184 protein-coding genes, 2 tRNA genes, 1 other RNA gene and 13 pseudogenes (1 of these 200 running past the window's edge) are annotated in these 219,190 nt (G+C 42.9%); 101 read left to right on the top strand and 99 right to left on the bottom strand.

Translation table 11 applies throughout. The annotated features are described in order from the left end of the window. A pseudogene (locus DP114_RS17950) lies at positions 1-305 on the top strand (CHAT domain-containing protein); the annotation flags it as partial. Between the two features lie 1,041 nt (positions 306-1,346). On the opposite strand, the gene DP114_RS17945 reads toward DP114_RS17950, so the two are convergent. The 4 genes from DP114_RS17945 to DP114_RS17930 form a co-directional block, all read right to left on the bottom strand. Further along, positions 1,347-2,270, bottom strand: a complete 924-nt coding sequence (locus tag DP114_RS17945) for an FTR1 family iron permease (protein ID WP_171976730.1) — start codon at positions 2,268-2,270, stop codon at positions 1,347-1,349. Between the two features lie 146 nt (positions 2,271-2,416). Beyond that, on the bottom strand, positions 2,417-2,659 hold the full coding sequence (locus tag DP114_RS17940) for a hypothetical protein (RefSeq protein WP_172195239.1): 243 nt from the start codon (positions 2,657-2,659) through the stop codon (positions 2,417-2,419). A 515-nt stretch (positions 2,660-3,174) separates the two neighbouring features. Then, a complete protein-coding gene (locus DP114_RS17935; RefSeq protein ID WP_171976729.1) occupies positions 3,175-4,044 on the bottom strand; it encodes a CAP domain-containing protein in 870 nt (289 codons plus the stop codon). 297 nt (positions 4,045-4,341) lie between these two features. After that, positions 4,342-5,277, bottom strand: coding sequence for a CBS domain-containing protein (locus tag DP114_RS17930; RefSeq protein ID WP_169268701.1), 936 nt, complete (start codon positions 5,275-5,277; stop codon positions 4,342-4,344). A gap of 306 nt (positions 5,278-5,583) precedes the next feature. On the opposite strand from DP114_RS17930, the gene DP114_RS17925 reads away from it, so the two are divergent. The 4 genes and pseudogenes from DP114_RS17925 to DP114_RS35080 form a co-directional block, all read left to right on the top strand. Beyond that, positions 5,584-5,763, top strand: coding sequence for a hypothetical protein (locus DP114_RS17925; RefSeq protein WP_169268702.1), 180 nt, complete (start codon positions 5,584-5,586; stop codon positions 5,761-5,763). Between the two features lie 180 nt (positions 5,764-5,943). Beyond that, a complete protein-coding gene (locus DP114_RS17920) occupies positions 5,944-6,933 on the top strand; it encodes an aspartate carbamoyltransferase catalytic subunit (protein ID WP_169268703.1) in 990 nt (329 codons plus the stop codon). 96 nt (positions 6,934-7,029) lie between these two features. Continuing rightward, a pseudogene (locus tag DP114_RS35790) lies at positions 7,030-7,278 on the top strand (ArsR/SmtB family transcription factor); the annotation flags it as partial. A gap of 147 nt (positions 7,279-7,425) precedes the next feature. Then, positions 7,426-7,887: pseudogene (locus tag DP114_RS35080) on the top strand (Clp protease N-terminal domain-containing protein); the annotation flags it as partial. 18 nt (positions 7,888-7,905) lie between these two features. Here the strand turns inward: DP114_RS35080 and DP114_RS17910 are convergent. Then, positions 7,906-8,157, bottom strand: coding sequence for a hypothetical protein (locus DP114_RS17910; protein WP_169268705.1), 252 nt, complete (start codon positions 8,155-8,157; stop codon positions 7,906-7,908). Between the two features lie 754 nt (positions 8,158-8,911). Between DP114_RS17910 and DP114_RS17905 the strand changes: the two genes are divergently transcribed. The 6 genes and pseudogenes from DP114_RS17905 (at position 8,912) to DP114_RS17880 (ending at position 16,380) form a co-directional block, all read left to right on the top strand. Continuing rightward, the gene (locus tag DP114_RS17905; protein ID WP_171976728.1) at positions 8,912-9,358 is read left to right on the top strand and encodes a DoxX family protein; all 447 of its coding nucleotides are present in this window, start codon (positions 8,912-8,914) and stop codon (positions 9,356-9,358) included. An 85-nt stretch (positions 9,359-9,443) separates the two neighbouring features. Continuing rightward, positions 9,444-9,578 (top strand): annotated as a pseudogene (locus DP114_RS17900) (ureidoglycolate lyase); the annotation flags it as partial. 538 nt (positions 9,579-10,116) lie between these two features. Beyond that, positions 10,117-11,697: a reverse transcriptase domain-containing protein gene (locus tag DP114_RS17895; protein WP_171976727.1), complete on the top strand. Its 1,581-nt coding sequence runs from the start codon at positions 10,117-10,119 to the stop codon at positions 11,695-11,697. A gap of 114 nt (positions 11,698-11,811) precedes the next feature. Next, a complete protein-coding gene (locus DP114_RS17890; RefSeq protein WP_246163353.1) occupies positions 11,812-12,150 on the top strand; it encodes an ureidoglycolate lyase in 339 nt (112 codons plus the stop codon). A 299-nt stretch (positions 12,151-12,449) separates the two neighbouring features. Beyond that, positions 12,450-15,170 (top strand): TonB-dependent siderophore receptor, encoded by a 2,721-nt coding sequence (locus DP114_RS17885; protein ID WP_171976726.1) that lies wholly within the window; start codon positions 12,450-12,452, stop codon positions 15,168-15,170. A gap of 46 nt (positions 15,171-15,216) precedes the next feature. Beyond that, positions 15,217-16,380 (top strand): PepSY-associated TM helix domain-containing protein, encoded by a 1,164-nt coding sequence (locus DP114_RS17880; RefSeq protein ID WP_171976725.1) that lies wholly within the window; start codon positions 15,217-15,219, stop codon positions 16,378-16,380. 582 nt (positions 16,381-16,962) lie between these two features. On the opposite strand, the gene DP114_RS17875 is transcribed toward DP114_RS17880, so the two are convergent. After that, entirely contained in the window at positions 16,963-17,184 is a 222-nt protein-coding gene (locus tag DP114_RS17875; protein ID WP_171976724.1) for a hypothetical protein, read from the bottom strand. 252 nt (positions 17,185-17,436) lie between these two features. Here DP114_RS17875 and DP114_RS17870 point away from each other — a divergent pair, with 252 nt between their 5' ends. Next, a complete protein-coding gene (locus tag DP114_RS17870; protein ID WP_246162572.1) occupies positions 17,437-18,765 on the top strand; it encodes a tyrosinase family protein in 1,329 nt (442 codons plus the stop codon). Here DP114_RS17870 and cobJ read toward each other — a convergent pair. Beyond that, a complete protein-coding gene (gene cobJ / locus DP114_RS17865; RefSeq protein ID WP_171976722.1) occupies positions 18,760-20,577 on the bottom strand; it encodes a precorrin-3B C(17)-methyltransferase in 1,818 nt (605 codons plus the stop codon). The two genes, DP114_RS17870 and cobJ, sit on opposite strands and share 6 nt — an antisense overlap. Before the next feature lie 332 nt (positions 20,578-20,909). After that, positions 20,910-21,968 carry a photosystem II D2 protein (photosystem q(a) protein) gene (psbD, locus tag DP114_RS17860; RefSeq protein ID WP_169264508.1) on the bottom strand — a complete coding sequence of 353 codons (1,059 nt, stop codon included), beginning with the start codon at positions 21,966-21,968 and terminating at the stop codon, positions 20,910-20,912. Positions 21,969-22,250: 282 nt separating this feature from the next. On the opposite strand from psbD, the gene DP114_RS17855 reads away from it, so the two are divergent. From DP114_RS17855 to DP114_RS17840, 4 genes are all read left to right on the top strand, one after another. Beyond that, positions 22,251-22,523 (top strand): hypothetical protein, encoded by a 273-nt coding sequence (locus tag DP114_RS17855; protein ID WP_169267159.1) that lies wholly within the window; start codon positions 22,251-22,253, stop codon positions 22,521-22,523. 17 nt (positions 22,524-22,540) lie between these two features. Next, positions 22,541-23,224 (top strand): ABC transporter ATP-binding protein, encoded by a 684-nt coding sequence (locus tag DP114_RS17850; RefSeq protein WP_171976721.1) that lies wholly within the window; start codon positions 22,541-22,543, stop codon positions 23,222-23,224. A 188-nt stretch (positions 23,225-23,412) separates the two neighbouring features. Beyond that, positions 23,413-23,961: an NYN domain-containing protein gene (locus DP114_RS17845; protein WP_169267157.1), complete on the top strand. Its 549-nt coding sequence runs from the start codon at positions 23,413-23,415 to the stop codon at positions 23,959-23,961. 381 nt (positions 23,962-24,342) lie between these two features. Continuing rightward, a tRNA-Asn gene (locus tag DP114_RS17840) sits at positions 24,343-24,414 on the top strand. Between the two features lie 487 nt (positions 24,415-24,901). Here DP114_RS17840 and DP114_RS17835 read toward each other — a convergent pair. Continuing rightward, positions 24,902-25,399, bottom strand: coding sequence for a MarR family transcriptional regulator (locus DP114_RS17835; protein WP_171976720.1), 498 nt, complete (start codon positions 25,397-25,399; stop codon positions 24,902-24,904). 229 nt (positions 25,400-25,628) lie between these two features. On the opposite strand from DP114_RS17835, the gene DP114_RS17830 reads away from it, so the two are divergent. Both DP114_RS17830 and DP114_RS17825 read left to right on the top strand, forming a co-directional pair. Continuing rightward, a complete protein-coding gene (locus tag DP114_RS17830) occupies positions 25,629-26,069 on the top strand; it encodes a VOC family protein (RefSeq protein WP_171976719.1) in 441 nt (146 codons plus the stop codon). A 185-nt stretch (positions 26,070-26,254) separates the two neighbouring features. Further along, positions 26,255-27,073 carry an alpha/beta fold hydrolase gene (locus DP114_RS17825; protein WP_171976718.1) on the top strand — a complete coding sequence of 273 codons (819 nt, stop codon included), beginning with the start codon at positions 26,255-26,257 and terminating at the stop codon, positions 27,071-27,073. 115 nt (positions 27,074-27,188) lie between these two features. Here DP114_RS17825 and glpK read toward each other — a convergent pair whose 3' ends face one another. The 5 genes from glpK to DP114_RS17800 all read right to left on the bottom strand — a co-directional run bounded on the left by glpK (position 27,189) and on the right by DP114_RS17800 (position 32,400). Beyond that, positions 27,189-28,688: a glycerol kinase GlpK gene (gene glpK / locus DP114_RS17820; RefSeq protein ID WP_171978228.1), complete on the bottom strand. Its 1,500-nt coding sequence runs from the start codon at positions 28,686-28,688 to the stop codon at positions 27,189-27,191. Positions 28,689-28,944: 256 nt separating this feature from the next. After that, entirely contained in the window at positions 28,945-29,310 is a 366-nt protein-coding gene (locus DP114_RS17815; RefSeq protein ID WP_171976717.1) for a hypothetical protein, read from the bottom strand. Positions 29,311-30,464: 1,154 nt separating this feature from the next. Next, positions 30,465-30,998 carry a D-glycero-beta-D-manno-heptose 1-phosphate adenylyltransferase gene (gene rfaE2 / locus DP114_RS17810; protein ID WP_169267151.1) on the bottom strand — a complete coding sequence of 178 codons (534 nt, stop codon included), beginning with the start codon at positions 30,996-30,998 and terminating at the stop codon, positions 30,465-30,467. A gap of 143 nt (positions 30,999-31,141) precedes the next feature. Then, a complete protein-coding gene (locus DP114_RS17805) occupies positions 31,142-31,981 on the bottom strand; it encodes a M56 family metallopeptidase (RefSeq protein ID WP_169267150.1) in 840 nt (279 codons plus the stop codon). Continuing rightward, positions 31,981-32,400, bottom strand: a complete 420-nt coding sequence (locus tag DP114_RS17800) for a BlaI/MecI/CopY family transcriptional regulator (RefSeq protein ID WP_169267149.1) — start codon at positions 32,398-32,400, stop codon at positions 31,981-31,983. Before DP114_RS17800 ends, DP114_RS17805 begins: the two co-directional genes overlap by 1 nt. A 333-nt stretch (positions 32,401-32,733) precedes the next feature. Between DP114_RS17800 and DP114_RS17795 the strand changes: the two genes are divergently transcribed. After that, entirely contained in the window at positions 32,734-33,471 is a 738-nt protein-coding gene (locus DP114_RS17795; protein WP_171976716.1) for a 2-phosphosulfolactate phosphatase family protein, read from the top strand. A gap of 142 nt (positions 33,472-33,613) precedes the next feature. Here the strand turns inward: DP114_RS17795 and DP114_RS17790 are convergent, their stop codons facing one another. The 6 genes from DP114_RS17790 to DP114_RS17765 form a co-directional block, all read right to left on the bottom strand. After that, positions 33,614-34,921 carry a phthiocerol/phthiodiolone dimycocerosyl transferase family protein gene (locus tag DP114_RS17790; RefSeq protein ID WP_169267147.1) on the bottom strand — a complete coding sequence of 436 codons (1,308 nt, stop codon included), beginning with the start codon at positions 34,919-34,921 and terminating at the stop codon, positions 33,614-33,616. Positions 34,922-35,067: 146 nt separating this feature from the next. Further along, entirely contained in the window at positions 35,068-36,336 is a 1,269-nt protein-coding gene (locus DP114_RS17785; protein ID WP_169267146.1) for a cytochrome P450, read from the bottom strand. Positions 36,337-36,378: 42 nt separating this feature from the next. After that, positions 36,379-37,647: a cytochrome P450 gene (locus tag DP114_RS17780; protein ID WP_169267145.1), complete on the bottom strand. Its 1,269-nt coding sequence runs from the start codon at positions 37,645-37,647 to the stop codon at positions 36,379-36,381. Between the two features lie 30 nt (positions 37,648-37,677). Further along, on the bottom strand, positions 37,678-39,825 hold the full coding sequence (locus DP114_RS17775; RefSeq protein ID WP_169267144.1) for an AMP-binding protein: 2,148 nt from the start codon (positions 39,823-39,825) through the stop codon (positions 37,678-37,680). 22 nt (positions 39,826-39,847) lie between these two features. Further along, positions 39,848-42,886, bottom strand: a complete 3,039-nt coding sequence (locus tag DP114_RS17770; protein ID WP_169267143.1) for a type I polyketide synthase — start codon at positions 42,884-42,886, stop codon at positions 39,848-39,850. A 178-nt stretch (positions 42,887-43,064) separates the two neighbouring features. Further along, complete coding sequence (locus tag DP114_RS17765; RefSeq protein ID WP_171976715.1) at positions 43,065-44,294, bottom strand: BaiN/RdsA family NAD(P)/FAD-dependent oxidoreductase; 1,230 nt, start codon at positions 44,292-44,294, stop codon at positions 43,065-43,067. A 206-nt stretch (positions 44,295-44,500) separates the two neighbouring features. Between DP114_RS17765 and DP114_RS17760 the strand changes: the two genes are divergently transcribed. Then, positions 44,501-45,325: an LssY C-terminal domain-containing protein gene (locus DP114_RS17760; RefSeq protein WP_171976714.1), complete on the top strand. Its 825-nt coding sequence runs from the start codon at positions 44,501-44,503 to the stop codon at positions 45,323-45,325. 353 nt (positions 45,326-45,678) lie between these two features. Here the strand turns inward: DP114_RS17760 and DP114_RS17755 are convergent, their stop codons facing one another. Then, a complete protein-coding gene (locus DP114_RS17755) occupies positions 45,679-46,815 on the bottom strand; it encodes a cytochrome P450 (RefSeq protein ID WP_171976713.1) in 1,137 nt (378 codons plus the stop codon). A 455-nt stretch (positions 46,816-47,270) separates the two neighbouring features. Here DP114_RS17755 and DP114_RS17750 point away from each other — a divergent pair, with 455 nt between their 5' ends. The 4 genes from DP114_RS17750 (at position 47,271) to DP114_RS17735 (ending at position 52,794) form a co-directional block, all read left to right on the top strand. Next, on the top strand, positions 47,271-47,423 hold the full coding sequence (locus tag DP114_RS17750; protein ID WP_171976712.1) for a lmo0937 family membrane protein: 153 nt from the start codon (positions 47,271-47,273) through the stop codon (positions 47,421-47,423). A 121-nt stretch (positions 47,424-47,544) separates the two neighbouring features. Beyond that, positions 47,545-50,844 (top strand): DEAD/DEAH box helicase, encoded by a 3,300-nt coding sequence (locus tag DP114_RS17745; RefSeq protein ID WP_171976711.1) that lies wholly within the window; start codon positions 47,545-47,547, stop codon positions 50,842-50,844. 3 nt (positions 50,845-50,847) lie between these two features. Continuing rightward, entirely contained in the window at positions 50,848-51,687 is an 840-nt protein-coding gene (locus DP114_RS17740) for an SWIM zinc finger family protein (RefSeq protein ID WP_169268546.1), read from the top strand. 390 nt (positions 51,688-52,077) lie between these two features. Beyond that, on the top strand, positions 52,078-52,794 hold the full coding sequence (locus tag DP114_RS17735) for an FkbM family methyltransferase (protein WP_171976710.1): 717 nt from the start codon (positions 52,078-52,080) through the stop codon (positions 52,792-52,794). Positions 52,795-52,964: 170 nt separating this feature from the next. On the opposite strand, the gene DP114_RS17730 is transcribed toward DP114_RS17735, so the two are convergent. Then, on the bottom strand, positions 52,965-53,444 hold the full coding sequence (locus DP114_RS17730) for a GNAT family N-acetyltransferase (RefSeq protein ID WP_169268550.1): 480 nt from the start codon (positions 53,442-53,444) through the stop codon (positions 52,965-52,967). 479 nt (positions 53,445-53,923) lie between these two features. Here DP114_RS17730 and DP114_RS17725 point away from each other — a divergent pair, with 479 nt between their 5' ends. After that, positions 53,924-54,772, top strand: coding sequence for a GNAT family N-acetyltransferase (locus DP114_RS17725; protein ID WP_171976709.1), 849 nt, complete (start codon positions 53,924-53,926; stop codon positions 54,770-54,772). A gap of 212 nt (positions 54,773-54,984) precedes the next feature. Here DP114_RS17725 and DP114_RS35075 read toward each other — a convergent pair whose 3' ends face one another. From DP114_RS35075 to DP114_RS17710, 6 genes are all read right to left on the bottom strand, one after another. Continuing rightward, positions 54,985-55,491 (bottom strand): WD40 repeat domain-containing protein, encoded by a 507-nt coding sequence (locus tag DP114_RS35075; RefSeq protein WP_246162571.1) that lies wholly within the window; start codon positions 55,489-55,491, stop codon positions 54,985-54,987. Continuing rightward, positions 55,424-55,729 carry a WD40 repeat domain-containing protein gene (locus tag DP114_RS35070; RefSeq protein WP_246163351.1) on the bottom strand — a complete coding sequence of 102 codons (306 nt, stop codon included), beginning with the start codon at positions 55,727-55,729 and terminating at the stop codon, positions 55,424-55,426. The genes DP114_RS35075 and DP114_RS35070 overlap by 68 nt, the downstream gene beginning before the upstream one ends. A gap of 14 nt (positions 55,730-55,743) precedes the next feature. Beyond that, positions 55,744-55,818: a hypothetical protein gene (locus DP114_RS35065; protein WP_246163349.1), complete on the bottom strand. Its 75-nt coding sequence runs from the start codon at positions 55,816-55,818 to the stop codon at positions 55,744-55,746. Beyond that, a complete protein-coding gene (locus tag DP114_RS17720) occupies positions 55,785-59,096 on the bottom strand; it encodes an nSTAND1 domain-containing NTPase (RefSeq protein ID WP_246162570.1) in 3,312 nt (1,103 codons plus the stop codon). The genes DP114_RS35065 and DP114_RS17720 overlap by 34 nt, the downstream gene beginning before the upstream one ends. Before the next feature lie 263 nt (positions 59,097-59,359). Then, the gene (locus DP114_RS17715; protein WP_246162569.1) at positions 59,360-62,434 is read right to left on the bottom strand and encodes an nSTAND1 domain-containing NTPase; all 3,075 of its coding nucleotides are present in this window, start codon (positions 62,432-62,434) and stop codon (positions 59,360-59,362) included. Between the two features lie 182 nt (positions 62,435-62,616). Further along, on the bottom strand, positions 62,617-64,821 hold the full coding sequence (locus DP114_RS17710; RefSeq protein WP_171976706.1) for a caspase family protein: 2,205 nt from the start codon (positions 64,819-64,821) through the stop codon (positions 62,617-62,619). Between the two features lie 412 nt (positions 64,822-65,233). Between DP114_RS17710 and DP114_RS17705 the strand changes: the two genes are divergently transcribed. Then, positions 65,234-65,959, top strand: coding sequence for a DUF429 domain-containing protein (locus tag DP114_RS17705; protein WP_169267772.1), 726 nt, complete (start codon positions 65,234-65,236; stop codon positions 65,957-65,959). A 39-nt stretch (positions 65,960-65,998) separates the two neighbouring features. Here the strand turns inward: DP114_RS17705 and glgP are convergent, their stop codons facing one another. Next, positions 65,999-68,575 carry an alpha-glucan family phosphorylase gene (glgP, locus tag DP114_RS17700; RefSeq protein WP_171976705.1) on the bottom strand — a complete coding sequence of 859 codons (2,577 nt, stop codon included), beginning with the start codon at positions 68,573-68,575 and terminating at the stop codon, positions 65,999-66,001. A gap of 383 nt (positions 68,576-68,958) precedes the next feature. Here glgP and DP114_RS17695 point away from each other — a divergent pair, with 383 nt between their 5' ends. The 5 genes and pseudogenes from DP114_RS17695 (at position 68,959) to DP114_RS17675 (ending at position 78,264) form a co-directional block, all read left to right on the top strand. Beyond that, entirely contained in the window at positions 68,959-69,273 is a 315-nt protein-coding gene (locus DP114_RS17695) for a hypothetical protein (RefSeq protein WP_169267774.1), read from the top strand. Positions 69,274-69,450: 177 nt separating this feature from the next. Next, complete coding sequence (locus DP114_RS17690) at positions 69,451-69,651, top strand: hypothetical protein (protein WP_169267775.1); 201 nt, start codon at positions 69,451-69,453, stop codon at positions 69,649-69,651. 205 nt (positions 69,652-69,856) lie between these two features. After that, positions 69,857-70,060 (top strand): annotated as a pseudogene (locus DP114_RS17685) (hypothetical protein); the annotation flags it as partial. After that, positions 70,061-71,146 carry an RNA-guided endonuclease InsQ/TnpB family protein gene (locus tag DP114_RS17680; protein ID WP_171976704.1) on the top strand — a complete coding sequence of 362 codons (1,086 nt, stop codon included), beginning with the start codon at positions 70,061-70,063 and terminating at the stop codon, positions 71,144-71,146. It begins immediately after the preceding pseudogene. A 560-nt stretch (positions 71,147-71,706) separates the two neighbouring features. Beyond that, positions 71,707-78,264, top strand: coding sequence for an AAA family ATPase (locus DP114_RS17675; RefSeq protein ID WP_171976703.1), 6,558 nt, complete (start codon positions 71,707-71,709; stop codon positions 78,262-78,264). 325 nt (positions 78,265-78,589) lie between these two features. On the opposite strand, the gene DP114_RS17670 is transcribed toward DP114_RS17675, so the two are convergent. Further along, entirely contained in the window at positions 78,590-79,021 is a 432-nt protein-coding gene (locus DP114_RS17670) for a peptidoglycan-binding domain-containing protein (protein ID WP_169267778.1), read from the bottom strand. 846 nt (positions 79,022-79,867) lie between these two features. Here DP114_RS17670 and DP114_RS17665 point away from each other — a divergent pair. Then, positions 79,868-79,963, top strand: a complete 96-nt coding sequence (locus tag DP114_RS17665) for an N-acetylmuramoyl-L-alanine amidase (protein ID WP_246162568.1) — start codon at positions 79,868-79,870, stop codon at positions 79,961-79,963. A 39-nt stretch (positions 79,964-80,002) separates the two neighbouring features. Here DP114_RS17665 and DP114_RS17660 read toward each other — a convergent pair whose 3' ends face one another. After that, on the bottom strand, positions 80,003-81,157 hold the full coding sequence (locus DP114_RS17660) for a response regulator (protein WP_169267779.1): 1,155 nt from the start codon (positions 81,155-81,157) through the stop codon (positions 80,003-80,005). Positions 81,158-81,833: 676 nt separating this feature from the next. Between DP114_RS17660 and DP114_RS17655 the strand changes: the two genes are divergently transcribed. Continuing rightward, complete coding sequence (locus DP114_RS17655; RefSeq protein ID WP_169268819.1) at positions 81,834-83,321, top strand: serine/threonine-protein kinase; 1,488 nt, start codon at positions 81,834-81,836, stop codon at positions 83,319-83,321. An 877-nt stretch (positions 83,322-84,198) separates the two neighbouring features. On the opposite strand, the gene DP114_RS35060 is transcribed toward DP114_RS17655, so the two are convergent. Continuing rightward, complete coding sequence (locus DP114_RS35060; RefSeq protein WP_246162567.1) at positions 84,199-84,657, bottom strand: hypothetical protein; 459 nt, start codon at positions 84,655-84,657, stop codon at positions 84,199-84,201. Between the two features lie 62 nt (positions 84,658-84,719). Next, complete coding sequence (locus DP114_RS17645; RefSeq protein ID WP_171976702.1) at positions 84,720-86,090, bottom strand: hypothetical protein; 1,371 nt, start codon at positions 86,088-86,090, stop codon at positions 84,720-84,722. Between the two features lie 270 nt (positions 86,091-86,360). On the opposite strand from DP114_RS17645, the gene DP114_RS34430 reads away from it, so the two are divergent. Continuing rightward, on the top strand, positions 86,361-86,513 hold the full coding sequence (locus DP114_RS34430; RefSeq protein WP_211178785.1) for a hypothetical protein: 153 nt from the start codon (positions 86,361-86,363) through the stop codon (positions 86,511-86,513). Continuing rightward, positions 86,507-86,944, top strand: coding sequence for a hypothetical protein (locus DP114_RS17640; protein ID WP_216669917.1), 438 nt, complete (start codon positions 86,507-86,509; stop codon positions 86,942-86,944). Before DP114_RS34430 ends, DP114_RS17640 begins: the two co-directional genes overlap by 7 nt. A gap of 43 nt (positions 86,945-86,987) precedes the next feature. On the opposite strand, the gene DP114_RS17635 is transcribed toward DP114_RS17640, so the two are convergent. The 4 genes from DP114_RS17635 to fabG all read right to left on the bottom strand — a co-directional run bounded on the left by DP114_RS17635 (position 86,988) and on the right by fabG (position 90,624). Continuing rightward, on the bottom strand, positions 86,988-87,188 hold the full coding sequence (locus tag DP114_RS17635) for a hypothetical protein (RefSeq protein ID WP_172195237.1): 201 nt from the start codon (positions 87,186-87,188) through the stop codon (positions 86,988-86,990). Between the two features lie 153 nt (positions 87,189-87,341). Further along, positions 87,342-88,754 carry an O-antigen ligase family protein gene (locus DP114_RS17630; RefSeq protein WP_171976701.1) on the bottom strand — a complete coding sequence of 471 codons (1,413 nt, stop codon included), beginning with the start codon at positions 88,752-88,754 and terminating at the stop codon, positions 87,342-87,344. Then, a complete protein-coding gene (locus DP114_RS17625; protein WP_169264277.1) occupies positions 88,736-89,578 on the bottom strand; it encodes a YaaW family protein in 843 nt (280 codons plus the stop codon). The genes DP114_RS17630 and DP114_RS17625 overlap by 19 nt, the downstream gene beginning before the upstream one ends. A 281-nt stretch (positions 89,579-89,859) precedes the next feature. Next, a complete protein-coding gene (fabG, locus tag DP114_RS17620) occupies positions 89,860-90,624 on the bottom strand; it encodes a 3-oxoacyl-[acyl-carrier-protein] reductase (RefSeq protein ID WP_171976700.1) in 765 nt (254 codons plus the stop codon). A 151-nt stretch (positions 90,625-90,775) separates the two neighbouring features. On the opposite strand from fabG, the gene trxA reads away from it, so the two are divergent. Next, a complete protein-coding gene (gene trxA, locus DP114_RS17615) occupies positions 90,776-91,093 on the top strand; it encodes a thioredoxin (RefSeq protein WP_169264275.1) in 318 nt (105 codons plus the stop codon). Positions 91,094-91,334: 241 nt separating this feature from the next. Here trxA and DP114_RS17610 read toward each other — a convergent pair whose 3' ends face one another. Continuing rightward, the gene (locus DP114_RS17610; RefSeq protein WP_169264274.1) at positions 91,335-92,258 is read right to left on the bottom strand and encodes a DNA polymerase III subunit delta'; all 924 of its coding nucleotides are present in this window, start codon (positions 92,256-92,258) and stop codon (positions 91,335-91,337) included. Between the two features lie 260 nt (positions 92,259-92,518). Between DP114_RS17610 and DP114_RS17605 the strand changes: the two genes are divergently transcribed. Then, the gene (locus DP114_RS17605) at positions 92,519-92,782 is read left to right on the top strand and encodes a hypothetical protein (protein ID WP_169264273.1); all 264 of its coding nucleotides are present in this window, start codon (positions 92,519-92,521) and stop codon (positions 92,780-92,782) included. Between the two features lie 361 nt (positions 92,783-93,143). Here the strand turns inward: DP114_RS17605 and DP114_RS17600 are convergent, their stop codons facing one another. The 4 genes from DP114_RS17600 to DP114_RS17585 form a co-directional block, all read right to left on the bottom strand. Continuing rightward, a complete protein-coding gene (locus tag DP114_RS17600) occupies positions 93,144-93,860 on the bottom strand; it encodes a hypothetical protein (protein WP_171976699.1) in 717 nt (238 codons plus the stop codon). 682 nt (positions 93,861-94,542) lie between these two features. Further along, positions 94,543-95,118, bottom strand: coding sequence for a TIGR04376 family protein (locus DP114_RS17595; RefSeq protein ID WP_169268718.1), 576 nt, complete (start codon positions 95,116-95,118; stop codon positions 94,543-94,545). 46 nt (positions 95,119-95,164) lie between these two features. Next, the gene (locus DP114_RS17590) at positions 95,165-96,565 is read right to left on the bottom strand and encodes a sensor histidine kinase (protein ID WP_169268719.1); all 1,401 of its coding nucleotides are present in this window, start codon (positions 96,563-96,565) and stop codon (positions 95,165-95,167) included. A gap of 63 nt (positions 96,566-96,628) precedes the next feature. Then, the gene (locus DP114_RS17585; RefSeq protein ID WP_171978227.1) at positions 96,629-97,507 is read right to left on the bottom strand and encodes a D-alanyl-D-alanine carboxypeptidase family protein; all 879 of its coding nucleotides are present in this window, start codon (positions 97,505-97,507) and stop codon (positions 96,629-96,631) included. A gap of 274 nt (positions 97,508-97,781) precedes the next feature. Between DP114_RS17585 and mnmG the strand changes: the two genes are divergently transcribed. Together mnmG and DP114_RS17575 are read left to right on the top strand one after the other, a co-directional pair. After that, positions 97,782-99,701, top strand: a complete 1,920-nt coding sequence (gene mnmG, locus DP114_RS17580) for a tRNA uridine-5-carboxymethylaminomethyl(34) synthesis enzyme MnmG (protein ID WP_171976698.1) — start codon at positions 97,782-97,784, stop codon at positions 99,699-99,701. A gap of 373 nt (positions 99,702-100,074) precedes the next feature. Then, a complete protein-coding gene (locus tag DP114_RS17575) occupies positions 100,075-100,587 on the top strand; it encodes a hypothetical protein (protein WP_169267451.1) in 513 nt (170 codons plus the stop codon). Between the two features lie 194 nt (positions 100,588-100,781). On the opposite strand, the gene DP114_RS17570 is transcribed toward DP114_RS17575, so the two are convergent. Together DP114_RS17570 and DP114_RS17565 are read right to left on the bottom strand one after the other, a co-directional pair. Then, positions 100,782-102,983 carry a PAS domain-containing sensor histidine kinase gene (locus DP114_RS17570; RefSeq protein WP_171978226.1) on the bottom strand — a complete coding sequence of 734 codons (2,202 nt, stop codon included), beginning with the start codon at positions 102,981-102,983 and terminating at the stop codon, positions 100,782-100,784. A gap of 95 nt (positions 102,984-103,078) precedes the next feature. Then, positions 103,079-106,099 (bottom strand): sensor histidine kinase, encoded by a 3,021-nt coding sequence (locus DP114_RS17565; RefSeq protein WP_171976697.1) that lies wholly within the window; start codon positions 106,097-106,099, stop codon positions 103,079-103,081. Positions 106,100-106,505: 406 nt separating this feature from the next. On the opposite strand from DP114_RS17565, the gene DP114_RS17560 reads away from it, so the two are divergent. The 3 genes from DP114_RS17560 (at position 106,506) to DP114_RS17550 (ending at position 108,515) form a co-directional block, all read left to right on the top strand. Next, positions 106,506-107,660, top strand: a complete 1,155-nt coding sequence (locus DP114_RS17560) for an alanine--glyoxylate aminotransferase family protein (RefSeq protein ID WP_171978225.1) — start codon at positions 106,506-106,508, stop codon at positions 107,658-107,660. A 182-nt stretch (positions 107,661-107,842) separates the two neighbouring features. Further along, positions 107,843-108,097 carry a CopG family transcriptional regulator gene (locus DP114_RS17555; protein WP_169267453.1) on the top strand — a complete coding sequence of 85 codons (255 nt, stop codon included), beginning with the start codon at positions 107,843-107,845 and terminating at the stop codon, positions 108,095-108,097. Then, entirely contained in the window at positions 108,081-108,515 is a 435-nt protein-coding gene (locus DP114_RS17550) for a type II toxin-antitoxin system VapC family toxin (protein WP_169267454.1), read from the top strand. The genes DP114_RS17555 and DP114_RS17550 overlap by 17 nt, the downstream gene beginning before the upstream one ends. Here DP114_RS17550 and DP114_RS36345 read toward each other — a convergent pair. The 3 genes and pseudogenes from DP114_RS36345 to DP114_RS17540 form a co-directional block, all read right to left on the bottom strand. Continuing rightward, positions 108,491-108,682: pseudogene (locus DP114_RS36345) on the bottom strand (NACHT C-terminal helical domain 2-containing protein); the annotation flags it as partial. The gene DP114_RS17550 and the pseudogene DP114_RS36345 sit on opposite strands and share 25 nt — an antisense overlap. Positions 108,683-108,760: 78 nt before the next feature. Next, positions 108,761-109,612: an NACHT domain-containing protein gene (locus DP114_RS17545; RefSeq protein ID WP_169267455.1), complete on the bottom strand. Its 852-nt coding sequence runs from the start codon at positions 109,610-109,612 to the stop codon at positions 108,761-108,763. A gap of 286 nt (positions 109,613-109,898) precedes the next feature. Further along, on the bottom strand, positions 109,899-110,669 hold the full coding sequence (locus DP114_RS17540) for an iron-containing redox enzyme family protein (protein WP_171976696.1): 771 nt from the start codon (positions 110,667-110,669) through the stop codon (positions 109,899-109,901). A gap of 121 nt (positions 110,670-110,790) precedes the next feature. Here DP114_RS17540 and DP114_RS17535 point away from each other — a divergent pair, with 121 nt between their 5' ends. Beyond that, positions 110,791-111,759, top strand: a complete 969-nt coding sequence (locus DP114_RS17535) for a LysR family transcriptional regulator (RefSeq protein WP_169267457.1) — start codon at positions 110,791-110,793, stop codon at positions 111,757-111,759. A 235-nt stretch (positions 111,760-111,994) separates the two neighbouring features. Here DP114_RS17535 and DP114_RS17530 read toward each other — a convergent pair whose 3' ends face one another. The 3 genes from DP114_RS17530 to DP114_RS17520 all read right to left on the bottom strand — a co-directional run bounded on the left by DP114_RS17530 (position 111,995) and on the right by DP114_RS17520 (position 113,729). Further along, the gene (locus tag DP114_RS17530) at positions 111,995-112,174 is read right to left on the bottom strand and encodes a hypothetical protein (RefSeq protein ID WP_169267458.1); all 180 of its coding nucleotides are present in this window, start codon (positions 112,172-112,174) and stop codon (positions 111,995-111,997) included. A 69-nt stretch (positions 112,175-112,243) separates the two neighbouring features. Next, the gene (locus DP114_RS17525; protein WP_171976695.1) at positions 112,244-113,140 is read right to left on the bottom strand and encodes a phosphodiester glycosidase family protein; all 897 of its coding nucleotides are present in this window, start codon (positions 113,138-113,140) and stop codon (positions 112,244-112,246) included. Positions 113,141-113,387: 247 nt separating this feature from the next. Beyond that, entirely contained in the window at positions 113,388-113,729 is a 342-nt protein-coding gene (locus tag DP114_RS17520; RefSeq protein ID WP_169267460.1) for a hypothetical protein, read from the bottom strand. A 317-nt stretch (positions 113,730-114,046) separates the two neighbouring features. Here DP114_RS17520 and DP114_RS17515 point away from each other — a divergent pair, with 317 nt between their 5' ends. The 3 genes from DP114_RS17515 (at position 114,047) to DP114_RS17505 (ending at position 117,564) form a co-directional block, all read left to right on the top strand. Next, on the top strand, positions 114,047-115,630 hold the full coding sequence (locus tag DP114_RS17515) for a phytoene desaturase family protein (protein WP_171976694.1): 1,584 nt from the start codon (positions 114,047-114,049) through the stop codon (positions 115,628-115,630). Between the two features lie 37 nt (positions 115,631-115,667). Further along, a complete protein-coding gene (locus DP114_RS17510) occupies positions 115,668-116,447 on the top strand; it encodes an MBL fold metallo-hydrolase (protein ID WP_171976693.1) in 780 nt (259 codons plus the stop codon). A 595-nt stretch (positions 116,448-117,042) separates the two neighbouring features. Next, the gene (locus DP114_RS17505) at positions 117,043-117,564 is read left to right on the top strand and encodes a hypothetical protein (RefSeq protein WP_171976692.1); all 522 of its coding nucleotides are present in this window, start codon (positions 117,043-117,045) and stop codon (positions 117,562-117,564) included. 313 nt (positions 117,565-117,877) lie between these two features. On the opposite strand, the gene DP114_RS17500 is transcribed toward DP114_RS17505, so the two are convergent. Continuing rightward, complete coding sequence (locus DP114_RS17500) at positions 117,878-118,060, bottom strand: hypothetical protein (protein WP_169267463.1); 183 nt, start codon at positions 118,058-118,060, stop codon at positions 117,878-117,880. Positions 118,061-118,231: 171 nt separating this feature from the next. Here DP114_RS17500 and tmk point away from each other — a divergent pair, with 171 nt between their 5' ends. The 7 genes from tmk to DP114_RS17465 all read left to right on the top strand — a co-directional run bounded on the left by tmk (position 118,232) and on the right by DP114_RS17465 (position 123,857). Beyond that, entirely contained in the window at positions 118,232-118,897 is a 666-nt protein-coding gene (gene tmk / locus DP114_RS17495) for a dTMP kinase (RefSeq protein ID WP_171976691.1), read from the top strand. A 386-nt stretch (positions 118,898-119,283) separates the two neighbouring features. Beyond that, on the top strand, positions 119,284-120,483 hold the full coding sequence (locus DP114_RS17490) for a n-acyl-d-glucosamine 2-epimerase (protein ID WP_171976690.1): 1,200 nt from the start codon (positions 119,284-119,286) through the stop codon (positions 120,481-120,483). Between the two features lie 44 nt (positions 120,484-120,527). Continuing rightward, the gene (locus DP114_RS17485; protein ID WP_171976689.1) at positions 120,528-121,127 is read left to right on the top strand and encodes a Uma2 family endonuclease; all 600 of its coding nucleotides are present in this window, start codon (positions 120,528-120,530) and stop codon (positions 121,125-121,127) included. Between the two features lie 129 nt (positions 121,128-121,256). After that, positions 121,257-122,777 (top strand): hypothetical protein, encoded by a 1,521-nt coding sequence (locus tag DP114_RS17480; protein WP_169267467.1) that lies wholly within the window; start codon positions 121,257-121,259, stop codon positions 122,775-122,777. 99 nt (positions 122,778-122,876) lie between these two features. After that, a complete protein-coding gene (locus DP114_RS17475; protein ID WP_169267468.1) occupies positions 122,877-123,212 on the top strand; it encodes a XisI protein in 336 nt (111 codons plus the stop codon). A 155-nt stretch (positions 123,213-123,367) separates the two neighbouring features. Further along, positions 123,368-123,643 (top strand): BrnT family toxin, encoded by a 276-nt coding sequence (locus DP114_RS17470; RefSeq protein ID WP_169267469.1) that lies wholly within the window; start codon positions 123,368-123,370, stop codon positions 123,641-123,643. After that, entirely contained in the window at positions 123,627-123,857 is a 231-nt protein-coding gene (locus DP114_RS17465; RefSeq protein WP_169267470.1) for a hypothetical protein, read from the top strand. The genes DP114_RS17470 and DP114_RS17465 overlap by 17 nt, the downstream gene beginning before the upstream one ends. A gap of 94 nt (positions 123,858-123,951) precedes the next feature. On the opposite strand, the gene DP114_RS17460 is transcribed toward DP114_RS17465, so the two are convergent. Together DP114_RS17460 and DP114_RS17455 are read right to left on the bottom strand one after the other, a co-directional pair. Next, positions 123,952-124,287 (bottom strand): XisI protein, encoded by a 336-nt coding sequence (locus DP114_RS17460; protein ID WP_169267471.1) that lies wholly within the window; start codon positions 124,285-124,287, stop codon positions 123,952-123,954. Continuing rightward, positions 124,275-124,694 carry an element excision factor XisH family protein gene (locus DP114_RS17455; RefSeq protein WP_169267472.1) on the bottom strand — a complete coding sequence of 140 codons (420 nt, stop codon included), beginning with the start codon at positions 124,692-124,694 and terminating at the stop codon, positions 124,275-124,277. Before DP114_RS17455 ends, DP114_RS17460 begins: the two co-directional genes overlap by 13 nt. A 506-nt stretch (positions 124,695-125,200) precedes the next feature. On the opposite strand from DP114_RS17455, the gene DP114_RS17450 reads away from it, so the two are divergent. The 6 genes and pseudogenes from DP114_RS17450 to DP114_RS17425 all read left to right on the top strand — a co-directional run bounded on the left by DP114_RS17450 (position 125,201) and on the right by DP114_RS17425 (position 130,690). Further along, complete coding sequence (locus tag DP114_RS17450) at positions 125,201-126,373, top strand: phosphotransferase enzyme family protein (protein ID WP_171976688.1); 1,173 nt, start codon at positions 125,201-125,203, stop codon at positions 126,371-126,373. A gap of 146 nt (positions 126,374-126,519) precedes the next feature. Further along, positions 126,520-126,711, top strand: a pseudogene (locus DP114_RS17445) (DOMON-like domain-containing protein); the annotation flags it as partial. A gap of 522 nt (positions 126,712-127,233) precedes the next feature. Further along, positions 127,234-128,751: a reverse transcriptase domain-containing protein gene (locus DP114_RS17440; protein ID WP_169264032.1), complete on the top strand. Its 1,518-nt coding sequence runs from the start codon at positions 127,234-127,236 to the stop codon at positions 128,749-128,751. An 82-nt stretch (positions 128,752-128,833) separates the two neighbouring features. After that, positions 128,834-129,160, top strand: a pseudogene (locus tag DP114_RS35055) (DOMON domain-containing protein); the annotation flags it as partial. A gap of 149 nt (positions 129,161-129,309) precedes the next feature. Further along, positions 129,310-129,645, top strand: coding sequence for a cytochrome c6 PetJ (gene petJ / locus DP114_RS17430; RefSeq protein WP_171976687.1), 336 nt, complete (start codon positions 129,310-129,312; stop codon positions 129,643-129,645). Between the two features lie 106 nt (positions 129,646-129,751). Beyond that, on the top strand, positions 129,752-130,690 hold the full coding sequence (locus DP114_RS17425; protein ID WP_370469287.1) for a tetratricopeptide repeat protein: 939 nt from the start codon (positions 129,752-129,754) through the stop codon (positions 130,688-130,690). 70 nt (positions 130,691-130,760) lie between these two features. Here DP114_RS17425 and DP114_RS17420 read toward each other — a convergent pair whose 3' ends face one another. The 4 genes from DP114_RS17420 to DP114_RS17405 form a co-directional block, all read right to left on the bottom strand. Continuing rightward, positions 130,761-132,461, bottom strand: a complete 1,701-nt coding sequence (locus DP114_RS17420; protein ID WP_171976685.1) for a tetratricopeptide repeat protein — start codon at positions 132,459-132,461, stop codon at positions 130,761-130,763. Positions 132,462-133,925: 1,464 nt separating this feature from the next. Next, positions 133,926-134,621 (bottom strand): class I SAM-dependent methyltransferase, encoded by a 696-nt coding sequence (locus DP114_RS17415; RefSeq protein WP_169264028.1) that lies wholly within the window; start codon positions 134,619-134,621, stop codon positions 133,926-133,928. Positions 134,622-134,788: 167 nt separating this feature from the next. Then, a complete protein-coding gene (locus tag DP114_RS17410; protein WP_169264027.1) occupies positions 134,789-135,904 on the bottom strand; it encodes an iron-containing redox enzyme family protein in 1,116 nt (371 codons plus the stop codon). A gap of 275 nt (positions 135,905-136,179) precedes the next feature. Beyond that, a complete protein-coding gene (locus DP114_RS17405) occupies positions 136,180-138,045 on the bottom strand; it encodes a peptidoglycan D,D-transpeptidase FtsI family protein (RefSeq protein WP_171976684.1) in 1,866 nt (621 codons plus the stop codon). A gap of 47 nt (positions 138,046-138,092) precedes the next feature. On the opposite strand from DP114_RS17405, the gene DP114_RS17400 reads away from it, so the two are divergent. Beyond that, positions 138,093-138,230, top strand: coding sequence for a hypothetical protein (locus tag DP114_RS17400; protein ID WP_171976683.1), 138 nt, complete (start codon positions 138,093-138,095; stop codon positions 138,228-138,230). Here DP114_RS17400 and DP114_RS17395 read toward each other — a convergent pair whose 3' ends face one another. Continuing rightward, positions 138,231-138,932, bottom strand: a complete 702-nt coding sequence (locus tag DP114_RS17395) for a hypothetical protein (RefSeq protein ID WP_169264024.1) — start codon at positions 138,930-138,932, stop codon at positions 138,231-138,233. A 425-nt stretch (positions 138,933-139,357) separates the two neighbouring features. Between DP114_RS17395 and DP114_RS17390 the strand changes: the two genes are divergently transcribed. From DP114_RS17390 to DP114_RS17375, 4 genes are all read left to right on the top strand, one after another. Next, on the top strand, positions 139,358-139,657 hold the full coding sequence (locus tag DP114_RS17390; protein WP_246162566.1) for a hypothetical protein: 300 nt from the start codon (positions 139,358-139,360) through the stop codon (positions 139,655-139,657). A gap of 337 nt (positions 139,658-139,994) precedes the next feature. Further along, the gene (locus DP114_RS17385) at positions 139,995-140,312 is read left to right on the top strand and encodes a hypothetical protein (RefSeq protein ID WP_169264023.1); all 318 of its coding nucleotides are present in this window, start codon (positions 139,995-139,997) and stop codon (positions 140,310-140,312) included. 357 nt (positions 140,313-140,669) lie between these two features. Continuing rightward, entirely contained in the window at positions 140,670-142,955 is a 2,286-nt protein-coding gene (gene glgB / locus DP114_RS17380) for a 1,4-alpha-glucan branching enzyme (protein ID WP_169264022.1), read from the top strand. Between the two features lie 206 nt (positions 142,956-143,161). Further along, the gene (locus tag DP114_RS17375; RefSeq protein ID WP_171976682.1) at positions 143,162-143,908 is read left to right on the top strand and encodes a thioesterase II family protein; all 747 of its coding nucleotides are present in this window, start codon (positions 143,162-143,164) and stop codon (positions 143,906-143,908) included. A 7-nt stretch (positions 143,909-143,915) separates the two neighbouring features. Here the strand turns inward: DP114_RS17375 and DP114_RS17370 are convergent, their stop codons facing one another. Then, positions 143,916-144,560 carry a sigma-70 family RNA polymerase sigma factor gene (locus tag DP114_RS17370; RefSeq protein WP_171976681.1) on the bottom strand — a complete coding sequence of 215 codons (645 nt, stop codon included), beginning with the start codon at positions 144,558-144,560 and terminating at the stop codon, positions 143,916-143,918. 122 nt (positions 144,561-144,682) lie between these two features. Between DP114_RS17370 and DP114_RS17365 the strand changes: the two genes are divergently transcribed. Both DP114_RS17365 and DP114_RS17360 read left to right on the top strand, forming a co-directional pair. Next, positions 144,683-145,417 carry an HAD family hydrolase gene (locus tag DP114_RS17365; RefSeq protein ID WP_171976680.1) on the top strand — a complete coding sequence of 245 codons (735 nt, stop codon included), beginning with the start codon at positions 144,683-144,685 and terminating at the stop codon, positions 145,415-145,417. A gap of 173 nt (positions 145,418-145,590) precedes the next feature. Further along, entirely contained in the window at positions 145,591-145,776 is a 186-nt protein-coding gene (locus DP114_RS17360) for a hypothetical protein (RefSeq protein WP_169264018.1), read from the top strand. A gap of 150 nt (positions 145,777-145,926) precedes the next feature. On the opposite strand, the gene DP114_RS17355 is transcribed toward DP114_RS17360, so the two are convergent. From DP114_RS17355 to DP114_RS17340, 4 genes and pseudogenes are all read right to left on the bottom strand, one after another. Further along, complete coding sequence (locus DP114_RS17355; RefSeq protein ID WP_172195235.1) at positions 145,927-147,873, bottom strand: AAA family ATPase; 1,947 nt, start codon at positions 147,871-147,873, stop codon at positions 145,927-145,929. 120 nt (positions 147,874-147,993) lie between these two features. Beyond that, positions 147,994-148,563: pseudogene (locus DP114_RS17350) on the bottom strand (nSTAND1 domain-containing NTPase); the annotation flags it as partial. A 41-nt stretch (positions 148,564-148,604) separates the two neighbouring features. Continuing rightward, on the bottom strand, positions 148,605-148,790 hold the full coding sequence (locus DP114_RS17345) for a hypothetical protein (protein WP_169264015.1): 186 nt from the start codon (positions 148,788-148,790) through the stop codon (positions 148,605-148,607). A gap of 9 nt (positions 148,791-148,799) precedes the next feature. After that, complete coding sequence (locus tag DP114_RS17340; RefSeq protein ID WP_169264014.1) at positions 148,800-149,000, bottom strand: hypothetical protein; 201 nt, start codon at positions 148,998-149,000, stop codon at positions 148,800-148,802. 217 nt (positions 149,001-149,217) lie between these two features. Here DP114_RS17340 and DP114_RS17335 point away from each other — a divergent pair, with 217 nt between their 5' ends. After that, complete coding sequence (locus DP114_RS17335; RefSeq protein WP_169264013.1) at positions 149,218-151,005, top strand: ABC transporter substrate-binding protein; 1,788 nt, start codon at positions 149,218-149,220, stop codon at positions 151,003-151,005. A gap of 11 nt (positions 151,006-151,016) precedes the next feature. Here DP114_RS17335 and DP114_RS17330 read toward each other — a convergent pair whose 3' ends face one another. Next, complete coding sequence (locus tag DP114_RS17330; RefSeq protein ID WP_171976677.1) at positions 151,017-153,773, bottom strand: zinc-dependent metalloprotease; 2,757 nt, start codon at positions 153,771-153,773, stop codon at positions 151,017-151,019. Positions 153,774-154,527: 754 nt separating this feature from the next. Here DP114_RS17330 and DP114_RS17325 point away from each other — a divergent pair. Next, entirely contained in the window at positions 154,528-155,367 is an 840-nt protein-coding gene (locus DP114_RS17325) for a sulfurtransferase (protein ID WP_171976676.1), read from the top strand. A gap of 89 nt (positions 155,368-155,456) precedes the next feature. Here the strand turns inward: DP114_RS17325 and DP114_RS17320 are convergent, their stop codons facing one another. From DP114_RS17320 to DP114_RS17305, 4 genes and pseudogenes are all read right to left on the bottom strand, one after another. Beyond that, the gene (locus DP114_RS17320) at positions 155,457-157,187 is read right to left on the bottom strand and encodes a hypothetical protein (RefSeq protein WP_171976675.1); all 1,731 of its coding nucleotides are present in this window, start codon (positions 157,185-157,187) and stop codon (positions 155,457-155,459) included. Positions 157,188-157,206: 19 nt separating this feature from the next. After that, positions 157,207-158,229, bottom strand: a complete 1,023-nt coding sequence (locus DP114_RS17315) for a hypothetical protein (protein WP_169268658.1) — start codon at positions 158,227-158,229, stop codon at positions 157,207-157,209. A 404-nt stretch (positions 158,230-158,633) separates the two neighbouring features. Further along, a pseudogene (locus DP114_RS36340) lies at positions 158,634-159,038 on the bottom strand (PIN domain-containing protein). After that, on the bottom strand, positions 159,035-159,289 hold the full coding sequence (locus DP114_RS17305; RefSeq protein ID WP_169268659.1) for a hypothetical protein: 255 nt from the start codon (positions 159,287-159,289) through the stop codon (positions 159,035-159,037). Before DP114_RS17305 ends, DP114_RS36340 begins: the two are co-directional and overlap by 4 nt. Positions 159,290-159,414: 125 nt before the next feature. Between DP114_RS17305 and DP114_RS17300 the strand changes: the two genes are divergently transcribed. Together DP114_RS17300 and DP114_RS36050 are read left to right on the top strand one after the other, a co-directional pair. Beyond that, positions 159,415-160,469 (top strand): IS630 family transposase gene (locus DP114_RS17300; protein ID WP_169268660.1). Its coding sequence is split into 2 segments (ribosomal slippage): positions 159,415-159,807 and positions 159,810-160,469, totalling 1,053 coding nucleotides; the frame shifts between segments, so codons are not numbered across the junction. 74 nt (positions 160,470-160,543) lie between these two features. After that, positions 160,544-160,702 (top strand): hypothetical protein, encoded by a 159-nt coding sequence (locus tag DP114_RS36050; protein ID WP_318284115.1) that lies wholly within the window; start codon positions 160,544-160,546, stop codon positions 160,700-160,702. A 232-nt stretch (positions 160,703-160,934) separates the two neighbouring features. Here DP114_RS36050 and DP114_RS17290 read toward each other — a convergent pair whose 3' ends face one another. The 3 genes from DP114_RS17290 to DP114_RS17280 all read right to left on the bottom strand — a co-directional run bounded on the left by DP114_RS17290 (position 160,935) and on the right by DP114_RS17280 (position 163,141). Further along, positions 160,935-161,435 (bottom strand): WD40 repeat domain-containing protein, encoded by a 501-nt coding sequence (locus DP114_RS17290; RefSeq protein ID WP_246162565.1) that lies wholly within the window; start codon positions 161,433-161,435, stop codon positions 160,935-160,937. A gap of 108 nt (positions 161,436-161,543) precedes the next feature. Next, positions 161,544-161,708, bottom strand: a complete 165-nt coding sequence (locus DP114_RS17285; protein WP_171975127.1) for a hypothetical protein — start codon at positions 161,706-161,708, stop codon at positions 161,544-161,546. Between the two features lie 239 nt (positions 161,709-161,947). Then, the gene (locus DP114_RS17280; RefSeq protein WP_169268833.1) at positions 161,948-163,141 is read right to left on the bottom strand and encodes an FtsW/RodA/SpoVE family cell cycle protein; all 1,194 of its coding nucleotides are present in this window, start codon (positions 163,139-163,141) and stop codon (positions 161,948-161,950) included. Between the two features lie 428 nt (positions 163,142-163,569). On the opposite strand from DP114_RS17280, the gene DP114_RS17275 reads away from it, so the two are divergent. Next, positions 163,570-164,088: a hypothetical protein gene (locus tag DP114_RS17275; RefSeq protein ID WP_171976674.1), complete on the top strand. Its 519-nt coding sequence runs from the start codon at positions 163,570-163,572 to the stop codon at positions 164,086-164,088. Between the two features lie 246 nt (positions 164,089-164,334). On the opposite strand, the gene DP114_RS17270 is transcribed toward DP114_RS17275, so the two are convergent. From DP114_RS17270 to apcA, 3 genes are all read right to left on the bottom strand, one after another. After that, on the bottom strand, positions 164,335-164,541 hold the full coding sequence (locus DP114_RS17270; RefSeq protein ID WP_169268831.1) for a phycobilisome linker polypeptide: 207 nt from the start codon (positions 164,539-164,541) through the stop codon (positions 164,335-164,337). A 232-nt stretch (positions 164,542-164,773) separates the two neighbouring features. Then, positions 164,774-165,262 (bottom strand): allophycocyanin subunit beta, encoded by a 489-nt coding sequence (gene apcB, locus DP114_RS17265; RefSeq protein WP_169268830.1) that lies wholly within the window; start codon positions 165,260-165,262, stop codon positions 164,774-164,776. Positions 165,263-165,328: 66 nt separating this feature from the next. Beyond that, positions 165,329-165,814, bottom strand: coding sequence for an allophycocyanin subunit alpha (apcA, locus tag DP114_RS17260; protein WP_171976673.1), 486 nt, complete (start codon positions 165,812-165,814; stop codon positions 165,329-165,331). Between the two features lie 530 nt (positions 165,815-166,344). Between apcA and DP114_RS17255 the strand changes: the two genes are divergently transcribed. Further along, a complete protein-coding gene (locus tag DP114_RS17255; protein WP_172195233.1) occupies positions 166,345-166,602 on the top strand; it encodes a hypothetical protein in 258 nt (85 codons plus the stop codon). Positions 166,603-166,618: 16 nt separating this feature from the next. On the opposite strand, the gene DP114_RS17250 is transcribed toward DP114_RS17255, so the two are convergent. Then, the gene (locus DP114_RS17250) at positions 166,619-169,918 is read right to left on the bottom strand and encodes a phycobilisome rod-core linker polypeptide (RefSeq protein ID WP_169268904.1); all 3,300 of its coding nucleotides are present in this window, start codon (positions 169,916-169,918) and stop codon (positions 166,619-166,621) included. 564 nt (positions 169,919-170,482) lie between these two features. Between DP114_RS17250 and DP114_RS17245 the strand changes: the two genes are divergently transcribed. The 15 genes and pseudogenes from DP114_RS17245 (at position 170,483) to cbiD (ending at position 184,505) form a co-directional block, all read left to right on the top strand. Continuing rightward, on the top strand, positions 170,483-173,110 hold the full coding sequence (locus DP114_RS17245) for a two-partner secretion domain-containing protein (RefSeq protein ID WP_171976672.1): 2,628 nt from the start codon (positions 170,483-170,485) through the stop codon (positions 173,108-173,110). A gap of 817 nt (positions 173,111-173,927) precedes the next feature. After that, positions 173,928-174,194 carry an AbrB/MazE/SpoVT family DNA-binding domain-containing protein gene (locus DP114_RS17240; RefSeq protein ID WP_169267643.1) on the top strand — a complete coding sequence of 89 codons (267 nt, stop codon included), beginning with the start codon at positions 173,928-173,930 and terminating at the stop codon, positions 174,192-174,194. After that, entirely contained in the window at positions 174,191-174,571 is a 381-nt protein-coding gene (locus tag DP114_RS17235; protein WP_169267644.1) for a type II toxin-antitoxin system VapC family toxin, read from the top strand. Before DP114_RS17240 ends, DP114_RS17235 begins: the two co-directional genes overlap by 4 nt. Before the next feature lie 34 nt (positions 174,572-174,605). After that, positions 174,606-175,271 (top strand): annotated as a pseudogene (locus tag DP114_RS17230) (SAM-dependent methyltransferase); the annotation flags it as partial. A gap of 337 nt (positions 175,272-175,608) precedes the next feature. Then, on the top strand, positions 175,609-176,061 hold the full coding sequence (locus DP114_RS17225) for an ATP synthase subunit I (RefSeq protein ID WP_169267662.1): 453 nt from the start codon (positions 175,609-175,611) through the stop codon (positions 176,059-176,061). A 122-nt stretch (positions 176,062-176,183) separates the two neighbouring features. After that, positions 176,184-176,942, top strand: coding sequence for a F0F1 ATP synthase subunit A (gene atpB, locus DP114_RS17220; RefSeq protein WP_169267645.1), 759 nt, complete (start codon positions 176,184-176,186; stop codon positions 176,940-176,942). 248 nt (positions 176,943-177,190) lie between these two features. Continuing rightward, complete coding sequence (gene atpE / locus DP114_RS17215) at positions 177,191-177,436, top strand: ATP synthase F0 subunit C (RefSeq protein WP_015112744.1); 246 nt, start codon at positions 177,191-177,193, stop codon at positions 177,434-177,436. A 161-nt stretch (positions 177,437-177,597) separates the two neighbouring features. Beyond that, positions 177,598-178,029: a F0F1 ATP synthase subunit B' gene (locus DP114_RS17210; protein WP_169267646.1), complete on the top strand. Its 432-nt coding sequence runs from the start codon at positions 177,598-177,600 to the stop codon at positions 178,027-178,029. 153 nt (positions 178,030-178,182) lie between these two features. Further along, complete coding sequence (locus tag DP114_RS17205; RefSeq protein ID WP_169267647.1) at positions 178,183-178,731, top strand: F0F1 ATP synthase subunit B; 549 nt, start codon at positions 178,183-178,185, stop codon at positions 178,729-178,731. A 2-nt stretch (positions 178,732-178,733) separates the two neighbouring features. Then, positions 178,734-179,288: an ATP synthase F1 subunit delta gene (gene atpH / locus DP114_RS17200; RefSeq protein ID WP_169267648.1), complete on the top strand. Its 555-nt coding sequence runs from the start codon at positions 178,734-178,736 to the stop codon at positions 179,286-179,288. A 102-nt stretch (positions 179,289-179,390) separates the two neighbouring features. Continuing rightward, positions 179,391-180,911, top strand: coding sequence for a F0F1 ATP synthase subunit alpha (gene atpA / locus DP114_RS17195; protein ID WP_171976671.1), 1,521 nt, complete (start codon positions 179,391-179,393; stop codon positions 180,909-180,911). Between the two features lie 97 nt (positions 180,912-181,008). Beyond that, positions 181,009-181,956, top strand: coding sequence for a F0F1 ATP synthase subunit gamma (locus tag DP114_RS17190; protein ID WP_171976670.1), 948 nt, complete (start codon positions 181,009-181,011; stop codon positions 181,954-181,956). Positions 181,957-182,060: 104 nt separating this feature from the next. Continuing rightward, entirely contained in the window at positions 182,061-182,825 is a 765-nt protein-coding gene (locus DP114_RS17185) for a class I SAM-dependent methyltransferase (protein ID WP_171976669.1), read from the top strand. 95 nt (positions 182,826-182,920) lie between these two features. After that, positions 182,921-183,309, top strand: a transfer-messenger RNA (tmRNA) gene (gene ssrA, locus DP114_RS17180). A 113-nt stretch (positions 183,310-183,422) separates the two neighbouring features. Further along, a complete protein-coding gene (gene cbiD, locus DP114_RS17175) occupies positions 183,423-184,505 on the top strand; it encodes a cobalt-precorrin-5B (C(1))-methyltransferase CbiD (protein WP_171976668.1) in 1,083 nt (360 codons plus the stop codon). Positions 184,506-184,549: 44 nt separating this feature from the next. On the opposite strand, the gene DP114_RS17170 is transcribed toward cbiD, so the two are convergent. Next, positions 184,550-184,966: a GIY-YIG nuclease family protein gene (locus tag DP114_RS17170; protein ID WP_169267652.1), complete on the bottom strand. Its 417-nt coding sequence runs from the start codon at positions 184,964-184,966 to the stop codon at positions 184,550-184,552. 93 nt (positions 184,967-185,059) lie between these two features. Here DP114_RS17170 and DP114_RS17165 point away from each other — a divergent pair, with 93 nt between their 5' ends. Further along, positions 185,060-185,209, top strand: a complete 150-nt coding sequence (locus DP114_RS17165) for a hypothetical protein (RefSeq protein WP_169267653.1) — start codon at positions 185,060-185,062, stop codon at positions 185,207-185,209. Positions 185,210-185,459: 250 nt separating this feature from the next. On the opposite strand, the gene DP114_RS17160 is transcribed toward DP114_RS17165, so the two are convergent. From DP114_RS17160 to DP114_RS17145, 4 genes and pseudogenes are all read right to left on the bottom strand, one after another. Beyond that, the gene (locus DP114_RS17160) at positions 185,460-185,714 is read right to left on the bottom strand and encodes a hypothetical protein (RefSeq protein WP_246162564.1); all 255 of its coding nucleotides are present in this window, start codon (positions 185,712-185,714) and stop codon (positions 185,460-185,462) included. Positions 185,715-185,790: 76 nt separating this feature from the next. After that, positions 185,791-186,186, bottom strand: a pseudogene (locus DP114_RS17155) (DUF2808 domain-containing protein); the annotation flags it as partial. Positions 186,187-186,261: 75 nt separating this feature from the next. Continuing rightward, a complete protein-coding gene (locus DP114_RS17150) occupies positions 186,262-187,827 on the bottom strand; it encodes a group II intron reverse transcriptase/maturase (RefSeq protein WP_169267654.1) in 1,566 nt (521 codons plus the stop codon). Between the two features lie 523 nt (positions 187,828-188,350). Next, positions 188,351-188,536: a hypothetical protein gene (locus DP114_RS17145; protein ID WP_171975126.1), complete on the bottom strand. Its 186-nt coding sequence runs from the start codon at positions 188,534-188,536 to the stop codon at positions 188,351-188,353. Positions 188,537-188,769: 233 nt separating this feature from the next. Between DP114_RS17145 and DP114_RS17140 the strand changes: the two genes are divergently transcribed. The 3 genes from DP114_RS17140 to DP114_RS17130 all read left to right on the top strand — a co-directional run bounded on the left by DP114_RS17140 (position 188,770) and on the right by DP114_RS17130 (position 191,208). Next, positions 188,770-189,645: a helix-turn-helix domain-containing protein gene (locus tag DP114_RS17140; RefSeq protein ID WP_169267655.1), complete on the top strand. Its 876-nt coding sequence runs from the start codon at positions 188,770-188,772 to the stop codon at positions 189,643-189,645. A gap of 125 nt (positions 189,646-189,770) precedes the next feature. Further along, positions 189,771-190,436, top strand: a complete 666-nt coding sequence (locus tag DP114_RS17135) for a hypothetical protein (protein ID WP_171976667.1) — start codon at positions 189,771-189,773, stop codon at positions 190,434-190,436. 286 nt (positions 190,437-190,722) lie between these two features. After that, positions 190,723-191,208 (top strand): DUF4149 domain-containing protein, encoded by a 486-nt coding sequence (locus DP114_RS17130; RefSeq protein WP_169267657.1) that lies wholly within the window; start codon positions 190,723-190,725, stop codon positions 191,206-191,208. Between the two features lie 31 nt (positions 191,209-191,239). On the opposite strand, the gene DP114_RS17125 is transcribed toward DP114_RS17130, so the two are convergent. The 3 genes from DP114_RS17125 to DP114_RS17115 form a co-directional block, all read right to left on the bottom strand. Then, positions 191,240-191,518: a TMEM165/GDT1 family protein gene (locus DP114_RS17125; RefSeq protein WP_169267658.1), complete on the bottom strand. Its 279-nt coding sequence runs from the start codon at positions 191,516-191,518 to the stop codon at positions 191,240-191,242. 59 nt (positions 191,519-191,577) lie between these two features. Further along, the gene (locus DP114_RS17120; protein WP_169267659.1) at positions 191,578-192,006 is read right to left on the bottom strand and encodes a TMEM165/GDT1 family protein; all 429 of its coding nucleotides are present in this window, start codon (positions 192,004-192,006) and stop codon (positions 191,578-191,580) included. A 362-nt stretch (positions 192,007-192,368) separates the two neighbouring features. Beyond that, positions 192,369-192,719 carry a YkgJ family cysteine cluster protein gene (locus DP114_RS17115; RefSeq protein ID WP_169268313.1) on the bottom strand — a complete coding sequence of 117 codons (351 nt, stop codon included), beginning with the start codon at positions 192,717-192,719 and terminating at the stop codon, positions 192,369-192,371. Positions 192,720-192,866: 147 nt separating this feature from the next. On the opposite strand from DP114_RS17115, the gene psb30 reads away from it, so the two are divergent. Then, complete coding sequence (psb30, locus tag DP114_RS17110) at positions 192,867-193,007, top strand: photosystem II reaction center protein Ycf12/Psb30 (protein WP_211178731.1); 141 nt, start codon at positions 192,867-192,869, stop codon at positions 193,005-193,007. A gap of 188 nt (positions 193,008-193,195) precedes the next feature. Here the strand turns inward: psb30 and DP114_RS17105 are convergent, their stop codons facing one another. From DP114_RS17105 to DP114_RS17090, 4 genes and pseudogenes are all read right to left on the bottom strand, one after another. Further along, positions 193,196-195,343 carry a single-stranded-DNA-specific exonuclease RecJ gene (locus DP114_RS17105; RefSeq protein ID WP_171978222.1) on the bottom strand — a complete coding sequence of 716 codons (2,148 nt, stop codon included), beginning with the start codon at positions 195,341-195,343 and terminating at the stop codon, positions 193,196-193,198. A 400-nt stretch (positions 195,344-195,743) separates the two neighbouring features. Further along, the gene (locus tag DP114_RS17100) at positions 195,744-196,553 is read right to left on the bottom strand and encodes an SDR family NAD(P)-dependent oxidoreductase (RefSeq protein WP_169268314.1); all 810 of its coding nucleotides are present in this window, start codon (positions 196,551-196,553) and stop codon (positions 195,744-195,746) included. Between the two features lie 288 nt (positions 196,554-196,841). Next, positions 196,842-197,573: an alpha/beta fold hydrolase gene (locus DP114_RS17095; RefSeq protein ID WP_171976666.1), complete on the bottom strand. Its 732-nt coding sequence runs from the start codon at positions 197,571-197,573 to the stop codon at positions 196,842-196,844. Positions 197,574-197,668: 95 nt separating this feature from the next. Beyond that, positions 197,669-197,872, bottom strand: a pseudogene (locus tag DP114_RS17090) (chlorophyll a/b binding light-harvesting protein); the annotation flags it as partial. A 249-nt stretch (positions 197,873-198,121) separates the two neighbouring features. Here DP114_RS17090 and DP114_RS34420 point away from each other — a divergent pair. Next, complete coding sequence (locus DP114_RS34420; RefSeq protein WP_216669915.1) at positions 198,122-198,322, top strand: hypothetical protein; 201 nt, start codon at positions 198,122-198,124, stop codon at positions 198,320-198,322. Positions 198,323-198,497: 175 nt separating this feature from the next. Here DP114_RS34420 and DP114_RS17080 read toward each other — a convergent pair whose 3' ends face one another. Beyond that, positions 198,498-200,333, bottom strand: a complete 1,836-nt coding sequence (locus tag DP114_RS17080; RefSeq protein WP_169268316.1) for an APC family permease — start codon at positions 200,331-200,333, stop codon at positions 198,498-198,500. A 170-nt stretch (positions 200,334-200,503) separates the two neighbouring features. Next, entirely contained in the window at positions 200,504-201,757 is a 1,254-nt protein-coding gene (gene sbcD / locus DP114_RS17075; protein ID WP_169268317.1) for an exonuclease subunit SbcD, read from the bottom strand. A gap of 245 nt (positions 201,758-202,002) precedes the next feature. Between sbcD and DP114_RS17070 the strand changes: the two genes are divergently transcribed. Next, positions 202,003-202,788, top strand: a complete 786-nt coding sequence (locus DP114_RS17070) for a hypothetical protein (protein ID WP_246162563.1) — start codon at positions 202,003-202,005, stop codon at positions 202,786-202,788. A 352-nt stretch (positions 202,789-203,140) separates the two neighbouring features. Here the strand turns inward: DP114_RS17070 and cysH are convergent, their stop codons facing one another. Next, positions 203,141-203,866: a phosphoadenosine phosphosulfate reductase gene (gene cysH / locus DP114_RS17065; protein ID WP_169268318.1), complete on the bottom strand. Its 726-nt coding sequence runs from the start codon at positions 203,864-203,866 to the stop codon at positions 203,141-203,143. A 651-nt stretch (positions 203,867-204,517) separates the two neighbouring features. Between cysH and DP114_RS17060 the strand changes: the two genes are divergently transcribed. The 3 genes from DP114_RS17060 (at position 204,518) to DP114_RS17050 (ending at position 206,740) form a co-directional block, all read left to right on the top strand. Beyond that, positions 204,518-205,642: an A/G-specific adenine glycosylase gene (locus tag DP114_RS17060; protein ID WP_171976665.1), complete on the top strand. Its 1,125-nt coding sequence runs from the start codon at positions 204,518-204,520 to the stop codon at positions 205,640-205,642. Positions 205,643-206,248: 606 nt separating this feature from the next. Beyond that, positions 206,249-206,614: a DUF1818 family protein gene (locus tag DP114_RS17055; protein ID WP_171976664.1), complete on the top strand. Its 366-nt coding sequence runs from the start codon at positions 206,249-206,251 to the stop codon at positions 206,612-206,614. A gap of 52 nt (positions 206,615-206,666) precedes the next feature. Then, positions 206,667-206,740: transfer RNA gene (locus DP114_RS17050), tRNA-Pro, on the top strand. 231 nt (positions 206,741-206,971) lie between these two features. Here the strand turns inward: DP114_RS17050 and DP114_RS17045 are convergent. Then, positions 206,972-207,835: a formylglycine-generating enzyme family protein gene (locus DP114_RS17045; protein ID WP_169268541.1), complete on the bottom strand. Its 864-nt coding sequence runs from the start codon at positions 207,833-207,835 to the stop codon at positions 206,972-206,974. 100 nt (positions 207,836-207,935) lie between these two features. Here DP114_RS17045 and DP114_RS17040 point away from each other — a divergent pair, with 100 nt between their 5' ends. After that, positions 207,936-208,640, top strand: a complete 705-nt coding sequence (locus DP114_RS17040) for a Uma2 family endonuclease (RefSeq protein WP_169268544.1) — start codon at positions 207,936-207,938, stop codon at positions 208,638-208,640. 71 nt (positions 208,641-208,711) lie between these two features. On the opposite strand, the gene DP114_RS17035 is transcribed toward DP114_RS17040, so the two are convergent. The 6 genes from DP114_RS17035 to DP114_RS35050 all read right to left on the bottom strand — a co-directional run bounded on the left by DP114_RS17035 (position 208,712) and on the right by DP114_RS35050 (position 214,844). Then, positions 208,712-210,451 carry a formylglycine-generating enzyme family protein gene (locus DP114_RS17035; RefSeq protein ID WP_169268540.1) on the bottom strand — a complete coding sequence of 580 codons (1,740 nt, stop codon included), beginning with the start codon at positions 210,449-210,451 and terminating at the stop codon, positions 208,712-208,714. Between the two features lie 98 nt (positions 210,452-210,549). Further along, entirely contained in the window at positions 210,550-211,644 is a 1,095-nt protein-coding gene (locus tag DP114_RS17030; protein ID WP_169268539.1) for a VWA domain-containing protein, read from the bottom strand. Continuing rightward, positions 211,641-212,618, bottom strand: a complete 978-nt coding sequence (locus tag DP114_RS17025) for an AAA family ATPase (protein ID WP_169268538.1) — start codon at positions 212,616-212,618, stop codon at positions 211,641-211,643. The genes DP114_RS17030 and DP114_RS17025 overlap by 4 nt, the downstream gene beginning before the upstream one ends. Then, entirely contained in the window at positions 212,615-213,601 is a 987-nt protein-coding gene (locus DP114_RS17020; RefSeq protein WP_169268537.1) for a hypothetical protein, read from the bottom strand. Before DP114_RS17020 ends, DP114_RS17025 begins: the two co-directional genes overlap by 4 nt. A 48-nt stretch (positions 213,602-213,649) precedes the next feature. Then, the gene (locus DP114_RS17015) at positions 213,650-214,324 is read right to left on the bottom strand and encodes a TIR domain-containing protein (protein WP_211178750.1); all 675 of its coding nucleotides are present in this window, start codon (positions 214,322-214,324) and stop codon (positions 213,650-213,652) included. A gap of 364 nt (positions 214,325-214,688) precedes the next feature. Then, positions 214,689-214,844 carry a trypco2 family protein gene (locus DP114_RS35050; protein WP_256379401.1) on the bottom strand — a complete coding sequence of 52 codons (156 nt, stop codon included), beginning with the start codon at positions 214,842-214,844 and terminating at the stop codon, positions 214,689-214,691. Positions 214,845-214,863: 19 nt separating this feature from the next. On the opposite strand from DP114_RS35050, the gene DP114_RS17010 reads away from it, so the two are divergent. After that, complete coding sequence (locus DP114_RS17010; RefSeq protein WP_169268536.1) at positions 214,864-215,280, top strand: XisH family protein; 417 nt, start codon at positions 214,864-214,866, stop codon at positions 215,278-215,280. Then, entirely contained in the window at positions 215,268-215,603 is a 336-nt protein-coding gene (locus DP114_RS17005; protein ID WP_169268535.1) for a XisI protein, read from the top strand. Before DP114_RS17010 ends, DP114_RS17005 begins: the two co-directional genes overlap by 13 nt. 339 nt (positions 215,604-215,942) lie before the next feature. Here DP114_RS17005 and DP114_RS17000 read toward each other — a convergent pair whose 3' ends face one another. Further along, positions 215,943-217,289, bottom strand: a complete 1,347-nt coding sequence (locus DP114_RS17000) for a cytochrome P450 (protein ID WP_171976663.1) — start codon at positions 217,287-217,289, stop codon at positions 215,943-215,945. Between the two features lie 243 nt (positions 217,290-217,532). Beyond that, positions 217,533-218,909 carry a cytochrome P450 gene (locus DP114_RS16995; RefSeq protein ID WP_169268816.1) on the bottom strand — a complete coding sequence of 459 codons (1,377 nt, stop codon included), beginning with the start codon at positions 218,907-218,909 and terminating at the stop codon, positions 217,533-217,535. A gap of 199 nt (positions 218,910-219,108) precedes the next feature. On the opposite strand from DP114_RS16995, the gene DP114_RS16990 reads away from it, so the two are divergent. Next, on the top strand, positions 219,109-219,190 hold the 5' end (the start) of the coding sequence (locus tag DP114_RS16990) for a phosphoketolase family protein (protein WP_171976662.1). Its footprint extends 2,132 nt past the window's final position; only the first 82 of its 2,214 coding nucleotides appear in the window; the start codon lies at positions 219,109-219,111; its stop codon lies off the right edge, out of view.

Genomic DNA, 219,190 nt, shown 5'->3' with positions numbered 1-219,190 from the left:
TAGTAGATACCATTGCACTGGCTGAACTGTTCAAGTTGTTTGCGAGTGACATTGAGTGTGTTGTCCTCAACGCTTGTTACTCGGAAGTCCAAGCGAGTGCGATCGCCACTCACATCCCCTATGTCATTGGTATGAACAAAGCGATTGAGGATAAAGCCGCCATTAAATTTGCAACAGGCTTTTACAATGCGCTATGTGCAGGGGAATCTGTTGAATTTGCTTATAAGTTGGGATGTAACGTTATTCAATTAGATGGGATTGCTGAACATTTAACTCCTGTGTTGAAAAAGGGTGTAGGAGTGTAATATCAGGTTCGGATGAATACTTATAAAAAACGAAGAACCTCACCCCAGTTTTAACGTAGCTAAAATCTTTCCCTCTCCTTTATAAGGAGAGGGATGCCCGACAGGGCAGGGTGAGGTTTTAACGGTGTACACACCGACTCGCTCAAAACCTCACCCTCGCTTGAATCGGCGCTAAAATCTTTCCCTCTCCTTTATAAGGAGAGGGATGCCCGACAGGGCAGGGTGAGGTTTTAACGGTGTACACACCGACTCGCTCAAAACCTCACCCTCGCTTGAATCGGCGCTAAAATCTTTCCCTCTCCTTTATAAGGAGAGGGATGCCCGACAGGGCAGGGTGAGGTTTTAACGGTGTACACACCGACTCGCTCAAAACCTCACCCTCGCTTGAATCGGCGCTAAAATCTTTCCCTCTCCTTTATAAGGAGAGGGATGCCCGACAGGGCAGGGTGAGGTTTTAACGGTGTACACACCGACTCGCTCAAAACCTCACCCTCGCTTGAATCGGCGCTAAAATCTTTCCCTCTCCTTTATAAGGAGAGGGATGCCCGACAGGGCAGGGTGAGGTTTTAACGGTGTACACACCGACTCGCTCAAAACCTCACCCTCGCTTGAATCGGCGCTAAAATCTTTCCCTCTCCTTTATAAGGAGAGGGATGCCCGACAGGGCAGGGTGAGGTTTTAACGGTGTACACACCGACTCGCTCAAAACCTCACCCTCGCTTGAATCGGCGCTAAAATCTTTCCCTCTCCTTTATAAGGAGAGGGATGCCCGACAGGGCAGGGTGAGGTTTTAACGGTGTACACACCGACTCGCTCAAAACCTCACCCTCGCTTGAATCGGCGCTAAAATCTTTCCCTCTCCTTTATAAGGAGAGGGATGCCCGACAGGGCAGGGTGAGGTTTTAACGGTGTACACACCGACTCGCTCAAAACCTCACCCTCGCTTGAATCGGCGCTAAAATCTTTCCCTCTCCTTTATAAGGAGAGGGATGCCCGATAGGGCAGGGTGAGGTTTTCCCACGGACATGATATAAATAAGTCCTAATTGAGTTTGGTTGCTGGTTTTAATTGTGTGGGTTGGCTAAGACTGCGGAAATAGAGGCTACCCACAACCACCCAAAACAGAAGATATCCTACAGCCTGAACGAAATAGAGTTTTTGCGTATAGCCAAATAAAGTTTTCAGAAGGATTCCAGGAAACTGTCGATCAGGTAAAATACCTGAGAGATCCCAAACTTGGGGACCTAAAAGACAAGAAGTATTTCCTTGTCCGCAAGCATCAGCAATTGAGGAATTGATTTGGGTATAGGCAATCGCCGCCCCATCAAGATGGCGGAGTGCAGAAATCACTAATCCAGAGACAATCAGCAGCAGGAACACGCCCATCACCTGGAAAAATTTGCTCAAATTGATGCGGATACTCCACTTAAACAGTAGCATCCCGATGAGAACTGCCATACTTAGTCCTCCTATTGCCCCAAGTACGGGTGTCCAACCTTCTTGAAACTTAGCGACGATAAACAAAGCCGTTTCTAAACCTTCCCGAAATACGGCAATAAAAATTAAGCTGAAAATCGCCGAAGCTGCACGATTGTCTTCACCTAAAGCAGTTTTAACTGAGCCTTCGATTTCTGCTTTGAGAAATCGTGCTTGTCGTGTCATCCAGATTAACATCCAACTGAGCATGGCGATCGCAATTACGCCCAGTCCCACCTCGAAAAGTTGCTTGAAGACAGGTGCATACAGCAAATCAGATGTCTGCAATCCTTGGATTCCCAGATTTAGTAGTAAACCGACAACAAAACTAGCTAAAGTGCCGCTGATAACACCTAAGTATACCCAACGATGCAACCTTTGTTGTTCAGCTTGCTGTAAACAGGCAAAGACGATTCCGACAACTAAAGCAGCTTCGACACCTTCTCTTAAGGTAATGAAAAATGTTGGTAATGCAGCACTCCAATTCATAGTAATTCGTAATTAGTAATTCGTAATTAAGCAACCCAGATGAAATCTGACTTTCTAAATTTACATCTGTAGTCTCATATCTTGCACCAGCTTTTGGATCCGCCAAGAAATAAATTTCTTGGCTTAAAATTCAAGTAAGCTTTAGCTTACTGAATATACATTCCAGTCCGTTTTAACCGACTTTGACTATGCAGCCCTGTAGACGCCCTTGGCGGTGAGCCAGTCCGGTGGACGGGTTCCCCGGCATAAAGGAGCCAGCGCCGGGGTGAGGCAGCGCGGTCTTGGGGAGGCAGTGCGTTGCGGGGGTTCCCCCCGTTGTAGCACCTGCCGTGGTTTCCCCCATGAGCGACTGCCGAAAGGGTTTCCCGACTTGATGCGTCTGGCGTCAACTGGCGAACCCGGAGGGCTTCGGTGCAGGGTACTTTAGTTCAAGGCGTACTCAGGGGAAGGTGCAAGATCTGAGTAGTATGATTTTAGTTTTACATGATTTCTGTGGCAGATGCTTCTACCATTTGTTGTAGACTTTTTACCTTTGCTTTTAGCACAGTGATGCTTTAATTTCTTGGAGTTATGCCTCTGTCTTTTTTAAGTGTTAGTAGCAATTTGGCTTTTTTTGCTTTCAGTGCTTACAGCCTCAGTTGGCGTTGATTCTTCTTTGCTAACGTGATCCTTGGACTCAACAGACTTACTGTTTGTGATCTTTTTCCTTTTTGGCTTCAGTCTTTGTCCGATAATAGAATGAACCCCTTCCGTAAATAATCATGATAGAACCCCTCACCTTAAACGTACCTCCAGCTGTAGGTTTAACCGATGAGCAATTTTATCAACTTTGCATTGCTAACGAATTATTTACACTCCTACACTCACCCTCCAATACAGTGTAGGAGTGTAACTTACACAATCTCTAGGAGAAAGTGTTTTGTCCTTGTGCAATTAAAGTGTTCAAATTCCTATCCCCAGTTGGGATATTGTTATCTATTTGAGAGCCTGGTAATATCTCAAAGATTCTACTATTTTCCATTGTAGGTATTCCTTGACTAAATTGAAGATTGCCAATCCAATCAAAGTTTTCAACCTGACCAAGCTTAAAAGTATCATGTCCAGGAGTGTAGTCGGGCGTATTGTTGCTGAAACCACCCAAGAGTAGCGAGTCATTCACTTGGTTGTTTATGACTTTGCCGCTACTAGATCCTGTATCAGTCTTAGAAGCAGCTTCAACTATAGGTTCAGCAACAGGGGTGGATGCTGGAACAGAAGCTAGAACAGAGTTGGAAGGAAAAACACTGTCCAATGTAGCTGTAGGCATGGAGGCAGATTGCGGGGTAGGGGTTGAGGTAGATGCGATCGTTGAGTTAGATGTAGAGCCTGGTATGTAGCTCATGGGATTTGTATCACCACTACCAAAGTCCTGAACCCAATAGTTGTTATAAAAACCAGTGCCAATCTCAGTATATTCGGGCTTGAGGATATTAGCTCGGTGTCCAGGACTGTTCATCCAATCTTGAACAACCTGTTGAGGTGTTCTTTGCCCTGCGGCTATGTTCTCTGCCATCATTTGAGCTGAATACCCAACAACCTTCGCTCGATCCCACGGTTGAGAGCCATCTGGTGCTGTATGACTCAAAACACCACGTTCTGACATCTGTTGAGCATATTTGTCAGCAGTATAGTTGAGTTCAGCATTCGCTTTCAGAGGTGGAAGATTATTCTTAGCTCGTTCTTGGTTAGTTAGTTCAAAAACTTGCTGCTCGAATGTCGCGTTGTTTGATTCCATCAATACTGTCCTCGCAAAGATTTGTTCACATGCTCAGCAGATGAAAATTCTGCTGTCAGTTTTGGTAGAAGCAAACCTGAAGAGGGCTAATTAAAAAATATATCAGCTGAAACGATTTTTGTGTACAAAAAATTATATTGGCGAAGAGGTATCTCCACAAAAGCACACCAAGTGCTCAAACTAGAGTTTGAAAATCTCAAACAACGCCTGAAAGGAAACGTCTATTGCGGTGAGGGAAGAAGAAAAAGAAGAAAAACGAGTACTAGCGCGTCAAAAAGCCAAGGAAAAGCATAGACGCTACTTAAGTGTCTGCTGCAAAGTTTCGATCACTCCATACATTTGTACGGGATCAAGGACTCGCAGTAAGCTACTTTGAGTCACAATCCCTAATTTTGTTCCTCGGTCCCAAGATACCACCAATCTTCGCGTCTGTTGCTGTTGCATTTCCACAAGAGCAGCCCATAAAGAATCCTCAGGATTGAGCACAAATAGCTGTTTACTCATCACAGTTTGCGCTAGAACTTCAGATAGGTTCACTTCCATTGCCTGAAATTCTAGAATATCCTCCTCAGTGACAATTCCGATGGGAATGTGAACAAATTGTCCCAAATCTAACGGTGGTTGATCCTCGGTTATGACGACGCAGCTAATCTGAAACTCTGCCATCACCTGAGCTAAAGTTAATACCGAAGCACTTCTAGAAGCACAAATGACTTGGGTTGTCATCACATCTGCCACACGCATGAACTTTAGGAGATGAACAGGACGTAAAATCCTACGAATACTCTCGTGGGAAATAACACCAATAAGTTCGCCCTTTTGTCCTACTATAGGCAGATGGCGAATACGATACCGCCGAAATAAAAATAAAGCCGCAAAAACATCCTGAAAAGTCGCTTGCTCCAGTGTAATCACTGGTTGTGTCATCACCTGCGCTATTGTCACGTTTCTAAAGTCAACTTCATCTGCGGTTAGCCGTACAATATCCCGTTCTGTAAAAATACCCAATATTTTTGTTTGTTGTATAATAAGTACACAGCTAGAGTTTGTTGGATGTACGGTTAATCCATTTAACGGTGAATTAAGACCAGATAACGAGCAACTGTGAATTCGCTTTTGGTTCATTAAAGCAATGACATCTATCAGCAATGTTTCTGGTGTGACAGTCAGTGGTTTATAGTCTATCGCTGCCTCTATTACTGGTTCACTTAGCCGTAGATCATCAAGTAGCATGGCTCATTTGTCTGGAGAACACTCTTTCATAATGTACCCAGAAGACTGCACAGAGTTCCTGACCTGTTTCGTCTGTTGTAAGTTTTGTCACTATTCGTTACATTAGCTTATGACTGAAAATCTAGGAGTTATTTAAGCAAACAGGTATCTATTTTAAGAAATGTCAGGTGGTATCATTCCTGGTGCATACGTCAATCAATTTTGGATTTAGGATTTTAGATTTTGGATTAACTCCACCGGCTTCGGCTGCGCTCAGCCCAAGCTAAAAGTGCTCTGCTTGGAGGGGAGCGAAACGAAGCCTAGATTTTGAAATTTACGATTTTGGATGAATTCCGTCCTTCTAGGACGGGGCTTGTACCCTTCGGCAAAGCTCAGGGCAAGCCGAAAATCAACGCCAAGTACCTCTGTCGGGAAACAAGGACTATGGCACAAAGTGCCACGCTGCGCGAACAGTATTGGCTCCTCAATTTAAAATCTAAAATTTAAAATCTAAAATTTTTTCGGTCAATCCAAAAACTCTAAAAATGCGATATAATAAGCGCCACTGAAACAATATGAGTATAAAGTAAACTCGCAAGTAGCCTCCAAAGGCCCTATCAGTGTGCATCGAAACTTACCCTGGAGTGCGCTGTAGACGTGTCTTTAAGCCAAATATCCTCGCTATTTATGTCTAATAACACCTGGAGTCGTCACCATATTCTTTCCCTTGCTGACTTCACCACTGATGAGTACGATACCGTTTTGCAAACGGCTGCTAGTTTTCAAGAGGTTCTATCTCGACGGACGAAGAAAGTCCCAACTTTGCAGGGACAAGTTGTGGCGAATTTATTTTTTGAAGCATCCACTCGCACTCGCAGTAGTTTTGAACTTGCTGCTAAGCGCCTATCGGCAGATACACTGAATTTTGCCTCAGGAAGTTCTTCAATGACAAAAGGAGAAACTATTCTTGACACGGCAAAAACTTATTTGGCAATGGGAACTGATATAATGGTGATTCGCCATCGAGAGGCGGGAGTTCCTCATGCGATCGCCCAAGAGATGGATCGACTCGGTGTAAAAGTCAGCGTCCTCAATGCTGGTGATGGTCAACACGAACATCCTTCCCAAGGTCTGTTGGACTTATTTACTATTTGTAGTCTCCTTGATCCAGATCTACCCCGAGTGGAGCTTTTGAAAGAAAAAAAGATTGCTATTGTTGGGGATATTCTCCATTCGCGGGTAGCACGCTCAAATATTTGGAGTCTGACAGCAAGTGGTGCTGACGTGCATTTAGCAGCACCACCCACCCTCTTACCAAAATTATTTGCAGATTATTGTGAAAATACACCAGGTAAAGTGTTTCTCCACTGGGAGTTAGAACCAGCTTTGCAAGATGCAGATTTTGTGATGACTTTGCGCTTGCAAAAAGAACGAATGAGTGCTCATTTATTGCCTTCTTTGCGAGAATATCACCAGATGTTTGGTATGACACACTCAAGGCTACAACTGTGCCAGCCTAATGTAAAAGTTTTGCACCCTGGTCCAGTGAACCGTGGTGTCGAAATTAGCTCAGAGTTAATGGATGATCCAGAATTTAGCCTCATTCAAGCTCAAGTGAGCAGTGGTGTTGCTGTTCGTATGGCGCTGCTGTATTTGATTGGGAGTGGTAGAGCATAGGAGTAAGGAACAAAGAAACAATTGCTAACTCATGACTCACAAGTCATGACTAAATATTAGTGTTGACATATTACTTATTTCGGTTATTCTAGAAATATGGAAAATCAAGAAACGGCTCGATATGCAGATATGTTTGCTGCACTCGGATCGGAGCCACGACTTGAAATTATGCGGCTGCTGTTTGCTGCTTATCCAGAAGGGATGACAGTGGGTGAGATTCAGGAAAAGCTCAAAATCCCGAACTCAACCCTGTCGCATCATTTGGAAAAGCTGCGGAACGAAGAGTTAGTAAAAAGCCGCAAAGATAAGCAATTTCTGTGGTACTCAGCGAATGCTAAGACGATGGAGGATTTGCTTGCTTTTTTAACGACGGATAGAAGTAGACGCGAAGGGGATCGCGTCTCCAACGAACACACCCTTGAACCCGCTAACAAGACACCTATTGAGGAGGGGTTTATGTTTGAAAAATTTTTCGAGTCTATTTTTCACAAACTGTCAGGGTCTTTTTCTGACAGATTTCATCTCAAAGGTTTTGAAAGGTTCACCCAAAAAGCAATTAACGCGATTAATTTGGCTCAGGGTGAATCGCGCCGTTTGGGACATAATTTTGTTGGGACAGAACAAATCTTACTGGGACTTCTTGGTGAAGGGAGTGGTATAGGCTGGCAGTTTCTTAATTCTGTGGGGGTGAATTTGGAAAATGCACAGATTGAAGTCGAAAAAATTATCGGCAGAGGAAAAGGTGATACAGCTATAGATATTCCCTTCACTCCCAGAGCCAAACAGGTCTTGGAACTAGCGGTAGAGGATGCCCGATATCTTAATGTTAACTACGTTGGTACTGAGCATTTGCTATTAGGCATTCTCCATGAAGGAGGGGGAGTCGCAATTCGGGTATTGCAAAGTCTTGGGGTAGATTTGATTTCTTTAGAACAGCGACTGCGAAGGACTTTGACCTAACATAAGAGGTTTTCAGCCAGCTATACTCATAACCCATTGCCCATTTATCTTTGCCGAACGCGCAAAAGCGAGGTCACGGATGAGTGGGACTCTGGAACGAATATAAGCACTCACAGTACTGATTTCTTCGTCGTTAAGTAGTTTTCTATTTTCAAGCAGTCTAATTAAGTGCTTGACTAGTTGCGCATCACTGAAGTTTAGAAGAGTACTGGTCTGGGTTTCTTCAATCACAGACCATAGATGACGTAACGTTGAAGAGTCCATCGGATAAACCTCCTTTGTAAAGACTCGTTCTTAGTCAAACACATTAGTGTTATCAAGAATCTAAAAACAATCTTAAAACTAAAATCTAAAGAAAATCTTAAATTTTACATAAATTAAGCTGTGTTCTAGAGCGCAACTCCAATCTTGGCGCTTGTGAACATTGAATTTTTCTGTGTTGTGGTCAGGTAGTGCTCAGCTAGGGTTATCCGACAGTCGCGCAACTGCCTTACCCGAAGCGTGAAGCTAGCCTGTGAGTTTTCTTACAAGCACTAAGTTAACGAAAGTTGACAGTACTGCCAACTCTAGTCATTAATGACGTAGCTGTGTGTATTCGTGAAAACTGTCTTCACATAGGTTTTGCTGCCATGTCAAATAATGTAACAATACCTTGACTAATTGTAAAGTTCAGAAAATTATGAGAATCTTCTTTTTAGTAGAGTGATTTGACAAACTCTAGTCCAACTGGGCACTGTCTTCTGAACTGTTACGAAAACCAACGGGTAATTTATGAGAAAATGTTACATGACTTTACAAAAATGCCATAATGAAAGCCGCGTCCATTTCCAAGGAATGATCACAAGTAGGAATAACTGTATCCGCAAGGAAGGTGGGAACGGTTCGATCTTCTAAAGTATTGGTTCATTGTCCCCTTGTTTGTCCCTTGATTTTTCTACTCCCTAATTCCCACCCATGACTGACGACGGAGTGATATATGCTAAACAAACTGAAGGTATGAACGCAACCACGCAAACAGATGAAGAAAAATAATCTTAAAGAACTTCTTCGTGTCATTCTTGCTATATCTATGATTGTAGTTGGGGTAACGCACTTTACCTCTGGGGATCAATATGTCAGAATTGTGCCGCCGCAACTACCCTATCCTCTAGAAATTGTTTATCTTAGTGGCTTTTATGAAATATTGGGTGGTATCGGGTTATTAGTTCCGCCTGTCAGTCAAGCGACTGCTTGGGGACTTATTGCTCTTTTTATTGCTGTTTATCCGGCAAATATCAACATGGCGGTTAATCACATTCCCATTGACAATATACCCAATTCACCTTGGTTGCAAGCGATAAGACTTCCTTTTCAGGCTGTTTTCATTGCATGGGCTTGGTGGTATACACAACCTTCAGATTTTGACAAACAAGCTTCTATCATTCCTAAGTCACTCATTCCTGAGAAACTGCTGAGATTGGAATAAGCCACTTTCACAAACCTTTCCCTTGCCCTTTCTTAACCGGAGAGGGAACAGAGTTAAAATAGTGGCAGATGCAAAAGAATGCAATATGACGATATCAAAGACGGTGCAACAATTGCGGGCTCAATGGGTAACGCCGGAAAATTTTCGTCGATATGGACAAGTGATTTTTCCCAGTGAACATGGCAAACTCTTTGATGCAGAAGATACTCAATTAGTACTTGTGCGATTCGTTACATGCTGAATCACGGTATTCAGCCCGTAAATAAGCATGTCAACCAGAAATGGTTGAACTTCGGACAAGATGAAGGTGAAAACCCTTCCCCTCAAACTCAGAGGTGACTCCTTATCTGCCCACACCGAGCGGACTCGGAATTCCGCAGAGTGAAGCTGGGAACAGGGCGCAACCAGACGGTTGTTATGAATCGACACTGGCGCTAACAGGGAGTGCGCAAGATGAAATAGAACCTAGAAAAACGACCCAGATTGGAGCAAGGCATAACATAAAAACCTTGACTTCGTTAGAGCAAAAATCCCGCCGATGATAAGTACGCAAGCGGCAAGAGTAAGGGGTTCTAACGGTTGGATTGGTTACATCTGACGGCACATATATCTTGACTGAGGAACGAATAAAAACGAGCTAAGAGTCCTGGGAGGTCGAACCCAAGGTAGGTATGACGAGATACGGAACTCTCTTAGCACGGGTAGGATTCAGCGTAATTGCTGAAAGGTGTTCAGAAAATAACCAAAAGGAGTAGAGTATGGTTAGGCACAGTCATGAGATTAGTGAATCATGGAAGAATCTGCCCTGGAAGAAATTTCGGAAAGATTTATTCCGCCTACAAGTTAGGTTATTTAAAGCAGTTAAAGCAGGAGACAAGCGAAAAACGCGGTCACTCCAAAAACTGATTCTGAAATCTCAAGCTGCAAGGTTCCTGGCTATTCGTCAAGTAACTCAGCTAAATGCCGGAAAAAAGACTGCGGGTATTGATGGCAAAGCGTCCCTCAATTTTGAAGAACGTTTTGCACTTGAGGAAAAACTCAAGACTAATTACATCAATTGGCATCATAACAAATTACGCGAAATTCCGATTCCAAAAAAGGACGGAAAAACTCGAATTCTCAAAGTCCCAACTATTGCAGACAGAGCTTGGCAATGCCTAGCAAAATATGCACTAGAACCAGCACACGAAGCAACATTCCACGCGAGAAGTTACGGATTCAGACCAGGCAGAAGTGCACACGATGCACAAAAACAACTGGCAAACAATCTAAACTCATCCTCAAATGGAATCAATAAACGAGTCATAGAACTTGATATTGAGAAATGTTTCGACAGGATAAGCCATACGACTATCATGGAAAACCTGATAGCACCAAAAGGGTTGAAAATCGGTATCTTCCGATGCCTAAAGGCAGGAATACACCCCGAATTTCCCGAACAAGGAACTCCCCAAGGTGGTGTAGTAAGTCCCTTATTAGCCAATATTGCGCTAAACGGAATCGAAAGTATCCATAGATATCATGAAATAGCAGGTAGAAGGATAACTCCAAATACCCCTACAAAATATATCATCGAACCATCAGTCAGATACGCTGACGATATGGTAATAATACTTAGACCCGAAGACAACGCAAGAGAAATACTTGAAAGAATAAATCAATTCCTTGCAGACAGAGGAATGAATATCAGTGAAAACAAGACTAAGATAACCGCCTCGACAGATGGGTTTGATTTTCTAGGCTGGAAATTCAAAGTACAGAAGAACGGAAAATTTAGAAGCATCCCTTCAGCGGACAATTTTAAAGCATTTCGTAAGAAAGTCAAAAACATCGTCAACTGCCCTAACTATGGTTCTAAGGAAAAAGCCGAAAAGCTCGCTCCTTTAGTTAGAGGATGGAGAAATTACCACCGCTTCTGCAAAATGAATGGGTCACGAAATTCATTGTGGCACATCAACAACAGAACATTCACGGTATTTAATAAGGAAACCAAGAATGACCGCTACTCAAGCAAAGAGCTTGTAGACAAGGCATTCCCAGCGGTTCCTTACTCCGAAAACAGTCATGTCATGGTCATAGGAAATAAATCACCATTTGACGGAGACATACCATACTGGAGCAAGCGCAACAGCAAGCTCTACGATGGGCACACCTCTAAAGCCCTGAAACGGCAGAATCATTCATGTGGAATATGTGGAATGAAGATGATATCTTCAGATACAGTCCATCTACATCACGTAGACGGAAATCATCAGAATTGGAAACCCAAGAACTGCATAGCAGTCCATCGAGAATGCCACCAATACCACCACATGAGCAAAAGGGAACAACAACCCTAAGAACATCTGGGAGCCGTATGCACGGAAACGGGCACGTACGGTTCTGTAGGAGAGGTGCTCCGGATAATACCGGACATCGACTCTAACGACAGAGGTACTCCCCGCTTTTACATTATGAGGCTGCACCTCAGAGGGCGCAGATTTCACACCATCACTCGCCATGTGCAATGTACTCAGTGTTTAGGTTCGTTGGAAGGGAAGGACTGGTTGATTGCAGTTGGTCCTCCTAACAATAATATTGATCAACCATCTCTAGAAGACATCGCAGCTTTTCGCATTCCAGGAAATTGCTTCATCAAGTTAGAGGTAGGAACTTGGCACGCTGGACCTTATTTTGAGCATGAGGTTGTGGATTTTTACAATTTGGAATTGAGTGACACGAATGTTGTAGACCATTTCACTCACAATTTTCTTAACAGTCATAGTTTGGAGTTTGAGTTTGAGATTTTGTGAGTGATAGCAATCTGGAGCACATTTGTATTCAGAACCCCGACTTCTCAGCAGAAGTCGGGGTTCTTATTTTTTCACCAATCATTGAAGCGTGGCTTTAGATGAAGGGCGATGTTCCCCAGAAGTGTTAGCACTTAGCTGCACAGAAAACATTACGAAACTATGACAAAGATTTGCAATTGCTCAGCTACCTCCTGTAGAGTTTTCTCAAGTAAGTCTGTTAGCTATACCAATAAATTCCAATTAGCTCCACAGTTATCTACTTCAAAGCCAGGTGACACTACCGATTGTGAGGGGCAAAGATGAAAATCAAGCAAAAGCTGAAAGCTCTGCTATTGACAAATTCTATTTGGATGTTAGTAATAACTCCTGCTTGGAGTCAGACGGTTAAAGCTCAACGAGTGCAGTCTAGTAGTTCTGAGCAACGATTACCTGTGCTGTCCAAGGCAGGGCTGGTTAAACCCATAACGGAAATTCGGCGAGTCAATGAGATAGAGCATCCAGTCAGGAGTGCCAGAATGCTGGTGCAGTCACCAGCACAAGAAACAGCGCCTTCAAGTGAAGTTGTGCAAGTTACAGGAGTCAAGGCAAATCCTACCAAAAAAGGTGTCGAGGTGATTTTACAAACCTCGAAAGGGCAGGCGTTGCAACTGGATAATCGTAGTGTTGGTAATAATTTTATTGTTGATATTCCCAATGCTCAATTGCGTATGCCGTCGGGTGAGGCATTTATATTCCGCTCCCAAAAACCAATTGCGGGTATTGCCCAGATAACAGTAGTAAATAAAGATGCCAATACGATCCGGCTAACCGTTCAGGGTAAGTCGGGTGTACCAATTGTTGAGTTGTATGAAAGTCCGAATGAGGGTCTGATTTTCTCTGTTGCTAGTGCAACAGGAGCCACCCAACAGGGGCAACAACCTCAAACACAACAACCACCTGCTAGTCAGCCTGAAAGTGAAACACAACCACAGAGACCATCAGCTTCTGGTGATGAGCCGATTGAGTTGGTGGTGACGGGACAGCAAGATAGGTATCGCGCACCAGATGCGACAACTGCAACGAAAACCGATACGCCCATCCGGGATATTCCAGCTTCAATTCAAGTCGTTCCCCGACAGGTGCTAGAAGACCAAAAAGCGATTAACCTGATTGATGCACTGCGTAATGTCAGTGGTGTTTCATTAGGAGCTACTGGTGGTTTAACTTCTTTTCCAAATCAATTTACAATTCGAGGCTTTTCAACTAATAACAATAACGGCAGCAATTATGTCAATGGCATTAGAATCAGAGGTCGCACATTCTCTGAAACAGCGAACATTGAGCAAGTTGAAGTTCTTAAAGGTCCAGCTTCGGTGCTTTACGGACAGGCTGAACCAGGTGGAATTATCAACACGACCACCAAGCAACCGCTGGCTGAGCCTTACTATGGTGCTGAATTGACGGTTGGTAGCTATGACTTTTATCGTCCTGCCATTGATATCTCAGGTCCATTGAATGCGGATAAAACTGCACGCTATCGTTTGAATGCTGCTTATCGAAAATCTGGTAGTTTTGTTGATTTTGTTGATGCTGAACGGATTGCGATCGCACCAGTATTCAGTTTTGACTTTGGCAAAAATACAACCCTAACCGTTGAGGGTGATTATCAGCGCAGTTCTATTCCAGACTACGACGGCTTACCTGCTGTCGGTACTGTTTTACGAAATCCCTTAGGACGTGTTCCTAAATCAAGGTTTCTCGACGATCCAAACCTCAGAAATCAGGTATACGAAGATACTTTAATTGGTTATCGATTCCAACATAAGTTTAGTGATAATTGGTCGGTTCGTAACGCATTCAATGCTGAACTCTTCAGTGTTGATGAGGATTTTGTTTCTCCAGCTCTTCAAGCAGACAACAGAACTGTAACACGTACTGCGTTCCGCGAACCAGGAACGTTTGATTCACAATACTACACCCTGCAAACCGATCTGATCGGCAAGCTTAGAACTGGTAGTATCAAACATGACCTTCTATTTGGTTTTGATTTGTTCTGGGGATCCACTGATCGTACGACATTTACTGGCACTCTACCAACGCTCAATTTGTTCAATCCAGTCTATGACAGAGCGATCGTCAATTTTTCTAGAAAGAGTAGTGACACTTTTGATCAACAAAATATATTTGGTCTCTATGTCCAAGATTTAATCTCATTAACAGACAACCTGAAAATTCTCTTGGGTGGACGGTTTGATTGGGTAGATCAATCGTTAAATAACCGATTGACTAACAGAACATTTGACCGAAACGACACAGCTTTTAGTCCTCGCGTGGGGATTGTTTATCAGCCGATTTCGCCAGTTTCCTTGTATGCCAGCTACAGTCGCTCGTTTTTGCCAGCGGGTTTATTTAGTGTCAATGCAGATGGGACAACGTTTAAGCCAACCGAGGGCGAACAATTTGAAGTGGGTGTAAAAACAGAGTTTCTAGACGGCAAACTGTCAGCAACAGTAGCAGCTTACCAAATCACCAAACAAAACGTTGTTGCACCAGATCCGACTCCTGGCAGATCAAACTTTAGCATCCAGGTGGGCGAACAACAAAGCCAGGGTATTGAGTTAGATATAGTCGGACAACCAATACCAGGATTAAATCTGATTGCCACCTACGCCTACACCGACGCAGAAATTACTAAAGATACTAGACCAGCTTTCAAGGGAAATCAACCTAACAACGTGCCACAACACGGTGCAAGTTTATGGGCTGCATATGAAATTCAGAGTGGAGGCTTGAAAGGTTTTGGATTCGGTGCAGGGTTGTTTTTCACAGGTGACAGAAAGGGAGACTTAGCAAATACTTTCACTTTGCCTAATTATGTGCGAACCGATGCGACGATTTTTTACCGTCGTCAAAATTGGCGAGTGGGGTTGAACTTTAAGAACCTTTTTGATGTGGATTATTTTGAAAGTGCCCGTGATAGAAATGCAGTCTTTTACGGCGAACCGTTTACGATTCTGGGGACACTTTCAGTGAATTTTTGATTTTGTCAGCCTTTGTAGTTCTTTTTGTCAAAAAGAAGCATCCACCATGAACTCTAAACAAATACGTGACTTTACATTTTACATACACCGCTACCTCGGCTTAATTGTCGGACTACTGTTAATCATCGTCGGCTTAACTGGCAGTTTACTAGTCTTTCAGCGGGAAATCGACCAATTCCTAGTAACTCAACAGTTTGGGCAAGTTATTCCTCAAGAACAACGCGTCCCCATCGAGTCCGTAGTCGAAACCGTCAAAACCGCCTACGCCTCGCAACCTGAACTGAAACTATCAAGCATCAACACACTTCCAGATGCACACCTCCCCTATCGTATCTGGCTGGAAGCTCCTGGTGATACACGAACGCAAGTATTTGTCAATCCTTACACAGGTGCAATTATGGGTTCCCGTCAGTGGGAGCGTACATTGATTGGGTTCACCTTCAAACTCCACTACGAACTCCTAGCAGGCAAAATCGGAGAAATCATCGTTGGGATAGCCGCGTTTTTGCTTTTTATTCTTAGCATTACAGGAATTATTTTATGGCCTGGTTGGCGCAAACTGATTCTTGGCTTCAAAATCAAGTGGAATGCACATCCCAAACGAACTAACTTTGATATTCACAAGGTGGCAGGCATCATTGCGGCTGTTTTCCTTACTATGATTGCTTTCACAGGCGTGTGCTGGAATTTTTGGGATTTTTCCCAACCCGTCATCCACGTTGCAACTTTCACTCCCATGCCACCCAAACCAGTTTCTCAACTTATAGAGGGCAAATCACCTTTGGCGCTGGGCGAAATTCTCAAAAAAGCTGATGTTGCTTTACCAAATGCTATTACTACCTATATCAGTTTGCCAAAAACACCAGAAGGAGTTTTTAGGGTGGGTAAAAAATACCCTCAAGAAACGTGGAAGTACGGTCGCTCTCAAGTTTATCTCGACCAGTATACAGGTAAAGTAATACAACTAAAAAATGGCTTGAAGGCATCACGAGCTGATCAAGTTTTAAACTCGTTTGCACCAATGCACTATGGGACTTATGGTGGTTTACCTACCCGCATTTTATATATATTTGTCGGACTTTCACCACTGATTCTATCTATCACTGGCTTCGTTATGTGGTGGTATCGGTACAAAGGGAAAAATCCCAGACAAAAGTCAATGAAGGTGATTGAGTCTTCAGTAAAAAGTTTGTCGGACTTGCACCGCTGATTTTATTTATCACTGGCTTTGTGATGTGGTGGTATCGGTACCGAGGAAAATCTCTTAGCTGGAATGATGTCAAACAGCCAGAGGTGGAACGTCGAGCTGAAAAAGGCTATTGGTAGAAAAATTAACAATTATTTTGGCGCTGCATATTTGCGGGATAAATTAGACTGGTAACAGCACAAATCCGTTGTAGAGGTAATGCACTAACAATCTAATTGATAACTTATATCAAGTTCGGTTAATTACTTACAATAAAAAAACCTCACCCCGCCCTATGCCTAACGGCACGCTACGCTATCGGGCACCCCTCTCCTTACTAAGGAGAGGGGATGGGGGTGAGGTTCTTGGTTTTTTATAAGTGTTCATCCGGACATGATATTAAACATTTCTTCGGATTTAGAGTAGCAAAGAGTTTTTCGTTCGCGTTGTTTTGTATATGATTCGAGAAGTTGGCGCTCAGCAATGCTAGTAGTCCTTAATCGTTAAAAGCCGTATTTTTGTTTTCTGTAAAACGCTTATTCAACGCAAGTACCATGAGGGATGAAAACACGGTTTTTATAAATTATGTCCTACTAGAACACCGATTCAGTATTCATAATTGTGACTAAAAAACCCGGTTTTTTCTTGTTGAGTTAACGAAACTTCGGTCTTCCCAGTAACAGAAACCGGGTTTTTGGGATTAGTGAATCGGTGTTCTAGCGCTCCCTGCTGCAGCATCATATGAACAGCAAATGAGTTTTGCTTACCACGACGATGCCCGTTCTTACGGATGTGATTAGATGCACTTGGCTGGACAGTAGAATTCATCCCTTTATTATGCAACGCCATTATTTTCATATAAAAAAGCGTCGTGCCTGGGGGTCAAACTAGGTTGGAACACAGCAATACTGCAAACAAATAACGACTTTTGCGCTGGTTGCGAAACAATAGAAAGATTTTCCTAAAGATTTTCTATTGTGAGTAATTATGTTTACTGTCAACTTATATAAATAGTAATCATTAATCTCAGTAAAATTCTCAAAAATTATTGAAATATTGGGAACATAATAAGCGTAGATGATGAAAATCCACAAAAGTATTAAAGCAGTCATTATTAGTTGTATTGTTGCTGTGTTGGTCGTTTTTGGAACTCCGGCATTCTCTCATAATGTTGAGCATCGTGACCATAAGCAAGTATTAAATCAGGTGCAGGGCGATAGTTCAGATACCAAGCTGACTGTAGCTTATCACAACAGTGCTATTGATGAAATCAACAGTGCTCATTCTGATCTTGCTCCTCCAAACGAAAAACTTCTTATTAGCAGAAACAAAGCTTATGCAATAAGAAAGAATGTTGTTGACCTTACCCAAGAAGAGAAACAAGCATTCGTTGATGCTGTGCGTGCATTAAAAAATACAGTTCCGGAAGGTAGCAGTATCAGTATTTACGACCAGTTTGTTGCAGTGCACGTGGAAGCAATGGGGCTAATGTCAAGCGAAGCACAAGGTCCAGCTGCTGGCCATGATGGTGCCCATGAAAGTTCTCTATTACTACCGTGGCATCGTGAGTTTATACACCGATTTGAAAAAGCTTTGCAATCAGTCAACCCCAATGTCACACTTCCCTATTGGGATTGGACAGACCCTAAAGCGTTGGAAGTTATCTTTCAAGATGAGTTTTTGGGAGCAAATGGTCAAGGAGTCACCCTCAGCATTCCAGGTTTAGGTGATGTCCAAGGGGGACCTGTTGCATCCGGTCCTTTTTCAGCAGCCAATGGATGGATTTTGAACCCAAACTTACATATCAAGCCATCTGGAGAAACATTAGGTGAGGTTCTCTTACGCTTTTTGCAAGCGCCGCCTGTAAATACTTACCCTATTCCTAAAGAAGACTTGGACCAAATTCTTGCTGTTGACGACTATGACAGACTCCGCCAAGGTCTAGAAGGATTTTACAAATCCGATAGCCAGGGACAACTCACAATTCGTGGAGTCTTTATGCATAACTATATGCATGGGTTAGTCGGTGGAGGTAGTTTTGACTTTACCACGGGTCAGCTTAATCCTTTAGGCACAATGGCTAGTATTATCAGTTCTCCCTACGATCCAGTATTTTGGCTAATTCATTCCAATCTGGATCGCCTTTGGGCCGAATGGCAGGCAAATGGACATGCAGGTCCCAATTATTATCCTGCCAGTGGTGGACATTATGGAGAAAATCTCAACGACAGATTGTGGCCTTGGGATGGAGGTGAGTCCACACCGGTAAATCAGGGGCCAGCAGATGTGTTATCCTTACTTCCTCATTTGTCCCCAGATGATATTGTCACACCTACAGACACTCTGAATTTTAGAAAGTATGGGTATAGCTACGACACCCTTAAAAGGGGCAATCATATCAACTCATAAAATCTTATCTTCATCGTAACGACGAGGAGTATAAACCCAGACGCTACCATCGCACCGCGTGATCGTCTGGGTTTTGCTTGACCCCACAAGAATGACTGTCCGCATATCAGCGAGTTCTGGTACTAAGTTTTCCAAAGTGCAAACCTGAACAGATTCTCCATTTCTACCAAGGTTGCGGGCAAGCACGACTGGAGTATCAGGATGTCTGTAACGCAGTAGTATATTTTTTGCCTCTGCCAGTTGCCAAGTGCGCTGCTTTGACACTGGATTGTAAAAGGCAATCACGAAATCTGCTTGTGCAGCGGCAGTGATTCGCTGTTCGATAATTGACCACGGCTTTAAGATATCAGACAAGGAGATGGTGCAGAAGTCATGACCTAGGGGGGCACCAATCTTGGCTGCTGCTGCTTGCATCGCGGAAATACCAGGTGCTACCTGAATTTCGATACCTTGCCATTCTGGCTTTGCCTCCTTCTCAAGCACTTCAAACACTGCTGCAGCCATAGCATAAATACCAGGATCACCAGAAGAGACTACCGCCACAAAACGTCCTTCTGCTGCTAAATCTAGCGCTACTCGTGCCCGTGCAATTTCTTCCCGGTTGTCAGACTCATGCCACCTTTTATCTTTGCCCAAAGAACCAACTAATTCCAAGTAAGTAGAATAACCAACTAAATCAGTGGCATTACGTAAAACATCCTTGACTTCTGGGGACATCCAATTGCTTCCTCCAGGACCTGTGCCAATGACTACCAATCGACCGCGTGGTCTACCTGTGGTGTTGATATTGATGGGTGAGGGTGAGAGGGCGATCGCTATCGCACAACTAAAGTCAGATGTTTGCCGTTGCATCACCAACTGCCCGGAGGAAGCGGTTAAAGCTAGAGCGATCGCCCGCAAGGGCTCGGCTCCCTGCTGGAGCCGAGCCACATCTACAGTATTATTTTGTGACATCACACCAACAATTTCGTCTGGAGTAAAGAAGCGAATTGGCACATTGAGGGCATCGGCAATTTCTTGTAAAACTGGATTGGCAGCATCAACAGTACTGGCGAAGACTCCTGCAACAGATGCTGAAGCTAACTCAGCATCAACCAGCATTTGCTGCACAAAAGCGATTTCCTCAGAACTTCCTCTTTCTCCTTTTGGTAAGCTGGGATTAACAAAGGTTACCCCAATCGCTACAGTAGCGGGATGATAAACAAGACGAGTTGATATAGAAACAACTTGCTTTTCAGTAATTTGTATAACTCTTGTTGCATCCTCAGCAATAGGTAACGCACTATTCTTCAACCAAGGTGCACTGCCCTCCAACCTCACCGAGTTTCCCGCTAGTAAGTCAGACATGAAGGATTTGGCGTCATCCGGGTTAGCTAAACGGTAGCCTAAAGGGGGATCTTCTAGCGCGATGCCAAAACGAATATCACCCGTGGTTGTAATAGCGGGTTTGACATTCAGTACAACAGCAATTTGGCGTGCCAGCGAATTGACACCATTGAGTCCACCCAAAAGTGGCACCACTGCACTACCATCTTCAGCAACTGCAAGAACTGGAGGTTCTTCTCGCTTATTGGCAAGTAGTGGCGCAAGGGTTCTGATCAGAATACCTGTCGCACAAATGCCAATGATTGGTGTTCCATGAGCAAATAATTCTCGCAGTGTCGTTCCAAATTCAGTAAAACTGACATCCACATCATAAGTGCGACCAGCCAACCCGTACAACTGTGCTCCTGGCAAGACGCTGATAATTTTTTTTGCCACGGGGATACTGTTGTTACCCAGAATTATCACAGCAGGCGGAATTTTTGTCATGGAAATACTTTCAAGAAACACAGGGAACAGCGAACAGGGAACAGGGAATAGGAAAGAAGGTGTTTGTTTTATTCATAACGGGTAGCGATACGCCTAGCAGCGTCTGCGCTTTGCGCAATCGCCGTCCGTGGGGTGCTCTTAAGAAGAACAAATAGGTCAGAACGCAAAACGGGCTACGCCCCGCTGCGCTAACAGAATACATCCTGATAAATAAATTGACAAGTTTGAGTGAAAGCTTCCTAGTTTTAGCCGAAAAAATCAAATCGTCCCCGCCACATGGCGGGGACGACTTAACTATCTAACGCTGATATCGCTGATATATTAGATGATTATTACAAAGCGTTACCGCGAGGAAGAACTTCCTCAGGGAAGACAAATTTTTCGTGAGGTTGATCGGCAGGAGCCATCCAAGCGCGGATACCCTCGTTGAGCAAAATGTTCTTGGTATAGAAAGTTTCAAACTCTGGGTCTTCTGCCGCGCGCAATTCTTGCGACACGAAGTCGTAAGCCCGCAGGTTGAGTGCTAAACCTACAATTCCAACTGCGCTCATCCACAAGCCTGTGACGGGCACAAACAGCATGAAGAAGTGCAACCAACGCTTGTTGGAGAAAGCAATTCCAAATATCTGTGACCAGAATCTGTTTGCTGTCACCATTGAGTAAGTTTCTTCAGATTGCGTAGGAGTGAACGCGGGGAACGTGTTTGACCCTTCACCGTCTTCAAACAAGGTGTTTTCTACTGTTGCACCGTGGATAGCACAAAGCAGCGCTCCACCTAGTACTCCAGCTACTCCCATCATGTGGAAGGGGTTAAGTGTCCAGTTATGGAATCCTTGCAAGAACAGCAGGAAGCGGAAGATTGCTGCCACACCGAAGCTGGGTGCAAAGAACCAACTTGATTGTCCCAAGGGGTACATCAAGAACACACTCACGAACACTGCGATTGGAGCAGAGAATGCGATCGCATTGTAAGGACGAATTCCCACCAACCGAGCGATCTCAAATTGCCGCAGCATGAAACCAATCAGCGCAAATGCTCCGTGCAGTGCTACGAATGGCCATAACCCTCCCAGTTGGAACCAACGGGTCAGGTCGCCTTGTGCTTCTGGTCCCCACAATAGTAATAACGAGTGTCCCATTGCGTCTGCTGGGGTCGATACTGCGACTGTCAGGAAGTTACATCCTTCTAAGTAGGATGATGCTATCCCGTGGGTGTACCAAGAGGTGACAAAAGTTGTACCGGTTAGCCAGCCGCCTAATGCTAGGAAGGCGCAGGGGAACAGTAGTATTCCTGACCAACCTACGAATACGAAACGGTCTCGCTTTAACCAGTCGTCGAGAACATCAAACCACCCCCGTTTTGACGGGGCGCGTCCTACTGCAATGGTCATTACAACGAATCTCCAAAATCTTATTATTGCGGGTTTCCTCTGCCGACTCCAGGATAGACATTTGACTGCCTGCCTAGAACAGAGAATTTATTGAGTTGTCAATTGCCGTTTACAATTATTTACCAACTCTAATCCAATTGTATATAAAGTTCTCAGATTTTTCTAGTGTGTTTTTCATTTCCTTAATCTAATTTTAATTTTTCCGGTTGGCGACCTCCTCAAACTCCCTCCACGCAAGCTAACGTTAAAATGAGTCCTGCACCTTAATTTCATTGAAGCGAAATGTTTAGTATCGACTTAACCGTAAAGAACACAGCTTTCCCCATATCCATAGAGCGTAAAACCTCTGAGGATGCTGAGGCAGTTTATCAGATGATTGTGGGTGCTATGCAAACTGGCAGCCCTGATATTGTGGAACTCAAAAGCGAAGGAAAGACAGAAAAGAAAATAGCTGTCCGTGCTAGTGAGATTTCTGGAGTTCAGCTGACTCAGAGAGAAGGCGGGGCTGCTGCTGGTGGTAGACCACCTGGTTTCTTCGCTATAGCAGCTGAGTAATTAACTCGTATACACACATGGTGGAACTGGGCATAGGAGTTAAGGATTTAAATTTTAGCTGGTTATCCGGAGAGAATGTGATTAAGTCTTGCTCTCTGGAAGTACCCAAGGGTGAATTTTGGATGCTCTTGGGTACAAATGGGAGTGGCAAATCCACCTTACTCAGACTCATAGCAGGGCTATTAACCCCTGAGTCTGGGGAAATTCAACTTTCACATCCTGTGGGCTTTGTCTTCCAAAATCCGGATCATCAACTCGTCATGCCAACAGTTGGTGCTGATGTGGCTTTTGGGCTAGTGGAAGAAAAACTCCCACCTGCTGCTGTGAGAACTCGCGTTCAGGAGGCGCTCGAAGCAGTGAATTTACTTTCACTGCAAAAACGTCCTATTTATGCTTTGAGTGGTGGACAAAAACAACGAGTGGCGATCGCTGGCGCTTTAGCCCGTCGCTGTGAAGTCCTATTGTTAGATGAACCCACCGCTTTACTTGATCCAGATAGCCAATTGGAACTCGTAGCTAGTGTCCGCCGCCTAGTCAAAAATCGTGGTATCACAGCTCTGTGGGTTACTCATCGCTTAGACGAGTTAAATTACTGTGACGGCGCTTTGCTACTAGAAAAAGGTTGTTTATTGGATCATGGAGAACCACAGCGCCTCAAACGACGGCTGATGGAATTGCACGACAAAACTCCTGAAACTTAAGGATACAAGGGTATAGGGGAAATCTCGTTTGCCTTGCAGGCCCTATGGGCATACTTTGCATCGATTTTTCTCTATACCCCCATATACATTTTTCGTTTTGTAACATAGTGTTACAACCCATGCTTCAATTACTATGAATCTTATGATGAATGAATTTTGTTAACTTTAGAAAATTGTGATCCAAAATCATGCTCTCTTCCTTACCCCGAGCCGTTTTGCTTGTGGACGGCTACAACATCATAGGCACTTGGTCTTGCTTGAAAATAACCCGTGACACTGCTGGATTAGAGGCAGCCCGTTACGAATTAATCGAAGCTTTGATTGGCTACAGTGCGTTTCAAGGTTATGAGACTCAAGTCGTATTCGACGCTCAATATCAAAACAGCTGTAGCAGCAGACAAATTATCACAGAGCTTCTATCGGTTCATTATACAGAGTTTGCGCAGACAGCAGACACTTACATCGAAAAAGTCTGTGCATCTTTACGCTCCTCACTAGCCCAATCTCTTATTTCTCGCATGATTGTTGCTACATCAGATCGAGCACAACAGTTGATGGTACAAGGGTACGGGGCTGAATGGATGTCAGCACAGCAACTGTGTTATCAGGTAGAAGCCACTGTTTGTCGTGTGCGGCAAAAATCTAAGGTACGAAAACATTCTAACACAAGGTTCTTAGCTAATTCTATCGACGCCAAGGCACGTCAACGTTTAGCTCAGATGCGTATGGGACTATAAAACATTCACGCGTCTCATTATTATATGCCCTTCCTTGCCCGCTGCGCGTTCGCTTTGCCTTTGCGCTTTGTCCTGATCTCCACAGGACACGCACAAAGCGAACGGAACTTACAAAGACAGCTTCCTTGTGGAGGAGATACGGCACCTGTTAAATGTGAACGCACCCTACAATTTAAGGTTTACTTTATAAATCATCTGTGAGTTTTGAGTTTTGAGAGCCAGTACCTGTGTTTTTAACTTTCTCCTGCTGGTTGAGAGGAACTGTGAACGGCAAAGGCTTGCAAATACTACTGTTTCGCGTCTACCAAAAAAAATCCAAAAAATTTTCCAAAAGTACTTGCCAAATCCTTATTTAACGACTATTATTATTATTCAGAGCGTTCCTCAGTAGCTCAGTGGTAGAGCGATCGACTGTTAATCGATTGGTCGCAGGTTCGAATCCCGCCTGGGGAGTTAAAAAAGATAAATAAAGTTCTAGCGAATTTCCTACATAAAACTGTCGTTTTTTGGCGTTGCTGAATCAGGGTATGAATTGTCATTCTGAGCGTAACGAAGTGAAGCGTTCGCGAAGCGTGCGCCTTTGGCGCTTAGAATCCTGGTAGATGCTAGCTTGCGGGAAGCCATTTCGTGTCTGCATTTCGCTGAGTCCCAAGGGGACACGCTGCGCGTTCGCCCTTGGCGTGCACTTTGCGCTTACGCTGCATTCAGCATGACAAAACTAGATTCATACTTAAAATCAGTAACGCCCGTTTTTTTGGCAATTAGTTGCAGTTAAACAAGCGGACTTATCACTTCTCCAGTTAGAAACAATTCTGCCTGAAATTCTTCTTTGAGAGCAGCTTAGAGCAAATATTATAATTGCAATTCTAGGTCGCTACAAATATGACATGCCATTTTAACAACAGAGAAAGCACGATTCCCCGTTGTCTGAAAACCAATTTTAGTCATCCTCTAGACTTGCCAGTAGCTTAAGTAGCAGCAAATAAAGTTGCTCCTGTTCCTGCTCATTTAAACCAGAAAGCAACTGGCGCTCATTCTCCACATGTTGCGGAATCAACTCATTGATGAGGTCATATCCCTTCTGAGTCAGACGCACTAACCAACACCGTCGATCATTTGTAGCATCATACCGCTCGACTAAACCCCGTGCTTCCAAACGATCAACGCGATTGGTGATGGAAGCTGGTGTGACTAGGACAAATTGAGCTAATTGAGAAAGGGTCATCCCCTCAGGTGGCGAAGAACGGCGCAGTGTTGCGAGGACTCCAAACGTTGCCGTATTCAAGTCATACCGGGCAAAGAGCTTTTCAGTCGCCTTTTCGAGTTCTAGGGCTGAACGAAGCACTGCCAGCACTCGCACCATCGGGCGTGGGTCGATTTCCGGTCGCGTCACTTGCCAGTCGAGCGCTACTTGTCTAATCCTATCTGCTTTGTTCATCTTTAACTTTGTGAGTTGCCTACGACTGAGTGACCAAGAACTGTTAAACCGCCCAAAAACAACACTCTAGCAACTTAAGACCATGAGTAGAGCGGCGAGTTCAACCATTAATATTTTAGCCCTAAATATTACTTTATGTGTATTTTAGACCATAAATAGTTTAACGTCTAAATATCTATTACTATAATTTAAGAGTCAATAGTAGCTATTCTTGAAGAGGCTATATTCCATGACCCAGAAGCAAACCGTCAATGGGATTGTTGAATCCGTGCTATATGTCGAAGACTTGCCACACTCAGTTGAGTTCTATAAAGACCTATTCGGATTTGAGAAAGAGATCATGGATGAAATGATCTGTGTGCTCCGGGTGCCCAACCGACAAGCCCTCATCCTGTTCCCCAAGAGCATCGCTCAAGAGCCTGGGAGGACAACATCTCCCGTCGGTACGGTAGAAGGGGTGATTCCTCCTCATGGTGGAAGTGGTCGCTTGCACGTGGCGTTCTCAATTGCAGCATCCGAGCTAGAGTTTTGGGAAGAACGACTGGCTTCCCGAGGTATCGCCATCGACAGCAAGGTTCATTGGAAACAGGGTGGCTGGAGCCTGTATTTCCGAGATCCGGATGAACACCTCCTTGAATTGATCACTCCAGGTCTGTGGACATTCTATTGATGCTGACAAAGCGCAAAACCCAACTAAGGAACGCGGGTGTTGCGTTGAACGAAGTGAAACTTAAGCTACAGTAATCCACTTCGCGCTCCAGCATCCGTTGCTACTCCCAGGCGGTTTAGAACGCGAATGCTACCCACGCCCCGTCCTCAAAAAATTTTGGCAATACAATGGTATTGGATGTATGTATGGATGAGCTAATTGGAGAATCAAAACTTGCTTTCGACGACATAGGAGCAGGCGAACCTGCCTTACTCTTGTTTCCAGGATGGTGCGCTGACCGGGGGATTTTGGCAGCACTTGCCGAAATCGAAAGCAAAAAGCGAAGAGTTATCAATGTTGATTTACTGGGACATAACGAATCACGACGCCCAGAGGGAGACTTTGGCAGTGAAGATATGATCCGTGAAACTATTAAGCTTGTAGATTCACTTAACATAAATGAATTCGTCACAGTCTCAGTCGCACACGCTGGATGGATAGCGATTGAACTAAGGCGTAGGTTGGTTAATCGCGTTCCAAAGATGGTCTTTCTGGAGTGGATCATTATTGAGCCGCCTGAGATATTCTTTGAGACCTTGGATAAGATACAAAAGCCCGATCAATGGCAAAGTGCGCGTGACGCACTATTCATCGGTTGGTCGGTAGGTGATCCTAACCTCGCCAAACCCTTCCATGAGTTTATGACAAATTACGATTTCGACATGTGGTCGCGCGCGGGTCGAGAAATAAGCAGGTCATACAGAGAATTTGGCAGTGCTTTGCGTTTTCTTGAGACGCTTGCTCCGGCTCCAACAGTGCTCAATATTTACTCACCAACGCAAATGAAGAGCCTTTATTCCCTACTGGATGACACCAAATATCTTGAAGCACAACAAGTTTTTGCAAACAAACACCACTGGTATCACATTTATAGATCGAGTTCGAGGAGCCATCTGCCTTCTGTCGAAGTTACGCAGGAAGTCGCAGACGCAATTGAATACTTTCTTTGTGGTTCTGCATCATAACTTTCGCCCGCGAATAGGAAGGAACCTGAAACCTACGTGTAGCAACCTGCAATAAAGGCGTTTAGGCTAGTTGCAATTAATCCTGGTTGAAGTGGATGATTGCAGATCGCTGCAATTAATCAGCCCAGTGCTTAGCGCGTTCAACTGCTTTTTGCCAAGTTGTAAAGTTTTCCAAAGCGTGATTTCTGCCCACACCAGGTAAAAACACGCGCTCAATTCGTCGTTGCTGCACGAGTAAGTGATCATTATCCCAAAATCCAGCAGCAAGACCTGCTGCAAACGCGATACCTTGGACTGTCATTTCGCGTATCGCTGGACGTTCAACTGGTATCCCTAACACATCTGCTTGGAACTGCATGAGGAAGTTATTCTCACAGGCACCACCGTCCACACTCAGTCGTTCGATGGGAATAGTGTTGGATCCTTGAATTGCCTGTACAACTTCCTGAACTTGGTAAGCCAATGCCTCCAGTACTGCACGTACCAAATGCTCGCGCTGTACCATTGCAGTAATTCCAAAAAAGGCTCCCCTAGCACTCATATCCCAATGAGGCGCACCCAGTCCACTAAATGCGGGCACAAAGTAAACTCCGCCGTTATCTGTGACTTGATTTGCGAGTGCTTCAGTCTCAGCGGCAGTTGTGATTAGAGTAATGCGATCGCGTAGCCATTTGATGCAAGCCCCACTCGTGAATATGCTACCTTCCAATGCATAGCCCACATCCAAAGTTCCGTTTGTGTTTGCTTGAGTCCATGCCAAAGTACTCAAAAGTTGATGTTGTGAACGCACGATTTGAGAACCAGTGTGAGCGACTAAAAAGCTCCCAGTACCATAAGTACATTTCATCAATCCGGGAGAATGACAGCCATGTCCAAACAAAGCAGCTTGTTGATCTCCCAAAATGGCAGTGATGGGAATTTCAACGCCTAACAAGCTAGCATCAGTCACTCCAAAAGTTCCCAAGCTAGGCTGAATTTGGGGCAGGATATGACGAGGTATCTTAAACAGAGTCAGCAGTGTTTCATCCCACTCACACCTTGCCAAATTCATCAGCATGGTACGGCTGGCGTTGCTGTGATCAGTGGCGTGAACTTTTCCACCCGTTAGGTTCCACAGCACCCAGGTATCAATCGTTCCAGCTAAAATATTTGTGAGGTCAACGCCTGGAAAATGCTCTAACAGCCATGACAGCTTTGTGGCTGAAAAATAGGCATCAACAATGAGTCCTGTGCGATCTGAAATCTCCTGCGCATATCCTTGCTCTTGTAACTGATGGCATAAAGGAGCAGTGCGGCGATCTTGCCAGACGATCGCCCTATGGAGAGGTTGACCAGTTGTTTTATCCCAAATTAAGCAAGTTTCCCGCTGTACTGTTAGTCCAACAGCGATAATTTCATCAGGAGCAATCTGGGCATTTTTAATCGCAGTTTGCATCACCCAGCAAGTTGCCTGCCAAATTTCTAATGGATCATGTTCCAACCATCCAGGCTGAGGATAGTACTGTGTTAGTTCCTGATATGCCTGACCAACAATCTTACCATCTGCGTTAAACAAAAAGGCACGGTTACCTGTTGTACCCAAATCCAATGCCAGGATGTAGCCCGATTTTTGCATATAAATTGAGAGATATTGTTGTGTTAATAACTTTAACTCACAAGCAATAACAAAGCTCCAAGGCATTATGCACATGGAGCTTTTGTATCAATTTTGTATCAATATTGAATGGCGCGATCGCCGGTATATGCCCAGAGGGGTTTCCTTCAAGAAACCCCTCTCCCCAAAATCTCCGATTTGGGGCAACCAAGCGAAGCTTGTTTGGGGCATAGGGCGCGCTATGCGATCACCTATCTTGCCTAACCGTTTTTACTTTTTACCTTGTTGGTGTTGTTGTGGGCGTAGGTGAACCTGTGGGTGTAGGCCCACCAGTATAAGGTGTCGTTGAACCAGGTGTAGGCGAGCTTGTAGGTGTTGCTGTGGTAGGTTTACTGGTTGTTCCTCTGGTACCTGGTTTATTAGTTGTTCCTGTGGTAGGTTTTTTGGCAGGAGTTTTTTTGCCTCCTGTGGTGCGAGGTTTAGCTGTACCTGTTGGTGTGGGGGTGGCTGTACCTGTCGGTGTAGGGGTGGTTGTAGTTGCGGGCATTTGTGCCTGGACTAATGATGGAAATGTAGCTACTGGTGCAGCAAGTGCCATACCAAAAACTAGGGAGGCTGCAATGGTTTTAAGAAGCTTACTCATCTTAACTAATCACTCCTCTTAACATTAAAGTAAGTACTTCTCCCTGATTTTATATCTGATGTTGTCATAAGAAACTAGTGTTATGATATCTTTTCAAGGTAATCTAGTTAACTGGTGGGTATTGAGATATTCACTCTTTTTTCTACTTTTTCACGCTCGACAAGTTGAGATAAAAACTACTTAAAACACATGCATTACGCAGTTTTATAAAATAAGGTAAAAATTCCTAAAAATCAGTATATGAAGAGTTATGTCACCTAAAATAAAAAATAGAAAACCTCCTATAAAGGAACTTTCAGACTCAATCACTACTCCAAGTAAACTATATTAGTAAAAAAGAAAAGTGATAAAAAATACATTTTTTGGAGCAAATTATCAAAGATTTCTCCAATTTATAGATATTTGTGAAGTCAAAATAAAACTCTACACAGTGACTTTTTTATATACTTTAGAGTTAAGTGTATTTTCATCTTTCACGTAAAATGGCGAACCACAGTTCATCCACCCAAGAGTTTTTGAACCACAAACTTTTGACAAAATCTCCTTGATAGGAATTTAAATTCAAAGATATCACGTAGTTCTTGGGACAAAAAATAAATAAAAGCCGTCCAGGAAGGACGGGGATTTCATACCGTTTCACTTTAAAGTTGATACATATGAGTAAGCAGGGGAAGTTGCGGAAGTTGCGGAAGTTGGGAGAGTGAAATATATCAGGATTTTGGTGAAAGAGCATCACCCACTTTTTTGGTAAGCTACTAACGTTATATGGGCGCAGCACCAGCCGAAATATTTAATTGCTTATCAATACTTTTACCAAAAAAAGAGGTAGTCTAACTTTTGCCAAAACAGCCATAGACTTGCCTATGCTTAATTATTAGGCAAAACCTAAAATCCTGACCCAGACATACAGGACAGTCAAAATTACTTCCACAAAAACCATACAGGATTTTATTGACTCAGTTTTTTGCCGGATGGGAAAAATAAATCTGTATTAAGTAGGTAGGTAAGAATAAACCGAACTATGTTAAGAAATGTGAAAACTCTGAAACTCTTACAATGACTAATGACTGCCTTAACTAGTTAACTTTATTTGTACCGACCTACTTATCTGAATTTTTTCTATATCAAGCCTCCTTAATTGGCGAAGGTATTGCTTATAAATCATTTTTACCTTGGGAAATCCGTTCAATGATTTTACTTGTTGAACGATTTTCTAAAAAGGGCAAGAATTCAATCGCTCCACCGTAGTTTTCTACTACGGGTGTTTCTGGTAAAGTTTCTTTCGTATAGTCGCCGCCTTTGACGTAGATATTGGGGCGCAGCTTGCTAATAAGGTAACTGGGGCTATCTTCTTCAAAAGGAATGAGATAATCAACACAAGCTAGTGCAGCCAGAACCTGCATCCTATCTTCTAACGGGTTTATGGGACGAGTTGATCCCTTGAGACGGCGAATGCTGTTGTCGGAGTTAACACCAATAATCAGAATGTCGCCTAATGCTTTGGCGCGTTGAAGATAGGAGACGTGTCCTGCGTGAAGTATATCAAAACAACCATTAGTGAAAACTATCTTACCTCCTGCGATGCGATGGGAGGAGACAAGGACAATGAGTTGGTCTAAATCACAAATATGTTTGTAAGAGGTAGGGAGTGGACAGGGAGAGAGAGAGTGAGGTAGGGAGGGAGTCATAATTTCTTTAGTCTAATGATTCGTTATTCTCAGATACTTTAGTGATATCTGGACTGATGTGGCAAGTCTGCGATGACACTTGAAACAAAAAAAATAGAGTGCGCACTTTGTGAACGCACTCTACTTGAGATCAAAAAAATGAACTACGTATGAAATATTACAGTAACCAGAGGCACAAACGCCAGCAGGTAACTATTCCAAGATTGTAATTGAACTTCTGGAACTGGTTCTGGCTGTGCTAACAGGGCTTCTATCCTCTGTTCTAAACGATCTACGTGACTAGAACCCAATGCAGCACAGCAAATTTCTGAGGATATAGGCGGGCTGCTAACCACCAACAAAAGTGATTCTGCAAGCAGTAAAGGATCTACCTGTGAAGCAGCGTGTGCATCAGCGCGTAGTTCGCGCAAGGCTAACAACTCTTGCCACAAAGCTTCTGTGTTTGGTAACCACGCGGTACAGGAACGTACCCAACCCAGCCAGAAAAACCAGAATGTATCCCGGTAATGGTAATGTCCTTGTTCGTGTGCTAAGACAGTTTCCAATTGTTCTGGTGAGAGAGTGTGCAGCAGTCCTTGGCTGAGGACAAGTTCGGGTTGCCAAAATCCAATTTGACCGGCAAACGGTACCCCTGTATCTAGAACTCTTACTTGTCTACCTGCAACATCAACCAGGGAACAGTTGCGAGCGGATTTCACAGACTGCCATCCTCCCCATGCTAGTTTTATGCATAAAATTGCACAAAAAGCAAGACTAATAAATGCTAGAACATAGCTCAACCAACCTGTCTGTAACCCGCTCATTTGACCTTGGGGTCCCATGCAAATGACGGCGATCGCCGTCATGAAAATGAGCAACGGTGGAAAGAAAAACAAAAATAGGGCATATTGCCATCGTTTATTCCAAGTTGCTTGGGGTTGTGTCCATTGGCATCTTATCCAATAAACAACGATTATTGCAGCCACAATCATTATTAGATGCATTATTGTTCCTCCCTGGCTTGGCGTGCGGCTTGAATGCGTTTGGCGATCGCCTGTATTTGCTCAGAAGCAGTTTCATCCAAACTATCTGCAAAAGCAGCAATAACATCGGGGTTTCCCACCGCCAAAAATCGCTGTAACTGTTCGTGCGCTCTAATAACGTCTGCTTGCTGCTTTGTCACCAATGGCTGCCAATAGTATGCTCGTGCTTTTTTTATACAGGCTAGCCACCCTTTATCGGTGAGGCGACGCAGTACGGTAGTCACAGATGTATAAGCGAGTTCTCGGTTGGGGTCAGTTAGAATTCGGTCGTGCACATCTTTAACTGTACCTGAACCGAGTTCCCAGATGATATTCAAAATCTCTGATTCTAACGGACCAACAGACAGTTGTTTCGGGCGATAATTGGGTAAAGGTGCCATATCGATTTGGGATTTGGGGTTTTGGATTGGAGATTGTCAATAGTTAGTTGTTCTCAAAAGCACCACTAACTACTACTAGTCACCATATCAGCAGGAATAGCCTCAGTTTGCTAGTAGAGGGCAATTTGAACGCCAAACACAGTTTTTGTAAATTTGTTGTTAATTTCAGATTACCGTTGATTTGCCAACAGATGAAGACTGGTGTGTTGATAACAGCAGTGAGAATCAACTTCATTACTCTGATTCTTGCATAAACTATCACTACGGTGGTTGACGCTTGTTACGGAGAAATATTATTTTCGGCAGTAGTATTCAATCAGGTGTACTCAAGGCGTGAAGCTATTCATTTTCCACACTCCGGAATTAACTCCAACAGATAAAGTGCCAGAATGCGCGATCGCAGTCGATGTACTGCGAGCTACGACAACAATGGCGACTGTTTTGGCAGCTGGAGGTGAAGCTGTCCAAGTGTTCAGTGATTTGGATCAACTTTTAGCAGTTAGCGAAAAATGGTCCAGTGAAAAACGCCTACGAGCAGGAGAACGTGGCGGGTCAAAAGTTCCTGGCTTTGATTTGGGTAATTCTCCTCTCGATTGTACCCCAGAAGTTGTACAAGGACGGCGCTTGTTCATCAGTACCACTAATGGCACCCGTGCTTTACAAAGAATACAGGATGCAAAAGCAGTACTTGCAGCTGCTTTTGTCAACCGTGCAGCAGTGGTGCAATATCTGTTGGAAAAGCAACCAGAAACAGTTTGGATAGTCGGTTCAGGTTGGGAAGGCAGTTTTTCTCTAGAAGATACGGCTTGTGCAGGTGCGATCGCTCACAGTGTTGTACAGCAGACCAAATTGTCACAAGATGAACTGGCGGGTAACGATGAAGTGATTAGCGCGATCGCTCTTTACTCTCAATGGCAAGACAACTTGTTGCAACTTCTTCATCTTGCAAGTCACGGCAAACGTCTGTTGCGCCTGAATTGTGATGAAGACCTGAAATATTGTTCTCAGACTGATATTTTAGATGTCTTGCCCATACAACAGGAACAAGGAGTTTTAGTTAGTAAAAAGTAAAATCAATAACCAAGCAATTCTTTTTGACTTCTACAATTTGTCCCCTTCTAGACAACAACCAGGGAAGGGGTTCAAAGCTTTTTTCATTCACGTCAAACACATCCGTTCATGGAACTACTGAGGCTGTTAAGGAACTCTTGCTTTAACCATTGGTATTACAAGCATCGACAATACAAGAAATTGCATCCTTGACTAAAGTTTCGATTTTTCCCTTACTAATTGAAGGCTCAGAAAACATGAAATTTAAAATCATTGTGCCTTTAAATGTTGTAATAGCAGCACCAAAAACACCACCAAAAACTGCCTGTGCAGGCACAAAACTAATCTCTTCAAGTTTAAATAAACCATAATCACTGGGAATGTCTATTCGACCAATATTGGTAACACTTACTGTCATGGGTGCTTTATTTGGGCGAGACAGAAGAGACTCGTAAATTTTCTTGGACATCAATACTATACTAAAGATATCCTCACTTTCTAAACTGACTTTTAATTGTTGTCTGACATTCCGTGCTAAATCCGAAAAAGATGTATTTGTGTATAGGTTATGTAATGTGGTGATAGCCGAAGTTAATATACCTAAGTTTTCCCGATTAACTTCTGGCTTGAAGCGTTTTCTTAAATCAACAACAGAGGAGCAACTAAAGCGCAATTTTTCTTGATTTTTACTTCTAATTTCTGTGGCTACTGCCAACATCATTGCTGCACATAAAGCACCTTGTACCGTTGTTCTTTGTTTTCTGCAAAATTCTATCAACTGTGTAGTAATTTCTTTATTAAGCTTTCTCTGAACCATGTTACAACGACGTAATTCTGGAGAAACATACTTCTCAAATTTTAGAGTTTCAGGACGATGCAAACCTAGTTTGAGCGTGAAGCGCAACAAAAAGAAAATGCTCTTTATTGCTGTAAATTTTACCTGCATTGATTTGGGCATCAATTCTTGAATATCAGGAAGTGGATGTAAGCTAGAAAGACTCTCTTCTATTTCGCCGTCTACTATTTTCTGGCAGTAAGTCAAAATTTCTGAATGCAATTGAACAGTTGATAATCCATCTGATATAGCATGGTGCAATATTGTCAGTAAATAATTTAGTTTTTCATCGGGAAACGTAATTAATACTGCGCGTATTAGACATTTATCACTTTCAATAGGTTGATTCAATTCTGACAAAACAACTTCTTCCCACTGCTCGCTAGACTGCTTAGAGACTACACGCAAAGGAATTTTTATTGCTCCACAGTCAAAGCATAGACTATCTAAGGCACCGACAATACGAGAATTAAGGCGCGGGTGACGAGTTTGAATTAAGTCAAGAGCTTGTCTAACTATTTCTTCTTTTAAGCCTCCCCTGACGCGGCTAATCGTTACTATATTAAAAGAACCTGCACAACGATTTAAAATTTCCATGCTTTGCTCGTTAGGAGCAAGTTTTCTGTTGCTTGTCATGAGTCGTTAACCGCAAAAAAACGGCGTCCTTTGGGTAGAATTACCATGTTACAGTCTGTTTAACTCTTCTTTGATCAGCAGCCAGTTTGATTCTAGGCTCTCTGTAAATTTGAAATTAGTAGTTTAGTAAAACATTTTTTATTTGATTATTGTACGTTCGTTGGCTTGAAGGTAATGGGGAGAGCCTTGAGGCTGCGAAAAGCAACTTTGTTTCGCCACTCAACTTTATCTTGTGATAACTGTAAATCAGGCAATTGTTGCACAAGAGCATTAATAGCAATTTCACCTTCAATCCGCGTCAATGCTGCACCCAAACAATAGTGGATACCATCAGCGAAAGCTAAGTGACTATTATTAACTCGTGTAATATCAAAGCGATCTGGATCAGGAAATTGTGCAGGATCGCGATTTGCAGCGCCTAAAACAACAAGAACTTTCTCACCAACTCGAATAGTAATACCATCTAAATCAATGTCTTCAGTTGCCACTCGTGTGGTGATTTGGATTGGGCTATCATAACGTAGAATTTCTTCCACAGCACTTTGGATAAGCATTGGTTGTGTCTTGATCTGTTGCATCTGCTGTGGGTGACGCAATAGGGCAAGCATACCGTTACCTATGAGATTCACTGTCGTTTCTTCACCAGTAAAGAACAATAACATACAGACAGAGATAATTTCTTCTTCACTTAGCTTGTTATCCTGTTCTTTAACTGTAATCAACGCACTCAGCAAATCCTGTTGCGGGCTTTTTTGGCGTTGTGGAATCAAGGTTTTAAAGTAATTTGTAAATTCCAGCGCAACTCTATTCATCTGCTCGTAGTCTTCCAGAGATCTGAGCGGATCTAAAATATTAGATAGTTCATCAGACCAATGATACAACTTCAACCAATCTTCAACAGGTACCCCCAGGATTGCGGCAATAACATTGCAAGGTAATGGGCAAGCAAAATCGGATACTATATCCATGTAGCCTTGATGGCGAATTTTGCTAATTAATTCATCAGTGATTTGTTGAATTTGGGGACGCAGAAATTTGACGCTTGTAGAAGAAAACGCTTTACTAATCAGCCCTCGCAACCTGGTATGCTCTGGCGGATCTAAAAATATTAACCATTTGCTAATGGCTTGTGCAAGTGTATTGAAATCCTTCTGCTTCAAATAATTGCCTTTGTGTTTAACATTGTTTGGCATTTTATCAACACAAAAGCGAGGATCACGCAAAACTGCTTTGGCATCAGCATAGCTAGTAACTACCCACATACCCTTAAAGCTCTGGTGTATTGGTTCAACAGAGCGCAGTTGGTGGTAGATGGGATAAGGATTCGCTTGAAACGCTGGGTGATAAGGATTAAATTTGACAGCTTTTGCAATCTCTGATTTTTGAGTCTTATTTGTATTGGCAATTGGCTCCATTTTACAAATCTCCTGTGATTATCCAAACTTGATAGAAATGACTTATTTTGTAAAACTTACAGGTAAAGCCTTTAAGCCACGTATGACTATACTCTTTTTCCACTCTAGCTTGTTTGAAGCTAACTTTATATCAGGGAATTGTTTAATTAGTGTATTAATAGCAATTTGCGCTTCCACGCGTGCTAATGCTGCTCCTAAACAATAATGAATACCATCAGCAAAAGCAACGTGTTGATTTTGTCCTCGATTAATATTTAACTCGTCGGGTTCTGGGAACTGGGCTGGATCTCGATTAGCAGCTCCCAAGCAAAGAACTATTTTTTCACCTGCTTTTATTGTTCGGTTACCGACTTCTAAATTATCAATAGCAATACGCGTTAACATTTGAATTGCACTATCATAGCGAATTATTTCTTCTACAGCATTTTGGATTTTTGTTGGTTCTGTTTTGAGTTGTTCTATTTGGTTAGGGTGTTGTAGCAATGCCAGTATTCCATTGCCTATTGTATTCCCTGTAGTTTCTTCACCTGCCCCGAATAACAATGTGCAAATTGCCAATATATCCTTTTGACTTAACCTGTCATTTTGCTCTTGAGCTGCAATCAAATTACTAATCAAGTCTTCTTGTGGATCTTTTTCTCGTTCGGCAATCAGAGTACGTAAATATTCCTGAATCTCTTCTGTAGCTTTATTCATCGCTTGATATTCTTCTAGTGACACCAGTGGATCTAAAATACGAGACAAAACATTAGTCCACTGATGAAGCTGCTGTTGAGCTTCTTTTGGTATTCCCAACAGCCTACTAATTACACTGACAGAAAGTGGACTGGCAAGATCGGCAACAATGTCCATACTCCCCTTGTGCCGAACTTTGTCAAGCAATTCATCCACAATTTCCTGAATCTGAGGACGCATACGCTCAACAACTACAGGAGAAAAGGCTTTACCTACCAATGCACGTAATTTAGTATGGTCTGGTGGGTTCATATAAAATAAAAATCGGCTGGTGGTATAAGCAAGAGTATTTAGATTCTTTTGCTTGTCTTTGAGATATTTGTTTCTTTCTTGTATTGATTTTGGTCTATCATCAGTCCGAACACAACCACTTTTTAAAACTGCTTTGACATCGGCATAGCGGGTAACGATCCAATCACCTCCAATAAAGTATCTATGTACCGGCTCTGACTCTCGGAGGCGATGATAAGTTGGATAAGGATTAGCGTTAAACTTAGGATCAAAAAGATTGAAGTTGAATGCTTTTGCTGACTCTAATTTTTCGGTCTTTGTAGTACTAATTGCTTCTTGGTTCATATTTATCAAATTTTCAATTTTTAGATTTTTTCAAACACTAGCTGGAGATTTGCTTGATGACAATGAATTATATTCCTCTGCTAAATACTGCGCTAGTATTTCGATGCTAGGGTATTCCCAGAAAAGAATAATTGCAAGTTCACAGCCAATCCATTGACCTAATTCACCTGTCATGCTGACTGCCACTGCTGAATCTAAACCATATGCAGTAAAAGGTTCTTGAATGTCTATTTCATCAGGAGGTATGTTCAGGTACAAGGCAAGATGAGAAATCAACCAGGTTTGGATTTCTTTTTCTGTCAAAGTTGGTTTGAATGATTTCTGCTCAGTCTCAGATTTATTAATATCTGAATTAACATCTGAAGAATGCACTTGTTCCCAAAGGTTGTCTACTTCTGCTTGAAGTTGTTGTAAGTCTGTTTCCGTAAGATTCGCAGTCCAATCTCCGACAACATCCAAACTTTTATCCAGAAATCCAACTCGACAAGCGTGACGCTGAACTTTACCACTAGAAGTTTTCGGGATGCTCGCCGTCTTTAGCAGCACGATCGCATAAACTTGTAACTGGTGCTGCTCTGACACTGCTTGACGAATAGACTTAACAACTTGATCTACATCCAACTGACGTAAGTAAGTACGTTCTATCTCTTGAGTAATAACTAGCTGCTCAACACCATCTATCTCCACAGAAAATGCTGCCCCGCAGTTTGCTCGCAGTGCTGGATGACTATTCTCAACTGTGAATTCAATATCCTGGGGATAATGATTTTGCCCTCGAATGATCATCATATCTTTGAGGCGACCTGTGACAAATAGTTCGCCATTGAGTAAAAATCCTAAATCTCCAGTGCGTAGAAATGGCCCTTCTTTTGTGTTTTGTAGTTGAGCATTGAAAGTTTGTTGCGTCTCTTCCGGTTTGTTCCAGTAGCCACCAGCCACACTCGGTCCTGCAACCCAAATCTCTCCTATTTGTCCATCCAGACAGCGAGTTAATGATTCTGGGTGAACAATGACAATTTTTTGGTCTAAGCTACTATGACCAACACCAACAATCGCTCTTGCATCTTCGTCCTTGCTTGTAGTAGTTACAATTAGATTCTGCTTAAAAGCTTTATCTTGCACAAAGCGAATCACTGGCGGCTCTTTTTTCAAACCTCCAGACACAATTAAGGTTGTTTCCGCCATTCCATAGCAGGGGTAAAAAGCACTTCTTTTAAAACCACAATCTGCAAATGTTGCTGAAAACTTCTCTATAGTTTCCGCCCGTACAGGTTCAGCACCATTGAAAGCAACCTCCCAACTGCTCAAATCAAGCTGTTGGCGTTGTTCGGGAGTAATCTTATCAACACACAAATCATAAGCAAAATTAGGCCCCCCACTGGTAGTTGCTTGATAGTCAGAAATAGCTTTTAGCCAGCGAAAAGGTTTTTGTAGGAAAGACTCTGGCGACATCAGCGTAACTGAACAACTTCCATATACAGGCTGCAGGACTCCACCAATTAACCCCATATCGTGGTAAGGAGGAAGCCAAATCACACCTCGACTGTCAGGTGTATGCTCAAAAGCTTGATAAATTAAAGCAGAATTATAGAGTAGATTGTCATGATTTACCATCACCCCTTTCGGGTTTCCTGTTGTACCAGATGTGTATTGGAGAAGTGCCAGTGAGTCGTTATTAATTTCAGGAAAATACCAATCATTTGCTAAATTCTCAGCTATATTATCAGTCGCTATACATTGCAAAGCTGCTAATTCTGATTCTTCTTTGAATCTTTCTCCCAATTGAGTCATGACAGATGAGGTGGTGAGTGCAAAAGTTGCTTGTGCGTCTTTTGCAATAGCTTGCAATCTTGTCATCCGCTGTTTGCCTCGCGGTGGATACACAGGCACAACAGTTACACCTGCATACAAACCCCCAAAAAAAGCAGCAATAAATTCCAGTCCAGGTGGATAGAGAAGCAGCACTCTTTCTCCAAAAGCTTCCATGCTTTGAAGCAATGCGCCAATGGCGCGTGCTTTTTGGTCTAATGTTTCATAAGTGAAGCTAAGTTTTTCTGTTTCTCCATCTACCAAAAAGGTATATGGGACATGGTTTGGTTGTTGTTGCGCCCTATAACGTAACAGGTTAACTAAAGTCGCTTCTTGTGGAGAATCTGCTGAAAATAAATCGTGATACATCGCTGTTTTGTACTTGAAATAGTTAAAAAGAGGAAGTCAATTGGGTCTGTAATTGATGAACTAAATCAATCAAATTGATGTCTTTAAACATCATCTCTCGTGGCAACTCTAAAGCGAGGTCTTTTCTGACGCTATTAACTAGTTGAGTTGACATCAAGGAGTCCAACCCCAAGGTATTGATTGATTGCTCAACATTTAGATGAGATGGAGCCAGTCCCAACACTTTGGTAATCTGTTTTGTTAAATATTCTTCAAGCAGTTGCTGCTGTTTTTCTGGGTATGCCGCAAGTTGCTCTCGCGTTAGGGAAATAGTCGATTCAGGGATGAGTGTATCTAAATCTGTGGGTTGACTGGTCAAAGAAGATTGATGTTTAGAGGTTGAGAATGCAGTTTCCTGATGATTGCTAACTAGATCGCTGTCTAGCCAATAGCTTTGTCGCTCAAAAGGATAAGTGGGTAGTTGTAAGTGATCGCGGCAATAGTCGCCATCAAACTCTGACCAATTAACAGGTATTCCTAAAACATAAAGTTCTACCAAACTGGACAACAATTGCTGCCAGTTGGATTGTCCCGGACGTAAACTTGGAAGCCAAACCCCAGTTTCTTCAGGCAGACAAAGGATGCCCATTGACAATAGATCGGCCTTTGGTCCAATCTCAACAAATACCGTGACTCCTTGCTGATACATAGTTTGCATCCCTGTTGAAAACCTCACGGGTTCTTGGAGCATATTCTTCCAATACTCCATGATGCTCATGGCATCACTAGACAGCTGCCCTGTGACACAGGAAATTATCGGGATTTGGGGAGCAGAGAAAGTGTAATCTGACTCATACTGAGTAACATTTGACTCTGGCTGTTCTATAAAAGGATAGTGAAAGGCGTAGGATCTATTCCACCAAAGCGTTGTGACTCCTTGTGCTTGCATCACAGCCATAACTGCATTGACTGCTTGTTGCTCGCCGGAAATTAAAACCACCGGACCGGCAAAGACACTAATAACAATTTGGTTAGCGTAGGGTTTAATTGCAGCTGCCACTCGCTCTTCGTCTGCAAACACGCATAGCATCCCCCCTTTTGGGAGGCGAGATTGGATATACTCCTCCCCGGAGATTAACAGCTTAATTGCATCTTCTAAACTAAAAATCCCGGCAACGCAGGCAGCAGCATAGTCTCCCAAGCTTGTTCCCATCACAACCGATGGTTCAATCCCCCAAGATTTCCATAACTCGTAAAGTGCTATTTGCAGCGTCAATAATGCCGTGCAGTAGCCAATCTCATCGGTACGAGCTTCCCCAACACTTGTGGGATAAAGAAAGTCGAGAAGGGACTTTCCGAGTAACGGCTGGGCGATCGCATTACAGCGATCAATAACTTGGCGAAAGATGGGCGCTTGTTCGTACAGTTGACGATCCAGTTCCAGTGTCTGGTTAATCATTCCAGTGAACAAAAATCCGATTTTTGGAACTTTCTTTGGCTTTACCAAACCACTCACTAACCCGACGGACTCCTGACATAATGCAAACGCCTCCAAACGCTCTGCAAATTTTCCTGTAGAGTCCCCAGTAACTGCGAGCCGATGGTTAAATGAGGTTCTGCCAGTATTGGCACTAAAACAAACATCGGCAATTGACACATCAGGATGATTAACTAAAAACTTGTGATAACGGTGGGCTAGCGATCGCAATGCTGTTTCAGTTTTGGCAGATAAAGTCAGCACATGCACAGGACGTTCAATTACGTCATCCTTTTGGCTTTTGACTTTTGATTTTTGACTTTTACTGGCTGCTCCTTCCATCACTATATGAGCGTTTGTACCGCCAAAGCCGAACGTACTCACGCCTGCAATGCAGGGGCGATCGCTTCCCCAAGGCTCCAAAGTTTGCTGCACTTGCAACGGCAGTTTATCTAACGCCACATTCGGATTTGGCTGCTGAAAATGCAAGTTTGGCGGAATCTGTCCATACTTGAGAGACAACGCCACTTTAATCAATCCGGCAATTCCACTGGCTGCTTCTAAATGTCCAATGTTGGTTTTGACGGAACCGATTCGACATTTATCTCCAACAGAGCGATTCGCACCTAAAACAGTTGCTAGGGCTTTGAGTTCGATCCCATCCCCTAACAAACTTCCACTACCTTGCGCTTCGATATATTGTACTAAACTTGGTGAAATCCCAGCATTTTGATAAGCCTGTCGTAGTAATGCTTGTTGTGCTTGGAGATTGGGAGCACCCAGTCCATGACTGCGTCCATCTTGGTTGACTGCACTACCCCGGATGACTGCATAGATGGGGTCAGAGTCTGCCAATGCTTGAGATAGCAACTTCAAAACCACAACACCAACTCCCTCACCACGAACGAAGCCATCGGCTTGAGCATCAAATGCTCTGCAACGTCCTGTAGGCGATATCAACCCTGCATTTGTTAGGCTTGCTGTCACTTCAGGGAATAGTGTGATGTTCACGCCTGCGGCTAAAGCTAAGCTAGATTCCTGACTACGCAGACTCTGACAAGCAAGATGAACTGCCATTAGAGAAGAGGAACAAGCGGTGTTAATTGACAAACTCGGCCCCATCAAGTTAAGCACGTAGGAAATACGGTTAGCAACAACACTGCTGAGATTGCCAGTAACTGCATAGGGATTTGTCGTGCGTGCTTGTGCCATCATTTCGTAGTAATCAGAGCCGGCAATACCAACAAAAACTCCCGTTGCGCTTCCTGCAAGTTTTTGAGGGATTAACCCGGCATCTTCCAACGCTTCCCAGGTGACTTCCAGTAACAGCCGTTGTTGAGGATCTATGCTGATAGCTTCTTGAGGGGCAATGCCAAAGAACTGCGGGTCAAATTGATCGATTTGCTCTAGAAAACCACCTTGTATAAGTTGCGACTGCGATGAAGTGGGGTCACGAATAAAGCAGGAATGTAGATGCTGGCGTTCGGAGAGAATGGGCGCGATAGCATCAACCTTGTTGCAGAGCAGCTGCCAGAAAGCTTCGGGATTAGTTGCACCCGGAAAACGGCATCCAATACCAATGATTGCAAGAGGTTCAATACACATTTTCAGTCAAGCTAAAAATCTCGATTATGTTGGTTTTAGACCTCTGTATAGTTAAAAATCTTTATCTTAAGTAATCTTACGACGTTACACACGTGATTTCTTCTATTCCTTTTGAAGGATTTTTATAAAAAATAAAATATTCAAAAGAGTAGATGATTTTTGCGTTTCTTTTTGCAGTTCAGTTAACTGCTCCCAACCCCGCTAAATATCCCGTTGTCCAAGCACTTTGAAAGTTAAAGCCGCCAGTGACACCATCAATATCTAAAATTTCACCAGCGAAGTAAAGCCCTGGAACTAATCGACTTTCCATTGTTTTAAAGTTGACTTCTTTAAGGTTGACACCGCCACAGGTGACAAATTCTTCCTTAAAAACTCCTTTGCCTTTTATTTGATATTCTCCTTGAGTCAGTTCTTGCACCAACTGGTTGAGTGTTTTGTTTGATAATTCTGCCCAACGGTCTTCTGGTGTGATACCTGCACGCGAGATAATGTATTGCCAGAGGCGGTGGGGTAAGTCTACGCCGCGATGTAGGGCGATCGCCCGTTTTGCCACTTCATTTTTGACTGCTAGTAATTTCTGTCGCACTTCTTCTGGCTGGAAATCGGGTACCCAATTAATATTTAAGGTGGCTTGATAGTTGTTTGAGTGCAGCACTCTCGCACCCCACGCAGAAAGTTTTAGTACAGCTGGACCACTAAAACCCCAATGGGTGATCAGCAATGGTCCTGTTTGTTCTAATTGGGGAAATCCTGGTATGCTTAAGCGCAACCGCACAGGGTTAACACTCACACCAGCCAACTTCAAAACAAATTCATCTTTGATATTGAAGGTAAATAAAGAGGGGACTGGTGGTTCAATTGTATGTCCAAACTTCTGTGCTATTTTGTAACCGACAGGATTGCTACCTGTGGCAAGGAGTAGGCGATCGCACTCCAAAATCTCTCCCGACTTTAGAGAAATTTCAAAGTTAGGAGTGCTGAGTTGTTTGACAGCAACAATCAGTGTTTCTGTACGTATGTTTACCCCAGCTGCTTTTGCTGTATTTATCAGACAGTTCACTATAGTTTCGGAAGTATTAGTGAGGGGAAACATTCTGCCATCAGGTTCGGTTTTGAGTGGTACTCCGTGGGTAGCAAACCAAGCGACTGTATCCTTAGCTTGAAAGCGCGTGAATGCACCTAGCAAAGCTTTCCCGCCTCTGGGATAATTTTGTACCAGTCCTGACGGATCAAAACAAGCTTGAGTGACGTTGCAGCGTCCGCCACCAGAAATGCGGACTTTTGCCAGGACTTCGCGACTGGCTTCGAGTATTGTCACTTGCGCGTTGGGATGTGCTTCGGCTGCTGCTATTGCACCAAAAAAACCAGCCGCGCCACCACCTACAACTATGATCCGTAGCGGTTTCACTTTTTGTTTTCTGTTCCTTATTTACTAGACATCATTTGACATCGGTCAACAATTCCTGCTTTAACCAAGGCAGTCGGCTGCTACTTGTTCACAGGCTTTAACCCTGAGCGCAGCCGAAGGGTTAAGTTCGGGGCGAACGGACCCTACTGCATTTATCATCATAGTAATGATAAACATCTTTGATCTAGAAAAACTAAAACAAGCCAATGCCCAGTAAGGTACAAACATCAGTACAGTCACATCACCGCAGGTTATGGATTTGGCTTATCGTTATTCCTGGGTTATATTTGCTGCTAGCTTATGTTGTCTTACCTGCACTATGGCGTCATTACGAACACAACTCAAAACTAGAGCATTCTCCTAAAACCACGCAAACAGCCGAAGGTATACCTGGCGACCCGCTCAATGTTGGATTGGTTGGTACAAAAGTTGAAGTGGTTCAGGCAATCCTGGCAGCAGGCTGGTATCCGGCAGATCCAATTACCTTTAAGTCCAGCGTTGGCATTGCCAAAAGTGTCTTACTGAAGCGTCCCTATCCTAATGCTCCTGTTAGCAATTTATACTTTTTGGGACGCAAGCAGGATCTTGCATTTGAGCTACCGGTAGGTAACAGCGCCAAGGAACGTCATCACGTTCGCTTGTGGCAGACTAACAATTTGAGCGCTGATGGCAGACCTCTGTGGCTTGGTAGTGCAACATTTGATATCAGTGTTGAACTCAGCCGCTTTACAGGACAAATTACCCATCATATTGACTCGAATATTGATGCAGAGCGAGACAACTTTATCCAAAGCCTTGAGAAAGCACATCTTTTTACTAACCTGTATCAAGTGACAGGAGTAGGAGCAACCTTGCTTGGTCGTAATGGCGGCGGCGACTGGTATAACACCGATGGAGAGTTAACAGTTGGCGTACTTTCACTCAATAACACCGTTCAATCAATAACCCCAACCCGGTTAACCAATCCGGCTCCCGTTGAGATCAAGAATCGAGCTTGGTTATGGTTGCGGCATTTATTGACTAATAAGTAGTAATTGACACTATTAAGTAAGTATTTCAATATTTTGGGACTTACACACTTGTATATGATATCGCAGTCCTAAATCCTGAGCCGCTGCGGGCACCCTGCGCGTTAGCCTCTGGCGTGCGCTTGCGCTTACATGAAAACAAGACTCCCGACTTCTCCAAAAAGTCGGGGATCTATATCTTCAATTTATGGGGTGTCCCCCGAAGGGAGGTGTCACCAACAAACGGTGCGACCCGACGCCACAAAATGTTGGTTTTGTTGGGTTTGGCAAAGCCTCATTAACCGAGCAGTATTGCAAACCGGGGGTCGGTCAAAGGAAAGGATCGCTCCACTTTCAGAGCAGGGCTGATTTGTTTTCTATAACAAAACACTCAAGCTTTCTAGTCCATGTACTCTGATGTTGGGAATTGGTTTAAGAGGCTCTTTTGAGTCAACGCGGAGGTTAGGAAATTCTGAGAGTAAAGCTTTAAGCCCAATCTTGGCTTCTAGTCGAGTTAAAGGTGCGCCCAAACAGAAATGAATGCCATTCCCAAAGGCAAAATGTTTATTCGGTTCTCGATCAATGATGAAGCGATCAGCATTCTCAAAGTGAAGTTCATCTCGATTGGCAGATGTTAGCCATGGGTGCACAAGTTGCCCAGGAGGAATTGTTTGATCTCCAATTTGGGTTTCTACTTGGGTGAATCGATTTAAAAAAGTAATCGGGGAATAATAACGCAGTACTTCCTCAATTGCACTCGGTAATAGAGACAAGTCGTGGAGTAGGCGTTGGTTTTCATCGGGATGCTCATGCAGACACCAAATCGTATTGGTAATCAAGTTAGTTGTAGTCTCATTCCCGGCGGTCAACAGTAGGATGCAAAAATCAACCACTTCCTGTCCAGTTAACTTTTCTCCCTCTTCATAAGCCGCAATTAAATCGCTGATCAAATCTTGGCCTGGATGGGATCGCCGCTCCTTGAGTAATTGGCGGAAATAGTCAGCCATATTTTTTATTGCTGTTGGATCGCTACCTAATACCCCGTCAGACCAGTGCTTGAAGTTTTCTCGGTCTTCAAGGGGTACACCGAGAATTTCTCCAATCACGATGATCGGCAGAGGTGAGGAGAAAGCTTGGATTAAATCGACCTGTTTGTGTTGCTTCATTTGATCCAGCAACTCGTGAGTCAGTTCGGTAATCCGAGGTGCTAGTGCTTCGACTCGATTGGGAGTAAACACCTTTTGTACGAGAGTGCGTAGTGACTGATGTTTAGGCGGATCGGTGTGGATTAAATCCTGAGTAAAATCTTCTCGACCAAGGGGTTTCGGGGATTTAGATGAAAAGGTTTTCCATTGGCTTGATACTCGTTCCACATCGTCATAGCGAAACACCATCCAAGCTTGCTGCTCTTTGTCATAGAAAACCGGCGCTTCCTGACGCATTTTAGCTAACCAGGGATAAGGATTGAGCAGGAATTGTGGATCGGTGGGTCGGAATTGTAAATCGCTAGTCATGACAAATCTCCTTGTGTCAAAAATTGCAAGTTGAACTGAGTCAGATGCAAGCACTATCTGACGTATCATCTACGAGAGAGAAATCTGTTGTGGAATTACCGAGTCAGAGGTAGAGCGATGTTTGCGACAAGACGTTCGCGTAGCGTCTCCGACAGGAGAAGCGTCTATCCACTGAATCTAGATTACATCAATATGGGTATAACAAAAATCTCTTGACGCAAACACCAAATTAGGAATACGTCCAAATCAAGCCTTTCAGTGCGCATAAGGCGTTTTTCCACGCCCTGGCGACTGGCGTATGCGCAAAGCGCACGTCTAGAGCGGCTCAAGCTGTCAGGCGAAAGCAAGCATACCCGAATCGATGAGTGTGTTTAAAAATTTGTATAGAAATTATTTTTTGTCAGTCAATTGGAATTACTCTGGTAGAAATCCTCTACAAATCGGAATCGAAAATTATGTTAGGCATACTTTGGGGTCTTGTCGTTCTACTGTTTGCTTTTTGGGTATTGGGTCTAGTACTTCACATTGCTGGAAATCTGATTCATATCGCGTTAGTTTTAGCTATTACTCTTGCAATCTATAATTTTTTAAAAGCCCGTGATGTCTAGGTATAGGGGCTTTGCAAACAAAATCTGAATTTTTTGGATAATTCTGTAAGACTTCATACCTACTTTTGGTAAAGTAATCTAGACCCTCTAAAAATTCTAGAATAACCAAAAGCGTGCACTCATGAAAGTTATTCATGGTACGTGGATACCCAACGCAGCGGCTGATTTTATACAACCTGGGTCTTTTTATCTGTGGGTAGAAACCCCTGAAGTCAAAAAACGTGGTCAGAAAAATCAACAAATTCACCCTGGACATCTAGCACAGGATGAATTGGTGACCTTTTTAGCTCAAGAATTAGGAATCAAAGAACCAGCAGCTACCTTAAACGAACGTATATCTGCTAAATATTTTGCTCTACCAACAACGAATAATCAGCCCATTCCCTCACCAGAATTAATCAAGTATCTAGAAATAGACCTTCCTGAAGAATACGAAGGGTTTCAATACTGGCAGGTAGACTGTTATGAGGCTGTAGTGTCAGTTAAAACTGGTTCTTATCGAGTCTCAAAAGCTATCAATGTTATCAAACTCCTCAACGAAATCCACTTTTTAGCATTATACAGTTCAGGCGAGATTCAACTTGGTTCAGATCTCCTATTTTGGTATCACTATACTCAAGCATTTAAGCAGTTTATTCTTAAAGACCAGTATATTCCAGCACTGAAATACCGTGAGTTAGAAACGACCGTTACTAAGACTAGTAAAAAAGGCAAGACAAAAACTCCGCAAACGCAACCATTTGAAATCTACACAAATTGGGAAATTATTTCTGAACAATACGAATCAAACCTGAAAAAATACGTTGAATATATGCCACTGATTTGTGTGGCCGGTTCGGTAACAGCAAGTGATCCAATAGAATTCTTTGATAAAGAAAATCTTTTACGTCACTTCAGTGAGTCTCTTGTTAACGATATAGTCACCCATACACCCTCAACAGCTGCTTTTGATAAACAAATTGCTGATTCTCTCGTCCACGATTGCTTACGTCCAAACAGTCACAACCCACAGACAACAGATGCTGCTTTAGAACAATATCAGCAATGGTTGACATGGAAAACTAAAATTACCCGTACCCAAAGCGACTCTGCGTTTCATCTCTGCTTTCAGTTGCATTCTCCTGCTTCAGACGCAATAGACAACTGGCAGATTCAATTCCTTGTAGCTAGCAAGCAAGATCCCTCTTTGAAACTAGCGCTGGCTGACTACTGGACAATGAGTCAAAAAACCAAAATAGGGGTACACAAGCAATTTGGTAAGGGTTTTGAAACAGATTTGCTACTGAATCTCGGCTACGCAGCGCGGATGTATCCTCAGCTATGGGAGGGATTGGAAACACAATATCCCACAGGATTGCAACTCACCCTAGAACAGGCTTTTGACTTCCTCAAAGAAAGTGCTTGGGTGCTGGAAGATGCTGGTTTCAAAATCATTGTACCGGCTTGGTATACTCCTGCAGGTCGCCGTCGGGCAAAAATTCGCCTCAAGGCGTCTGGTAGTAAACTATCCGCAACGAAAAGCCAGACAAAAAGCTATTTCAGCCTTGACTCGTTGGTGGAGTATCAATACGAATTGGCAATTGGTGACAAAGCCGTTACTCCGCAAGAATGGCAACAACTTATTAATTCTAAGGCTCCACTGGTACATTTTCGCGGTCAGTGGATGGAACTAGACCGAGATAAAATGCAGCAGTTCCTAGAATTTTGGCAGTCACACGCTGATGAAAAATCAGAAATGACGATGCTAGAGTTCCTGCAACGTAATGCTGAAGTGGGTGAAGAGTGGGAATTTGAATATGACCAATTTTTGTCTGAGACAATGGCAAAGTTGCAAGACAAAAGTCGGTTGGAACCCATTTCTGAACTGTCACAATTGCAAGGAAATCTCCGCGAGTACCAAAAGCGTGGCGTCTCATGGTTGCAATACTTGGAAAGATTAGGATTGAATGGCTGTCTGGCAGACGATATGGGCTTGGGCAAGTCGGTGCAGGTTATTGCTAGACTCGTGCAGGAGAGAGATGGGGAAGTAGAGGGAGTAGGGGGAGTAGGGGGAGTAGGGGAAGTGGGGGGAGAAATTCCTTCCTCATCCTCACGCCAATCGCCTCAACACGACGCTGGCTTCTCATCCCCGCTACTGCCTACACTATTAATTGCCCCGACTTCAGTTGTGGGAAACTGGCAGAAAGAAATTGCTAAGTTTGCACCTCATCTTAAAACAATGGTGCATCACGGTAGTAACCGTATTCAGCAGGAAGCAGATTTTAAAGCAGCGAGTTTACAGCATGATGTGGTGATTACCTCCTTTACTCTGGCTCGCAAAGATGAAAAGCTACTAAGTAGCATGAAGTGGCAGCGGGTAGTAGTGGATGAAGCGCAAAATATTAAAAACCCCAAAGCTGCACAAACTAAAGCAGTTTTAAAATTATCAGCAAAACACCGACTGGCATTAACAGGAACTCCTGTTGAAAATCGCTTGCTAGATTTGTGGTCAATTTTTAACTTTCTGAATCCTGGTTACTTGGGGAAAGAGGCACAGTTTCGTAAGTCTTTTGAGATTCCCATTCAAAAGGAGAATGACAAAATAAAATCAACTACCCTGAAGAAGTTAGTTGAACCATTGATTCTACGGCGTGTCAAAACTGACCAATCTATCATCAATGATCTACCAGATAAAGTAGAACAAAAACTCTACACGAATTTGACAAAGGAACAAGCCTCACTCTACGAAGTGGTTGTGAAAGATGTAGAGGAAAAACTGAAAACAGCAGATGGGATTCAACGCAAAGGATTAATTCTCTCTACATTGATGAAATTAAAGCAGATTTGCAACCATCCAGCACAATTTTTACAAGATGGAAGTGAGTTTCTACCGGAACGTTCTCATAAATTGAGTCGTTTAGCCGAGATGGTGGAAGAAGCTTTATCAGAAGGAGAAAGCCTCCTCATTTTTAGTCAATTTACTGAAATTTGCGAAAATGTAGAAAAATATCTCAAACAGACTTTGCACTGCAATACATACTATTTACACGGAGGTACTAGCCGCCAAAGACGAGAGAACATGATTGCAGAATTTCAAGAGCCAGAAACAGAATCATCTATTTTTATATTATCTCTCAAAGCTGGTGGCGTTGGTATTACTCTTACGAAAGCTAACCATGTTTTTCATTTTGATCGTTGGTGGAACCCAGCGGTTGAGAACCAAGCAACTGACCGCGCTTTTCGTATTGGTCAAAAGAAGAATGTTTTTGTCCATAAATTTGTTGCCATTGGTACTTTAGAAGAGAGAATTGACCAAATGATTGAAGATAAGAAAAAACTTTCTGCTGCTGTTGTTGGTAGTGATGAATCGTGGTTGACAGAATTGGACAATGATGCATTTCAAGAACTCATTGCACTCAATAGAAGCGCAATCTTGGAGTGATTTATGAATAAATTTAGCCGAACTTGGTGGGGCGATCGCTTCATCAACGCATTAGAAGCTTTTACCGATGACGCCAGACTACAACGCGGACGTTCCTATGCCCGTGGCGGTAAAGTGTTGAGCTTTGAAATAGAGCAAAATTATATCACGGCTATAGTCAAAGGGTCAGTTAATCCATACTTTGGTGTTTACAAAGAACCAACATACAATATTTCGATTGAAATTACTCCCATTGCCAAAACACGTTGGAATGAAATTCTCCAGCAACTTTCATCTAAAGCAAGTGTCGTTTCTCGACTGCTGCTTAACGAAGTTCCAGAAAATATAGAAGACTCTTTTTCAGAATTAGGAGTATATCTATTACCTCACAGTAGAAAGGACTTCAAAACTTCATGTTCTTGTCCAGATTATGCTAATCCCTGCAAGCATATTGCTGGAGTATACTATCTCGTTGCTTCCCAATTAGATCAGAATCCATTTTTGCTATTTGAACTGCGGGGATTATCAAAAGCAGAACTTCAAGCAAAACTAGCTGAGTCACCTTTAGGTAAAGCACTTTCTGAGGAACTCAATACTAAAGAAGTTAAGATAGAAGCCTCGACTTCTTTGTATACAAAGCTTTCTAAACAGCAGATTGACCAAAAACCAAGTGCGAGAGAATTTTGGTTAGGAACAAAGCGATTACCTCAAACAATAGAAGTTGCAACTCCCAGCGCTGTCTCTGCAATTTTGATTAAGAAACAGGGTGATTTCCCCGCTTTTTGGCAAAAGGATAATTCTTTTATTGAAGCAATGGAGGAATTATATCAACGAGTGAAAACGAAGAATCAAAATTTGATGTGAGGTGAACTGGATTGATTGATAAATTTATGACAAAATGAAATACATATCTGCGTTTATCTGCGTCGAGGGTGCGGTTTTTAACTCTTTAGATGTATTGCACTCAAATGCAAATCGTTATAAGGGAGCCATTCTTGTAAAGTTTTGTATTTATCTTCAACATTTCTGTATTTGTAATTGCTAGAATTTCGACGCTAACAATTGCACAAGATAATATAACTCTGTGTATATTGAAGCAATCCCTCAAAACCTCTGTTTCTATTACCTTTTGATTTGCGTTGCACGCATCAAAGGAAAGGTCAATATCTATTATTTTTGCATTTAGCAGAGGTTTGATCACTGTCTATTGTTGACTGTTGACAAATTTACCAGGTTGCTAAAGGAAGTCGCACAATGTTGAGAGACATAGCTTATTCTTTGATTTCGGCAGGCTATAAAATACCCAAATCTGTAGAAGAAAAAATAGGTCGATTTTCTTACCAAATTTACTTAGCGGCTCTTTTGAAGAAATTAAGAATTAATTGTGTTCTTGATGTGGGAGCTAATATCGGTTACTTTGCAGAAAACATCAGAAAACTAGGCTATAAAGGACAGATTCTTAGTTTTGAGCCACATCCAGAAATATTTCCCATTCTTCAAAAGAACTTTAAAGACGATACCCTTTGGAGAGGATATGATTTGGGACTTGGAAGTGAGGATGCTTTGGCTACCTTTAATTTGAACACCTATTCAGAACTGAGTTCATTTCTAGTGCCTAATGCTAGTATGCCAAAAACTGTTAATTCCTGTGAAGTCAAGATCAAGGCTCTAGACTCTCTTTTGGATGATATTCTCACTTTAGTGCCTGAGCCGCGTATCTTTCTAAAAATGGATACTCAAGGATATGACATTGAAGTTGTTAAGGGTGCAAGTAAGTGCATAGATAAAATTCTGTGTTTGCAATCTGAAATATCTGTACGGGCTAATTACATTAACATACCTTCATATTTGGATGCCTTAAGGTATTATGAATCCCTGGGTTTTGAGGTTGCTGATTTATTTGCTGCCTTTCGTAATCCTGAAGGTTATGTTACTGAATATGATTGTTTGATGGTGCGTTCTAAAACATAGGACGTTGCTGAAATTCATTAATCTGTTTGGATAGATCGCACAAAATAGAAATGAAATAACGTAGACGCGCAAGACTTGCAAAGCGAGGCTTCCAGAGGAAACGCACCTTAAAGGTGGCACAATTAAGATTGACTTGAAAATCATAAATGAGCCAATCTATTGTGCTACTATTACGCAATGTCTGAACTTGTTAAAAACTTCTCCATTACATAATTAGTGAAAGTTTCCCCCCGACGAGTCACTTGTTGTTCTTTGACAACTGAGAATCCCATATGCTGGAAAAATGGCTTTGCAGTAATACTCGCTTCAGTAAACAGCCGATCCAACCCTAATTCCAATGCTTTTGCCTCAATTGCCTGATAGATTTGACTCCCTACTCCGCGACGCTGATAGTTTTTATGGCAGTAAAAGCAATTAATATGACCATTGGGTTCTAGCTCCCCAAAACCAACAATTATTCCCTCTTCATCTGCAACGTAGGTAAATATTTTTAAACAAACTTCTGACCAATTTCTAAAGTCAATATCATCTGGTGCCCAAGCTTTAACTTGATTGTTTGAGTAATCGCGGATGTTGACTTCACGCACTGTTTCGTGGAATAGCTGTGCTATTTGCTCAGTGTCTTGTGTACGAAACAACCTTATTTCCATAACGTATTCTAAATATGACACCGTTTTAGTGGCTGTCCATTGACAAGATGACTTTCAACCAGTTCAGGCTTATAAAGCCTCTGTTGATATATTAAAGCAGTTTTCACCTAAATGAACCACATCGTTTGTAAGGGCGCAAGCGCGAGGTAGCAGAAGCCAGCATTTTGCCATGCGGGCTGAAGCTCGTGCTATTAACCGGATGAAATTTAAGCTTGATTTATTTGGTTATAATGAAGGTAGGTTGTACTCACATCCCTACCTATTGCCTACCATCCAATACAGTTCGGATAAGTACCTTTAGGCAGGGGAAGAAAAATCAGTTATTTTCTCCCCCCAGCAACTCTACTCCCCTTACCTAGCTCAACAAATAAATTCCTTAACTGAACCGTATTGCTAGTGGTGGCAGATGGAATTCACTCCATAATTCGAGATGCGACGATAATTTTAAAACCAGAAGAATATAATTTTCAACAGCAAAAATGACTATTACAGAAGATAATTTTCGAGTTCGTCCCATGACCAAAGATGATCTAAAAATTGCCTTAAGTTGGGTAGCTTCTGAGGGGTGGAATCCGGGTATTGATGATGTTGATAATTTTTATATTGCCGATCCTGGTGGGTTTTTAATTGGAGAATTAAACGGTAAACCTATTAGTTGTATTTCTGTCTTACGATATAGTGCTGAATTTAATTTTATTGGTTTTTATATTGTTAAACCCGAAGAACGAAAAAAGGGATTTGGTTTAAAAACATGGCAAGAAGCATTGAAGTTAATTTCTAATCAACCAGCAGGTTTAGATGCCATATTACAACAAGTTAATAAGTATCAAAAATTTGGTTTTAAACCGGTTTATTCTCATCTTGGTTATCAAGGGATAATTACCGGAAAAATCTCGTCAGATGTAAGAGATTTAAAAACTATTGATTTTGATCAACTTTGTCATTATGATCGACGATATTTTCCTAGTTATCGTCCTGATTTTCTTTCAACATGGATTAATCAACCTCATGGGCAAGGTTACGCTATTATCAACGATGCTGATTTGGTAGGTTATGGAGTGATTAGAAAAGCTATAGATAGCTTTAAAATTGCCCCTTTATTTGCGGAAAATGAAGATATAGCAGAAAAGTTATTATTAGCTTTAGCTACTTATAGTGAAGGAAGTACTATTTATGTAAACGTTCCTAATATCAATAAAGCCGCTATTCTCTTATTGGAAAATTATCAAATGAAGAATACATATGAATGTGTACGAATGTACAAAGGAGAGCAACCTAATATTAATTTGCACAATGTTTTTGCTATTACTGGTTTGGAATTAGGATAAATTTAACTAGTAAGTAGGTAAGCTTAAATAAAGCTATGTACCTCAAGAAATTTTAAGCGTAGGGGAGGCAAATTGGGGTGTGGATTTTCGAGGCGGTTTGCGGTGTAGATTTTCTTCCCGCAAAACTGCCGTCCTCCCCCAATATTGCTATTGGGTTACGGCTAACGCCTAACGCACAGGATATTTTTGTTTTTATATTGTGAGTATCGCACTCATTGCCCCATGCTAAAAAATGCCGAAAAGCCAGCTTCCTGCCGATTTGGTAGGTGATCGCACATATTGCCAATTTCAGCATCAGCATCATCGGGATTAGTTTTGAAATACTCACCCATGAACACGCACCCTTCCCTAAGTAAATTATCATAATCCAATCTCCACAGTCTCACCGTCTTGTCAAAACTTGCCGTTGCCAGGATTTTGCCATCCGGGCTGAAGCTCGTGCCAACAACCGCGTCTGTATGCCCACTCAGGGTTTTAATTTCTTTGAGCGTGGCGGTATCCCACAGTTTCACCGTGTTGTCATAACTAGCAGTTGCCAACATTTTGCCATCCGGGCTGAAGCTCGTGCCAACAACCGCGTCTGTATGCCCACTCAGGGTTTTAATTTCTTTGAGCGTGGCGGTATCCCACAGTTTCACCGTCTTATCACCACTAGCAGTTGCCAGGATTTTGCCATCCGGGCTGAAGCTCGTGCCCAGAAACCATGTTTGTATGCCCACTCAGGGTTTTAATGACTTGACCAGTAGTGGGATCCCACAGTTTCACCGTCTTGTCTAAACTAGCAGTTGCCAGCATTTTGCCATCCGGGCTGAAGCTCGTGCCAGAAACCATGTTTGTATGCCCACTCAGGGTTTTAATGACTTGACCAGTAGTGGGATCCCACAGTTTCACCGTCTTGTCTAAACTAGCAGTTGCCAGCATTTTGCCATCCGGGCTGAAGCTCGTGCCAGAAACCATGTTTGTATGCCCACTCAGGGTTTTAATGACTTGACCGTAGCGGGATCCCACAGTTTCACCGTGTTGTCACCACTGGCCGTTGCGAGCATTTTGCCATCCGGGCTGAAGCTCGTGCCCCAAACCAGTTTGTATGCCCACTCAGGGTTTTAATTTCTTTGAGCGTGGCGGTATCCCACAGTTTCACCGTCTTGTCACCACTAGCAGTTGCCAGGATTTTGCCATCCGGGCTGAAGCTCGTGCCATAAACCGAGTTTGTATGCCCACTCAGGGTTTTAATTTCTTTGAGCGTGGCGGTATCCCACAGTTTCACCGTCTTGTCACAACTAGCAGTTGCCAGGATTTTGCCATCCGGGCTGAAGCTCGTGCCAGAAACCATGTTTGTATGCCCACTCAGGGTTTTAATGACTTGACCAGTAGCGGGATTCCACAGTTTCACCGTCTTGTCACTACTTACAGTTGCCAGGATTTTGCCATCTGGGCTGAAGTTGACGCCATTAACCGTGTTTGTATGTCCTCCCAAATTGTTAGGTGCTGCGACATTGTCAACTGTATTCAGTAATGTCAGTTCTACTTGCGTGCGGGTATCAGCATCTACCAAGGGTGTATGTTGCATTTTCACAACAGCTTTTAAACTTGCTTTTAAAGCTTTTGCCCCATCAGAGTTTAGCAGCTCATCTGAAGTAATAGTAAGAGAAGTAATTTGACTGATTGCGGCATTCCACCAGCCCATGCCAGCAACGCCTGCTAAAATTAGAGCTACCGCAGAGAAGCTACCTAGTGTGATAATTGTTAGTTGCCTGCGGCGATCGCGTTCAAGCTTCTCCCGATCCCGTTGACTTGCGCTAGCCTGAATAAAGTCTCGCTCTTGCTGCGTCATTTCATTTGAGCGTTTTTGCAACCAATCTTCTGCTACAGTTAACGGCACACCCCGCAACAGCGCCCCAGAATCAAAGCCGCTGGTTTCCCATTGCCGCATTGTCGCCCGCAGTTGTTCTTGCCAACGGCGAAATTCACCGTCTACTTGTATCCAATGCTGTAAGCGTCCCCAACTTCTAATCAGCGCCTCATGCACGATTTCCACGGTTTCTTCATTGGAGGAGTTGCGGTTTGTTACCACCAATCGCGTTGACGCTAAGCGTGTCACTAAATCCCAGTTTTCTAAGTTTACCTGATCACGAGTTGCTATTCTGCGAGTAGCCTCTGCCCCTTCTCCTAAACATACTAACTGCATGAACAACCGCTGTGTCCTGATTTGGTCAGCTTCATCTACCTCAGCATAAACCGACTCTGCATGATTAGCCAAAGCCTCCTCTACGCCGCCAATTTCTTCGTAAGCCGAATGAGTCAGCAACCCATATTTCTGTTTTGACCATAGCTCAGTTAAGGCAAACTCTAACAACGGTAAGCTTCCTGATTGTTCTTTAACATCAGAAATGAGTTTATTTGTCAACTCTTTTTCCAGACCCACTTGCATTTGCGCTGCTGGTTCTTCAATTGCTTTACGCAATTCCTGACGGCTCATTGGTCCTAAGTTCTGGACTGCTCCCTGCAAGGCATCGCTCAATGGGCGATAAGATAGGGCATGTCCGAAAAAGTCGGCTCGCAAGGTTAAAACTAGAGTAAACTTGGGAGCGCGATCGCTTGCAGTTAGCAATGCATCCAACAAAAACTGACGTTCTGACTCTGGGCTAAGGGTGTAAAGTTCTTCAAACTGGTCAGCTATTAGTAGTAAGCGTACGCCACGCTGTACAATTTTTTCTATTACTTTAGATAACGCTTTTTTGTCTTGCCGCAGCGCAATTTCTAGTTCCATTTCTACTAAGCGCTGGTTATCGTCATTATCTTGTGGGATGGGCATGTTGCCCGTCCTGTTCTGGTTCTGTGGCGAAGCCACAGAACCAGCGCTGTGATGCGAAGCCTCGGTTGTTAGTGAATGCATTTGAGGTGCAATCGCCACTGCTAATGCTTCAATAGGATTGTTACCCGGACGAAACCAGACAATTTGCCACCGAACATTGTTTTCAAGCCGCAACTGGGGAATTAATCCAGCAAACACTACACTAGATTTACCACTTCCACTTGGACCTACCACAGCTACTAACGGCTTTCTTTTCACTGCACGGAGCAATTGTTGAGTAAACTGTTCCCGCCCTTTGAATAGGTGTGCATCTTCCTCGCGGAAGGCAAATAAACCTCGGTAGGGACAAGGGGGAATCCCACCTAACTTGAGCCAAGTCGGTGGTTCTACTGCTGGATTAATGCAAATTACAGGCAACCAAGAAGCACCAGGAAAATCATCTTCCAAACCTTGTAGCTTTCTACGTGCTTGTTGCACTGCTAAATAAAATGACAGCCGCTCAAGTGCAAAACCCTGCAGAAAATATTTAAAAAATTCCTGTGCGACAAGATTTGGCACCGGCTCGCGCATGACAATTACGCTAGGAATATGTAAGTTCTCCAAAGCCAACGCCAATCCCAGCCCATCACAAGAATTAAATATAGCTAATTGCAAACCTTTTTCAATGGCTGCTTTGAGAGCTTCCTCTAATTGTTCAATTGTTAAGCTGTTATTTGTCTTATTCTCATTGATATAAATTCTGCCTGTTTTACCCTCAGTTCGACTGTGTCCGGCAAAAAAGAGGATATCCCAGCCTCGCACGTCCCAAAGTTGTGTGTTTAATTCCTGACGTGTGGGATTGACTCTAAACACAACTTCTGCATCTTGTAAGCTGAGGAGAAATCTAGTTTCTGCTTCCAAGTCGATGCCCTTGCTATTGCCCAAAACAGCTAAAATTCTAACTTTGTCGCCGTTGCGTCGTTGTGATAATTGAGCTTGTTTATACTCGGATTGACAAAGAGCCATTTCTGCCCGAGGATAATCCCGATAAAAATCGTAGCGATGCCAGGGTAATCGCCGTAGCAAGTCATCATTGGTTTCCATCATCACCCGAATTTCTTCTAGTGGGTGTAGATGCGATCGCAGTTGGAGACTAATATTGAGATAGTCATCGGAGCTTAGCCACTGGTTGATGCCTAGTTGTAGGTTATGGCATAAATCATTAAAGCTCAGGACAGAGACGTTGGTGACACCATCTGCATCAATTTCGAGTTCATCATCGTCCTCGCCTTGAAAACGTAACTGTTGGCGATCGCACAGACTCTGATAATTTGACTGCCAATTTCTACACAGTTCAACCAAATGTGGTGCTGGAGGTAAGCTGCCAAGAAACTGCTCTGGCAATAGATTACCTTCTTTCCATAACTGAGCTGTTACTCTGGGAAATCCCTGATATAAATCACCGCTTCCCATATTTATAATAACCGTCTTGCTCATTTGATGATGCATTCTTCCATCACCATTGCTCATAGATTTCTCTGTGATGATTATGTAAACCAGACTTATTTGCTGCCCTTCCTTCTTTAATTAGCTGCAAGCAAAATCAACTTATGCACTAGTAGTCCACCAAAGTAAGTTTGATAGGTCAAACAGTTGGGTATAACCGCTCCATCTTTCTCCGTGCATCCGTGGTTTGAAAGCGCCAATTCACACTGGCTTGTTGAGAATTACGCTGTTTCTCCCAAGTGGCAATTTCTGACTCCAACAAGTTCTTAATTTTGGATAAAGTCGAGCTAACGACTGACTGCGCGGCACATACTGCCAATTTCACCAGCATCATCATCCTTGGGATTAGTTTTGAAATACTCACCCATGAACGCGCACCCTTCCCTGAGTAAATTATCATAATCCCATCTCCACAGTCTTACCGTGTTGTCACCACTTGCCGAAGCGAGCATTTTGCCATCCGGGCTGAAGCTCGTGCCATAAACCGAGTCTGTATGCCCACTCAGGGTTTTCATTTCTTTGAGCGTGGCGGTATCCCACAGTTTCACCGTGTTGTCACCACTGGCCGTTGCGAGCATTTTGCCATCCGGGCTGAAGCTCGTGCCATTAACCGAGTCTGTATGCCCACTCAGGGTTTTCATTTCTTTGAGCGTGGCGGTATCCCACAGTTTCACCGTGTTGTCACCACTTGCCGAAGCGAGCATTTTGCCATCCGGGCTGAAGCTCGTGCCATAAACCGAGTCTGTATGCCCACTCAGGGTTTTCATTTCTTTGAGCGTGGCGGTATCCCACAGTTTCACCGTGTTGTCACCACTTGCCGAAGCGAGCATTTTGCCATCCGGGCTGAAGCTCGTGCCATTAACCGAGTCTCTATGCCCACTGAGGGTTTTAATTACTTTGAGCGTGGCGGTATCCCACAGTTTCACCGTGTTGTCACCACTTGCCGAAGCGAGCATTTTGCCATCCGGGCTGAAGCTCGTGCCATAAACCGAGTCTGTATGCCCACTCAGGGTTTTCATTTCTTTGAGCGTGGCGGTATCCCACAGTTTCACCGTGTTGTCACCACTTGCCGAAGCGAGCATTTTGCCATCCGGGCTGAAGCTCGTGCCATAAACCGAGTCTGTATGCCCTCCTAAGGTGTTCGGTGCGGCAACATTGTCAACTGTATTCAGTAATGTCAGTTCTACCTGTGTGCGGGTATTAGCATCTACCAAGGGTGTATGTTGCATTTGCACAACAGCTTTTAAACTTGCTTTTAAGGCTTTTGTCCGATCTGAGTTCAACAGGACATCTGAAGTATTAGTAAGAGAATTAATTTGACTGATTGCCGCACTCCACCAGCCCACACCAGCGACGCCTGCTATAATTAGAGCTACCGCAGAAAAGCTACTGAGTGTGATAATTGTTAGTTGTCTTGTGCGATCGCGTTCTTGCTTCTCCCGAACTCGTTGACTTGCGCTAGCCTGAATAAAGTCTCGCTCTTCCTGCGTCATTTCATCTGAGCGTTTTTGCAACCAATCATCTGCTACAGTTAACGGCACACCTCGCAACAACGCCCCAGAATCATGATTGCTACTTTTGCACTCCAGCATTGCTACTTTTAACCGTTCTTGCCAAACGCGAAACTGACGATTAGCATTCATCCACTCGCGCAGAGTTATCCATTCCCGAATCAGCGCTTCATGGACAACTTCTACTGTATCTTCTCCTGAGTTGTCATCGCGTCCCGTAACAACTAAACGGGCTTGGTATCCTGCTAAATAACTTACCAATCCCCAATTCTCTTCCCCAACTTCTTTGCGTGTAGCCAGCCGTCGAGTATCTTCCGTTCCTTCCCCCGGACGCACTAATTGTACAAAAATTCGCTGTGCCTGCTTTTGCTCTGTTTGGCTAAGTTGACTATAAACCTGCTGGGCATGATTAGCTAATGCCTTTTTCACACCGCCAATTTCAGTATATGCTTGGTGAGTTAACAATCGGTTTTCCTGCTTTGACCATAATCGGGTAAGAGCAAATTCCAACAGTGGTAAATTGCCCGGTTCAAGTCCCACATCATCCAAGATTCGCTCTTGTAATTGTGCTTCAAATTGCACTTCTAGCTTTTGGGCTGGTAGGGCGATCGCTGCTTGTAGTTCCTGCCGACTCATGGAACTTACCAGCTGGGGTGTAAACTCCTGCAATGCATCCCGAAAAGGGCGGTAGGAGAGAACATAGCCGTAGAAGTCAGCTCGTAAAGTGAAAACCAGTGTGAGAATTTTCTGATGGATAGCTTCGAGTAACGTATCAGTAAAGCGTTCTTGTTCTTCCTTCTGGCAAAGGGTGTAGAGTTCTTCAAATTGATCGGCAAACAACAGAAAACGTTTATCTGAGTTACGTTCTCTAATGCTAGACACTACCTGCTGCAATGTCACTTTACCCTGCTGTATATCTGCTGCTAGTCCAGCCGCTGCTCGCAATTTTTCAGTTTCACTAATTTCTGGTGGTTCTAATTGACGCACGAATACAGAAGCAAGCTGATAAAATGGCTGATTACCAGGACGAAAGGATTCAATCACCCAATTTCCTTCACCTCGCAACTGTGGAATTAGTCCAGCAAACACCACCGAAGATTTGCCACTCCCACTAGGACCAATCACAGCTACCAACGACTGAGAGCGAGTTGCTTGCACTAAGCTATTTACAAATGTATCACGTCCAAAAAAGAATGCTGCATCTTCTTCCCCAAATGCAGACAATCCTTGATATGGGTTGGGAGGAATGACTTCTGTTTGAGGTGCTGTGGGGATAATTAACTGTTTTTTGCTCAGTACTGGAGTCTGCTGTTCCAAAAAACCAATCATTTGAGAACAACCAAGATCATAGGCAAACTGTACCTCTTCCCCGGCGGCGATCGCATCATAAAACGCCACAGCAAAACCAACAGCTGCTTTATCCCCTACTGTCGAATTCATGCCAATCACATAATTGACGTGTTGGCGAATTGCTTCTGCTTGCATTTGGGAGTAACAAGCGTTTAAAAGGACACATTCAACTCCTTTAGTGGCAAACAGCTTAAACATGCTCCCCAGTGCTTCGCCGGAGATTAATGCAGGCTGTCCTGTTTCATCTTGCAAAAGAATACCATCTTGCCCAGCACCGTGTCCGCAGAAGTGAACAATTTGCGGCTGATAATCTAACATGGCGCGGTAGAAGTCACGCTGACGTACCGCCCATTTTTGCTCTAACTTGAATTCTGCTCGTTTGTTAGCGCGTCGCAATCCTTCATCAATTTCTCGTACTTCTTGATCAAGTCGTAGCCTTGAGGTACTTGTCGGATTTGCTGCCAGAATTAAAATGGTTTTGACATGGGTGTAGTTGTTCATGGTATCTGGAAAAGGTTTTAGAGCTAGCCTATTGAGGACTTACGCACTGAAAACCCGAAACTTCCATCCCCCCTAACCCCCTTAAAAGCCCCCTTTTTAAGGGGGTTAGGGGATCTCTTCTGCCTAAGTTCTACTATTATTAAATAGCTAACAGCCAATAGAACAAATTAGCTGTTAGCTATTTAACAATTAACAATCTTCTTCACCACCAGTTTCACCTGTTCTGTTGTCCATTTGTCACTGGGATAAGCCGCAGCACTTATATTTCTATTTGGGGGTTGAACACTTGCAACTGCTGCTAATAATTCTTCAAGTGGGTTAGTTGCTCTAAATACCTGTGTTCCCCTACGAGGTTTGTCTAGTGCTGGTAGTTCAAGACACCGGAAATTCGTTGCACCAACTGTGGCAAAAACTTTGAGAACATCGGCACTTTCGTTATAACCTTCACAAAGGCTTGTCTGGATGCGAATCATTTTCTCCCTGCCCGGATCTAACGGTTCAAAGGCAGCAGCCCCTTTTGGGTGTAGCTGGGAAATACTCCAATCTGGTTGAATAGCCAGTACGGTAATGTTGAGAACTTTGGTTGATTCATTGCGGATACGCAGTATTGCAGATTCATCTACGTCAAAAGTTGGGACGTTACCTGGAGCATTTAATGGTAATAATTCACCTCTGGTTTCTCCTGGTAGGCAGATGTCAACTTTTAGTTTTCCTGCAAATGATGATATTGGGTCGTTGTTGTCTAGTTGTAAAGTCGCTTGATACTTGGAAAGATGCACTAAGCGGTTAACGACACTAGCTGCAGCATTGTGTTCGTCTACTTTGAGTGGAGGGCGCAAATTAATTAATTCTCCACCTGCATCCAGAATTTCATATTCCCCTTCAGCGTTGACAGATACCTGATAGGTGACAGGTTCATCACTCGGTTGATCACTAGATAAGAACTCTACCCAACCATTGCCTTCTACGTTTTCTTTAGCGGCTTTGACTGCTGTCAATGCTTCTTTATAATCTATTTCTTTTGGTAGTTGCTGATTTTCTAAAGGAGGCAACAGGCGTACCTTTCGGACAAGTTTGACACTAGGAGACAGTAGTATAGCAGAAGCACCATCTTCAATAATTCCTTGACTGAGAGTTTGCTGTGTTGAATTACCCGCTTTAGAAGGAGGAATATAAAGACGCAAGTTGTTACCTGCTTGTTCTTGACGCAGGATTTTGGTAACTTCCGCAATAGATTCTTCTGCACGCACTTTTACAACTTTAGCCAGTGCGACTCGTTTATCAGTTTGGGAAAAATCGGTTATGCCTAATTGATAGATGGCAAACTCCGCACCTTTACGCAAACCTTGTGCTTCGCCTGCTTGCAAGAGTACCTGATTAGAAGCCACATCAACTTTCTTGACAAGAATGGCAGATTGTGGTTTTGTAGATTTACCGCTGAAGAGCAGGCGATCGCCTTCTCCTTGCAGCATTGGTGTTTGTTGTTGAAACTGACTGTTTATCTTTGCGAGGATGCGATCGTGGAGTACCTTAAAGGTACAATCATTCCCCAACTTCTGTAGAGAGTCTAATAACCAATAAGTTAACGCACCATTGTTTTCTTTACCATTGAAAGCATATTCATAAGCAGACTCATTATCCCGACAAGCAGCCAATAAAACATATCCTTTAGGTTCAGGCAACCAACCACTAGCTGCAGTTACGTTGCGAGTGTTTTGTTGTCCGTGTGTTAATTGTTGCCAGTTTTGGATCAATTCTTCAGTTGATGCAACTAAGCTTTCTGTTGGTCGTGGCGTTGTGTCTATAATATTCTTATTTAAACCGCGAATATTAGCATCATTGACTCCTCCTCGTGTTGCTCCTCCAGAATGACAGCTATCCAGAACTAGTGTAACCACTAACCCTTTATCTACCATATTTTGTAAGAGTGTTGCCAACTCTAGATCACGAAGATAACGAGCTTCTGGATTGCCAATGTCTGTAGGGACAAGTGATTCATCTACCCCGTAGCTTCCTTTGAGATCAGGATAAATTGTTGTCGAACGTCCACCATGTCCGGAGTAGTGGATGTAGACTTGGTCTTGAGGTTCAGCTAAATCAGTGAGTTGCTTAAATTTAGCTACGATATTGTCATATGTAGGTAGCTGTTCGGATGGCTCTTGCGGTATGTTGGGACTGTCAGAGTTGGAAGCTGTAAGTTTAAGAATATGTGCTGGGGGTACTTGCAGTTTGTTTCTCAGGAAAGATTCGACATGATTAATATCGCGCACACAACCAGCAAGACTGTTGTAAGAAGCTCCTTGTGGTAGCATGTTCGGTAAATAGCAATCAACCCCAATCAATAAGGCGAAGAATTTGGAGCTAGATTTTGCACTTTGTTGAATCATATAAGGCTGCACCTTCTAACAACTTCCAGAATAATTCCCAAACAAGAGCAGTCAATGGAACTGTTCCATACTTCTTATAGGTGTCAGCAAGGCTGACTTATACAGAAATCGAGGTTCTTGGTTTTTTATAAGTGTTGATCCGGACATGATATTACTCCCTTCCCGGTCTAAGATTACCTATAATAATTTACTCCTCTCTCTGTGTCACGCCAGGTGCTTCAAGTCGGGAAACCCGCCCAACGCACTGGCTCCTCTGCGCCTCTGCGGTTCAAAAATAGGTATTTTTCTGGTGGGAAGGGAGTAAACCCGCGCAGGCGGGTTTTGTCTGTATAGCCGCGACTTCCAGTCGCCTAGGGTAGTATGAATGAATACTTTACAAACATCCTCTTAAGAGAAAACAATTAATCCAACAATGAAATTTCTCGGAATTGACCTAGGCTGGAAATCCCAACCCAGCGGTTTATGCTACTTACAATTCATAGACGGAAAACTGCAAATACAAGATTTAGACCGCAAAGAATCTATTGCAGACATATTAACTTGGATTGATACTTGCGTTACACCAGAAGAACCCGCCATCATCGGTGTAGATGCACCCACCCTCATTCCCAACGCTACTGGAAGTCGCTTACCCGACAAACTCACTCACAAACACTTTGGCAAGTATCACGCTGGATGCTATCCAGCAAATCTGGGCCTACCCTTTGCAGAAAGAACAGTAAAATTTGGCTTAGAATTAGAAGCCCGTGGTTTTGCCCACGCACCAACTATCGAACCACAAAAACCAGGCAGATATCAAATAGAAGTCTTTCCTCATCCAGCCATAGTTAATTTATTTGGCTTAGAACGAATTCTTAAATATAAAAAAGGACGCTTGAGCGATCGCCGCCTCGAACTCATCAAACTCCACCATTACATCACAGAAATCTTACCCTCTCTCCAACCTCCTCTGTGTCTTGATGGTTCGTTTCTTTCCGAAATTCCCACCACAGGCGCAGCCCTCAAACAAGTCGAAGACAAACTCGATAGCCTCATTTGTGCTTATGTCGCTGCATACTGGTGGTTTTGGGGGGAGCAACGTAACCTGGTTCTTGGCGATCGCACCACAGGTTACATTGTCATCCCCTCCAAAAGTTAAAAGTATTTTTTTTACTTTTAACTTTTTCTTTTTACTTCTTTACTGTGCCCAAACAATTAACCTTGGCTCATAAGGACTAGAGAGGTCTTTGTGTTTTGGTAAAACTCGCAAAGATAAGCCTTGGTAACCAGATGTATTATACAATATATCCACGGTGTAAGTACTTAAGCCATCCTTATCCTCTCCTTGGTAATCCATGACCACAGGAACACCGTTGACAATACCGCCATCAGCATCAATGGCACCTTGGTAGAGTTCCACCTGTACATCATTGTTCGTCAAAGTTGCCAGATCAACTTTGGCTTTGACGTTAACAATTTGGTTAACCTCAATATCTGCTCCAGAGGATACGTTAACATCTTTTATTTTGATGTCGAACCAGTGTGCAGTGAGATTCTGTTGCCAATCAGCTAGTTCTTTCGCTGGGGCGTATTTATCAGCAGTCAGAGTGTGGAAGCGATCGCTTGCGGGGAAATAAGCGCGTTCTGCATATTCTCGCACCATCCGTGCCGTGTTAAAGAACGGACAATTTAACCGGATTGCATCCTTCATTTTGTCAACCCAGTGGCGAGGCAAACCATCAACATCCCGGTCGTAAAACAGAGGGACAACTTCATTTTCCAGCAAATCGTAAAAAGCATTTGCCTCTATTTCATCTTGGTAATTGGGATCATCATACATTTCTCCATGTCCAATCGCCCAACCAGTACGAACATAATCAGCTTCATCCCACCAACCATCTAGTACGCTTAAATTCGGCAAACCATTCATAGCTGCCTTCATGCCACTTGTACCAGAAGCTTCCCGTGGACGGCGCGGAGTGTTTAACCAGATATCACAACCAGCAACCATCAACCGAGATATATAAATATCGTAGTTGGGGACAAACACAATCTGCTTTTGCAAACCCTGTTCGTCGATGAAGTGATTGATCTCGCGGATAAGTTCCTTACCAGGAATATCCTTGGGGTGTGCTTTACCAGAGATCACAAACTGCACCTTACGGTCTTTGTTGGCCAACAAAATCCGCTTAATTCGCTCAACATCCCGCATCCACAGAGTAGCACGTTTGTAGGTTGCAAAGCGACGGGCAAAGCCAATGGTGAGAACTTTGGGGTCAAGAACTTCTTGTGCAGAGGCAATTTCTGAGGCAGAAGCCCCACGGTCTCGCAAATGCTTCACCAGATGCTCCCGCACATAGACAATCATATCTAAGCGGCAGCGCTCGTGATTACGCCACAACTCTTCATCGGGGATCGCGTCCATGCGTTCCCACAAAGGGTTATCAGTCGGTGCGGATGACCAGCTTGGTCCTAGGTAGCGATCGTACAACTCCTGTGTAGATTTAGCAACACAACTGCGAGCATGAACGCCGTTCGTAATTGCTTTGATCGGCACTTCCTCTGTGGGCACATTTTGCCACAAACTCTTAAACATTTGGCGTGACACCACACCATGCAGTTGTGCCACACCGTTAGAGAATGTCGCCATTTTCAGTGCCAGGACTGCCATACTAAAAGGCGCAGACGAATCTTTAGTATTTTCGCGTCCCAAAGCCAAATATTGTTCTTTAGTTAAGCCAAAGACATCAGCGTAATGTCCCAGGTAGTACAACATTTTGTCTGGGGGGAACAAGTCAATTCCCGCCGGTACTGGTGTGTGAGTTGTAAAGATATTACTGGAAGCCACCACCTGTTTGGCTTGGGGATAACTCAGCCCTTCTTCTTGAAGAAGAATGCGGATACGTTCTAGGGCAGAGAATGCCGCGTGACCTTCATTCATATGATACGCGGTGATGTTGTATCCAAGGGCTTTTAGCATTCGCACACCACCGATCCCCAGCATAATTTCTTGGTGGATACGCATATCGATATCCCCACCGTAAAGCTGGTCTGTGATGTTGTGGTCGTAAGAATTATTGGGTTCAATGTTAGTGTCGAGCATATACAGGGGAACTGATCCCACTTGTACACGCCAAACTCTAGCATAAACAGTACGTCCTGGATAATCGACCGAAATCCGCAATTCTGAGCCATCAGGATTGCGTTCTAGGTGCAAAGTCATATTATAAAAGTCGTTGATTGGGTAGCGTTCCTGCTGCCAACCATCAGCGTTCAGATATTGAGCAAAATAGCCTTGCTGGTAGAGTAGACCCACACCAACCAAAGGTAGCCCTAAATCGCTAGCAGATTTGAGGTGATCCCCAGCAAGAACTCCCAAGCCTCCAGAATAGACTGGCAAACAATCTACAAGCCCAAACTCAGCCGAGAAATAGGCGTAGTATTCTTGTCCTTTCTCATCTGAGGCATGACCAACTCTTTGTTTTTCATACCAGGTACGCTCTTGCAAATAATCCTCTAACTGGCGCGCGGCTCGATCCATCTGTGCCAGGAAGCCTTCATCTTCCACGACTTCCAACAGACGCGCTTGACTAATGGTACCGAGCATCAAAACCGGGTTATGACGGCTAGATTCCCATAAGTCAGGATCTAAGCGTCGGAATAAGTCTTTCGTCTCAACGTTCCAATCCCAGTGCAGGTTATATGCCAGCTTCCGCAGTGGCTCAAGTCGCTGCGGTAGTGAAGGGGAAACATTAAAAGTGCGAATCGGCTGCATAGGTTAGCGAAACTATAGCTTTGGCTATAGTTATTGTTGACTGTATTTTTGTTATCCACCCAATTCTTTATACTATGTTTGTAAACTTACGATGACATTGTTAAGCTGTGAAAAGTTCTCTCAGTTTTGTCGCTAAAGCTGATGTCAAGGGTATTTCAAACACTATGCCTTACTCATTACCATATCTTGGAGCCAGAAAAACTTAATATCTATCCCCGCAAATGTACTAAGGATAATGAGTATATTTCAACAATTTTATATTTTTGTGAACAGCTTCGATAAAGGCTGAGTGACTCAAGGGTTTTGAGGATACGTCCTTGAGAATTACTGAAATTGCAATGGTAATATTTTTTCGGGCTAGCTGACAACTCAACGCCCTTTCTATGACTGAAAACCATACATTTGAGCAAGTTAAAAAATCTCTTCAAGATGCTGGTATTTATTTCGTCCGCATTTTGTGGTGCGACAATGCCAACATCATTCGTGGCAAAGCGGTTCATTTGGGAATGCTGTCCCACTACTTTGAACATGGTGTGGGTATATCCGCAGGACAAGAAGGGATTCCTGTCATCTATGATGCTGTTGTTCCCGAAACTGGTCTAGGTTCGGTAGGCGAAATCAGATTAGTACCAGATTGGTGTAGCCTCACACCTTTACCTTCCACATTTCGCAGCTTGAACTGTGACATTTATCGGTAAGCTTTTGTTCAGACTGAAGAAGTGCTTAATTTTTTAGTATTTAAAAGTATTGATAACCTTTTTTAATAAGGATAAAGAATTGTATTTGTTTGACGACTGGCGCTTTTCAAAGATTCATAATTCAGATAGTAGATTCTGTCTGTATTGTTTACACACAGCACATTCGGAGGTGCCAAAATGATTCATACCTACGAAGTATTGGTGGATATTAAGGAATTTTTTGACCAGACGAACAATACCTGTCAAAACGGGACGACACGATACGAAATCGACGCAGAGTCAAAACAAAAAGCTGATGGCATGGCATTGTTTCAAGCCAGAAGTGAGCATCCAAAAGGCACTGAATATGACGTTAGGGTAACAAGGTTACTTCGATAAAGCGGGGAAGTGGATGGAGCAAGAGGAATCATAAGATTATTATTCATAACTCCAAATCGTTAATTTAGACTACGCAAAATCGCTTGAGTGTAAATATGCACCGTGAGGTAACTCGCGGTGCATATGTGTAGGGTGAATATCCACTCAATGCGCTTGTGCAACTACTCGCCTACCCCAGTCGCTACAATGGAACGGCAGATGCACTATTAACAAATCAAATGAGGAGGTAACGTTTGAGCAGGAACTAGTCCAAGACATGATTGAACTGATAACTGTGTTCGGTGCCCGTCTTTACGGTTCTAGAAGTAAGAAAAACAAAAAATTGATTGATGGTATGACTCAAGTAGTTAAGGAGAGCCAGTGCGTTGCCGGGGTTCCCCCGGTTGAAGCACCTGGCGTGGTAAAGTAAATGTTGTTAGGTTTCAAGACTGAATTGAAACTGAATAAAGCGCAACGCACAGCCTTTGCAAAACATTGTGGAGTAGCTCGTCATGCTTGGAATTGGGGCTTGGGTTTGACTAAGCAAATATTGGCTCACAACAAAGCTAATCCAGATTCAAAGATTAAGTTTCCTTCTGCTATTGACTTGCATAAATGGTTAGTAGTACTAGTAAAAAGTGAATACGAATGGTATTACGAAGTCAGCAAGTCTACACCACAACAAGCATTAATGGGGCTGCGTGAATCTTGGAAACGTTGCTTTAAGAAAACTGCTGGCGTCCCCAAATTCAAAAAGAAAGGTCAACGCGACTCTTTCACGCTTGAAGGTACAGTGAAGATTCTTGGTAATAACAAAATTCAGGTGCCAGTGATTGGCGTCCTCAAAACTTATGAGCGACTACCACAAATAAAACCGAAATCAGTAACGATATCTCGTAAAGCCGACAGATGGTTTATTAGTTTCCGGTTTGAGGTCGATGTTCAAGAGTCTTGTCAAAAAGACGTTGTAGGCGTTGATTTAGGGATCAAAGTGTTGGCGACTCTCTCAACTTGTGAGGTAGTTGTAGGTGCTAAGTCCTACAAGAAATATGAGGCTAAGTTATCTAGAATACAGTGGTTTAATCGACATAAAGTCGTTGGTTCAAATAACTGGAAGAAAGCGCAATTAGAAATAGCTAGGTTACATCGAAAAATAGCCAACATCCGCAAAGATACTCTGCATAAACTGACAACACTACTTGCCAAGAACCACGGCACAATAGTCATTGAAGACCTCAATGTATCAGGAATGTTGGCTAATCATAAACTAGCTAAAGCTATTGCCGATATGTCCTTCTTTGAATTTCGTCGTCAGCTAACTTATAAATGCGAACTGTATGGTTCAAGGTTAGTTGTGGCTGATAGGTGGTTTCCCAGTTCCAAGACTTGCTCAAACTGTGGAACTAAAAAAGAAACACTCACTTTGAAAGAACGAGTGTTTGAATGCGATCATTGCGGATTTGTCATCGACCGTGACTTAAACGCCGCAATCAATTTGTCCAAAATCGCCAGTTAGGCGAGGTTAGCTTGTGGACTGGTTAGTGCCGACACTTCCAGGTTGAAGCAAGAAGTAAACGAAGTCCAAAGCGAATTAATTAGTACAAGTAGTCTGTCATAGAAAAGTCTAGTTATGAGTAGCTTTGGATAGGTGTTGTGTAACGGTTTGTTGTACTGCCTAAACTTGGCTTGTTGAAAGCGCCCCCCAGGCGGCGCACCACCCGTTATGAATCAAATAAACACTTTTTTCCCTATTCCTTGTTAAGCGTGTTTCTTGAAAGAACTACCTCAGGTGTCAAAATGTGAAGCTATCTAATGGTAGTATTTTTTTGTCGTGCTTTGGGCTACTGACTCAGAAGAAAACCCTGAGAATCTCTTAGATAAATCTACCATCAAATTCTTTAACAGAGGGTTTTGGTTTAAGTTTTGCCGCAGCAGTGGCTTCTCTAATAACTTGCTAATCTACCGAATTTTGACATCAGCTTGAACACCAAGATACTTGGTGTAAATATCATAGCCAATCTGAGAGGATTTTCGAGCACTTTGAGAGAGTTAATGTAAGCATAAATAATCCCAAATATGATTTCATTGCCAGATATTACAATTGTCAGCAAAATCTACGAAAGTGCTAATACTCTCGTTTACAAAGCTGTCTTCAAGAAGAATCAGCAACCTTTGATTTTAAAACTTCTTAAAGAGGATTATCCCACGCCTGCCGAACTTTATCGATATCAGCAAGAATACGAAATCACTAGTCATCTCAATTTAGAGGGAACGATTAAAGCCTACGAGTTAAGAAAATACCAGAACACACAATTTATATTGTTAGAAGATTTTGGAGCCGAATCTTTAAAAATACTGCTGGAACAGCGTCCCTTTTCTTTAGCAGAGTTTCTCTGCATTGCTATCCAAATAACAAATATCTTAGGACAACTTCATCAAATTAATATCATTCACAAAGATATTAATCCATCCAATATTGTCTTAAATCCTCAAACTGGACAATTAAAATTAATTGATTTTGGCTTGTCTAGCATTTTCTTAAAAGAGAATACCAGCCTCAAAAGTCCTAATGTTATAGAAGGAACATTAGCTTATATTTCTCCAGAACAAACAGGCAGGATGAATCGATCGCTCGATTACCGCACCGATTTCTATTCTCTTGGTGTCACTTTTTATGAATTGCTCACTACTCAGGTTCCATTTGAATCTGTGGATGCACTTGAGTTGATACATTGCCATATTGCTAAACAACCGATACCTCCTCATGCAGTTAATGCAGACATTCCCTTGAATATCTCAGAAATTGTCATGAAGTTAATGGCAAAAACAGCAGACGAGCGATATCAGAGCGCTTGGGGAATCAAGGGAGATTTAGAAACTTGTCTGACTCAATATCAAACAGGTGAAATCAAAACTTTTACTTTGGGATGCCAAGATATTAATGATAACTTACAAATTCCTGAAAAACTCTACGGCAGAAAATCACAAATTGAGTCCTTATTTACTGCCTTTGAGCGAGTCACGCAAGGACAAACAGAACTTATGCTCATTTCTGGATCTGCTGGAATTGGAAAATCAGCTTTAGTCCAAGAAATTTACCAGATCATTACTCAAAAACGCGGATACTTTATTGCGGGTAAATTTGACCAGCTTAACCGCGATATTCCTTATCAAGCTTTAATTGCTGCATTCCAAGAATTAGTGCGACAATTGCTGACCGAAACTGAAGCTCAGTTACAACACTGGCAGCAGAAGATTGTAGCAGTATTAGGAGTCAACGCACAAATTATTATTGATGTCATTCCAGAAATTGAACTGATTATTGGCAAACAGCATCTCGTACCCAAATTTCCTCCAATAGAAGCACAAAATCGGTTTAATTTAGTTTTTCAAAACTTGATCCAGGTATGTAGTCAAAAACAGCATCCCCTCGTTCTATTTCTAGATGATCTTCAATGGACAGACAGCGCCACGCTGCAATTGCTTCAACAGATAATGATTCATACTAACACTAAATATCTATTTTTGATTGGAGCTTATCGAGATAACGAAGTCAGCGCAACTCATCCTGTTATGCTGACTTTATCTGAAATGAACAACCAGGGGGCACTCATTAACCATCTTTCTCTTTCACCCCTAAATTTAAACCAGGTGAATGAATTCATTGCAGATACGTTAAAGGCTGAGTGCCTCCCTACTCAAAGATTAGCCGAGTTGGTTTGGGAAAAAACACAGGGAAATCCCTTCTTTATTAAAGAGTTTTTGAAGTCACTTTATACGGAAAAATTACTCAAATATGATAGTAATTCTCGGGCTTGGTCTTGGGATTTAAAACAAATTATATCTCGAAATATTACTGATAATGTTGTGGAATTAATGTGTGAAAAGATTCAAAGCTTATCAGAGTCAACACAAAACGTTTTACGGTTAGCCGCTTGTATTGGAAACCAATTTGATGTGAAAACGCTGTCAATTATTAATGAAAAACCTCAAAAAGAAACGACTAATGAATTATGGGATGCCATGCAAGCGGGATTGATATTACCTGTCGGAGATGATTACAAATTTCTTCAAACAGACCGAGAATTGAACGAATTAAAAATTATTTATAAATTTGCTCATGATCGCATTCAGCAAGCTGCCTATTCCCTAATTCCTCCAGACAACAAACAAGCCGTTCACTGGAAAGTCGGGCAATTTTTGTGCAAAAATACCCCGCAAGAGGTACTCCAACAAAAGATTTTTGATATTGTCAATCAACTCAACTTCGGTATTGAAGCAATAGACGTTCAGTTAGAAAAGGATAAACTCGCTCAATTAAATCTCATGGCTGGTCAAAAAGCGAAGGCTTCAGCCGCTTGGAAACCAGCTTGGAACTACTTAAGAATTGGCATGAATTGTCTTTCGGTAGATAGCTGGATTCGTCAGTATGATCTAACTCTGACAGTCTATGTGGAAGCAGCAGAAGCTGCTATCTTGAGTGGCGACTTTGAGGAAATGGAGAGATTAGCTTTTGTTGTACTACAACAAGCCAGAACACTTTTGGATAAAGTGAAGATATATGAAGTAAAGATTCAAGCTTGCACAGTCTACAATAAACCATTGGAAGGGATCAAGACGGGACTTTCAGTCTTGAAGCTGTTGGGAATTAGCTTTCCAAAAAAGCCAAATAAATTAGATATTTTACTTGAACTGGTGAGGACAAAGTTAGCTTTGGTAGGGAAACGAGTCGAAGATTTAATCAACCTGCCAGCAATGACGAACCCTTACAAGCTAGCAGCTATGCGTATCCTATCGCGTGTAGCCTCTGCTGCCTACTTTGCCTCACCTGAACTGCTTGGGCTGCTGGTGTTGAAACAGGTCAATCTATCACTCAAATACGGCAATACTTCTGTGTCTGCCTATGGTTATGCCGCTTACGGATTAATTCTTTGTGGTGAAGCTGTAGGAGATATTGAAACTGGTTATCAATTCGGTCAATTGGCTCTTAGGTTGCTCGATAAGTTTAATGATAAAGAACTCAAAGCTAGGACGTTATTTATCGTTAATTACTTTATCAATCATTGGAAAGAGCATCTTAGGAATACCTTAACCCCTTTGTTGGATGCTTACTCGATTGGTTTGGAGACTGGAGATTTAGAATATGCCGCTTATTCAGCCTGCGTATACTCCTACCATTCCTATGTATTGGGTAAGGACTTGGCAACAATCGAGCAAGAGATGGCAACGTACAGTCATACCCTCAGCCAACTCAAACAAAAAACAGCTTTTTATTATAACCAACTCAATCGACAGCTTGTATTGAACTTGATAGGACGCACTGAAAAGAAGTGCAGTTTAATTGGTGAAAGCTATGACGAAATCAAAATGTTACCCCTACATTTAGAAGCAAATGCTCAGAATATCTGTCATGCCCTCTATTTTTACAAATTAGTTCTCGGTTATCTTTTTCAAGACTATCAGCAAGCTTTAGAAAATGCTCAGTTAGTCGAAAAAAATCTTGACAGTGCTTTAGGAACAATTCCTCTGTCTCACTTCTACAATTCTTTAGTCCATCTTGCTATCTATACTGATATCTCCTCCTCTGAACAAAAACTTGTCCTCCATAAGGTTAGATCGAACCAGAAAAAGCTCAAAAAATGGGCGTATTTTGCTCCCATGACTCACCTGCATAAATTCTATCTAGTGGAAGCAGAGCGACATCGAGTTTCTGGTAAAAACCTCAAGGCAATAGACTATTATGAAAAAGCTATTGCTCTTGCCAAACAAAATGAATACCTCAACGAAGAAGCCCTAGCCAATGAACTAGCTGCTAAGTTTTACCTTGCATGGGGTAAAGAGAAAATTGCTCAAACTTATTTTCAAGAAGCTCACTACTGTTATGAACTGTGGGGAGCAATAGCTAAAGTTGAAGATTTAGAGTCACGCTATCCAAAATTTTTCCAAAAAGTAACAACAGAAAATACCTTCATTGACACACGCACCAGTCTACCAAATCGGTCAACTGGCAATAATTTAGAGTCAGCTTTAGATATAGCAACATTGATGAAAGCATCCTTTGCTATTACCAGCGAAATTGAGTTAAATAAACTGCTTTCTACTTTGATGAAAATCTTGTTGGAAAATGCTGGGGCACAAACTGGTTATTTAATTTTAGAAAAAGATGGTGAACTCAGGGTAGAAGCATCAGGTAACACTGAAAATGAGCAGATTACAGTATTGCAGTCTATTGCTATTGAAACTTGTTTACCTACGTCTATTATTTATTATGTTGCCCGCACTAAAGAAACTATTGTTTTGGGTGACGCATTTAATCAAATTCAAAATCCGCATTCGCAAGTAGAAACCAGGAAGCTAAAAATTCAAAATCTCTATGACTCCTACATCACAGTACGCCAGCCTAAATCTATTTTGTGTTTTCCTGTGCTGAATCATGGACAACTGATTGGCGCTGTTTACTTAGAAAATAATTTAGCCACTCACGTATTTACACCACAGCGATTAGAAATCATTCAACTGCTATCTACTCAAGCAGCGATCGCCATTACCAACGCCAGACTTTATGCTCAAGTCCAGTCAAATCAAAACCGTCTCAATCAATTCTTAAATGCCATTCCAGTGGGAATCTCTATCCGCGATCTCACAGGAAAACTCATCTACACCAATCAAACTTCCCAGCAGTTACTTAACATTCAAGATTTCCCAACAGCTACTAAAGAGCAATTATCAGAACAATACCATGTTTATCGAGCAGGTACGGGACAAATCTACCCAACTGCAGAACTACCTATCATGCGTAGTCTGGGGGGTGAAAAAGTCACAGCAGACGATTTAGAACTACACCAAACTGATCGTATCATTTTTCTAGAAGTGACCAGCACGCCAATTTTTGATTGTAGTGGTGCAGTGGAGTATCCGATCGCTGTTTTTCAAGATATAACTGTGCGAAAGCAAGCCGAAGCATTAATGACAAACTACAACCAAACCTTAGAACTAAAAGTGCATGAACGTACAACCGAACTGGCGCAAGCTAATGCACAGTTAGAGTCGGAAGTTGTCACCCGCTTGCAAACAGAAGCAGAACTCGCAAAGGCGAAAGAGTTAGCAGAAGCTGCGAACCTTGCTAAAAGTATTTTTATCGCTAACATGAGTCACGAATTACGAACTCCTTTGAATGCTATTTTGGGCTTTTCTCAACTGATGAACCAAGACACAAATCTCTCACCGAAACAACAAGAAAACCTCAAGAACATTCATCGCAGTGGAGAACACTTGCTAACTCTCATCAACCAGGTGCTTGACTTATCCAAAATTGAAGCGGGACGCATGACGCTATCCTTAAATAATTTCAATCTCAAAACTTTCCTAATAGATTTAGAAAATATATTTCTTTTGTCAGCCAAAGATAAGGGCTTACAGTTACAATTTGAATGCGCTGCTGATGTTGATCAATATATTTGCACAGATGAAGTTAAGTTGCGACAAGTGCTGATTAATATCATCGGTAATGCGATTAAGTTTACTGATTCTGGAAGTGTATCAGTCAAGGTGGAAACAGGAAATAGGGAACGTTTAACAGGGAACACTTCGACAAGCTCAGTGCATCGCAGGGAACAAGAAATAGGGAAAAATTCACCTCTTTTGAACGCTCAATACTCAATTACCTTTGAAGTTCAAGACACGGGTATTGGTATTGAACCAAGCGAATTTGCTCAACTATTCCAACCCTTTGTACAAACTACATCAGGACAAAAGCTGCAACAAGGAACGGGATTAGGATTAGTTATTAGCCGTCAATTTATCCGTTTAATGGGTGGTGAAATAACAGTTATTAGTGGTGGAAAAATTTTCCATCCTGAAAATCCTATTAGGGAATTTAACGATGACACAACTACTTTCTTAAAAGCAGGTACAACATTTCAATTTGATATTCAAGTCGGGAACGTTGAGCCGAGCGAAATTGACAAGCAACCCCAAAAGCGTCGTGTTATTTCGCTCGCTCCCAACCAGCCAAAATATCGCTTACTCGTGGTGGATGATGATACATATAATCGTCAATTATTAGTTAGACTCTTCCAACCTGTTGGTTTTGCGCTACAAGAAGCTACTAATGGTCAAGAAGCTATTGAAATTTGGGAATCATGGTCTCCCCATCTGATTTGGATGGATATGCAAATGCCCGTTATAGATGGTTTTGAAGCTACTAAACGCATTAAAAGCACGACAAAAGGTCAAGCCACTGTTGTGATTGCTCTTTCAGCCAGTGCGTTAGAAGAAGAAAAGGTGGTTATTTTGTCGGCTGGTTGTGATGATTTTGTGCGAAAACCATTTCAAGAACAAATCCTTTTTGATGTGATGAAAAAATATCTGGGAGTGAGCTATCTTTATGAGTATATAGAACTCTCTAAACGACCAGGTGACATGCCGGAAGAAGCGTTTAATTTATCTGATTTACTAGCAGAAATGCCCAAGCAATGGATTGTTAAATTGCATGACGCTGCTCTTGATGCTGATGCGGAATTGGTTGCTCGACTCATTGACGAAATTCCTGCATTTTATAGTTTTGAGATCATGACTCTTAGGGATTGGATGAATAAGTTTCAGTTTGATAAGATTTTGTATTTAACTGAATAGTTTCCAATACAGTTGCTGTTAAATCAAATTATATAAATCCAAAAAATCTCGATAGCTACACATTATTATTTGATTTAGGTAATTTTTTGCACAACTTTTGCAAAACTTTTTTCGTGCATCCGTCCCAATAAAAAGCTTGTTTACCTTTCAAGCAGCTTAATATATGAAAAATATCACGATTCTGTAGATCAATGTGAGCTTGAAGATTTGGTTTGAGAGTGTTCTAATAATGCTGAAGGGTAATATGTAAGCTAAAAAGCTCACATATTACCCTCAGCCTAACAATCATTCTTTAACTCAGCACTGTCGTTGTTGATGAACCAACTTATGCAACATTAGACGGTATTCCTAATGCCTGAGCCAACTTTGGCAACGATTTCCACGATATTTCTAATGCAGTTACTGTTCTTTTGCCTACTTTCCCATCTGATAATAGACCCTTATGCTCCTGAAACTTCTTCACAGCTTTTTCTGTGTTTGGTCCAAAAACACCATCTACCTGAATTGCTTTAAAACCAGCTTTTGTTGCCACTTTATTCAGGGCTTCTTGAATCGCCTTAACTTCTGCTTTTGTGTTTAGTGATGAGTTTAGTCCAATAAAATCAACTTTGACGGCTGATTGTGTTGAAGCAGCAGCAAGTGTAGTGCCAACTGATAGTGGAGTAGCACTAGCTACTAGAGAATCAGTCATCCAAAACAAAGACACCATTACAGCTAGACACAAAGATAGAGCGAACTTAGCAAAAGTTTTCATCATTTTTCCTCTAATCACATCAATGGTTGATTTTCAGGAGCCTTCCAATTGGATATAGTCGGCAATTACACACAATATTGGTAAACTGCTCCTACTGATTTCGGCGATTTTACTTACAGCAATTTTCAGGTCAATAGACCATAGTCATGAGGAAGCACATAATTGCGCCTTTAAAAAGGGTATGATCCATTTATGTGAAAACTACTGTAAAAGTCAGGCGGAAAGAATTACATAAAAACCTTCTAAAATCCCTTCCAACCCCGTCTCTAAATAGATTAACCAACTGTATTTGCTGGTTATATATATACTTATCAGACTCACACCTTTGTATGCTAGTCGGTAAAGTCGGATCTTAAAGTCGGATCAGGTCGGAAAATCTTATTTTCACATAAACTTTGCTGGGAAAATAATCGTTGAGAAACCCGCTATCTAGAAGATACCAGGAGCGACATAAATTTATTTCGTGAAAGGAAAAAAGAGTTTGCGCAGCGCCCGTCTGAAAGATGATCGCACTTCTACCCTCCCCCGGAACATTTACGAGTCATGAGGGGTAGAGTTCAAATCGATTAAGAAAAATTTTCCGACTAGATCCGACTTTAAGATCCGACTTTACCGACTAGCATACAAAGGTGTGAGATTGGTAATGTAAATACAAATAGTAGATCGAGGACTTTTGCTACTGCCTAAAAGGAGCTATGACTATGACTACTACAAGTCTTACAAATAGTCGAACGACAACGCAAAATCAAGATAAATATTTTTTTATGAATAATATATTCAACTCTTTGATTACTTTTTTCCTACACTACATTTATTGTTTCTTGAATTTGAATTACAAGGAGGTAAGCAATGAAAGTATGTATTGATCCTGGTCATGGTGGAAAAGGTCCCGGAGCTATAGGTAAAAATCCATTTGACTTGAAAGAAAAAATCGCAAACGTTTAACGCACCCGTGAACAAAAACTTTTCGATTGACTGAAGTTATCAAACCAAATTCGCTATTTGCGTCAACGGAGAATTCATCTGGTGGATTTCTGAAATTTGACGGATGTTAATTGAACAGCCATCTCCCAATTTAATAGCAGTCAAGTCATACCATTTTTGAATATTATCATTTGACCAGTAAAACTTTTGCTCTAGTGCTTGTCCTGTTTCTACGACCTGGGCTAATAAATCAAATAATCTAGGAATGAGTTGATTAAATCGTGTTTTCTGCATGGATGTACCCATCAGATCTTCTCGTTTTTTGCCCAATAATTTGGCTAGTGCGGGATTAACTACCAGATAGCGAAAGTCTTCTACTTCCCCAGTAGTCATATCTCTTACCACCTGCATAGCTGCAATTCCATCTCGGGAAGTGTCTAATACACTCGCGAGGAGGGCGCGAGATTGGTAGAGAATTTCTGCGGTTTGTTGATGTTGCTGAATTTCTTCTCGTAGTTGGCGCTTTTGTTGTTGGATAGTGAGTTGGGTTTGTATTCGGGCAATGACTTCTTCAGGCTCAAAGGGTTTTGTGATATAGTCCAATCCCCCTATTTCAAAGGCTTTAATTTTATCGATAGTTTCTTCTAGGGCGCTTAAGAAAATAACGGGTATTTGTGCGGATTCGACATCGGCTTTCAGTGTTGCGCAAACTTGGTAGCCATCCATCGAAGGCATTTTAATATCCAACAAAATCACATCAGGCGGGTTATGGTTGATTGTCTTGAATGCCATCACAGCGTTGGTAACGCAGCGAACTTTGTAACCTTTTTTGGTTAATATCTCTGTGAGCACCTGCAAGTTCTCTACCACATCATCAAGAATTAATATATTGCCTTTGGGATCTAAATTTTGCTCAATATCGCAGGCTGCGATTTCTGTTGGAGTGAGAATGGATTTGGCACTTTGCTCAGTGAGTATATTGCGAAAGTTATTCTTGGTGACTTTTTTCTCGAATAAGTCTGAAAGCTGCTGCCACAAGGGATAAGCTAAGTCTTTGATATACCCCACACTCAAGTATAAGCTATCGGCGACTGTGTTATATGGTTCGTTGTTCCAAGCAGCTTTGAGGATTTCTTTTTCTGGGGATGTCAGATGTTTCCCCGTCTTGGTTTCAAGGTTAGCTTCTATAAGTTGCAGTGCTGTTTCAAAGAACATGGGTGAGTATGCATCTGTATTGATAAGGTATTTATTCCTCTTTGATTACTCTTGTCATATAAAAATCTGTTATCCCTGTATTTAGAGACTTTTGTCTAGGTTAGTAGTCAGCGCTTACTACAAACAGCCATCGATTTTTATTCTCAAAAGTGATTAAAGAAGGTTATTGTCGCACCCTGAAATTCTTTGATCTTTAAGGTCGATTATACCTTGTCGAAAATTTTTATCTACATAAGTCTGATATTTGCTAGTTGTATGCAAAGTTACTAAATAGACACCCTTATGGGCTAGTCGGCAAAGTCGGATCTTGAAGTCCGATCAAGTCGGATATTGTATAAAATATTTTTTAGTATAGCAGTCGCCAACTCTATTAGGACATATAGCAGGGAACGCTTAACAGGGTTGAAAATCTCGTGATGTCCGTATTTTCTCATTAGTTCATGTCCTAATCTACCTGGCAACGGCTATAAAAGAATATTTTTACTTACCAACGCTCTCAAGAGAAGGACGTAATAAGACATAAAATAGTTTTTGTCAAGACTAATTTAGGTGCGTTTGCCCCTACACCCCTAGTTTTGGTCACTTTTTTTCCTGTTTTTCTAAAATGAATGCATAATTTTGAATTTCTAACCCTATGAAATCAAAAATCGTATTCATAATTAAATAAGAACTTAAAATGACTGCACAAATAAATCCAGGAACTTTAATCAATAACCGTTATCTGATTAAGAAGATTCTTGGACAAGGGGGGTTTGGACGAACTTACTTAGCATTTGATACTCAGCGTTTTGATGAAGCCTGTGTTCTCAAAGAGTTTGTACCTACAACCACGAAACCAAAGATTATTCGTAAATCTAGGGAGTTATTTGAGCGGGAAGCTAAAGTTTTATACCAAATTCAGCATCCCCAAATTCCCACATTTATGGCTTGGTTGACGGAGAACGAACGGCTGTTTATTGTCCTAGAATATATTGATGGCAAAAATTACTCAGAAATTTTATCGGAACGTCTTTCAAACAAAGGTAGACCATTTTCCGAAACTGAAGTCAGAGCATGGCTACTAGATATGTTGCCAGTTTTGGAATATATCCACGATCGCAAGATTCTTCACCGGGATATTTCACTGGAAAATGTTATGCTTCGCCATAACGAATCTAAACCCATGCTGATTGACTTTGGGGCGGTTAAGGAGAAATTGACTCAGATATTATCAGCCCAATCTCCAAATCATCAATACTCAGCTCAGAATTCAGTAGTGGGGAAAATTGGCTACTCTGCACCAGAACAGCTACGTATAGGATGTTCCTACCCCTCAAGTGATATTTACTCACTTGCTGTTTCTGCGGTTATCCTTTTGACTGGAAGAATGCCACATGTGTTGATGGATGGTTCTCTAAACTGGCAATGGCGCTCCTATGCCAATATCAGTGACTCTCTAGCTCGCATACTAGAAAAAATGTTGGCAGAAGTACCAATAGAGCGCTACCAATCAGCAAAAGAAGTTTTCATTGAACTTAATGATAATAACTCATCATTGTCACTTGGTGGGGTTTCGAGTCCGTTACCAAAAACACCGCAAATTCAAACTAACACTACACACGGGCAGGAAAAGCAAAACAGCCAAACAAATATTCAATCGCATACACAAACACCAGTCTCTCTCAACCCAGAATTTTTAGAGTTTGTCGGGCGAGAATTAACTAGTTTTGTTGGTCCTATCGCCAGTGTTTTGATGACAAACACTTTGAACCAAAGCCCACAGATAGCCCAAAAGGAATTTAGCGAAGCGCTAGCTAGGGAAATTTTTGATCCACAAAAGGCACAAGAGTTTAGAAATCGCCTCCAACTTGCTGTTGAACCTAACTCAGCTTCTAGCAGTTCATACCAAGCCCTTGGAAATTATCCTGCAATTAGCGATCCAGAGTTTTTAGATCGTTGTCGGCGAGAACTAATTAGTTTTGTTGGTCCTTTTGCTAGCGTCATTCTTATCAAAGATGCTTTAAACGAACACCCAAGGTTAACTCCAACCCAACTTATAGAAACTTTGATGGCAGAAATTCCTGATGAGCAAAAAGCACAAAAATTTAAAGAACGCATTCATAAAATCACAAGTCAGATCAAATCCCCTGGGGCGATTGCTAGCAGAATTAATCATTTACGTTGAGCGAAGTCGAAACGTTGACGCTTTCACCTGGAGTTTAGACTAAATTCTATTTATTAGACTACAACCCTTGTATAGCAAGCATTTTAGATTTCGGAATCCTAAAGCAGTCATAAATTGGAAAAGCCTCTGGTGGATAAGGCTTTGGCGGTTTGAGATCCAAAATTAGTCTAAACTCCAATTTCACGTCTGATACCAATTCAAAAAATGTTTGGGACAGATGGAATGCATTAAGCGATTACCAGTAACTCTTTGACAATCGGTAAATCTAAAATCCAAAATGGTATGAGTTCTTCTTAAAAAAGTAAGGGCATCTACAAGAGATGCCCGTCATGCAGGAAAACACTATAAAAAGCTATTCCTACATCTTCCCAACAATCAGCGAATGTGACAAAATGCGGGATGATCCACATACACAGTCACAGTCGTATAAGAGTAATTTTATGAATCTGTAACTTTAGAAACAACAGTGTATCTTCGGAAAAATCTAGACAGTGAGCAATGAGCTATAGCAGGGAACGCTTAACGCTTAACAGGGAACACTTCGACCCTGAGTCCTGAGCCCTGAGTCCCAAAGGGACACGCTGCGCGTTCGCTCGATTCGTGCACTTTGCGCTTACGGGCACGGCAAAGCCGAACGGACTCGCTACGCGTTCGCCTTGGCGTGCGCTTGCGCTTACGACAAAGCTCAGGGCAACGCAAGCTCAGTGCATCGCGCTTAATAGGCTTGATGGTCTGGTGGTGTCCGTATTTTCTTATTAGTTCATGTCCTAATCTACCTGGCAACTGCTATAAACTGGAGTTTAGACTAGAAAGCTCAAAATGACTCAGCGATGCTGAGTAAAGAAATCTCGTATGTAAAAATCAAAAAAACTAAAAATTAAGCGGTTTCTTGTTGTTGTTTCGGGGTTTTAGAAGTACGCTTTTTAACAATAGGGTATCGGATTCTACGTTGACGTAATTGTCCCGGTTTCCAACCAGGAGATAACCCTTGTGTTTTTGGAGGTTGGGTAGGAGTAGAAATCCACGCTAAAACTCCTCCCATAGCTTGTGCAACTCTTCCAGGCGTGAGCTTAGTGATTGGTTTTTGCCAGGGAAGCGGACGATCATTAACGATATCACGAGCAAGCCACAGTTCCCAAGTCGTTAGTGGCATCAGGTCACTCCAACGGTCGCATTGCTTTGGAGTAGAAAGTTTGGGAGCCGCATCAACTTGTTTCGTTGCGGTCTGGTATCTTGTATTGCTGAGTCCCAAGGGGACACGCTGCGCGAACGTAGATGCTCGACCACTGACGACGGAATACCGGAGACATTGACAAATCTGCCAAGCTGTAAGCATTGCGCGTTAGCAATACTGCATCCATTAACTCAAATGTTGCATCTTTAGCTCTACACAAACATTTATATGCGGCTTGACGAAATTCGCGTCATCGTGCAAAAACATCCATAACGGTTGATCAGAGTTGGTTGTGCTTCTCTCATCTTCCGTTGGGAGGTGTCTGCTACAACCGCAGCCCTCCTTTGATTTTTTTTACACTCACTATATCCAATGTGACTGCGCGGCACATCCTTACGATCCATGTCCGGAGACATATCTAGTAAATGATTAATAGCAATGGTTAATAGTTCACTACATTCTTTCCCTAATAGCTTTCTGATATTTCCTTTCTTAAACTTGTTTTTAGGAAACCAAGGTCTTTCAGCTACTATATCTTTAAAGTCTTTATACTCATCAATTGTATCTTGAATGTTGCGACCAAGAAAACTATGCAAGCTTTGTACAATGCTTTCTTGATTTTTAATTGCATCATTGTTAATAACTTTCTCCATAACTGACTTTCCTAATTCAGTATCTGAATTGATGCGGACTAAGAGACCAAAGTTAGAAAATCCACTTTTCGGACCATCAGAACGTCCAGATAGAGCTGATAGATCGTTTTGATAAGGGATACTCCAAATTTCACCATTCCTGCATGTACAAAAAGTTCTAACCTCACCAAATTTGTTTCTCCATATAAATTTCACATCAGGGTTGTCCTTGCGGGATAAAAAACCTATGTCGCTAGAAGATTCAAGACGAATACCAAACTCCGTCCTAAGATAGCGGAAAGGTAACTTAATATTATTTTCTAGCATATTTTTTAGTTCTTTAGTTCCAAACCTACCAGTTGCTATGATTATTTTCTTTGCTTTCACAGTATCAACAATACCTGTTCTAACATCTTGTGTCTTAATAATGTATACCGAACCCAACTTATCTATTTCTAAAACTTTTGTATCAGTTAGCAAATGAGCTTTGTTTTTAATATCAGCAATGTCAAGCATCAAGTTCTTTCTTTGCTGTAAGGATGCATAGAATGAAGGATACTTCTTTTCCATAATTTTAGAAGTAAAATCTTGCTTTTCAAATTTCATATCTGCAATAGTGCTACTTTCAATGCCATATTTAGCCATTATGCCCTCAACCCATTGATGAGCCTCTGTAATTACATTTTTTTTGCTCAACTGATATACGGCTGTTCCAGCAGGGTAATAACTAAATTTTCCATCTGAAAAAAGTCCTGCACCACCAACTCCAACACCTAGGTGGCAGGCATTGGTATGAGAGCGTTTGTGTGTATGCATACCATACTCAATTATTATGACTTCATTATGATTTTTTAGACCGGCCACCGATGCCAGACCTGCTGGACCAGCACCTAGAATCGCTACATTGTAGATATTTTTGGCTTCTAGTTTGTCAGAGTAAATTAGTTGATTTGGAGTGATCATAGTGATTCTATTCTTGGGAAATAAAGCGTTTATCTAGGTAAAAGTTAGCTTTTTTGCTAACTACTTAGCTATTCATTAATGTCAATATTATTCTGTTTATTCTGGGTTGTAATTAACTTTTTTTAGGTTTTATTATAAACAAAAATAATTATTTTTGTTTACTTAGATTTCTTGTTATCTATAATTCGCTCCGGATAAAAATATAAATCTATCTCACTAATATCAGAAGGTGATAATATGCCTCTTGAGTAAGAGAGGATGTATCATCCTATGGCTGGACGTTTTGAAGGGTTGATGAAAATTTTATTCTGCTCACTGCGCTCAAATCGTCTACTTTATGGTGAGCCAAAAGCTTATACAGGGGTAGGTCGTCCCCGTATCCACGGGGATAAATTCAAGCTCAACGACAGCGAAACTTGGTGAGACAGCGCTGCGGGAGGGTTTCCCGACAGCCAGGCGACTGCGAACCCGAAGGGTGGACGGCTGATCAATTTGTAGAACTCAAAGATCCAAACTTAGGGTTGCTACGATTGCATTTGTGGCGTAATCTTCACTTTCAACAATCTGCCAAGATAAAAATGTATTGGATTCAAGTGCAGCGTTTGAATGAAGATGCAGTTAATCAATCTAAACCTTTATGGCTTGCATGGGTAGGAATGGACATGCCTGAATTGTCTGAATTTTGGCGACTGTACCTGCACCCAAACCCCGTGGAAAGTCCCCTGGCTGGACTACTGGCAAACCCCGGCTGCGTAGAATTCGTTACCCTACAGTTAAAAAAACTACTCCTAAGCCAAAGAAAGAACCAGCAAAGTCAGCTTGACCTTTTGGTTTTCATATTTTCAGCTGTGTAGCTTGTCAACTCAGTGCTGCTGAGCCATTTTGTCATGGATTAGTCTAAACTCCAGTATAAAGGGAAGTATGTCGAGTAAGCAAAGATTGTATCAAGCCAGGATAAATCCTGCGTCGGCGGCTTTCATGAGCCAGTACTTGATGAGGTGAGACCAGTGCTGCGGGAGGGTTTCCCGACAGCCAGGCATCTGGCGTAAGCGCAAAGCGCACGCTGCGCGAACGCCGTAAGGCGTGCGCTTTGCGCATACCCGAAGGGGTCTCCCTCACGCTTGTTCTGGCGTCTCCGGTCTAAAGCACGGAATATGGGCGGCACGTTTGGGGGGGAAGCTTCCCCCGGAAAGCTGCCTTCACTACGTGGCTGTTCCTCCGGAGTTTTCAGCCAGCCATCCCTATAAGTTTTTATTTCACCGCAAGCCTTTGGTGATAGTTATGGCGATAGACAACTCCAGAAATAGCAGCTAACAATAACCACGAGAGCGTATTGAGGCGAAAATCGAATAAGCTGACGTCTGCTGTGTTAAATAACACCCAGCCCACAAATACCAGAAGATAACTGAAACATATCAATTTATCTTCTGCCTGATCTACAGATTTTAACTTTTGCAACACTTGGACACCCCCAATAAATATCCAAACGAGTAAGCCACAGAATAAAAGAGTCGTGGGAAAACCAGTTTCCGCAAATAGCATTAAAAACAAATTGTGGGGATGTCCTAACCAAATATGCATCTGTGCATCGTACAGAGGAGTAAAATTGCGTAAACCCCAACCTGTCCAAGGACGTTGCTGAGTTAAAGACAACGCAAATTGCCACTGTGTTTTGCGAAGTAAGGCGATTGGTCTATCAGGATATAGTTGGTCGTTTAAACGTGCCCAAAAGAACGCGGGAACAACCTTACGAAACAATTGAGCTATAGCCAAAGGAGCAAAAGCAGCACAAAGCACGCTGGCGACGATACCAGCAACACCAGCCACAAGAATGTGCCACCCTTCGTAAACCGCATAAGCTAAACAAGCAAAAATGGCGATCGCCCAAGCATTGCGCGAGTCAGTCAAAATCAACGCCACAAAAATGGCAATCATCGCCACCGTCAAGAAGAAGAAGGCGAAGCCAGCAGAGTCAAGCAGTGAGGGAGTCAAGGAGTGAGGGAATGTAGGAAGTTTCCCTCCCTGTGTCACTGTGTTTCTCCCTGGGTGGTCTTTGGGCTTGTCTGCCCGTCTCCTCATCCGCCGATAGCTTTCCAACCACAACCCTATCCCTAGGATGAAAACTATCATCAGATAACAAGCATTGATGTTGGCGTACATGAATACGGAAGCCATGCGACCTACTGGTTGTCCTCCAGGTTCTATCTCCCATTCCACCACAAACCACAAAATTCTTATTTTAGAAGACCAGTTTAAAAACAACTGCCCAAATCCGAGAATCACCACTGGTAGAGAACCAAGCACCAAAATCCAAGACATCTGCCGCAATTGTACAGGCGTCTGAATAAGCGTGCTAAAGCTAACGAAAACTAAAAAGTACGGTAAGAAATTAAATAAACCCAGGAAAGCCGCTGTTTTGTCGTTGGCAAAACTAACGGTGATCAGCATGAAGACACTCAGAAGCGCAAATCCCCAGTGCAGGGGACGGCGAATAATTGCGCGGTATTGAGTGAACCAACCTCCCAAGATTGCTAAAACTATACCCACAGCGCCGAGAAACGGAAGCAATGGGAAGACGAGTATTCCCAGTTGGGCATAGTTCCAAGAAGATTGCAAACTAGGGTTGGGATGACGAAAAGCTGTTTTCAAGCAGGTTCCCAACATTCAGCACGAGTCAAACGAATTTGAGCTAAGGCAAAGATGGTAGGTATAATCCGACCGTAGTTAGTGGCGATCGCTCTCCACCCCAAGTCCGCAAGAAACCAACTCCACATCACTGGTCCTAAAAAGGCAAACACACTGCGAGTGACTCCATAACGAGCGGCATTAACAGTCATACCCCGCTTTGCCATCTGCAGTGTGGCATAATTTTGAAACTGATTTGCTGCTGCTCCAGAACCTTGAATCACGGCTTCTTTGGCAACTTGATATGTCGCAAAGTGCATCGCAAATTGACGAGCAATTTGTTTGAGCAACACTGGCTGGAGAACGGAGGTGACAGCAAGGGCGCTACCGCCTTTGAGAAGTAATCCCAAGGGATCTCGCTGCAATGTCAGTGGTAGCGGTTCTGTTAATTCTGCTTTTGCTAGCTGACGTTGTATGCGCACAGTCAATTTTTGCTTGTCCTTTTGTGGCAATTTTCTCCACACCTGCCCCAACAGGTGCAGAAATACCTCAGCTTCTAAATCAACTGTTGTCAGTTGACTAGAATAAGGCATTTTCAAATATTTACACACTTGAATCAGCGCTTGTCGGTAAGTCACCTGACGGCTGCGTCCCCGCAGAACCGTGATCCCATCTGCTGCCAAAAAACGAAAGCGTTGCTCTAGTGCATCTAGCCAAGCTTTGCGACCTTTGCTTTGCACTTCTATAGGTTCCGGTGTGTGAACATAATCTAGAGGATTAAACTTACGACTAAACAGAATTGCCGTTAGATCTTGCAATTCTTCGTCGCTTGCTAGCTCTAGTGCTACCCTTAGTTCATCCAATTTCCGTTCCTCCGTTCCATACAGCTTTTCTGTACTTTATTCTACTATTAGCTTTTTGGACTCATGAGTCGTCATAATAAATTCAAAGTTCAAAGTTCAAAGTTCAAAAAAAGAAATTTAATTTTGAATTTTGCATTTTGAGAGAAGTTGGAGCGGAGGTTTCCTCCGTTCGCGCAGCGTCTCCTCCGGAGACTCCAATCTATGCCCGTAGGGCACGCTGCGCGTTCGCCCTTGGCGTGCGCTTGCGCTTACGGTGATTTTGAATTTGAGCAAAGCGAGTGTCAAGCCATCACCATACCGCCATCAACGTTAAAAACTTGTCCGGTGATATAAGCAGCGGCGGAATCAGCAGCAAGAAAGCGCACCATCCCAGCGACTTCTTCTGGTTGACCATAACGAGCTAGCGGAATATATTTGATAATTTCTTCAGCGTTGATATCGCTTGTCATGTCCGTGGCGATAAAACCGGGAGCAACAGCGTTAACCGTGATACCGCGAGAGGCAAATTCTTTGGCGATGGTTTTAGTAAAGCCGATGACGCCTGCTTTGGCAGCACTGTAGTTGGCTTGTCCGGGGTTACCCATTTGTCCGGCGACAGAGGTAATGTTGATGATTCGCCCGGAACGTTGTTTGAGCATCATTTTACTTACTGCACGAGTACATAAGAAAACACCAGTTAGATTTAGGTCTATCACAGCTTGCCAATCTTCTGGTTTCATTCGCAAAAGCAGTGTGTCGCGAGTGATACCGGCGTTGTTAACCAAGATATCGACACGATTGAACTTTTTTGTCACAGTGTTAACCAGCGCTTCTACCTGATCAACTTGAGAAACGTCAGCTTGAAGCGCTATAGCACTTCCTCCGGCTTTTGTGATTGTATCGACGACCTCTTCGGCTGCATTGCTGGAACTGGCATAATTGACGACGATATTGGCTCCTAGTTCCGCTAATTCTAATGCGATCGCCCGCCCAATTCCCCGTGAAGCACCGGTAACAATAGCTACCTTGTCACGCAAAAGTTGCAAATTTTCTGGCAAGAGTTCCATAAATATTCCTCTCTATGATCCGTAGCGCTAATTATCATAGGTTGATTGTGCATCAAGAATAAAAACAATCTAGGATTTGACAGATAAGCGCTCTTGGGAACTACTATTGAAAAATCAAACAGTCAAACACTAGAAAAGTGGTACGTGTCACATGGCGACTAAAAAAGAATTCAACAGCTTTGAGGAGATGCTGTCTGGTGCAGATGTACCAGTGTTGGTAGACTTTTATGCAGATTGGTGTGGACCTTGTCATATGATGGCTCCAATTTTAGAGCAAGTTAACGCTCAGCTCCAAGGACGCATACAAATTGTCAAAATTGATACTGAAAAATATCCAGAATTAGCAAGTCAATATGAAATTTATGCTCTACCAACGCTGGTACTATTTAAGCAGGGTCAGCCAGTGGATCGGATTGAGGGTGTGCTGCAAACACCGCAGTTAGTGCAACGTTTAACGACATCGATTTAATTGGCTTTGAAGGTAGAGACGTTGTATGTAACGTCTCTACTAGCTTGAAGATGAGTGTAGGGGAGCCAGTACTTGATGAGGGTCTCCCGACCTAGGTATCTGGCGTGTGTAAGGGTGTAGGAGTGTAGGGGTGTAAGGGTGTGCGGAAGTACATGATAGTTACTGATTTCAACGAATGGCTAATAGAGCTGTTAAGCGTTAAGCGTTAAGCGTTAAGCGTTCCCTACAACTTCCACGAAGTCTAATGAATGACAAATGATAAAAGTGTGCATTCCCAAACAAGGCGCGGCTGAGCATAGCAAAGCAAAGATTTGCGAGCTTGTTCTAACTGTTGAATCATGCTTGGTTGACGCTTGTGTTGCCAGTAAAATTGTTGCAGATAATCAACTAACCACAATTGAGCTTCTGTATCTAAATCTTTATCAATTTGTTTAGCTAATTGCAAAGCCTCACGGTAAGATGAAGGGACTTTGGTCAGGGTTTTGAGTAGTTCAGGGGGAATAACTTGCAGTTGTTGGTAGGATGCGATCGCATCTCCCGGACTGCCAGCCGCAACACTCAACACTGCTGGATGCTGCAAAACTTCCTCATGCCCTGTTTGTGTCAGAACTTGAGCCATTGCAGTTGCATCCAAACGATAGAAAGGAATTCGCTGACAGCGCGACACCAATGTTGACAATACAGACTCAACTGAAGGCGCGATTAAAATCAGCGTTGTCTGTCCGGGTTCTTCCAAAGTCTTGAGCAAAGCATTTGCTGCAGCTTCCGCCATAGTTTCTGCTTGATCCAGCACAACCACTTGTCTTGGTGCTTCCAACGGCGAACGGCTTACAAATCCAGTAATTTCCCGAATTTGTTCTAAGCGAATTGTAGCCGGTGCTCTGCGCTTAAGTCCTTTTTCTGCTGCTTCTGTTGCTGTGAGTCGTTGTCCTTGATGCAAATAAGTTGGCTGCACCCACAACAAATCTGGGTGGTTACCTTGACGCACCCGGTTTTGATGTGGACTGAAGAGCAATTCCACAAAGCACCGTGCTGCTAAACTCCGTCCTACACCATCTGAACCGACAAACAAATATGCTGGAGCAATACGTTTTTTTGCTACAGCCTGTAACAGTAATTCCACTGCTTGCTGTTGTCCGACAAGTGGTGCAAATGCGTCAGTCATTCAATTTTGGATCTTAACTTATGGATTTTGGACTGGTTAGGTTGAATAGCTCCGCGCCGTGAGCGTCGGAAGGCGGTAGTAGTGCTTGTATCTTGTGCCGTGCTTTGTAGTTACATCCCTTTTGGGTTTTCAGGCTAATATCTTTATAATAGATATATTTTGAAGCACGTTGTTGATGAAAACCAGCGGAACGCCATGTTTTCACTTCGGAGTGGAAGCGTCAAAATTAATAAAGTTGTTAAAATCTCAGGGGTAGAAACATGAGAGTTTGGCTAGCCTGCTTTTTGGTACTGTTTGCCCTAGCAGAACTGTTTGATTGGGTGAAAGAATTCAACTTACCGCTTCCTATATACATATTAGGTGGAACATTTCTAGCTGTTGCTTCTAATTACGATAAGCTTTTTGGCTCCTACTTAAGTCATGCAAGCGAAGCATCACCCCAACAAATTTTGCTTGATGATTCACCTTCCTTTACAATTTCGGATTCTGTTGAAGAATTACAAAAATCTGAAACAAAAAGTTAAACGTACTATAGCAATCCTATTTGATTTGTGTGAAAGTGCCTGTGCGTAGCGCATAAATTGAAAGCCACAGATCCCCGACTTCGTAAAAGTTGTTGGGGATCTTGTTTGTCACATTCAAAGCAGCGTGCCCCTAAGGCTTAAGTGATAGCTTTTTGTTGGTTTTGGCTGTGGTTTATATTTGTTACAAAACCCCCCGATATTTAGCTGCACATTCTGACAAAGATTTCCCCAACTCCAAAAAAGCTGGATGCCATTGAGTCAACCCATCATGACTCAACAAGAACGTTCGTGCCGTTATACCTTCCTGTTTGCACAGAAATTACAGCAGTTTGCAACACGTAAGAGGTACACAACCTAGACTTCACGCGCCAGATATGAAAGCTGTTTGACTCCTGACTCCCGTCGGCTGATGCTCTCTTAAGCCTGACTCCTGACTTTTGAATTCTGCTATATCATCACCATTAAGGATGTTGTCATTCACCAAGCGCGAGACACTCACGCCACCATCAAACCTCAGCAAAAGCGCTTCAGAAATTATCGTTTGAGGAAGTTTCCCAGTTTCTTTGACTAATTCCTCCAATACAACTCCCGCCTCTTGATCATAACTTTTCCCACTTTCCCAATACCGTCGCCCATTCTTATCCATTTTCCAGACACTGACTTCTTCCTCTTGCGCCAGTAGTTCGCGCTCCATTTTGCGCATCTGCTTCACATCGTCCATCTTGGCTTGCACAGCTTCTTGAGTCACTTCATCACCAGTAGCCGTAAAGTAATCTCGTACAGGTTCCATCATGGGTGTAACTAGCTGAAGCGCCATGATTGTCCCAACCTGCCATAACACCAATGGCAACCGAACAAGCTTTATCCGTTTCTTCGCGTCGCGTTCTGTTAAACCGTTTTTTTGCAAATACTCTTGCCACTTGCGCTTGTTCTTGCCGCACTCTTGCTTCTTATCCGCCAATTGCTGTGCTATCTGCCGACTTGCATCCGCCTCTATCTCAAGCAGTTGCTGAATTGTAGGATTTTTTTGTAAATTTTCTTTAGAAGCGATCGCAGTTGAGTCAAAATTTGTTATCATGACTTTAGTTAAATTGATAAGTTTACTGAACAAAAGCGCTCAAGTTTGCAAGACAGCGGGCGCTTTTGTTTTTTGTATTATACCATGCTTTTATAATCAAAAAGCACAAGAAATATAAATTTAAGTCGTATTTCTCAGGTTTATTTTTGTTACAAAACCCCCATATTTAGCTGCACATTCAATGCGCGTGATTTACCCAACTTCAAAAATGCTGGATACTACCAAAGAGCCATAACATCAATAGCAACTAAACAAGCTTTATCGTTTATTTGCGTCGCTTTCTATCAAATCCTTTTCCAAATCCTCTTGTTACTTGCGGTTATTCTTGCATCTTCTGGGCTAATTCCTCTGCTATCCGCTGCCTTGCAAGCGCCTGCAGTTTAAGCAGTTCCTTGATTGGAAGATTTTTTATAAGATTATTCATATGAATGAGCTTAATCTCGGAAAAACTTTATTTCATAGTTTTAGTTAATCAATAATCACTAAACAAAAGCGCCCTCAGATTTTAAAACTTTGAGCGCTTTTGTGTTTGTATTTTACCATGCTTATATAATTCCAAAGCACAATAAATATAAATTTATGTCCTATTTCCTAGGTTTATTTTTGTTAGAAAACGCCTTGAGTTGGGGATTGAAATCCAACTCAAGCTGTCTTGAATTTTGAATGAGCGAATTTTGAATTGTTATTTCCCCATCTTTCGCTTCATTTGTTCTAACTCTTCCTCAGTTTCCCACCGGCGAAACTTCTCCTCTAAATCGTCATGTCCACTAAAAGAGCCGCTAGTCGCACCCCACCAACCGCTAGTTTCTGAGGGCTGCTGCGCCTTAGTCTTAGCACGGGCTGTTTGAGCTTGGGCTGCTTTGGCTTGCACTTCCTGTCGCCGTTGTTGAATTTTGCGCAATAGTTCCTTGGCTTGGGTGATGCGTTCTTTCACTCCTTGCATTTGTCCCCAAAGCTGGTTTCCTTCGCGCAAGAGTGCGGCTTCTCGTTGTGCTGCAGCCGCCGCTAAGTCCTGTCTATTCAGAGATTTTGCCTTTTCTACACGGATATGCCACCTTTGGATTTCTTGAGCTGTGGAGAGAATTTGTTCTTGCGATCGCTTCTCCTGCAATTGTAAATCTGCAATGAGCTTCAATGTGTCTTCCTCTTGCTCGCGCAGCTGCTCCAACAGCGCTTCCAACTCCAAATGCGGATTATTACGCAAGAATTCCTCCAAACGGTTTTCCAAAAACCGATTAAAATCGTCAAATAAGCCCACTGCTAGAACTCCAGAGGTTAGGTGCTTTTTTCATTGTAGTAATTATTCAAGCACCAATTGGCAGCTTGATGACAAACTTAGCACCTTGTCCGGGTGCTGAAACACACGTCAATTGTCCGCCACAGTTGTTGATAATTTGATAACTAATCGACAAACCCAAACCTGTACCATAACCGACAGGTTTCGTGGTAAAGAAGGGATCAAAAATCATTGAGCATGTCTTCTGCGTCATACCTGGTCCATTGTCAGCAATTTGGATCACAACATAATCAAAATCTAAGACTTCCGTTTTGATCCAAATACATGGATTCCACTCAAAGGTAGGCTGGTCGTTTATCGTTGACTTGAGATTGCTGCGAAGGGAATCAATTGCATTAGTCAGAATATTCATAAACACCTGGTTCAACTGTCCAGCATAGCATTCTATTTCAGGCAGGTGACCGTACTCTTTTATAACTGTGATCTTCGGATACTCTGATGTACCTTTTAGGCGGTGTCCAAGGAGTAACAGTGTATTTTCAAGATTCTCGTGAATATTCACCGCTGTTTTCTCGGTTTCCTCAACCCGTGAGAAGTTCCGCAATTGTAAGACAATTTGGTGAATGCGCTCAGATCCAATTGTCATTGAGGACATAAGTTTGGATACGTCTTCCTCAATGAAGTTGAAGTCAATCGCCGTCGTTGCAGCTTCAATTTCCACCACTGGATTGGGATAGTATTTATGGTAAAGTTTAATTAGGCTTAGCAAATCTTTTGTGTATTGATTGGCGTAGGGCAAATTAGCATAGATAAAATTGAGTGTATTGTTAATTTCATGGGCAATACCCGCAACTAAATGACCCAAACTGACCATTTTTTCGTTGTGCATCAGTTGGGTTTGTGTATGAGTGAGTTCTTTTAAAGCTTGGTCTAGCTGCTGATTTTTTTGAGTGATTCGACGAGTCAAAAGCCGTTGCTCTAATTGCGCCACCACTTGACGACTGAGAGTTTGTAGTGCTTCAATTTGTTGTTGTTCAAGTTGACGCGGTACAAAGTCGAGTACACAGAGTGTACCTATCGAATAATTTTCTTCTGTGATCAGGGGTATTCCTGCATAAAACCGAACGTGAGGCGGTGAGACAACGACTGGATTCTTGGCAAATGGTGGATCAGCTAAAGTGTCTGGAATGATTAACGTATCACCTTTTTGGACAGTATATGGGCAGAAACCAGCCTCAAGTGGGGCATTCGTAATTTCCATACCAACCTTTGATTTGAACCACTGTCGGTATGCATCTACAAAAACAATTAACGCCACTGGGGTTTGACAAATCTGTGCTGCCAATTTAGTCAAATCATCAAAGTCCGCTTCAGCAGGCGTGTCGAGTATTTCATACTGATAAAGTCTGTTTAGCCGTGCTGTTTCGTGTTCCACAGCAGCTAGTATCTTATCAGGTTGTTTCTGCATCGATTTTGGCAACGTGGCACTTTTGTGCTGATTATTCCATAAAATTACAAAACTTAATTCTAATTATAATGGTGTTAGCCAATAAGTAACATTTTCTACTACTTTATTTTGAAAGCCAAACTCAGTCAATTTCTCAGGTGGTAAACCTACATAAGTCCAATGGGGTATATCATTCTCTACAGTCCGATACCAGCCATATTGATTGAGAGCCTGTTTTTGGGCTTCAGTGGTGACTCTCAAATCAATAGCTAAGCCCCAAAGATGTTGTGATGCTCCAGGTGGTGCAACTAGACCAAGGATTTTTGTTTCTTTTCCTTGACGCACTTGTTCTAAAGTCTTATTATCTGCATATTTTTGCCAAAATCTCAAATTAGTGGCGAAACTGCGACTACAATCACTAGCACCATAACCTGATTTTAAAGGGATTTGTACTTGTGAACGTGCTTGGTCGAAAGCGTCTGCTGCTGACTTTTGTAAATAACACTGGCTCGTATTCTTCACTTGAGTTAGTGTTAAAGTCGATTGAAATTGTTTGGTTTCCTGGTCGTTAGTAAAGAGAACTTTTGGTGGAAGTTTAATTTGCGGATCTTGGTTGACAAATACTGAGCCATAAGCACGTAATAGTATATATTCAAATGTATGAGGAGTGGGAATTTTTAGTAACTTATTTGTAACTGCTGATAAGAATCTATCTTTTTCAGTTAAGTTTTGGTTGGGAGTAAATGGCTGACTGGGAGTTGGAGAGATGAGTGTTTGAGGAATATTTGTACAAGATTGAGTTAAGATTCTGTTATTCTCTAAAGATGGAGTACTGACACAATTTTTCAGGGTTGGAACATCTGCCATTAACTTGTCGCGGCTTATTCCATGACTTGCGACTAATGCACAAGAAAGAAAAGCAATCATCATGTAAAAAAAAGCCTTCTTTAAAAAAGTTTTTATTTTCATCTTCGCACTCGGTAGGTACATCCTCATTAAGGTTGCTATATTAGCTGTATATCACTCTGACTTGAAAATAGAACTCAGAACTCAGAACTCAGAACTCACAAGAAAAGAGAAATTTTCATGTGTTCTGGTTCGGCAGTTCATGACGGCTACTAAAAAGAAAAAACGTAGATAGAACAGAGTGATTTATCTGACATTTCCATATTCAGTTTTCAGCGATGCAAGCACTCTATCAGCTAATATTGAAATTGACTATATGCTTGTTTAAAGTATGACCATGCACACTATTGAATTCCAAGACGCTTATGATGTCATCGTCGTCGGTGCAGGTCACTCTGGTTGTGAAGCCGCCCTTGCTGCTGCACGCCTCGGCTGTCGAACTTTGCTGTTGACACTCAACTTGGATAAAATTGCTTGGCAACCCTGTAACCCAGCAGTGGGTGGTCCAGCGAAATCGCAGTTGACTCATGAGGTGGATGCACTCGGCGGAGAAATTGGCAAAATAGCAGATAGGACTTATTTGCAAAAGCGTATTCTAAATTCTTCGCGAGGACCTGCTGTTTGGGCGTTGCGTGCTCAAACAGATAAAAGAGAATATGCAGCGGTAATGAAAGGAATTGTCGAGAACCAAGACAACTTAATCATCCGCGAAGGAATGGTCACAGATTTGGTGTTGGGCGCAAACGATGAAGTGGTTGGTGTTCAAACATATTTTGGTGTGGCGTTTGAGTGCAAAGCAGTTATCTTGACGACGGGGACGTTCTTGGGGGGACGGATTTGGGTTGGTAATAAGTCGATGGAGGCAGGACGCGCTGGAGAATTTGCTGCTGTCGGTTTGACGGAAACTCTCAATCGTTTGGGGTTTGAAACAGGACGACTGAAAACAGGAACCCCGGCACGAGTAGACAAACGGTCTGTTGACTACAGTAAGATGATTCCACAGCCTGGAGATGAAGATGTCCGTTGGTTTAGCTTTGACCCAGAAGTTTGGGTAGAACGCGAACAACTTCCTTGTCATATCACGCGCACGACACCTGAAACGCATCGCTTGATTCAGGAAAATCTGCAACTTTCACCAGTTTATGGCGGATGGGTGGATGCCAAAGGACCACGTTATTGTCCCAGTATAGAAGATAAGATAGTCCGCTTTGCTGATAAGGAAAGCCACCAAATTTTTATTGAACCTGAAGGAAGAGATATTCCGGAACTGTATATTCAAGGGTTTTCTACAGGGTTGCCGGAAAATTTGCAACTCCACATGTTACGGAGTCTGACTGGGTTGGAAAAGTGCGTTATGCTCCGCCCAGCTTATGCTGTAGAGTATGATTATTTACCTGCGACTCAGTGTTATCCCACGCTGATGACGAAAAAGGTAGAAGGGCTGTTCTGCGCTGGACAGATTAACGGCACAACAGGATACGAAGAAGCGGCAGCTCAAGGGCTTGTTGCTGGAATTAATGCTGCTCGCTTTGCTCGCTGTCAAGAAATGATTGTTTTTGCCCGTGAGCAAAGTTACATCGGTACACTGGTTGATGACTTGTGTACCAAAGACTTACGGGAGCCTTACCGTATGCTCACGAGCAGGTCTGAATATAGATTGATACTTCGTTCTGATAATTCCGACCAGCGGTTGACACCATTAGGACGGGAAATCGGCTTAATTGATGACCGACGTTGGGAACTTTTTACTCGCAAGCAAGAAAAGATTGCGGCGGAAAAAGAACGGTTGTATGGGACACGGGTGAAGGAACATGATGAAATTGGGCAGGCGATCGCCCAAACCACACAACAAGCAATCAAAGGTTCGATTACCCTAGCTGACTTGTTACGCCGTCCGGGATTTCATTACGTAGATCTCAACACATACGGACTGGGAAACCCCAATCTTGAACGTGCGGAAAAAGAAGGTGCAGAAATTGACATCAAGTATTCTGGCTACCTGCAAAGACAACAAAATCAGATTGACCAAATTGCCCGTCAAGCACACCGCCAGTTACCTGCAGACTTAAACTACCAGGCGATTGAAACTCTTTCTAAAGAAGCGCGGGAAAAACTGACCAAGGTTAAACCATTGACAATAGGGCAAGCAGCTCGTATTGGTGGGGTGAATCCAGCGGATGTGAATGCTTTATTAATTTATCTAGAATTGCATAAAACCAAATCTGGGAAGGAATTTTCGGTGTTAGCTTGAAAACAATTCCAAAAGAGGGAGTATAGTTATAAGTGAAATATGAAGAGACTAGTATCGGTGATGACATGAAATTAACACCGTGACATCATTCGCAGTCTCCATATTCAATCAGAATCTCAAATCTACCTGAAATCTACTCGTGATATTTAACAGTGAACAGTGAACAGTGAACAGTAAACAGTGAACAGTGAACAGTGAACAGTGAACAGTGAAAACTGGTAACTGGTAACTGGTAACTGATAACTGATAACTGATAACTGATAACTGATAACTGTTTTAACACGAGAGATTAGACGGGTTTCATCTCAGGTTTTATTCGCGGACACAGGGGGAACAATAATTATCTTGCTAGGAGTTAGTAGTCAAGAACGCCATGTCACAAAACGCCAATACCTATCTCATTCTTCCAGAACAATCCGAAGAATTCATCCCTAACGAACCCTGGTCCATAGAAACCTATGCTGATGGCTTGATGGATGAACTCTTCGCTGATCTTAATGTAATTTTGGATCGTTCTGAGCGCTTGCCTTCCCAAACACCATTGCCTCAAAAAGAAATTCCTCAAGTACCAACAGTTACAACGCCGCCAAGTGCAATCCCAGATACACTCATCAGCCTTATACACGAAGGGGCGCAACCTAGAAACAATCCATTGAATCCAGTTGGAGTCGGGACTCCAGGGGTTCCCAAATTAATAAAAAAACGAGTCAAAAAATCAAAACGCAGAAGAGGCATAGCGCTTTTGATGGGAGTCACCGCAGGGTTAGCCGCTGCTAGCATTATTTGGGTAGCAAACTCTGGACTTTTCAATCGTTTCGTTTTAAAATCATTCCACCAAAGTCTACTGCAGCCACACTTAGAGAAGTGCTTACAGTCAGCGGATTGATGCTCTGGTGACTTCTAGTCATCAGTCATTAGTATGGAGTGTTATTCAAATCGTGAAAAATTTACGCTCTGACTCTTGACTAATCGTAGATTTCGTTTACCCCTGAGGGAGATCATGCGATCCCTTGTGCTGTACCTTGATTCGTGAAAAAACAAGATCCCCGACAATTCTTACGAAATCGGGGATTTGAATAATTAAGCAGACTTGACACTATCCTCTAACGGCAAAGTAAACCAGAAAGTCGCCCCTTTTCCCAAATCACTTTTCACACCAATTTCCCCACCGTGTGCGGTAATAATTTGCCGACACAGATACAGCCCCAATCCTAAACTTAAAGAATTGCGAACATTATTACCCCGAAAATAAAGATCAAATAGATGCTGACTCTGCTGCTGACTCATACCAACACCATTATCAGCAACAGTGCAACATACCTTATCACCCAGGGCGATCGCATCAAGAGTAATACTTAATCCAGGAGGATTATGTTTAACAGCATTAACAATTAAGTTAGAATACACTCGCCACAGTTGTGTAGAATCGGCATTGACTGAGGGTAAAACATCTGAAACTAAATTTGTTAGGAAAGCTTGATTTTCTTTCAACATTGGCTCTAAATCTGCAATCGCAGCTTCGACCACTGTGTGCAATTGTAGAGTTTGGGGTTGTAAAACAATACCTTGCACTTCGCTAACATGGGCTTCCATCAACGAGTTAATTAAGTTCAATTGGCGATCGCTACTTTGCACCATCCGCTCTAAAATTGAGCGAGGAAGCAATATTTTTTCTTCTGGATGAGAAAGCAAATTTTTCAGCACCATCAAAGTTCCCAATACTGGGTTGCGTAAGTCATGAGAAACTGCATGGAAAAAGACTCGTAATGCTTCCTCAGTCCGTTTGCGTTGGCTGATGTCCAAAATCACTCCCACCAAACCGCCAAGCGTTCCATCTGCCTTGGAAAAAGTTGCTTTATAAAAAATGACATCATGTTTTGTGTTATCCTTATAAATAACAGAGCCTTCAGAAGTTTGAACTCCCCCTTGTTCTAATAGTTCTTTATCAGCTTGATAGTATTTCTGCGCTAACTCTTCTGGTGCAATTTCATACACTGTCTTCCCCAGAATCTTCTTTTGACTCAAACCGAAGTCTTCCTCAAAAGCTTTATTACACCCAACATATAAACCTTGAGCATTCTGATAGAACACAGGGGTAGGAATCGTATTAACTAATACTTGTAAAAAATTTAATTGTTCCTGTAGCGCTTCTTCCACTTGCTTGCGCTTGGTAATATCTGAAATCACTCCTTCGTAGTAAAGAAGTTTTCCGTTTTGATCACGCACGGCGTATGCTTTTTCGGAAATCCAGACAATACTGCCGTCTTTGCGATATATTTGAGATTCAAATTCGGACACGCTGCCATGCTCTTCAATTAAGCGCATGAACTCTGTACGACGATTGGGAGCAACATACAGTTGATTTTCAATGTCAGTCAAGTTTGCTATGACTTCTTCTGGAAAAGAATATCCATAAATACGTGCTAGCGCCGGATTTGCCGTAATGTAACGTCCGTCTGGTGTACTTTGGAAAATCCCTTCGACTGCGTTTTCAAAAATGCTGCGGTATTTTTCTTCTGTCGCTCCTAGTTTCTGATATGCTGTCTCTAGTTCTTTGTGGGCAGAAAATTCAGAACGTTGCAAACGATCATACAGATAAACGCCAAAATTACAGATAAAACAGAACCAAAACAGAGCTAAGCTCATCGTCACACTGTAAATTGGCTTATTACTATCCGGTGGCGGTTGCTTGAGTCCCAGTGCTGTATTCACGCCAAAATAATATATCAGTACACCCAACTGAGAAACAAGATGTAAGGGAAAGCGTACCGGGATGAGGGTGGCTTGGCTAAGGAACATCACGAACCAAGCGAAAATATCTGGTAGAGCGAAATTGTTGAGTGTTGCCCAAATTTGTTCGACAATAGTTATCGACCAGCCTAACCCAAGAAACACAAACCCTGGATAACGACGACCGAATTGAGTTTTATGGATAGCCAAACAGCTTAATAAACTCAGCACCATCGCAGCATACAGGACAAAAAAAAGGCGTTTGGCTTCCTTGGGAATATTTGCCAACTCCTTGAGGTGAAATAAGGCATCGTAAACATCTCGGAAGGCAAAAGTCAAGACTAAGACGATCGCAACCCACAACGCCAGATGTAATCTCTGCCATAAAAAGCGATCGCGCCAAGCTTCGTAATCCGATGCGATAGCATAACTCGGTAGAGAACTGGTGAAGACAGAAGCTTTTTTCCAAGACTTTTGTACTGTTTGAAATACAGTTGCCTTTAACCTCTGAGCAAATCTTCCCACAGCAAGGAAGGCTTTTGCCTTCTTCATTTTTGGCATCGCACCCTCTTATTTAACTTGGACTGCGGATGATCTGTATTCATCACCTCTTAAATTCCAAACAACTCAATCAGATACTTATTATCTTAAGACGAGATTGCTAGAGGTAATGTGAAGTAAAAAGTTAAACCGCGTTTCCGGTTGCAACTAACGCCAATTTCACCACCGTGTGCTTTAATAATTTGCCGACAAAGATACATTTTTAAGCCAATTCTTGTGGAACATGGGGCTTGCGGTGCGCGTACATACAAATCGAAGAGGCGATCGCACTCCAATTTACTCATACTCACGCCGTCATCTTGAATCTGTAAGCGAATCCTTCCTGTCTCAACTGTGGCTTTGAGGGTAAACTTGACTCCTGGTGGATTGTGTTGCCAACTATAAGTTAATAAGTTGACAAAAACCTTTTGCAGTTGACCTGGATCGACAATCACTGATGGTAAATCGTCTGCAACCAAATTTTTCACACTTGATTTTTGCTGTGTCAGCATTGGCTGCAAGTCTTTGATCATTTTATCAATCAATGAGTGAAAAGAAACTACCTCACGATGGAGGACAATTCCCTGTGCTTCGCTTGAATGTAGTTCCAGCAGTGATTCTATCATTTCCAGTTGGCGATCGTTTCCTTGAATCATCCGTTCAATAATTGAGCCAGATACTGGGATAGAGAATGCAGTTAGCCCAGAAGGTGGGGATAAGCACAAAGAGTTATTTTTGTCTATAGACATTCCCCTCAACCGAGGGAACTTGAGTACGGAGGCATGGTTTCCAAGTCTTGGGATATTTCCCTCAACCTCTGGGTGTCCTCCCCGGAGTGCCTTGTTTACTCCCCTCAAAATCGTGGACTTGCGCACAGAGGTGTTTTCTTGTTGTCCTCTATTAAGTAAATTATTCAATACCATCAAATTACCCATAACTGAAGTCCGCAGTTCATGGGAAACGGTGTGCAAAACAACATCTTTGACGCTGTTTAATTCTTGGAGTTCCAGCATTTTTTGCTGTAGCTGTGCAGTACGCTCTTCTACTTGACGCTCCAAATTTGTGTTAAATTGCTCTAGTTTTTGATAAAGTTGTGCCTGCTGAATGGCGATCGCCACTTGTTCAGACATCTGCTGCAGCAAGTCAATTTCTATCGCACTCCAATGGCGTGGTTTGCTGCATTGGTTCGCAATCAACGCGCCAAACAATTCCTTACCTTGCATAATCGGTACAGCTAAGTTAGCTCTGATTTGGAATTGTTTGTACAGCCCTTTTAATTTCGCGGATCCTGATATTTTTGTGGTATCCTCTACTATACGCACCCGGTTACTTCTCAAAATTGTTTTGAGTTCTTCTATAAAAGTTTTATCCTCATTTTTCCAATTCAGGACTGATGGATATTTGGGATCTACTGATTCAGCAAAGATTCCTGAGTAAAGATTCGTATCATTCAACGCAATGAAAACTCGATCCGCTTCTAAAAATTGCCGAACTTCGTTAACAGTCGTTTGCAGAATTTGGTCTAGATTCAGCGATTGACGAATTCGCGATAGTGTTTGAGTTAAGAGGCGATCGCGTTTTGAAGACAGCCGCAGTAATTCTTCCGCCTGCTTGCGTTCTGTTATATCATTGGTCACACAAAGCATACAAGGCTCTCCACCCAAAGTAATCACCTCGGCTGAAAACAGCGCCACTCTGAGTTCACCAGACTTTGTGTAAAGTTCTATTTCTAAATTGCGAATAAATCCTTGCTCTTTTAGCGCTTTTATGGTATTACCATGACAACTAACCCACAGATTTAACTCATTGCGGGTACGACCAATGACTTCTTCTCTGGAAAAGCCAGTGATTTGGACAAAAGCATCGTTAACTTCAAGGTAGCGTCCATCTTTAAGAGTCAAGATAGTAATTGGGTTAGGACTAGAACAAAAGGCTTTAGAAAACTTTTCCTCCGACTCGCGTAAGGCAAGTTCTGCTTTTTTGCGTTCGCTGATGTCGTGATTCACTGATAGTAAGCAGGGGATGCCATCTAAATGAATGACTTCGGCTGAAAATAGTCCCGTACGTCTCTCACCAGACTTGCGGCGGAATTCAAATTCCATGTTGCGAACAACCCCATGTTTTTGCAATTCTTGTAACACAGTGGTGCGATCGCTTTGATTCACCCAAATATGTAAATCAAAATCAGTCCGATCAATAACTTCCTCTCGTTCATAGCCCGACTGTTTGACAAAACTATCATTAACTTCTATGTAGCGTCCTTCTGCAAGAGTGCTGATCGAGATCGGATTAGGACTACAATGAAAAACTGTCGCAAACTTTTGAGCCAAATTTCTCAAAGTAACTTCCGTTTGTTTGCGTTCTGTAATATCCCGTACAATTGCCACAACTTCATCTTGTCCGCTGACAACCACTCGCGCCTCATAATCTCTGATTCCCAAAGGCGTTGGCAGTTGATATTCACAGGTTTGTAAAGTTTTTGAATCCAAAGCCTTGGCAATAGCCTCTTGGCTTTTTAAAGCAACATCTGGAGGTAATAATTCCTGTAAAGTCTTCCCAACAATTTCATGTCTGGGAATAGTGACATTTGCTCCCTCACCTTTAAAGTCAAGATACTTGCCATCGCGACTGATGCGAAACATCAAATCAGGGATAGCATTTAAAATCGCCTTATAGCGTGCTTCACTTTCTCGTAATTTTTCCTCCGCCAACTTGCGATCTGTAATATCTATGAGCAAACCATCCCAAATCACATCTCCACATGGTTGTTTTTCATAGCGAGAAGTTCCTTGAATCCACTTGAGTTTACCACTAGGAGTGATGATGCGACCTTCCCAATGCCAAGGTTCTCCTGTAGCACAACAAGCAGCAATAGATTCTTCAAACGCTTTGATATCCTGAGGATGAGTCAGTTTGTTGAGTACTTGAAAGTCCGCCTGTAGCATTTCTGGTTCCAATTCAAACAGTTCTTTACACCCAGAACTGGCATATATCACAAACTGAGATCCATCCTGCCGCTTCAGGAATTGAAAAATCATCCCTGGCAAATTGGCAGCAATTTTTTCCAGCAGGGGTAAAGTTCCTTGTTGGGAATTTGGTGTATGCAGCGCTTTCACGGTTTCATTCACACTCTGACCTTTTTATCATCAAGTAATAAATGTATCACGCAAGTCCATTATCGGCTCTTTGGCGGTTTTTCCTGTATTTGGATACCAGCCAAACAAAATTTTCCGAACTTGTTCTTCTTTCAGGTTATATTTTTCAGTTTAATTTCGCATTCACCCAATTGGATGAACCACTCGCACAAGAGCAATTTGGGTAACAACAAATAAACTGAGTTTTGAGAATCGTTAACGTAATTTGAATGTTATGTCAAGCCAACAAATCAAATCTGCTATAGGAATCTGGTTTGGTTTATGAAGTTACTAGTCTCGCTAGGGAAGAGGGAAGAGGGAACACTTCGACAAGCTCAGTGCATCGCAGGCAACACCCGAACGCTTAACATAAACTGTACGGAGTTCTGTAGAAAAAATAATTATGCAAACACTCTCTATCGACAACAACGAGCGGTTACAACTTTCACCCCTGACGATACCATCCCGCCTACTGTTGGGACCAGGACCCTCAAATGCCCATCCCACAGTTCTGGAAGCAATGAATACTCCCCCAGTTGGGCATCTTGATCCAGCTTTTCTGGAGCTGATGGATGAAATTCAGTCTTTGCTACGCTACGTGTGGCAAACCAAAAATCAGTGGACGATCGCAATCAGCGGCACAGGATCAGCAGCAATGGAAGCGGCGATCGCCAATACAATAGAACCAACAGATGTAGTTTTGATTGGTGTTGCTGGGTATTTTGGCAATCGCTTAGTTGAGATGGCTTCTCGATATGATGCCGATGTCCGAACCATCACAAAACCTTGGGGACAAGTCTTCTCGCTGGATGAGTTGCGAACTGCCCTACAAACTCATCGTCCAGCTATTTTAGCTCTTGTCCATGCAGAAACCTCCACAGGAGCACGTCAACCACTCGAAGGAGTTGGTGAGTTGTGTCGTGAATTCGGCTGTTTGCTGTTGATAGATACTGTCACCAGTTTAGGTGGAGTTCCTTTGCTTTTGGATGAATGGGGAGTTGATGTAGCTTATAGCTGTAGCCAGAAAGGGTTGGGTTGTCCTCCTGGTGCTTCGCCATTGACGTTAGGTCCTCGTGCGATCGAGAAATTGCATCGGCGTCAAACCAAGGTAGCGAACTGGTATTTGGATATGACGTTGTTGAGCAAGTATTGGGGCGAAGAACGCACCTATCATCATACAGCGCCCATTAACTTATACTACGCTCTGCGAGAAGCACTGCGCTTGATTGCCGAAGAGGGAATAGAAAATTCTTGGCAACGCCATCAAAAGAACGTAGAGTATCTTTGGGAGAGGTTAGAGAACTTTGGACTGAGTTTGCACGTTGACAAACAGTTCCGATTACCCACTCTCACCACCGTCCGGATTCCACAAGGAGTAGATGGTAAAGCAGTTGCACGGCAGTTGCTCAATGAACATAATATCGAAGTTGGGGGTGGTCTTGGCGAACTCGCAGGTCAAGTTTGGCGCGTTGGACTCATGGGCTTCAACAGTCGTAAGGAAAGTGTTGATCGACTTTTAGAAGCACTGCAACAGGTTTTGCATGAGCAGCGGTAGTTCATAATTGCCCAGCATCTGCAGACAACGATGCTTTTTCAACAACTGCGATCGCTTAATTTATAAAGTAAAGTATGAGGGCACAGCATTGCTGTGCCCCTACAATAGGAACATAGAAACAAACTGGGAAGAGGTTAAGCAAAGACTCGGTTTTTCTAAATCGATGGAGATTGGATGATTCTATGACAATTACCCTTGAATTAGCTCCAGAAATTGAAGATCGTTTGATAGCTCAAGCCGCAGCACAGGGCATGACACCTGAAGCGTTTTTGAAAGCCGCGATTGAAAATTTACTGAATGCTGAACCCCAGGTATACCGGGTTGGAACTGCCTTAGTCGTTCAATCCACCCCAATTGGCAATCTGGAAACCTCTGTTAATCAAATGCGAGAAGAACGACTCAGTGGCTTAATCGCAGATTATGAAAGCCCTGTTTGACACATCTGTATTAGTAGCAGCGTTTGAAGTAAGCCATCCTCGACATGGTGTTTGTCTACCGTGGTTGCAAGGGGTACAAGAAAAGGAAATTGATGGCTACCTCTCAACCCATACCCTTGCTGAACTCTATTCCGTTCTGACTCGCTTACCTGTAAAACCGCCAATTTCTCCCGTGATCGCCCAACGGTTGATCAATGAGAACCTCCATTTGTTTGAAGCAATTCCGCTCACTGCTGATGATTACCAACAAGCGATTGCCTGTATGGTTAGGCTAAATCTTCCGGGTGGCGGAATTTTTGATGCGCTAATTGCTCAAGCTGCTCTCAAAGCTGAGGTTGATATACTACTCACGCTGAATCCAAGCCACTTCACTCGGCTTGGACAAGATTTAGCTCAACGAGTGCAAGTGCCGTCTTGAGCGTCTGTTTGTAGCGAAGCAAATTGTTTGCGTTTTTCGATTTCGGCGATTGGTAATAGTAAAGTATCCTGTATTTCCTGCTTGACTTCCTGGCTAACATTGCAACCACTATTCAAACAATCAAGTATGATCCAGTTGAGTGTATGGTAACGTTTGAAAACTTCCGTTTGTTTTTCTGTAGCAAGTTAAGCTCAAGAAAATAGGAGTAACCGCTAAGTCTGCTGTTTGCTTATTTTCAGGTAATCTCAACTTTGTAACTTTTCCGTCAATTCTATTCCTTGTTGTTGTGTTTCAGCCAATGCAAAAAACCAGTTTTGGACAAAATATTCGACTTGCCGTGGGTTAAAATCTGCTACTTCGACGTACTCAAATCCCGGTAATATATACTCGCTTGTCTGCGTTCTACAAGTAATAACAAAACGGTTTTTATAATAATATCTAGAAAATGAAATAATTTGGTCTTGTATTTTTCGTCGAAGCTGGGTGGATATTTCATCCAATCTATCCAAGAAAATCAAAACCTTGCCTTGCTGCAAAATTTCTTCCGTTTGCCTTTTATCTGCTAGTCCAAATTCTTGATGAATGTAGTTTGGCAAGTGAAACTCGCTGACATTTGCAATAAATCTTAGTTCAATAAAAACTGGGATATAATTCTCTAAAAACTCCCTTTTGCAATTAGCTACTGCTAAATGTCGTAAGAAAGTGCTTTTACCTGAACCCGGTTTCCCTAACACCATCAACCTGGAGTATTGTGTAGCTGCATCTAAACCAGGCGATCGCTTTCCTCTTTTGCTTAGCCCCAATCGGTCAAAGTCATCCCGTAAGTTTAAACTTTCGATTAAACTAGGGATAGTTGCATATGATTCGCTGGTTAACTTTTCTAGCACGTAGACATCGACGTAAAGTATATCTACATCGATTTGCTGGCGATTCAACAATTGAATTTTACTGTACAGATTTTGAAGTTTCTCACAACAGCGCGATCGCACTTGTTGCACCAACTCATCAACTGGATTTGCTGCCTTGAATTTAGACTTTTTTTTATATTTTTGAATACTGGGGTATGTTCTTCTGGGATTCCTTAATCCACACTTCATTATTCTATACGGCAAAATGCCGTATGCTTGTTATTGTCTATTTTTATAACGGGATTATAGCGAAGTCTTTTGCGGCAAAATGTTCTTGCAGTAGTCTGTGGATGAAGCGATCGCTTACAGACGTGAAAATCCGTTTTACTATAGCAATCTTATTTGATTTGTGAAAAAGGCTTTGATTGAATTAACCGCAGAGACGCAGAGGACGCAGAGGAGAATAAAAGAGAGTTTCACGAATCATTTAGGACTGCTATATCGTCAAAATCCACTTACATAAATGAGTAGTGTCCTAAACAGCATTGGCTTGGGATTCGTACTCAAGCAGCAGATCCTCGAAATATTGTACGTGTCGATCAATCCCACGCTCGACGGCTTTGATTACGCTACTCAGTTTGACTGAATCCCCCTCATAACGAGTCAGCACTGGACGAATAGAATCTTGGAAATGATTCACCTCTAATTCCGCGTGTAAGCTCAACCAAGTCGGGTGTTTCATGCCACGAGCATCAAAGTAAGATTGAAGAAGTCTGGCATTTCGGATTGACACGCATAGTTCCCTAGCACTCAGCGCTGCTAGGGCTTCGTAAAAGTTGTCGGTTCCGTAGCCGAATTCATCGAAAAATGAACGTTCATACGATGTAGTTGCAGCACTTCGCCTCGCTGCCACAATTTCAGTATCACTCAATCCAAGCTCGTGAAGAAATTCCACATACATCTCACTATGATCGTCTTGCAAATCTGTAAAGGTGTGATCTGCTAGAGACATAATGGCAGATTTGTGATCTGGATCAGTGCAACTACCAGCTTTAACGATGCACAAGCCAAACCACTGATGCAGCTGATCGCGCCAAAAATAATACTGGAGAAAGGCATATTGCATCATTGCTGGAGTAATGGCGTAATCTTTGAGCAGGCAAAAAAAACGGCTGCGATTAAGGACTTCGTCACAATAAGCGACTGTTCGAGAACTGATTGCTGCTTCTTGCGCTTTCACCGCAGGCGGTAGTTCGATGTCTCGATTTAAGCGGCTAGAAGTCAGAGTGATCGCCGGCTCTTTCATAAAACTTTCTCCTAGTTGCAAGTAATGGTTTCATGAAAGCAAGCTTAAAAGATTATTACTATGATAGTAAGAGGATTTTGATTATCTTAGTATGACATTTTAATCATACTATTTATGTGCAATGTCCCTCCGATCTTGGAATCAGCTTGAAATGCGACAGCTACATTATTTTATGGAGCTTGTTGCCGAAACGGGCGAGAAAAAGAGCTTTAGCAAAGCGGCTGAACGCCTGAATGTGGAACAGTCTTACCTCAGCAAGACGATCGCAGCATTGGAAGCAGCGTTGAGCGTAGAACTGTTTGATCGCACTCGTCGCCCTCCAGTGTTGACGACGGCGGGAAAAGTGTTTCTCGCCGAACTAACAATTGCCACTACTGCGCTCGAACAGGCGGTGACACGCGCACAGGAAGCGAGTCGTGGCGAAATTGGCAAGCTGGTAGTGGTGGTGAACACTGCGATCGCAAATAGTTTACTTCCCGACATTCTCAAAACCTTTCGCGATCGTTATCCGAATGTGGAATTGGAACTGCGAACGATGACGATTGAGGAAATGATGCAAGGACTACGGGATGGCTCGATCGACGTTGGATTTGAACATCTGCCCAATCCTTACTCAGATGATTCAACTGTGAACTTTCTCCCGATTGTGCAAGAGTCCTTTGTGGTTGCATTACCAGAACATCATCCGCTTGCTGCGCTTGAGTACATTCCACTTGAAGCACTCAAGCACGAACCGCTCATTTTGCCACCACTTGATGCAGTGCCCTCCTACGAAGTCGTCTTATCGCAATTTGAGCTTCGGGGATTCAAGCCAATATTGCTGGAAACCGTCAAAGCCACTTGGATGGTGATCAACCTTAGCTTAGTAGCGGCAGGTGTAGGCGTCTCGATTCTACCGGACAACGTGCAAACGCTTCAACGTCAAGGAGTGGTGTACCGAGAACTTCAAGACACCCCGTTTGCAAGGGCAATTGCGGTGGTGTGGCGACGGGCAGATCTCAAGGCATTGTTACAGCCAGCACCGACCGATTCGATCTTGCTGCGCCAATTCCTCACGGTAGTTCAAGAGATAGCAAAACCATACTTTTGATATCAAACAAAAGAAATCCCCACTCTCCTTACCTACAAAGCTGTGGATGGGAAAGATGGGGGTAAATTTGGATTCTGTTTTTGAGTACTTTCAAATTTCCTGATTACACTCAAACTTAGAGTTCCTTGTTTATGATCACGAAATTTGAAAACTTACTTTTCAAGTAGTTTCGATGTGGGGTAACGATTTCCTTGTTTGTTGTCGTAAGCTTCCAGTTACAATAGTTCAGGCTCTTTCACTCGTTAAATGCTTCAAGTTTGCTTAAATCGATAGATCTGATTTGTTCTTTGTTGGAGTGTTCAATTTCTCTGACAACAAAACTCCTGTCTGTTTGCACTAAATCTGGCTTTTCACTCTCGACTTGCGCTGAAGTTTTCGCTTGTGTGTAATCAATTCCTTCAAAATCTTTTTTCATAAAGCTTTCCTCTATTTGGAGTGTCTTGCAATTAGAATTCCCATTAACGCAACAAGGAAAGTGTAGAACTCATTCCGCCGCAAAAAATCCCAAATGGTTAGCAACAGGACGCTGACGCATTGGTATTCTGGTATGTATTGGAGCGTTTAACACCTTTGAACCATTATTGGTTCCCATCACGAGTGTTGTTGATCCACCCCCATCTAAATTTAGTGCTGTATGAACCCCCAAACTGGCGACAATTTTTCTTAATTCAGCCATTGTAATTCCTTCACTGTAAAGTGGTTGTTTCCCGTCTACTGCAATCAGCCAAAGTTTTGTCCCTTCTCGATTGACAGCAGCCGCAACACGTGGATACGGCTTATCTTTTTCTGAACTCTCATTAATTGGCTTACCGTCATAAACCAAAAGCTGGTTCCCTGCAACACCTTGAACTGTTCGTTCAGGACACTTATTACTTTTCAAGATTTGAACACGATTTTGGACAGAAAAGCACAACACAGGAAAATTTGCTTCGGGTGACGAATAACGATATCCATTGGAGATAGCCTCGCCCAGTGGATGGGAAGGATCACCACTGCGAGGATAGTAATCCCAAGGGGACTTTTCGTAGAAATGATGGAAATAGCTGGTATTGATTGCTAATTGCAGCTTAAATTTTTTCAGAAAATCAGACGTTTTCTGTGCGCTTGTTTCTCTATCGCTTGGTTTTGGTTCTCCTGGAGTCACAAACGGTTTAACTCCTGGTGTTTTTAAGTCAATGGTGACTATGTGGATCATTGCTGGACGTGGTGTCGAAAGAGCATTACGTTTGTAAACAATTCCACGAAACAAGACTTGCTCCATATCCGTGCGGGGGGGACGCAGAAAACACCGCCAGCCGTAGAACATCAGTGGTGATAATAGTAGAGCTAGTAAACCTATCCCGCTAGCTAGTAACAATCGCCGTGTGTATCGATAATGCATTGCTTGATGGAAGTAAAGCTATTCTTGGGCGATAGAGCACCTGTAATGCCAACTTCTTCTCGATGACAAGCTGATACAAAATGATGAAGAGTTGTCTACCTAGTCTACTTCGTCGATATTCAGATTGACTTTGTTGCGATATCAGGATTTTTTAAAGGTGATACTCTAAGAAGTTTCTTTGCGTAGTAAAGCCCAGCTCCAAGAAAGCAACTGAGCTTTCTTATCTACGCAGAACTCCTGTTAGGCGTTATTTAGGTAAAACATCAGATGGAGCGTGAGTTTCACGCCAAATTCCACCCCAAATCATTGAGCCACCAGTCTTTTCGCTATTTGCAATTGCTGGACGAACAGTGTCATATACGTCAGGATACTTCGCTTGTAGTTGAGCTTCGTTCAGTTGAGCATCCAATACAGCACCATCTTGAGTCCTGACTGTGTACGATAATCCGTTTGAACCATTGTGAATGGTAATCACCCGATCGCGCATCACCAAGCTAGTCAAGGGTTGATGCTCCTCAGCACGTGTTGCAGTAGTAAAAAACACGCTCAGCACTAGGATGAAAAAAGTAGCTACTGACATTCGACGCATAACTAAATCCTCAAAATAGTCTCAAACACCCAGCACTAATTTAGCGTCAATTCCTAGAACCTGTACCAGACGCGCCTATAACCTACTGCAAAAAAAATATTGTGATTTTCCGGAAAAGATAAACCTCTGATTGTAGATATTGTTAGTTGACTCCTTTATAACTAAACATCTATATGAGCCACGGGGGATATAACCCCAATCTCTATTGAAAACCCGGTTACAACAACCGGGTTTTTGGCATTATGTGCAGTTTTAAGAATTGTTAAGTTGCATTACAATATCCTTGAATGACGCAAGACTAGGACAAGGTACGCTCAGTGGTACATCAAACTTCTTCTAACACAGCATCTATCTTAGGTCACAAAGAGATAGATTTTATCATCATTGGTAGTGGTATTGGCGGTTTAAGCTGTGCAGCTCTTCTGGCACGGTATGGCTTTGATGTCACAGTTTGCGAAAGTCACTCAATTCCAGGTGGTGCAGCGCATGCTTTTGAGCGTGATGGATTCAAATTTGACTCAGGTCCATCACTCTATTCTGGCTTATCCTACAGTCCCTCTACTAATCCTCTCAAACAAGTACTAGATGCAATTGGTGAGGAGTTACCTTGCGTCACCTACGATACATGGGGTTGCTGTTTACCAGAAGGAGATTTTGACACCTCAGTTGGCACTGACCAGTTTTGTGAGGTGCTACAACGGTTTAGTGGTGCTGAGGCTGTAGTTGAATGGCGTGAACTACAGCGTGTCATGGAACCATTGGCGCGTGCTGCAACTGCACTACCGCCAGCAGCCTTGCGGTTTGATGTCGGCGCGATTATGACTGTGAGTAGATTTGCCCCGTCTTTATTTCAACATATTGCAGACATAGGCAAGCTCACGGGACCGTTTAGCCGAATTATGGACGGTGTCGTGAAAGACTCTTTCATACGCAACTGGCTGGACTTGCTGTGTTTTCTTCTTTCTGGACTACCAGCAGATGGAACAAGTACCGCAGAGATGGCATTTATGTTTGCAGATTGGTATCGACCGGGCGTTAAGCTTGACTATCCTGTCGGTGGGAGTGGTGCTTTAGTGAACGCCTTGGTACGGGGACTGGAACGACATGGGGGTCAGTTGATGTTGAACGCTCATGTTGAGGAAATTCTTGTAGAAAGCAAGCGTACTGTGGGTGTGCGTTTGCGTGGTGGTAAACAAATAAAAGCGCGTCGGGCAGTCATTTCTAATGCTTCGGTATGGGATACACTGAAGTTAATTCCACAAGAAGCATTACCAAAAAAGTTTCAGGAACGACAAGCAACACCAGAGTGCGATAGTTTTATGCATCTCCATTTAGGTATTGATGCACAAGGATTACGGTCTGACCTTGCGTGTCATTATATAGTTGTTAATAATTGGGAAAATGGTGTAACTGCTCCTCAGAATGTCGTCTTGGTGTCTATTCCCTCCGTTTTAGACCCCTCATTAGCACCATCGGGAAAGCACGTTATTCACGTTTACACTCCTGGTAGTGAACCTTATGAACTATGGCAAGGGATGAATCGAAAAAGTGGGGAGTATGCGCAACAAAAGCAGTTGCGTGCAGAAGTTATGTGGCAAGCTTTGGAGAGAATTATTCCAGATATTCGATCGCGTTGCGATGTCACACTAGTTGGTACACCACTGACACACGAGCGCTATTTGCGACGCCATAGAGGTTCATATGGTCCGGCTATTCAGGCTGGAATTGGTTTCTTCCCTGGTTCTGGTACACCTATTCCAGGGCTGCTGTGTTGTGGAGACTCGACTTTTCCTGGTATTGGTTTACCTGCAGTCGCCGCCAGTGGGATGACGACTGCAAATACACTCGCACCTTTACACAAGCATGTCCAAATGCTTCAGGACATTGGTTACCTTGGTTAGTTCATAATTAATTTAGGTGTTATCTTTACAAAAGTTTATGTATTTAACTTGGTTAGACAGCAATTCTTGGCTGATTGAAATCGGAGGACAAAGGATACTTCTTGATCCTTGGCTAGTTGATTCGTTAACTTTTAGCGGTCAGAATTGGTTCTTTAAAGGCTCGCGATCGCAACAACGCCCAATACCAGAGAACATAAACCTAATTTTGCTATCTCAAGGTTTGGAAGACCATGCTCATCCACCAACGCTCAAGCAACTTGACCACAATATTCCAGTCGTAGCTTCTCCCAATGCTACTAAAGTTGTACAGCAGTTAAATTACACTCAAATCACAACACTTGCTCACGGGCAAAGCTTCACCCTGAATCAAAGTGTTGAAATTAAAGCAACTCCTGGCTCACTGGTTGGTCTAAATTTGGTGGAAAATGGTTATCTCCTCAAAGAATTGGAAAGCGGTTTGACTCTTTATTACGAGCCTCATGGAAATCATTCCTCCACACTCAAGGAAATTCCTCCAGTGGATATTGTCATTACTCCTTTGATTGAGTTGGGTTTACCTTTAGTTGGCGCATTTATCAAGGGGAATAAATACGCCTTAGAAGTTGCTCAGTGGTTGCAACCTCAAGTTATGATATCTACCGCTGCTGGAGGAGATGTGATTTTTGAGGGATTACTTAACTCTTTTCTTCAGACGAAAGGAAGCATTGAGGAATTTCGTTCGTTACTAGAAAAGAACAATTTATCAACGCAGGTGATAGATCCTAAACCAGGCGATCGCTTTGAGGTGAAGTTAGAAAAACGAGTGTTGAATGTTTAAGAAACCTCAAACTTTATCCCTCGTTACCTGGCTCAGCCAGGTAATGCCAACTCAGAGGCTCCGCCTCTCGTCCCCTTAAACGCGAGGCGGAGCCTTGATAACTGTATTCCCAGTCTGAGACTGGGAACAAGTCTGTGCGGTATATAACTCCTGATTCGCCAACAATATCCTAGAAGGGACGAGGCTTTTTCACCGTCTTCTGTAAAAGAAAACATCACAATTTGTCGTCAAAACTCCTGCTCTTCCTCAAAAAACCAAATTTCTGCTAAAAGGGTTATACCAATAAGCCAAAGAAAGCAAAAACCTGCAAACCAAAGCATTCCTGTCATTGTGCTCACCTCCAACCAAGACTTTTACTTATTGCAAAAAAACAAGTTTAAATGCAAGACAAACCAGAGCAAAGTTCATGATATTTTCGCTTTGCTATCTCTACTTTTTTGATTTCAATAAAGCGCTCTCTTTAAGATATCGAAATTTTTATGCAATGATTCCTAGGTTGAAACAAAGTTTAAAAAAGACTTATCCAACCCTGAAAGTTTTCAGTTTTACGAATTCTGCTATAACAGAGAAGTTTAACGTCGTGAGGAGAAAATTAATGCGATTACTACTAAGTGGAGTCCTTCTGAGCTTTGGATTGTCTTCACTCGTTTTGCCAGAATCTTCTTTAGCTCAAGCACAGTCGTCAGCGTCCCAAAACCAAATAAACGCTATGGTAGAAGCACTGCGGCAAGCAGCACCGCCGAAAAGTGGTAGTAAAGATGATGGATATTACAGTGAATGGCGAGTCAAACCAGAAACCCTTAAAGGCTGGTCAAAAAATTGTCTTAAGAAGGAAGTGACACCAGCGCAGTTTGACAGTGATGCTGGGTTAGCACGCGAAGTGGTCTCATGTATTACACGCCGGGAGTTAAGTAAGCAGTTGACTGCTAGTGGTAACAATGAAACGGCTGCTGTGCGTGGTGTTGCTTGTTGGTGGATGACTGGTAACTACACAGGCTGCAACAGCGGCTTCACTGCTGACTATGTAAAAAAAGTTGCAGGGTATTACCAGAAACCGGGTTCAAAACCAGCATCTGGTACTGCTAAACCCGTAACCAGTCCATCTCCAAAATCTTGATTCGAGTTTGGTGTGGGTAGTTGATTTGAGTGAAGTTGCTCACGCGTTAATCTTAGCGTTAGCTCCGGCTCCTCTTAGGGGCTAGCGGTTCCCTTTAGGAACTTCCTTGACAAAATGCTCAACTTGAATACTCGTTTTTGATACAGAGTGTCATGTTTTGTTGAGCCTGAATGCCAAGGGAAAGCAGATAGAACCTCTCTGGAATGAAAAAGGTTGACCAACGCGTGAGCAGGTATTATCCAAGGCACAGCATACTGTGCCCCTACCTTGGTGGGGTGCAACAACAGAACCACTGTATTATTAAAAATATGTATTAAATAGAACTTCCAACGATAGAAGATTCTGATTTTGATTTGACTCGCTTTTGTCGCTTGCTAATGAGTGGTCTTTTTTTCTGCTTTTCCATTACTTTACTCAAACCAACGGCTACAATATATGTCATTTCTGCCGCTGCTTGATATGCTAGTTTCATATCTGCTTGTTGTTGATTACTCATAGTTAAGTTTGTTTATTGCTACTGTTTATTACTCGTTGATACAAAGAATACAATGTTTGTTATTAACTAGACTTCATCCATTTGGGTCACCCAATCGGGTGATATCGAGGATGACTAGGTAAACTGCTAGTCATGATGAGATAATAAAAATTTGAAAAAATTATAAAAAAAATGAAGGGTAAATTAATTGTATTTGAAGGAGTGGAAGGTTGCGGTAAAACTAGTCAAATACAGCTCACGCAGGAGTGGTTACTAAGTTTTCAGACTTCGGTAGTTGTGACTCGTCAGCCAGGAGGAACAGAGTTAGGGTTGTATCTGCGAAAACTTTTGTTAGAAGCAGGCTCTCACTCTATTATAGATAAAACTGAATTACTTTTGTATGCTGCTGACCGATCGCAACACGTAGAACAAGTTATCAAGCCAGCTCTCCAAGATGGGGCGATTGTTTTGTGCGATCGCTACACTCACTCTACCATTGCCTACCAAGGCTGGGGACGTGGTTTAGATATCAATTTAATTGATCAGCTAAACACCATTGCGACATCCGGGTTAGAAAGTGACCTAACTTTGTGGTTTGATGTTGATGTTGAGGTGGGACTTGCTCGAAAACGAGGAGGTGGCGATATACTTGACCGCATTGAAAAAGAAACAATAGCCTTTCATCGTCGCGTCCAGCAAGGATATGCACACTTAGCCGACTCTCACCCAGAGCAAATTGTTCGTGTCGATGGTAGCTTGAGTCAAGAAGCTGTACAACAAAAAATTCAGGCAATTTTAACCGCTAGGCTAGAAGCTTGGATTGACGAGAAAAAGGATAATTTAGATCTTGCACCATAATTTTCGTCCGCCAATAAATAAATTTCTTGGCTTAAAGCCCAAGTCCGTTAAAACTGACTGGGTAAGTCTTTTAGGAGGCACTGCGTTGGGGAGCCAGTACTGCAGAGAGAAGTGCCTTGCGGGGGTTCCCCCCGTTGTGGCAACTAGCCCCGAAGGGGGCGCTACGCAAACGGAGAGGGTCTCCCTCCGTAGGTATCTGGCGTCCGGGTTTCCCGACTTGTAAGCGCAAAGCGCACGCCGGAGGCGAACGCGCAGCGTCTCCGCAGGAGTTAGCATGTGCCGTTCCGTTTTAACGGACTTAAGCTATTAGCCAGGAACTTCAGTTCCTGGCGTACTCCGGTTAGGTGCAAGATGTAAGTAGGTAACAGATTAAGTAACAGATATCTATGCAGTACAACTTTAAAGAGCTTGCTGAATTTTACAAACACGCGCTCCTCAATGACGTACTCCCGTTTTGGGAAAAACACTCGATTGACTGGGAGCAAGGCGGCTATTTCACCTGTCTTGATCGTCAGGGGAAAGTTTATGACACAGATAAGTTTATCTGGCTGCAAAACCGCCAGGTGTGGACTTTCTCCATGCTTTACAACCAGCTAGAAAAACGCGAAAACTGGCTGAAAATTGCCAGCAATGGCGCGAATTTTCTTGCCCAACATGGTCGAGATGCTGACGGAAATTGGTACTTTGCCCTAACCCGTGAAGGGAAGCCACTGGTTCAGCCTTACAATATGTTTTCTGATTGCTTTGCAGCAATGGCTTTTAGCCAATATGCCCTTGCGTCTGGCGAAGAATGGGCAAAAGATGTAGCTATGCAAGCTTACAACAATGTTTTGCGCCGCCAAGATAACCCCAAAGGCAAGTATACCAAAACCTATCCTGGTACGCGTCCGATGAAATCTCTGGCAGTACCGATGATTTTAGCCAATCTGACTCTAGAAATGGAATGGCTACTACCAACCGAAACCCTTGAGAACGTCTTGACTGCAACCGTTCAAGAAGTGATGAGCGATTTTCTTGACAAAGAACGCGGATTGATGTTTGAAAATGTTGCTCCGGATGGTTCGCACATTGATTGTTTTGAGGGACGTCTGATAAATCCCGGTCATGGTATTGAAGCGATGTGGTTTATCATGGAAATTGCTCGTCGTCGCAACGATACTCAAACGATTAACCAAGCGGTTGATGTGGTGCTAAATATCCTGAATTTTGCTTGGGATAGTGAGTACGGCGGATTGTATTATTTTATGGATGCAGATGGTCATCCGCCACAGCAACTGGAATGGGATCAAAAACTTTGGTGGGTTCATTTAGAGTCTTTGGTTGCATTGGCGATGGGCGTTAAGCATAGCTCTGCCGTAGGCAATCGCCTAACAGAACGTGAAGCATGTCGGGAATGGTATCACAAGATCCATGATTACGCTTGGTCGCACTTTGCTGATCCAGAATGCGGTGAGTGGTTTGGATACCTCAATCGCCGTGGAGAAGTGTTGTTAAATCTTAAAGGTGGCAAATGGAAGGGTTGCTTTCACGTTCCGCGTGCATTGTATCTGTGTTGGCAACAATTTGAGGCGTTGGGTGCAAATTAAATTTATTACATTTAAGGTGGAAGCCGCTACATCTAATAAATGCCATGACTGTTGTTAAACCAAAACGATTCACAATCGACGAATATCATCGACTGATTTCACTCGGATTTTTGACGGAGGGAGATAGGATTGAATTGATTCGAGGAGAATTGATCCAAAAGACTGCAAAGGGAACACCTCATACATTTTGTACAACTCGACTTTGCCGTCAATTTGATCGATTGCTAGGCGATAGAGCTGTCGTGCGTTGTCAAGAACCTATCATTCTCCCATCAGATAGTGAGCCTGAACCAGATGCAGTGATTGCACGAGGAGATGAAGCTGACTATCTTGCTCACCATCCCTATCCCGAAGATATTTTGCTTGTTGTTGAAATTTCTGATTCCACATTGACTTATGATCAAACAACGAAGCTAAGGCTGTACGCAGAAGCTGGAATTTCCGATTACTGGATCGTAAATTTGCACGCTCGTCAATTAGAACGTTACAGTCAACCTTATCAAAATATTCAAGGTGAGTTTAACTATCTGAGTAAACAGATTTCTCTGGTGAATCAGTCGGTGCTAATTCCTGGGTTTGAAGATGCTTTCTTGGACTTGATTCGGATTTTTCCAGAGGGTGCAATTGCCAACCTAAGCCAATAAGTGAGCGCGTTATATTAAGACAATGAAGCTTTGGTTTCCTGAATTTAACCTTGGATTTATCCTTTAGTTGAAGGATTAAATATCTCTAAATATCACTTATACTGTGTTGTACCCTGTAGATTGCATAGTATGAGATTTATTTCAAAACTGGAATGGGAAGGACTTCAGGAAAAATATGAAGTAAAAGTGTTAAATTCATTAGACCTATTACCGCCTGGAGCAGAGAGAATAGAGATATATAGAGATGATTCATATAGAATAAATGCAAAACTAACTGGAAAGCTTTTTCATATAAATGAACTAGAGATATGGATAGATAAATGGATGAAAGTAGATACAGAAGGCTACTTCTTACCTGTAGACTTAGAAGTTGATGACCAAGTATGGTTTTATAAATTCAACCGATGCTTCTTTGACTCTGGTAGCCAATTCCCTATCAGCAGTAATCGTAATAATCTTAATCAATCTCTTCTAGACTTTGAAGTTAATTTTTATATATCTAATGTTGTTAAAAAATACAAAACATCTTATTCTTCTCAAGAAATAGCGTGGTTAACGGAATGGTACCTTAATGGACCAAAAGAAGACTTCTACACTCGTATGACAAGTAGGGAGTTAGCAGTAGAATATACAAGAAATAGACTATCTTTTGAAGAGACTAACTTTAAGTTTCCTGATAATCAAACCACCAAGCTTGACTATGTAGTCATTCAATTAGATAACTTAAAGTTTGTTATTCATGATGTACCTAAGTATCTTGCTCCTAATTGGTCAAATTGTTTAGGTATTGAGTATAGAGAAGAGTGGGGTGGAATACCTGAATCAGGAGAAAGAGAATCTATAGCGGAAATTGTTGGTTTCATTGCTGGTCGTCAGCTTTTTAATATTGGTTTAACTGAGTTTGACAAGTCTGGATATGCAATTCAAGAAATAGCTAAAAATCCCCCTTACTCACTAGGTCATAATTTAATAACGACTTGTCAATCGCCTGACTTTCCACCTGTCAGGCTTCAAGAAGATTTTAATATAAAAACAGAAGAAGTTTTACAACAGTTAATTCCCAATTACTTGTCTTTAAGAGAACCATTACATCTTAAAAGTGCTTTACATCGTTACTGGTTATCGAAAGAATTACCCATTGGTGATAATTTACCTACTTTAGCAGCAGGAATCGAAACTTTATCAGCAAAATATTGTAAATATCGATCAATTGAATTAATAGGTAATTATATCCCAAAAGGGGAATTTAAGGAAATTTTAAAAGAGGAATTAACATCAATAGAAAATAAGTTGAAGATTAAACCGAACGGTGAGAAAGTTCTAAACAAAATTCTAGGAGCATATTCGTACCAACTAGGAGTAAATGGAACCCTGAGAAATTTTTTTGCGGATATTCAATTAATTTTAGGTGAAATAGAAGAAAAAGCGATGAAAGCTAGAAATAAGATGGTACATTCGCAAATAGATGCTTCTGATGAAGCAGAGCGTCGTGAAATGAGTAAACTTACAAGTGCGTATCAGACGCTGTTCCATAGAATTATGCTAAGGATTTTAGGTTTTGAAGGCAAGTATATAGACTATTACTCATTAGACAATTTACAGAGAGCTATCGAACAGCCAATCGGAGGCTCCTCACATAAAAGTCAGTAAGTAGTTTAATCGCTGGCTTGATTTGGAGATATTTATTGCGGTACAACAATATCAGGTGCTGCTAATTGTGTATGATCCAGCAAATGAGGTGATTGTGCGGTGGATAAGGTAGCAAAATATCGAGAATATATTAAAACACTGCTGACTCGTTATGCCAGTGAAGATATCTCAGATAACGACGTAGAAGTCCAACTCATGTTAGATACCGAACGAGATCATTACCAGTGGATGAATGTAGGTTGGCAACAGTTTAATCGTGTTTATCGATGCGTGATGCATTTCGACATTAAAGATGGAAAAATTTGGCTTCAGCAGAATTTAACGGATCAGAATCCAGCAGAGGAATTAGTCGAAATGGGAGTACCACCAGAGGATATTGTGCTGGGGTTGCAACCTCCCTACAAGCGCCAGTACACAGATTATGGTGTTGCTTGAGCAAGAACTAATCTTCGGTTTTCTGCTTTGGTGGGCATTACCACGAATATCTCAAATGTCCATCACATAGCTTTTATGGACAATGCCCACCCTACGATTTGTGGTCTTATTATAAGAATAAGCGCTGTAAAACAACGGATAATGCACCTTTAAGCATGGAATTTGAGTGGAATCCTGATAAAGCAGACACAAATCTTAAAAAGCACAGCGTTTCATTCCAGGAAGCCGCTACTGTATTTGGCGATCGCCTATCGATAACGTTTCCAGATCCTGACCACTCGATAGGAGAGAGCCGATACGTTACTATCGGATTATCCAGGTATGATCGCTTGCTGCTGGTTTCTCATACCGATCAAGATGAGCGTATCCGGATTATCAGTGCAAGAGAAGCAACACGGCGAGAGCGGAGATTCTATGAGGAAGGAGACTGAAAACGAGTTTGAGGATGAGCTACGTCCTGAATACGACTTTTCCAAAATGACAGGTGGTGTTCGGGGGAAGTATGCAGAACGCTATAAAGCTGGAAATAATCTCGTATTACTTGATCCTGACGTAGCACAAGCATTTCCAACTGATGAGTCTGTCAACGAAGCATTACGGTTATTAATGCAAATTGCTCAACGCCAACGCACTCAACACCAATAAAGGTTAAAACCTTGTGCGATGACTGGCACTAAGCTACGTTACTTTTACGCCCATCTCTGTGAATGAGTAATAACTATTCAAGATTTGTTTACCCCTACGACACACTATAGCCCGTATACTCTCTTACGTACACAGGTTGTAAACCCAACACAATATCATTCTTTAACACACCCATTGCTACCAATTCATCAGCAATCAATTTATCAGTCTGGTTGCGTTGAATCCAGATTTTACGGTCTTTAATATCTAAATGCATAACGCAGTAGTAGATGCGGCGATGTTTATCCCATCCCAAATCAACAATTTGATAATGATCTTGTTGTGTATCAAAAATTGTTTGCACCTCAATTTCGTCATTACTCAGTGTACTTTTGCTGTATTCTTTCAAGAGTTCTTGGATACACTGACGATAAAATTCTAATTTTTCCATTTGACTATTACCTCATCCACTGGATCGTATACAATCAGTTTGACTTGATATTTGCTCACTGACGCCTTGGGTAAATCATGTTGAAAAAATGACTCATAAGCAGCAATAGGAACACCTAAATATAAGGTGTATTCTGTCTTATTTAATTCTAAAATTAAACGGTAATTTAAATATTGACCCAGAGCAATATGGAAATCAAAAAATGCTGAGTCACTCAAAAAACTTTTGACTTGTACTGCAATCTTTTCTCCGAATTTCTCAGCTACTAACAGCCGTTCTGAAAGCAAGTCAACTCTAATTTCATCTTCCTCAGTAAACAAAATCCTCAAAGGGTCATGTGTGATCACCCACTGTTCTTTCTCAAGACCTTTTTTGAGTGCTTTGTAGAATCGGTCTTTGGCTAACATTATCCCTCGCACACCTGTTAATCTGATTTTATATCAGTAAGGTATCCCAAAAAATCCTTGACTAAACTTCTTTAATCATTAGTTATTGGTCATGAGTATTGACTTTTTACCACTCATGAGTTCTAATGCGAAACCTCATTTCTTTTAACAGTTATTTGCTATCAGTTATTAGGTTATCGGCACATCTGGCTCCAGAGGGGCGCTACGATGGGGAGGGAGTCATTTAACACTGAGATGAGTTAACTCATATCTTGCACCAGCTTTTGGATCCGCCAAGAAATAAATTTCTTGGCTTAAAATTCAAGTAAGCTAAAGCTTACTGAATATACATTCCAGTCCGTTTTAACGGACTTTGACTATGAGCCTTGTAGACGCCGGAGGCGGCTTCCCGCAGGGTACTTTAGTTCAAGGCGTACTCAGGGGAAGGTGCAAGATCTGAGTTAAGCTACGATATCTCGTATTGCCTCGTGCAATGACGTGGGGAGTCGCGCAGGTTAAAGACGAAGATGACAGAAGAACTCAAGACACAGAATACAGACAATCTTTTTGCTATTGCCAAGCAATTTACCCTACAAGGGAAGGTTACGGACGTCCAATCTTTGGGAAGTGGTAATATTAACGATACTTTTTTAGTGAGTCTAGATTCTCCAGAGGAACAGCATTTTGTTCTGCAACGCATCAACACACAGGTATTTCGTCAGCCACAACTGATTATGCAGAATATGCGTACCTTCACTGAGCATATTCATAAACGGCTACAAAATGCAAGTCTCAGCCGCCGCTGGGAAGTACCTCGGGTGTTGTTAACCAAGGATGCTCAAGATCACTGGAGAGATGCTGACGGTGAGCAGCGCGTTGGACGGGTTCCCCGGCTTGAAGCGACTGCGAACCCGGAGGGCTCGTTTTGGCGGGCAATCAGTTTTATTGAAGGCGCACAGTCTTTCGACACGATGCACGATAAGTCACACGCCCAAGAAATTGGCTACGCTCTGGGGATGTTCCACAATCTTATCAGCGACTTGCCGCCGGAAAAACTTGCTGACACCCTAGAAGGGTTCCACATTACGCCGCTTTATCTTCAGCACTATGAGCAAGTTTTGGCGAAAACTAGTCCGCGCCAATCGCCGGAGGTGAATTACTGCTTGCAATTTGTGAGCGATCGCACTAACGTCGCACATGTCCTTGAAAATGCCAAAGCCACAGGTAACCTACCACTGCGCCTGATGCACGGTGATCCAAAAATCAATAACGTTATGTTCGACACTGTAACCCAGCAAGCCGTGAGTGTGATAGACCTCGACACTGTTAAGCCAGGTTTGGTACATTACGATATTGGCGATTGTTTGCGATCGGGCTGCAATCTCGCTGGAGAAGAAACTGAACAGTGGGAAAGCGTTTCTTTCGATACTGATTTGTGTCAGGGAATTCTACAGGGCTATCTCTCTGTGGCAAAGGCGTTTCTCACCGAGAATGACTATGCTTACATATACGATGCAATCCGTCTGATTGCGTTTGAGTTGGGACTGAGATTCTTTACTGACTATTTAGCAGGAAATGTCTACTTCAAGGTGAAACACTCAGAACACAACCTTGCGAGGGCGCTTGTCCAATTTCAACTCACCCAAAGCATCGAATCTCAGGAAACAACGATTCGCAACATCATTCAGGATATGAAATGAGCAACCAGACGTTTTCTTTGCAACCCTTTCCTTCTGCTGATACTCAGTTATTACCTCACCCCGTCCTTACGGACACCCCTCTCCTTAATAAGGAGAGGGGCAGGGGTGAGGTTTTGATTAATAAGGAGAGGGGCAGGGGTGAGGTTTTGAACCCTACTTCGTATGAACCAATATCTAATTTAAAGATTACAGGCAATATCGCCCGACAAGCGAATCAATTCACCATCCAGTACGCCCTTGTTGGTGATTTGAAAGAAGTTGCAATTCCTACACCATCAGACACACCAGCACGAAAGCACGAACTGTGGAAAGACACCTGCTTTGAGTTCTTCCTTGGGTGCGACTCGTTGATAGCCTAATTCATAAGTTATCCAACCTCGCAAGAGGTTGAACTTCAATCAAAATGAGGGTGAAAGCCCCTCCCCTCAAACTCAGAGGTGACTCTAATGTCCACACCGAGTAAGCTCGGAATCTTACAGAGTGAAGCTGGACATAATGCGCAATCAGACATCGGTTATGCGGTGACACTGGCGCTAACAGGAGTGTTCATGGTGAAACTGAACCTAAGAAAGCAACCCAAGTACGAGCAGGACATAAGCTAGACCTGACTTTATTAGAGACAATCCCGCTGATACATCCAAGGGTAAGCAGCATGAGTAAGGGATTCTAATGGTTGAAAGGGTTACACCTAAAAACACAAAACAATTTTGATTGAGGAACGAGGAAAAACGGGTTAAGGGTCTCAAGGAAAGGTCGAAAACCTTGGGTAAGTAAGACGGGATACCGAACTCCCTTAACACGGGTAGGATGCAACGTAACTGTTGCAGGATGTTCAGAAATACACAACGAGGTAGTAGAGCATGATTGGGCACAGTGACGGCACTAGTGAATCTTGGAAAAATCAACCGTGGAAACAATACCGCGCTGATTTATTTCGCCTACAAAAACGGGTGTATCAAGCAGTTAGAGCAAATGACCTGCTAAAAACGCGGTCTTTACAAAAACTCATTCTGAATTCTAAAGCCGCAAGAATGCTTGCTATTCGACAAGTAACACAGCTCAACACTGGTAAAAAGACGGCGGGTATTGATGGCAAAAAGTCCCTTAATTTTAAGGAACGCTTTGAACTTGAAAAACGACTCTCTAAGCACGTTCACAAGTGGCATCATAGCAAACTACGGGAAATTCCGATTCCAAAAAAGGACGGGAAAACCCGGATTCTTAAAGTCCCCACTATTGCTGACAGGGCTTGGCAATGCTTAGCCAAATACGCACTAGAACCAGCACATGAAGCAACTTTCCACGAACGGAGCTATGGTTTTAGACCTGGTAGAAGTGCACACGACGCACAAAAAATCCTGTTCAACAACCTTCGCTCTTATGCAAATGGAAAGGACAAGCGAGTCATAGAGCTAGATATTGAAAAATGCTTTGACAGGATTTGCCACACCGCTATCATGGAAAGATTGATAGCCCCTAAAGGTGTAAAACTCGGAATTTTCCGATGTCTAAAAGCAGGAACACATCCCGACTTTCCAGAACAAGGAACACCACAGGGTGGAGTTGTAAGTCCGCTACTAGCCAATATCGCGCTTAACGGTATAGAGGATATTCATTACTCAATTCGGTACGCCGATGATATGGTAATAATCCTCAAACCAAAAGACAAAGCTGAGAAAATACTTGAAAGAATTAGCACATTCCTAGCAGAAAGAGGAATGAAGGTAAGTGAAAAAAAGACCAAAGTTACAGCAACGATAGAAGGCTTTGATTTCCTAGGATGGAATTTTAAAGTACAGAAAAATGGAAAATTCAGAAGTGTCCCATCAGTGGATAACTTCAGAACATTCCGCAAGAAAGTAAAAGCCATTGTCAACTGCTCCAATTATGGTTCTAGTGAAAAAGCTGAAAAGCTGGCTCCACTAGTTAGAGGATGGAGAAACTATCACCAATTTTGCAAGATGGATGGATCAAAGTTCTCACTTTGGCACATAAATCATAGAGCATTCAGAGTATTCAACAAGGAAAAGAAAAATAGCAAAGAATTGAGCACAAGCTTAATAAAGAAAGCTTTTCCAGCCGTCCCATACTCAGAAAATGCCTACATAAATGTAAAAGGTAATAAATCCCCATTCGACGGAGATTTAATCTACTGGAGTGAACGCAACAGTAAATTATACACAGACGAAACCTCTAAAGCTCTAAAGAAGCAAAACCATACATGCGGGTACTGCAAGCTCAAAATGACTGAAGGTGAAAAAGTCCACCTACATCACGTAGATGGTAACCATCAAAACTGGAAGCCCAAAAACCTTCTAGCAGTCCACGAAAGCTGTCACGACTATATCCACATGGGCAAAAGGGAACAACAACCCTAAGAACATCTAGGAGCCGTATGCACGGAAACGGGCACGTACGGTTCTGTAGGAGAGGGGCGAAGGATAGTACCTTCCCTCGACTCTAACTGTCAAGAATTCTGATCGGTATTGGGAATTCAATCTCTCCCCAGCTGGAGACTGGAATGTCTATCGCTTTGAAGCGTATCGTCAAGGAATGCAAGAAGAAACAGCTTTTACAACACTCCCGTTTCATGTTGAGTTTCTATCGGACAGTTTCACACTTGAGTTGGATGTCAATTTAGATAAAATCATCCCAGCAGAGCAAGCCCTTGAAATTGCGATCACCACCGTCATTAAATATAGAAATGAAGTGTCTTACTGGGCGTTGACTCATCGAGGAACTGAGGCTGACTTTCACCGAAGAGACAGTTTCATCATTGCGTCTTGAAATTAAAGTTAAAATTTCGTGAAGTTTTTCGATATTGGCAGTCATTTTGTAGTAGCCAAGTTTGACAGCCTGTCGTTTGACAAAAACTGCTGGAAACATCAAAATTATGGTGATTCTTAAAGAATATGCCTTTTCACAGAGAACACGGGATGAAAAAGATTTTTTCAGTATTGTTGTTGGTGATGGTAATTTTTACCTTTGCCTTCAATTCTCCAGCTCTTGCAGCAGACGCTGCTAAGGGAGCTAAACTCTTCAGTGCCAATTGCGCTCAGTGTCATGCGGGTGGGAAGAACTTAGTTAACGCTGCCAAAACCTTAAAAAAAGAGGCTTTGCAAAAGTTTGATATGTACTCAGAAGAAGCTATTATCACCCAAGTGACAAAAGGTAAAGGTGCCATGCCTGCCTTCAAAGGTCGTTTAAAACCTGAGCAAATTGAAGATGTAGCAGCATATGTGCTCGGACAAGCTGATAATGGTTGGAAGTAAAAATAAGTACTAGTTGTCTAAATACAAGCATCAGCTTAATAGGTAGGGCATTTGCCTTACCTACTATTTTGTTCTGCTAGCAATGTGAGACATTCTTATGAATCGCTTGAATCGCTGTTTTCGATTCACGCTTGAGTTTGGTGTTGCTGTGGTACTTGCTTATTTTGTGCTGATTTCACCAATACACTTGTCAGCTACAGCCAGCACCCAAGTCACAGGGGATGACTTCTTTAAGATGGGAGTCAAAAATGTGCTGAACGACAACTATCAGCAAGCTATCAAAGATTTCACTCAAGCAATTGAGCGCCAGAGCAGTTTTGCTGCGGCTTATAGTAATCGATGTTTCGCTTATCTTCAATTAGAAGATTATCAGAAGGCGGTAGCAGATTGCAACCAGGCGATAAAAAATGCACCAAACGGTGCTGAGGCTTACGTGAACCGTGGACTTGCCCAGTACAGACAGGGAAATTATCCGGCTGCGATCGCTGATAATAGTGAGGCGATCGCACTCAAACCCTATGATTTCCGAGCCTACTATAACCGAGGGATTGCCAATGCTATGTTGGGAAATCACCAACAAGCAATAGCAAACTATAATTCAGCCTTAAGTCAAATTTCTCCCTACCCTAGTCCTTTACTTGCGGATATTTACAATGACAGAGGGATATCTCGTTTCCAGTTGCAAGATTTCCCAGCAGCCAACTACGACTTTTCTCTAGCAATTCGTCTTAATCCTCAGGATTATAGAGCTTACTTTAACCGAGGTTGTATTGCTGGCAAAAATGGAGATAACAAAAATGCCATTCAGGATTTTACTGAGTCACTGAAGTTGAATCCTAACGATGCTCATGCTTATTTTAACCGAGGTATAGCTTATCATGAGCTAGGTTATGAACAGGCTGCAATACCGGACTTACAAAACGCGGTTAAATATTTTGCAACCTTGGGACAAACCACCTTATACGAAAAAACTTTAGCTTTGTTGAAGAATTTACGGCAGGAACTTCTATATTTATCAGAAATAGCTCTTGTTTCATTTTGGTGAGCTTTTCTTGGGTGAGAAATTAAGTTGAGAGAGTTTTTCGATTGAAAAACCCTCTCAACTTAATTTCTACTTACATCTGTTCGCTTGAAAGCTTAGGTAATTGCTCAATGGCTTTTGACCAAACTCTTTTGTAATCTTCAATAGCACCGCTATAATCTTTGAGCTTAGAGCGGGCGTTACCCCGGCTAATATAAGCTTTAGCATCGTTAGGATTTAGCCGTAGAAAGTCGGTGTAATCTTCAATTGCACTATGGTAGTCTTTTTGCCGAGAGCGAGCATTAGCTCGATTAATGTAAGCTTCAGCATTGTTGGAATTCAATTCTAGACACTGAGTGTAATCTTTAATTGCGGCAGTGTAATCTTCTAATTCACAATAAACATTGCCTCGGCTAATGTAAGTCTTAGCATCATTCGGATTTATCCACAAGCACTGAGTATAATCATCGATTGCACCCCTATAGTCTTTGAGTAGAAAACGAGCATTTCCCCGGCGGACATATGCTTGTGGATCGTGAGGATCCATCTTCAAAGATTGTGTGTAATCCTCGATCGCGCCACTATAATCATTCAAATCACAACGAGCATTACCCCGTTGAAGATATAACTTGGCTTCATTAGAACTTAGTAACAGAGTAGCGGTACTTTCTTCAGGCTGATATTGGGTGTGACTTAAGGTAACGTAACCTTCCGCATCGTCAGAATTAAATGGCAGATACTGGATGCTATCCTCAAATGTGTTACTGTCATTTTCCAAGATAGAGTGAGTGTGAGTCTGGCTGATATTGATATCAGTGTCCATATCCATATCACTGGAATGGATTTCCAAATAATGGGTGTGTTCTACAACTGCTTCTTTTTTTTCAACTTCAGAGTAAGTAAACCCCATATCACCAGCAATCAAATTGTTAGGTAGGGGATGCATGGCGTTACTATAATCTGCAACTGCTCCTTTGTAGTCTCCTAACTCAAAGCGGAGTAACCCCCGATTTTGGCGAGCTTCAACATCGTTAGGATTGAATTGCAGATACTTATCAAAATCTATCATTGCACCTTGGTAGTCTCCTACCTTTTGACGGGCAAGCCCTCGGTTATAGTAAGCCTTAAAGCCGTTGGGATTGAGCCTCAAGAACTCGTTAAAGTCTAGAATGGCTCCTTTGTAGTCTTCTTTTCGAGCCTTTTCTTCTCCTCGGCGGTAGAAGACTTCAATAAAATCATGTTGCTGACGAAACTGTTGTGCTGCCTGCTGTTGTTGAATAATATTATGTGATAAAGTTATCGCATGACGCCGCAACTCAAATTGTGCCATCACCTGACTACTCAATACCCGTAGTGATTCCACCTGTTCCAGACTCAAATCCCGAGGCATAATATCAATGACGCATAGCGATCCAAGTCTAAATCCCTCAGGTGTAATCAGGGGTGCGCCAGCGTAGAAACGAATGTTCGGATCACCTAGTACCAAGGCGTTTGTTGCAAACCTAGAGTCTGCCAACGCATTTCTGACGATTAATGGTTTCTCCTGCAAAATGGTGTAAGCGCAGAATGCAAGATCCCGACTTGTTTCAGGTGCTGTTAAACCTACCTTCGATTTAAACCACTGCCGACTCCCATCAAGAAGGCTAATGATCGCAATTGGAGTATGACAAATTTGTGCAGCTAGGAAGGTTAAATCGTCGAAGACTTTTTCCGGATGAGTGTCAAGAATTTGATACTGGCGCAGTGAATTGAGTCTATCCAATTCATTGTTAGGCAGTGGGGGTTGTGAGTTCATCTTTCTTTGATAGATCTTCAAAGGTTGGTTTTTGGAAAAATGTATCTTATCAATAACAGGTAGTTTTATCTAAGTGGTATTCTGCTTATCCAGTAATTAAAGACACTCAATTTTCTTGTGCAATGCGAGTGAAAAAGCCCTTTGAACTGGCTAATTACTGGCTGCTAAAGCGGTTACAGTCAATATCCTGTTAAAAACCAAATCCAAATTGTGACTCATTTCAAATTTAGTATATAACATTCTGTGTATCCGAAATAACACTATTTGCTCATAATAATTAATAATAAAATTATTACATCTACTTTTAGATATATTTTCTAGAGCGCCGGTACATTAATCCCAAAAACCCGGTTTCTTCGAGTTGAGCATAGGATCTATCAAGTTTTCCGACAGAGAGAAACCAGGTTTTTTGCCTCCTTTTTGACTGTACCGGCGCTAAGAGCGGAAATGATCTTTTTGTTTCATGCTCAATCAGAACAGAAGATTTAGTACCTAGACAATGGGGACACTTACACGTTTGAGATATCTACAAATCAATAACATTGACATTTACCCCGATTTATGCAAAACTTTTTTACATCTAGCAGGTAACTTGATCGACTGACTTTGGTATTTACCTTACTAAGTATAAATGAATTAACTATGAATGCTAATAAAATTCCTAGATAAATGTTTGAAAAAATTTATGGTTTTCCTAGAAGAGTACTTATTAAAAAGTATTCAGTTAGTCCTAAAACGTCTGAAGAATACGATTTTCCGGATAACTATTATTTGTATCTAGAATTGCCGAAAAATGCCCCTCGCTCTAAACCGAGAGTTTTTTCTAAATGATGCTTTTGAGCAACAATCATTTTCATAATTGAATCTAAAATGTGATAATGGTGCTCTTTGCAAGTACCAGCACGCTGTGACCGAAACGATTTTAGATTTTAGATTTTAAATTTTAGATTGGGGTTAGTCGGTACAAGCCTCGTCCCTGTCTCCTTCACCAGACGCTACGCGTTCGCTCGATTCGTGCGCTTTGCGCATACGGCAAGCTCAGGGCAAGCCTTTTAGGACGAAATTAATTCTTCAATCCCAAATCCGGCAATTTTAGATTTTAGATTTGCGATTAAAGAATTGGGGATTGAGTTTTTTCGTTACAAACCCTAATCCGGTAATTTTTCATCCAAAATTTAAAATCTAAAATCAAAAATTCGAGTCACCTTTAGGGTGGAGTCAATCCAAAATCCAAAATCCAAAATTGGCTGACTACCTAGGAGTTGATCACAGTGAAGAGCAATGCTGAATTTTCAAGTAAGTACGTCGGTATATATATGATAAGTTGGACATTTATTGCTATACCCTCGATACATGAAATCATCATCTTTATTTTTTGTGAAAAAACTTCTTGAAGCAGGACAGAAATACTTCAAGAAGTTTTTTTACTATGAAATATGTTGAGAAAATTTTCCACAGTCTATTTTACAGACTTGTCATGACTTGAGCTAACTCATTAGATAAATCAACCTTAGATTCTTGAGACTTTTGAAATAAAACACCAGCTAAAAAGTAATAATCGCCAGAATAGAAAGCCATTTTGTTTTTTCGTAATTCCTCTATGTGTTTTTTAACTTTTGGCTCAGAGCTATAGTAGCCAAATTGCAAAGGTAAAACCACGAAATTCTTTACAGAGTAACCGTTGGCTCTTGCGTGATGAATTGTACTTTCTGGGTTAGAAAAGCTAGAGACTAAAAGTAATACATTGTCATAACCTAATGATAAGAGTTCGTTGGTAACTGTTGCTCCATCTTCTCCACCAAATAACAAAGGTATATAAATATCATTATCTGGTGCTGGGAGATAAGGTGGATTAGCTACTAGATACTCTGCTTCTCGTTGAGAAGAATCAAACAAACTGGAATTAGAGATGATGTATTTATGACCAAGATTATATTCATCTATCGTTGAATTAGCGGCTTTCCAAGCAGAAGGATTTAATTCAAATCCGTGTATCACACCATCAAACCTGTTTTTCAAGAGTGAATTAATAACAGGACTGCCATCTCCGGAGCCAAATTCAACAACACATTCCGATTTTTTACAATTTCTCAAAACCAAGTTTTCCAAGCAACTGGAATAGAAATTAGATTCTTCTGGGCAAGAAAAGATGTCTTTCATTTGACTTTCACTATCTGTAGATTACGATTGTTATAATGGGCAGTAAGGAGCCTAAAAGCTATTTGCAAAAAGGCAAGCACAAACTGTTCCTAAGCCAAGCAATTGATGACTAAAGAAATAGTTTGCTCTTAGGTAAAAACCAATGAGTTTCTAACTTTTAAGATTTCTTACATAGATGAGGCTACTTGTTCTGCTTCACGTATTGATTGGACAACAGCAATAGCCGCGCGATCGCCCATCAGCTTCTCCTGGTCGTACCCCAACACTAGTTCCCACGCCTCATTAGGATACATTTGGGCTAAAGGTAAAGCCACATCATCCAACATCCAGCGTCCGTGGCGTTCATCTTCCCGAATGTGCAACTCCCAATAACCCATCGCTGCGTCAGACAGTCCAAGTCTTTGTGCTGCAGCAAGATAGTTTCTATAAGCCGCAGGTCCTGCTACCTCAAAATAGGTCAACCCACCACTATACCGTAGGAAATGACGCTTGCACTCAGTCAGTAGAAAGTTATGATTAGCGCATGCTAGAACTTCCCAAGGAACTAAATCGAAATATCCTTCTGGTTCAGTGTTCATCCCAAATTCAGTCAGCATTTGGGCAAAAAATGTAGAGTGCTTGCGAGAAAAACGACCGTTGCCGTACTCTTCCAACAGGACTCGCACCAAAGTACACTGTACTTGATTAGCAGCGCCACCCAGAATGCGGGAAAGACGACTACCTTCCACTAAACCGTCAAACGAGCCAATAGCCAGTAAGTGACGGTAGCCAGCCTCGCTCATTTTCTCCCGGATGTAGCGACTGTCTTCTGATAAAGGCGGTTCTAAATCGTAAGCACCACGCTCAATGAGAGCTTGCTTTACATCTAGTTGTTGCAACGCAGCCACATCGATTTGTCCAAGTTCCCACTCTTGCCAAGCTGTCTCAATTTGGTCACGTACCTTGTACAAGTAAGGAGAACGCTCGTTTACGTAGTGGCTTAGATCATCGTACCAAAACAGATTCAATCGATTAATGCGATATAGTATGCGTTGGAGAAAACGATGAGCTGCATCATCACCAGCACCATTTTGATAAGCAGCAGAAATCGCTACATCGAGTGTGTGTTCAAACTCGTTCTTCTGTGAGGGATCTGCATCTAGTTTTTTGTCTAAGTTTTCTGTTGCTAGCAGTTCTATAAATTGCTGCTCAGCAAGCTCGTAATTTATACTTGTTTCTTCTTTGATACGCGTACTTTTTGCTTCAACCTCGGCGAGAGGAGATATCACTAAATTGCTTTGCATGGAAGATTTTGCTAGTAAAGGCTGGCATGAAATTATTTCAGCGTCTACTATCTAGATTTCCATTAAGTCAATTTAAGTACCTCTCCCGTGAGTGATAAAGAAAAATTAAGTTTATGATCAAAAATTCAGTATACAGGCATACAAAAATCTGGAGATGGGGAGATTCAAAATTTTGAATTTTGAATTGATATGTCTGGTTGTCACGCCAGTCCGCAAGGGCGGAGGACACCGGAGCAAGGGACAAATCTTGGCACAAAGGCTGGCTCCGCTTTTCTTTAACGCGGACTGGTAGGTGTTTGATTGGCAGGTATTTGAGTCATTGGTTTACTTGGTGGAATTTGTTCAATAGTAATCAGTGCTTCCATCACTGACTTAGCAACGGGTGCGGCTACAGTACTACCATAAGCATTTTGACCCCTGGGATCATCAATCAACGCCAACACAACATAGCGGGGAGATTCCACAGGTAAAATACCCACAAAGCTGGTGATTTTAGCTCCGATAATGTAACCACCAGCGCGACTAGCTTTTTCGGCTGTACCAGTTTTGCCTGCGATGCGATACCCTGGAATTTGTGATGCTTTTCCTGTTCCGTCATCAACCACAGTTTCCATCATCTCTACAACTTTTCGCGTAGTCGCATATGAGAAGATTTGACGCGGTGCAGGTCGATTCGGTGAGTAGTGGATCTGTCCTTTGGCATCTACCAATCCCTGGACTATGTGGGGTGTGACCAATTTACCCCCATTAGCTAAAGCACCAAGCATTTGCACCAACTGCAACGGTGTCAACGAAAAGCCTTGACCAAAAGAGGTCGTTGCTGGTTCAACTGGTGTAGCAAGAAATTCTTGCTGGCTTTTGAGCTGACTGCTAACAGTGAAGGGTAAATCTGTATCAACGCTTTGCCTTAAACCCAAACGTTCCAACCAACCGTAGTAGACAGAGGGTTCCATTCTTTGGATAATTTTCACCATGCCTATATTACTGGAGTGCTGCAAAATCTGAGCGATGTTTATTCGCCCGTAACGTTTGTTTTCGGCATTCCTGATTGTTCTGTCACCTACTTGAATGTAACCAGGGTCTTTAAACATATCTTCAGGTTTAATAATGCCAGCTTCCAAACCAATAGCTACATTCAAAGGTTTGAAAGTTGAACCTGGTTCATAGAGATCTGCTACTGTCCAGTTTTTAAATAAAGAGATATCGGCTTTAGAGTATTCGTTTGGATTATAGGTGGGCTGAGAAACCAAAGCAAGTAGCGAACCATCCCACGCATCCATAACGATCACCGCCCCTCGTTTTGCTCGGTACTTTTGTATTTGTGCCTTAAGAGCAAAGCGGGCAACTCTTTGTAGACGGCTGTCTATAGTCAGTTGTAGTCGCAGATCATCAGAATTGAATAAACCGTCTGGAGCATAATCTGGCATCAGCGACCCGTTACCTGTTCTGCTGAGCCGTACCATATTCATAGAACGTTCTAGCAACTTCTCTTGGCTGTACTCCACACCAGCCTGACCACGACGGTCAAGATTAACATAACCTACTACTTCTGCAGCTAAATCCTGCTGTGGGTATAATCGGGAGTATTTTTGAATTGACTCTAGACCATTGAGATGTAGTGAAGAAATACGATCTGCAATTTCTTCGCTTAAGGCAGTAGTAAGTGTAATACCGCTTTTTTTGCTGTCAAACTTTTTTTCTAATTCATCAGCATCTTGATCCAGTATTGGCGAGAGCAGTTCTGCCATCTGGTTGTTAGACTTTTCAAAAAGTTTGGGATGAGCATACAAAGTATATACCGGACGGTCAATTGCCAGCAAATCTTTATTGCGATCCACTACTGGGCGACGGGGTATAAAAGGTCGCAAATTCACCATTTGTTGGTTTCGCGCCTTTTCTGTTAACTTTGCTCCCCGGATAATTTGTAAATTGTATAAGTTAACACCCAATCCAAACCCCGCTGCAATGAGAAAGCTCCAAACAATGAGAAGTCTAAATTTTATGTTGGGTGGTTGCTCTTGCGTGGAGTCAGCAAGTTTGTTATTCGACTCTCGTCTCGAACCCTTCTGCTGTCGCTTCTTAAATGATGGTTTCGGAAAGTTAAAGTTTTTTAATTTTGTTCTGCTTGATGATTTTGGCATGAAAATAGTCCTTTGTCCTTTGTCTTTTGTCTTTTGTCTAAGTACCAATGACTAATGACAAATGGCAAATACAGCAGAATTCAGCAAGTCCTGAGTCAGCAAGTCCTGAGTCAGAAGTAAAAATGGCTTTGGGCCTGACTTTTAGACAAGACCGTTGTACCTCAATTACTTGCAATGCGCTGTAACTAATACCCCAGTGGATTCGGGGTGTGCTGTTGTATTTCGGAATTTGGTGCTGTGGTGGGTACTGAGTTAGACTCAACAGGTGCTGGATTCAAAAAAATCATTTTATCAGGAGAAGGCGATACGAGTTTGGCAGGTGGACGTTCTGCTTCTTGTGCCATTTTGTTTTTTAGTACCTCGTTAGTAGTCATCAATTGGCGCTCATGGCGTTGCAAGTTTTGCATTTTACGGTATCCTTGACTCCAGAGTTGTTGAGAATACACAGTCCAACCATAAACCACAAGTGTTACACTTACCAGTGCAAACGCCATAATTGAAGAATAACGATGTAAAGTATAGAACCGCAGCAGCCAGGAAGGTACGGTCTCAGCAGATGGCATCACGGGCACAGTAGACGCTTTTTGTTTGCTGGGATCTGACAGTGATGTTGTTGTCTGTTTCTTGGCACTAGAAGCTTCCCTTGCGAGTTCCTGTAGAGAGGGTGACGATTTTTTTGACGAAGCCCTCTGTTTTTTGGTTGATACTGGTGTAGACACAGCAGGCAGATCAACTTTTGAAGTTTTTAACTGCTTTGCCTCTGGGGCTTTTTCAGGTTTGGCGGACGCTTTTTTTTGTTGAGTAGGGCGACGTTTTTTGCGACTTGTCACTTCTGTTGGGAGCCTACCGCCCGTCGCGGAAACATCTGATTTACGTGCAACAGCCATAATTGTTTGTAATTTTTGGATTATGAGACTTTACTGTATGATCATTGTCTGTTTTTACTCTTGTTATTATTGCCGATCAGACAATAACCACAAATAACACCATTAACTCGGTCAATATATTGTGATGGGTAGGCGCACTAATCTTTGTATCCCTAAGAAACATGGCTTCCTAAAGAAATTTAGATTTCTTGATAGTTTTGGAATCAACCCTGAATATCTTGAGTGCTCAGGTATCGTATTTAAAAGTATGACAACGCATTGTCACTATAAGCAAGAGTATGCGAATAAAATCGGAATTTTTGGTATGATATCGCGCTCCGTGACTTAATTTAGTAATGCTACCCTAAACAATTAAGTTACCCTACAATAAACTCAGGAATTTTGCTTAAATCTGTGATATCAAGTCACTTAAAAAAAGGCAACAGATGGGGTATCTTAATCAACAGACTAAAATAGTTATTGCCGCAATTGGTGAAAGAGGAGTTATGAAAGTTAAAATCGTCAGTCTTGCATTAATTCTTGGTCTTGCCGCAACTCTGGGAGCTTGTGAAGGGGGCGGTGGAGCACCCGAAGGCGGTACTCCAGGTGCTGCTACTTCATCGCCTGCTGAACCAACAGACAGTGCTACCCCTCCTGCTGGTGGTGCTGCAACAACTAGCCCTGCTGCACCTAGTGGCACTACAGCTAGCCCTAGTACTCCTGCTACGCCAGGCAAAACTCCTTAATAGCAGTCTCAAAACAGCGAAAACTTGTATTGAGCTACCATAACTGGAAAAGTGCCCAGGTACTAGCACCTGAACTTGCCAGACGCTGACAACAACTTCCCCAAGAAACCCGGTTTCATAGAGAAACCGGGTTTCTTGGCAGGTAAGCCCCTGGAAAGATAAAAATATAAGAAGTAGAAAACCAGGAGCTGTTCAAAATTCACAGCATAAAAATATGCCTCTGCTACGCTAACCGCTCACAAAAAGAAGAAACTTTCTTCGCTCAAGCATCCTGCCAGTTAACTGTACGCAACTTTGGCGCGTGAGATTAAAGCTTATGACCAGGAGTAGAGGGAAAATGAGAAAAGTGATAAAGTTTCTGCTTTTAATTGTCTGTACTAGCATATTGGTAGAGTTAAGCACTTCACGGGGAGCATTGGTCATGGCATTACCGCCAGAACAAGATTTACCAGAAGAAATATTGCGGACCCAGATTATTACAACAGCGCGATCGCCTGTTGACGGTAAGCCTCTAACTGCTGGGGAATACGCTCAATTACAAGCCCAATTACAAAATGCTCCCCCACCAAAACTCGATCCGCGAATTCAAGATCAAGTTTTTCTGATACGGCTGCGTAAGACATTGCTTCAGCTTTTCCCATTTTTAGACATTTGAAGGGTTTACCCTGAGCGGACTTGTGCTGAGCTTGTCCTGAGCGAAGCCGAAGGGCGCAGCCGTAAGCGCAAGCGCACGCCAAGGCGTTCGCGTAAGCGTGTCCCTTTGGGACTTACGCGTAGCCTCTGGTGGAGGAGATAGCAGCCGAAGGGTATGGGGATCAAACAATGAGTGCACATCATCCCACGTTCGGTAGTCACTCAACCAGTGAAGCACATTCATCCATTGGTACTCTTTCCAAGGTACGATCACTATCACAACAAAATTTGCAAAGAAATGTAAAGAATATATATAGGCGTTTTACAAAGCAAATTTACTTAATCACTTTATTCAACGAACGTAGGTAGCTGCATGTCTATGACCACGATAGCCCCAGAACAGGTTAACAGCATCGTTTGGAATCAACATCAAGATCCGTTTGAAGTACTAGGTGCCCATCCCATAGAACAGAATGGTAAAAGCATCTGGGCTGTGCGAGCCTACCTACCAAATGCAAGTCAGGCGTGGGTTATCCTTCCTGAAGAACGGAAGGAATACCCAATGGAAGCGGTGCATCATCCCCACTTTTTTGAATGCACGATAGAAACAAATGAACTGGCGAACTACCAGTTACGGATCAAAGAAGGGGAACACGAGCGAGTGATGTATGATCCTTACGCTTTCCCCTCTCCCCGCCTGACTGAATTTGATTTGCACTTGTTTAGCGAAGGTAACCATCACCGGATTTACGAAAAACTAGGAGCGCACCCCACAGAAATCAACGGTGTTAAAGGCGTTTATTTTGCTGTTTGGGCACCGAACGCCCGTAATGTGTCAATTTTAGGAGATTTCAATCTTTGGGACGGTCGCAAACACCAGATGCGTAAAGGTCAGACTGGGATTTGGGAATTGTTCATTCCCGAACTTGGTGTAGGAGAGAGTTACAAATACGAAATTAAAAACATTGAAGGACACATTTACGAAAAATCTGATCCCTACGGTTTTCAACAAGAACCCCGCCCCAAAACCGCATCCATTGTCACTGATTTGGATGCCTACACCTGGAGTGATCAACAGTGGCTGGAAAAACGGCGTAACAGCGATCCCCTCACCGAACCCCTTTCAGTTTACGAACTGCATTTAGGTTCTTGGTTACATGGATCTAGTGCAGAACCACCACTACTGCCCAATGGTGAAACCCAGCCAGTCATCACAGTTTCAGAACTCAAGCCAGGCGCACGCTTCCTAACATACCGGGAACTAGCAGAACGGCTTATTCCTTACGTTAAAGATTTAGGATATACCCACATTGAAGTGCTGCCTGTTGCCGAGCATCCCTTTGATGGCTCTTGGGGTTATCAAGTCACTGGGTATTATGCTCCCACCTCCCGTTTTGGTAGACCAGAAGACTTTATGTACTTCGTTGACCAATGCCACAAAAATGGTATTGGGGTGATTGTAGATTGGGTTCCTGCTCACTTCCCCAAAGATGGTCATGGTTTAGCGTTCTTTGATGGTACTCACCTTTACGAACACGCTGACCCCCGCAAAGGCGAACATAAGGAATGGGGTACTCTCGTGTTCAACTACTCCCGTAACGAAGTCCGAAATTTTTTGGCAGCAAATGCCCTCTTCTGGTTTGACAAATTCCATATTGATGGTATTCGCGTTGATGCTGTCGCCTCAATGCTTTATCTTGACTATTGCCGCGAAAATGGAGAATGGGTTACCAACCAGTACGGCGGTAGAGAAAACCTGGAAGCAGCAGATTTTCTGCGTCAGGTCAATCACACTCTTTTCAGCTATTTCCCTGGTATTGTCTCAATTGCCGAAGAATCCACCTCATGGCCAATGGTATCTTGGCCTACCTACACCGGAGGCTTGGGTTTTAACTTGAAGTGGAATATGGGTTGGATGCACGATATGCTGGACTACTTCAGCATGGACCCCTGGTTCCGCCAATTCCACCAAAACAACCTCACCTTTAGTATGTGGTATCACCACAGCGAGAACTACATGCTGGCACTGTCCCACGATGAAGTGGTGCATGGTAAGAGCAATATTATCGGCAAAATGCCTGGAGATAGATGGCAGAAGTTCGCTAACGTGCGTTGTTTGTTTACTTATATGTTTACTCACCCAGGTAAGAAAACCATGTTTATGAGCATGGAATTTGGACAGTGGAGTGAGTGGAATGTCTGGGGTGACTTGGAATGGGAGCTATTCCAGCATGAGCCACACCAACAGCTAAAACAGTTTTTCAAAGAGCTAAACCATCTTTACCGCTCCGAACCAGCTTTGTACACCCAAGATTTTGCCCGCGAAGGGTTTGAGTGGATTGACTGTAGCGATAACCGCCACAGCGTGGTTTCTTTTATCCGTCACGACAAGGATTCTGATGATTTCGTTGTTGTGATTTGCAACTTCACACCTCAACCCCATTCCCACTATCGCATCGGTGTTCCAGAACTAGGATTTTATACTGAGTTATTCAACAGTGATGCTCGTCAGTATGGTGGTAGCAATATGGGTAACTTAGGCGGTAAGTGGACAGACAATTGGTCATTGCACAATCATCCCTATTCGCTGGATTTATGTTTGCCACCCTTGGGAGTATTAATCCTCAAGTTAGATAAGGAGAAAACAGCACAGGTAATGGAATGATTACTCATTCGTCATGAAATCAGTGAACAGTAAACAGTAAACAGTGAACGCTTAACAGTGAACAGTGAACAACTGATAACTGATAACTGTATTTGTAGATTGGGTTGAATATATCAGAACTCACCAAACTAAGTTGAGTTTTGTTGTTCAATCCAATCTCTGTAATAACACTTAGCAGCTTGCTTATCATTCTTAATTGCTAACTGATGTTCACCTGTCCCAAGCCAAATCCTCAAGCCAAACTACGGCTATTTTGCTTCCATCATGCTGGGGGTGGGGCTTTAAGCTTTCGCCCTTGGTTAAATTATTTACCATCTTCTGTGGAAGTTTGTCTGATTGAACTACCTGGACGTGGAACGCGGATGAAGGAGGCTTTGTTTACTCAGTTTGAACCCTTAATTCAGGCGCTAGAAAAAGCCCTCTTGCCAAGCCTTAATAAACCTTTCGTCTTCTTCGGTCATAGCATGGGCGCAGCGCTTAGCTTTGAACTTGCGCGACGACTTTATCAAAATTATCGCTTGACTCCATTACATTTATATGTATCTGGTCACCGCGCTCCACAAATTCCCGATCCAGAACCACCTATTCACAATTTGCCAGAACCAGCATTCTTAAATGAACTACGCCGCTATAACGGCACGCCCAAAGAAGTACTAGATAACTCCGAACTCATGGAACTACTTCTTCCAATCCTGCGGGCAGATTTTGCTGTTCTGGAAAATTACCTCTACACTCCCTCTGCGCCATTAGATTGTTCTATTACTGCCTTCGGGGGTTTACAAGATTGGAAAGTTACTCATGAAGATTTAGCAGCTTGGCAACAACAAACTAATGGTGCTTTTTCACTACAGATGTTTCCTGGAGATCATTTTTTTGTGTACTCATCCCAGTCACTCCTGCTACAGCGGCTTTGTAAAGAACTGCATAGCTACGTTAGTAATCTGGATGTGTAAAGATTTGCTAAAATAAACCTTCATTCTCAGCAAATCTTCGTAAACGAGTCAGACACTGCCGTTGATAAAAACTACTCAAAGTGGAAACAGGCAACTTAAACTCCGCTGATAGTTCCTTCCAACTCACTTCTGGTGGCATACGTTTCAAAATTAACATTTGACAATTCACTTGCGGATGTCCTTGAATGTGTGTCTGGCGCAGTTCTCCATCAGCGTCTTTCTCTGCCCACGATCTAACGTTTTCTAAAATAGGAGGAATATCAGGTTCAGCAGCAAGGTTATCTACAGGATTAACAATTTCACTTGCTTCACCCGAGCGAGACTGATTGATACTAGCAGAAACTATTCTGGTTTGTTGTCGCTGATGATCACGGTAAAAGTCTTGCAGTCTGCGTTTGAGATAAACATTCAGCCAAGTTATAACACTACCTAAAGAAGAATCGTACCTCTGACCTGTTGTTCCTTCACAAATGTTGCGACAAAAATATAACCAAGTTTGTTGCAGTGCATCCTGATAGTAAGGAGTCGTTTCCCTCCAGAGTTTGCTTGAGGTTAAGCGAATAACTCGCGTCAGCAGTTTTTGACGTTCTGGGCTTCCGGGTAGGTGTTGACAAGCTTCGTCAACTAAGCGGGATAACAGTTCCTCATCCATAGCATTTGTGGCAAAACAGCAAGCATTTTTTAGTATCACTCACAAAAGGGTTCTGGAGTATTACCCTTTGTCGCGATATTATATGCTTTGCTGCTTTATTTACTCACTTTAAGAGGTCTGTTTTGGCAACTATTCAGTGTAGAAATGTGACGTTTTCCAATATCCAAGCGATTCTGTTTGACAAAAACGGTACTTTGGAAGACTCAGAAGCTGATTTACGTGCTTTCGCACAAAGAGGAGCACGGATGATAGATGCCCAAATTCCTGGAACTGGGGAACCGTTGTTAATGGCGTTTGGCGTTAATGGTGATACTCTCGATCCGGCGGGTTTAATAGCAGTGGCGAGTCGTCGCGAAACAGAAATTGCTGCAGCAGCATATATTGCAGAAACTGGACGGAGTTGGTTTGAATCGTTAACTATCGCCCGTCAAGCTTTGAACGACGCTGAAAAATACCTTGGCAATACACCTTCACCTTTGTTTGTGGGTAGTTTGGAAGTGCTAAAGTCTTTGTCGGAAAGTGGATTGAAATTAGGAATTCTTTCGGCGGCGACAACTGATGAAGTGCGTGCTTTTGTCAAGCATCATCAATTAGGTGATTACATTCAACTAGAAATGGGAGTCGATAAAGGACCGAGTAAACCAGATCCAGTTTTATTTTTGCAAGCTTGCCAAGTTTTAGGAGTCGAACCGACAGCTACGCTGATGGTAGGAGATTCTGTGGGTGATATGCAAATGGCACGTAATGCCAAAGCTGCTGGTTGCATTGGTATTACTTGGGTGGGGAAGGCGGAGAATGTTAAAGGTGCGGATGTGGTGATTAATCAACTCGATGAAATTCAAGTTGTCAGTGAATGAATTGCATCTATTAACTACACTTTATCGAACTAATTATAGTTTGTAGTAAGGACAAGAGTCCTTGCTATATCAGCCAAAGAGGACTAAAGTCCTCACTACGAACTTATGAACGTTGTATTACCGGACTTGATATTATTGGGTTTTTATGCGTCAAAGCTCAAAATACCGAAACCGTGCAGCCGGTAACGCCCTCTGCACAAGCCAAGCCTTGTGGAGATCAAGTTCTGCAAGCCTGTTCTCAAGACCGAGCAGATTCGTTGCCAAACCCCTTTAAGGATGTGCCGCCGAACCACTGGGCGCTCATCGCAGTTATGAGTATCTATTACTGCGGTGCGTATACCGGGGTGCTCCCGCCTTAGCGGGTTAGACCCTATTTGCAACAGCCCCAAGCCCCAGCATCAAAGCAGCAACACTTCATCATTATGGGTAACGGAAACTTTAAGCCGAACTCCCCTTGGCGGGGGAATTTCGGAAGGCTGAAACTATTGCTATGTGGTTCATAGCGCTAATTAAAGTCCAGGCTTCTCAACTTTGCCTGGTTTGATTAAAACGCTGGCTTCTTCAAATAACCGATTCAGACTAGCGACGAACTCCTCTATCTGTGCCTTATCCATCTCGCGCCACCCATCAAATCCCAGGAGGGATGTGACAGTTTGTTGCCTAACCGGATAAAATTTAGCGATCGCATGCGTTGATACCCAGAGTCGGACTTTTCCATCCATCGCAGGCTGTCCCGAAATGATAAACAGGCATTGAGAGGAATTTCTTCGCGCAGTGGATAGCAAGTGAGCCGCAGGACTAACCATCAGGTTAGTAGGCCACGGATTCAGTGTAAGATGGTGTTTCTTGGCTGCTTGTATCACCATCTGAAATTCTTTGCCAATGCCACGAGCCTCAGCCATCGCCATGAGTGCTTCTACACTCAAGCGTTGATTTTTCAGACTGGTTGTCAATTGCGTTCCGTTTGAGGAAGCAACCCGATGCGTTATTGGGGATAGTTCAGACAACTGCTCTTGCGGGGGCACAGTTGTGCGATCTGCCTTTGGCAGTAAGCTCCGCTTATCGCTTTTAGCAGTTAAGCGCTGTAGCTTTACCAACTGGTGCTGCATCTGAGCGAAACTCTTGAACAGTTGCGGGAGTCTGGGGAGTTTGCGATTAAGCTCTGGGTGTGCTAACCCGGTTTGACCACCGTTGACTGTTTCGGCAGGAGGGGTTGAGGATTCTACCTGTTGGCGTAGGGATTGGAGTTCTGCTCTGATCAGTTGAATTTCTTGCTTGAGATCGCTGGTGTCAAAGTAGGGCGGCAGTGCTGACACATGCTCTTGCACTTGGGCGGTGCTTTGGCTTAACTGTTCTATTTGCTGTAGCTCAGAGCGCTGGTTAAATGCCTCTGTTAATGAGCTCACATAAGCTTGCAACTGCTGAATTTGTTGCTCTAGCCCGGTGGGGTCAAACGGTGCTGGTATTGGCGGCAGTGCTGACACATGCTCTTGCACTTGGGCGGTGCTTTGGCGCAACTGCTGAATTTGTTGCTCTAGCCCGGTGGGGTCAAACGGTGCTTGTATTGGCGGCAGTGCTGACACATGCTCTTGCACTTGGGCGGTGCTTTGGCTTAACTGTTCTATTTGCTGTAGCTCTGAGCGCTGGTTAAATGCCTCTGTTAATGAGCTCACACAAGCTTGCAACTGCTGAATTTGTTGCTCTAGCCCGGTGGGGTCAAACGGTGCTGGTATTGGCGGCAGTGCTGACACATGCTCTTGCACTTGGGCGGTGCTTTGGCTTAACTGTTCTATTTGCTGTAACTCTGAGCGCTGGTTAAATGCCTCTGTTAATGAGCTCACACCAGCTTGCAACTGCTGAATTTGTTGCTCTAGCCCGGTGGGGTCAAACGGTGCTGGTATTGGCGGCAGTGCTGACACATGCTGTTGCAGTTGGGTGGTGGTTTGGCTTAACTGTTCTATTTGCTCTAGCTCCGAGCGCTGGTTAAATGCCTCTGTCAATGAGATCACATAAGCTTGCAACTGCTTAATTTTCTGGTTAAAGTCTTCGATTTCCTGCTTGGTGGCACTCTGGCTGGTAATCTGTTTTGTGTGGATAAGTGCTGTTTTCAGTTCCTCAATCTGTTGCTCCAGGTTAGTGGGGTCAAAGGGTGCTGGTATTGGGACAGCAGACAGAGTTTCAACTGAGGTGCGTACCGATTGCATCTGTGCTGACAGTTGCTGACCTACGTGTGTGACGCGAGTGCCCATTTCAGAGGAGACAGCAGTTATATTCTCCTGTAACGCCTGCTCAAATCGGCGTCGGTTGATCAGGCTCAGCGAGAGGGCTAAACTCAGGGGCGCAGCCGCATAGATCAGCTGCTGGGAAAAAACTGCAAATACCGACCCAGCGACAGAACCCGCTACAGAGACAGTTTCTGTTATTTCCAACCCATTGCGGTTAGTGGAGTCTTTCATTCGCTACACCCTTAGTGTTTTCTTTGCCTATGATTGAAAACTTAACATATCCGCAGTCCCAGAAGAGTTGCGGAGTTTTTATAGCAAAATTCCATCCATCTTATATAATAGTGGCTTGTCTTATGCTTGGGCAATCTCCACAGTAGAGACTTCAGACTGAGGTTGATGATCGCTCACCAGCAAGTTTTGATCAATCAATTGAGTCAACACTTTTTGTTCGAGTGGATCGTTAAACTCAAATCGCATCGCCCGTCTAAGAACGGCTTTGCACTCAGTTGCCGATTCTTCATCCCCACTAATCTCAACGAGCCTCAAAAAGATGCGTTGTACGCACGTTTGCTCTTCTGTTGTCAAGTCGTTGTAAATTTTCTCAACCCGTTGGTGGAGTGCGCCCCACACGCCACCCAACTGCCGATAGGTATTGATATTGAGTGTGCGATAGCGTTTGCGTAGCGCCCCCTTCGGGGCTAGCGCTGCTGCTTTCAGCAGATCGCCAATATCGTGATTTTTAACCTCTGTTTCCCACAGTAGATTTAGTGTGTATTGCAACAACGGCAAATATCGTGCCTGTCCTTGTACATTTTTGATGATTTCCTCCACCAATCCCACCTCAAACACGACTCCATGTTGAGCCGCAGGCTGTTCGATTGCTAACCGCAACTCATCTTGTTGCATCTCAGCTATGAATGGACGATGTTTATCTGTAGCTTTTACAAGCTGGGGATAAGGACTTAAGCTATTTGTAAAATCTCCGTCTTGTTAAAAGTAACAATGTTGCTGTCACCCTCAATTTGGACATTATCATCGCCGATTGCAGCCAGCATTCCACCACCTAATGTGGAACCATCAACTTGCTGTGAAATTCCTGGCTGTTGCGCAGATGGTAGATTGCTTTTGTGATCCAAAGGCTGGTTCATAGGTTAGTCCTACTCTCCGAAGAAATTCTGAGCGATACCTAACCAAGTGGATAGTTGCATGAGTATTGCTTTTACATTCTCCCATAAGCTTTTAATAGATGCCGAAGATTCGCTGATAGTTTTTAATGTTTCAGCCATGCGTTTGAGATTTCCAGCTGCCAACTGTTTATCTGGGTCATTTGATTGAACTTCTTCAATAGAGGCTGCCAAATACCTGACGCGAACGCTGCGGACAACTATTCAACCGGACATGATATGAAATGAGACGAAACAGTATGGGAACGCGAGCGCTGATTTCCGGCTTTTTTACGAGGTATAATAGCTGCGTCCCGGTTTCGCGTAGCAGACAACTGGCGCTCCCATAGGGTTTCCAATACTTCATTGCTGTAGGTGAAACAAGACATCCTTTCTCAATTTGGTATTAGAGATGGTTGCTGCTGTTTTTCGACCTCTAAAGTTGGTGGTTGCTTTGGCACTGTCTTGTTGTTTGCTGCTAGCAGGTTGTTACCCTAGCAAATTTAAAACCTCTTCGGCTCAAGTATCTCAAGTCGTTTTAGTTTCTCCGAGTGACCCAGCTACCTTTAACTATGCCATTAATGACTCTCCCTATAGTATTTTTCCTTTTATCTACAAGGGATTGATTGATGAAAACGCTTTAACTAATAAATTGGAGCCAGGATTGGCAGAGTCTTGGTCAATTTCTCTTGATCGCCAGCGAATTACTTTTACACTCAAACCAGGGTTAAAGTGGTCAGATGGCAAACCTCTGACAGCAGATGATATTATTTTTACTTATCGAGATATTTACCTCAACAAAAAAATTCCCACTATATATAGAGATTTTCTGCGTATTGGCAACAAAGAAGCTTTTCCAACGGTGCAGAAACTCGACGACCGGAGAATTGAGTTTACCTTACCAGAACCTTTTGCTCCTTTTTTGAGAAACATAGAAAGACTGGCAATTCTTCCAGCTCATGCATTGCGCTCCTCTGTGCTAACCAGTGATGCAAATGGCAATCCTCAATTTTTATCAACTTGGGGAACCAACACTCCTCCTAAAAAAATTATTAGCAATGGTCCCTACCTGATAGAAAGTTATACTCCAGCCGAGCGAGTCATCTTACGACGCAACCCCCACTACTGGCGACAAGATGCTCACGGAAATCCTCAGCCTTATATTGAACGCATTGTTTGGCAAATTATTTCATCAACTGACAATCAGTTGCTAAAATTTCGCTCAGGGGAACTGGATAGCTTGAATGTAACACCATCAGTATTCAGGTTACTGAAGAAGGAAGAAAAGCGAGGAAAATACACTATACATAACGGTGGACTCGATGGTAATTTTTCGTTTTTTGGTTTCAATCTTAATGAAGCTCGCAATGCCAAAGGACAACCTTTTGTAAACCCAATTAAGTCTCGGTGGTTTAATAACTTGGCTTTTAGGCAAGCAATCGCCTATGCTATCAACCGCAAACGGATGAAAACTAATATCTATCAAGGGCTAGGTGAAGTACAACATTCACCTATAGCGGTGCAAAGTCCTTATTACCTGTCACCAGCAGCAGGGTTAAAGGTTTACGATTACAATCCACACAAAGCAAAGCAAATGTTGCTAGAGGCTGGTTTCAAGTACAATTCTCAAAAAGAATTGATAGATAAGGATGGGAACCGAGTACAATTCAACCTCCTGGTGAAATCAGAAGATCAGTCTCGAATAGATGCGGCTGTGCAAATCCAACAAGATTTAAGCCAGATTGGTATTAAAGCTGATATGCAGGTCGTCAAATTTAACGTCGTGCTGAAAAAGTTGCTCTCCAGTCGAGATTGGGATTGTTATGTCGGTGCATTTGGCGTTCCTGGTGCAGATGTGGAACCTAACTTTCTATCGTTGTTTTGGACAAGCCAAGGCTCGTTTCATCAATTCAACCAAGGTACTCAACCAGGAGAACCACCGCTCAAAGGGTGGGTTGTTTCTGATTGGGAGAAGGAAATAGACAATCTTTTCAGCGCTGGAGCCAAAGAACTAGATGAGAACAAGCGCAAAGCGATTTATCACAAATTCCAGCAAATTGTTGCCGAACAGTTGCCAGTGTTTTGCCTAGTGAATCCTATGTCATTTCAGGCAGTGCGCGATCGCATCGAGCCAATCAAATATTCTAGTTTAGGGTCAGTTTTCTGGAACATTGATGAATGGAAAGTAGCTCATGAGTGATGAGTCGTTTGTTAGTATGAAAGCAATTGTGCGTTTAAAGCTTTGGTAATGCGATCGCTACTTTCTTCCAAGTGAGCCAGCGTGTAAATATCTAAGTTGCCACTATGTTGTTTAACACCAGCATTGATTGCTTTGTGCAGTTGACGCAATTCATACCAAGCTATTGTACGACCATCTTCAGGCACATAAGTCTTACGCAACACCATGCTTAGTAAGATATTCAGATGTTCACGTTGCAGGGAACGGCGGATGCTAGAAATTGACATATGTGATTCAGAAGTGAAAACTTCTGTCCAAATGTCTTTTTGCAATGTGTCAAACAGTTCTGGTATTGTCAGGGATTCCCCAGGCAAAGTTTTTAGTTCTATATCCCGTAAACGATTTAGGCGATCGCCACTTAATAAGCTTCGCAATATCACGCTTTGGATGTACAAAATCCGCTCATGAATTGGATAATCGAGACGGTAAATAGGTATGGGGTTACCCCAGTGTGAAAAACGTGATGGTGCTAATTGATTTAGTAAATGTGGAGAGAAACTGAACGCATTCTTATCAAAAACATACTCATTAAAATTTGTCAATACTTGACGTTGTTTTTCTAGAGGAACTGGTACAAAGTGAGCATGAGTCTGATCTAAAGCATGGTGACGCCTAAAAGACTGCCCACCAATGTATTGAGTCAGCAAGGTGGCGTTACGGAAATAGTAGTTCAGTATTCTATTAAATAACAGACGTAGATCACCATAACCTTCTGCTCTTAATGGAGAACCCTTATCCAAACGCTGCCACATCATGCGGGCATTATCCATTTGCCATTGAGAATAAACTAACACATCACTACTCATGTCCCAAATATTTGCCAGAGGATTGATATCCGAGATATCTTCATCAGTTGCGTAGGATAATTCTGGTTGAGGCGACGCTAAAGCAATTTGCTCTAAAAAGGGCTTTTCAGTAACAGGAGTCATTGCTTCAACCATGAGATTTGAGTATCTTTTGTAACCGTACTCAATAGCCCATTCATCGTAGGGACCAATAACTGCTGGAAAATAATCGCCTTGCTGTACTCCTTGTGGTGCTATGTTCACAGGTAGATAATCCATCACTGAACCTACCAAACCTTTGGTGTGAGTGATTTGTGTGTCGTTTAATTCCCCAGGTGCTAACATTGTGCTGCCGTGAAAATTGTGGCGTAAACCAAGAGTGTGTCCAACTTCATGAGCGATGAGAGAACGTAAATATTGATGTACGTACTTTTTCATTTGGTCACTACTTGGTATAGCATCTTGCACGAGTGAGAGCGTTAACGCTCCCATTGCGGCTTGAAAAGAGGACTCCATACTGTAGTAGAAGTCAGAATCATTAGACCAAGTTTCTCTGTTTTCAACTCTTGATTTATGAATTCCAGTCGCGTAAGGTTGGTTCATTTTGACTCTAGACTTTGCATAGATACTCGTGGAGTAGAGGTCGTCTGAATTTGCTTCTATTAATGTGTGATAATCTTGCTGAAGTGAACGCACCATATTGGCATCGACAATGATGTCTGCATCCAATATTTCCCCAGTGAATGGGTTAACGCGCATTGGTCCTCTGGCAAAACCTGCATCTAGAGAATTGAACCAGCGAATCGTATTGTAACGCACATCTGCGGGATGCCAATCAGCATCATCTGGCATTTGGCGGACTTCAATGGCGTTTTGAAATCCTACTTTTTCAAATGCTTTGTTCCACATCAAAACGCCTTCACGAACTGCGTCGCGGTATTCCAAGGGTACGGCATTTTCAATCCAAAACACAATCGGTTTTTTAGGTGGAGACAAAGCAGCATTTGGATCAGATAATTCCAGATGCCAACGATTGATATAACGTACAAATGGTTCTTTGCTATGATTGCCAGAAAAGTCTTGGAAAGCAGTAATAAAATATCCAACTCTATCGTCAGCAAGTCTGGGAATATAACCGTTGTTTTCTCTGAGTTGAGAAAAACTATAATGTACTTTGAGCGTGAGTGCCCTGCTGTCAGGTAAAGTAATTAAATTTGCTCCTTCTGGTGATGAGAAACCATAAATCGAATCAACCTCTAAGTTGAAAGGAAAGCTGTTGACATCACCCAAATATGACTTACTTTCTTCTAACTGATATTCAGTTTGCAAAAAATATTTTAATAGAGGAGTTAATCCCGGAAAGTCCTGCATCAGTAAGTCATTTATATCAATAATAAGATTTTTACTGTATGGGTCGATACAAACTATATTCACTGCATAAAGAACAGAGTCGCTGAATGAACGAGCAAGCGATCGCTCTTCTGGTTGACCAGGTTCTGTACGGAACTTCACATTACGAATGACAAAGTGCAAATTATTGTTAACTCGCTGGAAGTAGAACAGAAAATCTTGCAACGGCAGTCCACTATATAGTCCGCTTTCCCCAACGCCTGACTCCAAAGTTACAATACCCAAGTAATTTTTGTTGAGTTGTTCTGGCTTAATTTCCCAATAGATTGCGCCAGAATCTTTAGCCCGATAAAGCGTAAAAAGTCCCTCTAACTTCTCTGCACCTTTAATTATCTCGCGAAATCTTCGGAAATCGTCTCTTCTGTTCTCTTTAAAGATATTGTCAGCAATTGCTAACTTTTCCATTCCTGGTATTGTATTTAATTGCTGTACATAAACATCTGAAAGTTGGTTAGCTGCCGCGTCATTCGCTCCTAGCAACAGGTTGTAGAATAACGCAATATATATTAATAATCTTGTTATCCAGTTTTTCATACTTCAGCTTCCCGTGGTAAAGCAGATATAAAATCCGCATCCCTCTAAAGTATTAATAGATTACCCGCTTTTCTCTTTGGAATAAAGTTATGTATTTTACCAAAGTTACTAGAAAAGTATCAGTTGATAATATCAAGACTACAAATCGTAGGGTGGGGATTGCTCGGAAAAGTCCATGTGATAGAAATTTGAGATCTTGGTGAGCAATGCCCACCTTACAGAATACCGGTATATGGAACGTAGGCGTTAAACCACATCCCTGGACGCGAAAAGCCTTGTGTTGGAAAAAAGCCGTCCTACGAACTCAGCACGAGAAGAAACTTCAAGCTTGCGAAACATTCGTTTTAAAGCTTGTTTGACAGTTACAGAAAATATAGCAATCCTAAATCATTCATAAAATTCTCTCTTCTCTTTCTCTGCGCCACGCCAGACGCCTCAACGGTCAAAGCGGACTACGTCCCGCTGCGCTAACGTCGCTTGGGTTGCTTCCCCCGACAGACTTTGGGGGAACCCCCGCACGGGGCTGGCTCCACAACGCGCTTAACCCGCGCAAGGCACAACTCTTGGCAGCGCTGTCTCACCGCCTACGCGGACTAAATAATAAAGGGGGTATTTCCGGATTTGGTATCATCTAAGATTGCTATAAGTTACACAAAAAAAGTGACTGAATGTACTCGTTCGAGGACTAGGCGTAGTCAGGCAATCAATTTTACTCTAGCGTTATCGACATTTACACAGCAAGGAGTCACGCCTGATGTCACCGTTAAATTACGCTCATCCTGAAGTTCTTGTAGAGACTGAGTGGGTTGCTGAGCATTTGCATGACCCCAAAGTGCGTCTTGTGGAAGCGGACATGGATGCAACAGCTTATGATTCTGGTCACATTCCTGGCGCTGTTTTCTGGAACGGATTCACTACCATCTTGCAACCTGATTTCCGTTTTAATTTTGATAAAGGAGCGTTGGAAGAACTACTTGCACGCTCAGGTATAGCAAATGATACGACTGTCGTGATTTATGGCAATCATAATGCGATCGCCCCTATTATGTTTTGGTTTTTAAAAATATTTGGGCATGATGATGTGCGAGTCATGAATGGTAGTCGCAAAAAATGGCTTGTAGAAGAACGCCCTCTGTTGACTCAAACACCAACCATCACGCCAACAACATATACAGGACAACGCCTTGATTCAAGAATACGTGCACTGCAGGAGCAAGTGCAAGCGAGCATTGGTAAGTTAGACCGTGTTTTGGTGGATGTACGCACACCCCAAGAGTATCGCGGCGAATGGTTCAGCACGAAGCCACCAGAAGGAACAGAACGTGCGGGGCACATTCCAGGTGCAGTTCACATTCCATACGAATCAGCCCTCAACGCAGATGAGACATTCAAATCAGCCGAAGAACTATACGCTTTATACAGCAGCAAAGGCATTATCCCTGACAAAGAAGTGATAACGTACTGCACTATTGGGGGACGTTCCTCACATACTTGGTTTGTGTTGAAGTATTTGCTGGGCTATCAGAATGTGCGCAATTACGACGGTTCTTGGAATGAGTGGGGGAACCAACCCGATACGCCTGTGGAGGTATGATTATTTAGTGAAGGGGGTTGGGGGATCTAAAATTTGAGTCAAATCACGCTCAGATCCCGCCTAACCCCCCTTAAAAAAGGAAAGTTTGTTTATTGAGCAGTTGCTACAGATGCTATCCCTGTTGTATCAGGAAGAGGCAAAAGCTCGTTTCCTGTTTCATTCAGGGCTGTTAAAACTGGGTCACTTAAAACTTCTCTTCTTCGTGCGATCGTTAAATCATAAAGCCGTTTGAGTTCAGCTTGACGAGCAGTCGCACCACTCTTATTCAGCTTTTGATCAATACTGTTACTGTATTGTTGAGTGCGTTCCTTGAGGACTTGCAAAGGATTGTTATTCCGAAGGATTGCTAAGAATTGAGCTTCGGCTGAATTACTTGTGGGGTTTGCTTGTGCTAAAGCAGCAATGACTTTTTGAGTTAAATCGTCAGGGTGTCGTTTAACACTAAAGGGGTCTGTAGTTCCTTGTAGTGGCTGGAAGCTAAATTGGTCTGGAATAAACTGCAATAATTTTTGTCTTTGTGATGAGAAGACTGGCTTTTCCAAATCAACAGCCATAATAGCAGCGACAAACTCAGGTGTGATAACTCCTCTTTTGACGAGTTGATCAATCATGCTGTTGTCAACGTGACTGGGTTCAGGCACAAACCAGGCAAAGTTTGCATCTCCTGCCTTGCCATCCAGCTTCACTCCAGAACGATTCACTAGTTGTCTATATTCATCAGCTTTAACTACGGCTATGTCTTGAAATCTCAGACTATCTGCAATCTTTAAGCCTTGCACACTTTGTGGTGGGCTACCATTAATGAAATTGGCGTTGAGAAAGAAACTATTGGGAATTTTGACATCAGCAAAAGGTCCCGGTGTAGCGCTACTCCCAAAAGGATGCAGGCTTCCAACTTGTTGATTACTACTAATAAAATTCACTTCAGTTGTCACAAATAAAGGACGTAACAACCGTTTTCCAGTGGTAATTTGTTGACTTCCATTAGGATTAGTGACTGGGCTACCGTTATTGCGGGCGATACTCTCGTCAATCCTCTTGTTATTAAACTCATTGATTGCTGGAGCAATGAAGCCAGTTTCTAAGCGTTCCGCCCCCCCTAAGTTTTGGGCAATTCTGGGCGAATTTGTACCAACCTTCCAGTTTGATTTTAAGTAACTCGCTGCAAATGAGATAGAGTGCCAGTTATTCCAAGGAAGAGCCAGTTCTTTCATCACTGGCGCACCATTGACATGACATTGCAAACAAGTTCCTGAACGTTGTGCTGGTTGGAGTAAGTCGGCTTGGACGGATGAGTCACGAAACTTCCAAGATAATCTTCCTGGTGTACCTTGCTGATCAAGCTTATAGTAGTTGTAACGACCCCGTTGTCCATCCCAGCCAAGAGCTTCAATAGACTGCACATCAGGAAAGTTTTCAGAAGTGAAGAAAACAGAAAGCATGACGTTGCGATCTAGCCTTTCTCCTTGATTTCTACCTGTGAAAGTTACCACTGCTCTTCGTGTTGCTGGTCGATTACCAACTGTTGGACGAGTATCAACAATGGTTTCATCAACAACAAAGGTTTGCTCTTGCCCTTGTTGACCCTTGATTAATGTTTCTATCTCTGCAAGATTGGTGACATTTGCACGATCTTTAAGCACAAGCTTAAAAAGTGGATCGCCCAAAGATGTTAATGTACCCGATGAGATCGGCTGAACTGTTGCCCCGTCTCGTTTTTGTTCTAATAGAGAAACTGGCGCTGCTTGAGCGAACGCAAGTTTTGTAGAGAACACAAAGCTGAGTAGCAAAGTGATGACTACAGTGATAAGTCTGTGCATTATTGAAGAACTCCTATATTTAAACATTTAACAACCGTGAAGAAGATTCTTCACCTGTTTGCGCCCATTCTGGAAGCACTGCTTCTGGCGCTAAAATAACATTTGCACCTACTGAGAGTTTGGCTGCTACTTGCGCTCCACTAGTGATTGGTGTATTCTCTAAAGTCACTCCTTTGCTCAGATCAAGGACAGCACGACGACCATTGCGACTCACGACCCAAGCACCTTGATTTTCGCTTGTATCGTTGATATCAATTTCTTGTCCTCCAATTTTCCAAATACCCTCCAGTCTCAACATTTTGATACCAACTGGATCTTGTAGACTTAAACCAAAAGAGGCTCGGGCTGCATTTTGAGCTTCTTGACAAATCGCTGGATCTGAGTTACGCCCCGGTACACAAGAAACTTTTCCACAGACTGCTGCTGCAGGAATATCAAATCTAGAGATTGCACAAGGTTCCACTAAAGCGAACAATGCACCTGCTGTGTTATTTGTTTGAGTCAAGCAAAGAATTCCCTTCTGTCCGTTGTTCCAGGGATTCTTTTGGAGATTCAGGCGGAATTGATTGGAACGCGATCGCCCTGAAGCAGTTCGAGGATTAAATCCCGCACCAAATAACTCTGTAATTGTTGGGTTAGATCCTGGAATTGTGTTCTTAACACCTGCAATCAAAGCATCAGCACTCACTTTTGCTAAGGCTTGGTAATACTCAGGAAACTCAGTAGTGAAAGTAATACGAGTGACTTTGCCATCTTTCGTTTCAGTACGCCATTCAACATACTCATCTTGTAAATTAAATCTATCAGTATCGATGATATTGAATGGTCTATTTGCCAGTTTAGGAAAAGCAATCCAAGTAATTGTTTCGACTTGTAGCCCTTTCTCAGGAGTTAGCCCAGCAAACGCCTCTAGCAAGGTAAAAGCAGAATTAGGTCTTAAAGCAGAGCGTCTGTAGAAACTATCAATATCGTTTCTGTATGTCTCTAGTGCATTTTGGCTTTTGAGAAAGTCTGATCCTGTTGGATCTGTATAGGCAAACATTTTCAGCCCCCTTGTTAATTTTGAGTCAATTTGACTACATGTATCAAAGCACACTGTTTTTATGAAGTCATTGGAAGAAAAGCTTAAAGTTTTTCTTCTGTTTTGAACTTATCGTCATAAACTGTGTGCATCTGGACACGTGAAAAGGTTGAGAAAAAGAGTAAATTTGTTTCCTCTTAACCTCTTTGTCTTTCCATTGGTTTTAAATACATGTCAGGAAAATCGACTTATGCATTTACTTAAAGATTCTTAACAAAGTTAAATGAAGGGGCAGCAGATAATTTCTCAAGCGATCGCTGAAGGTGGGTGCTCTGGCAATACAGTTGTCCACAACAAAATTCTGTTATTCTGTTCTTTACTGTAGCAGCATTCTCCTTTGCTGCAATTAAAAGCGCGACAGCTTATTACTCAAGTTCCCAATCCTCAATACGTAATCCTTCTACTGTACAAAATTCATCAGTATTGTGTGTTACTAAAGTTAAGTTATGAGCAAGAGTGATAGAAGCAATTAACAAATCGTTAGCTCCGATGGGTGTACCAAGATTAACGAGTTGAGCGCGAACTCTTCCAGCTATCAAAGCAGCAATATCATCAAAAGGGAGTGAAACTAAAACTTCAAGGAACCTCTGCTATTTGCGCCAAGACACATCAGGATTATTGCTTCGCATTGCTCCATAAAACAATTCCATCTTGACGACAGAACAAACTGCTATATCTTCTAAATTAGTCCTTTGTAGGCGTCGCCTGAGTAAATCAGATTCACCATTTAAGTATCTCACGCAAACGTTTGTATCTAACAAATACTTCATGCCAATTCTTCGCCATCTTCAAAAATCCCCTCAGAATCGATGACTATGGGGTCATCTTTACAAACTCCAAAAGTCTCTTCAAAAAAACCAGCGGGCCAGCCTTTACCTTGTGGTATATTCTGTTGAGTTGTTAACGTTACAGCTTGAAATGTGACAGTGACTTCTAATTCTGCATTGGTGAGTCCGATCGGGAGATCTAAATGCAAAATACCATCCTCTCCAACACGGTAATGTACTGTTACGCTTTGCATATGTTGTTCGATTAAACTTTCTACTCAGAATGTTATCGATAATTAGTAAGTAGAACGAGGTGAAAAAACCAAACTGTGTAAATATAAGTAAATACGTATAATGTGTCTACCAAGGTAACAGAGATATGGGCAGCCGTTTAAGGGTATTTCTGGCTCCAGAACAAGATAAAACTCTTTTCAACCTGAGAACGGCAGATGTACCGCAGAAAGTGAAAGACAGAGCAGAAGTGATTAGATTGAGCGCACATGGTTGGTACATAGAGAAGATAGCGGCTCACTTTAACTGGACTGCACAAACGGTGCGAGAAGTTTTGCATAAGTGGCAAAAGCTAGGAATGAATGGGCTTTGGGAAAAACCAGGGCGAGGAGGAAAAGCAAGGTGGGTGGAAACTGACATGGTGTTTTTAGAAGAATGTTTAGAGAAAGACCCACGTACATATAACAGCGTTCAGTTAGCCCAAAAATTAGAACAAGAACGTTCGGTAAAATTAAGTCCTGACTGGTTAAGACAGGTACTGAAAAAAAGGGGGTCATTTGGAAGCGAACTAGAAAAAGCCACAAAGGAAAGCAAGATCCTGTAATACAGCAAATCAAACAGGCAGACTTAGAAATGCTGGAATTATCAGCGGCTGCTGGGGAAATAGATTTAAAGTATATGGATGAATCAGGATTTTGTGCCTGGAGTGAACCTAGCTACAGCTATTACTTCCGAGGCGAGCAAAAACGCTTAGAGCAAAGTAAATGCCGAGGGCGAAGGTTAAGTATTATTGGGTTTCTTCAACCCGTAATTAGTTTTGTGTACGGTTTGGTCATTGGCGGCGTTTCACGCAAATCTTATATACAGATGATGAACCAGGAAGCCGCAGAAGCCCAAAAAACAGGACGCATCAGAGTAATCGTGCAGGACAACGGCCCGATTCATCGGTGTAAAGAAGTACAGCAATTATGGTCAAAGTGGAAAGACATGGGTTTGTACATCTTCTTTCTACCCAAATATTGCTCAGAAATGAACCCGATTGAATTGGAATGGCAACATCTCAAAAAAGATGAACTAGCCGCGAAAACTTTTGAGGATGAGTTAGACCTTGCCTATGCCGTTATTAATGGAGTCCAAACGAGAGGAGAAAAAGGACATTACAGTACGCAACGTGTAATATTTAACTCTAATTCTTCTGCTTAACTCTTTGTTACATACTTGTAAATTTTCTCCACGACTTACTTACTCACCTACCAATTTCTTTAGCACAGTGACTATTGAACGACTACTTATTGAAGAAATTGAATCGACACGCGTTCGCCCTTGGCGGGGCTTTGCCCATCGCCATAGAACACAATCTCACCGTAGTCTCAGCTGATAGCGACTTTGACCGCATTCAGCAAGTTAGAACGTTATCTTTAGAATCTTGGCTTTGAATTAAAGAGCGATCGCCACCTAAAAGCAGGTACTTTGCGCGATCGCCGCAATCCAACCTCACCCTCACTTTTTACTGCGTAAAAATCTTTCCCTCTCCTTAATAACGAGAGGGATGCCCGACAGGGCAGGATGAGGTAACTTTCCCTCTCCTTTATAAGGAGAGGGATGCCCGACAGGGCAGGGTGAGGTAACACGTATGAATGCAACATACGTATCATTCCACAACCCAACTCACCGACGGGGAGTGCCAACATCATCACACAGCTTACGATCCTCATCCTGAACACTGCGGTTATTCTTCAAATAATCATGCACCCAAGCGCAACCGCGTGCGAGTAAGTCATCCAAATCCAGATTCCACAAGCGTACCGTGTTGTCGTCACTGCTAGTGGCAATGGTTTTTCCATCCAGGCTGAAAGCGATGCTCAAGACAGAACCGCTATGACCTTTGAGGGTTGTCAGTTCCTGCCCTTGCAGATTCCACAACCGTACCGTGTTGTGATAACTGCTAGTGGCAATGGTTTTTCCATCCGGGCTGAAAGCGATGCTCAAGACAGAACCGCTATGACCTTTGAGGGTTGTCAGTTCCTGCCCTTGCAGATTCCATAAGCGTACCGTTTTAGAACTAACAGTGGCAACAGACTCAACTCCCTTTTTGGCAAATAGCTTAAACATACTCGCCAACGCATCTGCTTGCACAAGTGCTATCTGCCCCGTGTCATCTTCCAGCACAATGCCATCTTCACCAGCTCCGTGTCCGCAAAAGTGTATAATTTGGGGTTGAGTGTCGAGGATTGCTCGATAGAAGTCGCGCGATCTGCGCTCCGCGCAGCAGCGAAGCTATCGCACAGCCCATTTTTGCTCTAACTTAAACAGTTCTCGCTTATTAGCCCGTCGCAATCCCTCATCAATTTCCCGTACCTCTTCATCCAGTCGTAACTGGGAAGTATTTCTTGGATTCGCCGCCAAGAGCAAAATTGTTTTGACACGGGTGTTTTCACTCATAGCGCGAGATGCAGGAAATATGAAAACCTAGGTTATTGACAAAATGCAAATTCTGTAGATGAGACCCCAAAGCAGCACAATGAAATTTTTTGCTGATACTTACACATTATTTTATAGAGAAAACCAAAATTAACTTATGCACAACTGAGGTGATATATAACGGTTCTTTCAAGAATCACATACACCATCATGAATAATGTAGAGACGTTACATGTAACGTCTCTACAGCTGTGTATTGCTTATTTTTTTTGAAATAGCCGTCGTTTGCGCCTCTTCTCACCTTCCTCTCGCAACGGTACCACCTCAGCTTCACTACTCTGGCGTGCAACCCGAATAATCAAACCAGATGCCATCAAACTTGCAATCATCGAATTTCCACCATAACTAAACATGGGCAATGGCAAACCCGTTGTTGGCAAAGCACCAGTAGTCACACCAATGTGGAGTAAAGATTGTCCCACCATCAAAATTGTGACACCGATCGCCACCAATCGATACACTGGATGCTTTGCCTTCAGAGCGATAATTAATCCTAAAGTGGCGTATAAAGCAATCAATAACAACAGCACAACACCACCAACAAAGCCAAACTCCTCAGCAAACACAGCAAAAATAAAATCAGTATCCTGAATTGGCAAATAAAACTGCTTTTGTTGAGAAAGCCCAAATCCTGCACCCCATTGTCTACCAGAACCTACAGCTAGCAAACTTTGCACCAGTTGATAGCCATCCCCAGTTGCATCAGCCCAAGGATTGAGGAATGACAACACCCGCTTACGCTGATATTCCTTGATACTAATACTAAGTACTGCCAACAACACTCCCCCAATTGCAGTTCCTCCTAAGTACTTGTAAGGTAATCCAGCAGCAAGGGCAATAAACCAAATCGTCATACCACACAGTGCGGTTGTGCTCAAGTTAGGTTGTCCTAAAATACCTAAAAGAACCAGACCAAAAATCCCCAGCCAAAAGAAGCGAACACGCCAACTCAGGTTTTCCCACTGACCAAAAAGTCGGGCACTTTGCAACACCAAAAAAGGTTTAATTAATTCAGAAGGTTGAATTGGAATCGGTCCTAAAGCTATCCACCGGGATGCGTCAAAAGCCTTCTTTCCTACTCCCGGTACTAAAGTCGCGAAAATCAACCCTAAAAGCACTATCACAAACCAATGAGATATGCCCAAAACTTTATGCAAAGGCAAATGAACAACAATATTGAATACTATTAAACCGACTAGTACCCACAAAAGTTGACGTTTAAAGTAGTACATTCCGTCATGTTGACGAACATCGGCTACGGGATAGGATGCCGAAAACAGCATCACTAATCCCACAAACAGCCAAACCAGTGTTAACCAGCGCAATAAACGCGCTTCTAATGCCCAGCTGGACACGGAGTCATCAAATAATAAAGTCAGGCGGCGTAGATTCACGACGAATAAAATTTAAATTGTAAGGTGCGATCGTTTGGAGTTGACGTTAATGATACCAACTTGCACTCAAAAGGGATTAAGTTGTTGATTCTGTGTTTCAGGATCAGACTTGAGCAAACCGAGAACTCCCACCAAGCAGGGGCGATCATTACAGTACTCAAACTTTGCGACAGGTATGAGAAGAATATTACGCTGTCAACCCAGATTTTACCCATCGAAATAAAATACCGCCAGATTTCCCCCACACCCCTACACCCCCACACCCTTACACCCCTATGCCGATCAAGTAGGAGAAAAGTCCTGTTTGAATTTAGTACTTTTTCTCTACGACAAAAAAGTGAGATTTGGGACTTTTCCCCCATCTCAAAGAATCATAGAAATTCTTATGATTTGAATGTCGAACTCAATAAATTGGCAACGAGGTCATAATGAAACTCAAACTTGTCAAGATGTTCTCTGTAGTGATTGGGCTGACTTTGATAGCTGTTCCTTTAAGCGCACAAGCTTTTCCCTTCCCATCAAGTCCAGCTTTCCATGCGCAAAACTTTCCCCAATCAGGACCACCAGGTCAACCTCCAAATATAAACCTGAGTGATGACCAAAAACAACGTTTGGACGAAATTGACAAACAAACCAAAGAAAAAATAGATGCCCTTCTCACATCAGAACAACGGCAGACATTAGAACAAAAAGTCGCTCAAATGAGAAACCGTAGAGGTGGGATGGACGGTGGCTTTGGTGGTCCTGGTCCTGGTATTCCTATGCCACCACCAGAAGGCAAAAAAGGTCCTTTTGCTGACTTGAATCTTAGTAATGATCAAAAAGCAAAAATTGAGGAGATTATGCAGTCATCTCATGAACAAGTGAAATCAGTTTTCACTGATGAACAGCGACAACAACTGGATAAATTTCACCAGAACATGCCAAAGCGACCTCCATCAAGCTAGCAGAATAATCAGGTTTTTAACCGCGTTTTGCGCAAACAAAAAAGAGGTCTACCTGACCTCTTAACAACTTCCTACAAGTCGTATTCACATAACTAAGTAGCCTTAACAGTTATCAGTTACCAGTTATCAGTTACCAGTTAATCCCCATCAATGAATGAGCGGGGATTTTAATATCAGTTATTAGTTACCAGTTATCAGTTATCACTGTTCACTGTTCACTGTTCACTGTTCACTGATTTGGTCAGATTAAGACAAGCCAGTATTAGCTCCCCGCTTACCAGTAGCCAACTCTACCTTAACAATTGTGCCGCCGGCTTTTTGAATCCGTTGTTGTTCACTGAACCAGTTTTCGTAGGGAACTAACTTAGTGAAATAAGTGTTTTGCAGTTCACGCTGAGTACGAATCCGAGTTTGACTAGGAACACAAGCTGTAATTTTAAACATCCTTGCCATGTTTTGATATCTCCCTATAGTGAAATGGAAACTTTTTTATTTCAAAAAATTATGAGTGCATATTTTATGTAATCACTCAAAGGCTGGAAATCAAGCATCAATACTAAACTTTTAACACTCATCATACATGCATCTTTAGCAAGATAAGCGATTAAAAGTTCTAGCACTCACGACTGATTTCCAGACCTTACTTAATAAAGCCGCACTTAAGTTCTCAAGTGCAACCTAGCTTTTAGCTTAAGCCGGAGGAAATGTAATCCAAGTAAACACCCATTTCCTTACCAGCGTCAGGACCTACCAAGCTAGCAGTCACTTCTTTGATAGCTTGGATAGCTTGCACGGTAGCACCGACGGGTACACCTAAGGAGTTGTAGGTTTCTTTCAAGCCATTGAGGACACGCTCATCCAATATGGATGGATCGCCTGCCAACATAGCGTAGGTAGCATAACGGAGGTAGTAATCCAAGTCGCGGATGCAAGCAGCATAGCGACGAGTGGTGTACATGTTACCACCGGGACGGGTAATGTCAGAATACAACAGAGCCTTAGCTACAGCTTCTTTGACAATTGCAGATGCGTTAGCAGCAATGGTGGTAGCAGCACGTACGCGCAGTTCGCCAGTTGAGAAGTAGCTCTTAAGCTTTTGAAGAGCAGAAGTATCCAAGTACTTACCTTGAACGTCTGCAGAGTTAATGACAGAGGTAATTGCGTCTTGAGCCATGTTAGTTAATTCCTTATTTCCAACCTTATTGCATTAGTTCAGTTTCAGCAGGGAAATAACTTCACCCTATTGCAAGCCACCGACTACGTAGTCGAAGTAAGCGCTAGCTTCAGCAGCGTCTTCACCAGACATCAGTGACGCAGCAGCGTTCTTCAAACCACGGACACCTTCAGCAACACCTTCAATTGGAGTACCAAGGGACTTGTACATTTCGCGAACACCCACAAGGCCAATTTCTTCAATGGGGGTGACATCACCAGCGACAACGCCGTAAGTGACGAGACGGAGGTAGTAATCCAAATCGCGCAAACAGGTAGCTGTCATTTCTTGACCGTAAGCATTACCGCCAGGAGAAACAACATCAGGACGTCTTTGGAACAGTTGATCACCAGCTTGCTTCACAATACGCTCGCGGTTCTCGGTGATAACTTGAGCAATGCGGAGACGCTTTTCACCACTAGTAACAAATCCCTTAATCCGGTCTAGTTCACCAGGACTGAGGTAGCGCGCTTCTGCGTCAGCATTCACGATGGACTTCGTGACGATACTCATTAATGGATTCCTCCAGTACTAAATAAAACCAGAATCTTAAACTGGTGCGGCTTTGATTGGTTAACTAAGCTTATTTTCTCATCTTTTAGATACAACAGCCAAACAACTGGTGCAACTAATACTAAACGAGTGCGCTTGCGTAATGGCTAGTACATAAGCTCATAAACTCAGTTACCTTCCGGAATTATTTTCGGGCATTCTGTTGAGCAATTATGACTCCTCTTAATACTTTGTAACATTGCAATTCAAGTTTACTGCTCTACTGACAGTCACAAAGCTAATGTTGGCAAAGCTTAGAATACCTTTTGCAAGTCAATAGTCTTAGGGGCAGGGTGTAAGGGGAGCCAGTGCTGTGGGCGGGTTTCCCGACAGTCGCGCACCTGGCGTTGTAAGGGTGTAAGGGGGAAGAAGTAGGGAGCACGCTTAGCTTGGGTGCTGGGTGCTGGGGGAAATTAGTTCACGTGAACTAGTCTTCTCCCTACTCCGGTGCTCCCTGCTTCTGTTTTTATCCCTACACACGCCCTTCGGGTATGCGCAAAGCGCACGCCTTACGGCGTTCGCGCAGCGTCTCCGGAGGAGATACGCCAGTCGCTTACAGAGGGAAACCCCTTCGGGTTCGCCAGATGCCTGGCTGTCGGGAGACCCTCCCGCAGCACTGGTCTCACCTCCTGCAGCGCTGGTCTCACCAGATACCTCTGTCGGGAAACCCTCCTATGGCACAAAGTGCCACGCTGCGCGAACAGTACTGGCTCCCCTACACCCCAACTTCAACACTACATGACTATTGACGATTGACTATTTCACTTAATCAAGCGCCTTCACGCTACCAAGGTAGTTACCTGCAGGCAAGGATGGGAACCGCTGGTATGGCACCACATTCTCACCAAAGTATTGAGCATACTCAGAGCTATTAACAATCTCCTCTACAGCAGCTTTTAAACCGCTACCTGTTAGTGAGTTGGTGTAATGGAGAATTTCCACCTGAGTTGCTGGCGCACGTCCCAACAGATGACGGAAGAGGAACTCAACCACTTTGGTGTTGGGATAGGAAACGCAGAAACGCTGGCGATAGATTTCTGAGCTTGCAAGTTCACTCACAAATTTTCTTACAGAAATTTCACCATTGCGCAGTCTGCTTTCCAACTCACAATTGTGGAAGTGGTCAGGAACTTGACCGCCATACACATCCATTACTTGAGAGTAAATAGCGTTTATCACCTGCTCTATGTCAGCTTGATTTGTATTTACTGTTATGCGGTAAATACGAGCTGGGTTGCGGCGGGTTGTATCCACACCAGATTCAACCAACTGTCCCTGACTGGAGTTAAAAGAACGACCGACTTCGACGAGCTGCGGCTGTTCATTCTCAATTTCAGTGGATGTGGCTGCTGTGTCTGCGGTTGTCTTTATGCGCGCCTGCACTGGCTCAAAGCTAGGGACAACAATATCTGGATTTTGCTTAGTGAGCTGGTTGTAGAGCTTTTGAGTATTCGGGAAGTTCGCAGCTGGGAAGGTCGCGAAGCGGTTGTAAGGTACTGTATCTTCACCAAACGCTTCAAGATATTCCAGACTGTTGATCATTGCCCGGATAAACGCACGAATACCTTGAGACGCTAGTATTTGATTGTACTTACGAATTTCCGCTTGATCCAGTGGAGCGCGTCCCAGGAAGTGCTTGGTTCCTAGTTCAATCACCTTGGTGTTGGGGTATGGGGTGTAGAACTCTTTCAGGTATAGGCTAGAACAACCCAACCCTTCAAGAAATTCTTTAACAGTGATTTCACCATTACCCAGTTTGCTTGAAAGCACTGTGAATTCGTTTTTGACAATGTAGGGTTCAATATTGCGCTCGAAAATCTGACGGTAAGCAGCACCAATAACTATTGCCACTGCAACTTTATCGTTGTTACCTGCCACCAACTTGAAGACTTTCGTTTGTTCACGCTTCTTGCTAACACCTTGGCTAATGCGCTGCTGAATCTCAGATTCTGTCCGGTCTCCCACAGTACCGAGTTCAACAAATAGTGGAGTTGGTTCCTTCTCAATTCTCCGGGTGATATCTTCACGGATGCTACCAACGCGCAATTTCCGTAATGCTACACCACCAGGAGTTAAGTACCGTTCGTAAGGAACTGTATCTTCACCAAATGCCTCACTATACTCTACGCTACCAATGATGGCGTCAACAACTGCGTAGAAGCCCTTCTTGGAGGCGAGGTCAAAGTACTTGTTGTTTTCTTGACGACCATAAGTAGGACGACCTAACAAGCGACGGTGGATGTACTCAATTGCCTTCATGACATACAAAGATGTCCAGTACATATTCCGGAATACATCGGACTTAGCCAAAGCGCGGATAAACTCCCGTACGGAGATATCACCGTTTTCCAGCTTAATTTCTTGCACTTTCAGGCGCTGACCTTCGTAAAGATCGCGACCGAAAACTTGCAGGTAAGCTGCCCGAATCACCGCTTGTGTAGAGCTTTCCGAGTACTTGACACTGACTCCAGTTGGTGTCTTTTTACCTCTTGTACCAGGCAGTTGATCCAACTTGAACACCTTGGGACCCAAAGTACCAGGGTTCTCGCCTCGCGCTCCAGGATTGCTGTTTTGGTTATTAATTCCAGGTCCAGAGTGAATCAGGATGCGCTTGGTATCTTTACCAAAAGGAGCAGGACGAGTATTGGGGTTGCTGGTTTCTTTCGGGAAAATTGCCCCAAACTGAATTTCTAAGGGGTCGTTACCAGAACCATAAGGATGCTGGTCTGGTAGTGGTTGGTTGTAAGCAGCAAAAGTTGTGATAAACTGTGGAACCTTGCGGAAAGGCGCACTGTAGTTAAACAGGTCTTGCTGTGGTCCCCAGTTACGACATTCTTGTGCTTCTTGACCAAGTCCCCGAATGTAAGGAACCGTTTCCTCACCAAAATAATCACTGTATTCCGCAGAATCTACCAGTGCATCGATTAAAGCTGACAGACCACCTCGGGAAACGATGTCAAAGTACTTTTGTACTTCTTCGCGGCTACTTGGTCCGCGTCCCAAGAAGTGACGGAAAGCAAGCTCTAGAGCACGGCTGTTGATAAATGGTTGGAAAAATTGTTTTTGGTAAAGCGGAGATTTGCCCAGGCGACGGACAAATTCTTTCATGGAGATAGTGCCGTTCTTGACCTGGGATTCCAGGTAAGAAACCGACTGACTGTAAGCACGGGTAATATCGCGCTCAAAAATTTGTCTATATGCCGCTTTTACAACCTCGTTTTTCTCAACTCCTGACAACCCAGGCTTCATGACAAACTTGGGACGCCGTTCTGCCGCATTGAAGTAAATCTGAGGCAGTTGTAAGCCCTGTTGGTCGCTTGAAGGACGTTGACGCAGTTTAGTAGAAGGAGTGGGTGCTTTGAATTCTGTAATCAAAACATCCATGTACTGAGACACAATGTCTGTTGCCTCAGCATCCTGACGGAAATAGGAAAGCGCTGCAAATTTTATTTCCTGCAAAGCAACAATTGTCGCTTCACCAGAACAGGCGTTTTCAATGATTTCTCTCAAACCACGCGTGTTGACAGCGATGATGCTAGGGTCACCAGCGACGATCGCGTAAGTAGCGTAGCGCAAAAACCACGACAAGTCCCGCAGGCTCTTAGCCATATTCGCCGGACCATAACGGGCGACGTTGATTGGTCGAAAACCCGGAGGAATCGGACCACTGGGTGAGCTGTTAAAGACTGAGCGTACATTTTCTAAGAAACCACCACGACTTTCTGCGTAAGTGAGAGTTCCTGTGTTTGTGGTACCACTAATATTCTTCGGTGCGCCAGCCATCACCACTTCTGGTTCTCTGGGCTTTTCTAGGAAAGACATTGGCGAACCACCAACAAAAATCCGGTTGGCAGCACGAGAGACAATAATCTCCGAATTTTCCGTAAGCCTCTGAGCGATTTCTAGACGCTTGGTACCAGATGCAAAATACCTTGCCAGTTCACTTAATTCACCAGATCCCAGAAAGCGGTCTTGCTGCTCTGCTTGGGAAATTGTTGATACTGCGAGGGTTTGATATAGTTGCGGACGCGCAACTGAGCTTCCACCACTTGCCTTAACACTCATCGGATTTGTAAAACTCCTATCATATTTTCTTTGTGTTAAGTCTGGGTTGCTTTTAGGCTTGACACATTGGTGCAGTCATGCATTAAGACTGCTGCCCTCAAGACTGCTAAAAAAAATTAACCCAGTCAGCTTTTAGATTAGAACGTTTTGGCATTTCTCTGTGGCTTTATTAAGAAGTGTGTAGAAACTAGAGCCAAGATGTATCAACTCCAAAAGCAAATGTTTAAATTTCTCTGAGAAAATATTTAAGATTTGTATCAATTCTTGATTAAACTAGATTTATTCTTTTAAGACAAGATGTAGCATCGTTTTCGCTCTGCTCGCTACTTGGAACTGTAGATGCACGCAGATGCACGCAAATGCTCACAAGTCAATATATCTATCAGCATCTGTGGTGAAATACAATCACTGGAAAAAAATTACAACAGAATTTAAGAAATGCTCGCCCTTGTTTGCCTGAAGGGTTCAACTAATGCCTCGTTCCCAGTAGATTACTGAAAATTTCTATTAACAGGCTCAGACTCGCTTACTCACAATCGCTGAATTTTAGATTTGGAGTTGATCATGAAACAGGGTTGGCATTCACTAATTTTATTCACCTTACCCCTATGCGCCATAGGGAGTTTAACTTTTCTAGATACAGCCACAGCACAACAAGTCACTCAACAAGTCACTCCTGATGGAACTGTATCCACCACCGTCACGACTCCTGACGGCAAAAACTTCACCATCAATGATGGGACAAGAAGGGGAGGAAACCTTTTTCACAGCTTCAAAGAATTTTCTGTACCTGCAGGTGGTTCGGCTAACTTCAACAATGCAGCTGATGTGCTAAACATCATCGGTCGGGTGACGGGTGGTTCTGTTTCTAATATTGATGGTGCGATTAGAGCACTCGGCAAGGCGAACGTGTTTTTACTCAATCCTGCGGGGATTATTTTTGGACCAAATGCCAGCTTGAATATTGGTGGTTCCTTTTTGGGGAGTACAGCGCACAGTTTTGTATTTGACAATGGGTTTGAGTTTAGTGCAACCAACCCGCAAGCACCCCCATTGTTAACTATAAATGTTCCGATTGGGTTGAGGTATCGGGATAATCCTGGAAACATTCAGGTACGAGGACCAGTGACAGGGAGCGGACTTGTTTCTGAGGTTAGGTCAGGAAACCGTCCCAAACTAGACTCGAACGTTACAGGATTACAAGTCGAACCCGGAAAAACCTTAGCACTCGTAGGAGGAAATGTTTTTGTTGAAGGTGGTGTACTCAGGTCACAAGGAGGACGTATTGAAATCGGCAGTTTTGATAGCAACCAAATTGTAAATCTCGTCCCAGCACAATCTGAAGGTTTTTCACTTGCTTATCAAGGCACCCCCAGTTTTCGAGACATCGAGTTTTCTAATAAATCGTTCGTGAATGTCACTGGAGACGGCAGCGGTTCTATTGCCATACTCGGGAGGAACATCAATTTCACCTCTGACTCAATTCTATTATCTGATACACTTGGGGATAAAAATGGGGGAGAAATTAGCATTGTTGGTGACTCTATAGCTTTCAATCGCTCCAGCCTCCTCTCTAACACCTTCGGTTCCGGGAACGGCGGACAAATTAAACTGGATGCCAACAAGATCAACTTTGATAATCGCAGTGGTGTAAGCATTCAGACACAGGACAATAAGGGTAATGCCGGAGACATCAACATTCGTGCAAATTCTTTGGAGATGAAAGGCTCCTCGTCGCTCGTGAGCATAACGACAGGAAGTAGCAGTGGTAAAGCCGGAAACATCAACATTGCTGTCAATGGTCCGATGGCGATTACCTCCACAGGTATACAAGCCGACTCCAATGGCGTGGGTAATGCTGGCAACATTAACATCAATGCAAATTCTTTGCAGATTGAAAACTCGGGTGTCTTTAGCCGTGCCAATTACAAAGGTCAAGGCGGAGAAATCAATATTACTGTCGCAGACTCTCTTACCAGCATCAAAAATACAAATATAAATACTAACGCTTATAATACGGGTGACGCTGGAAAAATCAATATTCGTGCAAATTCTTTTCGGCTTGAACAACAAGGAGGTGTTCTTAGCGAGGCGGGGGCAAGTAGCACAGGTAAGGCTGGAGAAATCAATATTACTGTCGCAGGTTCTTTGGAATTACTGAACAAGGTAGGTATATCTACAACCACTGCGGGTATTGGTGATGCTGGAAATATTAACATTACCGCAGGTTCTTTTCTACTGGAAGGCTCAGGAGTCTCTAGCAGTACGACGGAAAATAGTACAGGTAACGCTGGAGAAGTCAACATTACCGCAGGTCTATTTAAGATTAACGCAGCAAGCATGCGGACGAACAACTTGGGCAGTGGCAATGCTGGAGACTTGAAGGTGCAAGCAACAAGCCTAGTTCTTGATGGAGCGGGATTATATGTGAATAGTACTGGTAATGGTAATGCTGGTAATTTGGAGATTAAGGCTGACACCATTAAGCTTGATGGCAGTGAGCTTAACGCCAATACGAGTGGGGGAAAAGGCAATATTACCCTCAACTCCCGTGACTTAATTTTGCGTAAGAACAGCAACATCACCACTAACGCCCAAGGCACAGCTGGTGGAGGCAATATTACCATCAACACTGGCAACTTAGTTGCCTTTGAAGATAGCAATATTACCGCCGATGCAGTAAAAGGTTATGGGGGAGAGGTCAACATTACAGCCCGAGGTATCTTTCGCTCCCCAGACAGTGATATCACCGCCATTTCTGAAGCTGGTCCACAATTCAATGGCATTGTGCAATTCAACACACCCGAAATTGACCCCACCCAAGGATTATTTGAATTGACAGAAACTGTCATCGACCCCGCACAGCAGGTTGCCCAGAATCCTTGTATAAAAGGTTTTGGTAGTACTTTCACCATCACCGGACGTGGCGGATTGCCATCTGATCCCAATAAAATCCTTAGTAGTGATAATGTGCGCGTTGATTTAGTTGAACCTGTTCCCAGTAAGGTAAGTTCAACAAGTACAACACAAAAGCAGCCATCTCAAAAGCCACCTGTCAAAAAGATAATACCAGTCCGAGGTTGGATATATAACGAAAAAGGTCAGGTAGTGCTGGTAGGTTATGATCCAACCAAAACTGGCCCACAACGTGAGCAGCCAGCACCTACTACTAACTGTGCTGCAACGAGATAGTAATGAGCGCGAATCCAACTAGATTTCTTCTTTTGATATCAAATCTAGTTGATTGGTTATCATTCACGTTTTTACCTCACCCTGCCCTATCGGGCATCCCTCACGCCAGGTGCTACAACGGGGCGGCACGTTATGTTCCCCCGCTTCCCCCCAAAAGCTGCCTTGGGAACCCCCCTTCGGGTATGCGCAAAGCGCACGCCTTACGGCGTAAGCGCAAGCGCACGCTAAGAGCGAACGCGCAGCGTGCGCTTTGCGCTTACGCCAGATGCCTAGGTCGGGAAACCCTCATCAAGCACTGGTCTCACCGCAACGCACTGGCTCTCCTTATTAAGGAGAGGGAAATATTGTGGCTACGTTGAAAACGAGGGTGAGATTTTGAGTGATATCATGTCCGGATAAACACTTATAAAAACGAGGAACCTCACCCGCCTCCGGTACCCTCACGCCAGATGCTACAACGGGGCGGCACGTTATGTTCCCCCGCTTCCCCCCAAAAGCTGCCTTGGGAACCCCCCTTCGGGTATGCGCAAAGCGCACGCCTTACGGCGTAAGCGCAAGCGCACGCTAAGAGCGAACGCGCAGCGTGCGCTTTGCGCTTACGCCAGATGCCTAGGTCGGGAAACCCTCATCAAGCACTGGTCTCACCGCAACGCACTGGCTCTCCTTTATAAGGAGAGGGTTAGGGTGAGGTCAAGCAGGAATTATAAGTAATTAAGCGGACATGATATGAGATACACCTTACAAATTACTTTTTATATTGCCACGGACTACATTTTTGTGGCACATATAGAGATGATGTGACATAACGAGTGGATCTATGGTCGAATCATCTAAACATATTGAAGTCCATTTAGGTCGCCAAGGACGTTTGGTTATTCCTGCTGCTCTGCGGCGGCTGTTGGGTTTTGAGGAGGGAGATACGCTAGTTGCTCGTCCTGAAGAGGGGCGGCTGATTTTGGAAAAGCAGGAGGCGATTAAACAGCGGCTGAAAGCTCGGTTTTCGCAATTGCCAAAACAGAGAAGTCTGGCGGACGAGTTGATAGCGGAACGACGCGAGGAAGGTAAGCGGGAAGTGGGCGCATGACGGTGGTGTTGGATGCGTCAGCAATGCTAGCCTATTTGCAGGATGAGCCTGGGGGTGAAGCGGTTGAAGTCGTGCTGGCTGAGTCGGTGATTTCGAGTGTGAATTGGGCGGAGGTGGTGCAGAAATCTGTAGCTGCGGGTGTGGTGATAGATGGAATGCGCGAGGATTTGGAGGCGTTAGGGCTGATCTGCGCTCCCTTTACTCCTGAAGATGCCGAGATGGCGGGAAGACTCTGGTTGCAAACTCGACAGGTTGGTTTGTCTTTGGGTGACCGTGCTTGCTTGAGTTTGGGAATGCGTCTCAATGCTTCGGTTTTGACAAGCGATCGCATTTGGACAACGCTCGGTTTATCTTTGGATGTGCAGGTGGTTCGGTGATGAGAGGTCAGATGAATCGGCGACTGGAGGTATAGCGATCGCCCTCCTTCAAAATGACAAGCGCGGTGATTACCGTGATGGTGTTCAGGTTGATCGGCAAATCTTCGCTTTTTTACCAGAAAATAACCGTATTGTCAAGCCATAACGAGAACGTTGGTCTTTAGAAAATCAACGGGATGAGTGCTTTGCTGATATGTATGTGCATCCCCAGGAGGTAGATTATAACATTGAGACGTTGTTTGAACTGATTTGTGCTTCAGGATTGGATTTTGTTGGTTTCTCAAATCCGGTTTTTTGGCAGATAGGCAGACTTTTCGACAAAGCGCCAGAGTTAATGGAACGAGTAGCTAACTTAGGTGAGATCCAGCGTTATCGTTTGATAGAGTTATTAGATCCAGAAGTGACTCACTACGAGTTTTTTCTGAGTCGCCCACCTTTACCGAAGGCTGATTGGTCAGCGGATAATGATTTATTAACGGCAATTTGTGAGCGAAATCCTTGCATGGATGGTTTTCCCAGTCAATGTGTCTTCAACTACGATTACCAGATTGTGAATTTATCACCACAAGAGTTGAAGTTTTTACAAAGCTGGAATGGTGTTTCAACAGTAGACGAGATTTTAACCGACTCATCATTGGGGTTAGATGGAGTGAGAAGGCGGCTGTTGCAACAGCTGCTGATTTTGTTGATACCAAGTTAACCAAACAAATTGCCAAAATCCCAACAAAGCAGGCGGCGAGGGAAAAGGTAGAATAGAAATTAAGAGGATATCTACCTTTCAAGTTGATTGCGACTCCTCATCTCGCCACAGCTCTCAACACGGAATTTCAGGATAGAGGGATTGGTAAGGATTTGTCCTGTTCATCCATATTTTCCGTGTTAATTATCCTTTTTGTACTTGGTGCATCTACCTGGTGTCTTTTGTTTGGGGACAATAAGTTAATTGTTTTTTTCTAAAGTATTGTTACCCAATCGTGATATGATTCAGCTGGCTGAAGATGCAGTCAACACAATTAGCTGTAATGGTTTCAAGTCTCGTGAGCTTGTCAAACGAATCAACTGATCCCACACCAACAACACGACAAGATTCAAGACCTGGTTTTGAGGACACAGAACCAGACAACTCGATGCATGAGTTCTATGGACTCTACCAAGAGTTGTTGCTCATTACTCTTGTCTTGACAGGGATTATATTTATCTGTGTTTGGATATTTTATTCCCTGAACATTGCTTTAAATTATTTGCTCGGAGCATGTACAGGTGTGGTTTACTTGAGGATGTTGGCAAAAGATGTTGAGGGTTTGAGTGGAGAAAAAAAACAGTTGAGTAAAACTCGATTTGCGTTATTAGTAGCGGTTATTCTACTAGCATCGCGATGGAATCAACTGCAAATCTTACCCATCTTTTTGGGATTTCTTACTTATAAAGCAACACTCCTCTTTTATGTAGTAAGAGGGGCATTTGCCTCCTCCTTGCCAAAGCTCCGGTAGCCATAAACAGCAAAAAGCAAACTGTGCGGGAGGACGGAACTTTTCCAAGAGGAAAATCCACCCCGCGAACCCGCTCCACTTCTCCAGGTAAGATTGGAGAAATGATAGATTAGGTTAGGAAAATGGTGAATTTTCTGAATGCCCTAACTTCTGTTCCCCTTGGAGAACTAGAAGTAGGTCATCATTTCTACTGGCAGTTAGGCAATCTAAAACTGCATGGACAGGTCTTCCTCACCTCCTGGTTTGTGATTGGTCTTTTGGTCGTAGCTTCACTAGCTGCTACTAAAAACATCCAAAAAATTCCCAGTGGTATCCAAAACCTAATGGAATATGCTTTGGAATTTATTCGAGACCTCACAAAAAACCAGATTGGAGAGAAAGAGTACCGTCCTTGGGTGCCGTTTATAGGCACACTATTTCTGTTTATCTTCATATCCAACTGGTCGGGTGCTTTAATTCCCTGGAAGCTGATCAAACTTCCATCGGGAGAGTTGGCTGCTCCAACCAATGACATTAATACGACAGTAGCACTGGCGTTATTGACTTCTTTAGCTTACTTTTACGCAGGTTTTAGGAAGCGTGGTTTGGGGTACTTCAAAAAGTATATAGAGCCAACGCCTGTCCTGTTACCGATCGCGATTCTAGAAGATTTCACCAAGCCCCTCTCCCTAAGCTTCCGTCTATTTGGTAACATTTTGGCGGATGAATTAGTTGTAGGAGTGCTGGTTCTTTTGGTTCCTCTGTTTGTACCTTTGCCAGTGATGGCTTTAGGTTTGTTTACCAGTGCCATTCAAGCCTTGGTTTTTGCCACCTTAGCAGCGGCATATATTCATGAGGCGATGGAAGGACATGGTGGCGAAGAGCATGAGGAAGCACATTAAAATCAGTGAACAGTGAGACCAGTACTTGATGAGGGTTTCCCGACAGAGGTAACTGGCGAACCCGAAGGGTGATCAATAAAGAGTTATAACTGGTAACTGATAACTGATAAGTGATCACTGCTTAGAACCCTCAGCTGATGTCATGTTAGATTTTGGATGCTCGAATTTTCGCTTTCGATGCAAAATCTAAAATCTAAAATCTAAACACAAAAATCGTTCGTTTTGTACTAAAGGTAAGGAAAATCAACATGGATCCATTAGTTTCTGCTGCAAGCGTTCTTGCTGCTGCTCTAGCAATTGGTTTGGCTGCAATTGGTCCTGGTATTGGTCAAGGTAATGCTGCAGGACAAGCAGTAGAAGGTATTGCTCGTCAACCAGAAGCAGAAGGTAAAATTCGCGGTACTTTACTGTTAACCTTGGCATTCATGGAATCCCTTACCATTTATGGTCTGGTTATTGCCCTAGTACTACTGTTTGCTAACCCATTTGCCTAAAACCTAAAACTTTTCCTTAGTTTTGGAGACGTGAACGCTCACGTCTCTATACCTGATAAGGATAAAAGTTGACCCTTGATGGCTATGGGGTCTTGATGATGATCAAAAGTAAGATGATTTTTCGCCCGTGAAAAGTGCTGTTGTAGCCAAAGAGGAGAGAAATGTTTGATTTCGATGCAACCTTGCCCTTGATGGCAGTGCAGTTCCTGCTGTTGGCAGCTCTATTGAATGTTATTTTCTATAAGCCACTGACCAAGGCACTAGACGATCGCGATAACTATATCCGAACGAATAACCTTGATGCTCGTGAACGCTTGGCTAAAGCTGAGCGATTAACTAAAGAATATGAGCAACAATTAGCAGAAGCTCGTAAACAATCGCAAGCGACTGTCGCTGCAGCTCAAGCAGAAGCTCAGAAAACCACTGATCAGAAAATCGCTGAGGCGCAAAAAGAAGCTCAAGCTCAACGAGAACAAGCGGCACTTGAAATAGAACAGCAAAAGCAGGAAGTTTTGAGTTCCTTAGATCAACAGGTAGATGCTCTCAGCAGGCAGATACTAGAAAAACTATTGGGACCTGTTTTAGCTAAATAGAGTAGCTGAATGCGCGATCTCACATTAATTCGATAAGTATATACGTAGCGGGGCGCAAGTCGTCCCACAACGGTAAAATAAGTGTCAAAACTGGCACTTTTTTTCCCTTAGGGAATTTTCAACCTACTAAGCAAGGGAGCAGCGCAGTCGTAGATGGGTATCATTGGTAGTAGTTTTTTACTTGCCACAGAAGCGGTGGCAGAAGGTCACTCAGAAGGTGGTTTCGGTCTAAACATAGACATTTTTGAAACCAATCTGATTAACCTAGCGATTCTGGTTGGCATACTATTCTACTTTGGGCGTAAAGTTCTTAGCAATATCCTCAGCGAACGACGCTCAAGTATTGAAACGGTAATCAAAGAAGCAGAAGCAAAGGCAAAAGAAGCAGCAGTTGCCCTGTCTAAGGCACAGGAACAGTTGACGCAGGCTCAAGCAGAAGCGCAACGCATCCGTAAAACTGCTGAAGAAAATGCACAGGCAACTCGTGAAGCCATTTTGGCACGAGCAGCAGAAGATGTGGAACGTTTGAAACAAACAGCTGTTAAGGATTTAGACACACAAAGAGACAGGGCGATCGCCGAACTGCAACAATATGTAGTGTCTAAGGCATTGCAAAAAGTTGAGTCAGAACTGCAGACAGGCATTGCCGACGACGCTCAACAGCAATTAATTGACCGCAGCATAGCGCTATTGGGAGCTTAGGGATGAAAAGTAATATCGCAATGGCGGAAATATCCCAGCCTTACGCACAGGCGTTGATGTCAGTCGCACAATCCAAAAATTTAACAGATCAGTTCGGCGAAGATGTCCGTTCTTTGCTAAGCTTGCTTTCTGAAAGTGAGCAGCTGAAAAATTTTCTTGAGAACCCATTTGTGTCGCTAGATGACAAAAAGGGAGTCATCAACCGTGTCCTTGGTGACGGCGCTAACGCATACTTCCGCAATTTTTTATTGCTGCTGGTAGATAGACGGCGCATTTCATTGCTGGAACCAGTTTTACAGCAATATTTGGTGCTGTTGCGGCAACTCAAACAAATTGCTCTGGCCGAAGTGATTTCTGCTGTCCCCCTGACAGAGGAGCAGCAACAATCAGTAAAAGATAAAGTCATCGCACTGACAAAAGCTCGCGAGGTCGAATTAGAGACAAAAATTGACCCCGAGTTAATTGGTGGTGTGATTATTAAGGTAGGGTCTCAAGTCATTGACGCCAGCTTACGGGGCCAGCTGCGCCGTATCTCCTTGCGTTTAAGTGGCTCTTAAAGCAGTCAACAGTAAACAGTGAACAGTCAACAGTGAACAGTGATAACTGAATAACTGATAACTGTAAAAGGTACCGTCTCGCAATAAAGAGAAGATAGACAAATGGCAATTAGCATCAGACCAGACGAAATCAGCAACATTATTCAGCAACAAATAGAACAATACGACGAACAGGTCAAAGTTGCTAACGTTGGAACCGTTCTGCAAGTAGGTGACGGTATTGCTCGTATTTATGGTCTAGACAAGGCCATGGCTAGTGAGCTACTGGAATTTGAAGACGGTACAATTGGCATCGCCCAAAACTTAGAAGAAGACAACGTTGGTGCGGTGCTGATGGGCGAAGGTCGTGATATTCAAGAAGGTAGCTCCGTAACCGCCACTGGTAGAATTGCTCAAATACCCGTGGGAGAAGCCTTGGTTGGACGAGTTGTCGATGCTTTAGGTCGTCCAATTGATGGTAAGGGAGAAATCAAGACCGAAGAAACCCGTTTGATTGAATCTCCAGCACCAGGTATTGTGGCGCGTCGTTCCGTACACGAACCCATGCAAACTGGTATCACAGCGATCGACGCAATGATTCCCGTCGGTCGTGGACAGCGGGAATTGATTATTGGTGACCGTCAGACTGGAAAAACTGCGATCGCCGTAGACACCATCATCAACCAAAAAGAAGAAGACGTGATCTGCGTCTACGTCGCAGTCGGTCAAAAAGCTTCCACCGTAGCTAACGTTGTGCAGACGTTACAAGACAAAGGCGCTCTGGACTACACTGTTGTCGTCGCCGCTAACGCCAGTGAACCAGCCACCCTGCAATTTTTGGCTCCTTATACAGGTGCTTCGATTGCTGAGTACTTTATGTACAAGGGTAAGGCAACTCTAGTTATCTATGATGACCTCTCCAAGCAAGCCACAGCTTATCGTCAAATGTCTTTGCTGCTGCGTCGTCCTCCCGGACGTGAAGCTTATCCTGGAGACGTGTTCTACATCCACTCACGTCTGTTGGAACGTGCGGCTAAGCTGAGTGACGAATTGGGTAAAGGTAGCATGACTGCTCTGCCAATCATCGAAACTCAAGCAGGTGACGTATCTGCTTACATCCCCACCAACGTAATTTCGATTACAGACGGTCAGATCTTCCTGTCTTCCGACTTGTTCAACTCTGGTATCCGTCCCGCTATTAACCCTGGTATTTCCGTATCACGGGTGGGTTCAGCTGCTCAAACCAAGGCAATGAAGAAAGTTGCTGGTAAATTGAAGCTGGAGTTGGCACAGTTTGACGAACTGCAAGCCTTCTCACAATTCGCCTCTGACTTAGATAAAGCAACTCAAGACCAGCTGGCACGGGGTGCGCGCTTGCGGGAACTTTTGAAACAGCCACAAAATGCACCGCTATCGGTGTACGAGCAAGTCGCTCTTCTTTATGCTGGTATCAACGGTTACTTAGACGACATTGATGTCGAGAAAATTACTGACTTCACCAAAGGATTGCGCGAGTACTTAAAGACCAGCAAACCTCAGTACGTTCAAGGAATTCAATCCAAGAAAGCACTGGGTGATGAAGAAGAAGCACTCTTGAAAGAGGCAATTAACGAATACAAGAAGACCTTCTTGGCAACAGCATAATTAGTCAAGAGTCATTAGTCATTAGTCATTAGTAAAGAGCTTAATGGCTATTGACTCTTGACTAACGACTGAGGACTAACGACTAAGGACAAAATTTATGCCAAATCTCAAAGCAATACGCGATCGCATTCAATCAGTCAAAAATACCAAAAAAATTACAGAAGCCATGCGGCTGGTGGCTGCAGCGCGGGTGCGTCGCGCTCAAGAACAGGTGCTATCCACCCGTCCCTTCGCCGACCGCTTGGCGCAAGTTCTGTACGGTCTACAAACTCGTCTGCGTTTTGAAGAAGCAAACTTACCACTGTTGAAAAAACGGGAAGTTAAGTCAGTAGGGCTGTTAGTGATTTCAGGCGATCGCGGTTTGTGCGGCGGCTACAACAACAACGTTATCAAACGTGCCGAAAATCGCGCCAAAGAACTCAAAGCAGAAGGTGTAGACTACAAATTTGTCATCGTAGGACGCAAAGCAACCCAGTATTTCCAACGTCGCGAACAGCCGATAGACGCCACCTATACTGGTTTAGAGCAAATCCCTACCGCTGCTGAAGCCAACAAGATTGCTGACCAATTGCTTTCTCTGTTCTTGTCAGACAGCGTAGATCGTATTGAGCTTATCTACACCAAGTTCGTCTCCTTGGTGAGTTCTCGTCCGGTAGTGCAAACCCTGCTTCCTCTTGACGCTCAAGGTTTGGAAGCACAGGATGACGAAATCTTCCGCTTAACAACCCGTGGCGGTGAATTTGAAGTCACACGAGAGAAAGTAACCGCTCAAACCCGTACTTTATCCAGTGACATGATTTTCGAGCAAGACCCAGTACAGATTCTCGATTCCTTACTACCTCTGTATCTGAGTAACCAGCTTTTGCGGGCGCTGCAAGAATCAGCTGCCAGCGAACTTGCTGCACGGATGACAGCAATGAGCAATGCTAGCGATAACGCCAAGGAACTGATGAATGCCCTCACTTTGTCTTACAACAAAGCGCGGCAAGCCGCAATTACCAATCAAATCCTAGAGGTTGTCAGCGGTGCTGAGGCACTAGGTTAGGAAATTGCTCATAGCAAATGAATAATAGCTAATTGCTAGTTGTGTTGAAATTAGCAATTAGCTATTTTTAATTGTTGGGGCTTTTTCACCAATGGAGGCTAATGATGACACTGACGACATATGGATCTTTGTGTACTGAGGTTTATGATATCACCAAGCCCATTGATGGAAAGTACCCTGACGTTCCATACTACATCAAACATCTTTCTAAAATTGGTGGCAGAATTCTTGAGGCGATGGTTGGCACGGGACGACTACTCATCCCGCTGCTAGAAGCTAATTTGAACGTTGAGGGCATCGATTCTTCAGAAGATATGCTTGCTTGTTGCCATCGGCACTGTACGCAAAAGGGGTTGAAACCAGTTCTCCATCATGGTTCTGTAGAAAACCTTGACCTCCCTGGGAAATTCAAAGCGATCATTGTGTCCTTCGGTTCTTTTATGTTGCTAGAGAAGCGAAATGCTGCTGTCGCCGCCTTACAAGCTTTTGCACGACACCTTGAACCCCAAGGTCGAATCTTCATCGATTTGGAATTACCCATCGAAGATTTTAAGACTGAGAATATCGTAAGGCAGCGATCGCCTATTGAGTGTCCTGATGGTTCAACAATTCTTTTGCAAATCACTTCTGACATCGACTGGCTGAATCAACTCAACATGAGTGTGATTCGCTACGAGAAGTGGAAGGACGGAGAACTCATTGCCACAGAGTTACAGCGGTTACCCCTGCACTGGTTTGGGCGAGATGAATTTATCATCTGTTTGCAGGAAAACGGTTACAAAGACATTACCTTATGCGCCAACTATACTGACGGTCTACAACCAAGTTGTCACAAAGACACCTTGTGTTTCTGTGCAGCACTGGCATGAACCAGAAGACCAAATCCCACCAAAATCTCAAATTTAGCTCCTGAGTGGCACATTTGAAAATAGCGTATTATAATCGTACTATAGGTAAAACACATGGGTCCGTAACGGTTTCGACAGGTTGGCGAAAGCTACTTTGTGAAACAGGTCGAGAGTGAGTCGTCTCTCGAAAATCCAAGACTCAACATAAAGTAAATGCAAACAACATTGTACCTTTTGCTCGTAAGCAAGCTGTAGTAGCTGCCTAATAACCTCTTTTCGGTTCGAGCGTCTCTAGTTTGACTCCGTTAAGGACTAGAGACCAACCCCCAACGGATGCTCTAGCAAGTGTCTCTGGTTCGCTTGTTAGCTAAGACTTAACCAGAGCATCCTAGCGTTCGGGATAATGAACGTTCCCCGCCTTGAGGGTAAAAGAGGCTAAGCCTGTGAACGAGCGGGGGGTCAATACCCAGTCTGGACAGCAGTTCGACTCTGCTCGGATCCACTAAAAAATATCCGCAAATCCGCCTGACAGTTTTATGTGATGGCGGATTTCATTTTTTCTGGGCGCTTAAAAAGTTGTTTGGCAAAGATGTTTCTAAAAACTTATTTAACAACTATATGGCTCGTACAGGTTATACCCTGCCAGTGTTTGCAGTAGCCGCTGCTAAGGCTGCTCTTATGCATCTGCGTGAAAAAATAGATTCTCAACTCTCAGTTGAGATTGATCTGCTTTCTCAAACAGCAGAAATTTCGATTTCTCAAGTTGCAGCTTTAGACTCTCAGAGTGCCTTGGCAGTGACACTCAGCGATCCAGGTGATAACTTAGATTTAACAAAAAACACGCCCATTTGGGCTTGGGTAAAATTGTCACAAAGGCAATCCCAAGCCTTGATTTTAGAAGCAGGAGAGGGTTTGGGAAAAACAACCTCTGGAGAACCAGCGATTTACAGTTATGCCCGTCGCCTGTTTGATGCCAATTTACTATCTCTGATTCCCCCAGAGCAAACGGCAACGGTATCAATTATTCTTCCTGAAGGGCGTCAATTGGCGCAACGTACTTCTAATGAAGCCTTTGGCATTTTAGAAGGGTTAGCTTTGTTGGGAACCAGTGGAATTTCTCAACCTTTGTCGGCGGCTGACTATTTAGAAGAATTTCGTTTGTCGTTGCAGGCTAAGGTCAAAGTTTGTCCTGGTTTGGTGTTTTGTATTGGTAGCAATGGTATGCAAGTTGCACAACGTTTAGGCATACCAGAATCAGCAGTTGTGCAAACCGGGAATTGGATTGGTGCAATGCTTGTAGAAGCTGGACTATATCAAGCAACTTCTGTTTTGCTGCTGGGATATCATGGCAAACTGATTAAGCTGGCTGGTGGCATTTTCAATACGTCTAGTCATTTAGCAGATGCCAAATTAGAAATTATAAGTGCAGCAGTTGTTGCTGTTGGTGGTGATGTACAAACAGCACGGGCAATTTTAGATACTAAGACTGCAGATGCAGCACACAAAAAATTAATCGAACTAGGACTGGCAGAATCAGTATTTGGGATACTAGCAGAAAAAATTAGTCAGAAGGCTACTGCTTACGTGCAAAAATATGCTAATGTTGCCCTTAAAGTTGGTACTGTATTGTTTGACCGCAAAGGCGAAATCATCAGCCAAGACTTGCACGCAAAAGAACTTTTGAGTTTTGATCAAAACTAAGAAAGTTCTCATCAAAGGTGTGATGTACTCCCTTCGGCTAGCCCCTAAGGGGGCGCTGCGCAAACGCTCAGCGAGCGTTCTTCTGGTGGCTGAGCGGAGTCGAAGCCAGCGGAGGGATGCATTGAGTTTGTCGAAGTGTCGAAGCCATCACCACCGAAACCAGTCAACCGACTGTAATGAGTTTCATTTTGACACTCAGCTAACTTATGCAACAAATTTGTATCCCCTACAATCAAAGCTTGCTTCTTCTTCCGACTCCAACCTTGCACCTGCTTCTCACGCTCAAAAGCATCAACTACGCGCTCATAATACTCACAGAAAATCAGCTTCACAGGCAACCGTTTTGCTGTGTGATTTGCACCCAGACCTTGCTGATGTTGCCTGTGAAGCTGTTCTAGATTCTTGGTACTACCTGTGTAATAACTACGATCAGCGCACTCAAGAATATACATATAAGCCATAAATTGATTTGTGCGATCGCTTCGCTTCTTTTCTAGTTACATATAAAAGTGTTCCCTTCGACTTCGCTCAGGGAAGACTCTGTTACTAGATAAATGGCTTTTACCAGCTATGGCTTTTGCTGGCTGAGCGAAGTCGAAGCCAGCATCACTCACAACAACCCTGAGCGCGATCAAATACTATTTGTCGCAAGTTATACCAAGTTGCAATCAAAAGTACCACCTGTCATTGCGAGTGAAGCGTAAGCGCAAAGCGCACGCTAAGAGCGAACGCGCAGCGTGTCCGTTCGGCTTTGCCGTGCCGCAGGCTCAGGACTCAGCGGAATGAACCAATCTCCCCTAAAGTGCTATTACAACAGAACGCAACTTGGTATTAGTAGAAATGTAAGTTTTGCTCATGCACTTTGTTGTAACTTGAGCAGAGCTTGAGCTTTAGCAAGACGTACTAAATGCTCAATAAACTCATAATGTTGCCACAGACAGCGATCGCTTTCATCTAAACCTTGAGTACGATTTTGTCTAAAAGAGATTCAATTTCAGCTTGAACCATAGGCGAAAGACGGAGAGCTAAAATTTCTTCAGGAGATGGTAACTTTGCTAAAAACTCTAAAACTTCAGTCAGTCCAGAAAAACCTGTAGAAGGATTAGCCGTCATTTCTCGCAATCCTAGAGCCAAAATCTGGGGTAAATCTTCCTTGTGAGATTCTAAATTGCGAGCAATCTCATCAGGTATATCTAAAGTAATTTGCATAATTTTTTATCTCGATATTATAACTTATATCTAGACAGTGCAGCTATTCCCTACACCCTTACACCCCTAGCTTTGCTCAAAACCGAAAACCAAAGTTGTAAAATTGCAACCTTCCATAACCGAGAAATTGACCATGAGGTTGGTCTCCCGGCGGAAACGCCGTGACTCCAAATAGGTAGACACCAGCAACCGTCGGGTTCTGCACTGGCTTGAGAGCTAGTGTGATGGTTCTACCTGGAGGTACTGGCGGATCAAATATGAGCGATAGTGTTTTGGTTTTGCTGTCCCTTGTCACATCTTTCAAAGCAAGCTTTGGACCTTCTTTGGAAGGTGTTCCTTCAAAAGCAGAAGTGTCTGGCAAGTCAAAGCGCACACGATCTACTCCTTCACGCTGATGAATGGTAATTGTTTGCAGCGGTTCTCCAGCATTTTCTGGCAGGCCAATGGTAAAATAGTATGTTGGGTAGAGTCGATGAGGAGTATTATCTCCTGCACCTCTCTGTTAGAACCGGACGTGCGCTTTTCAGTGCATCCGGCTCCCGATGTTTTAGGGTTTCCCCTTGCTCATGTGTATGTAATCATGGCAGCTTTCATGTACAGCAGTGAGGTTATTGGTTTTCCAGTTGCTGTGATTGCTGTCAATGTGGTGCAGGTGAACCGTTTCTCCTGATAACATTTTCATATTACAATATCCACATGTATGGTTTTGCCTTTTTAGGGCTTTAGAGGTTTCGTTCTGATATAACTTACTATTGCGTTCGCTCCAGTATGTTATATCTCCATCATAAGGAGATTTATTTCCTTGTACGATGATGTATTCTGATTTTGGAGTTCTGGGAAATGCTTTTTTAATCAGTTCGGTACTGGATTCTTTGGTATTTCCTTTTTCCCTATTAAACTTTTTGAATGCTGCATTGTTTGTATGCCACAGTGAGAATCGTGACCCTCGTAATGAGCAAAGTTTATGATAGTTCCTCCATCCTCTAACCAAGGGTGCTAGTTTTTCAGCTTTCTCCTTGGAACCATAGTTAGAGCACTTGACGATGGCTTTTACTTTTTTTCGGAACGTTTTGTAGTTGTCCTCTGAAGGGACACAGTTAAACTTTCCGTTGCTCTGCACCTTGATGTGCCAGCCAAGAAAATTGAAGCCTTCAGTCGATGCGGTTACTTTGGTCTTTTCTTTACTGATACTCATTCCTCTTTCTGTAAGGAACTGGCTTACCTTTTCAAGTATCTCTTCGGCGTTATCTTCGGGTCTAAGCATTATGATCATGTCATCTGCATATCTGATGCATGGTTCCATGATATCTTTCGCAGCCGTCTTGGGGCTTATTTTGAATCCATTGCGGTGATATCTATGTGCGCTTTCAACACCGTTGAGTGCGATGTTTGCTAGTAACGGACTTACCACACCACCTTGAGGGGTTCCTTGTTCGGGAAAGTCGGGATGTATTCCGGCTTTTAAGCAGCGGAAGATACCGATTTTCAGACTTTTTGGTGCTATCAGGTTATCCATGATAGTTGTGTGGTTTATTCTATCGAAACATTTTTCGATGTCGATTTCTAGGACTCGCTTATTTATTCCGTTTGCTTTGGAGTTTAGATTGCTGAATGTGGCTTTTAGTGCATCGTGAGCACTTCTACCTGGTCTGAATCCATAACTCTTTGCGTGGAATGTCGCTTCGTGTGCTGGTTCTAGTGCGTATTTTGCTAGGCATTGCCATGCTCTATCCGCAATAGTGGGGACTTTGAGAATTCTGGTTTTACCGTTTTTCTTAGGTATTGGGATTTCTCTTAATTTGCTATGATGCCAATTAAGGTAATGATTCTTGAGGAGTTCCTCAAGTTGGAAGCGTTCTTCGTGACTGAGGGACGCTTTCCTATCAATACCCGCAGTCTTTTTACCAGCGTTTAGTTGAGTTACTTGACGAATAGCCAGAAATCTTGCAGCTTGGGATTTTAGAATCAGTTTTTGAAGTGACCGCGCTTTTCGCATGTCTCCTGCTTTAACTGCTTTGAACAACCTAACTTGTAGGCGGAATAGTTCCCGGCGGAATTTCTTCCAGGGGAGGTTTTTCCAAGATTCACTAGTATTGCTACTGTGCCTAATCATACTCTACTCCTATTGATTGTTTTCTAAACACCTTGCAGCAATTACGCCGCATCCTACCCGAATTAGGAGAGTTCCGTATCCCGTCTTACCTACCTGGTTTTCGACCTTTCCAGGACTCCTAATCCGTTTTTATTCGTTCCTCGGTGTGGATTTTAGGACTTTTAGGTGTAACCACTTCGACTGTTAGAATCCCTTGCTCTTTATCGCTCTTGGGATAATGGCGATGGGGTTGTATCTCTAACTGAGTCAGGGGGTATTGGTATTTATGCCCTGCTTACGTATAAGTCGCTTTTTTAGGTTCTGTTTCACCGTGAGTCTTCCCTATTAGCGCCAGTGTCAGCCCATAACAGCCGTCTGATTGCGCCCTGTTCCCAGCTTCAGTCTGTAAGATTCCGAGCTTACTCGCTGTGGGCAGATAAGGAGTCACCTCTGAGCTTGAGGGGAAGGACTTTCACCTTCATCCTGTCCGAAGTTCAACTCTGTTGAGTTGGATACTTTAATATGCCGAGGGGCATTTTGGGTATCAACGAATCGCACCACCCCATACATAAGTATCCTTGTAGGTGGTCACTGCACCCAGCAAGGTCGGTGGTTGGACAAAATAGACTTTACCATCTCGTAACTGAACCGCTTGACTCAAGTCCGCAGTGTATCCGCCTATGACTGTTGTACAAGCAATTGCTGTACTTAAGAAAAATGCTACACGCATTGTTTTGCATCCGGTCGTTCTATAGCGGGTAAAAGACCATACAGATAATTCCCTGTGGTTAGGAAACTAGAGCTAAATATCAGCTTTTGAATGCACGTTAGCACAACTTGAATAAAATCAACAGGAGCTATCGCTTCTGTTGTATCAGCCTCTGTTAATTCTGGTGGATAAGCTCATAGATTCGGTACACTGATTGTAAAGTCGAGTATGACAGAAGCACAAGAAGCAGGGACATGAGCCAAGATTCTAGTCGAAAAAATGCTGTCATACAGGTTGTGCCGCAGTCGCCTATTTTATGGACTCAAAATGTTATCTCAGACATTTTGCGTGTTGAACAACATCATCAGCCTGCAAATGGAACATCTCAGTGTTGTTTACCTAATTACCTACTCAGCATTCATCTCGGGCATCCTATTCAGCTAGAAAGGAGGGTAGACGGGCAACGTAGTAGCGATTGTATCGCTGTTGGGGACATTATGATTTCGCCTCCCCATCTTCATCGCCAGTTGTCTTGGGATACAGATGCAGAATTTTTGTTACTTCGCCTAGAACCGAAGCTATTTACTTGTGCTGTGCATGAATCTGTTGATGAGGATAATGTGCAAATTTTGCCACAGTTGAAAATTCGTGACCCCTTGATTCAACAAATCGGTTTGGCACTCAAAGCAGAATTAGAAATAGATGGATTGAGCGATCGCCTTTACGCTGAGTCAATGGCAAATGCGTTAACAGTTCATCTATTACGGCGCTACTCGACACGACAGCAGAGAATTCCAGCTATCTGTGGTGGATTACCCAGCTATAAACTACAACTGACGATTGACTATATCCAAGCCCATTTAACAGAAAACCTGTCATTAGAGGCGATCGCTACGGAACTAGGTATGAGCCAGTATTACTTTGCTCGACTGTTCAAACAATCTACTGGCTACTCTCCCTACCAGTACTTAATTAAATGCCGGATCGAACGCGCCCAGGAATTACTCATACAAAGTCAGCACAGTATTGCAAATGTTGCCCTACAAGTAGGTTTTGCAAATCAAAGTCAATTTGGTAGACATTTTAAGCGCCTCACCGGAGTGACACCGAAACAATTCTTCAGAAAATAGCAAGAATCTGCTAAAAACGCAAAAAACGGATATACCTGAGTACAACAGCTTTATATCGTTGGTTGAGTATTTCACATTGATTCTTCTGACCTAACCATACTCAGTCAACACAAGAGGATAATTTGATGCTCAGCGTTTTTAAGAATAATCCAGTTCTGGCAGAATTAGATATTTTTGTTACCCAGCCCGATCAACAGTGGTTATTGGTCGATAGTTTGATAACATACACCGAAAACATTCTGAAAAAACAGCCTGGATATACTGCTAGTGCAATTCATCGCAGCTTTGATGGCTTGCGTGTTATTAATTATGTGCAATGGCAGAACCAAGCGGATTACGATACATATATCAACAATCGAGATATTGCCCTAGCAACACAAATTACAGGTTTCTTGGCTCCAGATTCCCATCTCTACGAAATTTTCATGAGTGAACCTGCTGATAGTCCAATGCAAATCACGGCTGATGAGGGTCAATTGATCAATTTCGGCATCTTTAAATTGAAAGATCCCGCTAATCAACCTCGGTTTCTGGAGTTCACCGCAGAAGCCATCCAGCAAATCTCAGGACAATCTGGATTAATGACAACTCACTTTCATCGCTCGCTTGATGGCGCTCGTGCTATAAATTATGGGTTGTGGAGTTCTCAACAAGAGTACGCCAAAATGAATGCCAATCCCCCGATGGCTGAACCGCTGCTGCAAATGAGATCACTCGCGAATAACGAATTTCAAATGTCATTGTATGAAGTAGTGTTTACCTCAGTTTTATCGCCTGCCATTTTTCCTTAATCTTTTTTTACAAAGTCTAGTTTATTTCTGTCCTCCTACTTAGACATAATGAAATACAAAACTTAATGTAGGTTACACCCTTGGCACGAAACCCAACATTCATATTCGTTCTGATGGGTAACGCTTACGCTCTACCCATCCTATAAATAATTGTGACTGAAGTAAAAAATACTTAAATAATTTTGCAAAGTTATAACAACTTTGTAAAAGATTATTGACTTGTGTTGTCAAAGTGCCTTGTTAAGTTAGAAACTAAAAATATAAACACACGCAATTATTCACAATTATGCAGGCAGTTTCTAGCGTCGAACTTAAGCGACCGATTTGGCAAAATGTTGCCATATTAGCTTTAGGCTTTTGGCTCAGTGCCAGCTTATTTCTTGACTTGGTAATTATGCCTAGTCTTTACGTTTCTGGCATGATGACTCAAGCCAACTTTGCTTCAGCTGGCTATGCGCTTTTCTGGAATTTTAATCGTATCGAATTGCTGTCTGCTGGCTTAGTATTAACCAGCGTGTTAGCTGTGTGCAACAGCCAATCTCAGTGGCGTCGCGGTGCAATTATTTTGTCTGTATTACTGCTGGCTATCGCTTCTATTAACACCTACTTGTTCACTCCGCAAATGTCTGCCCTCGGAATCGAACTGAACCTGTTTGAGACAACAGCTGAAATTCCAGCAAGTATGAATATACTGCATGGTGGTTACTGGATTTTGGAAACAGTAAAACTATTGGCAGGTGGCACACTTTTGAGCTGGTGCTGGCGACGATAACTGGATGAGGAATGATCAATGATAAAACACTTCATTCCTCGTTGTTAAAAAATAACAGGCGTATTGCAAGTATGGCAAATCCCACGGCGGCGATCGCTTTCAACAACCTTGTAGGTAATACCTCTGACACCGCTCCCCCCGCCAAAGCTCCTAAAAAGCTAGTCAAAAGCAGTGCGCCAGCGGTACCAAAAAACACCGCACGCGGAGATTGACTACGACCTGAAAGCGCAATTGCAGCTAACTGGCTTTTGTCACCCAATTCTGACAAAAAAACCGTAATAAAGCTTAATCCTAAAAGATGCCAATCCATAGTTAGTCAAGAGTCAAGAGTTAAGAGTTTTTATCAGTCACACAGGTTAATTAACTAAATTATTTGGAAATTACCAAATCCGAAAATAACATTAACGAAATTAGCAGCAGCATTATCCCTGCTGCTTTTTCTATAGTTTTTGGGGAGAGTCTGCTAGCGATCCAACTACCTAACGCGACACCCAATAGACTAGTCATGACTAGCGCGGTGGCAGATCCCAAAAACACAACCCACGGAGAATGTGATTGCGCACTCATCAACAGAGTGGATAGCTGTGTCTTGTCACCAATTTCCGCCAGAAAGATGGTCAAAAATGTCGTGGCGAAGATGACTAGTGGGGTTTCCTGCTTAGTCGGTTTCTCACAATCCAAAGGTGACGACGCCTCAACTAAGGTAGTTGGACTATTGCTATCTAGTTCATCTTTTTGCTCTAGCTGGCTTTGGGTTGCAGATGTAGTAAGGTTCAAGGGCTTGGAGTCAAGTTTCACAGGCTGTATTTTTTTGCTAGTTAAGTTTTTTTCATATTTCTCTCATTTTCTCAAGATTTTTCACAAATAGCAACCGAGGACTCCCACTGATTTATTCCCTACAGGACTTACGCAACGAGATCCTCAGTTGTGGGAGGGTGTAAGGGGAGCCAGTGCCGTGGGCGGGTTCCCCGACTTGAGGCATCTGGTGAGACAGCGCTATGCAGTCCTTGTCTCCCGACCTAGGCGACTGTGTTCGCCCAAGCCGCGTGCCGCAGGCATACCCGAAGGGCGTGGTAAGGGTGTAGGGGTGTAAGGGTTTGAACACCTACACTCTTCTTCTAATATTTGATACTTTTGACTTGTTTTGCCCCTAGTTTTGGTCAAAAACCTACTGCTTGATCAAAACGCAACATCTCCAAGCTTCTGTCCCCATACACCCCCTCTATTTGCTGACGACAACAGTCAATGGCAAAATCGTCTAACTCCTCCGGCTCAATACCGTACATATCCAGAAAGATTTCTGATTCTACACGACAAAATCGCGGACGGTCTGGGTAAATGCGACATTCTCGCGAGTCTTTGTCGAAATTTATGCACCATCCTCCTTCACCTACCATGCTCAGATACAATTCCATCTCGTCTGGTAATAAATACTCATCTAAGTCAGGGCGCTCTGCTGGGTCAAGATGACAGCAGGCTCCACATTGCTTAACACATTGCCAAGTTGCCATGACAAAAACCTATTGTGAACGTGCTATTTTTTCAGCTTTTATAGTTTTTTTTATACTTTTGTTAAGTAAATTAAAGGCGACGGGCGATCGCCGGATATGATCTATTGCGGGTTTGATAATTACATGGCTATTTTTAAAGGAGGACAAATGGACGCTATATTCAATATATTCAGTGGTTTAGGCAATATTCATTGGGAAGTCATTTTTCAACTAGTTTTTGTTGCACTCATTATGTTAGCTGGCCCCGCAGTCATTTTTGTACTGGCATTTCGCAACGGTGACCTATAATCCGAGTGCTCAGATGTGAGTACAGGGAACGTAGGTGAATAGTATTTGGCTATTCAAGTCGGGAGGGACACGTGCCTGACTAGAAACTGCGGTAGTGGGAAACAATTGGAGTACCACGAACGAATTTCTACAAGGATAATTTCCGGTAGAAGCCTACACCGTAACTATTAGTCGGTGTAGGAGTGTCACTACTCATTGCTCAGCACTGATAAAGCTTGAAGAGCAGTTTGAAAAATCTGGTTGTATTGGGGTTGAGAAACATCAACTTCTACAGACTCTTGACGACTGCTTCCCAGTAGACCGATGCTGTGTCCTAGCGGAACGGCTAGAATTTTGCCGTCAGGATTTTGGATTCTCAATTCTGGTACAGAACCGTTTTTATAAATCCCACACGTGTAGTGCTGTTGATTGTACTCAAAAGTGGTTCTTAAAGGCGCTGACTGTGCAGCGAAAAAAATGTGAGACTGGGTTGGAAGCCTAACACCAAGTAACTCCAACTCGATAGTGGTGTTGCCATTAAAGTGATTTTCTCGTAGTTTGTAAGCGATATCCAGTCGCGGCGGTAGAGGAAAGTACTCACGCCAGCGCCAGGCGATCGCTTTAATTTTGTATTCCGAATCATCAATAGTTTGTGTTATGGTCAGCTTGATATGACCCTTGCCCACTATTTGTTGCTCAGTCACTCGAACATTAGATGTCCAAAATACAGGATCTGGGTTATCGATTCCGCACGGCTCTAAAACATTAAGCTGTTGATAAAACTGATGATGAATTTGATTGAGTAAAGCCGATGTGTCAATTTTCAAAAGTGGTTTCAGGTGCTGAGGTTCTAGACACTGATTAGCAAACTCACTCAAACGCGATCGCAACGCTTCTAAATTCTGTGATGGTAAAGAAAAGCCCCCAGCAGCTTTGTGTCCGCCAAATTTGCCCAGCAAATCCTGAGAATATTCTAAAGCGTCAAACACATGGAACTCTGGAATTCCACGCGCTGAACCGCGAATGTGCCCCTCATCCTCGTATGTCCCAATAAACACCGGCACACCGTAGCGTTCCACCAAGCGAGAAGCAACGATACCAATTACACCGTGATGCCAGTCAGATTTTACAATAACCAACACGCGGTCTTGCTGTAGAGAAGCGAGATATTCTATTTCTACAATTTCTCTTGCCTGATTCTCAATTTCCTGGCACATTTCCTGGCGCTGGCGGTTAATTGCTTCGCACTGCATCGCCTTTTCCAGCGCTATCCCCATATCGTCAGTCGTCAGCAACTCGATTATAATTTGTGGATCAGCAATACGACCAATTGCATTGATTCGCGGTCCCAAGCGAAAGCCTATATCTTCCGGCTTTAGCGATTTTGAATTTTGAATCTTGAATTTTGACGTCTCGGCTCCGCTCGACGTACTAGCTGAGCTAAGTCGTTCGCGTAGCGTGTCCGGAGGACATAGCTTTGAATTTTGAATTGACTCGTCCGCTTGTCCTGGACTCAACTGCACCCCAGACATCTGAATCAAAGCTAGCACTCCAGGTAGTTTGGATTTAGGTAAGTGCTGCAAACCGCTTTTTACCCAGTGACGGTTTACACCCGTTAGGGGAGCGAGATCTGCGATCGTTCCTAATGTAAACAGTTCCAGCATCGAAGTTAAAATGTCATCATTAGCTTGTCCCAATTTTTGAGCAAGGGACACAGCCAAAATGTAGGCGACACCAACACCAGCAATACCTCGGTAAGGAGAAGATTCTCGTATTAGTTTGGGATTGAGAATGGCGTGGGCTGGGGGTAATTGTTGAGGGATATCATGATGGTCGGTGATAATAACTTTTAGACCAAGTTCTCTGGCTCTGGCAATTGGTTCAAAAGCTGAGATGCCATTGTCTACAGTCAGAATTAATCCTACGCCTTCGCTGTGGAATTCTTCAACAATGCGTTTATTGATACCGTAGCCTTCATGCATTCGACTGGGGATAGCATAATCGACTTGAGCACCCAACCAACGGAGACTACGCAAAAGTAAAGCAGTGCTTGTCATTCCGTCAGCATCGTAGTCACCGCAGATGGCGATTTTTTCACCAGAGGCGATTGCATTGTGCAATAACTCCAGACTCATTCCCAAATCAGGAAAGTCTTCCAAAGGCGAAGGTAATATCAGGTTTCCTGAATTTAAAAAAACTTGTGCTTGTTCTGGTGTTTCAATACCTCGATTTATCAGCAATTGGTTGATTAAGGGCGATAAACTGGTTGTTTGCCCCATCTGTTGCGCCAATTCTGTTTTTTGAGGATAAATTTGCCACCTTTGGTTAGGTAGTTGTTGATGAGGACGGTGAGACAGCGCGAATGACGGCTCTCCCGACCTAGGCGACTGCGTTCGCGTAGCGTGCGCTTTGCGCTTACCCGAAGGGGAAAATTCAGGTGTGAATTTGTCTAACACTATTAGAGATGAGGAATTTGAACTACCTACACTTTACCTGTACTTAGGCAACTACGGAGTATCGTGTCCCTGTTTCTCCAAAGTTTTCAGCGGGAGCATCCTTTTAATATCAACGTAGATTTTAATTTTGCCGCATATAGCAATCCTATTTGATTTGTGTGAAAGTGCCTGCGCTTTGCGCATAAGTCGCGCAGGCTCAGATTCCCGACTTCTTTTATAAGTCGGGAATTTTGTTAGAAATGATTTAGGACTGCTAGAGTATCACAAATATGTTTTGAAGAAAAATAAGATTTAAATTAAATCACTTTATTTTTCCCTCATGGATACTTCTTACTACTTCTGCCACTAGCTTTCTGGGAGTAAATCTTACTAATTCAGCGAGGATCTTATTTTTTACACCCGGAATAACAACAGCTGTGCTCGCGAATAAACCAGCATAGCCAATTTTGGCTACACTTTCTGCACTCATCATCTTCTTGTTTTTGAGCAGTTCAGAGTCAGCCATCCCAGTTATTTTATGAAAATCTGATTCTGTTGGTCCTGGACAAAGGACTGTTACAGTGACACCTGTATCTTTTAACTCATTAGCTAGCGCTTCTGAAAAGAATAAAATATAAGTTTTAGTAGCGGAATAAACCGCCATTAAAGGTCCTGGTTGAAATGCAGCGGTGGAGGCAACATTTAATATTTTTCCGTTGCCTTGATTGACCATATCCTTTAAGAATAATTTCGTTAAATGAGTTAGAGATACCAAATTGACCTGTAACATTTCCATCTCAGCAGTGAGGTTGGTTTCGTTAAATAAGCCATAAGTCCCAAATCCAGCATTGTTCACCAGCACATCAACCTTTATCGATGCTTGTTGCAAGTCTGTAAAAATTTCTTCTGGGGCGGTTGAAATAGATAAATCTTTTACAATCTTGATCACATAAATGCCGAACTTTTTTGGAAATTCTTCCGCTATTTCAGAGAGTTTTTGTCCATTTTTATCTACTAAGACAAGATTGTAACTATCACGGGCAAAAAGGTGTGCTAATTCGTAACCAATACCACTAGCTGCCCCTGTAATTAGGGCAGTTTGTTTTTGCTGATTTTGGTATGTAATTCTCATACACGATGTCCGACTGAAATTTTCACCAACAATGAATATTTCCTACCTTAAATTACAAGCTTTGCAGAAACTGCTCATTTTAATAGATATGAGCGATTAAAAATATCTATGCAAATGGCGGCAAGGAGTGTATTATGTCAATACCAAAAAAAGAGACAATTCTTAATAAACAACCCTAAGTTCCCTTGTGGCTGAACTTAGGGTTTTGCCCAATCGCGCAAACTGCGGATCGCTTGGCTACGGGATAACTTTGGTGCAATGTGAGCGTCTTTATGGACACCCCTAGAGTTATTTTCTGATCTGTAGTGGTTTTTTAGAGATTTGGTATAGAGATTGCCAGAAGTCGAGAATCTGTTCTGCTACAAGAGTCGGCTGGAAGAAGTGAAAGAAATGCCGTCCTTTTTGACATTCCCAATAGCGATCGCCCTCCATCAAAAACGGTCGCCATCCTTCCAGGGCGTCGGGTTCTACAATGATATCGTTAGTGCTACCACAAACCATTAAAGGCGCAGGGACTGGACAGGGAAGCACGCTTTGTCGTTTAAACAGGGAGTGAGGTGAGAGCGAGCAATCTAAGTCTTGTTCCAAAATCTTCTCTAGACGCTTGAGTGCGGGTTCAGTCTGATAGCCAAATAAGTTATACACCATTGCATTGAGAATTTTTTCCCGAGTCAAGGATGGGCGATGGCTATAGTAATGAGCTTGCCAGTCAACTGCTGCATCAGCACCCACAGCTAATAGGGTTAAAGATTTAACTTTTTCTGGATACCGACGTGTATATAGTAGCCCGAGTAATCCTCCGGTGCTGTGACCAATCAGATGCACAGGTTGCTTGATTGATTGAAGATATTCATCCAGCAGGAGTATTGCAACATCTAAGGAACTAGGTTCATCCTTAGTTTGTGTATATTCCCACTGGGCAATAGTTACAGAACGTGACAGTTCACGCAACAATGGTTGAGCAAAGCATAACAAACTAGGGCTTGTGTTCAACCAAATGGCTTCTGGTTGTTTAGACATTTATTTATCCTGTAAGTAATTAGAGTTGTCAATTTCTCGTCAAGCTTATGAATCGCTAACAGTAATAAAAGAAGTTAGCAGTTAACTGTGAGCTATTGCTCATACATTGGCTGATGAGGATTGAAGCGGGACACCTCAAACAGCGTTATTTCCCCAGCCCATAACAAAATCAATCCAGCATGGACAACATGAGCGCCCAGTAATTTACCTAATAGATTGGTGAGACGAAAGTTACCAGCCCACCAAGGTGAGTTGGTCAAGTCTTGCTGCACCGACAACGGATGTGTAGAAGTTGTCATTTTACGCCTGTCTGAAGTTTGTTGAGAATTTTCTTTAACAACTGTAGAAAAAAGCTTACACTAAAATCAAAATTAATGAAAGAATCTCTCATTAATTCTTTAAGTTTAAGGAAGATGGGCTTTCTTTGCGCCGATGCAGCGTGCAGCAAAGAAAGGATCGGCGCACGAGATTAGCACCCTTAATGTGGGGCATTTTGATGGATCTGCTGGCGTGTTGTGGATTTCAACGGCAAGATCGACCGAGTTAGGGTGAACTCGGTTAAGGCGATAAGCCGGAAGCTGATCGCATGTGGTATCGCACACTCGCTGATTGCCCGTGGCGGCGATATGTCTCCTAAGCGCCCTTTGTTTACTTCTATTGAACGGGCGAGAAGACGAAAGCGTTTATTTGAAGAAAACCCAGAAGTTCAGACCTATGTAGAGGAGGAAGAGGATGCGCCAGACGAATGATGCGATTAAAATCATTGACAAAATGACTCGTATGTCTGAGTGAGGGAACTCCTTCAGGTAAGCCGACTCGTGGAACCAGAAAATCTAAGGCGCAAGTCTTGGAATCCCACGGCTTTTTGTCCAAATGAGCACGCAGTGCGATATTTGGGCAGCCGTGGGAGGATGTCAACAAGTATTACAAGTAATACCTGACAGTTGTGACAACTCGACTCTTTTGAGCACGTAAAGCATTTTTCAAAAACAAAGTTGTTTGATTATGCAAAAGACCTTCCCACCAATTACGAGTTACAAACGCAGGAATAATTACAGTTGTGTAAGTGTCCTGATAACGGTCTTCAAACTCACCAACAAATTCGACAATAGGAGATATCACAGAACGGTAGGGTGATTCGATAATGACCAAAGGAATGTCTGCCTCCAATTGTCGCCATTCTTCTTGCAGTTTATCTCCTTCTGTAGAACCAAGATCTACGTGAATTGCAACAATTTCATCAGCAATCGTGCGTGCGTAGTCCAAAGCCTCTACTGTTCCTCGATTCAGTTGTCCTACCACAACCACAGCAGGGTGGGTGACAACTTCTGGTTTTGGTCTGGGGATATAACCTCTCGGGGGTAATCCCTGAATACTAAGACGTTCTGTTACGTATTGATAGTGACGGTGAATGGCTAAAAAGATGCTGACAAGCACAGGAATTGCTACGACGACTAACCAAGCCCCGCCCATGAACTTAGTTGATATAATGACTCCTAGAACCACAGCTGTCGCAATAGCTCCCAAACCATTCATCAAAGCGCTTGGAAGCCAACCTGGTGTGCGTTCATGGAACCAGCGGCGTACCATCCCAGCTTGAGATAAAGTAAAGGAAGTAAATACGCCTACTGCATACAAGGGAATAACAGCATTGACGTTTCCTTTGAAGATGATGACCAAGATGGCTGCACAGACACTGAGAAGGATGATGCCGTTAGAGTAGACTAGGCGATCGCCCAACAGTGACAATTGTCGCGGTAAAAATCCATCTCGTGCCAAAAAGTAACAAAGTCTGGGAAAATCTGCATAGCTGGTATTTGCAGCTAAAAGCAGGACTAGCAGTGTAACAACTTGGACAAAGATATAAAGTGGTCCTGTTCCGAGAATAACCCTACCCAACTGAGAAACCACAGTTTGTCCCTCTTCCGGAACAACATGGTATGCGTTGGCTACATAGGTAATTCCTACAAACATAAAACCCAGAATAACGCCCAAGTAAAGCAATGTGAGGCAAGCATTTTTCCACTCTGGTTCCTTAAAAGCTAAGACACCATCGGATATTGCTTCAACTCCCGTCAGCGCCGTACATCCAGCAGAAAAAGCCCTCAAAATGAAAAACAAACTGAGTCCTTCTTTGACAGGTATATCGGGATATTGTGTCGGTACTAGCCCAGTCGCTTGTTGAAATAACCCAAGGGCAATCAACACAAAAATGCTGACAATAAAGGCATAAGTAGGAATCATAAATATCCTACCTGATTCCTTTACACCTCGAAGATTTGCCAGCGTCAATAGGAAAATAAAAATCAAGCAAAGGCTGACTGTAAAGGGTTCCAGGACTGGAAATGCTGAGGTGAGGGCTGCAGTACCCGCAGATATACTGACGGTGACTGTCAAAATATAGTCAATCATCAGAGAACCCCCTGCCACCAGTCCTGGGTATATACCAAGGTTTTCTCTGGCAACAATGTAGGAGCCACCGCCTTTGGGATAAGCTCGAATGGTTTGTCGATAAGAAAGCACAACTATTGCTAGTAGGATGATAATTGCTATAGCAATAGGCAGAGACAAACCAAGAGCGCTACTCCCCGCTGCTACTAAAACCAGCAGAATCTCCTCTGTAGCGTAAGCAACCGAAGACAGAGCATCCGATGAAAGCACTGCAAGAGCAGCAGCGTTACTCAATCGCTCTTCAGCATGAGCACTTGTCGGTAACGTTTTACCGAGTAAAAATTGTTTAATCTGTGGGTAGAGGGACATAGAAAGTCCACCTGACAACTATATTTTTTATCCTCACTCTGTGGAAAGAAAAATTAACCACAAAGTTTAGAATATTGCAATTTTGCCAGATTAATCACCAATTGAACTTAAATTTTACAGGAGATGTAGCAGAGCTTCTCTAGTTCGATACGTAAGTAATTTTTCATACCTTATTCCTGGGTAGCTGATTCTAGCCAGACTTCCACATCATCTGCTAGCAAATTGTGTGCAGCTTCCAGCATTGATGCGGCTATATCCTTGAGGTCTTCGCGGTTATTCAAGTAAGTTCTTAGGGCTTCTATCGGGTCGATGCTATTACTCGCGCTTAATTCCGGAACACGGGGTCGAGCTAACTGACTAACCAATTCTGGTTGAATGGTGTAGGTATGCGCAGGAGTTAAAGCAGTATGCAGCGAGGCGCTATCTATCAAATCTAATTGCTCAGAGCGAAGTTTGTAAATAAGCCGCACAACAGCATCTTGGATATCACGCTTGGCTAAAGCTTTCATGATCACCACCTGTGGATCTTCAGCTTTGGAAAGATCTACCTCAATTGTGTGGAAAGCCCGAACTGGTAAAGGACAAAATTCCCATTCAACGTGACCTTTCTCCAATTCTACCATAACGTAGCCCTTGTCCTCCTTTTCTTCGCTAAAATCCACACGCTCAATACTCCCTGGATAAATCACGGGAGGGTTATTAGATTTATTCAGGTTTTGATGGCGATGGACGTGTCCTAGGGCTACATAGTCAAAACAAGGTCGCGTCAGCAAAGATAGGGGAAGTGTAAAGCCTTTACCAACTGCTAAAAAACGCTCAGCTCCCAAATTTGCATTATCCATCATCAAGTGACCCAAAAGAACAGTTGGCACATTGGGGTCAAGTCGGCGAATTTCTCCTTCTAGAACAACCCGCAGACGTTCAGTCAGCAGTTGGTTGACTTGGGCCAGAGATGCACCTTCTGTTTCCTGGCGAGTCATGAGTGTAGAACGGGTTAGCCAAGGCAGAGTGATAACCTGCACGCTTCCATTAAGGGTTTGAATGCGATGAGTTTTTAAGGTATCACCTACGACAACTCCTGGGACTCCTAAAGCACGGTAAATACATAGACTGGCTCCACCCTGTCCTTGGGTGTGTTGGTCGTGGTTTCCCACCAACAGGACTGTGGGGATGTTTGCATCGACTAGGCGTCGAAACTGACCAGCAAAGGCTTCTTGTACATAGGGTGCTGGTGTCGCATCGGGGAAAGCATCACCACCAAATACAACCAAATCCACTGGTTCTGCTAACGCTCGGTCAATACATCGAGACAAAGTATTGACAAAATCTTCCAAGCGTGTATTCAATCCTGTTTCAGGATGAATTCGTCCGTGGGAGAATCCGCTTCCCATGTGGATGTCGGAGAGGTGGAGGATTTTAATCATAGTTGTCCTTCGTGATTGGTGATTTGTCTAATGCTTTATTATTGAAAAATGACGATTAGTCTGTCTATTAAATTAGAACGCTTACCGAACAGTTTACCTTTAAGCCGATAAGTACTGGTGATATCTAGGGGAAGAAAATCTGATATGAACGCAAATAATAATTATTTTGAAAACTTAAAAAATGACCCAAGAAGTACAAAAGAGTTAGTCAAATTAGCACTAACTGAAGAAGATGATGAGACTTATTGGGATTTAGTGTGGATTTTGCGATCGCCGTTCGCGGAGCGTGCGCTTTGCGCTCAGGCGGGCACTCTGTGCCATCGCGTGGTAGCTATGAAGAATTTGAAGCGGCATCACGATTGTGTGAAAGTCAAAATCCAGAAGAAAGAAGTTTAGGAGTTGATATATTAGGATATTTAGGAATACCAGAAAGAAGTTATCCAAAAGAATGTGGGGAAATTCTTTTAAATTTATGTCAGAGTGAAGAAAACCCTAATGTTCTTTCTTCTATTGGATATGCTTTCGGACATTTAGGGGATTCGAGAGGCGTTGTACCATTGGTCAAGTTAAAAAGCCACAGAGATGTAAATGTCCGTATGGGCGTTGTTTTTGGCTTGCTGTGTCAAGAAGATGAATTGGCAATTCAGGCAGTGATTGATTTATCTTGTGACGAGGATGAAGGTATCAGGAACTGGGCAACTTTTGGTTTGGGTTCTCTAATAGAAACTGATACGCAAGCCATTCGAGATACTTTATTTCAACGTATGATTCTGGAGATAGGAGAAGAAGACACCACATCTGAAATCCGTGGAGAAGCATTGTTGGGTTTAGCGATTAGAAAAGATGAGAGAGTCATTAATCCATTAATAGCAGAACTCTCCTGTGGCTGCGTGGGTACATTACCTGTTGAAGCAGCAAAAGAAATAGAAGATGCAAGACTTTATCCAGTTTTGATTGAGTTACAAAAATGGTGGGATGTGGATAGTGAGTTATTGGAAGAGGCGATAACTAGCTGTCAACCCAAACATTAATCTTATTGAATCGTGGACAGATAAAAGTCAAACAGACGTTCAATGCCTCTATTCAATCATGCAACGACCCTTACCACCAATCGATGCAGCAACAAAAGCTGAATTAGCAGCTTTGGAACAGCTTTTTAACCAAAATACTCGTTAAACTTCCTGAGAAATTCTTTTATCGAACCGCAGAGGCGCAGCGAAAAGTTGTAAGCAGGAGCCAGTACTTGATGAGGGTCTCCCGACCTAGGTATCTGGCGTTGGTTTCCCTCCGTAGCAAACTTTTCAAGACAGAGTAAGCAGAGGAAGAGAAAGAGAGAGTTAGGGGAAATTCTTCTTTTCCCCATCACCTCATCTTCCGATCTTGTTAAATATGAATACCACACTCAGTCTTACCAGTACCCCGCCAACGTCCAGCGCGTTCATCTTCGCCTTCACCTACTTTGGTTGTGATAGGTTCATCGCCAATACTGGGATAACCTTGGTCATGTAGGGGGTTATAGATGACGCCGTGTTCAGCGACATATTCCCAGCTTTGTTTGCGTGTCCAGTTCGCTAAAGGATTGATTTTGATACGGTTGTTGCTGTCAAGTTCAAATACGGGCATATTAGCACGGGTGACAGCTTGGTCGCGACGACGTCCGGTAATCCAAGCGACGGTATTGAGTTCCGCTATACCTCGTTGCAATGGTTCGATTTTGGTGACTTCGTGGAATTTAGCAATATCTGTATCCCAAAGTGCTTCGCCATATTTTGCAGCAAAGGCTTCGCGAGTGTCTACATCTGGGGTTTTGTAAACTTTGAGATCCAAATTGTAAGTGTCTTTGAGTTTAGCAACCAGTTCTAGAGTTTGGGGGAAGTGGTACAGCGTGTCGAGGAATATAACTGGGACTGGGTGTTTGAGAGCAACGTAGAGGATATGCGTAATGATAATGTCATCTACGTTAAAGGCGCTGGTTTGCACGAGTCCAGTTGAAATATTTTCCGCAGACCACGCCAGTATATCTCTCGGATGAGCGGTTTCAAATTTTTGATTGAGTTGGTCTAGGTCAAAAGCGGCGGTTTGGGATGTAGTCGCTGGTGAAACAGTCATAAATTCTTCTTTAGTCCAATGAGTTTTTTTGCTTAGTTATATCAATTTTACACCACAAAGGCACATATATCGGTCGGAATTAAGTAAGTACCATATTCGGTAACCTTTGCCAAGAGGCGACGGGTCTAAGTAACTCAAAATATGTCTCGTATGTCTCGTTCCTTGTCTCTGGCAAGGAATGCAGCAACGGAGGCTCTGCCTCTTGAGTCACTGCAGGCAGAGCCTAAGCGCATTGCATTCCCAGGCTGCAGCCTGGGAACGAGAATACAGGAAAACTGGGGAGGTGATATGTGTAACAGGTTATTTACAAGAATATACACAAAACTTTACATGTGAGACAGTTTTGCAGAAGTCTTTATCTTGAGTTAAGTAAGAACTACTGCATTTGTTAACCTAGGTTAAGGTTTTTTAAGTTTTACTATGTTTTTCTTCATATATGAGAGTAAAACTGTTACTCTTAATGAAATCTTTAAAAATAAGGGATTATACACATGAACGGTTCCAAAACTCCAAACCAACTGAGCCAGTCTTTAGTTATGGGAGCTTTGGTCATGCTCACCAGCGCTGGTGTCATCACTATCATGAATCTTTTCTAAAGCAACAATTCTCATTTTTAGCAAATAACTTTACAAAACCCATTTCAATTATGAGATGGGTTTTGACATTGCTAGGATTTATCTTGGACTGAACAAAGGTTGGACAGTGAATCAATGTGCCCAGAAACTCCTGGCGTGGTACGATCGCCATTGCAGACCATTGCCTTGGCGTCAGAAAATCAACATCTATCACACCTGGGTGTGTGAGGTGATGAGTCAACAAACTACTCTGGCTGTGGTTGTGCCAAAGTTCTCAGAATTTGTTAAGCACCTTCCTACTGTTTATGATCTTGCTGCTTGTGATCAAGAGATATTGCGTCAACTTTGGTCAGGATTAGGCTATTATGCTCGTGCCCGTAACTTAAACAAAGGTGCAAAGTTTATTGTTGAGAAGTTGGAAGGTCATTTTCCACAATCATACTATGAGTGGTTGAAAATTCCTGGCTGTGGATCTTACACGGCGTCTGTGATTGCAAGTATTTGCTTCAATGAAAAAGTTGCCTGTGTTGATGGTAATGTTGTGCGAGTTGTGAGTCGTTTGCTTGGTTTATCTGAGGATGTGTGGAGTTCTTCTGGAAAATCAGCAATTCAAACTTATGTAGATCAGATGATTCCTGAGGAACGTCCTGGTGACTTTAACCAAGCAATAATGGAGTTAGGAGCTACTGTCTGTCGTAAATCGAAACCTCTGTGTCTTTTGTGTCCAATACAGAAAGAGTGTTTGGCTTTTGCACACAATTGTGTTGAAATTTGTCCTCCCAAAAAACCACGACGTGATACGGTGGATGTGGAGTTGTTTGCTTTGGTCTTTTGGAGGAAGGCGACAGATACGGTGGCGATCGCCCACAGAACAAAAGGATTTCTCTCCAATACCGTTGGGTTTCCATTAATCCCTGCAACTGAAGCTTCAGAAGTCAAGCAGGTTCTTCAATCTCTGCTACATCTTCAATTTTTGGAACTGTCTAGCAAATTTTCACACAATATCACCCATCATCGGATTTCAGGAAAAGTTCTCGTCGTGCAAGAGTTGGAAAACCCAAGCATCACTACAGAGAGTGTTCTTTGGAGGGAACTTGGTTTGTCACAATCTTTTGACTGGGTTCCAAGAAGTGTTGTTGCTTCAAAACTTTCTACTTCATTCGACAACAAAGTTTTTAAGCTTTTTGCGAACTATAAGTAGGTGGGCGCGAAAATTAATAACTATGTGCGTTATATCCGCCTGAAGTAAATTCCGTACTGTTTGCTGCAACTGTGATAGTACTTGTTCACTCAAATCTTGTACTTTACCGGTGAGTACGCCTTGAACTAAAGTTCAAGGCTAATAGATCAAGTCCGTTAAAACGGACTCAAAGACTAACAAGAGTCCGTTTTAACGGACTTTGGTTTTGAGCCAAGAAATTTATTTATTGGGGGACGAAAAAGCACATGCAAGATCTGAGCCTTAAACTCGTGCGGCTTCGCAGCCAGCAAAATATGAAAGAAACACCTTTTTCCCTTACACCCTTACACCCTTACACACGCCAGATACCTAGGTCGGGAGACCCTCATCAAGTACTGGCTCACGCCACATGCACGCCACTTGCTACAACGGGGGGAACCCCCGCAACGCAGTGGCTCCTCAACGCGCTTAACCCGCGCACGGCAGTGGCTCCCCTACACCCCTGTGTTTCTTGAAAGTTCAGCGCGTTGATGTTCTTGTTGTGCAATTTCCGCACCAGTGGGTAACAGTTCTGCTATGTTTTAAGAAAAATTTCTTAGAACGAACAGTTCAACTCAAAACTTTTTTATGGAACGTGTTCTCAAAAGTGGACTTGGTTGGCGTATCGGCTGGAACCCAGCAGCGCCAGAGTTCAAAGGTTTAGTGGGTACAGATGATTGGGCGATCGAGTTAACTGAAGCTGAATTGAATGATTTTTGTCGGCTACTAACGCAACTAGCAGACACCATTCGGCAAATTGCAACTGAATTAATGGATGAGGAAAAGATTACCTGTGAAGCTGAAAGCGATTTATTATGGATGGAAGTCGAAGGTTATCCTCATGCCTATAGTCTGCGTTTTATCCTGAAAACAGGGCGTTGTGCAGAAGGTAAATGGGATGATTCCGCTGTTGCTGGTTTGTTGAAAGCCTCCCAGATGCTCAAAGTTTTTTAAATTGAGGTCTTGATAATTGTGGTTTTTGATGTTATGCTTGTAAAGTTGACTACGGGGCGTAGCGCAGCTTGGTAGCGCGCCACTTTGGGGTAGTGGAGGTCGTGGGTTCGAATCCCGCCGCTCCGATTGAAGGTTCAATCACTGTGGTCTATTTATCTGAGGTTTATTTATCTGAAGATTGCTGTAATGTTGGTCAACAGATGATTTGTTTGCTGTTGAGACAACAAGAATAATCGGTAATTCGTCCATTTGTTCAAAAAATGTTCCAAAAAATTCAGCTTGCTCCGCAAGCAAGAATAAAGGAAAAAGAAAAAAGGGTAAAGGGCAAAAGAGTAAAAGTATAAAGGGCTACTGAGTCTAGAGTGTAGAACACGCAACGCGAAAACCGTTGTAGTTGTAGACTCTGACGCCCGCACTGAAGATGAAGCGATACGCCGAACGGCAGTAACCGGGATTGCTGAACCAAGAACCACCGCGCAGCAGGTAATGGCGATTATCATTATCACTTTCATCGAACCACGCACTTCCGTCTGTGGGTGCTCCTTCATAATTCTCATGCCAATGGTCAGCACACCACTCCCACACATTCCCATGAATATCGTATAATCCAAAGGCATTCGCTACGCCGAAGTTACCTACAGGTGTTGTTTCTTCTCGATAGATTCCTTTGGAACCTTGACCATATGATGAACCCGACCATTTACGATCTTCACTATCTGTACCATCATAATTTGCTAAATCAGTCGAAATTGTCTCGCCAAAGTGAAATGGAGTTGTAGTTCCGGCACGAGCTGCGTATTCCCATTCAGCTTCACTAGGAAGTCGGTAAGGTCTTTTGGTGTGCTCCTTTAGGCGATCTTCTACGAAGCGGCTAAGCCGATCGCAAAACTCGACAGCATCATACCAAGAAACTTGTTCAACGGGGCGATTTTCTCCTTGAAAATGTGAAGGGTTAGGTTTTAGTTCGCGGTTAACCTGTGGAAAAGAGGCGACTGCCTTCCACTGTGCTTGAGTGACAGGATACTTACCCATACAAAAGGGTTTAATGGTTACTGTATGTTGAGGGCTTTCCGATTCACGGTGTCCCAGTTCATCTTCTTTTGAACCCATAAGAAAACTGCCGCCTGGAATCAGCACCATTTCTAGCTGTACTTCATTGCCCAAGTCTTCTATAAAATATTGTGCTGTCTGCTTTGAACGGTTAATAACTATTTTTGGCATTTATTTCTATCTGCTTGATTTTCTGGAGGCGACGCTGTGCATATTTAAGTTTGATTTGAATTCTATAATAAAAGAACTCAACGCCAGCGAGACAACGGTTATGCTTCCATCCGATCTCAAAATTGCGTTACCAAGCACTGACGAACTTCCCTGCTGTGACGATATTCCTGTGGATAATGAGGATCAGAATTTTTTGCCGAATGTTTTACTATTTTTATTGAACTCAATTTGGGCAAATCGCATGGATTGGTTCTTCGGTGTAGATATGGCAGTGTATCACACTACCGGGGTCAATCCGAGAGTACCTGTCGTGCCAGATGCTTTTTTGAGTTTGGGAGTAGAACGGAAAAAAGGTGGTAAGTCTCGCAAAAGTTACGCAGTCTGGGAAGAAAATGATGTCGTCCCAATACTCACATTAGAAATGGTATCTCATACACCAGGGGGTGAATACGAGGAGAAGCTGGCTATTTATACAAAACTTGGTGTTTTATACTACGTGATTTACAATCCGGAATTTTGGCGGCGCGACCAACATCAACCGTTTGAAGTGTATAAGTTAGTAAATGGGAACTATCAGTTGCAGATAAGTGAACCATTATGGATGCCAGAGATAGGATTAGGCATTGGCCGGCATCAAACAGTGATTGCTGGTATTCAACAGGAGTTCTTATCTTGGTACGATCAGCAAGGAAACCGCTATTTGACAGATGCAGAACAGGTACAGCAGGAGCGTGAGCGAGTTGAACAATTAGCGCAATATTTACGTTCTCTTGGTGTAGATCCAGATAATTTACCTGGCAAATAAAATTCAGTTCGCTCTGCTTGCAAGGAAAAAGAAAACAAGGGTAAAGGACAAAAGATAAAAAGTATAAAGGGCTACTGAGTATACGCAGGAGAACACGCAACACGGAAACCGAAGCTGTTGAGGTTCCTGACGCCCGCATCGCTGCCGAAGCGAAACGCCGAACGGCAGACCTCGGGAGAGTTGCGCCACGAACCACCGCGCCGTATACGATTATCATTATCATTATTGTCCAGCCACGCACTTCCGTTTGTCGGTGCTCCTTCATAGTTACCATGCCAATGATCAGCACACAATTCCCAAACATTTCCGTGCATATTGTATAGCCCAAAGGGATTGGCTACGCCAAAGCTGTCCACAGTCGTTGTTTCTTCTCGATGGATTCCTTTGGGACCAGCACCGTAGGTGTAGTCAGCGTTATAGTTTGCCAGATCTGAGGTTATCGTCTCGCCAAAGTGAAATGGAGTCGTAGTTCCTGCACGACAACTATATTCCCATTCGGCTTCACTGGGTAGACGGTAGGGTTTACCAGTGTATTGAGACAGGCGATCGCAAAACTCCACAGCATCATACCAGGAAACTTGTTCAACGGGACGATTTTCTCCTTTAAATTCAGATGGATCAGCTTTGAGTTCGCGGTTAACTTGTGGGAGATAAGCTACAGCTTGCCATTGTGCTTGAGTTACAGGATATTTGCCCATGAAGAACGTTGGAACAGTTACTTGGTGTTGAGGGCGTTCATTATCACGGCTATCTTTCTCATTTCTGGGAGCGCCCATCTTAAAATTGCCACCAGGAATCTGTACCATTTCTAGCTGGACTCTATTCCCTAACTTTTCGATAAAGCACTGAGCTTGTTGACGACGCCGCTTGACTATTAATTCTGTTTTTCGTCTCAACCAATCTGATTGTTTCAGTTCGATTGTTGCAACTTCAAATTCAAAAGGTTGCAGGTTGATATTTGGAGATGTTTTTGTCTCATCCTCGATCGCGACGGTTGCTACTTCAAATTCAAAAGTCTGTATTAGTGGGAAGCCTTCAAGCCTAGCAACTCTCAGCGTGGCAGATGACTCAGCCACTGCTTGCACAGATCCTAACAACCTATGCGCTGGTTTGAGTTCCATACCGCCTACTCGAAAAGAACGACTCAGTTCTTCTTGAGTGAGTGTCTCTGGCGTTCTTAACATTTGCTGCGTCAACTTTGCGTACTCCAGTAAAGCTGGCTCCTTCTGTAACTGAGGTGATAACTCTTGAGTAATTCGTGTCAATCGCGCTAACTCTGCCCGAATTCCTGACTCGCTACGGTTTTCGGAACCCGTTCCACTACTAGTCTCTAGGAGCCGTTTGGCAATCTCTTGTGCTGCTTCTTGACATTTCTCATCTCCTAAATATACCATTGCTGCCCATCGTTGCGCTTCTAATTCTTGTTGCCGTCTTCCCGGATTGAGCCGACTCAGATAGCTGACATAGCTGATTAAAACTTGCGCGACTTCCTGCATTCGCTGTTCGCCACACTCTTGCTTCATTTCCTCCAGCAGATATGCTCGCACATGGGTATCCATTGCGTAAAGTTCGTACCCCACCTGAGAGCACAAATCAGACAGCAACAAGTCAACCTCCGCCACCCAAAGAACTTGCTCACCTCGCAAAAACTCATTGCGTAAGTAGTTCACCAATTCTGGAGTGAGTACCAAAGGTAATGCAGCATGATACGCCAGTAGCCGATAAGACTCATCAAAACGCCGAACAAACCGCTCTACAGCTTGCTTTGCTTGTTCTCGCCATTGCTTGTTGTCATCAGCCACAGTTGTCACTCGCTTCGCTCAAATTCAAAATTCAAAATTCAAAATTCAAAATTAAGGACTCCACGGACGCCAGGTGCTTCAAGAAACCGGGTTTCTACGCACGGTTGTCATGAGAAGGGTGAATTTAAGTGTTGTAGAGGTTGTCCACGCACAATATCAATAGCATTACTTAAGCCATTATTATCCATCTGGTACATTGGCACCAAATTGGCAATAATTTCTGCCGAACTGCCAATCCAACGTTCTTCTGGCATAGGATTTAACCAAGCAATCAAAGAACTGTGTCGCTTGAGTTGAAATAGAAAGCTGGTAGTCGCCCGAATTCGCTCTAACTTCCGATATCCTCGTGCTGCCCCAGCATCACTGACAATCAATATGCTAGTTTGATTATCGCAGGTTTCTAACACTGTCTGTAACTTAATTGGTTCTGTCAAGTAAAGGTCTTTGTAAACACTGGCTGCAGGCACGTTATGAAAATAGAATACACTTACCTTGTCAGGTTGCAAAGAACTTTCGTAGATTGCCGTTTCCACTAAATCACGAGTGAAACGATGAAACGGAGTCATAGAGCCATTTTGGTCAAGCAGCAGCAACAGATGAGCATTGTTTCGTTCTCGTCTGCGATAAACTGGAGCTAAATAAAATCCCTGGCGAGTCGCTTGTTCAATAGTCGCATTCACATCCAGTACATCCAACGAACCATCAGCAATAGGTTGACGTAGATATCGCCAGCCATAAACCATTGAACGGCGGGAAATGGGATAATACGTTTGTAATGCAGAAGTATCCTGATTTTCCACTGGTGTAAAAGGTGCGCGAATCGGTAACGATGCCAGTTCTGGTTTAGACTTGATCTCAGTTACAGTCTCTTGGGGAGGCGGTGATGATAGTTTCTGCGGTTCCTCCACCCGTTCTTGATCAGACTCAAGCTTTGGTTCTTTCACAGGGGGCTTTTTTTCAGGATTTTTGGGAGTTGAACTCATCTGCAAAGACTCCCAAATGGGGTCAAACTGGCTTTGTTCAGATGGGGAGTGACACCATAAAATCTTTAATGTCTCTGCTAGTGCTTCCTCATCTTCCCCGAATCCCCCTTCAACTGCTTGCCGTGCTGCCAAAAATTCCCCTACACCAAGCTGAAAGCCACTTTGGCGCAAACGAATGAAAGCACGAGTCATCAAATCTTGTGGGTTAAAGGAACTCATGAGGCTTTGGCATATTTTTTCCAGTCCTGCTGTAACTTAAATAACAATTCTCGATAGGGAAGCAGTTTATCTTTTGCCAGTTGCGCCGCTTTGTAAGGTTCTGACTCAAATGTATGAAGTGCTTTCAACCAATCGAGAAATTCGCTCGTTCCTGGTTTCTTGAAAAGTCCACCTTCATTCCACACAGCTAGAAAGCGCTTTATTGCTGTGTTTACCAAATCAGGAGGAGGCGGTGATTCTTCCTCACGAATCTGGTAATGCTTCTCGACAATTTCCTGCAATCGTTTCGGATCATTAGGAAAGTCTAGATAATGATACAGGCAACGACGCAAAAATGGCGCAGGTAAGTTACCTTTTTCCTTATTACTGGTGATGATTACAATCGGTTTATGAGTAGCTGTGATTGTTTCCCCAGTTTCCTTAATTTTAAATTCCCAAGGTTCATCCAAAACCGTCAGCAAGTCATTCGGGAAATCCAGATCTGCTTTGTCAATTTCATCAATCAGCACAACTGCTGGCTGATTCTTTAGCTCAAAGGCTTTCCCCAAAGCTCCAAATTTACGGTAGTGTTTGGGGTTAGCAGGATTGCGATTGACTCTTTCCTCATCTTCCTCCTCAGTTTCTGCTTCTGCTGCTGGCGGCTGTTGTTCTAGTTTTTGCGTATGCACATCATGCAATCTGAGGATAGCATCATATTCATAGAGTCCATCCTGCGCTTTAGTAGTGGAACGGATATCCCAACGATAAAGAGGAAGTCCTAACTCATAAGCAACAGCCGAAGCAAGGCGAGTCTTACCACACCCGGCGTCTCCTTCTAATAATAATGGTCGCCTGAGATAGATTGCTAAATTCACAGCTTTCTTTAATTCGGCAGAAACTACATATGGTTCTGGGTTCGTTGGTGAATCTTTATGTGGATTTTCTGGACGGCGATTGGGATTTCCCGTAAATTCTAATCGTTGAGTTGATATCATATCTTAAAATCTCTTTCCAAAATTGAACAGATTGTGTCTGGTGTTCCTTCACTCTCTTGATGAATTTGCAATGCTAATTGTTGACTTTTTGAATTTGATAAACCACGAAAATTAATGAGCCAATTTCTAATATCTTCAACAGTCCAATCTGGTAACGGGAGTTCAAGAATTTTGCAACTATCAAATGTATCCTCTGTGCAAAAATGTGGTATTGACAAACAATAGGGAAAAACTTTACTTTTTGCTGTTAAAGCAACAATAAACCTAATCCTGCTATACTCTTGAAATATAGACTCAAGCTCATTAACTAAAACTTTCCAGAATTTCTCAATAAACCAATCTAAAAACTTTTCCTTATCGATTACACTATCCCAATTTTCAATTTTGATAAATACAGTGCTACCACCACAAAGAGATGAACAAAGTTTTTTGATAATCTTGTGTAATGGTTCTTCTGAATTCATATTTAAGTAGCTTGCTAATCTTTGAGAAAATTCAATTTCATTCAACTCAGAAATTGGCGAACCTAAGTCTACTGGGTAAGGTCTAAAATCTCCTATAATATCGTCCCCTATTTTGCGATCGCTAACAATCAAATCTAAAACTTCATCAATACAGTAGCTTCCCTTCTGTTTTGTACTCCTTTGTAAAAATAAAAGAATAGCTCCACTATCATCACCAAATTTAGTATTAAGTGATTGAGCAATTTTCTTAGCTTCATAGAAATCAATTTTTTGAAAGCTTTTTTCTAACTTTAAATGACGTAAATTTGAATTTTTATCTTCAGCATCTAGTTCTGAAAGCTTGTTTTCTAGGTCTTCAATTTCTTCCAAAAGGTTCTCTGCATCTCTCTTAAGTTTCAGTTCATTTCTTTTACTAAGCTCTCCAGCTAACTGAGAGTCAATCGCAGCTAGCTCTTCTTGTTTTCGAGCTAAATCCTTGCTATAAAATTTTCTCCGGGCGGTACCTGTCTTTGCTGTCACAATTATTTTCTATATTTCTCACTAATATATTAATAAAATAGATAAAATTTATAACTGATTTAATTTAGTTTCTAGTTCTTCTATCTCTTTCATAATCCCCTCAGCCTGCTTATTCAGCTTCAATTCATCAACATGACTAAGTACTCCTTCCAATTGGGATTCAATGGCAACTAACTCCTCTTGCTTTGCCACTATGCGTTTTTTGTAAAACTCGCTTCTTGCATTTGAAGGCGCTTTTCGTGGTGGTGTTTCTGCAGTCTTTGTTGGTAATTTAACAGGAGAAGTAACCGGAAGATTTGCTGAGTTCTGAGTTAGAATATCAACTAATTTACTAATAACATAATCAATTCCTTGAGAAGAATTGATTGCAAGTTTATCAGCAAGAATTGGAGAAAAATCTGAAACTTCCTTTTTTGATACCTGATGCCAAATAGGAAGTATGACTTTTCCATTAGTTCCTTCCTTGGAAACAAATCCCTCTAACTCACGCTTAGTCCATCTTTTTTGGAAGAAATTACGACTGAGTACAATAATTCCAAGCTTTGATTGTGAAATACCTTTATCAATTGAACTACTTAGGCTGTCTCCCCAGTTCAAAGAAAATTCATCATACCAGACACGATAACCTCTTTTTCTTAACTCTTCAGCTAGAGGTCTTACAAAGTCTTCCTTATCTTCACTTGCATGACTAATAAATACATCATATTCATCTGTCGCTGTCATGTTACTATCTCTCGAAATCAGATTTTGTTCCTTGTGTGCCAATGGATTTACAAATTTCTCGTTCATATCTCGTACAACCTGATCAAAGAGTCGTCCCCCCTCATTATCCTCACAACGCAGATACAGCACAGGACGATACCACACATTCCCTTCAATTCCAATTGCACTTTGTCCCCGCCGTAGTGCGATAAGCCTCTGGCTTGACGCTACACGTATCGCCTATGACTCTTTTTGCCCAAGCATCGGTAAAAATCTTCTGCAAAAGCACTGCCAGTAGATACACTTATAGAATACGTCATTGCTACTACAGCCGGAATGCTTTTACCAATCAAGTTCTGAGCCACCCCGTTGAAAACAGAATCACTTAAACCAGACCACTTACCTCGCCTCCACTGCCTAGCACATTGATTTTAACACTTCGCTTTGTACCTGCTTTGCCCGTTCGCTTCACAGTGACTTGTAGTTCCAGTTCCACAGACTCAACAAACAAGAACGGCGCATCCTTATCCTTGTAGAAAATCCTTTATAATGCTTATATTATGCCAGCCAGAGATATCTTTCACAACGCAGTCAAAAAAGGGCTAGAAAAAGAAGGGTGGAAAATTACCCATGATCCCTTACCCGTCAGTTTCGAGTTAGGGGATATGTACATAGACTTAGGCGCGGAAAGAATTCTAGCAGCAGAAAGAGAGGGTGAAAAAATTGCTGTTGAAATTAAAAGCTTTTTTAAAACATCTGCGATTTCTGAATTTCACACAGCTTTAGGACAGTTTATTAACTACCGACTAGCATTATCTGAACAAGAACCAGACCGTACTCTCTATTTAGCAGTTCCCATCGATACATATACTTCCTTTTTTACTATCAGACTTGTACAAAACATTATTAAAACATATCACCTTAAATTGATTACTTATAAACCTGTAACGGAAGAGATAATCGAATGGATAAACTAACAAAATACCAACAAATAATTCAGCAGCTTATCCAAGAATATGCTGCAATTTCTAGTCAAGACTCAGAAATTGAAACCCAATTAATTTTTGATACAGAACATCACCACTATCAACTTGTAAATGTCGGCTGGAAAAATGACCGTCGTGTTTATGGTTGTTTTTTACATCTAGACATCAAAGATGGTAAAGTTTGGCTGCAACACAATGGGACAGAAAATGAAGTAGGAGAAGATTTAGCGAATTTAGGTATCCCCAAGCAGGATATTGTCATCGGCTTTCATTCGCCATTTAAGCGCCAATTTACAGATTATGCTGTGGGTTAAGGCTTTTTGCTTACAGAAAACACCAAAAGGAGAAAGCAAACACAGCTTAAGGATGTTTTCAAAGTATTATATAGAATTCCTATTTGATTTTTACGAAGCTAGATACACCTTTATTCCTTCTTAAGCGTTCGGGTGTTCCCTGTTCCCTCCTCCTATGAGTTAGTTCACCCTATGGCTAACGCCACGCCTTACGGCTATCGGGTGTGCGCAGAGCGCACGCCTTACGGCGAACGCCAGATGCCTACGGAGGAGCCAGTACTGCGGGAGGGTTTCCCTCCGCAGGTATCTGGCGTTGGAAACCCTCCTGCAGCACTGGTCTCACCAAATTCAACTGGATTCCTATATAAAAGCTTTCGCTTTATTTATCTGATTAGTAACAACCATTTGTACACCACCAGAGGGAACAATCGTAATTCCGCGACGTACTGGACGCACTGGATGCTTATCAGTAAGCTCTAGTTGAAAACGTGACAAAATAGTTGCTGTAACTAATTTCATTTCATACATAGAAAATGCTGCACCGATACAACCGCGATAACCTCCCCCAAAGGGTAAATATTCACAAGGTGAATATTTTTGATTGAGAAATCTTTCTGGTTGAAATTTTTCTGGTTCTGGGTAAGTTTCTGCGCGTCGATGAGCTAAATAAATACTGGGAACTAAAACTGTCCCAGATGTAAATTTTTGACCAGCAATTTCTACTGTGTTTTTTACCATTCGTGGCGTACAAATAAGAGCAATCGGGTGAAGTCGCAGCGTTTCCGAACAGACAGCACTCAGGTATGGTAATTGAGTGATTGTTTCGGGATTAAGTGTATCGCCTGAAGTCCTCAATTCCTGCATCAGCTTATCTTTTACTTGTGAGTGGAAGTGAATTAAATAAAATAGCCAAGCTAAGACAGCAGCTGTCGTTTCATATCCTAAAAGCAACAGTGAAACTAATTGGTCACGTAACTCTTTATCTGTCATTTGTTGTCCGTTTTCGTCATGCGCTGACATCAGCAGACTGAGAATATCTGTACGTGAAGCATCATTAGATAAACGTCGTTCATAAATCTCTGCATAAATCAGTTTGTCAATTTCCTCGCGACGTCTTTGGAAATTTCCCCAAGGACTCCATGCACCTAAATCTTTTTGTAGTGGTGGAAAGAAAAAGAAGGTAGAGTACAAAGGTTTCGTCACATCTTCTAATAAAGAACTCAGCAGTTCTTTGAATTTTTCATAACGGACACCGGGACTGATCCCAAATACTACTTGTAAAATAATTTGTAAAGTAATATCTGGCATGACATGCTGTACAGAAATAGATGTGCCAGGTGTCCAATTTTGAATAATATTTTCAGTGATTTTGCAAATGACTTGACCGTAAGTTTTCATGCGGTCACCATGAAAGGGTGGCATCAATAATTGACGTTGGCGATTGTGCGATCGCCCCTCTTGCAAAACAATCGAATTCTCCCCAAACAAAGGCTCAAAAACATGAGTTGCCTTCTTAAAATCCAAATCTTTAGCAGGCACAGCAAAACACTCAGCGATAGCTTCCGGACTACGAAAAAACACCACTGGCGGCGAATTTATCCCTAATACTCGAACCGTGAACGTGTCACCATACTTAGCAGCACAATCTTCTAAAAATCTCGTTGGATTAATAATTAATTGCAGTGTTTGTTTCAAAGAACCAATCATAATAGAACTTCACATATTTCTTTGTTGTTTTAATACACGCGTTGCCCTCACCCTGCCCTATGCCTAACGGCACGCTACGCTATCGGGCACCCCTCTCCCAAATTGGGAGAGGGGCAGGGGGTGAGGGCAATTCGTTTTCTTCAAATTTCTCACTCAAAATTTATAGGTAAGGCATATGCCTTACCTACAACTACTCAGTTATTCTGCGTAGAAAACTATATCAAAATATTGTTCCTTAAAAACTTAACCAGCGATAGATTCCAAAATTTTAGACTTCTGCGCTCGCTGACCTTTAACAACTATTTGGATGGAACGGTTGGGACCTGAAACCATACCACGGCGTTTTGGTCGCACATCACCGTCATCAACCAGCGCCAATTCCCAGCGCGACAGGATGGTAGCAAGCACAACTTTCATTTCAAACTGGGCAAAAGCCATACCTATGCAACGCCTGACACCACCACCAAACGGCAAATACTCATAAGCGGAAAATTGCCTTTTCAGAAAACGTTCTGGGTTAAACTGTTTGGGTTGGGGATATAAATCCTCACGCTGATGAGTCAGATAAATTGAGCCCATGACAAGTGTACCTGGTTCAAGTTCGTGTCCAGACAACGATACGGGTGTTCTCACCACTCGTGTAAAGGTAAGCATCGCAACTGGATAAATCCGCAAGGTTTCACAGCACACAGCATTTAAATAAGGTAATTTGAAAATGGTGCTGGGGTCTGGGTTATCGCCCAAAGTATCAAGTTCCTCTAGAAGTTTTTCTCGTACTCCTGGCAGTTTGTGAATCCAGTACAATGCCCAGGTTAACGCAGTGGCTGTAGTTTCGTGACCTGCTACTAACAAAGTCATTAACTCATCACGTAATTCCTGATCAGTCATTGGCTGGTTTGCTTCATCCTTCGCCGCCATCAGCAAGCTGAGGACATCTGTCCGCGATGAGTCTGGTTGCTCTCGGCGTTCGCGAATTTCCGCGTACAGCATTTGGTTAACTCGTTCCCGGCGGCGCAAGAACTTTCCCCAAGGCGTGAGTGGTCCTAAATCCCGTTGTAGGGCTGGAAAATAAAGGATGAGCGCTCTTGCAGGAGATTGTCCCCCTTCATCTAGCATCAGACTTAAAACTTCCTCCAATTCTTGGGCGCGTGAACCTTCATATAAGCCAAACACGGCTTGCATGATCACCCGCATGGTGATAGCTTGCATTGCAGACCGTGCGCTGAAGGGTTTGTCTATCTGCCACTGGCTGCTAATTTCCTCTGTAATATCGCCAATAACCTGACCGTAGGTTCGCATTCTGTCACCATGAAACGAAGGCATCATTAACTGTCGTTGACGCTGGTGTGCCTTACCACTAAGAGTGATGACAGAATTCTTGCCAAGCATAGGTTCAAAAGGAGTATTCCAGTCACTAGGAGCCTCAAACTCCTTTGTGTCACTTGTCAACATCTGCTGCATCGCCGCAGGATTGCTGACAAAAACCACCGGACGACTTAGCTGCAGTGTGAAGATATCCCCATAGCGTTTAGTACAAGCTTCCATAAATGACATGGGGCTGAAAACCCACTGGAGCATTTGTACCAGCCCTGGAGTTTGCGGTCCATTTGGTAGTTTCATAAGCCTTGTTTTTTACTTTTATTCTTTTTTGCCACTGAAATTCAAAAAAGAAAATTAAATTTTTTGAAGTTAGATTGAATATCTTTATATTTATGTTGCAAAAGAACAATAAACTGTTACAACCTGAAAGTTGTAAAATTTTTGTTAAATTGAACGAGCATCTCCGGTGTCTCCTCATACTTAAATTAAGGTACTTAGCATGACGGCAACAACCCCAAAGGAAACTTCAGCGGCTCCTAATTTTTGTGAAGGTATTCAATACTTTGGTGAAGCAATCCCCG

It is taken from the genome of Brasilonema sennae CENA114 (assembly GCF_006968745.1).
Lineage (GTDB): Bacteria > Cyanobacteriota > Cyanobacteriia > Cyanobacteriales > Nostocaceae > Brasilonema > Brasilonema sennae.
Note: the sequence above shows the minus strand (reverse complement) of the source record. Positions and strands in the feature narration are given on the sequence as shown.

Bases quoted from the DNA above. Each gene is read 5' to 3' on its own strand.
- DP114_RS17330 (WP_171976677.1), bottom strand. From the start codon at position 153,773: ATGAAAAACTGGATAACAAGATTATTAATATATATTGCGTTATTCTAC.
- DP114_RS17395 (WP_169264024.1), bottom strand. From the start codon at position 138,932: ATGGCTGTTGCACGTAAATCAGATGTTTCCGCGACGGGCGGTAGGCTC.
- DP114_RS17375 (WP_171976682.1), top strand. From the start codon at position 143,162: ATGTTCACCTGTCCCAAGCCAAATCCTCAAGCCAAACTACGGCTATTT.
- DP114_RS17000 (WP_171976663.1), bottom strand. From the start codon at position 217,289: ATGATTGGTTCTTTGAAACAAACACTGCAATTAATTATTAATCCAACG.
- DP114_RS34430 (WP_211178785.1), top strand. From the start codon at position 86,361: ATGGCTGGACGTTTTGAAGGGTTGATGAAAATTTTATTCTGCTCACTG.
- DP114_RS17930 (WP_169268701.1), bottom strand. From the start codon at position 5,277: ATGCTACTTGATGATCTACGGCTAAGTGAACCAGTAATAGAGGCAGCG.
- rfaE2 (WP_169267151.1), bottom strand. From the start codon at position 30,998: ATGACTCCCTCCCTACCTCACTCTCTCTCTCCCTGTCCACTCCCTACC.
- DP114_RS17570 (WP_171978226.1), bottom strand. From the start codon at position 102,983: ATGAAGAAGGCAAAAGCCTTCCTTGCTGTGGGAAGATTTGCTCAGAGG.
- DP114_RS17695 (WP_169267774.1), top strand. From the start codon at position 68,959: ATGACTGAAAACCATACATTTGAGCAAGTTAAAAAATCTCTTCAAGAT.
- DP114_RS17210 (WP_169267646.1), top strand. From the start codon at position 177,598: ATGTTTGATTTCGATGCAACCTTGCCCTTGATGGCAGTGCAGTTCCTG.
- DP114_RS17275 (WP_171976674.1), top strand. From the start codon at position 163,570: ATGAAACTCAAACTTGTCAAGATGTTCTCTGTAGTGATTGGGCTGACT.
- DP114_RS35060 (WP_246162567.1), bottom strand. From the start codon at position 84,657: ATGCTTACAGCTTGGCAGATTTGTCAATGTCTCCGGTATTCCGTCGTC.
- DP114_RS17015 (WP_211178750.1), bottom strand. From the start codon at position 214,324: ATGACAGCGACAGATGAATATGATGTATTTATTAGTCATGCAAGTGAA.
- DP114_RS17770 (WP_169267143.1), bottom strand. From the start codon at position 42,886: ATGTGTATTGAACCTCTTGCAATCATTGGTATTGGATGCCGTTTTCCG.
- DP114_RS17315 (WP_169268658.1), bottom strand. From the start codon at position 158,229: ATGTTTGCCTATACAGATCCAACAGGATCAGACTTTCTCAAAAGCCAA.
- DP114_RS17165 (WP_169267653.1), top strand. From the start codon at position 185,060: ATGGCTTTTACCAGCTATGGCTTTTGCTGGCTGAGCGAAGTCGAAGCC.
- DP114_RS17670 (WP_169267778.1), bottom strand. From the start codon at position 79,021: ATGATGAAAACTTTTGCTAAGTTCGCTCTATCTTTGTGTCTAGCTGTA.
- DP114_RS17040 (WP_169268544.1), top strand. From the start codon at position 207,936: ATGCTTCCATCCGATCTCAAAATTGCGTTACCAAGCACTGACGAACTT.
- DP114_RS17805 (WP_169267150.1), bottom strand. From the start codon at position 31,981: ATGCATCTAATAATGATTGTGGCTGCAATAATCGTTGTTTATTGGATA.
- DP114_RS17130 (WP_169267657.1), top strand. From the start codon at position 190,723: ATGCAGGCAGTTTCTAGCGTCGAACTTAAGCGACCGATTTGGCAAAAT.
- DP114_RS17520 (WP_169267460.1), bottom strand. From the start codon at position 113,729: ATGCGTCGAATGTCAGTAGCTACTTTTTTCATCCTAGTGCTGAGCGTG.
- DP114_RS17145 (WP_171975126.1), bottom strand. From the start codon at position 188,536: ATGCGTGTAGCATTTTTCTTAAGTACAGCAATTGCTTGTACAACAGTC.
- DP114_RS17305 (WP_169268659.1), bottom strand. From the start codon at position 159,289: ATGCAAAGCGTAACAGTACATTACCGTGTTGGAGAGGATGGTATTTTG.
- DP114_RS17045 (WP_169268541.1), bottom strand. From the start codon at position 207,835: ATGCCAAAAATAGTTATTAACCGTTCAAAGCAGACAGCACAATATTTT.
- DP114_RS17830 (WP_171976719.1), top strand. From the start codon at position 25,629: ATGACCCAGAAGCAAACCGTCAATGGGATTGTTGAATCCGTGCTATAT.
- DP114_RS17100 (WP_169268314.1), bottom strand. From the start codon at position 196,553: ATGAGAATTACATACCAAAATCAGCAAAAACAAACTGCCCTAATTACA.
- DP114_RS17470 (WP_169267469.1), top strand. From the start codon at position 123,368: ATGGAATTTGAGTGGAATCCTGATAAAGCAGACACAAATCTTAAAAAG.
- DP114_RS17335 (WP_169264013.1), top strand. From the start codon at position 149,218: ATGGTTGCTGCTGTTTTTCGACCTCTAAAGTTGGTGGTTGCTTTGGCA.
- DP114_RS17875 (WP_171976724.1), bottom strand. From the start codon at position 17,184: ATGAATTCTACTGTCCAGCCAAGTGCATCTAATCACATCCGTAAGAAC.
- DP114_RS17550 (WP_169267454.1), top strand. From the start codon at position 108,081: ATGAAAGCCCTGTTTGACACATCTGTATTAGTAGCAGCGTTTGAAGTA.
- DP114_RS17715 (WP_246162569.1), bottom strand. From the start codon at position 62,434: ATGAACAACTACACCCATGTCAAAACCATTTTAATTCTGGCAGCAAAT.
- DP114_RS17370 (WP_171976681.1), bottom strand. From the start codon at position 144,560: ATGGATGAGGAACTGTTATCCCGCTTAGTTGACGAAGCTTGTCAACAC.
- DP114_RS17240 (WP_169267643.1), top strand. From the start codon at position 173,928: ATGGTCGAATCATCTAAACATATTGAAGTCCATTTAGGTCGCCAAGGA.
- DP114_RS17480 (WP_169267467.1), top strand. From the start codon at position 121,257: ATGAGATTTATTTCAAAACTGGAATGGGAAGGACTTCAGGAAAAATAT.
- DP114_RS17285 (WP_171975127.1), bottom strand. From the start codon at position 161,708: ATGAGTGAAAACACCCGTGTCAAAACAATTTTGCTCTTGGCGGCGAAT.
- DP114_RS17800 (WP_169267149.1), bottom strand. From the start codon at position 32,400: ATGGCACCTTTACCCAATTATCGCCCGAAACAACTGTCTGTTGGTCCG.
- DP114_RS17465 (WP_169267470.1), top strand. From the start codon at position 123,627: ATGAGGAAGGAGACTGAAAACGAGTTTGAGGATGAGCTACGTCCTGAA.
- cobJ (WP_171976722.1), bottom strand. From the start codon at position 20,577: ATGACAAAAATTCCGCCTGCTGTGATAATTCTGGGTAACAACAGTATC.
- DP114_RS17080 (WP_169268316.1), bottom strand. From the start codon at position 200,333: ATGTCCCTCTACCCACAGATTAAACAATTTTTACTCGGTAAAACGTTA.
- DP114_RS17905 (WP_171976728.1), top strand. From the start codon at position 8,912: ATGAAGAAAAATAATCTTAAAGAACTTCTTCGTGTCATTCTTGCTATA.
- DP114_RS17205 (WP_169267647.1), top strand. From the start codon at position 178,183: ATGGGTATCATTGGTAGTAGTTTTTTACTTGCCACAGAAGCGGTGGCA.
- DP114_RS17500 (WP_169267463.1), bottom strand. From the start codon at position 118,060: ATGAGTAATCAACAACAAGCAGATATGAAACTAGCATATCAAGCAGCG.
- DP114_RS17255 (WP_172195233.1), top strand. From the start codon at position 166,345: ATGCGCAAAGCGCACGCCTTACGGCGTTCGCGCAGCGTCTCCGGAGGA.
- DP114_RS17525 (WP_171976695.1), bottom strand. From the start codon at position 113,140: ATGCATTATCGATACACACGGCGATTGTTACTAGCTAGCGGGATAGGT.
- DP114_RS17675 (WP_171976703.1), top strand. From the start codon at position 71,707: ATGATTTCATTGCCAGATATTACAATTGTCAGCAAAATCTACGAAAGT.
- DP114_RS17945 (WP_171976730.1), bottom strand. From the start codon at position 2,270: ATGAATTGGAGTGCTGCATTACCAACATTTTTCATTACCTTAAGAGAA.
- DP114_RS17420 (WP_171976685.1), bottom strand. From the start codon at position 132,461: ATGAACTCACAACCCCCACTGCCTAACAATGAATTGGATAGACTCAAT.
- apcB (WP_169268830.1), bottom strand. From the start codon at position 165,262: ATGGCTCAAGACGCAATTACCTCTGTCATTAACTCTGCAGACGTTCAA.
- DP114_RS17745 (WP_171976711.1), top strand. From the start codon at position 47,545: ATGAAAGTTATTCATGGTACGTGGATACCCAACGCAGCGGCTGATTTT.
- DP114_RS17060 (WP_171976665.1), top strand. From the start codon at position 204,518: ATGGGTTTTGACATTGCTAGGATTTATCTTGGACTGAACAAAGGTTGG.
- DP114_RS17510 (WP_171976693.1), top strand. From the start codon at position 115,668: ATGTATTTAACTTGGTTAGACAGCAATTCTTGGCTGATTGAAATCGGA.
- DP114_RS17190 (WP_171976670.1), top strand. From the start codon at position 181,009: ATGCCAAATCTCAAAGCAATACGCGATCGCATTCAATCAGTCAAAAAT.
- DP114_RS17720 (WP_246162570.1), bottom strand. From the start codon at position 59,096: ATGAGCAATGGTGATGGAAGAATGCATCATCAAATGAGCAAGACGGTT.
- DP114_RS17135 (WP_171976667.1), top strand. From the start codon at position 189,771: ATGCTCAGCGTTTTTAAGAATAATCCAGTTCTGGCAGAATTAGATATT.
- atpB (WP_169267645.1), top strand. From the start codon at position 176,184: ATGGTGAATTTTCTGAATGCCCTAACTTCTGTTCCCCTTGGAGAACTA.
- DP114_RS17610 (WP_169264274.1), bottom strand. From the start codon at position 92,258: ATGACTGACGCATTTGCACCACTTGTCGGACAACAGCAAGCAGTGGAA.
- DP114_RS17710 (WP_171976706.1), bottom strand. From the start codon at position 64,821: ATGATTCAACAAAGTGCAAAATCTAGCTCCAAATTCTTCGCCTTATTG.
- DP114_RS17920 (WP_169268703.1), top strand. From the start codon at position 5,944: ATGTCTAATAACACCTGGAGTCGTCACCATATTCTTTCCCTTGCTGAC.
- DP114_RS17555 (WP_169267453.1), top strand. From the start codon at position 107,843: ATGACAATTACCCTTGAATTAGCTCCAGAAATTGAAGATCGTTTGATA.
- DP114_RS17485 (WP_171976689.1), top strand. From the start codon at position 120,528: ATGACTGTTGTTAAACCAAAACGATTCACAATCGACGAATATCATCGA.
- DP114_RS17645 (WP_171976702.1), bottom strand. From the start codon at position 86,090: ATGATCACTCCAAATCAACTAATTTACTCTGACAAACTAGAAGCCAAA.
- cysH (WP_169268318.1), bottom strand. From the start codon at position 203,866: ATGACTGTTTCACCAGCGACTACATCCCAAACCGCCGCTTTTGACCTA.
- DP114_RS16995 (WP_169268816.1), bottom strand. From the start codon at position 218,909: ATGAAACTACCAAATGGACCGCAAACTCCAGGGCTGGTACAAATGCTC.
- DP114_RS17850 (WP_171976721.1), top strand. From the start codon at position 22,541: ATGGTGGAACTGGGCATAGGAGTTAAGGATTTAAATTTTAGCTGGTTA.
- psb30 (WP_211178731.1), top strand. From the start codon at position 192,867: ATGGACGCTATATTCAATATATTCAGTGGTTTAGGCAATATTCATTGG.
- DP114_RS17775 (WP_169267144.1), bottom strand. From the start codon at position 39,825: ATGTATCACGATTTATTTTCAGCAGATTCTCCACAAGAAGCGACTTTA.
- DP114_RS17400 (WP_171976683.1), top strand. From the start codon at position 138,093: ATGACTAATGACAAATGGCAAATACAGCAGAATTCAGCAAGTCCTGAG.
- DP114_RS17185 (WP_171976669.1), top strand. From the start codon at position 182,061: ATGACACTGACGACATATGGATCTTTGTGTACTGAGGTTTATGATATC.
- DP114_RS17870 (WP_246162572.1), top strand. From the start codon at position 17,437: ATGAAAATCCACAAAAGTATTAAAGCAGTCATTATTAGTTGTATTGTT.
- DP114_RS17235 (WP_169267644.1), top strand. From the start codon at position 174,191: ATGACGGTGGTGTTGGATGCGTCAGCAATGCTAGCCTATTTGCAGGAT.
- DP114_RS17345 (WP_169264015.1), bottom strand. From the start codon at position 148,790: ATGAACCAGCCTTTGGATCACAAAAGCAATCTACCATCTGCGCAACAG.
- DP114_RS17455 (WP_169267472.1), bottom strand. From the start codon at position 124,694: ATGTTAGCCAAAGACCGATTCTACAAAGCACTCAAAAAAGGTCTTGAG.
- DP114_RS17895 (WP_171976727.1), top strand. From the start codon at position 10,117: ATGGTTAGGCACAGTCATGAGATTAGTGAATCATGGAAGAATCTGCCC.
- DP114_RS17760 (WP_171976714.1), top strand. From the start codon at position 44,501: ATGCCCAGTAAGGTACAAACATCAGTACAGTCACATCACCGCAGGTTA.
- DP114_RS17890 (WP_246163353.1), top strand. From the start codon at position 11,812: ATGAGGCTGCACCTCAGAGGGCGCAGATTTCACACCATCACTCGCCAT.
- DP114_RS17740 (WP_169268546.1), top strand. From the start codon at position 50,848: ATGAATAAATTTAGCCGAACTTGGTGGGGCGATCGCTTCATCAACGCA.
- DP114_RS17835 (WP_171976720.1), bottom strand. From the start codon at position 25,399: ATGAACAAAGCAGATAGGATTAGACAAGTAGCGCTCGACTGGCAAGTG.
- DP114_RS17845 (WP_169267157.1), top strand. From the start codon at position 23,413: ATGCTCTCTTCCTTACCCCGAGCCGTTTTGCTTGTGGACGGCTACAAC.
- psbD (WP_169264508.1), bottom strand. From the start codon at position 21,968: ATGACCATTGCAGTAGGACGCGCCCCGTCAAAACGGGGGTGGTTTGAT.
- DP114_RS17630 (WP_171976701.1), bottom strand. From the start codon at position 88,754: ATGTTGGGAACCTGCTTGAAAACAGCTTTTCGTCATCCCAACCCTAGT.
- DP114_RS17590 (WP_169268719.1), bottom strand. From the start codon at position 96,565: ATGCAGAAACAACCTGATAAGATACTAGCTGCTGTGGAACACGAAACA.
- DP114_RS17410 (WP_169264027.1), bottom strand. From the start codon at position 135,904: ATGCAAAGCAATTTAGTGATATCTCCTCTCGCCGAGGTTGAAGCAAAA.
- DP114_RS17055 (WP_171976664.1), top strand. From the start codon at position 206,249: ATGGAACGTGTTCTCAAAAGTGGACTTGGTTGGCGTATCGGCTGGAAC.
- DP114_RS17725 (WP_171976709.1), top strand. From the start codon at position 53,924: ATGACTATTACAGAAGATAATTTTCGAGTTCGTCCCATGACCAAAGAT.
- tmk (WP_171976691.1), top strand. From the start codon at position 118,232: ATGAAGGGTAAATTAATTGTATTTGAAGGAGTGGAAGGTTGCGGTAAA.
- DP114_RS17885 (WP_171976726.1), top strand. From the start codon at position 12,450: ATGAAAATCAAGCAAAAGCTGAAAGCTCTGCTATTGACAAATTCTATT.
- atpE (WP_015112744.1), top strand. From the start codon at position 177,191: ATGGATCCATTAGTTTCTGCTGCAAGCGTTCTTGCTGCTGCTCTAGCA.
- atpH (WP_169267648.1), top strand. From the start codon at position 178,734: ATGAAAAGTAATATCGCAATGGCGGAAATATCCCAGCCTTACGCACAG.
- fabG (WP_171976700.1), bottom strand. From the start codon at position 90,624: ATGGAACTCTTGCCAGAAAATTTGCAACTTTTGCGTGACAAGGTAGCT.
- apcA (WP_171976673.1), bottom strand. From the start codon at position 165,814: ATGAGTATCGTCACGAAGTCCATCGTGAATGCTGACGCAGAAGCGCGC.
- mnmG (WP_171976698.1), top strand. From the start codon at position 97,782: ATGACCATGCACACTATTGAATTCCAAGACGCTTATGATGTCATCGTC.
- DP114_RS17680 (WP_171976704.1), top strand. From the start codon at position 70,061: ATGTTGTTAGGTTTCAAGACTGAATTGAAACTGAATAAAGCGCAACGC.
- DP114_RS17005 (WP_169268535.1), top strand. From the start codon at position 215,268: ATGGATAAACTAACAAAATACCAACAAATAATTCAGCAGCTTATCCAA.
- DP114_RS17605 (WP_169264273.1), top strand. From the start codon at position 92,519: ATGAGAGTTTGGCTAGCCTGCTTTTTGGTACTGTTTGCCCTAGCAGAA.
- trxA (WP_169264275.1), top strand. From the start codon at position 90,776: ATGGCGACTAAAAAAGAATTCAACAGCTTTGAGGAGATGCTGTCTGGT.
- DP114_RS17505 (WP_171976692.1), top strand. From the start codon at position 117,043: ATGCGATTACTACTAAGTGGAGTCCTTCTGAGCTTTGGATTGTCTTCA.
- DP114_RS17405 (WP_171976684.1), bottom strand. From the start codon at position 138,045: ATGCCAAAATCATCAAGCAGAACAAAATTAAAAAACTTTAACTTTCCG.
- DP114_RS17660 (WP_169267779.1), bottom strand. From the start codon at position 81,157: ATGTTCTTTGAAACAGCACTGCAACTTATAGAAGCTAACCTTGAAACC.
- glgP (WP_171976705.1), bottom strand. From the start codon at position 68,575: ATGCAGCCGATTCGCACTTTTAATGTTTCCCCTTCACTACCGCAGCGA.
- DP114_RS17880 (WP_171976725.1), top strand. From the start codon at position 15,217: ATGAACTCTAAACAAATACGTGACTTTACATTTTACATACACCGCTAC.
- DP114_RS17125 (WP_169267658.1), bottom strand. From the start codon at position 191,518: ATGGATTGGCATCTTTTAGGATTAAGCTTTATTACGGTTTTTTTGTCA.
- DP114_RS17325 (WP_171976676.1), top strand. From the start codon at position 154,528: ATGTCACCGTTAAATTACGCTCATCCTGAAGTTCTTGTAGAGACTGAG.
- DP114_RS17450 (WP_171976688.1), top strand. From the start codon at position 125,201: ATGACAGAAGAACTCAAGACACAGAATACAGACAATCTTTTTGCTATT.
- DP114_RS17245 (WP_171976672.1), top strand. From the start codon at position 170,483: ATGAAACAGGGTTGGCATTCACTAATTTTATTCACCTTACCCCTATGC.
- DP114_RS17910 (WP_169268705.1), bottom strand. From the start codon at position 8,157: ATGGACTCTTCAACGTTACGTCATCTATGGTCTGTGATTGAAGAAACC.
- DP114_RS17545 (WP_169267455.1), bottom strand. From the start codon at position 109,612: ATGAAGTGTGGATTAAGGAATCCCAGAAGAACATACCCCAGTATTCAA.
- DP114_RS17785 (WP_169267146.1), bottom strand. From the start codon at position 36,336: ATGGAGCCAATTGCCAATACAAATAAGACTCAAAAATCAGAGATTGCA.
- DP114_RS17750 (WP_171976712.1), top strand. From the start codon at position 47,271: ATGTTAGGCATACTTTGGGGTCTTGTCGTTCTACTGTTTGCTTTTTGG.
- DP114_RS17730 (WP_169268550.1), bottom strand. From the start codon at position 53,444: ATGGAAATAAGGTTGTTTCGTACACAAGACACTGAGCAAATAGCACAG.
- DP114_RS17825 (WP_171976718.1), top strand. From the start codon at position 26,255: ATGGATGAGCTAATTGGAGAATCAAAACTTGCTTTCGACGACATAGGA.
- DP114_RS17755 (WP_171976713.1), bottom strand. From the start codon at position 46,815: ATGACTAGCGATTTACAATTCCGACCCACCGATCCACAATTCCTGCTC.
- DP114_RS17270 (WP_169268831.1), bottom strand. From the start codon at position 164,541: ATGGCAAGGATGTTTAAAATTACAGCTTGTGTTCCTAGTCAAACTCGG.
- DP114_RS17390 (WP_246162566.1), top strand. From the start codon at position 139,358: ATGGGGTATCTTAATCAACAGACTAAAATAGTTATTGCCGCAATTGGT.
- DP114_RS17025 (WP_169268538.1), bottom strand. From the start codon at position 212,618: ATGATATCAACTCAACGATTAGAATTTACGGGAAATCCCAATCGCCGT.
- DP114_RS17705 (WP_169267772.1), top strand. From the start codon at position 65,234: ATGAAATTTCTCGGAATTGACCTAGGCTGGAAATCCCAACCCAGCGGT.
- DP114_RS17030 (WP_169268539.1), bottom strand. From the start codon at position 211,644: ATGAGTTCCTTTAACCCACAAGATTTGATGACTCGTGCTTTCATTCGT.
- DP114_RS17010 (WP_169268536.1), top strand. From the start codon at position 214,864: ATGCCAGCCAGAGATATCTTTCACAACGCAGTCAAAAAAGGGCTAGAA.
- DP114_RS17250 (WP_169268904.1), bottom strand. From the start codon at position 169,918: ATGAGTGTTAAGGCAAGTGGTGGAAGCTCAGTTGCGCGTCCGCAACTA.
- DP114_RS17815 (WP_171976717.1), bottom strand. From the start codon at position 29,310: ATGAGTAAGCTTCTTAAAACCATTGCAGCCTCCCTAGTTTTTGGTATG.
- sbcD (WP_169268317.1), bottom strand. From the start codon at position 201,757: ATGATTAAAATCCTCCACCTCTCCGACATCCACATGGGAAGCGGATTC.
- DP114_RS17115 (WP_169268313.1), bottom strand. From the start codon at position 192,719: ATGGCAACTTGGCAATGTGTTAAGCAATGTGGAGCCTGCTGTCATCTT.
- DP114_RS17655 (WP_169268819.1), top strand. From the start codon at position 81,834: ATGACTGCACAAATAAATCCAGGAACTTTAATCAATAACCGTTATCTG.
- DP114_RS17690 (WP_169267775.1), top strand. From the start codon at position 69,451: ATGATTCATACCTACGAAGTATTGGTGGATATTAAGGAATTTTTTGAC.
- DP114_RS17385 (WP_169264023.1), top strand. From the start codon at position 139,995: ATGAGAAAAGTGATAAAGTTTCTGCTTTTAATTGTCTGTACTAGCATA.
- DP114_RS17575 (WP_169267451.1), top strand. From the start codon at position 100,075: ATGTCACAAAACGCCAATACCTATCTCATTCTTCCAGAACAATCCGAA.
- DP114_RS17780 (WP_169267145.1), bottom strand. From the start codon at position 37,647: ATGAACCAAGAAGCAATTAGTACTACAAAGACCGAAAAATTAGAGTCA.
- DP114_RS17600 (WP_171976699.1), bottom strand. From the start codon at position 93,860: ATGATAACAAATTTTGACTCAACTGCGATCGCTTCTAAAGAAAATTTA.
- DP114_RS17170 (WP_169267652.1), bottom strand. From the start codon at position 184,966: ATGGCTTATATGTATATTCTTGAGTGCGCTGATCGTAGTTATTACACA.
- DP114_RS17095 (WP_171976666.1), bottom strand. From the start codon at position 197,573: ATGTCTAAACAACCAGAAGCCATTTGGTTGAACACAAGCCCTAGTTTG.
- glgB (WP_169264022.1), top strand. From the start codon at position 140,670: ATGACCACGATAGCCCCAGAACAGGTTAACAGCATCGTTTGGAATCAA.
- glpK (WP_171978228.1), bottom strand. From the start codon at position 28,688: ATGCAAAAATCGGGCTACATCCTGGCATTGGATTTGGGTACAACAGGT.
- DP114_RS17935 (WP_171976729.1), bottom strand. From the start codon at position 4,044: ATGGAATCAAACAACGCGACATTCGAGCAGCAAGTTTTTGAACTAACT.
- DP114_RS17415 (WP_169264028.1), bottom strand. From the start codon at position 134,621: ATGAAAGACATCTTTTCTTGCCCAGAAGAATCTAATTTCTATTCCAGT.
- DP114_RS17460 (WP_169267471.1), bottom strand. From the start codon at position 124,287: ATGGAAAAATTAGAATTTTATCGTCAGTGTATCCAAGAACTCTTGAAA.
- DP114_RS17160 (WP_246162564.1), bottom strand. From the start codon at position 185,714: ATGCAAATTACTTTAGATATACCTGATGAGATTGCTCGCAATTTAGAA.
- DP114_RS17490 (WP_171976690.1), top strand. From the start codon at position 119,284: ATGCAGTACAACTTTAAAGAGCTTGCTGAATTTTACAAACACGCGCTC.
- cbiD (WP_171976668.1), top strand. From the start codon at position 183,423: ATGGCTCGTACAGGTTATACCCTGCCAGTGTTTGCAGTAGCCGCTGCT.
- petJ (WP_171976687.1), top strand. From the start codon at position 129,310: ATGAAAAAGATTTTTTCAGTATTGTTGTTGGTGATGGTAATTTTTACC.
- DP114_RS17855 (WP_169267159.1), top strand. From the start codon at position 22,251: ATGTTTAGTATCGACTTAACCGTAAAGAACACAGCTTTCCCCATATCC.
- DP114_RS17150 (WP_169267654.1), bottom strand. From the start codon at position 187,827: ATGATTAGGCACAGTAGCAATACTAGTGAATCTTGGAAAAACCTCCCC.
- DP114_RS17635 (WP_172195237.1), bottom strand. From the start codon at position 87,188: ATGCGCAAAGCGCACGCCTTACGGCGTTCGCGCAGCGTGCGCTTTGCG.
- DP114_RS17665 (WP_246162568.1), top strand. From the start codon at position 79,868: ATGAAAGTATGTATTGATCCTGGTCATGGTGGAAAAGGTCCCGGAGCT.
- DP114_RS17540 (WP_171976696.1), bottom strand. From the start codon at position 110,669: ATGAAAGAGCCGGCGATCACTCTGACTTCTAGCCGCTTAAATCGAGAC.
- DP114_RS17355 (WP_172195235.1), bottom strand. From the start codon at position 147,873: ATGAAAGACTCCACTAACCGCAATGGGTTGGAAATAACAGAAACTGTC.
- DP114_RS17440 (WP_169264032.1), top strand. From the start codon at position 127,234: ATGATTGGGCACAGTGACGGCACTAGTGAATCTTGGAAAAATCAACCG.
- DP114_RS35070 (WP_246163351.1), bottom strand. From the start codon at position 55,729: ATGGTTTCTGGCACGAGCTTCAGCCCGGATGGCAAAATGCTGGCAACT.
- DP114_RS17535 (WP_169267457.1), top strand. From the start codon at position 110,791: ATGTCCCTCCGATCTTGGAATCAGCTTGAAATGCGACAGCTACATTAT.
- atpA (WP_171976671.1), top strand. From the start codon at position 179,391: ATGGCAATTAGCATCAGACCAGACGAAATCAGCAACATTATTCAGCAA.
- DP114_RS17530 (WP_169267458.1), bottom strand. From the start codon at position 112,174: ATGAAAAAAGATTTTGAAGGAATTGATTACACACAAGCGAAAACTTCA.
- DP114_RS17140 (WP_169267655.1), top strand. From the start codon at position 188,770: ATGAGCCAAGATTCTAGTCGAAAAAATGCTGTCATACAGGTTGTGCCG.
- DP114_RS17735 (WP_171976710.1), top strand. From the start codon at position 52,078: ATGTTGAGAGACATAGCTTATTCTTTGATTTCGGCAGGCTATAAAATA.
- DP114_RS17320 (WP_171976675.1), bottom strand. From the start codon at position 157,187: ATGCACAGACTTATCACTGTAGTCATCACTTTGCTACTCAGCTTTGTG.
- DP114_RS17790 (WP_169267147.1), bottom strand. From the start codon at position 34,921: ATGACAAGCAACAGAAAACTTGCTCCTAACGAGCAAAGCATGGAAATT.